Genomic DNA, 225,771 nt, shown 5'->3' with positions numbered 1-225,771 from the left:
ATCAGTGGGGCAGTCCTCCCGGACGACCAGACCGCGCTTGGCCATCCGATTGACATGGTGGGACATCCGGCTCTTCTCCCACTCCACCGCCTTGGCCAACGCCAGTACAGGCAGTCGCCCCTCCGGCACCTCGGTGAGGTGCACAAGGACGCCGTAGTCGGCGCCGGACAGACCCGAATCGGCCTGCACCTCGCGGGCCAGCCGACCGACGAGTTTCTCCTGCAGGCTGACGAAGCTGCGCCAGGCGTGTTGCTCGGTTTCGGTGAGCCAGCGCGTCGCCTCAGTCATACGCTCCAGCGTAAACGATTTGTTGACGCGTCATCTTGCGGTACTCCATCCTGCTCTAGTTGATGCATCAACTAGAATCGCCCAGAGGGACACACGCGCACTCGGCGCCAGCCATCAGTGACGGCACTCAAGGAGGAGCGATGGGAACCCTGGTTGCAGACAATCCGGATCAGTCGCGTTTCGAAATCTTCGAAGCGGAGGAGAGGGTCGGGTTCGCCGAATATCACCGGTTCAAGGACGAGATCGCCTTCATCCACACCGAGATCGACCCCCGCTTCGAGGGACGCGGCCTGGCGGGGAAACTCGCTCGGGCAGCCCTCGACTCGGCCAGGGAGCAGGGGCTCGCCGTGCTTCCGTTCTGCGCGTACATCCGCGGCTGGATCTCCAAGCACCCTGAGTACGTCGACCTGGTGCCCGAGGGGCAGCGCGCCCGGTTCGGGCTGTGAGCCGGTTGATCCCTGAGAATGCGGTCCGGATCACCCGGGCGCATCGCTGACGGAAGGGGCGAAGGCCCATGAGCAATCTCGAAATCCACCCACCGACCCGCCTGTGCGGCGGGCGATCCGACGTCTCCGCCCACCCGGTCCGCGAACTCCTCAGCCCCCGGGAGGCACAGATCGGCAGCTCGACCGTGGTCCGCCGGTTGCTGCCCAATCTCGGGCGCCGGATGGTCGGCGCCTGGTGCTTCGTGGACCACTACGGTCCCGACGACATCGCGGACGAGCCCGGCATGCGGGTCCCGCCGCACCCGCACACCGGTTTGCAGACGGTCAGCTGGCTGCACGCCGGCGAAGTACTGCACCGCGACAGCATCGGCAGTGAGTCGACCATCCGGCCCCGCGAACTCGGCCTGATGACAGCCGGCCGAGCCATCGCCCACGCCGAGCAGAGCACTCAGTCCCATCCCCGCTTCCTACACGGCGCTCAACTGTGGGTCGCCCTGCCCGATGCCCACCGCGACGTCACACCCGCCTTTGAGCACCACGCCGACCTGCCCGTAGTCACGGCCTCGGGCCTCACCGCCACCGTCATCCTGGGCGAGTTGGACCACACGGCCTCGCCGGGCACCACGTACTCCCCGCTGGTCGGCGCCGATCTCACGATCGCCGAGGGTACCAACGTACGACTGCCGGTAAATCCCGACTTCGAGTACGCCGTGCTGACGATGTCGGGAGCCACCGAGGTCGACGGAGTGCGTCTGGACCCGGGATCGATGCTCTATCTGGGTTGCGGGCGGACCGAACTCCCGCTGCGTGCCCTCAGCGACAGCGGACTGCTGCTGCTCGGTGGTGAACCCTTCGAGGAGAAGATCGTCATGTGGTGGAACTTCGTCGGGCGTTCCCAGGAGGACATCGCACAGGCCCGCTCCGAGTGGATGACCGGCACCCGCTTCGGCGAAGTGAAGGGGTACGACGGGTCACCGCTGCCCGCCCCCGAACTGCCGCCGGTGCCACTGAAAGCACGGGGAAGGGTCCGCTGACGTGAGCACATGAGCACGGGTGCGTCACCCGAAGTCGCTCCGGCCCTGCTGTCCGCCCGCGAGCCGTCATCCGCCGCCCGTGGACTGCGAGTTCACCGACCGCGTTGAGCCGAGATCGTGCACTCCATCGCCCGCGCGAGAGCGATGAACGTCTCGCGGGACGCCTCGTCGAGGGACTCCACGGTGGCTTGCTCCAGCCTCGCCATCATCTGGGCGAGCGGCTCACGAGTCGCCTTCCCCTTCTCCGTCAGGGACACGATCATGACCCTGCGGTCACGGTCCGCCGGCTTGCGGGTCACGAACCCGGCCTCCTGCATCCGGCGAAGGGACCGCGACACCGTGGAATGCTCCATACCCAAGGCCTTGAGAAGCTCGGACTGGCTCTGGTGATCGCGTTCCAGAAGCTGCATCAGGATCAGCTCCTGGCCTACGTGGAGACCGAGACCGCGCAACAGTTCGCCGGCGTACCCGCCGTGCACTCGCGCCAGAGCGATGATCGCGTAACTAACCGGTCCGCCATCCGCGGTTCCCGGACGCACAAGGACGCCCTCCGAAGTCGTGTCCGCCCTGTGTTCTGCCATCCGCCGCATCCTCCACTCGCACCCGCGAGGGAGTCTAACCGGGCGAGCGGACACACGCCTGACCAGCGGTCTGGGAGTGCCTCCGGCCCGTGCGCCGGCATCGGCCGGCCCCGCCCGCATGGGGTGGGGTCGGCCGACACTGCTCAGGGTCCGGCCACTTGTCCCGATCCTCGCCCTCTAGAACTCCGAGCCGCTCATGGCCGCCAGGAAGGCCTGCGGGTTCCAGTATTCGCGGTAGTTGACGATCTGACCGTCGCGGATCGTCACGAAGGTGGCATAGCTCATCTCGTAGGGGTTCCCGTTGGTCAGGACCGTGCCGGAGGCGCTCCATTCCGCGACGGCCAGATTCGGGTCGTCGGTCGCATGGATCCGCACCGAGGGGAGCGTGCGTACGTCGATGACGTCGGGATAGTTGCGCAGGTACTCGTAGACGGCATCGCGGCCTTCCAGCCTCGTCGGAGTGCCCTCAGGAGCGAAGGGGAACTCGGCGACGACGTCGTCGGCGCACAGGTCCGCCCAACCCTTCATGTCCTTGGCGAGGAACTTGTCCAGGCTGCGCCGCAGCAGGTCAACGGCAGTGAGGGAGGTACTCATCATTTACTCCGATTCATTGATGACAAACGGGCGATATCGATGGCGAACCGCCGGAAGTGGCATGGGCGGCCGCCGGAACGACGAACGCGCCGTCGCTGGAAAGGCCGGAAACAGTTCGGCAGGGGCGACGCACCGGCGTTGCCGGACGTCGGTGAGCCCGCCGCGGAGGCTGGAGACGGGGGCAGCGATGCAGAGGGCTACCGCAGACAGCTCAGTGACAGCAGGTTGAGGCCGTCCACCGCAGCTGGTGCACCGTCGGCCGAAGCCGACCCCGGGACCAGGTGTCGCACGTGCCGATGATCCACAGACGACCCAACCGGGGCATGCGAACCACCTTCACTAAAGTGCTTCCTGCGCAGGTCAACCAGGGAAAGCGTGATCCGGCGCCAGAAGAACTTGTCTAGCTACATAATTACGTGTCTAGCCACACAATGTCAAGCAATCGCACCCTGATTTCGGGAGGACCGTCCATGGCAGATGCTCCGGAGGGGATGATCCGCCGACCCGCCCTGATAGCCACCGCACCCGTGAGCTTCGGGCTGTTCGCGCTGGCCCGGGCCCTACACGGCTACGGCGCCGAGTTGCTCTCCGACATCGGTCTGCACCCAGGGCAGGAGCTCATCCTCATGCAGCTCTTCGAGAGGAACGGCCAGACCCAGGCCGAGCTCCAGCAGGCCGTGGGTCTTGACCACTCGACGGTGTCGCGTTCGATCAGACGGATGGTGGATGCCGGCCTGCTCACCCGTGAGCCGTCCGCCAGCGACCGCAGAGCCATGATCGTCTCGCTCTCCGAGAACGGAGAAGCGATGCGCAAGCCAATCACCGCTGTGTGGATGACACTTGAGCAGCTCGCTGTGGAAGCGATCCAGAAGACCGGGCAGGAAGGCTTCATGACCGCGGCGGCGGAACTGGAGCGCGCCTACACAGCCGCCCGCCGCACCTGAGCCGCCGCGGGCTCATTCCTGTCGGTGCTACTCCGGCGGAGTCGGTGCTCCTGTGACGGAGTCGATGCTCCTCCGACGGGACCGGTCAAGCCCGATCATTTGGCGGCCGGGAAGTACCTGGCCAACTCCTCGCGGGAGGCATCGTCGAGTTCGACGCCGGCGGCGTGGAGGTTCTCGGTCAGGTGCGTGCGGGTGCTGGTTCCGGGGATGAGCAGAATGTTCGGTGCGAGGTCGAGAAGCCACGCGAGGGCGATCTGCGCCGGGGAGGCCTGCAACCTGGATCCCAGCGCCGCGAGTACAGGGCTGGTGAGGATCTTTTTCTGGGTGGCGCGCGGCCACCCGAGCGGGCAGAACGGAACGAAGGCGATACCGCGTAGCGTGCACTCGGTCAGGACGTCCGCAGAACTCTGGTCCGCCAGGTTGAACAGGTTCTGCACGCAGACGATCTCGGTCTGGTCGACGGCTCGCAACAGGTGCTGCCGCGAGATGTTGCTCAGGCCGATCCCGTCGATGAGGCCCTCGTCGCGGGCTCGGATCAGGCTCGCCAGTTGGGCGTCGAACCGTTTGCCGGGCGGGGAGTGGTCCATGATGCGCAGGTTCACGGCCGCCAGGCGGCTGGTGCCCAGGGTGGCCAGGTTGTCTTCGATGCCCTGGCGCAGTTGGTCCGGCTCGTCGAACCGCAGCACGGCGCCGTCGGCGTCACGGCGGGCGGCCACCTTGCTCACGATCGCCAAGTCGGCCGGGTAGGGGTGCAGCGCCTCGCGGATGAGGTCGTTCACCACTCCCGGTCCGTAGAACTGGGCGGTGTCGATGTGGTTGACCCCGCTCTCGACCACGGCACGCAGCACACGCAGGGCTTCGTCGCGGTCGCGGGGCGGCCCGAAGACGTTGGCACCGGCCAGCTGCATCGCGCCGTAACCGACTCTGCGTACGCGCCAGTTGCCGAGTGCGAATGACCCGGCCTGTTCGAGATCGTGTACGGAACCTGACACGACGTTTCTCCTTTGCCGAGGCCGCTCGGCCGTGAAGTGCACGGTGGTGTACGTGTGTTGATGGGCTGATTGCCGGACGGCTGGATCGAGGACCAGGTGTGGCAGGTCCCCGCCGCTCCCCCACAGCGGCAGGGACCTGGTCTTGCCATGTCTTGCCATGCTCAGGCGTGGACCTGGGAGCCGTAGCCGAGGTCGAGGCGGATGGACTCGAGGATGGTGAAGGCGTGGCTGGCGGTGTAGACGTCGGCGGCGGCCAGGACGCCGGTGTACTTCTTGATGACCGGGGCGGCGGCGTACTCGGCCTGGGCGTCCTGGTAGGTCTTGACGCCTGCCCAGGTGTTGTTGCCGTACTTGGTGAAGAACGGGGTCGGGTCGACGTTGGCCATCGCCTTCTTGACCCCGTCGACGATGTCGTCGACGTACTGCTGGTGGACGGTCATGTCGCGACGGGTGCCGAGGCGCCCCATGTGCCCGCCGATGTAGTGGGTCCACGGGTACTCGAGGGCCTTGCCCGGCGCGGCGATGGCCCCCTGGACGTCCTCGTTGATGTTGAGGTTCTGGAACGGCACCCAGCCGGGCAGGACGATGTCGACGAGCATGAGGGCGTCGTGGTCCGGGAAGTGGATGTAGATGTTGTCGGCGCTGTGGTTGGTGCCCTTGTGGAACAGTTCGATGCGCTCCCCGCCGACGCGCAGGGTCTTGTGGCGCTCGAAGGTGACGTTGGGTGCCGGGCGCGTCGGGTCGTTGTCGCGCAGCAGCAGCCGGCGGTTCTCAACGTGGCCGATCCGCTCCACGTGACGGCCGAACAGGGACGAGGCCCCGAGATGGTCGGCGTGGTGGTGGGAGTAGACGATGTGGGTGACCTTGTTGGAGGTGCCGTTGGCGGCGGCGATCTCGTTGATGGCGCGCTGCAGGTTGTGCCCGATGGTCGGAGGCGCGTCGAACAGTACGACGCCTTCCTTGGTCGTCAGGAACGCGGCCTGGTAGGTGGAGTCGGTGACCCAGTACAGGTTCCGCTTGATCCGGCCGACGTAATAGCCCTGGGCGTTGACCGCGGGGCCGAGTGCCGAGGCGGGGATCGGGGCGTAGTCCGGCAGTTCGGTGGAGGCCGCGGCGGCCGGCTCGGCGAGGACACCGCCGGCCACGGCGGCGAGCGCCGGTACGGCCGCGATCTTCGCTGACCTGGCCAGGAACGAACGACGGTTCGTGGAGGAATCGAGCTCAGACATGTCGCTACTGCCTTTCACAATCAATTGATTTGGCTGGTCTGGTAATTGATTCGGCTGGTCTGGTAGCAAATGGTTCCGATCAGGCGCCCGGCGCGCTTCGGGGCGGAAGCGCGGGATGGTTCGCGGGCGGGTCGAAGTCAGTAGTTGCGGGTGTAGCCGCCGTCGGCGGCGATGAACTTGGCGGTGACGAACTCGGCGTCGTCGCCGGTGAGGAACAGCACCGTGCCGACCATGTCCTCGGGCACGGCTGGGCGCTTGATCGCCTGCTCGTCGGCGAGGAGGGTGTTGATGTCGGGCGGCATGGCCCCCTCGGCGACCGTTTCGTCGATCAGCGGGGTGCGGGTGAACGCCGGAGACACGGCGTTGACCGTGATGCCGTCGGCGGCGAGGTCGTTCGCCAGGCCACTGGTCAGGCCGAGGATCCCGGCCTTGCTGGCCATGTACGGCGTCATGTTCCTGGTCGTGGTGTAGATCGACGAGGAACTCATGTTGACGATCCGTCCCCAGCCGCGCTCCCGCATGTCCCCGGCGAATGCCATGGCCATCAGGAACTGGGAGTCGAGGTTGGTCGACAACACGCGGCGCCAATGGGCGAAGTCGACGTCGGCCAGCGGTGCCACGCCGGCGATCCCGGCGTTGTTGACCAGGATGTCGGTCGGCCCGCAGACGGCGCGCACGGCTGCGTGCAGTGCCTGTACGGCGGCCGGGTCGGACACATCGGCGATCAGTGGGACACACGTGCCGCCGGCCTTCTCGATCTCTTCCTGGGTCTGCTCGGCGGTCGTGAGATCGACAGCGGCGACGGTCGCGCCGCGGCGCGCCAGCCCACGGGCGATGGCGGCGCCGAGGCCGCGGGCCGCGCCGGTGACGACCGCGACGCGGCCCGCGTGGGTGGCCGCCGGTGCGGTCCGGGCGGAAACACTGCTCTCTGGCATGGGGTTTCTCCTTGCGGCGCCTTGCCGCGGTAAGCACCTGCCGCGGTGGCCGGGGTCAGCCGCCGTAGGTCGGCAGAATCGCTCCGCTGATCGGTGCGGCGGCATCACTCACGAGGAAGGCGATCACTTTCGCGATCGCTTCCGGGGAAACCGCGTGCGCCAGCTGGTCCTCGCTGAGGAAGCCGCGGTTCTTGGGGGTGTCGATCAGCTGCGGGGCTACCGCGTTCACCCGGACGCCGCTGGGACGCAGTTCGAGGTCGAGGATGCGGACGAGGTGCGCGAGCGCGGCCTTGCTGACGCCGTAGGCCGTCATGCCCGCGGTCGGTTCGAGCCCCGGCCGCGCGGAGACGTGCACGATGGCTCCGGACCCACGCGTTCGCATGTGGACCCCGGCCGCCTGGCTCAGCCACAGGGCCGCACCCAGGTTCACGTCGACCATGAGGCGCAGCGCTTCGGGCGTCGTGGTGAACGTGTCGGAGAGATCGAACGCACCCAGGGCGTTCACCAGCACGTCCGGAGGACCGGCCTCAGCGGCGATCCGGTCGACGAGAGCCCTGGCCACGTCCGGATCGCTTGCGTCGCCGACTTCGCGGCCGATGGTGTCGGGCAACTCCTTGAGCGCGTGCGCGTTGCGGTCGACGGCCACAACCGTGAAGCCGTCGGCGGCAAGGGCCAAGGCGGTCGCACGGCCAAGGGCACCACCGGCGCCGACCACGATCGCCACGCTGCCGCTCACCGCGCCACCACCTTGCTGACAGGCGGTACGTGCGTGCCGAACTCGGGCAGGGACAGGCCTAGTTCAGGGGTCATGTCGCTTCTCCTTGATGGGTGCGCCGAGGGGGATCCGGGGCGGCCATCGACGGTCACGGACGGAGGTATTCATTTGCTTGCGTCGGCAACAAGACTCTCCTTCTGCCCCCCGCTTGTCAAGCAACTCCGGAGAGGAGCATCAACTCGGCGGCGGCCTCGGCTTCGGGTCACTGGTCACTGGCCACTGGCCACTGGCCACTGGCCACTGGCCACTGGCCACTGGCCACTGGCCACTGGCCACTGGCCACTGGCCACTGGCCACTGGCCACTGGCCACTGGCCAACCCTACCCAGTACACAGGTCACCTGCCGTTACTGGCGGGCTGCCGGCAGACCTTTACAACTATTTGCGCCGTCAAGCACATAGCAGAACCGCACTGTCGGGCGGCGTTCGCTCGAAGAGCTCGGCCGGCACCCTGACTTCGCGATGCCGACCGACCAGTACCGGAGGGTCCATGACTTCCCTCCGCAACCGGACATCGCCGTGGTCTCACTCGCCACGGCCTTCGACCTGTTCAGCATCGTCCACGGCATCTCGGCGACCTTCGCTTCGTCCGGGGAGCGGCGCGCGCGGAAGGGTGCGAAGCGACTGCGGCCGGTCGCCGCCCGAGCGGGACCGACCGGGCGCCTTTTCCGTCACGGGGCCACGGCCTGGGGCTTGTTGAAGCGTGCGGCGCTCGTTCTCGGACAAGCCGCCCCAGACTCCGTACGGTTCACGACTGCTCAACGCGGTCCACGCGCAAGCTTCGATCACGCTGCAGCGCCTGCAGATTTCCCGGGCCTTCTCCTCCCGCGCCTGCTTCTCAATACCGCGTTCGGCGTGCGGCGAGAAGAAGAGGGCACTGTCCATGCCGCGGCAGAGCGCTCGCATCTGCCAATCCCAGTGCGCAAGCAGAGGGCGGTGTCGGTTGATCACGATGATTCCTCCCGGAGTCAGCGGTCCGGTTGAGGACCCAGCGTCGCCGCGGAGGGAACGTCACGTCATCGGTCGTCTGACTGCACAGCAGGCCACATCGCGCACAGAGGCGGCGGCACCTGCAGCACTCGCTCTCACCTCTCCCGCACCCTTTTTATTGCTTGACAAAGCACATAGTGACCCAGGCATACTCGATGGCGATCGATCCAGCGGTTCGCACGACGGAAGGCCGGCATGAACCTCGGCATCGCCATCGCGGATTTCACCCAGCCCGGGGGCCCGACAGGCATCGCACGTCACGTGGGCCGTCTCGCCCGCACCGCGGAGGAGTACGGCTTCACACGCATCGCCGTCATGGATCACCTCTTCCAGATCGGGATCGTCGGCGCCTCCGAGCAGGAGATGCTGGAGGCGTACACCACACTGGGCTACCTGGCGGCGTCCACCGAACGCGCGGAGCTTCTCGCCCTGGTGACCTCGGTCGGCTACCGCGAACCCGGGCTGCTGGCCAAGATGATCACCACGCTCGACGTCCTATCCGAGGGCCGCGCCGCACTGGGTATCGGCGTCGGAGCCGGCTTCAACATCGCCGAGGCGCGCGGACTCGGCCTGCCGTTCCCTCCGGTGTCGGAGCGGTTCGAGCGACTCGAGGAGACGCTTCGGATCTGCCTGCAGATGTGGAGCGACGACGAGAAGCCCTTCGATGGCCGCTACTACCGACTCGAGCGCACCCTCAACTCCCCCAGGACCGTACGGCAACCCCGCCCACCGATCCTGATCGGCGGATCCGGCGAGCGGAAAACCCTGCGACTCGTCGCGGAGTACGCGGACGCCTGCAACCTCTTCCACGGCCCCGACCTCCAGCACAAACTCGACGTGCTCCGCAGACACTGCGATCAGGCCGGGCGCGACTACGACGAGATCGAGAAGACGGTCCTGCTCCCCCTCGACCCCGGCGCACAGGGCGAGAACATCCCGGTCCTGCTCGCGGAACTGCGCCGACTGGATCACATCGGCATCGACCACGTCATCGGACCGATCCGCGGCGCCGATCAGCATGCCGCGCTGCGACTGCTGGGCGAGCGCCTCGTACCGGAAGCACTGCACATCTGACCGAGCACACCGCACAGTCGACGATCACCATTTTAATTGCTTGCGGAAGCATATAAATAGGGAGACGCAGATGAGCACCCCAAGCGAACAACCTGGACACTCCGCCGATGTCGTCATCATCGGCGGAGGTTCCGCCGGCGCCGCGCTCGCCGCCAGGATCAGCGAGGATCCGCGGCGCACGGTCCTGCTGATCGAGGCAGGCCCGGACTACCCCGCCGACCGGCTCCCCGAAGGACTGCTGGCCCCGCACCTACTGGCCGACCCCGACCACGACTGGGGCTACACCGCGCGCGCCACCGACCGCGCCCCGAGCATCCCCGCACCTCGCGGCCGGGCCATGGGCGGCAGTTCGTCGGTCAACGCGGGTGCGGCGATCCGGGCACGCGCGGCGGACTTCGCCGCCTGGGGAGACCGCTACGGGATCAAAGGGTGGTCGTACGAGGAGGTCCTCCCGGCCTTCAGGGACATGGAGAACACGCCGGCCGGTGACGACGCCTACCACGGCCGCACCGGCCCCTTTCCCATCCGGCAGTGGACGTACGAGGAACTCACGTCCCCTCTGCGGGCGTTCGTGGACAGCGCGGCCGACCTGGGGTTCCGGCGGAACGACGACTTCAACGGCGCCCGGCAGGACGGCACCGGCGGCTACCCTGTCAACATCGTCGACGGGATGCGCCAGAACACCGCCCTGGTGTACCTGACGCCGAAGGTGCGGCGCCGCCCGAATCTGACGGTGCTGAGCGACATCACGATCGACAAGGTACTCATCGAGCACGGCGTGGCGCGAGGCGTCGTGAGCGCGTCGGGCACGGTCTTCCGGGCCGCCGAGGTGGTGCTGTCGGCGGGCAGTTACGGCAGCCCGGCCATCCTGCTGCGCTCCGGTGTCGGCCCGGCCGAGGATCTGCGGGCCCTGGGCATTGACGTGGTCGCCGACCTCCCGGTCGGCCGAAGGCTGCAGGATCACCCGTTCTTCCACTCGCTGTTCGCCCTCGCACCCGAGCACCAGACCATGACGTCCGCCTTCCAGGCCCATCTGTGGCTCGCCTCGCGCGAGGCACACGTCGGCGAACTGGACCTCAGCGTCGTCGCCACGCATCTGCTGGACGGCTCCTTCAGCCCCACCGGCGGGGCGATCCTCCTCGCCGCGGCCGTCACCCGGCCGGAGTCGCGTGGCTCGGTGCGGCTGGCCAGTCGTGATCCCCACGACGCTCCGGTCATCGACAACAACTACTTCGCGACGGCCAGGGACCGCAGTCGCATGCTGGAGGGCGTGAAGCTCGTACGACGTCTGGCGAGCGCCCCGCCCTTCGCCGGTGCGGTGGCCGCCGAACTCGTACCGGGTGACGCGGTGCGCAGCGACGAGGAGCTGGAGGCGGCGATCGCGGCAGGAATCTCCACCTACGGACACCCGACGTCGACCGTGCCCATGGGAGGGCCCTGGGACGAGTGGGCCGTCGTCGACGAGTCGGGGGCGGTGAAGGGACTGGCGGGTCTGCGCGTGGTCGACGCATCGATCATGCCCGAGGTCCCGTCGACCGTGACCAACGCGACCACCATCATGATCGCGGAGCACATCGCCCGGCGGGCGTACGGGAGTTGACGGGACTCGGCGGCGGCTCCTACGGACGAGCGGACGTGTCCGTGGCGACGGCGTCGACCGCCCACCAGGCGGGAGCGCAGGCCACGGACGCGTCGACCATGTCGTCCTTCGTGACCGACGGGTCGTTGAGCCAGGCCCGGATGGCGCCGGCGAAGCCGTGGGCCATGAACTGCGCGATCACCTGACGGTTGGCTTCGGGAAGCCCCGGGTGGTGGCCACGGTTCATGAACGCCAGGGCGTAGTCGCCGAAGTGACGTACGAGCGCCTCGTACACCCCGCTGTCCGCCGGATCAGCTAGGGAGTGCCGGTACACCGCGACGAACCGCTCCACGTGGTCGGCCACCTCCGTCGTGGCCAGGCGAAGCAGCTCGCGGGCCGAGTGCCCGCCTTGTGCACGCCGCTCTTCCTCCAGGCGGTGGCCTCGCTCCAGGTCCGCGTGGAGGACCTGGATGAGCAGGTCGAGGGGAGTGCGGTAGCGGTTGTAGAACGTCGCACGGGTGACCCCGGCCCGGTCGGCGAGTTCGGCGACGGTAATCCGGGAGACGGGCCGCTGCGCGGCGAGGTCCACGATGGCCTGCTCGAAGGCCTGGGTCGTGCGGGTGATGCGTGGATCGATCCGGTCGTTCAGCATTCCGCCCTCCCTGCTGTTCACGTTGCACCCTGCCATGAGCAGTGATTTTATACATCTGTAAAATAGTGTGCCGAAAGGAACCGTCTTGGCCTCCCACACTTCGATCTCGCCCCAGGAAGCCGCCGACCGGCTGGCCATCCGTGAGCTGGTGGACGCCTACGCGCACTGCGCGGACCGGCGGGACGCCAAGGGTCAGATGGCCCTGTTCACCGAGGACAGCCGCTTCCTGGTGTTCATGGACGCCACGGTGGCAGAGCCGACACAGGAACTGCACGGCCGCGAGTCCCTCGCCCCGGTGTTCGAGAACCTCAATGTCTACCGGGCCACAACGCACTTCAACGGCCAGAGCACGATCACTCTGGACGGGAACCGGGCGACGGGCGAGAGCTACTGCCTGGCCCACCATGTCTCGGTCGACGAGTCCGGGCAGCGCACCCTCATGATCGCGTCGATTCGCTATCTCGACGAATTCACCAAGGAGGACGGCGGCTGGTTCTTCGCCGAGCGCCGCCTGATGGTCGACTGGACCGAGACACGCCCCTCCACGCCCTGAGGGGGTCGGAGGGCGGTGCGAAGCACTACCCCGGCACGCGGAAGGTCCCGGACACGAAGAGCGTGTCCGGGACCTTCCGCGTTCGCGATGACGACGACGGATCTCAGTCGAGCTTCTCGACCACCGCTGCGTGGAACTCAGTCGAGCTTTTCAACCACCGCTCCGAACTGCCTCACCATGGCCGGCAGGGACCGACCGTCGAGATGGTCCATGACCCGCTTGCGGGCGCTCGCCAGGTGTACCGGATATGCCGCCTGAAGTCGTTTCAGCCCTTCCGGGGTGAGGGTCGCGACGTTCCCCCGGGCGTCCCCCTCGTAGCGCCGCTTGACGACCTGGCCGCGGCTCTGCAGCGCGTCCACCACGCGGGTGATACGACTCGCCGACAGCGCGGTCGCCGAGGCGAGATCCGCCATCCGGAGCTCCTGGTTCTCGGCCTCGGAGAGGTTCATCAGCACGACGTACTCAGTGAGCGTCAGCCCTGTCGACCGCAGCAGATCTTCATCCAGCGAACGCGGCAGCGCGACGATGATGCGCATCAAGGCGCGCCAGAAACGCTCTTCCTCGGCTGTCAGGGGATCTTCGGCGGTCATCCTTTCAGGTTAGCGTGCTCAAGCAAGGAACCTCAACATGCGGCGGCCCGCTTCACCCACTGCTGGTCGACGCACAGCCTCCATGAACTCGTCATGGGTCTCCGCGTCGACCAGCAGTCGGGGGCCGGTTTTCTAGGCCTGCTCGACGATCTCCGCGATGAGGTCGAAGGGGCTGTACTGGGCGTACTGGCCCTGGATCTCGCCCGCACGCTTTCGGTACCGCGGGTCGTCGAGCACCTCGTCGACGGCGACGCGGACGGCGGCCGCCTGTGGGCGGGCGGTGCGCAGATTGACGCCGGTACCGGACCACTCGACACGGGCGGCGACCTCGGGCTTGTCCTCGGTCTCACCGCCGACGACGAGCGGGACACCGTGGCTCAAGGCGGTCTGGACACCGCCGTAGCCGGCGTTGGTGACCAGGACGTCGGCGAGCGGCAGCAGCTGTTCGAAGGGTATGAATCCGGCGAGGTGGACGTTGTCGGGGACCTGGCCGCCCATCTCCTTCCGTACCGCGTCAGGGCCGTCGGCGCGTGCGGTGGCGGCGACGACGGTGACGTCCGCGTCCGCCAGCGCGCGGAGCGCGGGGACGACGAGTTGGGACAGGTCGGTGTTCTCCAAAGTGCCCTGGGTGACGATGACGACCGGTCGGCCGGAGGACAAGTCCGCCCACCAGTCGGGGCGTTCGAAGTCGCTGCCCGGGTCGGCCGGGAGGTGGCCGACGAAGCGGAAGCCCGGCGGCGCGTCGCTTCGCGGGTACTCGAAGGCGGGGACGGTCAGTTGGAGCAGGTGATCCGGGACTGTGGCCATGGCGTTGAAGAGCGGGCCGGGGAGCGTGACGCCCATCGAGGTGAAGACGCCCTCCACATACTGTTGCGCATCGGCGAACATCGCCCCCGTCTGGACGCGCATCTCGGTGTAGCGAGCGCGTTCTTCGTCGGTGGTGGGCGGGAGCAGCCCCGGCCCGAAGGGTGCGATGTCCACGCTGTCGAAGGTGGGCGGCGTGATGCCGATGCTCACCACCAGCGGGCGCCGGCCCCGAGGGGCACGCAGTGCCGTCGGCATCGTTCCGAAGGACGTGTGCTCGCTGATCACCACGGTCGCGGGGAACTCGGCGAGCAGATCCTGAAGGTGCTTGTCGTGGACCGGCGCGGGGTCGGCGCCGAAGTGCTTGATGTCGAAGGCGATGCGTTCGACGGGGGCGAGCTTCTCGCGATCGAGGAAGACGGCGTTGAAGGCGCCGCTGCTGGGGTCGACCTCCGCGGGGTACGGGACGAAGCGCGCCCCTGTCCTGCGGACCTGCTCTTTGAACTGGGCGCCCGTGTAGAAGAGCACCTCGTGCCCTCGTGCCGTCAGGTTGGCCGCGATCGCCGCGAGAGGCAGGACATGGCCGGGTAACGGGCTCGCTGTGACAATGATCTTTGCCATGGTCTCGTTCTCTGGATAGGCCGGACTGTGCTCCGGGTTTGACTGATGCGGATTTGCGCAGATTTCAGGCGGATCAATCCATGTGCGCCGAGACTCTCGTCGGCGTCACCACACCTGCTGGTCGTCCTGGAGCCGCACGGCGACGAACTTCGTCTGCGTGTAGTGGTGCAGCGCCTCGAGCCCCTTCTCCCGGCCGTACCCGCTGTTCTTGTAGCCGCCGAAAGGCCCCTCGACCATCAGGCCGGGCGGATAGGCGTTGACGTAGACCTGGCCGGCCTCAAGCCGGGCGGCCACGCGATGGGCTCGGGTCACGTCGCTGGTCCAGACGGCGGCGACCAAGCCGTAGTCGGAGTCGTTGGCGATGGCCACCGCCTCGTCCTCGTCCGTGAAGCGCAGGACGGCGAGCACCGGCCCGAAGATCTCCTCGCGGGCGATACGCATCTCCGGGGTCACGTCCGTGTAGACCGTCGGCTCGACGACCCAGCCGTTCCCGGTCGGCCCGCCACCGGTCACGAGGGTGGCGCCGTCCTGCTCCGCGACCTTGAAGTACTCGTTGACCTTGTCGAACTGGGCGCGGGTGATCTGCGGCCCGTAGGTCTCCCCCGGGGTCACGTGCGTCAGAACGGTGCGCACCGCTTCCAGGAACTGGTCATGGATCTTCGCGTCGACCAGCAGCCGGGTGCCGGCCATGCAGGACTGGCCCGCGTTGGGCAGGAACGCCTCGACCGCTGCTTGGGCCGCCGCGGCGAGGTCGGCGTCCGCGAAGACGATGTTGGGGGACTTGCCGCCCAACTCCAGCGTGAGCGGGATGATGCGGTCCGCGGCGATACGGCCGATCTCGCGCCCGGCACGGACCGAGCCCGTGAACGCCACCTTCCGGACCTTCGGGTGCCGGACGATCGCATCGCCCACGGTGCCACCCGTGCCCGTGACGACATTGAGGACGCCGTCGGGCAGGCCGCATTCGGTGGCGATGCGGGCCAGTTCGAGCGTGGTCGCCGAGGTGAACTCGGAAGGCTTGGCCACCACGGCGTTGCCGGCCGCGAGTGCCGGAGCGATGGCGCGCGCCGCCTGGTTGAGGGGCGCGTTCCAAGGGGTGATGACAGCGACGACACCGAGCGGCTCGCGCCGGGTGTACGCATGGAAGCCCGGCCCTATGTTCACCACTTCGCCGCCGGGCAGGTTCACCAGGCCGGCGTAGAACTCGAAGTACTTGGCCGCACCCTCCACCTCCAGCGGGGACTGCCAGGCGGGCTTGCCCGTCTCGGCCGACTCCAGCTCCGCAAGGCCGGCGACCTCCTCGCGCAGACGCGCGGCAATGGCCGCCAGGACGCGACCGCGCTCGATCGGCTGACGGTTCCACCAGCCGTCGACCGCCCCGGCCGCCGCCACGACGGCACGATCCGCGTCGGTGGTGTCGCCGAGGGCGATCTCATGCACGACCCCGTCGCCTCCGGGGGACCTGGACGGCAGCCAACTGTCCGATGCCGGTTCGACTTCCACGCCTGCGATCCAGTGCCCGTAACGCCTCATCGGCACACTCCATTTTCATGAGTGAGTGGGTGAATGAATTTTCATTCACGCCGCACCCTACCCCCTCCGCTTGACAGGATCGAGGCACTGAACGAAGTTTCACTCGTGCCCATGCCTCCCTCTGTGACGAGCGACGAGACCCCCCTGCGCAGGAAGGTGATGGACGCTGCGCTGGACCTGTTCGACGAGCGCACCTGGGACGGCACCAACGTGCCGGAGATCGCCACGCGGGCCGGGGTCGCGGTGGGCACGATCTACCGCTACTTCCCCAACAAGCAGGCGCTGGGCGAGGCGGTCTTCACTGAGGCGAAGGCGGCTTTCGCCGACGCCGTGATCACCGATGACGTACGCGGGGCCGATCCCGTGACGGCCATCGGACTGGTCTGGCGGCATCAGGTCGACTTCGCCATCGCCCATCCCCAGGCGTTCTCTTTCCTCGAACACCAGGTGCACGGGTCGTATCTGCGCCCGCAGGCATTCGAGGTCGCCGATCGCCTCAACGCCGAGTTGGTGGGCATCCTGCGGGAGGCGCAGGCGATCGGCGCTGTCCGTCCTGCTGACCCTCAGGTCCTGCTCTCGATGGCGTTCGGTGCGTTCGTCGGCGTCACGAAGCACTCGCGCGCCTCGGGGGTCCCGCTGGGCGAGTACGACCTGGACGCCGTCAAGCAGGCCGTGCTGAGCCTGATCGGGCTGAAGGTCCCCGACTCCCCCGCTTCTTAGGAGGAGAGGTGCCGCACCACGTTGGTGTGGGCCAGTTCGAGGAGTTCGTCGCCCCGTCCCGACAACACCGTGCGGGCCGCGTAGAGCGCGAATCCCTTGACCTGCTCGAACTTGATCGTCGGCGGAATGGTCAGCTCCTGCTGGGCGGTCATCACTTCCACCAGTGCCGGCCCGGGATGGGCGAACGCATCGCGCAGGACGTCGGCCAGGTCGTGCGGGCGCTCCACCCGGCGGCCGTGGATGCCCAGCGCCGTGGCGACGTCGGCGAAGTTCGGGTTGTCGAGGTCGGTGCCGAAGTTCACCATGCCCTCGGCCTTCATCTCCAGCTCCACGAAGCTGAGGGCCCCGTTGTTGAAGACCACGATCTTCACCGGGTGGCGCTGTTGCTTCAGCGTGATCAGGTCGCCGAGCATCATGGCCAGTCCGCCGTCCCCGGACAGCGCGACGACCTGCCGGTCCGCGAACGCGGCCTGAGCGCCGATCGCCTGCGGAAGCGCGTTCGCCATGCTGCCGTGGTTGAACGAGCCGATCAGCCTGCGCCGGCCGTTCATGGTCAGGTAGCGCGCGGCCCAGATCACCGGCGAGCCCACGTCCGGGATGAACACCGCGTCGTCCGAGGCAAGTTCGTCGACGACCTTGGCCACGTACTGCGGATGGATCGGCGTGCGGTTCCGGTCGTCGACGGCGAGCCGGTCCAGGGTGGCGCGGGCACTGACGTAGTGGTCGCGCATCTTGTCCAGGTGCCGGGACCCGCTCCTCGGCGCGAGCTTGGGGAGCAGAGCCTCGGCGGTGTCCCGTACGGTGCCGACCAACGCCAGATCCACCCGGGTGCGCCGTCCTATCTGCTCGCCGCGCAGATCCACTTGCACGGTGGTGGCGTGCTCGGGCAGGAACTACCGGTACGGGAAGTCCGTGCCGAGCATCAGCAGCGTGTCACACTGCTCCATCGCCCGGTAGCCGGAGGTGAACCCCAACAGCCCGGTCATGCCGACGTCGTATTCGGGAAGCCCCGCACCCACCCGCGGGCCATGGCCAGGTCGTTGTCACCGGCGTAGTGCCACGGCGGACCAAGGGCGAGGTTCGCTTCTCCGCGCGGTGACGGCGGGTAGGTGTAACCCTGCAGCATGGGTGCCTCCACAGAACGAAGGTCAGCCGGAGCGAGGCGCCGAGGGGGTCGGTCCTCGTCCACCGACTGTCGGCCGGGGCACCCACCATGCTTTGCGCGGGAGGCCCGATCCGGCTTGGGTCAAATGACCACTTCGCCGTACACGGAACTCGACTCGCAGGGGTCGGGGCTCGCCTGGCACCGCGAGAGGAGCGGATCGGCCACCGCCTGGAGCTCCTGGGCGAGCTGGTGGACCAGGGTGGGATCGAGCTGGTCCATTACTCGTCGGCGGGCACTGGCCAGATGAGCCGGATAGGCGCCCGCGAGTTGCAGCAGGCCGGCCTCCGTGAGCACGGCCATGCTCCCCCGGGCGTCCGTCGAGTGAGGTCGCTTGACCACCAGGCCCTGGACTCGCAGGGTCTCCACGAGCCGGGTGATACGGCTCGCGGACAAGGCTGTGGCGGCGGCCAGGTCGGTCATGCGCAGATGGTTTCCCTCCGCCTCGGAGAGATGCGCCAGGACGATGTACTGCGTGAGCGACAGGCCCGTGGAGCGCAGGAGATCCTCGTCGAGCGCCCGGGGCAGCGCCACCAGCAGTTTCTGCAGTGAGCGCCAAAGGCGTTCCTCCGCACTGTTCAGGGGTTCTGAGGCCACTGGGCTCGCGAGGTTCTGCGGCTGCTGCGTCGGCATCGCCTCCCCCTCCCTTCCGAAGCTCCCGTTAAGAACACTCAAGCACATCACTTACTTGCTTGACAAAGCATTTCGAGCGGAGGGAAGATACTTGCCCAAGCAAGCAACAGCGCCGCTGCGGACCGTACCGCGCGACGCCAAGCGAGAGGCCAGAAGGGCATGAGCGTTCAATTGCCCCCCGCGGGGACCTACGAGGTCGATCCAGCACGGTCGTCCCTCACCTTCACCACGCGGCACATGTTCGGCCTGGGCAAGGTGACCGGCACCTTCCAGCTGGAATCGGGGACCGTCACGGTCGCCGAGCCGGTCACCCGCTCGACCGCACAGGCCGTCATCGAGGCGGGCAGTTTCCGGACAGGCACGCCCCGCCGTGACGATCATGTGCGCTCCCCCGCCTTCCTTCACACGGACCGCTACCCCGAGATCGGATTCGAGTCGGCCACGGTGGCGCGCGGTGAGGCCGGCGCTTGGATCGTCCAGGGTTTCCTCACCGTCCGCGGGGACCGAGCACCGGTCGACCTGACGGTGGACTCCCTTTCCGTCGAGAACGGATCGCTGCGGATTTCGGTGTCGGCGACCGTCGACCGCTACCGCCATGGACTGACCGCCTCGAAGGGACTCGCGGCGCGTCGGCTTCGGCTCTCCCTGGCCGTCATCGCCACCCCCACCACGCATCCCGACCCCGAAACGGCGGCCCCTGCCGTCGAGATCACAGAAGAGCGAGAGGAATTCCCGATGTCTCCCAAGATCGCAGTTATCTACTACTCGTCGACAGGCACCGTTCACGAGCTGGCGGAGTCCGTGGCGGAGGGCGCCCGCAAGGAGGGTGCGGAAGTACGACTCCTGCGTGTGTCCGAACTCGCGCCCGAGGAGGCGATCGCCGCCAACGACGCGTGGTCGGCGCACGCCACGGCCACGAAGGACATCCCGGTGGCGACAGGGGCCGACATCGAATGGGCCGACGCCGTCATATTCGGCAGCCCCACCCGGTTCGGCAACATCGCCAGCCAGCTGAAGCAGTTCATCGACACGCTCGGCGGGCTGTGGGCGCAGGGCAAGCTGGCCGACAAGATCTACAGCGGCTTCACGGCGACGGCCACCGCACACGGCGGGCAGGAGTCCACGCTGCTCGCTCTCTACAACTCCGTGCACCACTTCGGCGGAATCATCGTCACCCCGGGCTACACCGACCCGGTGAAGTTCGCCGACGGCAACCCCTACGGCACCAGCCACGTCAACGGCCAGGGAGCGATCCCCGTCGACGACACCGCCCGAGCCGCCGCCCTGTACCAGGGCAAGCGCGTGGCCACCGTCACCGCGCAGTTCAAGGGCGCGTAGCAGCGGGGCAGTTGTGTGCCGGCGGCTGATTCGGGGGTGTCGCCGGCACACGCATGGACGGGCGTTCCGGCCCTCATCGAATGGGGGGGCCGGGATCGCGCACGGCAGCGGCGGAAAGGCGGCAAGGGCCGTGATGCAAGCGGTGGTTCTCAACGCGCAACGGGAGATCGTGCTCGAGTCGAGGCCCGAGCCCGAACTCCGTTCCGACCAGGTGATCGTGGAGGTCGACCTGTGCGGAATCTGCGGCACCGACCTTCACGCCCCACGGATGGCGCAGGTCTACCGCGGCGGTTTCGTCATGGGACACGAACCGTCGGGACGGATCAGCCGCGTGGGCGACGCGGTCCAGGGATGGGAAGTGGGACAGCGCGTCGCCGTCAATCCGAACGGCAACGTGTGCGGTCGATGCGTGTACTGCCTCTCGGGCCGACCCAACTTCTGCCACCAGGCGACGATGGAGACAGCGCTGGGGCTCCAGATGGACGGAGCCCTCGCACAGCGGATGGCCGCTTTCCCGGGCACCTTGCGGGCACTGCCAGCGTCGATGGGCCGACTGGAGGCTGCCTGGGTCGAACCCACGGCCACGGCACTGCGTGCGGCGGTACTGGCCGGTGACCTCAAGGGCGCCGTGGTGGCGGTCTTCGGCGGAGGTCCGATCGGGCAGCTGGCCTGTCGTATCGCCGCTCAGCGGGGTACGGCCCAGGTCATCCTGGTGGAGCCGGCTCCGGAGCGCCGCCACTTCGGCCCGGCCTCAGGCGCCGATCTGACCCTGAGTCCCGCCCAGGCCGGCGGCCAACTCGACGCGTCCACGGTGGATGTGGTCTTCGAGTGCTCCGGCAGCGCGGCGGCCCGAGCGGAGGCCCTCCGGCTGCTGACGCCCGGTGGTGTGCTGGTCAACGTGGGTGCGGGGCCCGGCGGCGGATTCGACCCCGACGTCGTTCTGCTCAAAGAGATCACCATCCGCGGGTCGTTCGTCTACGGCTCCGAGTTCGACGGCGCCATCGAACTGCTCGCCCGCGGCGACATCCGCGTCGACGACCTCACCACGGAGATCGCGCCGGTCGAGGACGCACTGCGAGCGATCGACGCCCTTCGCTCCGCGGAGGTCATGAAGGTGTTCATCGCGCCCAACGGGTGACACCGGGACCACCACGTCGGCCAGGACGACGACGTGCAGATCTTTGCGATGGACCGATCCGAGCCACTGATGGGAGACCGCGATGACGACAAGCAACCTGCCCGGCGGGGATCACGACGAGGCCCGCGAGGGCGGCTCGCTGCGGGCGGTGCTGGAAGGCGCCCCGTTCCAGGCCGATCCGCATGCGGTGCTGCGTCAGTTGACGGATTCCGGAGCCGCGCACCGTTGCGAACCAGACGGTGCACCGCCGCAGTTGCTGGTCACAGGGTACGAAGCGGCCCGTCAAGTGCTCACCGATCCTCGCGTGTCCAAGCGGAGCGAGCGCGCGGGCCTGGAGCCCGGCTGGCTGATGAGCGGTGTCCGGGACGAGGTCGGCGTCGACTACATGCTGACCGTGGACCCGCCCGAACACACCCGGCTCCGCAAGCTAGTGGCGCGCGCTTTCACCTCGCAGAAGATCGATGCTCTTCGGCCCCGTACAAGGGAGATCGCGGGCCGCCTGGCCGACGACGTACTGGCCCAGGAGACACCGGAGTTGGTCGACGGCTTCGCCTCCCGGGTCCCCATCGCCGTGATCTGTGAACTCCTCGGCGTGCCGCTGGGCGACTGGGACAAGTTCCGCTGGGCCTCGGAGCAGATCGTGTCCCCGGTCGCCGGTGGGGACCGGGAAGAGGCCTATGTGTGGATGAGCGGGTACCTGGCGGAGCTGATCGCGGGCAAGCGGGCCGACCCCGGACAGGACCTGCTGAGCGGGTTGGCCACGGACACCGCCGACGACAGGCTCACCGACGCGGAGATGGTCGGCATGGCCTTCCTCCTCCTGATCGCCGGGTACGAGACGACCGCCAATCTCATCGGTGCCGTGCTCCACGGTCTTGCTCGTCAGCCGGAGCTCCTGAAGGCTCTGCGAGCCGACCCCGGCCTCGTGCCCACTGTGGTGGAGGAGTTTCTCCGCCTGGACGGGCCTGTGCTCACGGCAACCGAACGCTTCGCCACCGAGGACATGCAGGTGGGTGATGTTCCCGTGCGCCGAGGCGACATGCTGCTGGTGTCCCTCGCCGCGGCGAACCGGGACCCCGCCCGGTTCGAAGAGCCGGACTCGTTCCGCCCGGGGCGATCGGCAGGCCATGTCGCCTTCGGGTACGGCGTCCACTACTGCCTGGGGGCTCCGCTGGCGAGGATGGAGGCCGAGGTCGCGATCACCACGTTCGTACGGCGTGTCGAGGGTCTGACCCTGGCCGTGGACGAGGCCGACTTGGAGTGGTCTCCGGGCTTGTTGATGCACGGGGTGCGGCGCCTTCCCGTGTCGGCCGTGGTGTCCGGGTCCCCGCACGACCGGTGACTGCTCAGCTGCCTGCTGTGTCCGTGGTGCCGGTCGGCTCCGAGGACGAGGGCTTCGGGGTCTGCCGCACCGCGCGCAGTGCGAGGGAGAGCTCGGTGATACCGCGGGGATCGGTGAGGGAGCGGCTGGTACGTTCGGCGATGCGGCGCAAGCGCGAGCGCACGGTGTTGGGGTGAACGTAGAGGCGCTTGGCGGCCTCGTCGGCCGATCCACCGCAGGCGAACCAGGCGTCGAGTGTGTCCAGCAGCAGTTCGCGATCGCCGACCGGCAGGGCCTGGATCGGACCGAGGACGTTGGCGGCGACGCGGGCCATGACATCGGGTGCGCCGGCGGACGCGACCGCGACCAGGGAGTCGTCGAAGACGGTCACGGCACCGCTCTCCGCGTCGCCGCCGCGCATGGCGACCTTCGCGAAGCGCAAGGCGTCCCCCGTGAGGTGCAGGTCGTCATAGGACGGACTGACGCCCACGCGCTGCTCCGCGTGCTGCCGCAACAGCTCGGCGAGGTCGTCCCGGTCCCGCGAGGTGCGCAGGTACACGATGCCCAGCTGGAGATCGGGGCGCAGCCGCCAGGCGGACCGGATGCCGCGCCGGCTCAGGAGGGCCGCAATCTCCGGCAGGGCCTCCCGGCCGATCTGCGGTACCTCCGCGGCGACCACGGTGAACGGACCTCTGCGCGGCATGTCCAGAACCTCCGCCGCGGACCACACGGCGTCGGTGTCCATGCTCCTGCCCTCCAGCAGCGCCTCCACCAGCGCAGAACGCTCGTGCTCGTCGGCGAGGAGTCGCTGGGCCATTGCGTCGTGGTATCCGGAGACCATGGCCTCGGTGATGCCGTCCTGGAGCACCCACATCGCCGAGGCCGCCTCGACCAGCCTGTCGCTGCCCACCAGGGAGTTCCTGGTGGCCTCGTCGACCACCGCCTCCCAGAAGTACTTCACGCCGATGCGGTAGGCCGTCATCACGGCGGGAAGCGGCACGTTCTGCTGGGCGCGTCGACGGCCGATGCGGGAGGCGGCCTCGGTGTCCAGGGGTACCTGTCCGGTCAGCGCCCGGAGTGCGTTGCCGAGGTGGCTCCGGCAAGCCTCTTCCAGCTCCTCCGCGGGTACCACGTCGTAGTGGTAGTCCCGCGAGCCGGCGCGGATCCGCGCCGCCATCTCCTTCGCCAGCTCCCCGACGCGTTCGAGCAAAGCGGTCGCCAGGGCGTTGACCTCGTCGTCCGCCAATGTCGTCTCCGGCTCACCGGTCAGGGGTCTTCCCTCCACCGTACCGCCGGAGCACCGGGCCGCACCGTGGCGCGGAACCGCCGCCTCGCCGGGCCGGGGCCGGCCGACGACGACCCGAGGCCGGTGGACTAGCCGGCCGGGGGCTCCAGCGACACCTGGTCGTCCCCGCCGGGTGCCATCGCCTCCAGGGCGACGCGGAGCGCGGCGCGTGAGGTGATACCGAGCTTGGGATACATCCGGTGCAGATGGGAGCCGACCGTGCGGTGGGACAGGAACAGCCGCTCGCCGATCTGCTTGTTGGTCAGGCCGGTGGCCGCCAGCTCGGCGATCTGCCCTTCCTGCACGGTCAATACGGCGGTCGCTGCGTCGGGCCCGGCGGTGGTGGCGACGCCAGTCGCGCGCAGCTCATTGCGGGCCCGCTGGGCCATGGCTTCCGCGCCGATCCGGTCGAAGGTTTCGAGGGCGGCGCTCAGGTGCCGGCGGGCGCGCGAGTCGCGGGCGCGGCGCAGCCACTGCCCGTAGGCGAGTTGGATGCGGGCGTGTTCCCACGGCCAGCGGGCCGCCTGGGGCAGGGACAGGGCTGCCTCGAACAGGTGGCCGGCTTCGTTCTCCTCGGCAGCCACGGCCGCGGCTCCGGCGGTGATCATCGCGATGCGGGGGGAGATGCGGTGGATGCCCGCCTCTCGCGCGGCGGCGACGTGGGCGCGCGCCTCGTCCGTGCGGCCGGTGCGGACCGCCGCCTCGACCAGGTCGAGGACCACCCACCGGCCCGGGATACCGGGGCTCGGTGCGCCGGACGGATCGACCCTGCCGATTTGGACGTGGGCCTCCTCGTAGTCGCCCTGGCCGATGGCCGCGAGGTGGCGCGCCGACCGGGCGTAGGCCTCGGTCACCTCGATGCCGCGGGGCGCCGCCCAGTTCGTGGTCTCCTCGCTGCGGGTACGGGCGAGGTCCACGTCGCCGCGAAGAGCCGCGCCCGATGCCAGCAGAGCCCGGATCTGCCGCTCCCAGAAGTGGTAGCCGTAGACCTCTGCCAGGTCCAGCCCCTCCTGTGCCAGGCTCTCGGCCTCGTCCCACTGCCCGTGGCCGTAGGAGTCGTGGCAGAGCAGCATCAGCGCGGGGATGACCATGGCGATCGCGCCGCCGTCACGTTCCCGTTCGATCATGCGGGCGACCAGATACCGGTAGTCGGACAGAGTGTCCATGGCGACGGCGGCGAAGGCCAGAGGGATGAGCTGCCAGGGTGCCGCGTCGGCGGGCAGTGCCGCGAAGGCGTCGGTGAGGCCCTTCCGCAGGGCTTCGGGGGCGCGAGTGGGGTCGACATATGCGTCGTAGCACAGTCTGAACGGAGTTACCGCGGCCGGATCGAACCTGGCCATTGCGGTCTTGAGAAGCTGCCACGGCTCGGGACGCAGCGCATAGAGGCTGACGAGGAGCAGCGCGTACAGGATGCCGTAGCAGCCCCAGTCGTCGCCCTTGGCGGTGTCGGTGTTGTCGTCGAGTGCCCGGGCCAGGAGCCGGTAGGCGGCGTCGACATCGCCCTCGTCGTTGGTGAGGAGGTGGGCGGTGGCGGCGAACACCAGCCCGGTCGACGTGTCGGGTGACTGTCCGGCATCGGCCAACAGCCGTTGCACGTCTTCGAGTTGACCGGTGATGGTCGCGAGGTAGGCGGCCTCGACCAGCCGGCGGGACCGGTCGGCAGGATCCGGGCTGAGCTCACCGGCGCGCATGAGCCAGGCCACCGCGGCGGACGCGGCGACGCGCCGCCGGTCGGAGACGGCTGTCTCGTCCGACGCCCGGGCCGCGGCGCCAGAGGGTGCGCCGCGCCGCCAGATGGCCAGGGCCGCTTCGTCCAGCGCCCGGGCCACCGACTCGTCCGGTCCGGTCGCGGCCTCGGCCAGATGCCACGCCCGACGCTCAGGGGAATCGGCCAGAGCCGCGGCCAGGGAGCGGTGCGCGCCCCGGCGTTCACTCGGGGACGCCAGGTGCACGATCGCGGCGCGGTCCAGCGGATACCGAAACGATATGTGGCCGTCTGCCGCATCGACGTGGACGAGGTCCGCCCGCTGCGCCGGGGCGAGGTCGTCGACGCCCGCGGAGTCCCGCGCGGCCTTCCGTATCGTGGTCAGGCAGGCGTCGGCGTTCAGCGCGGCCACGAGCAGCACCCTTCGGGTCGGCGCGGGCAGCCTTTCGACGGCAGAGGCGAAGGCCGTCTCCAGCCGCCCGGAAAGAGCCAGGAACGCGGGCAGCGGGTCCTGGCCCGAGCGCTGCCGACTGCTCAGCGCCGCCGGCAACTCCTGCAGCGCGAGCGGATTGCCCGCGGCCTCGGCCAGCAACCGCCGCCGTACCGTCGGCGCCAGCCCGGGCCATCGGACGTCCAGCAACTCGGCCGCCGACTGTGCGGCAAGCGGCCCGATCTCCCGTACGGGCAGCTGGAGTTGGTGACTGAGGCCCTCGGTTCCCGTTCGGGCGGCGGCAAGGAAGACGACCGGATCGTCACTGATCCTGCGGACGACGAACCCCAGCACGGTCGCGCTGGCACGGTCGACGCACGGCATGTCGTCGACGATCATCAACAGCGGGCGCTCGACGGCGACCTCGCCGAGCAGGGCGAGTACCGCCGTCGAGGCGGCCGGCGGGTCCGGCGACGGTCCCGGGGCGAGACCGAAGATCCGGTCGAGGACGTCTCGATGGTGACCGGCGAGCTCCTTGGCCTGCCTGCGCAGCGGATAGAGCATCTGGTGCAGCGCCGAGAACTTCATCTCGGCCTCGAACTCCACGCCGGAGGCGCGCAGTACCCGCATTCCGGCGTCCGCGGCCCGTACCGCGGCGGCATCCAGCAGTGCCGTCTTTCCCACCCCCGGAGCGCCGCGCAGCAGCAGGCTGCCGCCGTCCCGACCCTGCCCCGCGAACAGCGAGTCCATCAGTTCCAGCTCGGCCGCGCGCCCGGCCAGGTCCGCTCCGGGCCGTGAATTCACCGGCTTCCCGCCACCGAGCCGCTCGGCGGAGAAATCATGATGGGTTGACAAGAAAGAGCATCCTTTACTATTCCTTCAATCTGCGATGACCAAGACCCCAATGGCACCTGGTTCCAGGCGCACGTGGGCGAACGTCCGATTCACATCGACATCAAGACCATCACTGATCGGGGAACGCGGGTCCATGTTCCCGGCCACAGCATTCGGCACCAACGGCAGTGGCTAGTCACACGGTCGCCGCGTCGGCCCGGCTCTCTTCGGCCAATCGACTCAATGAACGGCGCATGGGTACGCCTTCGGCTTTGTACACAGTCGTTTGACCCAAGGGGGCCACCTGCCCCGCGCCTAGGCTGTCGTGCGTCTCTCGTGAGCAGCCGATCAAGGAGTGGCCATGGCCCCCGAACCCAGTAGGTTTGACGTACGTCTTCCGAATGAGCGGGCCGTTCTCGCGCGGATGCGCGGGACCCAGGACCGGATCGCGGACGCGATCACCACCTTCGCCGGAACGATGCAATTCGTCTATATCCATGCGGCGTGGTTCGCGGTCTGGATTGTCGTCAACGAGGGGCTGTTCGGCGAGTCCGCGATCTGGGACCCGTTCCCTTTCGGACTGCTCACCATGATCGTCAGCCTTGAGGCGATCTTTCTGTCCACCTTCGTGATGGTGAGCCAGAACCGCCAGGCTCTTCGCGAGAAAGTCCGCGCCGATCTGGACTTCGAGACCAATGTCCGCTCCGAGGTGTGGTCGGCCCACATCGGACAAGCCCTCGGAGTCGACGCCAAGCAGGTCGAACAGGCGGTGCAGGTATTCCTCGCGCAGAACCGGGCGAAGATGAACGGCACCGAGCAGTCGTCTCAGAAGACACCGTGAGCCCGCCGCCTTACTCCCCCGCCGGGATCCCCGTACCGCCCGTCACCGCCGCAGGCGTTGCGGCCGAGTCCGAGACGCCGGAGTCTGGGTGAAGGTGCTCCATGGGGAGGGCGTGCGATGACGGAGAACAGTGGCGGGGCGGATCCGGAGCGGCTGCGGCTGGCGGATGCCGACGCGGGGCGGGCGGCGTGGCGGCGTTGGGGGCCGTATCTGAGCGAACGGCAATGGGGCACGGTCCGCGAGGACTACAGCCCCGGCGGTGACGCCTGGTCGTACTTCACCCACGACCAGGCCCGCTCCCGGGCCTACCGCTGGGGCGAGGACGGCATCGCGGGCGTCAGCGACGACAAGCAGCGGCTGTGCTTCGCGCTGGCGCTGTGGAACGGCAACGATCCGATCCTCAAGGAGCGGATGTTCGGCCTGACCAACGCCGAGGGCAATCACGGCGAGGACGTCAAGGAGTACTACTTCCACCTCGACTCGACGCCCACCCACTCGTACATGAAGTACCTCTACAAGTACCCGCAGGGCGCCTTCCCTTACGACGATCTGGTGGCCGTCAACCAGGCCCGGCAGCGGCACGACCCCGAATACGAACTCCTTGATACGGGCGTCTTCGACGAGGACCGCTACTTCGACGTGTTCGTCGAGTACGCCAAGGCAGGCCCCGAGGACCTGCTGATCGAGATCACCGCGCACAACCGGGGTCCCGACGAGGCCACCCTCCACCTGCTGCCGACCCTGTGGTTCCGGCACACCTGGTCGTGGGCGGGCGGCACCGCCGTACCGACCATCCGTCAGGAACCCGGCGGCCCGCTCCGCGCCGACCACGAGGAACTCGGCACGCGACGGCTGTACTTCACCGGCGGAACGGAGACCCTGTTCACCGAGAACGACACCAACAACGAGCGCGTCTTCGGCAGTTCGAACACCGTCCCGTACGTCAAGGACGGCATCGACCGTTGCGTCGTCCACGGCGAGACCGGCGCCGTCAACCCGGGGCGGACCGGCACCAAGGCCGCCGTACACCACGTCCTCACCGTGCCCGCCGGCGACAGCGCCACCGTACGGCTGCGCCTGACCGACGCCGAACTCACGGACCCCTGGGCCGAGTTCAGCCAGCTGTTCGACACGCGACGGACCGAGGCCGACGTGTTCTTCGAGGGCGTCGTCCCCGACGGCATGGCCGAGGACGAGCGGCGTCTGGTGCGGCAGGCGCTCGCCGGGATGCTGTGGAGCAAGCAGTACTACTACCTCGACGTGGAGCGCTGGCTCGCCGAGCACGGCCTCGACCCGCTCGCCGCCGATCCCCGGGTCCGCAACAGCGCCTGGTACCACATGATCAACGACGAGATCATGTCGATGCCGGACACCTGGGAGTACCCCTGGTTCGCCGCCTGGGACCTCGCCTTCCACACCATCGCCCTGTCCATGGTCGACATCGGGTTCGCCAAGTCCCAGCTGGAGTTGCTGCTGCGCCGTCTGTATCTGCATCCCAACGGCCAGATCCCGGCGTACGAATGGAATTTCGGTGACGTCAACCCGCCCGTGCACGCCTGGGCGGTCCTCTTCGTCTACGAGCTGGAGAAGCACCGCACCGGGCAAGGCGACCGCGTCTTCCTGGAGAACGCCTTCCAGAAGCTGATGAAGAACTTCACCTGGTGGCTCAACCGCAAGGACGTCGACGGCAACAACGTCTTCCAGGGCGGCTTCCTCGGTCTCGACAACATCGGTGTCTTCGACCGCAGCGCTCCCCTGCCCACGGGCGGCCACCTCGACCAGGCCGACGGCACCGCCTGGATGGCCCTGTGCTGCCAGAACCTTCTGGAGATCGCCATCGAACTGGCCGTCGACAACCCGGTGTACGTCGAGCACGCGCAGACCCTGTTCGAGCACTTCGCCTGGATCGCGGTGGCGACGAACCGCATCGGCAACGACAACCAGAGCCTGTGGGACGAGGAGGACGGCTTCTTCTACGACGTGCTGCGCCTGCCCGACGGCCGCGCGACCCGGCTCAAGGTCCGTTCCCTGGTCGGGCTGATCCCGCTCGCCGCGACCAGCGTGATCGGCGGCTGGACGGATCAGCGTTTCCCGGAACTGGTCGAGGGAGCAAGGGAGTTCGTGCGCAGGCATCCGGCCGTCGAAGCCCTTGTCTCCTCCCACCATGCCCTCGATACGGGCGAGGCGGGGCGTCATCTGTTCGCCCTGTTCGACGAGGACCGGCTGCGGCGCATCCTGTCCCGCATGCTCGACGAGGACGAGTTCCTCGGTCCGCACGGCATCCGCTCGCTGTCGCGCCATCACGCCGAGCACCCGTACACCTTCGAGGTGCACGACGAGACGTACGGGGTCGGCTATCTGCCCGCCGAGTCGGACTCGGGCATGTTCGGGGGCAACTCCAACTGGCGCGGCCCTGTGTGGTTCCCGGTCAATGTCCTCCTCATCCGCGCCCTGCTGAACCTGCACGCCTACCACGGCGACGAGTTCACCGTGGAATGCCCGACCGGCTCCGGCCGGCGGATGAACCTCTACGAGGTCGCGCGCGAGATCTCCGACCGGCTCACCGCCACCTTCCTGAGCAACGGCGACGGACACCGGCCGGTGCACGGCACCCAGGCCAAGTTCGCCAAGGACCCGAACTGGAAGGACCTGATCCTCTTCTACGAGTACTTCCACGGAGACACCGGCGCCGGCCTCGGCGCCTCCCACCAGACCGGCTGGACAGGCCTGGCCGCGGTCACCGCCACCTTGTTCCATCTCGTCGGCGCCGGTGACTGGGGCGCCCTGCGGGAGGAGCCCCTGTCATGACGGTGATCTACGAGATCAACACCCTGGTCTGGCTGGGTGAGTTGAGCGGCCGGTACGGACGTCGCGTCGTCCTGGGGAACGTGCCCGGCGAGGTCTGGGACGAGGTCGCACGGCCGGGTGTGGACACCGTATGGCTGATGGGTGTGTGGGAGCGCAGTCCGGCGGGACTGGAGATCGCCCTGCGGGACGACGGCTTGGTCGCCTCCTTCCGCGACGCGCTGCCCGACCTCACACCGGCGGACATCGCCGGGTCGCCGTACTGCGTACGGAACTACGTCGTCGACGAGAGCCTCGGCGGTCCCGAGGGACTGGCCGCGGCACGGGCCGAACTCGCCGCGCGGCGTGTACGCCTGATCCTGGACTACGTCCCCAATCACGTGGCCCCGGACCATCCTTGGCTCACCGGGCGCCCGGACTGCCTGGTCCGGGGCACGCCGGACGATCTGGCCCGCGACCCCGATGCCTTCCTGGAGGCCGGCGGGCAGGTGTACGCGCGGGGCCGCGACCCGTACTTCCCGCCGTGGCCGGACGTTGTCCAGCTGAATGCCTTCAGTGACGGTCTGCGGGCGGCGGCGGTGGACACGCTGGCGGCGATCGGCGATCAGGCGGACGGGGTGCGCTGCGACATGGCGATGCTGCTGATGAACGACGTGTTCGCGAAGACCTGGGGAGACCGGGCGGGCCCTGCACCCGCCGAGGACTTCTGGCCGTACGTCATTCCACGCGTCCGCGCTCGCCACCCCGGCCTCCTCTTCGTCGCGGAGGCGTACTGGGACCTCGAATGGGACCTCCAGCAGCAGGGCTTCGACCTCTGCTACGACAAACGGCTCTACGACCGGCTGGTCCACGAGGACGCCGGATCCGTCCGCGGCCACCTCGGCGCCGACCTCGCCTACCAGCGCCGGCTCGTCCGCTTCCTGGAGAACCACGACGAACCCCGGGCCGCCGCCGCTCTGCCCGGAGGACGGGAACGCGCGGCAGCAGTCGCGGTGGCAACCCTGCCCGGCGCGGCTCTGTGGCACGAGGGCCAGTTCGAAGGACGCCGCATACGCCCGCCCGTGTTTCTCTCGCGTCGGCCCCAGGAACCGGCCGACGAGTCCCTGCGCGACTTCTACGGCCGTCTGGTGAGCGCCGTGGCCCCCGTCCGCGAAGGCGACTGGCGGCTGCTGACCTGCACGGGCTGGCCGGACAACGACAGCCACGACAACCTGCTCGCCTGGTCCTGGACCGACGGCCAGGAGCGGTTCCTCGTCGTGATCAACTACTCCGACCGGCCCGCCCAGGGGCAGGTTCCGCTGCCCTGGACCGACTTTCGCGGGCAGTCATGCGAACTCACCGAACTGCTCTCCGGGAACACCTACGAACGGGAGGGCGACGAACTGGTCGACCCGGGACTGTTCGTCGCACTCGACGCCTGGCACTGGCACCTGCTCTCGCTCCGGCGGTAGGCACAAGGGGTGCCGCGTGCGCATCGGCCGCCTCATGACGCGTGCCGCGTCCCCGCGGGCTTCTCGGAGTCGGCGGTGGCGTGGACGTCGTCAGTGGGCGGATGGGCGTCGGTGTGCTCCATCGCCCGGATCGTGCTCGGCTGTCCGGCGAGGAAGCCGGTGCGGACGAAATCGTCTCCCGCCACCGCGTGCAGCAGCCAGTTGGTGGCGACGCGGGTCCTGGCCACGAGCGTGGGCAGCGCCAGCAGGTGGTAGCCGCGCGTGACCAAGTGTGCCGGCAGGCCGCTGAGCGGGATGCCCAGCGGCCTGGCGACGGAACCCAGGCCGCCCAGGTCGACGACCAGACCGAGATCGCGATGCCGGTACGGGCTCGGACTCCGGCCGCGCAACCGCGCGACGACGTTGTTCCCGGCCGTCCTGCCCTGACGCAGTGCGTGCTGCGCGGTGGGCGGGCAGATCGCGTCCCCGCCGGCGGCGAGATCCGGTACCGCGGCGGCGTCGCCGAGGGCGAACACTTCGTCGTGACCCGGCAGGGTCAGCTCCGCGGTGACCGCGAGCCGCCCCCGTACCGTCTTCGCCCCCGTGGCCGCGACCAGCGGGCTTGCCGCGACCCCCGCGGTCCACACCAGGGTGTGGGTGGGAAGCCGCCGCCCGTCGGTGAGTTCGACCCAGCCCGGCCCGGCCGACGCCACGCTCACGCCGAGGGAGACCTCGATGCCGCGCCGCCGCAGCCGGGCCAGCGCCTTGTCGCCCAGACGCGGGCCCAGTTCAGGCATCAGCCGGGGCGAGACATCGACCAGGTGCCACTCGATCGACTCGCGGCTCAGCCCCGGGTAGCGATAGGTCGCCGCGACGGTGAGTCGCTGGAGGTGGGCGGCGGTCTCGGTGCCCGCGTATCCGCCGCCCACGACGACGAACCGCAGCCGCGCCTCCCGCTCCGCCGGGTCCTCGGTCGTGTCGGCCAGGTCGAGTTGGGCGATGACGTGGTCGCGCATGGCCACGGCCTCCCCCAGGTTCTTCATGCCGCGGGCGTGTTCCGGCACACCGGGGATGTCGAACGAGCGCGTCACGCTCCCGGCGGCCAGCACCACGATGTCGTATCCCTCGCGGACCACCTGATCGGTGATCAACCGCACCACGCACTCCCGGGATTCGAGGTCGACGTCCAGGGCGACGCCGGGGACGATCCGGGTGCGGCGCAGCACCCTGCGCAGCGAGACGGCGATCGACTGCGGTGTCAGTACCCCGGCCGCCACCTGCGGCAGCAGCGGCAGGTACAACTCGTAGTCGAGCGGCGTCACCAGGACGATGTCGGCTTCGTCGGCCTTCAGCACCCGTTCCAGCCGCCGGGCGCAGGCGACGCCCGCGAAGCCGCCGCCGACGATCAGGACACGGGGACGGGTCGGGTTGATCGGACTGGTCATCACACTTCCTCCGAGCGCTGAGCGGGCCGGGGGGCCGCGGGCCGCCATCGTGATCCGGGTGGTGAGGCGGGGGCTTCCGTCGGATGACGCAACCGCCTACCGTGCGACGCGAACGGCCCGGACGACCGTCGTACGTCCTGTGGGCAGTCGTCCGACCGAAGCCCGACGGGTCGTCGGCCACCTAGCTTCGGAGTCATGAGACGAACGGAACGAGTGACCTCTCCTGTGACCGTGGCCGTCAAGTCCGGTGATCTCCGGTTTGCTTGTGACATCTCCACCGCCCTGCGTGCGCGGCCACGCGTGCGCCTGCTGCGAGCGGGGCAGGATGCACGCGCGGAGGCGCTGCTCGTCCTGGCCACGGAGCTCGACGAAGCCACGCTCGCGCTCATGCGCGGCGCGTGCGGGGAGCGTGGGCGGCCGCGCATCGTGCTGGTGGCCCAGTACGTGGATCGCGCCCAGCTTTCGCGGGCGGTGCGTCATGGGCTGGTCGACGTGCTACCCCGGCGCACCGGGCTCGACCAGATCGTCCTGGCCCTGTTGCGGGCCCGCGAGGGGCGGATACGCCTGTCGGACTCCGCCCTCGTCGACGGCCTGGACCTGCGTCATCGGGCCCAGGCCGTCAACGGCGCGGCACGCCAAGGCAGTTAGCCGTCCCCCTGTGCCAGAACGTGCGCGAGGGCCCCGTCCCAGTCCATCGAGAGGCCTTCCGTGCCCGAGGGAACGGATCTGAGCGTCTCTTCGAGCCAGGCGCCAAGGGGGGCGACAAGGCCTTCGAGGAGTGCCGCGCCGGTCCGTCCCTGGAGAAGGATCCAGAAGCTGTCCCCATCATGGCGCCGGCACGGCGGCCAGATCCGTACGTCGCCGTCACCGCTCGGTCGGTGCAGGCCCGTCATGAGCAGATCCCGTGAGAGCACCCACGTGACGGCACCGCCGATGTCGTTGAGGAACTCGACGCGCACCTCGAGGGGCTGGGTGTGGTCGTAGCTGAAGCGGGCCTGGATCGGCAGTGACTCTTGCAGGGACACGTGCCGCCACATCCTCAGGGCGAGATCCACGCACTCCTGCTCCGAGGAACGTACGTCCCTGGCTGGTTCGTTGTCCGAGCGGGCCATTGCTTCCCTTTCTGTGCTGATCCGTGCCGGGGCACCTGAACTGCCTCCGGCGCGGCCTCAGGGCGTGCCCCTCATGCCGCGCCGGGTGGTCGGCGCCCCTCGTCAGGCGGCCGGGTTCTTCAGGCTCCGGCGCTGGTGGACGACGATGTAGCCGAGCAGTGCGTAGCCGAACAGGTGGCCTGCGGAGCGGGCGAGCCTGTGGCGCGGAACGTCGCGGAGCCGGTGATGGTCGGAAGGCGTGCGGGAGACCGCGTTCGTGCCGGCGACCACCGCGAGTGCGTCCCGCAGCAGGTTTTCGAGCTCGGTGCCCGGCTCGCGGAACCGGCCGATGCCCTTCTTCGTGGATGGGGTCTTCGTGGATCGAGCCGCGTCGTGCATGGCGTGCTGTGCCTCTCGGTCGGGTTCGGTGGTCCTGAGAATTCGGGTGGTCCTGAGCAATCGGGTGCCCCGGAGAATGAGGAGCGGGCCGGTCCCGCGGGGATTCCCGGAGGACCGGCCCTGGTGCAACTCCTGATGCGGCTCGGTGTCAGCCGGTGATGTACAGGTCGTCGCGTACGTCGTAGACGCTCGGGGCCATCCAGGCGGCCGCGATCACGGCGTCGTGCTCCGCCCACGTGCGGACATGGCCCGTGAGGATCGCCGTGTTGCCATTCGTGGTGACGGCGACTTCGCTGTCGTCGAGGATCAGCGCGTTGCGGTCCAACGCGTCCGACACCAGCAGGATGACGTCGACCGGGTCGGCGTCGTCGGAGATCTCGATCTTGTTCTTGATACCGCGGACTCCCGTGAGACCGACGACCGCCTGCTCCGCGGCCTGCCGCTCCGAGCCGTACCGGACGACGCCGGTCAGCGTCAGGTTGCCGTTGTTCGCGGTCGCCTCGACACCGACCGGCACGGCGATGTTCATCAGCAGCACGCTGTTCGCCGTCTCGGTCAGCGTCGTGTCGTCGCGCTCGTGCGCGGGCGGGAGCACCACCTCCAGGTTGTTGTGGACCTTGGTGACGCCGGACACGCGCTGTGCGGCGGCGGCGGCTTCCAGGTACTGGAGGTAGCTCGGGACGGTGCCCGTGAGCCTGACTTCACCCGCCAGGTTGTGAACGGTGATGTCCGTCGAGTCCACCAGCGGATCGAAGACGAGCTCCGCGTCGACCGACTGGCCAATGTCCTTGGTCTTGCTCATCGGGGGGGTCCTTCCGTTGCGGTGAAAGCTTCCAGCGAAAGCTTCCGGCGAAAGCCTTCGGCGAAATCTTTCGGTGAAGCGGCGGATTTCCGCTCTTCCATCAGTTCACCGCGAAAATCGGTGCCAGTAAAAGCGATGTGAATGATTCTGGTATTGGTCCGCGCCATGGACTCCACGACATGGGTCGGGTAGCGATTCAGGCAGTAATCTTTTCGGCGGTGTCGAAAAGTACCTGCTGCAATTCACGGGGGAGGTCCGCACTCCACACCAGACCGGCGGTGGCGGTCAGCGGGGAGTCCTCGACGCGAACGGCCACCATCTCGTGCCGGCCCGCGTCCGCCGTCGGTCGCGGAGCGGTCCCCACGGTGCGGCACGGTCCCGTCAGGACGGCGCTCGGCCGGCTCCCGGTCGCGGCGAAGGCCAGCGTCATGGGCAGCGACTGCCGGAAGGGCGGGTCGGTGAAGTCGAAGGAAGGGTTCCTGGTCCGCAGCACCGAGCGCCACGCGTCGTACGTTGCGGGGTCGGCGTGCCGAGGACCGTGGATGAGGTGCATGCGGGCGAGTTCGTCGAGGCCGATGGCCCCGTTCACCGCCCCACGGTGCTGTGCCGGAATCCAGAGGTCGGGTTCGAAGGAGCCGATGTCCATCACGTCGAGGGTGTCCGGCAGAGCGTCGTTCGCCGGGCTCATCCAGCCCAGAGCGGCGTCGGCCTCCCGCCGGAGGATCGAGGAGAAGTCGGCGTCCAGAGCCGTCTCCAGCCAGGTCACGTCGACCTCGGGGGCCACCGAGCGCAGTCGCGACACGGTCTCCGCGGCGAGCGTGGGCGGCAGATACGGCTGCACGACGAAACGCAGCCGCGAGCGGCCAAGACCCGCCGCCCGCCGGGTTCGACCGACGCCGTGATCGACCAGGGAGAGAACGGCCCGGGATTCCTCCAGCAGGACCGTGCCGGCTTCGGTCAGCCGAACTCCTTCACGCCGACGCTGCAGCAAAGGCGTGCCGACGAATTCCTCCAGACGCCGAATCTGCTGACTCAATGTCGGCTGGCCGACATACATGCGCTCCGCGGCGTGTGTGAAGGTACCGGCTTCCGCCACTGCCACGAAATAGCGCAGATGGCGCAGTTCGACACCCTGCGGTGCCGAATTCTCCGAATCGAGCGGGGAAATCGATCCGTGTGAAACCGATGTGCGTGAAATCGGTCCGTTCTCGGCTTTTTCCATTCAGTCCCATCCGGCCACTCGAGAGAAGCGGACTCGTGTCATGCTGCCGGAGGTCCCGCTGCCGGGCTTGCGTCATCCGACTGCCGCGATGTCCTCACCGGGGGGTGCCGGGCTCTGCCCTGCCGCGATACATCGCCACAACCGCCGGGCGCAGGCCGAGCCGCTCGGCGATCTCCTCGTCCGGCAGCCGCAGGGCGGAGAGCTCGGTGATCTGCCTCAACCGCTCGGCGGACGACTCGGGCCAGGCGATCGGGGCGCCCGTCGCCCGCAGTTCGAGTCGTGCCTCGTCCCCGCACGGGAGGGCGCCGATCCGGTCGAAGGCGGACTGCGCCGAGGTCAGCATGGACTGCGCCTGACGGATCCGATTCCGGCGGCGCAGCCAGGAGCCGTACGCCAGCTCGACCTTCGCGCGGGCATAGGGCCAGTTGGACAGATCCTGCCGCAGCGCCGCCAGGTAGAAGTCCTCGGCGTCCTCGTCGGCGGCCAGGACGGCGCGGGCGTACGACAGATTGATGTGGTGCATCGGCGACGGCGTCTCGCGTGCGATCAGCTCCAGCTCCGCCAGCAGCCCGCGGGCGTCTTCTCGGTGTCCGGCGCGTACGGCCGCGTCCGCGAGGAACATCAGGCTGATGAACCTCTCGGCCCGGTGGAAGCTGGGATCGGCCAGATCGAACACCGCCCGCAGGATCCGGTAGGCGTCCCGGTTCCGGCCGGCCTCAAGTGCCGCCAGTCCACGGGCGAGTTGAAGCAACGACAGCATCGCGTTCCGGCCGCGGGCCTCGCGCAGTTCCGCCTCGGTGGCCCGTCGCAGTGCCTCCCGCGTATCACCCACGAGCGCCTTCAGCAGTACGTCGCACACCAGCGTCCCGGTTTCCCACAGCGACTGCCCGGTCTCCGCCGCCAGCCGCTTCCCCTCCTCCGCCGCGTCGGCCGCCCGGACCAGGTCCCCGCGCAGCACATGCGTCAGCGCCTGCATGGTCAGCACCTGCGAAAGCAGTCCCAGTCGGCCCTGCCGGCGCAGGATCTCCTCGGAGCGGTCCAGCAGCTCGGTCGCCAGGTCCAGGTGCCCCAGCGCCTGCGCGGCCATGCTCATGACCCGCAGTGCGTCCCCGTCGTCACTGGGAGGCGTCCGGGTCAGAGCCTTGATGACCTGGCGAGCGCGCAGCAGTGGTTCCGCCAGCGCAAGGGTCGCGAGGTGGCGCGGGTCGCCCGCCGTCCCGGGCATCCGGTCGGCGCAGGCAACGACACGCGCACGGGCGGCCGGCCCGGTGTCGGCCATGTAGCAACGGAAGCCGGCCACCAGGAGCATGTCGAGCGCCAGGTCCGGGTCGGCGGGGGCGGACCGAAGGGCGATGTCGCACAACTCGTGCACGCGGCCAGCGTCCCCGGGACTGCCGTGGTCGAACATCTCGCCGAGCCATTCCGTACGCGCCCGGTCCAGGTCGGTCAGATCGGTCCTGGCCGCCGAGCGCAGCAACTCGTCGACGATGTCGTCCCGGCCCATTCCGAAGGCGTGTCCGGCGGCCACCAGCAGCCGGTGCCCGCGCAGCGCCGACCAGCTCGTCAGCTCTGCCGACCGTTCGAGATCGTTGATCGCCGCGATCACCGCGCCCCGGCTCAGCGCCTGCGCGGCATTGGCTTCGAGAGCGTCCGCGATCCGGTCGTCGGGACCGACGATGGACTGCGCGCGGTGCCAGGTCCGCCGGTACACATCGTCCAGAGTCTGCGCCAGCGCCCGGTGGGCCGACTGGTGCCGGGCCACGCTTTCGGCCTGCAGGATTCCCGAACGCATCAGGGGGTGCAGGAAGGCGACCCGGCCCTCTTCCAGGGTCACCAGGCCTACCGCCCGTGCCGGGTCGAACACCTCAGGAGTGACCGGTTCGCCGCGCATCTCCGAGGTCCCGGCGATGACTTCGGCTAGGTCGCCCGCCAGATCGACGGCCGCGACGAGCAAGGCGTCCCGGGTCGCCGGGGGCATGACGGCCCCGCGCCCCGCGAACGTGCGTTCCAGCCGGTCGGACAGGGTCGGCGGACGCAGTCCGCCGGAGGGCAGCGCCGCCATCGTGATCGGCAACTCGCGCAACGCCAGCGGATTGCCCAGCGCCTCTCGCCGGATGCGCCGCTGCTCGGCCGGACTCAGGCCAGGAGCATGAGCGGACAGGATCCGCGCTGCCGCGTCGTCGTCCACCCCGCCCACGGTCAGCTCCGGAAAGCCGGCGTGGAGGAACGGGCCCGTATGGCCACGGCGCATCGCGGCGATAATCACCACGGGTCCCGTCACGCGCCGTGCGACGAACGTCAGCGCCTCGTGCGACTGAGTATCCAGCCACTGCACGTCGTCGGCCAGGACCAGCACCGGCTGGTCGGCCGCCACGGCCGCCAGCAGGTCCACGACCGCCAGATCGATCAGGAACGGCTCCGGAGGCGCACCCTCCACCAGTCCGAACGCCGCCAGCAACGCTTCCCTCTCGTGCCGCGGAAGCAGCGAGACCTGATCGAGCACCGGACCGACCAACTGGTGCAGTCCCTCGAAGGGAAACGCCGCCTCGCACTCGACACCGACCAACCGAAGTATCCGGAAGCCCCGGGCCCGCCCCCTGGACTCCGCCTCGTTCAGCAGCGACGACTTGCCGATACCCGGGTCCCCGAGCATCAGCAACACCGCACCGCTCAGCGGCGTACCTTCCAGGAGCCTCGCCAGCACGGCGATCTCCCGCTCTCTTCCCGCCAGCATCGCCGAACCCATGACTCCCTCCCGGCTCCCTGGAGGTTCCACGCTAATCACGCCGCACCGTCGGTGGCTTGAGTCGTTTGACTGATCCCGCCCACTCATCCGGAGGTGCGCCGAGCGCCGGTTTCAGTGGTCGCTCACGGCCGGTTCCAGCAGGTCCAGCAGCGGTGCAAGCTCACTGCGCGAGGTGATGCCGAGCTTGGGGAAGGCTCGGTACAGATGCGCGGCGACGGTGCGGTGTGACAAATGGAGTCGTTCCGCTATCTCCCGGTTGGACAGCCCTTCCGCGGCCAGCCGGGCGATCACTGTCTCCTGGGCCGACAGCAGCTCCGTAGCGGCTGGAAGCGGGGTGTCCGCTGCGTGAGTCGCTTTGCGGCCCGCCCAGTCGGAGGCTCCGATGAGTTCGAAAGCGGTTCGCGCCGAGAGGAGCATCGTGCGCGACCGGGCGGCCTGTCGATGGCGTCGCAGCCACTGCCCGTACGCGAGTTCCGTCCGCGCCTTGACCAGCGGCCAGCGGATCAGGTCCTGGCCCAACGCGATCATGAACAGTTCCTCGGCCGCCGCGTCGGCGGCGAGCACGGCTCGCGCGTACGGCAGCTGGACATTCAGCAGAGGGGCGGGCGTCACGCGCGCCGCTTCCTCAAGGACGTCGAGTATGTGCGCGGCCTCATCACGGCTGCTGCCACGATCCGCTGCGACGGCGAACGGCATCACAGCGGCGAAGCCCTGCCACCGCAGGCCCGCGGGTGGCTGGTCGAGGAGCGGCCTCAGCTCTTCGTACGCCTCGGTGTACCGTCCCTCACCCAGGCGCGCCACGCCACGGGCCAGCCTCAGCGTCGGGATCAGATCGGTGCGCTGCCACGCCGCCACGGTGTCGGCCAGTTCCTCCGCGCGCACCGCCTGCCCGCGCAGTGCGGCGGCGAGCGCGTCCGTGCCGGTGAGCGCGGCGACCATGGACGGCTGTCGAGTCCCGGCGAGGATCCGGCGTGCTTCTTCGGTGAGTTGAGCGGCACGCCGCCAGTCCCCGAGCAGCAGCAGGTCGGCAGCTTCGGTGAGGAGTGTCTCCGACAGCAGACCGAGTCGGCCCTGTTCGCGAAGGATCGGTTCGGCTCGGCCGAGCAGGTCGACCGCGCGGACCGGGTCGCCGATCGCGTGGGCGGCCATGCCGAACAGCCGGAGGCCGTCGGCGTCAGGGCGATACCACACCGTCCTGTTCGAAGGCAGCCGGTCGGCCACCGCCCGTCCGTGGAGCACGGGTTCGGCCAGCGCCAGGGCTGCGATGTGGCGTGGGTCGCTGGTGCCCGTCAGCCGCTCGGCGGCCGCGACGATGCCGGCCCGCAGAGCGGGGTCGGCACCGGTCCTGTGAGCACGGAGCGCCGTGCTCAGTAGCAGGTCGAGAGCCAGGTCGGGGTCGCCCGCCGACAGTTCGGGGATGTCCCGTACCTGTGTCCGGGCCGGGCCGGGCTGCGGGTCCGCGTCCGAGATGTCCCGCAGCGACCAGGCCTTCGCCCGGTCCGCGTCGCCGAGTTGCTGACGCTTCGCCTCGTCGATCAGCGAGTGGGTCAGGCGTGTGCGGCCGAGTCCGTAGGCATGCTCGGCCGCACACAGCAGCCGGTGTCCTCGGGTGGCCGAGTCCGCGGTGAGCTGCGCCGATCGCTCGAGCGCCCAGATGGCCGCGACGACTCCGTGACGCCGGAGCAAGGAGGTGTGGGCGTCCGCCAGTTCGTCCGCCAGCTCGTCGTCGGGGCCGTTGACGGACTGGGCTCGATGCCATGTGCGCCGGTCCGGGTGCTCGGCCAGCACCTGCGCCATGGCGGCGTTGGCGGCCTGTCGGCGGGCCGGGGTCTCCGCGTCCAACACCGTCGATCGGACCACGGGATGGAGGAAGCGCAGTGTCGTCCTGTCGAGCCGTATCAACGAGGCGGCGGCCGCGCTGTCGAGAAGGTCCACCGTGACGGTTCGCCCCGCCAGGACGGAGGCAGCGGCCAGGATCTCCGCGAGGTCTCCGACATGGTCGACGGCCGCGACCAGCAGGGCGTCCCGGGCCTGCGCCGGCAGCTCGCCGAGCCCGGCCGCGAACGCCGTCGCCAGGGTGGGGCTCACCGGCAGGTGGGTCCACGAACCCGGCGGTCCCGTCGGGCGCCACGCTGCGGGGAGTTCGATCAGCGCGAGCGGGTTGCCGAGGGCTTCCCCGAGTATCCGCTCCCGAACGGCAGGGGGCAGCGTGGCCGCATGACGGGCCAGCAGCCGTCGCGCCGAGGGCTCGTCCAGCACCGGCACGTCCAGTACGGGCGAAACCGGCCGGGTCCGTCCGCTGCGGAGTGCCGCGAGGACGACGATCGGGTTGTCGCTCGCCCTGCGCGCCATGAACGCCAGTACGTCCCGGGTGGGCCTGTCGACCCCCTGTACGTCGTCGGCGATCAGTACCGCGGGCTGCTCGGCCGCGCCGGCGGTGATCAGGTTGAACGCGGCCAGGGCCACCCTCAGTGTCTCCGGGGGTTGCCCGGCACCGGTCTCGAACGCCGATCGCAGGATCTCGACCTGTTCCGCGGGCAGAGCGTCCGCCGTGCCGAGCACCGGCCGCAGCAACTCGCGCAGCCCGCTGAAGGGTGTGTCGTCGGAGTGCCCGGCAACCCACAGCACCTGGCATCCCGCCGTCCGGGCGCGTTCGGTCGCGACCCGCAGCAGCGCGGACTTGCCGACGCCCGGGCCGCCCTGCAGTGCCAGGGCGCCGCCGGCGTCCGGCAGCCTGCCCATCAGTTCCTGCAGGATCCTCAGCTGCTGGTCGCGGCCGAGGAGCCCGGCTTCGTACACGAGTCTCCCCAGTCTTCTCCGTACGTCCCGTGACGTCCCGCGTGTTCTCACTTGGATGGTAGGAGGGACCGCATCGACGGGTCTTGAGTCAAATGACTGTTCCCAGCACCGCAAAGCGGCGGCACCGAGCCGAAGTCACACCTCAGACGTAGCCTCGCCGCTGCACCAGGCTCAGGGCCAGGGCGCCCAGCGGGACGTTCAGCCAGAACGTGAGCAGCCGGTAGACGAGCACCGCCGATGTGGCCGCCCCGGCCGGAACACCGAGCGTCGTCAGACCTGCGATGAGTCCGGCCTCCAGCGCGCCCAGACCGCCGGGCACGGGAGCCGCGTTGGCGATCAGGCGGGCCGCCATGTACGCGGCACCGACCTGGACGAAGGGAAGGTCGGCGCCCAGCGCGTGGAGGCTCATGGCCAGGCCGACGATCTGGACGAGAGGCAGGCCGAGGGCGCCGATGACGCCCACGACGACCTTGGCCGGGTCGGCCGCGATCCCCGCGACGGTCGACCCGGCCGCGCGCAGGAACGGCCAGATCTTCTCGTGCAGGAAGCGCCGGCCGGGCGGGGTGAGAACGAGCAGGCCCCCGGCGGCGAGCGTCAGAGCGACGGCCCACAGCAGATACCGGCTCGGGGGCAGCTCCAGATGCGCTCCGGCGTGGTGCCGTCCCGCCCAGGCGAAGAAGACGGCGGCGACAACGCTGTTGGAGATCGCACCGGTCAGGCTCTGCAGTCCGACGGAGGCCGTGGCGGCCCCGGTCTCGATCCCCGTCTTCTGCAGGTAGCGCAGATTGAGGGCCATGCCGCCCACGTTGCTCGGAGTGATCCGGTTCAGGAACGAACTGGCGAACTGCACTTGGTAGGTGGGGCCGAAGGGCAGCCTGTCCGGGATGGTGCCCCACTGCAGGCAGGTCGAGAACGCCTGCGAGAGGAAGGTGACGGGCAGCACCGCGAGTACCCACCACCAGTTCGCGTCGCGCAGCGCGTCGACGGCCGCCGGGAAGCCGGCCAACTGCGGGAGCACAAGGTGAAGGACCAGAAACGCACCGACCAGGCCCAGGGCGCTCTTCCACGTGAAGCGCGCCAGATGCGCGAGCGGAACCGCTTCTGCGCCGCCGGCCGTTTCGACCTCGGCGGCGAGATCCCGCAGCAGACTGGGGCGACCGCCGGCGCGTAGCGTTCGCCGCCGGGCGCTCCGGCCGGCCGCTCGTGCGCGTGCCTGGTCGTACCGGGCGACCTCATGCCGCGCGGGGCCCATCAGCGCGAGCGGCTGCAGGTACGGCAGCGCGGTCGCCGGCAGATCCGGTCCCAGGCCCGCCAGTGCGCACGCGATGGCACGCTCGGGGCCGACCCGTACCGCTGTCGTGGCCAGCAGCTCGGCGATGTCGCTGCCGAGCACCTCGGGCGGCGCGTTGAGCTGGGCGCGCGCGAAGGCGGAGAGCCGGCTGTCACCGCCCGGTTCGACGAGGACGTGCTCCGGGCGCAGTGCCCCATGTCCCAGCCGGTGCTCTTGAAGGCGTGCCACGGACGTCCACACCCCGATGAGGACGTGGTCGGTCAGCTCCTCGTCGCTCAACGCGGACAGCGCGCGGGCTTCCTTCCTGACGGTCGCCACGAGCGCGCCGTCCCCGTCCACCGGATACGCCATGACAGGTTCGTCCACCCGGGCACCGGTGCGGGCGGCGAAGACGAGCATCAGCAGTTCGTGCTCGGCCGCACCGAGCGGTGACTGGGCGGTCGCGTCGGCCGGGTGGCGCAGGAGCGTCCGCCGGGCAAGCCGGTGGAACAGATCGCGGTTGTGATCCTCGGCGGCGAGCACCCGTACGGCCAACGCGGAGCCGGCGGTGGTCTCGGCTCGGTAGACGGTCCCCTCCCCCGGAATCTGCTCGTCCGGGGGCAGCTCGCGCAGGGTGGCGACCGGGATTCCGCAGGCGACGAGGGCGTCGGCGACCGCCTGCGCCGCAGGGCGGTCGGCCGGAGCCCCGGCCAGCAGCAGCACGGCCGACCCTGCCGCGCCACCCACGGCGAGTGCGGCGACGGCCTCCAGCGGCACGATCCCGGCGGCGGCGACGCTCAGCACGGCACACGCGAAGGTCAGCGACCACAGCGCCCGCCGCCGGCGCGACCCGAGCCATGGGCCGGCGGCGACGGCCGCCGCCGCACAGGCGGCCAGGTACACGGCCGACGGCCAGCCCGCCTGGACCAGACCGTCCCGGCCGGCCGACACCTCCGGCCACTCATCCGGTCTGCTGCGCACCAACGCCAGGTGGGTGAGCGCCCACGCGGCCAGCGCACCCAGCGCCGCCGCGGGCACGACCCGTAGAACCGGGTCGATCCGCCGCCGTACGGACCAGACCGCCAGGGCGGCAACCGGCGCGAGCACGGCGACCACCTGCACCGTTCCCACGAGACCGTCCCGTAGAGCCGGAGGCAGCGCGGTCACCGTGGTGAGCAGTCCCTGCTGCGCCGCACGGGCGAAGTCGCGCGTCGCGACCCCCAGCAGCACCGTCACCACAAGTGCAGCCAGGGACACCAGCAGCCGCCACAGGTCGGCTGCCCGGCGGACGGCCCGTCGAGGCGGAACTTCGGTCACCAAGGAGCCTTCCGATGTACCGGGAACCGCGGCTTCCGAGGCCGACTGGATGCCATGGTCTTCGATCTCCTTGATCACGCGGCTCCTCCCTGCTCGGGCGGCACCGATGCTCTCTCCGGAATCCGGTCCGCGAATCCGTCACATGACTGCATCGCGTCATGTGAAGGTCCGCCGAAACGCGTTCGCGGACCGATCCGCCTGCGGGCGCGAAGCACTGAGGTAGGCAGGGCAGTCGGATGACGGATCACCATCCGGGCCTGCCGTCCCTAGCGTTCGATGGGGAGAAGACGGCCTCGAACAAGGCCGGGCGCACCGGCACGCATGCCTCGCCTCTCCCTCGCTTCCTGCCAGGAACGAGACGACACCCTCACCGTGGGAGATCACCATGCTCAGCTCACCCAACGCACTGCTCTGGCGAGGCCTGCTGGCGATCGCCGTCGGCGTGGTCGCCGTGGCATGGCCCGGCATCACCATCGGCGCTTTCGTCATCCTGTTCGCCGTCTACGCGTTCATCGGCGCGGCGACGGACAGCGCGCGAGCCTTCAGCAGCGACCGGGTGGGCCCGGTCTTCGGATGGCTGCTGCTCGCCCTGCTGTCGGTCGTCGCCGGTGTGGTCGCGCTGGCGTGGCCCGCCATCACGGCCCTTGCTCTGACGATCTGGATCGGCGCGTGGGCGCTGACCACGGGCGCCATGGAGATCGTCCTGGCATTCCAGCGCGGGGAAAGGCCGGGCGAGCGGGCGCTGTTCGTACTGACCGGCCTTGTGTCGGTCGCGCTGGCCTTCGTGCTGCTCGTCCGCCCGGACATCGGCGCGGTCTCTCTGGCCACCGTTTTCGGCCTGTTCAGCATCTTCTACGGCACCGCGGGCACCGTCGCGTCCTTCCAGGAGCGTCGTGTCCTCAAGGACACCGGCAATGCGCAGCTGGCGCACGCATGAACCCACGTCGGAACCTGACGCACCATCATCTGCCGCGTCCCTCAGCCCGGTTGAAGTCCTCCGACCGCACTCCCACCCAGGAAGAACCATCATGAACGACACGCACATCGCCGCCGACGGCATTCTGGACGCCCATCGGCGCGTCACCGTAGTCGGCGCCGGGGTCATCGGATCCTCATGGACCGCCCTGTTCCTCGCCAAAGGCCTGACCGTCACCGTCACCGACCCCTTGCCCAACGCGGATCGACAACTGCACGACCAACTGCGGCAGACCATCCCCACCCTGCGCGCACTCGGACTGCCCACCGCCGACCTCGACCGCAACCTGCGCTTCGAAGCCGACCTCGGCAAGGCGGTCGCGGACGCGGACGTCGTGCAGGAGAACGGCCCCGAACGCCTGGACGTCAAACAGGACCTCTTCGCCCGCATCGAGCAGGCCGCGCGTCCCGACGCCCTGCTGCTCAGCTCCACCTCGGGCATTCGCGCCACCGACATCGCACAGGCGCTGCGACAGCCCGAACGACTCGTCATCGGGCACCCCTTCAACCCGCCGCACCTCATCCCGCTGGTAGAGGTCGTCTCGGGCGAGAAGACCGGCCAGGACGTGGTCGAGCGTGCCGTCGCCTTCTACACGGCGCTCGGCAAGAAGCCGCAGGTCCTGCGCAAGGAGGTGCCGGGATTCGTCGCCAACCGGCTGCAGGCGGCGCTGTTCCGCGAGGCGGTCAACCTTGTCGTGGAGGGCGTGGTGACCGAATCGGAGCTCGACAACATCGTGACCTCCTCCATCGGCCTGCGCTGGGCGGTCGCCGGTCCTTTCCAGAGCTTCCACCTCGGTGGCGGCCCCGGCGGCCTGCCCCACTTCCTCGAGCACCTCGGCCCCGGCCTCGAGAGCCTCTGGCGCGACCTCGGCACCCCGGAACTGGACGAGCCGACGAACCAACTCCTCTCCGGACAGGCCCACTTCGGCGCGAGTGTCGAGGAACTGGAGGCCGCGCGCGACGCGGCGCAGATCAAGGTGTTGCAGGCGGCATCCGCGCCGCTCACCCTCACCACCGAGCCCGCACGGAAGCGGGTGGCATCCGATGACTGAGCAGCCCACCGTCTGACGTCTCAGTCAGCGCGGTACGGCGGTCAGTCACATTGCGGAAGCCCCGGCCGACAGCCTTTGGGCATGGTGCTCTCATCGTTCCGCGCCATCCCGGTTGGTGGTTCTCCTGAAGCAGCCACGGTGGTGCGCTCCCAACAAGCATGAACGGGACTTCCATGACCGATCGCCGACCGCCCCGTCCGTCGTCCCTCGCCATCGCGGCTGATCCGGCCCTCGAACGCCTGCTATGGGGCGACCCGCTCCTTCGTGTGATCTGGACGGACTGCCCGTCCGGGCTGCGGCTCGAAGGAGAAATAGATCTCTGCTCCCGGGATCTGCTGGTCGCGGCTCTGGATGAAGCGGTCCAGTTCTGCCGTGGCGATCTGCACCTCGATCTGACGGACGTCAGGTTCATCGACGTCGCCGGGATCCGCAAGATGACGACCGCCGCGAAGACGCTCAGCCGCGACGGCCGCCGTCTGCTGCTGCACGCCACGCCGCCCGGCGCACGCAAAGTGATCCAGCTCCTGGGCTGGGAAATGACCCCCGGCCTGATGCACTGCCTCGGCGAAATGCCGTAGCGAGCCTGCCAGTTCACCGAGGTATGGGCAGGCCGGCGGTGAAGTAGCGGGAGCAGTCGTACGACGGATCGCAGCGCGGAGCCACGGCTCTAGCGTTCAGCGCGAACGCCACGGCCTCGGGCGAGGTCGGGCACCGAACCATGCATTCCCGCTTCGTGTCGGTAACGAGGCGGCACCCTCGAATGTGGAAGGTCACCATGCTCAGTTCGCCCAACGCACTTCTCTGGCGAGGCCTGTTGGCCGTCGTCATCGGCATAGTCTCCGTCACCTGGCCCGGCATCACCGTCGGCGCCTTCGTCATCGTCTTCGCTGTCTACGCGTTCATGAGCGCGGTGACGGACGGTGGCCGTGCCTTCGCCGGCGACCGGGTGGGGCCTGTCTTCGGCTGGCTGCTGCTCGCCCTGCTCTCGCTGGCGGCCGGCGTGGTCGCGCTGGCGTGGCCCGGCATCACCGCTCTCGCGCTCACGATCTGGATCGCCGCCTGGGCACTGGCGACCGGTGCCATGGAGATCGGCCTGGCCTTCCAGCGCGGCGAGAAGGCGGGCGAGCGGGCCCTGTTCCTGCTGACAGGGCTGGTGTCGATCGCGCTCGCGTTCGTGCTTTTCGTCCGCCCGGACATCGGCGCGGTCTCACTCGCCACCGTCTTCGGCCTGTTCAGCATCTTCTACGGCGTCTCGGCGGTCTTCGCCTCCTTCGAGGAGCGCCGCCGTAGTCCTGACACGAGCCGGTCCGAGCCGGTCGGCGTCTGAAGAACGGCCCCGCTCGGGACGGCGTCGGCGCCGCCCCGAGCGGGGTTCGGACAGGTGATCCATAGGGCTACCGGGTGAGGTAGGCCCGCTCGATCGTCTGCACCAGCGTGTTGCCCTGGCGATCCGTCAGCTTGGCCCGCAGTGAGACGGAGCCGGCCTCGGCCGGGTGCGTCAGCGAGAGGTGCTTACCGCCGATGGCCTTGGTGGGCTGCCAGGTGGTGCCCTCGTCGTACGAGACCTCGAAGGCGAGCTTCTGCGGCCGCTGTCCGGCGGCCGCGCCCACGACGGTGAAGGGCACCTCGAACCGCTGGCCCGCCTTCGCCGTGCTGGACAGGGTCAGTTCCGGGGAGAAGCGGACCACCGACAGCGGCAGTGCGGTCCACTCGTCCTCGGGGGTCGCGCCGGAGCGGAAGGTCCACTCCGCCCTGACACGGGTGCTGACGGGGTACACCGCGGGATCACGGGAGTTGTCGAGGGTCAGCTTGTACGTGCTGCCCCGGGCGGGAACGGTGTACTCGGTGACGCCGTCGGTCGGCGGGAATCCGTAGTCGTCGGGGATTTCCTTGCCGTCGGCCAGGAGCGAGCTCTCCGCCGCGGTGTAGTCGCTGGAGCCCCAGTGCCCGGCGCCGTCGCCGAACAGCGGCAGATAGGCCCTGATGACGTTCCCGGCCCGCACGGCTCCGGGGTATCCCCTCTCCGGTCCGGCATCCGCGGGACCGGGCAGGGACGGGCCGAAGACGCCGACGTTGAAACGCTCGTAGTAGGTCCGGCCCGCCTCCCAGGTCCTGGGCATCCTCATGAGGAAGGACTCCCAGCGCGTCTCGCGGCCCTCGCCGCTGGTCTGCCACATGCGCAGGGACCACGGAACCCCGTTGTCGAGGATGTAGTCGGTGGTGCGCAGCGGCAGAACGCCCCTCAGGTCGTTGTAGCCGAAGGCCAGGTCCCCATCCGGTGTGTGGGGAGAGACCTCGACCTGCACCTTCCGGTCCGCGACAGCCACACCCGCCTGGAGGTCGACCTTGGCAAGCTGCTTCCGCTCGACCTCGGCGGTGAAGCCGCCCAGCCGGCCGGTCCGGTTCCAGGCAAGGTGGTACGTGACCGGCCTGCCCTCCTCGTCCTGGCGTGTCCAGTCGCCGAAGTACTGCGCGAACGCCTGGTCCGCGGGCAGTTCGGAGCCGAGCTGCCCGACCCGCAGGCCCTGGAAGCTCGGGAGAATGTATTCGAGGCTGCCCTTGCGCAGCCCCTCGGCCCGGTCGAAGCCGACCGCGATCACGGCCTCGGTGTTCACGGCCGCCGCATCGGGCACGGTGATCTCCACCGGCTGTGCCTGCCGGGCGTCGATGGTGACGCTGGTGTCCGCGTCCACCCGCAACTTCGGCTGCATCAGCACCGCGTGGGTGGCGGACGAGTAGTAGGGGTGGATCACACCGCTGACGGTGTAGTCGCCCTTGGGCACCCGCACCGTGAGCTCGCCGTCCTGCTCATCGGCGTAGGAGGCATAGAAGTTGCTGTCGAAGCCCGAGAGGGCGGTGGAGGCGTCGCCGGTCGGCTCGCCGTTCTCGTCGATGTGTTTCAACGTCAGGTCGTACGACTCGATCTCGCGCTCCACCCCGACGGCGGTGCGCACACTGATCCGGCCGTCGGCCGAGGCTGCGGACACCGAGCCGCCGATGGTGCCGTCGGTGGTGCCGGCGCGGGTGTCCGCCGTCACGTCGGCGCTCGCCTCGCCGCCTGCCAGGACGGTGAGTTGCCGCGGTGAGACGGCGAACAGGCCCTCGGCTGCGGGCTTTCCGTCCACCGTGAAGGCGTCGACGGAAAGGTCCAGGGTGACCGGCTCCGTACCGAGGTTGCGGTAGGTGAGCTGCTTGGTCACCGGTTCGTCGTCGTTGTGCGGCCACTGCTGTTTGCCGAAGCCGAGCGGTCCCTGCTCGGTGACCACGCTCTGCGCGATCGCCCGGACCAGGTCCGTGCGGCCGGTGCCCTGCTGGAATGAGCTGTACGAGCCGGGGGCGGCGGAGCCGGTGAGTACCGCCTTGATGCGCTCACCGCTCCACTCGGGGTGCTGCTGGGCGAGGATGGCGGCGGCACCGGCGACATGCGGGGTCGCCATGGACGTACCGTCGATGGTGAGGTATCCGGGTATGTCGGAGGGGATTTCGCCCTCCAGGAAGCTGCCGGCCGCCGCGGCGGCGGTGATGGCGACACCGGGCGCGGTCAGGTCGGGCTTGACCCCGCCGTCGCCCACGCGCGGGCCACGGCTGGAGAATGCGGCGAGTTGGTCCGCCTTGTCGACCGCGCCGACGGTGAGCGCGGCTTCGGCGCTGCCGGGCGAGCCGACCGTCTGTTCGCCGAACTCGCCGTCGTTTCCGGCCGCGATGACGAAGAGCGTGTCGGTGTCGGCGGAGAGCTGGTTGACCGCCTCCTCCATCGGGTCGATCCCGGGCATGTCCGTGCCGCCGAGGCTGAGGTTGACGACATCGGCGCCCTCGGCCACCGCCCACTCGAGGCCCGCGATGATGCCGGAGTCCGAGCCGCTGCCGTTGTCGTCCAGGACCTTGCCGTTCAGGATCTTGGCACCCGGTGCGACACCCTTGTACTTGCCGCCGGACTTGGCCCCCGTCCCTGCCGTGGTGGACGCCACGTGGGTGCCGTGCCCGAACTTGTCGCCGGTGCCGGAGGACTCGGAGAAGTCCCGCTCCGCGACCACCTGGCCCGCCAGGTCGGGGTGGTCCTTGTCGACTCCGGTGTCCAGTACGGCGATCTTGACGCCGGTGCCGTCATAGCCGGCGGCCCAGGCGGTCGGAGCGCCGATCTGCGGCACGCTCCTGTCGAGGGTGGCCCGGCGTCTGCCGTCCAGCCACACCTTCTCCACCGCCGTCGAAGCGGTGAACTCGGCCGTTCCCTCGGCATCGCTACGGGCGGCGCCGGTGTCGGTCACAGCGTCCCAGAACTCGGCGCCGCGCGTCTTGACGGGGCGCATCGCCTTGCCGTTGACGACGGGGAGCGCACGGCCGATGCGTGTCCCGGTCCGGGTGAACGGGCTCATCGAGGGTGCCTGGCGACCCCGGAAGGTGACGATCAGCGGCAGGTCGGACCGGCCCGTGTCGTCGTAGCCGTCCGCCACCAACTGGGTGACGTCGAACAGCCGGGCGTCCAGCTTGCCCTGCGCCAGCAGCAACTCCGCGTCGCCTGGCACCACTTGAGTGTGCCCGGCAACCACCCGGACCGAGAACGGCATCCGCTCCCGGCCCTCCGCCCGCTCAACCCCGGTGACCCGGCCGGCGCCGTCCATCTGAACCCGGTCGCCGGTGACCAGCGTCACCGTCTTCACCACCTTGGCCCCACCGGCGCCCTCCGCGCCCTGGGCCATCACCCCCGCATGCCCGCCGACCGACGCGGCCTGGGCCATCCCGCCCGGGACACCGGCCAGCACGAGGACCGTGGAAACCACCCCCGCCGCCACGGCCGTACGCCTTCGTCTCCCGCGTAACTTTCCGCGTAACTCCACCTGAACTCCTGACGATTCGGAATCGGACAGGAGCCGTCTTGCGACCCGGGAACCCCCGGAGCCTCACCCGTACAGCCGACGGCTCGCCCTAGAGACGGACGGGGGTGTCATCGGGTTGTCAAAACTTCGCATTCGTTTCTGACGGGGCATCAGCCAGCTGGGCATCAGTCTCAGCGTCCGTCGACGCGTCGGACTGGACTCGCGAGCGGGGTCAGCGCTTGGCGAACTGGACCCGGGTGGGCTGCACGGCGTCCGGCCGGATCGCGACTCCGTCGACTGTGAGCCGTTCTCCGAAGATGTCGGTGACCCTGATCGCGCCGCCGCACCCGGTGCCGTCTTCGGAGAGGAAGTAGTTGTAGTCGGTACGGGCGAGTTGGCGCCAGCCGCTGCCGGCGCGGACCTCCAGCCGGGCCACCGGATTCCGGTGACCAATGACCTGGATGCCGCACCAATACTGGCTGGACCCGGTCTTGTACCGGACCGACATCGTGCCGACGGTGCTGGGGCTCACCAGCTTCCACGTGATCGCGATCCGGCCGGCCGTCGGGTCGGCGAGCTTCGCGAAAGCCTCTGCGCTGAGGTCGATCTGCCCGGGTGCACATTCCCCTGGGCATTCATTGGTGATGCGGACCGTGATGGCGGTTCCGTTGGCCGCTCGGACGGACACGTACGCGCCGCACGCCTTGGCCGTCTCGTAGTCGGTGGAGTTCATCGCCGCGGTCATGACGTCACCGCTCGGGTCGTACAGGCAGGCGCCTCCGCCGTCCGCGTCGTAGAAGGTGGCGATGCCTCGATAGGTGACGTTGGGCCGTATGCGACCGGCCAACGGCGCGCCGGCGGAAGCCGCTTGCGGGCTGTCCGTCGTCGGCGGTTTCGCCGACGCGCTGGTGGCACTTGCGGAGGGGGAGGCCTGGGTTGTCTTGGCCGACGGCTTCGGCGACGCGGTGGTGGTACTGCCGGAGGGGGACGGGGACTTCGTCGCGGGCGGGACGTTCGCCTGTGTGCTGGCGACGGGCGTGTCCGCGGCGCGCCTGGTGTCGGCCTCGTCGTCGCGGAGGAGCACCACGCCCAAGGAGACGACTATGAGCGCCACGGCCGCCGACAGGAACAGCCACCGCCTGTCCACCGAACCTCCTTGACGCCGCCGCCCCTTGCTGTGAGTGACGGGGCCAGTGATCCTGCCAGACCCGGGAGTACGGCGGCAAGCCCCCTGTTTTGGCGTGCGGTTGAGGCTACGTGCTCATCACGACCGCCCGCCGAAGTACCAGTTGTGGACCTCGACGTCGGCGTACTCGTCCTGGGTCAGCACGGCGCGTGCCGTGTCCGGGTCCGGGGCCCGGAGCAGCACCGCCGTACCCAGCCAGGTGGCGCCGTCGTCGGACAGCAGCGGCCCGTACGCGATCAACTCGTCCCGGTCGCGCGGCACGACCAGATCGACGGCCTCCCCCGAACCGAGGCCGAGCACCAGATACCGGTTGCCACCGGTCCGGCCCCCGGGGAAATCCCACATGGTGCGCCCCAGCAGGTTGCGCCACCGTCGCAACAGCACGTCCCGGTATGCGCCGGCCTGGTAGTTGGGCTCGTCGAAGGCGAACGCGCGGGCGGTGGCGGGATCGGGCAGGTCGAGGATGTGCACGCTGCCGGTGGCCGTTTCACCGTCGTCGGTGAGGGTCGGGCCGCGGGCGATCATCTCCGCCGCGTACCCGTCCATGTAGGACCAGTGGTCCTCCAGCAGTTCGTCGCGCAACTTGCCGGAGTCGGGCCGATCGCGGTGGTAGCAGAAGAACTCCATGCCCGGAGACTCTCGCAACGCACGGGAGCATCTCAACCGGATTTGCGACGATGCCCGCACGCTCCGGACGGGGCAGCGTTCCGTCGGACCGCGGAGCCATCGCGGAAGCGGGCACGACCCGAGCGCACGGCAAGCGCCCGCCCACCGAATTCAGCGCCTGTCAGCGCGGCTCGGTCACCGGCCACGCACGTGGGTAGGGCACGCGCAGCGATCCCGTCGGGACGGGGGTGTGCTCGGCCGCGGCATGAAGGCACCCGTCGCGCGGAACGATGGCCCCGCTGCGGAGCATCGTGCGGGTCAACTCGGCAGCGAGTGCCTCGGGCGTGCGGCCCAGGAGTCGCGCCGCGTCCGTCAGCCACGCCCGGGCGTGCAGATACGGCTCGACCTCGTCGACCGGGATCCCGCCACGGATCATCAGCGCGAAGGCGAAGATCCGCCGCGCGCCGTACCAGACGGCTCCGTCCGGGTCGTCGACGAGGCGCTGGGCGCGGCGCAGTGCGGTGGCGAACGCCGCACCGGGATCCGCCGGGATCGGGCCGTGCGAGGGAAGCAGGACCCGCGGGACGAGGTCGGCCAGCCTGTGCAGGGAGGCGAGCGCGGTGGCGGACGCGTCGGGTCCGTCGAGGGCGAGGTTCACCCAGCCGACGTCGTAGTCCGACAGCGCGTCGCCGACCACGAGGAGCCCCTCGTCCGGCTGCCACAACGCGAGGTGGCCGGGGGTGTGCCCAGGGGTGCGGACGACTTCCCAGTCGGCGTCTCCGAGCCGGAGGACCTGGCCGTCGTCGAGCGGCATGTCGACGGTGTACGGGGGAACCGGCTGGTCGAGGTACTCCGCCGCACAGCAGCCCGGGTCCCGGCGGGTGACGGCCTCGGCTTCCGGTGCTCCGGCCGCGACGAGAGTTCCCCCGGTCTGCAGGAGGGCGTTGCCGCCGACGTGGTCGGAGTGCCAGTGAGTGTTCACGACCAGGTCGATGTGCCCGGTGCGGGCGTGGGCCCAAGCGGCCGTCTGTTCGGCGTGGCCGACGAATCCGCTGTCGACCAGGGCCGGTCGGCGCCCGTGCAGCAGGAGCAGGTTGGCGTCGGGGAACGGCCTTTGCTGCCAGGTCACCCAGTCCGGCACCAGCTCGGGGCTGCTGTCCATCAGCACCCTCCTTCTGGGACTGGGGCACCGTGACCCGGGTGAGTTGTCACTGCTCGGGCCCGTTCAGGCGGATCAGCGTCTGCTGCCCGGTGGCGACGAGCTTTCGCTGCCCGTCCTGGACGCCGAACACCTCCAGCTGACACACGGTCAGCGTGCGTCCGGACTTCAGGACGGTTCCGACCGCCTCGATGTGGTCGCCGACGGCGGGCGCCAAGAGGTTGATCTTGTACTCGACGGTGAGCACCTCGGTGTTCTCGGGAAACAGGGTGAAGGCCGCGTAGCCGCCCGCACTGTCCGCGATGGCGCTGGTGGCACCGGCGTGGAAGTAGCCGTGCTGCTGCGTCACCGCCGGCCGGCTCGGGAGCACGATGTGGACGCGGCCCGGCGCGATGTGGGACACGTGCGCACCAAGGTGGCCCATCAGCCCCTGGCGGTCGAAACTGGCCCGGACGCGCGCCTGCACCTCGGAGCTCGCCTCGTCCTGCTGCACCTGCTCTTCCACGTGCTCTCCTTCGGCGAACATCCCAGCGTGTGAACGGAGTCGGGCGGGTCCGTCAGCCGACCAAGCGTTCCGCCAGCAGGAACCCGCCGATGACGATCATCATGGCACCGGAGGCACGGGTGACCGCCCGGGCCGCCGACGGCCGGGTCTTCAACACCGTGCGTGCCAGGAGGCCGACGGCGAGGTAGGCCACGGTGACGGCGTACGGGAAGGGGTTGGGTGCTGCGAGCATCAGGGCGGCGCTTTCGGTGGGCGGCAGGCTGCTGCCGGTCCGCCGCCAGGTCCGGCAGTACGGCCTGCCAACCACTCAATGCCGATGCACATGCTCCTCGCGGGACTGCCGGAACGTTTCCCGGCGTCCGGAACACAGCCCGACCAAGATCCTCTCCACGGAGCCGGAATCGGCGAATTTCCCATGACCAAGGGGGTGCCACAAGATCACCGTCACCCGTCTCAGTGCCCCTGTCCGCCACCCCAAGTGGACACCCTCGCCGCTTCGGCCGGACGGCCGCGCCCCGCGGATGGAGCCCGGCAAGAGCCCCTTGCCCGGCCTCCGTCGCCCGCCTACCCTGACTTTGTGCCGCTAATAAACAAAACAACTCCGCACAACGTCGTGCCGGACAGCAACCTCACCCGACTCCGCATCGTCCTCACCGTCTTCTTCGCCCTCGACGGCTTCATCTTCGCCGGATGGGTCGTCCGCATCCCCGCCATCAAGGAACAGACCGGCGCCTCCGCCAGCGCGCTCGGACTCGCCCTGCTCGGAGTCTCCGCCGGCGCGGTCATCACGATGGTCCTCACCGGACGTCTGTGCCGCCGCTTCGGCAGCCACCTGGTGACGGTGGTCTGCGGAGTCCTGCTGTCGCTGAGTGTCGCGCTGCCTCCGCTGACACACTCCGCTCCGGCATTGGCCGCGGTGCTGTTGATCTTCGGAGCGGCGTACGGCGGGATCAACGTCGCGTTCAACAGCGCCGCCGTCGACTTGGTGAGGGCCCTTCAGCGGCCCATCATGCCCACCTTCCACGCCGCTTTCAGCCTCGGCGGCATGACCGGCGCCGGACTCGGCGGGCTCGTCGCCGGTGTCCTGTCCCCCACGCAGCACCTGCTCGGCCTCACCACGATCGGTCTGCTCGTCACCGGCCTCGCGGGCCGCGCCCTGCTGCGTCTCCAGCCCCCGACAGCACCGGAGAGCGCCTCGCCCGCGGAGTCCGCGCCGCGCCGCCTGGACACCCGCACCCGCGGTCTCGTGATCACCTTCGGTCTGATCGCCCTGTGCACGGCTTACGGCGAGGGAGCCCTGGCCGACTGGAGCGCACTGCACCTGGAGCAGGACCTGGACTCCACACCAGGCTTCGCGGCGTTCGGCTATTCCTGCTTCGCGCTCGCCATGACCATCGGCCGGCTGACCGGCACGAGGCTGCTCGAACGCCTGGGCCAGACCCGGACCTTGGTGTTCGGCGGCGCCACGGCCGCGGTCGGCATGCTGCTCGCCGCGCTCGCCCCTTCCCTGTGGGCAGCGCTCCTCGGCTTCGTGATCACCGGGCTCGGCCTCGCCAACCTCTTTCCCGTCTCCGTCGAACGCGCCGGCAGGCTGGCCGGCCCGGACGGAGTCGCCATCGCGTCCACGCTCGGCTACGGCGGCATGCTCCTTGGACCACCCGCCATCGGGTTCATGGCGGACTGGTTCTCCCTTCCCATCGCCCTCACCAGCGTGGCGGTACTGGCCGCGACCGCCGCGGTCATCGCGTTCGTCACGCGACGCGCGGCAGCGCACTGATCCCACCGGCTCGCCGAACCGATCCGCAGCCCGGCCTGACGGGCGAGGGGCTGGGGGTGGATGATGGGCGACCATGCCAGGCGATCACGTGACGGACGACGACAGCCGGGGCTCAGGCCCGCGGCCGAGCCGCGCGGGAGCCTGCGTCCGGGCCGGGATGTTCGCACTCGTGGGCAGCGTGCTCGCCGCCTTCGCCCACCACGCGGTCGCCGAGGGCCCGGTGCCGTGGCGTCTCGTGATCGCCTTCGCCGTCGCACAGTTCATCGCCTTCTGGCCCGTCGCCCGCCGCCATCACTCGCTGCCCGTCATCGCGGGCTGCACGCTCACGGCGCAGGGCGCGCTGCACCTCGTACTGACTTTGGCGGGTGGCACCGATCACGCCCAGAGCGGTCACACGGCGCACAGTCATATGGCGATGTCCCAGGGAGACGGACACACCTGGCATCACGCCTCCTCGGCCATGACGGCCGCCCATGTCGTCGCCGCCCTGGCGGTCGCCTGGCTGCTCCACCGGGCCGACGCGGCCGTGACGGCGGCACTGGTCACCGCCCGTACGGTGCGGGGTGCCGCGGTTGCGGTCATGGCCTGGGTGCGGCCGCGGCCCACCGGTGCCGTAATTCTCGAACCGCCCGCCGCCGTACGACTGGTCAGCCGCTTCGAATTCCCGGCAGCGGTAAGGGCAGAACCTCTTGAGCATGCGCTGGTGCGCAGGGGACCACCGGGACGCGAGCACGTCCGGTCGTCGCTTCACCCGGGCCCGGCTTCGGCCTGCCCGGTCCCACCAGCAAGGAGTTCCCGTGTCTCTGTCCACGCACCACTTCGGCCGCGCGACGCGCCGTATCGGGCTCGTCGGCGCCGCCGCGCTCACGGCCACCCTCGCCATGGCCGGAACGGCCTCCGCCCACGCGGAGGTTGAAGCCGACACCCCGCAGGCCCTGGCCGAGAACGTCACCCTCAGCTTCGTCTCCGAGGCGGAGTCGAGTTCCGCGGGCTTCACCGAGCTGCGGATCGTCCTGCCCGACGGCATCGCACCGGCTGACGTCTCGCTCGACGAGGCGCCCAAGGGCTGGACGTTCAAGGCCACCGCCGACGGCTACACCGTCGGCGGCGCCGCCCTCAAGACCGGGGTGGATGCCGAGCACAAGATCAAGGTCAGGCAGCTCCCGGACGCGAAGGAGATCGCGTTCAAGACGGTCGAGACCTACAGCGACGGCGAGGTCTCCCGCTGGATCGAACTGCCCAGCGGCGGTGAGGAGCCCGAACAGCCCGCGCCGCTCCTCGAGTTGAAGGCGGCGGCCCCGGGAGCCAAGCCGGTCGGTACGAGCCCCACGCCGAGCGCGACCCCCAGCGCGACTCCGTCCGCTGCAAGCACCGCCGCCACGGAGCCGGCCGGCACGGCGACCACCAGTAACACTGCCACCGAAGAGGATGACGGCATGTCCTCCGGCGTCGTGGTCGGTGTGATCGTCGTCGCCCTGCTCGTCCTCGGCGGCGGCGCGTGGTGGCTGGTCAAGCGGCGCGCCGCCACTCGCAGCAGCTGACACTCGAACCGGTCGTCCGCGGAGCGGAACACACGCCGCTCCGCGGGAAGTTCAGCCGTCTCCACCGACTGGTGCGGTGGAGGCGGTACCCATCCGCAGATTCCAGCGGTTGCCCCGGCCGGTGAACTGGACGGTGGACAGAGGCGGTACGTCGACGCGCCAGAACGACTGCGGCGGTGCGCCCAGCACGCCGACCACCGCGGCGCGCGCCACGGCCTGTTCGACCACGGCCAACAGGCGTCCGGCGTCTTCCGGCAGCGCATCCAACCAGGCGGAGGCCCGACGACACACGTCCGTCACGGACTCGCCACCGTGCGGGGCGGCGTCCGGGTCCGACATCCAGGCGGCGAGCCCGGCACCGTCACTGGCCGCGACCTCGCCGAGTGACCGGTCGCGCCAACTGCCCATGTCGACGTCCCGCAGGGCCGGTTCCAGGGTTACGGCGTCCCATCCCAGAGCCTTCGCCGTCTGGGTGCACCGCTGCGAGGGCGCCGAATACCGGGTGTCGGCCGTGGGCAGCGTTCGGGCGATCGACCGCGTCTCCCGCAGCGCCCGGTCGTCCAGCGGCGCGTCGGCGAAACGTACGTCGCGTTCCACTGGGGCGGCGGCGCACAACAGGGTCAGCCGGACGGTCATGTGAGTCCCTTCGCAAGGTCGCCGAGGCCGGTTCATCGTAGGTGTCCTACGCCATGTTGGCCGAAGCCCTCATTGCACCTACCATCTGGGACGACAAGGACGACGGCGCTACGGAAGTCCGGTGCAAGCCCGGCACGGTCGCGCCCCTGTGTGCCACCCCTCGCAAGGAGTCGGTGGTGAGTCAGACCCAACGCCGTCGTCGAGTGCTCCACACAATGCGGGACGCGTGTTCCCGAGGAGGTCTCGCCATGGCGCAGTCCACTGCCGCCCCTGCCCCCGTTGCTCCGTCCGCCGCGGCGCCGCTGCCGATCCAGGCCATCCTGCCCTGGGCCGTCTTCTTCGGCGTTCTCATGCTGGTCCTGCTGTACTTCGTCGGCGCTGAGCAGGGTGCCACCGCGCTGATCTCCGGCGAGGGCGTGCACGAGTGGGTCCACGACGGTCGGCACCTGCTCGGCTTCCCCTGCCACTGAGACGGAGACAAACCGATGAACTCCGTCAACGTACGCACCCTGCTGGTCCGCGGCATGCTCGCGGGCCTCGCCGCGGGCGTGCTCGCCTTCGTCTTCGCCTACCTTGTGGGCGAAGGCCCCGTGGATGCGGCCATCGCCTTCGAGTCGGCCAACTCCCATGAGCACGGCGAGGAACTCGTCAGTCGTTCCGTGCAGTCGACAGTGGGGCTCGCCACCGGCGTCCTCGTGTTCGGCGTGGCCATCGGCGGCATCGCGGCGCTCGCGTTCTGCTTCGCGCTCGGCCGGATCGGCCGGTTCGGAGCCAGGGCGACGGCGGCGCTCACCGCCCTCGCCGGGTTCCTCACCGTCTACCTGGTGCCCATCCTCAAGTACCCTGCCAGCCCTCCCGCCGTGGGCAATCCCGACACGATCGGCAAGCGCACCATCCTGTTCGTCCTCATGATCGCGCTGAGCGTGCTCCTGGGCGTCGCCGCGGTCCTCCTTGGCCGGCGGCTGGCTCCGGGATGGGGCAACTGGAACGCCTCCATCGCGGCCGGGGCGGCCTTCATGGCGGCGGTCGGCGTCGCCATGGTCTTCCTTCCGGCCGGGGAGAACACTCCCAAGGGTTTCCCGGCCACGGACCTGTGGGAGTTCCGGCTGGCGTCCATCGGCATCCAGGCCGTGCTGTGGGCCACCTTCGGACTGCTCTTCGGCTACCTCGCCGAACGGCTCCTGGAACCGAGGACCACCGCCGCTGCGACAGGGCGCGTGCCCGAGTTCTCCGCTCAGCCGAACTGAGAACAACCGATTTCGTGTACGAACAGGAGCCGTCGGGGGCGCGCCCGGCGGCTCCTGCCGTCTGTTCGCCGAGGCGCGCCAGGCTGCGTAGGAGAGCGGGACACCTTCAGTGCTCCGGGAGTTACTCCTGCGCCAGCATCCGCGTCAGCACCGCGCGCTGCAACGGCAGCACCTCGCCGTGCAGGTCGCGCCCCTTCGGCGTGAGGCAGACGCGCACACCGCGCCGGTCCTCCGCACACATACCGCGCGTCACGAGACCGTCCCTCTCCAGGCGGGCGATCAGCCGGGACAGCGCGCTCTGGCTCAGATGGACGCGATCGGCGATCTCCTGCACGCGGTAGGACGGGCCGCCGTCCGAGGCGACACCCTCGGCCAGCACGTCGAGCACCTCGAAGTCGCTGGCGCCGAGGCCGTGTCGGTGCAGTTCACGGTCCAGCTCACAGAGAGTGCGCGCATGCACCGCGAGGATGTCGCGCCACTGGTTCACGAGCCCTTGCTCGGCCTTCTTCGCCGCCATGGGCGCACCGTAGCAAACAATCGGCTTTGTTGCATCGGCATTAAATGCATTTGCATTGAATGCATGCGCATGTAGTGTCTCCGGCATGACCTCTCCGCTCACCAACTCCGCGACCGAGGGACGCTGGACCCCTCGCCTGTGGGGCACCCTGCTCGTGCTCTGCGCCGCGATGTTCCTGGACGCGCTCGACGTATCGATGGTCGGCGTCGCACTGCCGTCCATCGGTTCCGAACTAGATCTCTCCACCTCGACGCTCCAATGGATCGTCAGCGGCTACATCCTGGGATACGGCGGACTGCTCCTCCTCGGCGGACGCACCGCCGACCTGCTGGGCCGCCGCCAGGTCTTCCTCGTGGCCCTGGGTGTCTTCGCACTCGCCTCGCTGCTCGGCGGACTCGTCGACTCGGGCCCGCTGCTCATCGCCAGCCGCTTCATCAAGGGCCTCAGCGCGGCGTTCACCGCGCCCGCGGGCCTGTCGATCATCACCACGACCTTCGCCGAGGGCCCGCTGCGCAACCGCGCCCTCTCGATCTACACCACCTGCGCGGCCACCGGCTTCTCGATGGGCCTGGTCCTCTCCGGCCTGCTCACCGAGGCCAGTTGGCGCCTCACCATGCTGCTGCCCGCGCCCATCGCGCTCATCGCCCTGTTCGCCGGCCTGAAGCTCCTCCCGCGCAGCGAGCGCGAGAAGAACCACAACGGCTATGACGTACCCGGCGCCATCCTCGGCACGGCGTCGATGCTGCTGCTGGTGTTCACCGTCGTACAGGCCCCGGAGGCCGGCTGGGCGTCCGCCCGTACGCTGCTGTCCTTCCTCGCCGTCGCCGTCCTGCTCACCGTCTTCGTCCGTGTCGAACAGCACTCGGCAGGTCCCCTGATCCGGCTCGGCGTGCTCCGCTCCGGCAACCAGATCCGGGCCCAGCTCGGCGCGATGGCGTTCTTCGGCTCGTACGTCGGATTCCAGTTCCTGGTGACGCTGTACATGCAGTCGCTGCTCGGCTGGTCGGCGCTGCACACCGCGCTCGCCTTCCTGCCGGCCGGCGCACTGGTGGCACTGTCCTCCACGAAGGTGGGCTCGATCGTCGACCGCTTCGGGACCCCGCGGCTCATCGCGGCGGGCTTCGCGCTGATGGTCGTCGGATACGCGCTGTTCCTGCGCGTCGACCTCGACCCGGTGTACGCGGCGGTCATCCTGCCGAGCATGCTGCTGATCGGCGCGGCCTGCGCGCTGGTCTTCCCCTCGCTCAACATCCAGGCCACCAACGGCGTGGACGACCACGAGCAGGGCATGGTCTCGGGCCTGCTCAACACCTCGGTCCAGGTGGGCGGCGCGATCTTCCTGGCCGTCGTGACGGCGGTCGTGGCCGCGAACTCCTCCGGGGATTCCTCACCTCAGGCCGTCCTCGACAGCTACCGGCCCGGTCTCATGGTGGTGACGGCGATCGCCTTCGTGGGTCTGCTGATCACCCTGCCGGGGCTGCGGACGCGGCGAACCGCGGAGTCGATCGTGGTCGTCAAGTCCGTTCAGGAACAGTCCATCCAGGAGGAGGCGGGCGCGGAGCGCGTGGCGGTCCGCGACTGAGGGGGCGCCTCGGTGGCGTGGGCCCGGCGGACTCACTTGTCCTGCCGGGCCCACGCCTGTTTGACTCGACGGATGGAATTCACCAGGGGGCGGCGCAGTCAGGCCGAGCGTGACGCAATCACCGTCGAGATCGGATACGCGCTGTGCAGCGCGGCGTTCGCGGCGGCCGTCGTGTTCGGGGCCGTGTCCGGTCCCGCCCTGCTCTTCGATCTCCCCGGCGCCGTCGGCAAGGCGCTGCTCGCGTCGGGGATCCTGCTCGCCGCCGCCCTCTTCGCCGTACGCGCGGTCAGCGTGCTGGTCCGCTTCGGCCGCGAGGACGAGGGCACGGGCGACGAGGGCACGGGTGGCGTGGGCACGGGCGGCAAGGGCGAGGGCGCGGGTCAGCCCAGCCAGCCCGGCCGCACCAAGCCCGACTCATAGGCCAGCACGACCAGTTGGGCCCGGTCACGGGCGCCCAGCTTCACCATGGTCCGGCTGACATGCGTCTTCGCCGTGAGCGGGCTGACGACCAGGCGCCGGGCGATCTCGTCGTTGGACAGGCCGATGCCGACCAAGGCCATCACCTCCCGTTCCCGCTCGGTGAGTTCGGCGAGGGACGCGACTTCCGCGGGCTCCTTGGAGCGGGCCGCGAACTCGGCGATCAGCCGGCGCGTCACACCCGGCGAGAGCAGCGCGTCGCCCCCGACCACCGCCCGTACCGCGCGCAGGAGTTCCTCCGGCTCGGTGTCCTTGACCAGGAAGCCGGAGGCACCGGAGCGGATCGCCTCGAAGACGTACTCGTCCAGCTCGAAGGTGGTGAGCATGACCACCTTGACGTCCTCGAGGTCGGTGTCGTCGGTGATGCGGCGGGTCGCGGCGAGGCCGTCGAGCCGGGGCATGCGGATGTCCATCAGGACGACGTCGGGGCGCAGTTCGCGTACCTGGCGCAGCGCCTCCTCGCCGTCGGCGGCCTCCCCGGCCACCTCGATGTCCGACTGCGCGTCGAGCAGCGCCTTGAAGCCTGCCCTCACCAGCAACTGGTCGTCGGCGAGCAGTACGCGGATCACCGTGCCTCCTTGGCCCTCAGCGGCAGTTCGGCCAGTACGCGGAACCCGCCGTCGTCACGCGGGCCCGCCTCGATCGTGCCACCCAGGGCCGCGGCCCGCTCCCGCATCCCGGCCAGCCCGTTGCCGCTGCCGCCCGCGTCCGCGCCGGTCGCGGGCCCGTCGTCGTCGATACGCAGCCGCAGCGCGCCCTCCGTGGAATCGACCAGCACGCGCGCGTGCCGCGATCCCGAATGCCGTACCACATTGGTGAGCGCCTCCTGGACGATGCGGAAGGCGGCGAGGTCGGTGCCCGGCGTGAGCTTCGGGGCCGCACCCTGGATCTCGACCGTCAGGCCCGCGCGCCCCGCCTGTTCGACGAGTTCGGGGAGCCGGTCGAGACCGGGCGCCGGCGTGCGCGGTGCGTCCCCCGGCGCACGCAGCGTGTCGAGCACCTGGCGGACCTCTCCGAGCGCCTCCTTGCTCGCCGCCTTGATGGTGGTGAGCGCCGTGCGCGCCTGTTCCGGGTCGGAGTCCAGGAGCGCAAGTCCCACGCCAGCCTGGACGTTGATCACGGAGATGCTGTGCGCCAGGACGTCGTGCAGCTCGCGCGCCATCCGCAGCCGTTCCTCGTCGGCGCGCCGTCGGGCGGCCTGTGCCCGCTCCGCGCGATCGCGGGCCCACTGCTCACGGCGTACGCGGACCAGCTCCGACAGCGCCACGATCGCCACGATCCAGGTGGCGACGACCACCTCCTGCCCCCAGTCGGCCGGCGTGTCCCCCGACGGCGGCAGCCACCGGTACAGCCAGTGCGCCACCAGCACATGTCCGGCCCAGAGCATCCCGACGGCCGTCCAGGCGGCTCGGCGGTGCCCGGCGACGATCGCGCTGAAGCAGCCCAGGGCGACGGTGAGGAAGACGGGCCCGTACGGATATCCGGCGCCGAGGTAGAGCATGGCTGCCGCCGCGGTGCCGAAGGCGACAAGCACCGGCTGCCGCTGCCGCCACAGCAGCAACCCGCACCCCACGAGCAGCAGCGCCCGTGCGAAGAGGTCCAGGGACGCGCGTTCGCCCTCCTGGGCCTGGCTCGCGAAACTGGAGCCGACGAACACGAAGACGGTGAGCAGCAGCGTCGAGCGCCACGGCCACCGGGCGCGGCGCTCCTCGTCGTCCCTTCGACCCCACCCCGGCGGCCCGTGCCGCCACCACTGGGGTGGTCCGCCCCATGCCGGGGACCTGGGCGTGCGCTGCTCTTCCATGACGTTCACGCTAGACGCGAGAGGCCGCCCACGGCGTCAGCCGGGCGAGGTGATCACACGTACTCCCCAGGGAGTACCGCTTCGCTGATCCCGAACCCCCGATAGAGCCACCGCAGCGGCTTCGGCGCCCACCAGCCGGCACGGCCCGCGGGCCGCATCGTCACAGGCAGCCGCACGACTCGGACGCGGGTGCCGTCGGCGCGGACCCGGGGCCCGCGCTGCGCTCACTGCACACGCGGATCCTCCGTCAGGACCCGGAGCCGCTGGGTCCCTTGACCGCCGTACCGGCGAGCTGAGGGAACACCAGGCCCACACCGTGGGCGAGTTGGCCCGCAGCATGCCGGAAGAACGTCTCACGGTCTTCGACGACCCGGTTGAACTGGCCGAACAGTTCGAAGCCGATCAGTCCGTAGAGCTGCGCCCAGGCGGCCACCAGCGCGGTGACGACCTCGGGCGGGAGGTCGGGCGCGAGGTCGGCGGCCATCCGCTTCGCCTCGGGTTCGAGATCGGCGGGCAGGCGGGAGCGGGCGACACCCTTGCCCTGGTACGCGTCACGGACGATGCCGATCAGGAGCAGGCCCACGCGGGAGGCGGCCGGGATCGTCGTCTCCGGCGCGGTGTACCCGGGCACGGGCGAGCCGTAGATGAGCGCGTACTCGTGCGGATGCTCCAGCGCCCAGCGGCGCGCCGCCACGCAGACCGCGATCCAGCGCTCGCGGGGTGCGGCGCCGGCGATCTGGGCGTGCGCCGACTCGGCGGCCTCGCCAAGGGAGTCGTAGGCGTCGATGATGAGCGCGGTCAACAGGTCGTCGCGGCTGGGGAAGTAGCGGTACAGCGCGGAGGAGACCATGCCGAGCTCGCGGGCCACGGCCCGTAGCGAGAGCTTGGCGGCGCCTTCCGCAGCGAGCTGACTGCGGGCCTCGTCCTTGATGGCCGCGGTGACCTCGATCCTGGCTCGGGCCCGTGCCCCTCGTGCGGTACTCATGCTGGGAAGTGTGCCACGTTTTCAGAGCAGTGCACACAAACGAGAGCGCCGCACAAAAACGAGAGCAGTGCTCTTGCTTTGGATCACCGATCTCGTACACACTGATGTCAAGCGAGAGCAGTGCTCTCCAAAACCAGGAGGAACCATGTCGACGGCCCACTACATCAAGCCCAAGCCCTTCGACCGGGCCATGAACGGCCTCGTCGGCTGGCTCGCGCGCCGCGGCGTCAGCCTCCTCGGCAGCGCCGAGCTCTCCGTGAAGGGGCGCAAGAGCGGCGAGTGGCGGAAGGTTCCCGTCAACCCGCTCCCGTACGAAGGCGGCCCGTACCTGATCTCGGCCCGCGGCCACTCCGAATGGGTGCGCAACATGCGTGCGGCCGGTGGCGGACGGCTCCAGGTCGGGCGCAGGACCCAGGAGTTCACGGCGGTCGAGCTGGCCGACGAGGAGAAGCCGGTGGTCCTGCGCACCTACCTCAAGAAGTGGGGCTGGGAGGTCGGCAGGTTCTTCGGCGACGTCAACGTGAACTCCAGCGACGAGGAGTTGCTCGCCGCCGCGCCCAAGCACCCGGTGTTCCGGATCACGGTCAAGCCGTAACCCCCACCGGGCCCAGGGCACAGGGCACAGGGCCCGGGACCCAGGGCCTACCGGTCGAGCGCGGTCAGGACGCGCCCGATGATCGGGCGGGAGCGGACGACCTCGCCGAGCGAGGTCGACCCGCGGGTGATCCCGGCGAAGGCGTTCCACGCGGGCCTGAAGCCCGTGATCACGGCGTGGAGCACACCCGGACGGCGTTCGAAGGCCGAGAGCATGCTCTTGCCGACGCTCATCTCGACGCCGAGTCCCGCCTTGATCGCGAAGGCGTAGTTCAGGGCCTGGCGCCGCGTGTCGACCGCGTCGTGCGCCTCGGCGATCCGTACCGCCCACTCCCCCGCGAGCCGCCCGGAGCGCAGCGCGAAGGAGATGCCCTCGCGGGTCCAGGGTTCGAGGAGCCCCGCCGCGTCCCCGCACACCAGCACCCGGCCGCGCGACAGCGGCGAGTCGTCGGCGCGGCAGCGCGTCAAGTGACCGGAGGAGATGCTCGGTTCGAAACCGGCGAGCCCCAGCCGGGCGACGAAGTCCTCCAAGTACCGCTTGGTGGCCGCGCCTTCACCGCGCGCGGAGATCACGCCGACGGTGAGCGTGTCGCCCTTGGGGAACACCCAGCCGTAACTGCCGGGAATGGGCCCCCAGTCGATGAGGACCCGCCCCTGCCAGTCCTCAGCGACGGTCTCCGGCACGGGGATCTCCACCTCAAGGCCGAGGTCGACCTGGTCGAGCTTCACCCCGACGTGCGCTCCTATCCGGCTGGCGCTGCCGTCAGCCCCGACGACCGCCCGCGCAAGGACAGTCTCACCGCCCTGCAGGACAACGGCGACGGTACGCCGGTCCGGGACGGCGGAACCATGCTGTTCGACGCGCGAGACCGTGACGCCCGTACGCAGCTCGGCGCCCGCCTTCTGCGCGAACTCGACCAACTGCTGGTCGAACTCGGGACGGTTGATCAGCCCGAACAGCATCTGCCTCGAACGCCTGGTGCGCGTGAACTTCCCGTCCAGCGTGAACGTGACCGCGTGCACCCGGTCCTGGAGCGGCAGTTCGAAACCCGGCGGAAGCGCGTCGCGCGAGGGACCGATGATGCCGCCGCCGCACGTCTTGTAGCGCGGCAGCTCCGCCTTCTCCAGCAGCAGGACGCTGCGTCCCGCGACCGCTGCCGCATAGGCGGCCGAGGCGCCCGCCGGCCCCGCGCCGACCACGACGACGTCCCACACCCGCTGCCCGTCGTCCGCCGAAGAGTTCTCGCTGCTCACGATGGTCTATTGCTCCCAGTCCAGCCGTCTGCCGCACGTTTCTCCCGCATCCTACGGCGGCCATCGCCGCAGGCCACTGTGGGAGGATCGGCAGCGTAGGCGCCCTGCACACCAGGAGACGCTTACACACCGCACGATCACCAGTACACAGAAGTACAACGTCGCACCCACAAGGAGCGTGCCCATGTCGTCGAATCCGGTCGCCGAGACCGTTGCCTCCCTGATGCCCAGGGCGAAGGCGGAGCTCACCGAGCTGGTGGCCTTCAAGTCGGTGGCGGACTTCGATCAATACCCCAAGAGCGAGAGCGAGGGCGCCGCGAACTGGGTCGCCGACGCACTGCGCGCCGAGGGTTTCCAGGACGTGGCGCTGCTCGACACCCCCGACGGCACGCAGTCGGTGTACGGCTTCCTGCCCGGCCCCGAGGGCGCGAAGACCGTTCTGCTGTACGCGCACTACGACGTGCAGCCGCCGCTGGACGAGGCGGCCTGGGTGTCGCCGCCGTTCGAGCTGACGGAGCGCGACGGCCGCTGGTACGGGCGTGGCAGCGCCGACTGCAAGGGCGGCTTCGTGATGCATCTCCTCGCGCTGCGTGCGCTGAAGGCGAACGGCGGCGTGCCCGTGCACGTCAAGGTGATCGTCGAGGGTTCGGAGGAGCAGGGCACGGGCGGTCTGGAGCGGTACGCCGAGGAGCACCCCGAGCTGCTGACCGCCGACACCATCGTGATCGGCGACGCCGGGAACTTCCGGGCCGGTCTGCCGACGGTGACCTCGACACTGCGCGGCATGACCCTCGTACGCCTCCAGGTGGACACCCTCGAAGGGAACCTGCACTCGGGCCAGTTCGGTGGCGCGGCCCCCGACGCGCTGGCCGCGCTGATCCGCGTACTGGACTCGCTGCGGGCCGAGGACGGTTCGACGACCGTCGACGGGCTGGCCGACGACGCCGTGTGGGACGGCCTCCAGTACGAGGAGGAGGCGTTCCGTGCGGACGCCAAGGTGCTCGACGGGGTGGAACTCATCGGCTCCGGAACGGTCGCCGACCGCATCTGGGCGCGTCCGGCGGTCACCGTCCTCGGCATCGACTGCCCGCCGGTCGTCGGCGCGACCCCGTCCGTGCAGGCGGGCGCCCGTGCGCTGATCAGCCTGCGGGTGCCGCCGGGCATGGACGCGGCCGAGGCGACCAAACTTCTTGAGGCCCACGTGCTGGCGCACACGCCGTGGGGCGCGCGAGTGAGCACCGAGCAGATCGGCCAGGGGCAGGCGTTCCGCGCCGACACCTCCACCCCCGCATACGCGTCGATGGCCGAGGCGATGTCGGTCGCGTACGACGGTCAGGAAATGCAGTACGCGGGCATGGGCGGCTCCATCCCGCTCTGCAACACCCTCGCCGCCCTGTACCCGCAGACCGAGATCCTCCTCATCGGCCTCAGCGAGCCGGAGGCACAAATCCACGCGGCGAACGAGAGCGTCTCCCCGGACGAGTTGGAGCGCCTCTCGGTCGCGGAGGCACTCTTCCTGCGGACCTACGCGGCGAGTTGAGCACACGGGCGACGCGCTGAGCCGGGGGCGTCAGCCCATGCCGTGGTCGCGGGCGTAGCGGGTCGCGGCGACGCGGTCGCGTGAGGCGGTCTTGGCGAAGATGCGGTTGATGTGGGTCTTGACCGTGTTGTTGCTCAGGAAGAGCGTCGTCGCGATCTCGGTGTTCGTCAGACCACGGGCGATGAGGGTGAGGATCTCCGCCTCGCGCTGGGTGAGGTGGTCGGGCGGTTCACGGTCGGCGGCGGGGACCGGGACCGTCTCGGGCGCGGCGGCGGCCGGCGGCGGGGTGGTCGCGGCCAGCAGTGTGGCCTGCACCTGGGGGTCGAGGACGGCGAGTCCGCTCGCGGCGCTGCGCAGCGTCTGGGCGATGTGCAGGCGGTCGGCGTCCTTGGTCAGGTAGCTGCGGGCCCCGGCGCGGAGCGTGTCCAGCACCGAGCGGTCGTCGGCGAACGTCGTCAGGACGACGATCGCCACTTCGGGGTGGTCCGCGGTGAGCCGCCGAGTGGTCTCGGTGCCGTCCATGACCGGCATGTGGAGATCGAGGAGGATGGCGTCGGGGCGGTGCTCGGCGACCAGCGCGAGGGCTTCCTCGCCGTTGGCGGCCGAGGCGACGACGTCGATGTCCGGCAACAGTCCGAGCATCAGGACGAGGCCCTCGCGGACGCTGGCCTGGTCGTCGGCGACGATCACCCGCAGCGGTCTCCCGGCGCTCATCGCGGCACCCTCGCGGTCACGGCCCAGCGTCCGCTCTCCGCTCCCGCGGAAAGGGCGCCGCCGAGCAGCAGCAGTCGTTCGCGCATCCCGGTGAGGCCGTAGCCGCCGTCGACGGTGTGGAAGGCCGGTCCGGCCGGGGAGTCGGTGAGCGGGTTGCCGATGGTGAGTGTCACGTCGTCGTCCTGGTAGCTCAGGAGCAGCGTCACCGGCTGGTGGGGCGCGTGCTTGGCGGTGTTGGTGAGCGACTCCTGAGCCGTACGCACCAGGGCCAGCGTCTGCTCCGGGGGCAGCGGGACCGGGTCGCCCTCGACGGTGAACTGTACGTCCGTGCTGTGCCGCTGCCGGTGCTCGGCCGCCATCTTGGCCAGCTCCTCGTCCAGTGGGACGGTGTCGGCGCGCAGGGCGTGCACGGCCCGGCGGGTCTCGGTGAGGCCGTCGGAGGCGATGCGCTGGGCGACGCCGAGGAGACCGGCGGCCCGTTCGATGTCGCCGTGGTCGGTCAGCAGGGCGCGGGCCGCCTGGATCTGGATGCCGAGGGCGCCGAGCGAGTGGGCGAGCACGTCGTGGATCTCGCGGGCGATCCGGGTGCGCTCGTCGAGTACGGCCACCTGGCGCTGCTCGGCGCGGAGTTGCTCGACCTGGGCGAGCATCGCCGCGGCCTGCTCGGCCTGGACCCGGTAGGCACGGCGGTTGCGGCCACTGAGCAGGGCGACCAGCAGGATCAGCGGTGAGCCGAGCACTACGCCGGTGCCGGCCCCGGCGATCAGTGCGCCGATCTCGATGGCGAGCGCCCCGGCACCGGCGACCGCCCATCCCGCGAGCAGGGACGCTTCGCTGCCGGCGTCGAGCACGGCCAGTGCGGCGAGCGCGACCAGCGAGGTGGCGTCGGGCACTCCGGACGCGCCACCCGCGAGGACTGCGATCGCGCCGAGGAGGTAGGGCAGTGCGGGCGACGGCCGCCACCCGGCGTCCTCGCGGCCGCGGAGGTCGAGCACCGCCCAGGCACACATCAGCAGCCCGGTGAGGGCGAACGCGGTGACGGTGACAGGCAGCGCCACCGGCCCGAAGGACGACCAGCCGAAGATTCCCGTGCCCACCAGGACGTAGGCGCCCGCGCGAATGAGCCAGGAGATCTTGCGCAGCACACTCGAATGGTATCCGGACCTCAATTTTGACGCCCGAAGCGATTCCCCATGAAGACCTTGCCGTCCTTCTCCGGCGCGAAGGGCACACCCGAGGACAGCGCGCGCCGAGTGATCACGGCGGCCTGGCCGAGCCGGTTGACGCCCAGCATCAGCAGGATCGCTGCCGAGGATGCCGCGACATGGGCGTGCAGCTCGCTCGCGACGAGTGTGGTCAGCACCCGGGAGGCGATCAGAGCGCCCCACAGCCACAGACCGATGACGGGCAGTTGTCCCCACAGGGCGCCGCCGCGGTTCTCCAGCCGCATGACCGAGCCCTGGCCGGCGCCGATGCCCGCCGCGACCACCGCGCCGGCCACCAGGAGTCCGACGTCGGGCGCGGTGGGGTGCTCGCCGTGCCCGGAGAGCTGGTACACGCCGACGACCGCCAGGATCGCGGGCAGCAGCAGGACCCGCTTGCCGCGCAGCGGTTCGCCCGCGAGCTGGCGTCCGATCACCACCACCACGATGCCGATCACGGCCAGGACCACAAGCACGCTCATGACGACTCCTTCATCGGCTGCATTCGCTTCATCGACCGAGGCCGACGCTACGGAGACCGATCACAAGCGGCGTCACACCACGGCATGACCTGCGGGGTGACACGGGAGGGGCGTCCCCGCGACGGATCACCCCTCGGGTCACCCCCTGCTACGGCGACCCACGACCGGCGCCGGACGAGTGTGGTGACAGCGCGAAGCCACGCCGTACCGACCGGCCGAATCGGCCGCGTCCCGACCCTAGGACCGTGACGCCATGTCCACCCTCAGCCAAGCCATGCTCATCAACGGCCTCGTCCTCTTCGCCGTACTGGAAGCGGATCTGGGCTCGCACCGGAAGGTGGGTGCCTTCCGCATCCTGCGCCCGCTGCTGCTGGCCGCCGCGATCGTTCCGCTGTTCGCGAAGGGGCTGACCACGCACGGCGACGGCCTGACCCTGGAGATCGCCGCGGTCGTCGCGGGCCTGCTCGCCGGGCTGGCCGCCGTAAGCCTCATGCGTGTCTACAGCAGCCCGCGCACCGGCCGCCCGGTCACCCGGGCGGGGTCCGGCTACGCGTCCTTGTGGATCGTCGTGATCGGAGCGCGGGCCGCCTTCTCCTACGGCAGCGAGCACTGGTTCGGGACACAGCTCGGCCACTGGATGATCTCCCACCAGATCACCGTCGACGCCATCACGGACAGCCTGATCCTGATGGCCGTCGCGATGACACTGACCCGAACCCTTGGCCTGGCCACCCGCGCCTTCGGCACCCACCGGCTCGCGTCCGCCGGCGCGGCCCACAACTAGGACCTGTCCGGGCATCCGTCCCTGGACCCCCGCTTCCCGGGGGGTCCAGCGGTGCGTGGGACCCGTTGAGCGGCGAAGGAACTGCGCCGGCTCGGCAACTCCCGGCGCCAAGACGACACATGACGTCACCTCATGTCGACGAGGTCAGCCGACCGGAACCCCTGCCTCCAGGTACAACGCGGCTCCACGCTCCCGCGCCCGCAGCGCCCACCGCAGCCGTTCGTAACGCACCGGTGGCAGCAGATCCGCCGCCTCCTGTTCGCTGACGAAGCGCCAGTCCCGCAGTTCGGGGCCGGGAAGCAGCAGGCGCCGGACCGCCGCGTCGTCGAGCCGGCCGCCGTCGAAGAGAAGGCGCAGGCCGCCGAAGCCGGGCGGCGCGGGCGGCTCCCAGTCGACGACGAGCAGAGCGGGTACGTCGTCCAGTTGCAGGCCGGTCTCCTCGGCGACCTCGCGTATGCCCGCGCGCGCGGGCGCTTCGCCGGACTCGACGACGCCGCCGGGGAATTCCCAGCCCGCCTTGTACGTCGGGTCGACGAGCAGCACACGGTCCTGCTCGTCGAAGAGCAGCACCCCCGCGGCGACGGTCTCCGCGGTGGGTTCGGGGGTCTGCACGATCTCGCAGACGGGCGCGTCCCCGGTGTGTACGGCCTCGGCGATGCGCAGCGCGGCTTCGTACGGGGTGAGCGCGCCGGTGTCCACGGGGTGGGCGTCGGCGAGGAGCCAGGAGGCGAGTGCGGCGCGGTACGGCTCGATGTGGTCGTAGGACCACTGCCGCACCCGTATCTCACCGTCCGGCAGTTCCGGGGGCACCTCACGCCCCGCTATTCGCTTGCGCAGGATCGTTTCCGCCGGGGCGAGGAGCACATGTCGTACGGGGATCCGGCGCGCGGCGAGACCGCCGAAGATCTCATCCCGGTACTCCTGGCGCAGCAGGGTCATCGGAACCACGAGGACGCCGCCGAGTTCGGCGAGCATCGCCGCCGCGGTGTCGACCACCAGGCGCCGCCAGATCGGCAGGTCCCGGAAGTCGCCGACCTCGGCGAGGCGTTTGGGCGGCAGCAGCTGCGGGAGCGTGCCGCCGATGACCTCGGGGTCGAAGAGCGTGCTGTTCGGGATCAGCTCGATCAGTTCCCGTGCGGTGGTGGTCTTCCCCGCACCGAACGCACCGTTGATCCAGACGATCACGGTTCCCCCTCTTCTGTTGGCCCCCTGAGGCTTGCCCGCTTCACCCTGCCACGGAAACCAGCCCCTGATGAGGGGGCCGAAAGCACGGCGCCGGTGTCCCCGCCCAGGGACACCGGCGCCACGGATCGAACCCTCAGCTGTTGTGGCCCGGAGCGCCCTCGTGCGCGGCCAGGCTGTCGCTGCTGACGGTGTGGTCGAGGGTGCTGAGCGTGTCGTTGACGTCCAGGTTGTCCAGTACATCCGTGTCGGCATGGGACGGCGTGACCGCCGCGACGACGAATCCGGCAGCCAGGGAGGCAATGGCAAGCATGCTTCGCTTCTTCATGCCCGGTTCAACTACGAAGCAGGGCATGAGTAACGGGTGGGTCACGCAACGCCATCTCCGCACCATCCGGCACATCTCCAGCACTACCGTCATCCCCCTCGAATCATCCCAGGGGGGACGAGATGACCAACCCGTACACACCACCACCGTCAACCGCACCGGCCCGCATCGCTCCAGGCTGGGCGCGTAAACGTTTCGTCCTGCCGGCGCTCGCTCTGGCGCTCTTCCTCGGCATAGGCATCGGCGGCAGCGGAGACGACAAGGAGTCCGCGTCGGCCGATCCTCAGCCGACCGCCACGGTCACCGCCACCACGACAGCGACCGCCACCGCCACCGCGACCGAGACCGCAGACGCGAAGCCCGCCGCCACCGTGACGGTCCGGGCGACGACAACCGTGCGAACGACCGTCACCGCACAGCCCGCCGCCGACAGTGGCAACACGGACGACAGCAGTGGCGGGAGCGACGACGTGTACTACGAGAACTGCGCTGCCGCCCGCGCGGCGGGAGCCGCCCCCGTGCGGGCCGGAGATCCCGGCTACGGCCGCCACCTCGACCGTGACGGGGACGGCGTCGGCTGCGAGTGAGGGTGGGATCAGCCCTTCGCCTCCACGCGTCGTTGATGCCGTCGCGGTACCGCGTCCGAGGCGTTGGGCTCCACCGCGACTACGTTCGTGTTTCCGCCGGCCCCCTCGCCGCACGCAAGAGATTTAGCCGGGACATCCGATGTCCTGCCGCATCTTCGGGCAAGACGAGCCCCTACAACGAGGCCTGTGCCGCGCCTTTCTCCACCAGGTAGCAACCAACACAACCGAACGTGAGGGTCGGGCCTCACACCAAATCGGCGCCACGTCAAGGGTTTTGACGAGATATCGAACAACTGCCGTCACCCCGAGCGGGTCTTGCACTCCCTCTTCCAACAGAGTCAAACACGTCCTACCTTAAACGCGCAGCGATGACGCGAACATGACGTCATCCCATCTTTCGCGTGTTCGGAGGACGTAACGATGCGTCACCTTCACACCCGCACGGCCCGCCGAAGAGCGGTCGGAGCGTTCACCGCAGGACTGTTGTGCACGATCGGCCTCGCCGCGCCGGCCCTGGCCGCCCCGGCCGAGGACACCGTCTCCCCCACACTGGCCGAGGGCCTCGCCCTCACTCCGCCCATGGGCTTCAACAACTGGAACTCCACGCACTGCCGCGCCGAGTTCAACGAGGACATGGTCAAGGGGATCGCCGACATCTTCGTCGAGAAGGGCCTCAAGGACGCCGGGTACGAGTACGTCAACCTGGACGACTGCTGGGCCCTGCCTTCGCGCGACGCCAACGACAAGTTGGTGCCCGACCCCGCGCGATTCCCCAATGGGATCAAGGCAGTTGCCGACTACATCCACTCCAAGGGCCTGAAGCTCGGCATCTACACCAGCGCGGGCACGAAGACATGCAACGATGCAGGCTTCCCCGGCGCGCTCGGCCATGAGTACAGCGACGCCCAGCAGTTCGCGGACTGGGGTGTCGACTACCTCAAGTACGACAACTGCAACAACCAAGGCGTGGACGCCAAGTTGCGCTACAACACCATGCGTGACGCTCTCGCAGCCGCCTCCCAGTCAACAGGCCGCCCCATCGTCTACAGCATCTGCGAGTGGGGCGAGAACAAGCCCTGGGAATGGGCTTCGGACGTCGGACAGCTGTGGCGTACGACCGGTGACATCAGCGACAGTTGGGGCTCGATGCTGTCGATCCTCAAGCAGAACCTGCCACTGGCCCAGTACGCCGGTCCCGGGCACTGGAACGACCCGGACATGCTGGAGGTCGGCAACGGCGGCATGACCGACACCGAGTACCGCTCGCACTTCTCGATGTGGTCGATCATGGCCGCACCCCTCCTCATCGGCTCCGACCTGCGTACCGCGTCCGACGCGACCTTCGACATCCTCGACAACAAGGAGGTCATCGCGGTCGACCAGGACCCGCTGGGCAAGCAGGGCGTGGTGCTCTCCTCCGAGGGCGGGCGCTGGGTCGTCGCCAAGGAGATGAAGGACGGCAGCCGGACCGTGGCGCTGTTCAACGAGACCGGCAGCGCGCAGCGCATCGCCACGACCGCGGGGGCCGTGGGCCTGCCGCAGGCGGGCGCGTACACCCTGCGCGATCTGTGGCAGCACAAGAGCTACAACACCGCGGGCACGATCTCGGCGACCGTCCCGGCGCACGGCACGGTGCTCGTACGTGTCTCCACCGACGCCAAGTGGGCCAAGAACCCGCCCGCCGTCGAACTCGGCCTGGAAGGCAGCCTGTTGGCCGAGCCGGACAAATCCGTCGCGCTGACGTCGACGGTCACCGACCTGGGCCGTACGGCCGCCAAGCAGGTCTCCGTGAAGCTGAGCGGGCCCGAGGGATGGAAGGTCAAGGCGGCTTCGCCGACCACCGCGAGCGTCCTGCCGACGGGCCGGTCGCTGCGTACGTCGTGGAAGGTCACCGCGCCGGCGGGCACGGTCGCGGGCTCGTACGACCTGACAATGAAGGCGACTTACCGCTCGCCGACCGGTGTACGCGCCGAGAGTGTGCTTCCGCTGACCGCGTCCGTGGTCGTGGCGCCACCCTCGGGAGTCTCCTCTCTCGGGGACCTGCCATGGCTGTCGACGACCAATGGGTGGGGCCCAGTTGAACGCGACACCAGTAACGGTGAGAACGAGGCGAGAGACGGTAATCCGATCACCATCAACGGTGTCGTGTATGCCAAGGGGCTGGGCGTACACGCGGAGAGCACCGTCGAGTACTACACCGGCAAGGCGTGCGAGACCGTCACCGCGCAGGTGGGCGTCGACGACGAGGAGGGCGCCGACGGTTCCGTCGCGTTCGAGATCTGGGCGGACGGGACGAAGGTGGCCTCCACGGGCGTACTCACCAACGCCCAGGCCGCGCAGGCGATTTCGGCCGACGTGAGCGGTGCCGAGGTGGTGCGTCTCGTCGTCACCGACGGCGGAGACGGGATCACCTCGGACCACGGCGACTGGGCGGACGCGCAGCTCACCTGCTGACGCGCCGCTCAGCTGCTGACGGGTCAGCCACTCACGCCGGCGGCGGTCGTGCTCGCCCTACGGGTGAGCGCGGCCGCCGCCGCGCCGACCAGACCGGCGTCCGTGCCCATCAGCGCGGGCGTCACGGTCAGCCGCTGGACGAAGGACAGCGTCGCGTAGTCGGCCAGCGCCTTGCGCAGCGGTGCGAAGAGGACGTCCCCCGCTTTGCCCACTCCCCCGCCGATGACGGCGATGTCGATCTCGACGAGGGTCGCGGTCGCCGCGATGCCCGCCGCGAGCGCCTGGGCAGCGCGCTCGAAGGAGGCGGTGGCGACGGGGTCACCGGCGCGGGCCGCGGCGGCCACCGCGGCCGCCGAGGCGTCGCCGTCCGGACCGGGCTGCCAGCCGCCCTCCAGTGCGCGGCGGGCGATGTTCGGACCGCTCGCGATGCGCTCGACACAGCCCCGGGAACCGCAGGGGCAGGGGTCGCCGTCGAGGTCCACGCTGATGTGGCCGATGTGGCCCGCGTTGCCGGTGGGCCCCGGGTGCAGTTTTCCGCCCAGGACCAGTCCGCCACCGACTCCCGTCGAAACGACCATGCACAGCGCGTTGTCGTGCCCGCGCGCCGCGCCCTGCCAGTGCTCGGCCGCCGTGATGGCCACACCGTCGCCGATCAGCTCGATGGGCAGCCCGGCCGTGGCCGTACGGACCCGCTCGACCAGGGGGTAGTCGCGCCAGCCCGGCACGTTCACGGGACTCACCGTGCCCTCGGAGGCGTCCACGGGGCCCGCGCTGCCGATACCGACGGCGCCTGCCCTGCCCCACAGCGGGGAGAGGGTCAGCTCGCCGATCACGTCCTCGACGGCCCCCATCACGGTGTCGCCGTCCTCCTGCGCGGGCGTCGCGCGCTGCGCGCGGAGGAGAATCCGGCCGTGGCCGTCCACCAGCGCTCCGGCGATCTTGGTGCCGCCGATGTCGAGCGCGGCCACGAGGTCGGTGTGCATCAGTTTCAGATCTCCCAAGGAGGTGTCGAGTCGGACCCGCCGCGCTGCGGATCCGGATCCCCGGCCGAAAAACTGGACAGGACGACGCGCCCCTGGGGGAAGGCGCAGGCCGGAGAATGCGGTGGACAGTCTCTCCCGCATCTGACAACGTTGTCCAGGCTCTATGCTCGACGCCACATCCTCATACAACCCCATGGACCTGTGCATCCCCATCGACCATTCTCGTGGGCCAGTGCATCCCGTGGACGACAGGACAGGACAGCGCATCGTGGCAGAGACCGCCCGCCGATCCGAGAACCGTTACGGCAACCGTCCCACCATGAAGGACGTCGCGGCGCGTGCGGGGGTCGGCCTGAAGACGGTCTCGCGTGTGGTCAACGGCGAACCGGGGGTCACCCCGGACACCGAGCGCCGGGTCCAGGAGGCCATCGACGCGCTGGGCTTCCGCCGCAACGACAGCGCGCGGGTGCTGCGCAAGGGCAGCACCGCGAGCATCGGTCTCGTCCTGGAGGATCTCGCGGACCCGTTCTACGGGCCCCTGAGCCGGGCGGTCGAAGAGGTCGCCCGGGCGCATGGCGCGCTGCTGATCAACGGCTCCAGCGCCGAGGACCCGGACCGCGAGCAGGAGTTGGTCCTCGCCCTGTGCGCGCGCCGCGTGGACGGGCTCGTCGTGATTCCGGCCGGTGACGACCACCGCTATCTGGAGCCCGAGATAAAGGCGGGCGTCGCCACGGTGTTCGTGGACCGTCCGGCCGGGAAGATCGACGCCGACGCCGTGCTGTCCGACAGCTTCGGCGGGGCCCGCGACGGTGTCGCCCACCTCATCGCGCACGGCCACCGCCGGATCGGCTTCATCGGCGACATGCCCCGCATCCACACCGCCGCCGAGCGGCTGCGCGGCTACCGCGCCGCCATGGAGGACGCGGGGATACCGGTCGAGGACGCGTGGATGTCCCTGGGCGTCACCGATCCGCAGCGGGTGCGCAAGGCGGCCGAGGACATGCTCTCCGGCTCCTCCCCCGTCACCGCGATCTTCACCGGCAACAACCGCGTCACCGTGACGGTCGTCCGCGTCATCGCCGAGCGCGGCCGCCCGGTCGCCCTCGTCGGCTTCGACGACATCGAACTCGCCGACCTCCTCCAGCCCGGCGTCACCGTCGTCGCCCAGGACGCCGCCACCCTCGGCCGCACCGCCGCCGAACGCCTCTTCCGCCAGCTCGACGGCACCCTCATCACTCCGGAACGGATCCAGCTCCCGACCCGGCTGATCACCCGCGGCTCGGGCGAACTGCCGCCCGCGGACTGAGCCATGGCCGGCCCAGACCCTCGTACGCTCGAAGCACTCGGCCTCGCCGAAGCGCCCCGCGACCATCCGCTGAGCTATCCGGGAAAGTGGCCTCAGACGTCCGGACTCCTGGACGGCGACCGGCTGTTGCCCCTGAAGCGCCTGGTGTACGAGGACCGCGTCCCCGTGGTGGCCGTCGGTTCCAATGCCTGCCCCGCCCAACTCCGGCACAAGATGGCGGAGTTCGGGGTGTCCTCCCCGATCCCGATGGTGAAGGCGATGGTCACCGGTATCGGCGTCGGCGTCTCGGCCCACGTGAGCCTGACGGGATATGTGTCGGCGTCGCCGTTCCAAACACCTGGAACGGTGAGCGAGTTGTTCATCACCTGGCTCGACGCGGCCCAGCTCGCGGTCGTCGACGCGAGCGAGGGAGTCACGACGCCGACCGGTGCGTACGACCGTGCCCGGCTCTCCTCGGAGGACTTCCGGATCGAGCTGGAGTCCGGCGAACTCCTCCCCGGCGCGTACGTCTACGTCAACCGCCGCGGCGTCCTCCACGACGGCACCGGGACACCACGCGGGCATCCGGGCGAGCGTCCGCTGCTCACCTCTCTTCTCGCCGAATCACCGCGCCTGCGTGAGCTGTTCGGGGACACACCCGAGGAGTTCTGCGACCGGGCGCGCTTCGACAGGGCGCTCTGCGCGCGGGGCACGCGACTGTTCGCCGAGGAGCGACTCGCGACTGCTTCCGGCCTCGAAGGGTATGTACGGCCTCGCTGACCTCGACGGCCTCAGCAGACCGGAAGGCCCGGGAGCGGTGCGTCGTTGTCGCCGCCCTGGATGTAGACATCGCTGACGAAGACATCGGTGTTGCCGCTGTCGTCGTCGGTCCTGGCCCACCAGACGTTGGTCCACTCGCCGTAGGTCTCCCGGCGGCCCAGGTCCTGCTGGCAGTAGAAGTAGTTGGTGCCAGCGTTGAGGACGCCTGCCTCGGCGCCGGAGGCGGTGTAGGACTTGGCGGTGCGCCAGACCTGGCAGTTGTACTTGCCGCCGCCGATGGGGTCGCAGACCGGGGCGGCAGGGGTGGTCGGACTGCTTGAACCACTCCCGGTGGTACCACCGTCGGTGGAGCCTCCCGAGCCGTCGTCCGATGTGCCGCCGGTGCTACCCCCGTTGGCGGGGGCCTTCGAGGGCTCAGGAGTGGTCTCGGGTATGTAAGTGGGCTTCTTCTCTGGGGCCTTGGACTTCCCGTCTCCCTTTTCGGTCGGCTTGGCGTCGTCCGACAGGTCGACCGAGCCCCGGCTGGTGCCGTCGGAAGGGGCCGTCCCGCCGATGTGGGACGGCGTCGGGAGAGCCGCGGCGCCCGTGTCGTCCGGGCTGTTCAGCAGCGCGACGGTGAAGCCGGTCGCCGCGAGGACGACGATGACGGCCACGGCGGCGAGGAAAGCGCGGCCTCCTCGGCGGCGGGGCGCGGGAGAAGGGGCGACGGCGGCGAGGGCCACCGCCGGCGCGACGGGCACCGGCGGTCCGAATCCCGGCGGTACCGACGGGACACTCCGTTCCGTCGCCTCACGCGGCCGCGGCTCCGGCACCCTCAGTCCCGTCGTCGCGGAGTCCGCCCCGGGCGCTCCGGCGACCGCCTCCAACAGCTCGCGCGCCCGGTCCGCGTCCGGGCGTGCCTCCGGCTGCTTGTTCATGAGCTGCTGCAGGACGGGGCCCAGGGGACCGGCGAGCCGGGGTTCCGGCAGCGGCTCGACCACGATCGCGGTGAGCGTGGACCACGTCGACGTACGGCGGAAGGGGGACGATCCCTCCACGGCGGCGTACAGGGTCGCGCCGAGTGCCCAGACGTCCGACGCGGGGCCCGGGTCGTTCCCCTGGGCCCGCTCGGGCGCCAAGTAGTCCAGGGAGCCGACCAGTTCGCCGCTGCGGGTCAGGTGGGTGGTGGAGCCGTCACCGGGATCGTCCATCGTGGCGATGCCGAAGTCGGTGAGGACGACGCGGCCCGAGCGGTCGAGGAGGATGTTGCCCGGCTTCACGTCACGGTGCAGGACCCCTGCGCGGTGGGCGGCTGCCAGCGCGTCCATGACCTTGGCGCCGATGGAGGCCGCTTCGCGGGGGTCCAGGGTGCCGCGCTCGCGCAGGACGTCGTCCAGCGACGGGCCGTCCACCAGCTCCATGACGATGAGCGGGCGTCCGTCGACCTCCGCCACGTCGTGCACGGCTATGACTCCGGGGTGGCTCACCCGGGCGGCCGCGCGGGCCTCGCGCTGCATCCTCCGGCCCAGGTCGGCCAGTTCGGGCGCGGCGGCGTCGGTGTAGGTGCGGAGTTCCTTGACGGCTACCTCGCGGCCCAGGACTTCGTCCTGGGCTCGCCAGACGATGCCCATGCCGCCGCGGCCGAGTTGGGCCACGACGCGGTACCGGTCCGCCAGCAGTCGGCCTATGCCGTCCGGCTGTTCGTTCTCCCCCGAAGACACTGCTGCCCCGTTCCTGTGTCACGCCAGTGGATGGCGTCCACACTACGGGGCAGCAGTGACACCCAGTGCCTGGAGGCAGTCTCTGTGACGTGGTCGCTACGCGACCGGGGTCAACGGCCGTCGTATGGCTGCGGACCATCGTGGCTGGTCGCGCAGTTCCCCGCGCCCCTAGGAAGCTCTACTTGGCCGAGATTGTCAGATCTCCCCGCCTCGGCACCGCAAAACCCTCCAGGTCCGCCCGAGTCAGCCCCGTAACCCGCGCTACCTCAGCGATGTCGAGGGCTCCGCAGTCCAGGCCTCGCAGCAGGTAGCCGCTGAGGGCCTTGGCGGTGGCGGGTTCGTCCATGACGTCGCCGCCGGCCTGGTTGGCGTAGCGGGAGAGGCGGGCCGCGGCCTGTTCGAAGCCTTCGCGGTAGAAGGCGAAGACGGCCGCGTAGCGGGTCGGGATGTGGCCGGGGTGCATGTCCCAGCCCTGGTAGTAGGCGCGGGCGAGGGCGCGGCGGGTGAGGCCGTAATGCAGCCGCCAGGCGTCGTGGACCTTCTCCGTCGGGCCGACCGGGAGGACGTTGGTGGAGCCGTCGCAGACGCGTACGCCGGTGCCCGCGGCGGCGACCTGCATGATCGCCTTGGCGTGGTCGGCGGCGGGGTGGTCGCTGGCCTGGTAGGCGGCGCTGACGCCGAGGCAGGCGCTGTAGTCGAAGGTGCCGTAGTGCAGACCGGTGGCGCGGCCCTCGGCAGCCTGGATCATGCGGGCGACGGTCGCGGTGCCGTCGGCGGCGAGGATCGACTGGCTGGTCTCGATCTGGATCTCGAAGCCGATCCGCCCGGGCTCGAGACCGCGCGCCTTCTCGAACTCCTCGAGGAGCCGCACCATCGCGGTGACCTGCTCGGCGTACGTCACCTTCGGCAGCGTCAGGACGAGCCCGTCGGGAAGGCCCCCGACCTCCATCAGGCCGGTGAGGAAGATGTCGAGGGTGCGGATGCCGCGGTCGCGGACCGGGGCCTCCATGCACTTCATGCGGATGCCCATGTACGGGGCCGCCGTACCGTTCTCGTACGCCTCCGCGATCAGCCGGGCGGCGCGCGCCGCGGCCTCGTCCTCCTCGGCGTCCGGACGCGGGCCGTAGCCGTCCTCGAAGTCGACGCGCAGGTCCTCGATCGGTTCGCGCTCCAGTTTGGCCCGTACGCGGTCGTACACGGGCTTCGCGAGGTCGTCGGTAAGGCCGAGGACGGCGGCGAAGGAGGCGGCGTCCGGGGCGTGCTCGTCGAGGGCGGCGAGCGCCCGGTCGCCCCAGGAGCGGATGGTGTCGGCGGCGAACGCGTCGCCGGGCACGTAGACGGTGTGGACGGGCTGCCGGGTGCCCGGGTCTCCGGGGTAGCGGCGCTCCAACTCGGCGTCGACCGGGGCGAGGGAGGCGCTGATCTCCTCGCTGACGGCGCCCGCGAGGCTCGTCGCCACCTTCTCCTGCTGGCCCTGACCCATCCCGCACCCTCCAGTTTTCCGCACTGCGGAATCAACAATCCGTAGAACGAAGTTATCCGGGGACCTTCCCGCCGGTCAACACCCTCTTGCGTCCCGGGTCACCCTCCGAACCCACCGCGTTCACTCCCCTCTCAGTTCCCTCCTTCACACTGCGGCCCGCACCCTTCATCATCCTGAGGGTCCAGCGAGCGAAGGAGCACGCGTGCCGAACGCCAAGAGACTCACCCGTCGCCTGGGACTCAAGACCGTCGTGGCCGCCGCGGTCGCCCTGCCCTTCTTCAGTACAGCGTCCGTCTCCGCCGTCGGAAGCCCGGGCCGCCGCCTGGAGGTCATGACCTTCAACCTGCGTTTCGCGAGCACCACCGAACCCAACAGTTGGACGGCACGCCGCCCCGCGATACGCGCGTTACTGCTCCAGGAACGGCCCCATGTCATAGGCACCCAGGAGGGCGTCCACCAGCAGCTCCTCGACATCGAGGCCGACCTCGGCCCGCACTACGACTGGATCGGCACCGGCAGCGCGGGCGGCACCCGGGACGAGATCATGGCGGTCTTCTACGACACCCGCCGGGTGACCCCGGTCGAGCACGAACACTTCTGGCTCTCGGACACCCCTGACGTGGTCGGTTCGAACACCTGGGGCGCCGATTCCATCCGCATGGTCACCTGGGTCCGCTTCCGTGACCTCGGCGCCGGCGGGCGGGAGTTCTACTTCCTCAACACCCACCTGGACAACGCGAGTCAGAACGCACGCGCGCGTTCCGCCGCCCTGATCGGCGAACGCATCGCCGGACTCGACCGTTCCCTGCCGGTGCTCGTGACCGGCGACTTCAATGCCGCGGCCCACGAGAGCCCTGTCTACGACACGATGCTGAGTGCCGGACTCGTCGACACCTGGGACACGGCGGCCGAACGGAGCAGGCTGTACGCCACCTTCCACGGCTACCGGCCGCTGGCGCCGGACGGCGACCGCATCGACTGGATCCTCGCCACGCCGGGTGTGACCGCACACCGCTCCACGATCAACACCTTCTCCCTGAACGGCCAGTGCCCGAGCGACCACCTGCCCGTGCAGGCGACGCTGACCCTGGCATGAGCAAAGGCCCCCGCGACCGCGTCGAAAACGGTCACAGGGGCCTCGTACGGCTATTACACCTCGTACGTCGGAAGCTCAGCCCTTGCGGGACTTGATCTCCTCGGTGAGCTGCGGGACGACCTCGAAGAGGTCGCCGACGACGCCGTAGTCGACGAGGTCGAAGATCGGGGCCTCGGCGTCCTTGTTGATGGCGACGATGGTCTTCGAGGTCTGCATGCCGGCGCGGTGCTGGATCGCGCCGGAGATGCCGGAGGCGATGTACAGCTGCGGGGAGACCGACTTGCCGGTCTGGCCGACCTGGTTGGAGTGCGGGTACCAGCCGGCGTCGACCGCGGCACGCGAGGCACCCACGGCCGCGCCGAGGGAGTCGGCGAGACCCTCGATGATCGAGAAGTTCTCGGCGCCGTTGACGCCACGGCCGCCGGAGACCACGATCGCGGCCTCGGTCAGCTCGGGGCGGCCTGTGGCCTCACGCGGGGTGCGCGCGGTGACCTTGGTGCCGGTGGCCTTCTCCGAGAAGGACACGGTGAGGGCCTCGACCGCGCCGGCGGCCGGGGCGGTCTCCACGGCGGCCGAGTTCGGCTTGACCGTGATGACCGGAGTGCCCTTGGAGACACGGGACTTGGTGGAGAAGGAAGCGGCGAACGCGGACTGCGTGGCCACCGGGCCTTCGTCGCCGGCCTCCAGGTCGACGGCGTCGGTGATGATGCCGCCGCCGATACGGAGCGCGAGGCGGGCGGCGATCTCCTTGCCCTCGGCGGAGGACGGGACGAGCACGGCGGCCGGGGACACGGCCTCGTACGCGGCCTGGAGCGCGTCCACCTTGGGTACGACCAGGTAGTCGGTGAACTCGGGGGCGTCGGCGGTGAGGACCTTGACCGCGCCGTGCTCGGCGAGCGCGGGCGCGGTGGCCTCGGCACCGGCGCCGAGGGCGACGGCGACGGGCTCGCCGATGCGGCGGGCCAGCGTCAGCAGCTCCAGGGTGGGCTTGCGGACGGCGCCGTCCACGTGGTCGACGTAGACGAGAACTTCAGCCATGGGACTTCTTCTCTCCTGCTTGCGAAAGATGAGGGGCGGTCAGGGAGCCTGCGGCAGGCCGGTGTTCTCAGATGAACTTCTGGCCCGCGAGGAACTCGGCGAGCTGCTTGCCGCCCTCGCCCTCGTCCTTGACGATCGTGCCGGCGGTGCGTGCGGGGCGCTCGGCCGCGGAGTCGACCTTGGTCCAGGCACCCTCGAGGCCGACCTCGTCCGCATCGATCTCGAGGTCCTCCAGGTCCCAGGACTCCACCGGCTTCTTCTTGGCCGCCATGATGCCCTTGAAGGACGGGTAACGCGCCTCGCCCGACTGGTCGGTGACCGACACGACCGCCGGGAGGGAGGCCTCCAGCTGCTCGGAGGCGGAGTCGCCGTCACGGCGGCCCTTGACCACACCGTCCTCGACGGAGACCTCGGAGAGCAGGGTGACCTGCGGAACGCCAAGACGCTCGGCAAGGAGGGCCGGGACAACACCCGCGGTGCCGTCGGTGGACGCCATGCCGGAGATGACCAGGTCGAAGCCGGCCTTCTCGATGGCCTTCGCCAGCACCAGCGACGTACCGATCACGTCGGTGCCGTGCAGGTCGTCGTCCTCGACGTGGATGGCCTTGTCCGCGCCCATCGACAGCGCCTTGCGCAGCGCGTCCTTGGCGTCCTCGGGGCCGACCGTCAGCACGGTGATCTCGGCGTCGTCGGCTTCGTCGGCGATCTGCAGCGCCTGTTCCACCGCGTATTCGTCGAGCTCCGAGAGCAGACCGTCCACGTCGTCACGGTCGACGGTCAGGTCATCGGCGAAGTGCCGGTCGCCAGTGGCGTCGGGCACGTACTTCACAGTGACAACGATCCTCAAGCTCACGCCGGCTCTCCTACTGCATCGTCATTTTTGGCTGCCTTCTTATCGGCAGCATAGGCGCCTGAAGCGGCCGATCCCGGTCGGGGCGGCCCGCGCTCCGACCGAAATATTACTCGCCAGTACACCCAGCAATTACCCACTAAGCAAGCGCTTTGAACTGTGACCTTCGCAACGCTGCGTAACCGACGAGTAGGACCCGCCGGTAGCTTCAGTCGCGCAGGCCGTTGAAACGCCCTTGGTGGTAGAGCAGCGGGCGGCCCGCGCCCGACGGGTCGCCGAGAACCACCTCGGCCAGGACGATGCGGTGATCTCCCGCGGGCACGCGCGCGACGACACGGCACACCAGCCACGCGAGGACGTCGTCGAGCACAGGAACGTCTTCGGGGCCGTTACGCCAACGGGTGGGCTCGCCGAAGCGGTCGGCGCCGCTCCTGGCGAAAGTGCCGGCCAGTTCCTGCTGATGCTCCCCGAGTATGTGCACGCCGATGTGGTCGGACACGGAGATCGCGGGCCAGCTGGAGGCGCCGACACCTATCCCGAAGGAGACGATCGGGGGCTCGGCGGAGACCGAGGTGAGCGAGGTGGCGGTGAAGCCGACGGGGCCCTCGGCGCCGGGGGCCGTGATCACGGCGACACCGGCCGCGTGCCGCCTGAAGACGGAGCGCAGCAGGTCGGGAGAGGCGAGCTGTGGGGTGCCGAGGTCGGGCGTGGCCGTCATGGAGTTGTCCTTCTGCGAGAGGTGACGGGCTGATCCGTGGCTGCTCAACAGCCCGGACAGCAGGCACTCGCGGTACGGGCCAGGTCCACGTGGACGCGCTCGAAGAGAAGGATTTCCCGGGGCATACGGTCAGGCTGACGATAGGTGGTGGGTGCAGTCAAGTGCGTTCCGGCATCTGGGAGATGCCTCACCTTGATCACCACGGGTCAGACAGCCTCCCCCAGCGCGGCGATCACATCGGCCTTGCGCGGCTGCCCCGTTGCCCGCCGCACGATCCGCCCGGCCGCGTCGAGGACGAGCACGGTCGGGGTCTTGAGGATGTCGAGTTCGCGTACGAGGTCCAGGCGGTCCTCGGCGTCGATCTCCACGTGGGACACCCCGGGGACCATCTCCGCCACCTCGGTGAGCACCCGTCGGGTCGCCCGGCAGGGGGCGCAGAAGGCGCTGGAGAACTGGACGAGCGTGGCCCGTTCACCGAGCCCCTCCCCCAACTCCGCCGCGCCGAGAAGCTTTCCGCCGTCGCGCCCGCGCACCCTCACCCTCCCGCTCCGCCGCCGATGCAGCACTCCGTACACGCTCGACAGCGCGAGCACCACCACGCACACCACAAGTCCGGTCATCTCCTGCACAAGCATTCACGAGACCGCAAAGATTCCCCGCCTCACAAAAGCCGATGAGTGCGGAATGCTTGATTCATGGACATCGATGTGAGGGGGCCGCGGTTCGGCGCGGCCGTGACGACCGTCGTACTGGCGGTCGTGCTGATCACCGGCAGCGCCTGGCTGCTGGCCTGGCAGACGCTGGCGTTCGCGCTGGGCGCGGCGGGCGGCGTGGGGCGCTCACCCTACGGCTGGCTGTTCCGCAAGGCGGTACGTCCCCGGATCGGGCCGCCGACCGAGTTCGAGGCGCCGGAGCCGCCGCGGTTCGCGCAGGCGGTCGGGCTCGCCTTCGCGGTCGTGGGACTCGTCGGCTACGCGGTGGGACCGGAGTGGCTGGGGACGGCGGCAACCGCTTGCGCGCTCGCGGCGGCGTTTCTCAATGCCGCGTTCGGGTACTGCCTCGGGTGTGAGATGTACCTGCTCGTGCGTCGGGTCACGGTACGCGCGGAGTAAAGGCGAGTTAAAACTCCGAGGTGGATCAAGGGGTCGACGTGACGAGGATCTCGCTGCCCGAAGGCACTAGGACTGGTCACTCGTCCGTTCTTGGGGCACGATCTGCGCAATGCCGTAAACCTACGGCTGCGTAACTTCCCCGCCGGGAGAACCCTTCCCCGGCAGAGAGAAGGGTCCACCCCGTCCATGGCAGAGCTTGTCTACCGTCCCGTCGTCGGTCTCGCCCAAACGTTGTTCAAGGCCTGGGACCTCAAGATCGACTGCAAGGGATCGGAGAACATTCCGCGCTCGGGCGGCGCCGTGCTGGTCAGTAACCACATCGGCTATCTGGACTTCATCTTCGACGGTCTGGCCGCCCTGCCGCAGAAGCGCCTCGTCCGCTTCATGGCGAAGGAATCGGTGTTCCGGCACAAGATCTCCGGTCCGCTGATGCGGGGCATGAAGCACATCCCGGTGGACCGGAAGCAGGGCGAGACGGCCTATGCCCACGCGCTGGAGTCGCTGCGCGCCGGCGAGATCATCGGTGTCTTCCCCGAGGCCACCATCTCGCAGTCGTTCACGCTGAAGAGCTTCAAGTCGGGTGCGGCACGCATGGCCCAGGAGGCCGGCGTCCCGCTGATCCCGATGGCCGTGTGGGGCACCCAGCGCCTGTGGACCAAGGGCCGCCCGCGCAACTTCAAGCGCAGCCACATCCCGATCACCATCCGGGTCGGCGAGCCGGTCGAGGCCCCGAAGGACCAGTACGCGGGGGCGATCACCCGGCGGCTGCGCGACCAGGTACAGGAGCTCCTCGAAGCCGCGCAGCGCGCCTATCCCGTGCGGCCCAAGGGTCCGGACGACACATGGTGGATGCCCGCGCACCTCGGCGGCACAGCGCCGACCCCCGAAGAGGTGAAGGCGGCCGAGGCACGCTGAATCGTCACTCCGGGGCGTGGACGGTGATCCGCGCCCCGGGGCTGAACTTCTCCAGGAGTTCGGCGAGTTCGGCTCCCGCCCGCTCGACGTCGGCGACCGGCATCGGCGCCAGGCTCTCCAGCAGGAAGACCGCGGAGGCCGATTCCTCCGTGAGCCGCGTGCGCGGCCCCTGGCGCCAGTTCCAGCGGCGGCAGGTCACACCCGCGTCGTCGCGCCACACCACCTCGCCCGCGTCGGGGTGTTCGACGGCCTCCTCGCCGCCCGCGACGGTCACGAAGTCCTCCTCACCCGTGGCGCGTACGAGGCGCATCCCGCCCTGGATGTGGTCGGTGTCCTCGCCGCCGACGGGGATCAGGTGGGCGACGCTGATGGCGTTGTAGACGTCGACGAGCACGTTGATCCGGGGCAGTCCGGCGTCCGAGAGGGCCCGTTTGGCCAGCGCTTCCGCCGAGTTGCGGGTCCGCGAGGGCTTGGAGCCGAACGCCGTGTAGGTCTCCCGCCAGGCCGCCATGTGCGGGTCCTCGTGCGGAGCGCGACCGTCCAGTCGTACGGCCAGACGGCGGGCCGCGTCGTCCAGGAGCGCCGAAGTCCCTTCGGTACTGGGCCCGTTGACGAGTCCGTACGCCTCGATGGCGACGTGCGTGAATCCGGGCGCGAGGGCGCGCACCTCGTCGGACACGGTGAGCGTGAGAGTCATCGTCTGCCTGGCCTCAGAGTGCGGTGGGGAGCCTCTTCCACAGGTGCGGCCGGTCGGGGGCGGCTTTGAGTGCGCGCAGAACGGCCGGGTGGGGTTCAGCGTACAGTACTAGATAGTCCATCTCATTGGACTCCGGGTTCGGGATCCAGGCGAGGCGCTCGCCGTCGAGCGAGAACCGCGCGTCGACGCCGGGCTTGTTCCCGCGGCAGTCCTGCCGATGCCAGGCCCCGTTGAACCGGACGGCGACCAGGCCGTGCACGACATGCCCGCCACCGTCGTCGTGCGCCAGCGACTGGTAGCACAGGGCGGTGGGGATGTCCTCCGCCCGCAGCAGCGCGGTCAGCGCGTGCGCCTTGGCGTGGCAGATGCCGGTGCGCTGCTCCAGGACGTCGGAGGCGCGCCAGGTGACGCGCGGATCACCGGCGTCCTGCGAGTGCGGAATGGTGTCGCGCACGAATTCATAGGCCGCCCGCGCATAGTCATACGAGTCGGCCGCACCCTTCGCGAGCCGCGCGGCCGTCTCCCGTACCAGCGGATGATGGTGGTCGATGGCCTCGTCGGCGGCCAAGTAGGCGGACAGGTCAGGGGTTTCCTGGATCAGCTCCATGGTCGCAGAGCATAGGAATACGGCCGACCGAGAGTCAATGACTTATCGGTCAACCGTATATCTATGCACACCGTGTCGGCTCGCTAGTGCGCCATCTCCTCCTTGAGCGCCGCCACGAAACCGTCGACGTCGTCCTCGGTCGTGTCGAAGGCGCACATCCAGCGGACGTCACCCGCGCTCTCGTCCCAGAAGTAGAAGCGGTAGCGCTTCTGCAGGCGCTCGCTCACGTCGTGCGGGAGGCGCGCGAAAACCGCGTTGGCCTGCACCGGGTAGAGGATCTCCACGCCGTGCACCGCGCGCACGCCCTCGGCCAGCCGCTGAGCCATCTCGTTGGAGTGCCGGGCGTTGCGCAGCCACAGGTCCTTGGCGAGCAGCGCCTCCAACTGCACGGAGACGAAACGCATCTTGGAGGCGAGCTGCATCGACAGCTTGCGCAGGTGCTTCATGTGGCTGACGGCGTCAGGGTTGAGGACGACGACGGCCTCGCCGAACAGCGCGCCGTTCTTCGTCCCGCCCAGGGAGAGGATGTCGACGCCGACCGCGTTGGTGAACGTCCGCATCGGGACGTCAAGGGAGGCGGCCGCGTTGGATATCCGGGACCCGTCCAGGTGCACCTTCATCCCGTGCGCGTGTGCGTGGTCGCAGATCGCGCGGATCTCCTCGGGCGTGTAGAGAGTGCCCAGTTCGGTGCTCTGGGTGATCGAGACGACCTGCGGCATCGCGCGGTGCTCGTCGTCCCAGCCGTACGCCTGCCGGTCGATCAGCTCGGGGGTGAGCTTGCCGTCGGGGGTGGGCACCGTGAGCAGCTTGAGACCGCCCATGCGCTCGGGGGCGCCGCCCTCGTCGACGTTGATGTGCGCGCTCTCCGCGCAGATCACCGCGCCCCAGCGGTCGGTGACGGCCTGCAGCGCGACCACGTTCGCGCCGGTGCCGTTGAAGACCGGGAAGGCCTCCGCCGTGGCACCGAAGTGGCTGCGGATGACCGACTGGAGGTTGGCCGTGTAGTCGTCCTCGCCGTACGCGACCTGGTGCCCGCCGTTGGCCAGGGCCAGGGCGGCGAGCACCTCGGGGTGGGCCCCCGCGTAATTGTCGCTGGCGAATCCACGGACGGCCGGGTCGTGGTGACGCCGGGCGTCGGTCCTGGGAGGGTTCACGGCTTCTCGGTCAGCCACAGACGTTTTCCGTTCACTTCACCGGCGGGCTTGTCCCAGACGCCGGCGATGGCGTCGGCCAGCTCCTTGACGTCCGTGAAGCCCGCGAACTTCGCGTTCGGGCGCTCGGCGCGCATCGCGTCGTGCACCAGTGCCTTGACGACCAGGATGGCAGCAGCGGAGGTCGGCCCCTGCTCGCCCCCGGCCTTGCGGAAGTAGTCGGCCATGGCCAGCGTCCAGGCCTCGGCGGCGGCCTTGGCCGCGGCATAGGCCGCGTTGCCCGCGGTGGGCTTGCTCGCACCGGCGGCGCTGGTCAGGACGTACCGGCCCCGCTCGCTGCGCTGCAGCGCCTCGTGGAAAGCGAGGGAGGTGTGCTGCACGGTGCGGATGAGCAGCAGTTCGAGCAGGTCCCAGTCGTCGAGAACCGTCTTGGTGAAGGTCTCGCTGCCGCGCCAGCCGCCGACGAGGTGGACCAGGCCGTCGACGCGACCGAAGTCCTTCTCGATGCGGGTGGCCCAGTCGTGGGTCGAGTCCAGGTCGAGCAGGTCGACCGTGTCGCCGACGACGGTGGCGCCTCCGTAGGCGTAGCGGGCCGCGTCCACGGCCTCCGCGAGACGCTCGGGGTCGTTGTCCGAGCCGACGACCGTCGCGCCCGCCTCGGCGAGCCGCAGCAGCGTCGCGCGGCCCGCGGGGCCTCCGGCGCCCGCGACCGCGATCACCGCTCCGCTCAGTGCTCCGTTGCCATTCCCGTCGGACATGGTCCTCGCCTCCTGAGCGTGCTGGGCACGGGCGCTCACGCGGCGGCCCGCTCGGCGCTCGCCGCTGTGATGCCCTTGGTGGAGGCGATCACATGCTTCAGCTTCTTGGCGAGCGCCTCATAGAACATGCTCAGGGGAAACTCGTCCGGAAGCACGTCGTCCACGAGCTTTCGCGGAGGCAGGGTGAGGTCCAGGGCGTCCGGGCCCTTGGCCCAGCGGGAGCCCGGGTGCGGGGCGAGGTAGGTGGCGACCAGCTCGTAGGCCTTGAACCAGTGGACGAGCTTGGGGCGGTCGATGCCGGCCCGGTAGAGGTCCTCGATCTCGGCGCACAGCTCGTTGGTGACCTGCGGGGCGCGCTGCCAGTCGATGTGCAGCTTGTTGTCGGTCCAGCGGACGACGTCGTGCTTGTGCAGGTAGGCGAAGAGCAGCTGGCCGCCGAGGCCGTCGTAGTTGCGGACGCGCTCGCCGGTGACCGGGAAGCGGAACATCCGGTCGAAGAGCACCGCGTACTGCACGTCGCGGCCCTGCGGGAAGCCGTCGGCCTCCAGTTTCACGGCCTCCTTGAAGGCGGTGAGGTCGCAGCGCAGCTCCTCCAGGCCGTACATCCAGAACGGCTGGCGCTGCTTGATCATGAACGGGTCGAAGGGCAGGTCGCCATGGCTGTGGGTGCGGTCGTGGACCATGTCCCAGAGCACGAAGGCCTGCTCGCAGCGCTCCTGGTCGTCGACCATCGCGGCGATGTCCTCAGGCAGTTCCAGACCGAGGGTGTCCACGGCGGCTTCGGTGACGGCGCGGAAGCGGGCGGCCTCGCGGTCGCAGAAGATGCCGCCCCAGGAGAAGCGCTCGGGTGCCTCGCGCACCGCGATGGTCTCCGGGAAGAGGACGGCCGAGTTGGTGTCGTATCCGGCGGTGAAGTCCTCGAAGGTGATACCGCAGAACAGCGGGTTGTCGTAGCGGGTGCGCTCCAGCTCGGCCAGCCAGTCCGGCCACACCATGCGCAGCACGACCGCTTCGAAGTTGCGGTCGGGGTTGCCGTTCTGTGTGTACATCGGGAAGACGACCAGGTGCTGGAGGCCGTCCTCGCGGTGCGCGGCGGGCTGGAAGGCCAGCAGCGAGTCGAGGAAGTCGGGCACCTTGAAGCCCCCGTCGGCCCAGCGGCGCAGGTCCTTCACGAGCGCCTCGTGATAGGCGGCGTCGTGGGGCAGCAGCGGGGCGAGCCGCTCGATCGCGTCCACGGCACGGCGTACGGCCAGATCGGCGTCGGAGGTGTCCGGCGCGCCCTCGGCGTCGAAGTCGATGGAGCCGTCCTTGGCCTGCCACGGCCGGATCTCCTCCACGGCATCCTTGAGGACGGGCCATGCCGGATGATCCACCACCCTGGCCACGGGAGGAACCTGTCCCTCCGCACCTACCCGCACAAGAATTTCCGTCATGTCCCACCCTCCACAGGAGAACCTCGCGTATGAACACCGTATGCGTTCGGAGTTCCTTCCCACAAGTGGGAACTCGGGACATTATCCTGCGCACCCCCTCCTTCACCGCTCTTTTTCCTGCCGGAAACCGTAAGGACGATCACTTCGGCTACGGACCACGAGGCGGCGTGAGGACGTCGCTCCGGGTCAACCCCCGCCGGGACTCGCCCACCGCAGAGTGACCCGGGTCGGCGGCGCGAGGCGTGTCCGCCCTGACCGACGGGCCCTTTGGCCCGCGTACGAGCGGGTACATCACACGGCAGGGCCATTAGGCTGCGGCCTTGCCGCGTGGGCGCCGCCGTCGGAACCACGCGCGAGCCGAGCCGCCGTCGACGGAAGCGAGTCACGTCTTGAACTTCCTCACCATCGGTCACCGCGGAGTGATGGGTGTCGAACCCGAGAACACCCTCCGTTCCTTCATCGCCGCCCAACAGGCGGGCCTCGACCTGATCGAACTCGATCTGCATCTGAGCAAGGACGGCGCCCTCGTCGTCATGCACGACGCCGAAGTGGACCGTACGACCGACGGGTCGGGGCCGATCGCCGAGAAGACACTCAGCGAGCTGCGCGCGCTGGACGCGGGGCGCGGTGAGCGCGTTCCCGTCTTCGAGGAGGTGCTTGACGCCATCCCGACGCCGATCCAGGCCGAGATCAAGGACGTGGCGGCGGCACGGGCTCTGGCCGAGGTCATGCACCGGCGGGACCTGGTCGGACGGGTCGAGGTGTCCTCGTTCCACGACGAGGCGGTCGACGAGATCACCCGGCTGGTGCCCGGCGTCCGCACCGCGCTGATCGCCAGCCGGTACGGCACCGACGTCGTGGACCGCGCCGTGGACGTCGGCGCCGCGACCGTCTGTCTCAACATCCGCCGGCTGACCCTGGAGGTCGTCGAACACGCCCGCAAGGCCGACCTGCGGATCATCGGCTGGGTGGTGAACACCCAGGACCAGCTGCGGCTGGTGCGCGCCCTGCAACTGGACGGCGCGACCACCGACTATCCCGAGATCAAGCGCACCGGCCGCTTCACCGCGTGACCTGATGATCGGCACAACTGCCGTAACGATTATCCGAGCGGCTTGACCAGCAGCTCGAACTGCAGGTCGTCGCGCTGCGGGACACCGAAGCGCTCGTCGCCGTACGGGAAGGGCGTCATCCTTCCCGTGCGGCGGTAGCCGCGCCGCTCGTACCAGGCGATGAGGTCCTCGCGTACGGAGATCACCGTCATGTGCATCTCCTCGACGCCCCAGGTCTCGCGCGCGTGCCGCTCCGCCTCGGCGATGATCACCTTGCCGAGGCCCGCACCCTGGAGCGCGGGGCTGACCGCGAACATCCCGAAGTAGGCGTGGTCACCGCGGTGTTCGAGCTGGCAGCAGGCGACGACCGAACCGTCGCGCTCGACGGTCAGCAGCCGGCTGTCCGGTGACTTGATGACCGCGAGCACACCCTCGGGGTCGATCCGCTGCCCTTCGAGGATGTCGGCCTCCGTGGTCCAGCCCGCCCGACTGGAGTCCCCGCGGTACGCCGACTCGATCAGCGCGACCAGAGCGTCCACATCGCTGTCGGTGGCATCGCGGAAGGTCAGTCCGGTGGAGGCGGTGGTGTCCATGGAGCGGTTCTCCGTTCGTGGCGCGGCTCAGGCACCGACGAGCGTAACCCTCCCCTAGGCTGCGGCTGCATGGTGCATGTACTGAGCAGCCGAACCCTCCTGCGCCCCACCGACCCGGAGCGCTCCCGTGCCTTCTACGGCGAGAAGCTGGGGCTCGCCGTCTACCGCGAGTTCGGTACGGGACCCGAACGCGGCACCGTCTACTTCCTCGGCGGCGGCTTCCTGGAGGTCGCGGGCCGCTCCAAGACCCCGCCGTCCCCCGCGGTCAAGCTGTGGCTCCAGGTCGCGGACGCGGCGGCGGCGTACGAGGAACTGGCGGCCGCCGGTGTCGAGGTCCTGCGGCCGCCGGTGAAGGAGCCGTGGGGGCTGATCGAGATGTGGATCGCGGATCCGGACGGCACCGAGATCGTGGTCGTGGAGATCCCGGCGGACCATCCGTTGCGTTACCGGCCCTGAAGCCCAGCGTTGCTCGGCCGCGCTTGCGTCCGCCCTGGCGCGGGTCCGGGCCCCGGATGGCCGCCGCAGCGGCCCGGGACTAGCGTTTTCAGGGGACTCGCTGCGGAAGGAACCTCATGAAGCTCGACAGGCCGGTGACCGGCGGACCCTGCTGGACGGAGCTGGGGACCAGCGATCTCGAAGCGGCCAAGCGCTTCTACGCCGACCTGTTCGGCTGGCGCCCGGAGACGGACCCGCGCCAGGAGGCGGGCGGCTACACCGTGGCGCACCTCGGTGATGCCGCGGTCGCCGCCCTGTCGCCGCTGTACCAGGAGTCGCAGCCGGTCGCCTGGAGCGTCTCGTTCGCCGTGGCCGACGCGGATGCCGCCGTGGCAGCGGTGCAGGCGGCCGGCGGCACAGTGGTCCTCGGCCCGATGGACGTGTTCGACATCGGCCGTTTCGCCGTCGCCTTCGACCCGGGCGGCGCCGCCTTCCAGCTGTGGCAGGCGCGGTCCTTCCCCGGCGCGGGGCTGTTCAACGCTCCGGGCGCCCTCGGCTGGGTGGAGCTGCTGACCCGCGCCCCGGACCGGGTCACGGAGTTCTACACGACGGTGTTCGGCTGGACCGTGAACGCCTCCGAGCACTACACGCAGTGGGGTGTCGACGGCGCCGACTTCGGCGGCATGGTGACCATGGACGAGAAGTTCCCGCACGAGGTGCCCTCGCACTGGCTGCCCTACTTCGCCGTCGAGAACGTGGAGGCCACGGCGGACGCGGCCCTCCAGGCGGGCGGCCACCTGCTCATGGAGCCCATGTCCCAGTCGCCCAGCCGGCGGATCGCCGTCGTGCGGGATCCACAGGGAGCTGCGTTCGGCGTCTATACGGCGGGCGAGGAGGGCTAGCGGGACTCAGGCGCGCGGCATGCCCAGCCGGCCCTCAAGTTGGCCGAGCAAGTCGCCCAGCAGTTCGGCCAGTTCGTGCTGCCGGTCGAGGTCGGTCCCGGACAGGACTGTCGTCTCGTAGGCGAGCTGTTCCGGGAGGATGCCGTCGACGAGTTCGCGCCCCTCGTCGGTCAGCCGGACGTGCGCGACCCGGCGGTCACGGGTGTCACCGCGCCGCTCGACCAGGCCTCGCTCGGTCAGCTGCTTGAGGCGCTTGGTGACGGCGGCACCGGAGGAGAACGTCTCCCGGGCGATCTCGCTGGGCGTCAGCTCGTGCCCGGTCCGCCGCAGCGTGCCGAGGACGTCGAACTCGGGGCGGGTGAGTCCGGCCCGGCGCAGCGGCGCGTCCTCCGCCTGCTGAAGGAGCGCGGCACACCGGTTGATACGGCCGATGATCTCCATGGGCCCGGTGTCGAGGTCGGGCCGCACGGTCTGCCACTGCCGCACCACCGCCGCCATGGTGTCCCGGGGCCAGGTCGGGCCTGCTCCGGGGGAACCCGCTCCCGCTGCCTGTACGGCCCGGCCGCGCTGCGTCTCCGCTTCCGCGGCCCGGCTGTCCATCCTGCCCTCGCGCGCGTGGACGGCATCCCCGGCTTCCGTGCGCCCGCCAGAGGTAGTCTCGGCGCCCGCCCGCCGGGTGCCGGTGCCCGAATTCTCCGTGCGACCGTTGCGGACGGCCGCGTCACCCGCCCGGCCGACGTCGGCGTTCTCCGTCTCCGCCCGCCTCGTGTGGGCGTCCCCGTCCGTCGTCCGCCCGTCCGCTGCCGTCATGCCCGTGCGCCCTCCAAGGAGTGCAGTCCCTGCCGTCGTACCGTCGCGGCGAGCGTACGGTGTGCGGCGTGCTCGACCGGCATCACCCGGTCCTCCGGCAAGGCGCGCTGCCACCATTCGCCGGCGGCCGTGTCGGCGGTGGCGCGGAGGTCGACGACGGTGGCGGCGAGGCCGCGGCGGGCGGACTCCAGGGCTCCGGGCTCGGGGTGGTCGCGGGCGAGGACCCGCGCGGCGTGCTCGCGGGCGCGCTCCACGGCGGAGAGGGCGTGCTCGATGCGGTCGCCGGCCCGCCGGTTGGTCACGGCGACCGCGGCCACGAAGCCGATCAGGGCGCCGACGAGGGTGTCCACGACCCGGTCGGTGATCAGTTCGCCGGGCTGCTGGGAGCGTGCGAACTCGGTGATCAGCAGGGCCATGGGGGTCACGCAGATGCTGCCGAGCCAGTAGTTGCGGCCTATCAGCGCTTCGGCACCGAAGTTGAAGGCGAGGACGCACAGCACGAGGGCCACCTTCCCGAGGTGGGCGAGCGGCACGACCGCCGCGAAGACCAGTACCCCGACGAGGTTGCCGACGACGCGCTGCACACCCCGGCTCCAGGTCAGGGTGACGTTGGCCTGGTAGAGCGAGGCGGCCGTGACCAGGGCCCAGTACGGGCGGCCGACACCGAGCGCGAGCGAGGCGTATCCGGCGAGGGCGCAGCCGAGTGCGGTGCGCAGGGCGATGGGCGCGAGAGGGCCGAGGCGGCGCAGCAACGACCGCTTCCCGAAGGCGAGTTCGGCCTCCATGCCCAAGAGCTCGTCCGCGGCGTCAGCGAGGTCGCCCGGACGCGGCACCGGCCCGTTGCCGCGCAGTTCGCGGGCCCAGCTGCGCAGCCGCTCGGGCTCCGTGGCGGCGGGCGCGGCCAGGGCGATCTCGGCGCGTACGACGAGCCGTTCGAGGGCGCGCCTCGGAGCGGAGCGGGCGCCGGTGGCGAGCAGCACCTCCCAGGCCCCGTGCACGGCGGCGACCGCGGCGGCACGGGCACGGGCGGCCCCTTCTCCGCCGCCCCGCGTCCCGGCGTACGCGGCCACGGCGTTCAGCGCGTGCGCGGTGGCCCGGCGCTCAGGCCCGTGCGGGCGGACGAGCCCCGGGGCCATTCCGACGAGCCAGGCCCAGGCACCTCCCGCGGCGGCCAGCGCGAGGTGGCCGGGGACCTGCCCCAGGGTCCCCGGCGAGAACAGGGACGCGGAGCTGATGAAGGCGAAGATCAGATGCCCGGGCGGACCGATGCGCGTGGCGTCGCAGAGCACCCTCTGTACGGCGGCGAGCAGGGCGCCGACGGTGACCAGCACGACGGCGTCGGTGGTGAGCGAGGCGGTGACCAGGGCGACGGCGAGACCGCCGAGCATGCCGAGCACCACCCAGGCGAGGGCGCGGGCCCGGGCGGCGTAGGGACGGTTGTGGGCGTAGAGCGCGCAGAGCGACCCGGCCATCGTGTACATCGCCAGGTCCAGCCTGCCGAGCGCCGCGAGAGTCAGATTCGGCGGAGCGACCGAGGCGACGACGCTGAGTGCGGGCTTGAACCAGATGTCGGAGGGGCGGCCGACACGCAGCACACCGGCCAGCGGAAGACGACGTACACGCGGGGGTCCAGGGATTGCACTACTCATGACCACAAGTTTAGCAGGTGTTTTACTCGTGAATCATTTCCGGGATGTGCAGGCCCACCTGCGGTGCGCTCGTAACGCTCCCCCGTGTACACCCTTGCGCTCGCTTGCGCCCCGCCCGGGCCGGGCATGCCCTGACCGACTGTCCGATGCCCATGCCCGATGTCCGATGTCGTCGAGCGGGGAGGTGCACGATGCACGGAGCGGCTTCGCCCGGCTGGCTGCTCGTCGCGCTGTGCGCGGCGACCGGGGCCTACTGCCTGCTGCGGATGCGCAGTTCCGTCGAGGAGCAGCGCCGCGCCGCGGGCGGCGAGGCGCTCATGGGCTTCGGCATGGCCGCGATGGCCGTGCCCGCGGCGGTGGCCGCGCCACCGCGCTGGGCCTGGCTCGCCTACGCGGCCGTGTTCGGCGCGGCGGCCGTACGCACCCTGTGGGCGGCCCGTACGAGCCCGCACCATGTGCACCATCTGATGGGCGCCTGCGCGATGGTCTACATGGCGGGGGTGATGGCCGCCTCTCCCGGCCACCACGCCCATGGCGGCTCGGGGGTCCCGCTGCTGACCGGGGTGCTCCTGCTTTACTTCACCGGCTACGTGCTGCGCTCCGGCCTGCGCCTCCTGCCCATGGCCACCGCGGCCGGCGGCACCGCCACCGTCGGCTGGGCCGACCGCCCGGAACTGTCGCAGGCGTGCCGGCTGTCCATGGGGATCGCGATGCTGGCCATGCTGGTCACGCTCTGAGACCAACACATCTCGGACCACGGGAAACGGCCCCAACGAAACCGTGGCGTACGTCACTTTGCCCTCGCGGGCCGTATCCTCCGGCGACACCCCGCTCATAGGCTTCGACCATGATGGTCCCCGCGGCACTGTTGCTGCTCGGCGCCCTGGCCGCCGTGGTCGCTCCGCGACTGCTCGCCAGGGCGGACTGGCCGGACCGCGAACCGGTGGTCGCCCTGTGGGTGTGGCAGTGCGTGGTGGCGGCCGTACTGCTGTGCTGCGCGCTGTCGATGACACTGAGCGCGGCCGCCGCCTGGGTGGTGGTACGGGGCCATGTGTTCGGTCCGGCGCCGCACTCGGTCGTGGACGCCTACGCGCTGAGCTCCGGGAGCCCCTGGGCCGCGACAACCGCCGTGGCACTCGCGTGCGGTGGCGCATGGACCGCGGCGATGCTGGTCCGCGAGGTCGTACGGGCCCGGGCACGCCGTCGGCAGAGCCGCGCCGAACTCCTTCTGCGCGCCCCGCTGTTGCCCGGCGAGGAGCCCGGCGCCGACCGTCTGGTGGTCCTGGAGGGGGTGCGCCCCGATGCCTGGTGGCTGCCCGGCGCCGCGCCCCAATTCATCGTCACCACAGGCGCGTTGCGCCGCCTGAAGGGGCGTCAGCTGGATGCGGTGCTCGCCCATGAGCAGGGGCACGCTCGGGCACGGCACGACTGGCTGCTGCACTGCTCGGGCGCGCTGGCGAACGGATTCCCGCAGGTGCCGGTGTTCGCCGCGTTCCGCGACGAGATGCACCGCCTGGTCGAACTCTCCGCCGACGACATGGCCTCGCGCCGCTTCGGCCGCCTCACCATCGCGCTCGCCCTGGTGGAACTCAACGAGGACCGGGGCGTGTTCGGCCCCTGCCCCACCCCGCAGGCCCATGTCCCGCAGCGCGTCCACCGGCTCCTCACTCCCCCGGACCGGCTCACGGCCGCGCGGCGCCTGCGGCTGACGGCGGCGGCCGCGCTGGTGCCGGTGATCCCGGTGCTGGTGACCTTCGTACCGGGGCTGCGGGCGCTGAGCTAGCCGGGCGGGGGCACGCACTCGCCGCGTACGGCTGCGAGGGACGCCCGCGTCCCCGGGTGGCCTCCGGCCCCGCACGTCGGCGAGGATCACCGTATGCACTCCCCGCCCGTCGACTCACCTCCCCACCCCCAACCACCGGGCCCGCACAAGGCGGCACTCGCCGCGGCGGCTCTCGCCTTGCCCTCCCTGTTGCTTCTCCTGCTGGTCGCGTTCTCCTGGGATCCGCTGCTCGACCTCGACGGCGACATCGCCCGCACCACGCACCGCTGGGCGGTCGACGACCCCGGCCTCACCCATGCGTTCCGCATCCTGACGGACTGGGTGTGGGACCCCTGGACGATGCGTGCTGTGGGTGCCGCCGCCGTGGTCTGGCTGATGTGGAGGCACCGCGCATGGTGGCTGGCCCTATGGGTGGCGGTCACATGTGCGCTGGGCACAGTGGTGCAGCAGGGGCTGAAGTCGGCGATCGGCCGCGAACGCCCCGTCTGGCCCGACCCCGTGGACTCCGCCCACTACGCGGCCTTCCCCTCCGGCCACGCCATGACGGCCACGGTGGTGTGCGGGCTGCTGCTGTGGCTGCTCCGCCTGTACGGCGCCGGACGCGCCCTGCGGCGTACGGCACTCGCCCTGGCCGTGGTCTCCGTCGTGGGCGTCGGTCTGACCCGTGTCTGGCTGGGCGTCCACTGGCCGTCGGACGTGGTGGGCGGCTGGCTGCTCGGGGCGCTGATGGTGGCACTGGCGGTGGCCTCGTACGAGCGGTGGCCCGCCTCGGGACGGCCTTGACCTGTGCGGGCCGCGCCGCGAAGGATCACCCTCATGACGATCAAAGGCGTGCTCTTCGACTTCTCCGGAACGCTCTTCCGCGTCGAATCGACCGAGTCCTGGCTGCGGGCGGCGCTCGCGGAGGCCGACATCCCCTTGCCCGAGACGGAGTTGGTCCGCTCGGCCCGGGCACTGGAGTCGGCGGGCGCGCTTCCCGGCGGCGCTTCCCCTGCACAGCCGGTGCCGGACGACCTCACCGACGTGTGGGCGATCCGGGACCAGAGCGCCGAACTGCATCGGGCCGCCTACACCGGGCTCTCCCGACTCGTGGCGCTGCCCGACCCCGGGCTGCACGACACGCTGTACGACCGCCACATGACCCCGGCCGCCTGGCGGCCCTACCCCGACGCGGAAGAGGTGCTGGGTGCACTGCGCGAGCGCGGGATCGCGGTCGGTGTGGTCAGCAACATCGGCTGGGATCTGCGGCCCGTCTTCCGCGCGCACGGCCTCGACCCGTACGTCGGCGCGTACGTCCTGTCGTACGAGCACGGCATCCAGAAGCCGGATCCGCGACTGTTCGCGACCGCCTGCGACGCGCTGGGCATCGCCCCCGAGGACACGCTGATGGTCGGGGACGACCGCCACGCGGACGGAGGTGCGGCGGCCCTGGGCTGCGCGGTGCACTTCGTGGACCACCTGCCGGTGACCGAGCGCCCGGACGGGCTGCGGCCGATCCTCGGCCTGCTCGGCTGACGTCCCGGCGCGGCCTCGTTCCCGGCCGCTCCGTCAACCGCCGCCTCAGCTCTGATAGCCCTCGACCTGCGAGGAAGGGCGGACGCGGGCCTCATCCGGGTTCTCGCCGAACTCGGTCTTCGCACGCCGCTGGCGCAGCAGGTCCCAGCACTGGTCGAGGTCGCGCTCCAGTTGTCCGAGCCGTTCGTGCTCGGTCGAGCTGTCGATCTGCCCGGACGCGACGGCCTCGCGCAGGCGTCGTTCGTCGTCCACCATCGCCGTGATCCTGGCGAGGATCTGGTCTTGATCCATGTCCATCCGCCTCCTCGGCACTCCCACCCACTCTAAGGAGGCCGCCCCCGCCCCGCGCGTCCGCCTCGGATGATCCCCCGCGTCACCCGAGGCGAACGGCAGCCCGGAGCCGCCCACTGAGGGTCTCGGTCCGGACGCGTTGAGTATAGTTGGCTGACAGCCAGTCAACGCAGGAGTTTCAGAATGTCCCCGCGCAGCCGAGACGTCAATGAAGAGTTGCGGCGGCGTTCCCGGGAGCGGCTCCTGCAGGCGGCGGTGGAGCTGGTGAGCGAGCGGGGCTACGAGGCGACGACGCTCGGGGACATCGCGGATCGCGCGGGATCGGCGCGCGGCCTTGTGTCGTACTACTTCCCCGGCAAGCGCCAGCTCGTGCAGTCGGCCGTGCACCGGCTGATGCACCGCACGCTGGAGGAGGCTCTGGAGCGCGAGCCGCGTACCGACGACGGCCGGGAGCGGATGGCGCGGGCCATCGACGCGATTCTGGGGCTCGCCCGGGACCAGCCCGTGCTGATGCGCCAGCACATGGCGGGGATCCTTCAGCCCGAGGGATTCGTGCAGTGCCCGGATCAGCAGCGTCTCGCGCAGCTGCTCGGCGACACCGTCGCCCGCTACGGCTCGCCGGACGCCGCCGCCGACTATCCGATGCTGCGCGCGTTGCTGATGGGCGCGGTGTACGCGGCTTTGGTGCCGGGCGTCCCGATGCCGATCCCGACGCTGCGGGCCGAGCTGTTCAAGCGGTACCGCCTGGACTGGGAGCAGGGTGTCCCGCCGGACACCGAGGTGCCCGGCGGGACGTACGACGCGGACCTGTCACGCTTCTTCGCGACCGGCCTGCGGACCGACGATCAGCCCGGTCCTCAGTCCGACGGCCGGCCCGATCGGCTGAACGGTCAGTCGAAGTAGTCCGGCTGCGTCTGCACGTTGAGCTCGCGCAGCTTGACGCGCTTCGCCGGGTCCGTGCGCCGGTCGCTGAGCTTCAGCACGTCGAAGCCCTTGGCGATGTCGTTCGAGTAGATGTAACCGTTGTAGTAGTACGCCGACCAGGAGCCGCCGACCGAAAACGTGGTGGCGCTCAGGGGACCGCGCTCGAAGTAGGCGATCTCCTTCGGCTTGGCCGAGTTGGTGAAGTCCCAGACGGAGACGCCACCCTGGTACCAGGCCTGGACCATGATGTCCTTGCCCTCGACGGGGACGATCGAGCCGTTGTGGGCGACACAGTTCTCGGTGTCGGCCTGGTAGCGGGGGATCTTGTAGTAGCTCTTGAAGACGAGCTTGCGCTTGTCGCCCTTGCCAACGATGTCGTAGATGCCGTCCGCACCGCGGTTCGGACCGATGTCCGCGTTGCAAGTGGCCGCGCCACCGCCGCCCAGCTCATCGGTGAACACCACCTTGTCGGCGTCCTGGTTGAAGGTCGCCGAGTGCCAGAACGCGAAGTTCACGTTGTCCTGGACCTGGTCGATGACCTTGGGGTTCTCCGGGTCCTTGATGGAGAAGAGGATGCCGTCGCCCATGCAGGCGCCCGCGGCCAGGTCCTTCGACGGCAGGACCGTGATGTCGTGGCAGCCGGTGGTCTTGGAGACGCCCGGGTTGGTGGGCGAGCCCGGGTTGCCGCCGCCGTCCGGTCCCTCACCGGGGAAGAGGACGGGGAAGCCCACCACTGCCGCCTTCTCGGGGGCGTTGCGCGGCACCTTGATGACCGAGATGCCGTCGTGCGGCGGCTGGCAGTCGGGGTAGGTGGCGTTCGGCGAGTACGAGGAGACGTAGATGTAGACGTTCTTCTTCTCCGGCACCAGCGTGTGGGTGTGCGAGCCGCAGGCGGTCTCGACGGCGGCCACGTACTTCGGGTTCGCCTTGTCGGTGATGTCGAAGACCTTCATGCCCTCCCACGACGACTTCTCCGTCACGGGCTGCGTCGTGCTGGCGCACGAGTTGTCACTGCGCGAGGAGTCGGTGGAGAGGAAGAGCAGGTTGCCGGAGACCGAGATGTCGTTCTGCGAGCCCGGGCAGAGCACCTGCGCGACCGTCTTGGGCGCCTTCGGGTTGCTGATGTCGAAGATGCGGAAGCCGTCGTAGTTGCCGGCGAAGGCGTACTTCCCCTGGAAGGCGAGGTCCGAGTTGGTCCCGGGCAGCGCCTCCTTGGGGATGTTCACGAGGGGTTCGATGTTGGCCGAGTGGACGATCTCGTCCTGCCCGGGTATCTCGCCGGCGGTTATGGCCGCCTCTGCGGCCGCGGCATCGCTCTGGGAGACCTTCTCCTGCGCGACGGGGCTGTCCCCGGGGTCGGGGGTCGCGGCCGCCGGGCCGGCGGTGAGCAGCGCGGCCAGGAGTCCGGCCGCGGTCAGAGCAACTCCCAGACGTCTGTGCCGCGTTCGGGGGTCTTTCAACAGGATCACTGCTTCCTCCCTTGTAGCCGTTCGCAGTTGAACGGTTCACGCACACCCCGCAGTATCGTCTTCACCATGCACAGATCAACAGACGGCAACGCAGTCGTAATGAAAGTTTCTGATCATTCAGGTTCGCAAGCGTGCTAGGACGGTCATCAACACCCTTGAGGTGTCCGTCCATTCGTGTGCCGCAGGAGGTCGCTGTGCTCTTCCGCCGTCCGTCCCACGCGTCCCTGGTCACGGCGTCGCTGGCGGTCGTGGTGCTGGCATTGGGAGGGTGTGACTCCGGCTCCGAGGCCAAGTCCCCCAAGAGCAGCGGTCCTTCGGTGATCGTGCCCGGCAAGCCCGGCGAGGCCGCCGAGACTCTTTCCGCCGAGGACGCCGCGAAGCAGCGGACTGACGACGACACCCCCAACTCCGCGGACATCACGTACGCGCAGAAGATGATCGAGCATCACACGCAGGCGCTGGAGATGACCCAACTCGCCCCGAAACAGGCCGAGTCGAGCGCGGTGAAGGCGCTTGCCGAGCGGATCACGGCCGCGCAGGGGCCGGAGATCGCCGCCATGGAGAGCTGGCTGAAAGCGAACGGCGGCGAGAACGCCGCCACGGAGCACGCCCACGAGGCGATGCCCGGCATGGCGACGGAGGCGCAGCTGAAGAAGTTGCGTGCGGCCAAGGGCAAGGCGTTCGACGAGCTCTTCCTGAAGTTGATGATCACGCATCACGACGGGGCGATCACGATGGCGACGGATGTGAAGGGCCAGGGCAACAACATCCGGATCGAGGAAATGGCCGACGACGTGATCGCGCAGCAGACGAGCGAGATCAGCAGGATGCGCGACATGTCGTAGCGCCTGCAACCTCGGTGCCGGGCCTCAATAACCTGCCGGATCCGACTACCGCCCAACCACCCCGGCCGCTCGCCGCTCCGCCTAGCGGCGCGCGTGACGAGGTGTCAGGAAACCGGCGTCGCGCGCCCCGGCGATCAGTTTGAGCGACCTGCGGCGGCTGTGCCCGGTCGCGCACATCACCGCGAGCACCGGGTCGCGGCCTTCGCCCTGGGCCGCGAGGTACTCCTCGGCGACGAGCCGGCGGCCCTCGATGCCGCGCGGCCACGCCGCCCGGGCACGGCGCGACGGCCCCTCCTCGCACGACGGTTCGTGCGAGGGCGCGGTCCGCGCGCCGCACGCCTCGAAGAGCGGTTCCTCGATCCACTCGGCGAGCAGGTCGAGGTCACCGAGGGACAGCGGCGGCTGGGCCCGTACGTCCTCGATCGAGACGTCGCCCTCAGCCACCACGGCGAGTACGTCGACCTGGGCGCCGTCCGCGAAGGCCAGCCGGACGTTGAACCAGGACGTGACACCCGCGTGCTCACGCACTTCCCACGCGGGCCACACGGACACGGCACCGTCCGAACGGCAGCGGTCGGAGAGGTTGAGGCGATCGGACGGATTAAGGGAGGATGCTTCTAGCACATACGGAACGTAACCGCATGATCACATTCCATACGAACGGACACGCACGCGTGAGCCGCGCGCCGACCCTGTCAGCGGAGCACGGGTGGTGCGATCCTGGAGTCATCAGCGATCTCCTCGGACTGTTCAGGTTTCGGATAAGGAGTTCCGCGTGCTGCGTGTCGCCGTCGTCGGCTCGGGTCCCAGCGGGGTCTACACCGCCCAGGGCCTCGTCCAGCAGAGCCAGGTGCCCGAGGTGCGGGTTGACGTACTGGACCGGCTGCCCTGCCCGTACGGCCTGGTGCGCTACGGCGTGGCACCCGACCACGAGAAGATCAAGTCCCTCCAGAACAACCTGCGGGCGGTCCTGGAGGACGAGCGGGTGCGGTTCCTGGGCGGCGTGCGGATCGGCCCGGACGGGCTGCCGGCCGCCCGGCTGCGCGAGCTGTACCACGCGGTCGTCTACTGCGTGGGCGCCGCCACCGACCGCCACCTCGGGGTACCGGGCGAGGAACTGGCGGGCAGCTGGTCGGCGACCGAGTTCGTGTCCTGGTACAGCGCGCACCCCGACTCCGTGGCCGACGGATTCGTGCTCGGCGCACGGTCGGCCGTGGTCATCGGCGTCGGGAACGTGGCCGTCGACGTGACCCGGATCCTGGCCCGCGGCACGGCCGAGCTGAGCCCCACCGACATGCCGCAGGCGGCGCTCACCGCGCTGGCCGCGAGCGAGGTGACGGAGATCAGCATGGTGGGGCGGCGCGGACCGTCCCAGGCCCGCTTCACCACGAAGGAACTGCGCGAGCTCGGCGCCCTGCCGGACACCGAAGTGATCGTGGATCCCCGGGAGTTGGAGCTCGATCCGGGGTACAACGAACCCTCCGGGCTGCCGGCCGCCAACCGCCGGAACGTGGAGGTGCTGCGGGGCTGGGCCGCCACGCCGCCGCGCGGCGCCGCGCGCAGGATCCGGCTGCGCTTCTTCCTGCGCCCCGTCGAACTGCTCGCCGACGGTGGGAGCGACGGCGGAGAAGGCGACGGCAGGCGAGTGGGAGCGGTGCGCTTCGAGCGGACAGTGCCGGACGGCCATGGCGGCGTCACGGGCACGGGGCGGTACGAGGACATCGATGCGCAGTTGGTGCTGCGCTCGGTGGGCTATCGCGGAGTGCCGCTGGACGGGCTGCCGTTCGACGCGGAGCACGGCACGGTGCCGCATCTCGCGGGGCGGGTCGTGCGGGACGGCACGATCGCGCCGGGCGAGTACGTGGCGGGCTGGATCAAGCGCGGCCCGACCGGCGTCATCGGCACCAACCGGCCGTGCGCCAAGGAGACGGTGACCTCGCTGCTCGAGGACGCCGACGTGCTCGTACGGCGGGAACTGCCCGAGGATCCGCTCGTGGCGCTGCGGGCGGCGGGGCTGACGCCGGTCGAGTGGGCCGGATGGCAGGCGATCGAGCGGGCCGAGGCGGAGCTCGGGGCCTCGCTCGGGCGGGGTGTGGTCAAGCTGCCGGACTGGACATCACTGCTCGCCGCGGCACGGACGGCCAGGTCCTAGCGGGGTCGCAGGGGGGTCGTAGCAGAGTCGGCGGCAAGTCCGTGGGTATGACACACATCGGCAACAAGCCAGAAATCAACAAACTGTTCAAGTCGCCTACGGTCTGGTGCTGCCCCCCGCGTCCCCGCCCGCTCCTGGAGTGCCCATGGCAACCACCGCACCCGTGCATCCCGTCGACGAGGTCCCACCCGTACGCCAGTTGGCCGCCTTCGGGCTCCAGCACGTGCTCGCGATGTACGCGGGGGCGGTGGCGGTTCCGCTGATCGTGGGCGGGGCCATGAAGCTGTCGCCCGCCGACATGGCGTATCTGATCACCGCGGATCTCCTGGTGTGCGGGATCGCGACACTGATCCAGTGCGTGGGTTTCTGGCGCTTCGGGGTGCGGCTGCCGATCATGCAGGGCTGTACCTTCGCGGCGGTCTCGCCGATGGTGCTCATCGGGACGACCGGTGGTGGACTGCCCGCGATCTACGGGTCGGTGATCGTCGCGGGCCTCGCGATCGTGTTGCTGGCACCGGTGTTCGGGAGGCTGCTCCGCTTCTTCCCGCCGCTCGTCACGGGCACGGTGATCCTGATCATCGGGATCTCGCTGCTTCCGGTCGCGGGCAACTGGGCGGCCGGGGGCGTGGGTTCGGCGGACTTCGGCGAGCCGAAGAACCTGGCGCTCGCGGGCTTCGTACTGGCCGTGGTGTTGGGTGTGCAGCGGTTCGCGCCGGCCTTCCTGAGCCGGATCGCGGTGCTGATCGGTATCGCGGTGGGTCTCGCGGTCGCGGTGCCGTTCGGGTTCACGGACTTCGGTGGGGTCGGGGACTCCGACTGGGTCGGGATCAGCACGCCGTTCCACTTCGGGGCGCCCACCTTCCACGCCTCGGCGATCATTTCGATGCTGGTCGTGGCGCTGGTGACGATGACCGAGACCACGGGTGACCTCATCGCGGTCGGCGAGATGACCGACCGGAAGATCGAGCCGCGCTCGCTCGCCGACGGTCTGCGCGCCGACGGCCTCTCGACCGTCCTCGGCGGGGTGTTCAACACCTTCCCCTACACGGCGTACGCGCAGAACGTGGGCCTCGTCGGCATGACCCGGGTCCGCAGCCGCTGGGTCGTCGCCGCCGCGGGCGGCATCCTCGTGCTGCTCGGCCTGCTGCCCAAGCTGGGCGCGGTGGTCGCCGCCATACCGGCGCCGGTCCTTGGCGGCGCGGGTCTGGTGATGTTCGGGACGGTCGCCGCGAGCGGTCTGCGGACGCTGGCCCAGGTGGACTTCAAGGACAACCACAACCTGACCGTGGTGGCCGTCTCGGTGGCGATCGGCATGCTCCCGGTCGGGGTGCCGACGGTGTACGAGAAGTTCCCGGACTGGTTCCAGACGGTGATGAACAGCGGGATCAGCGCGGGGTGCCTGACGGCGATCGCCCTCAACCTGCTCTTCAACCACCTGCCGAACAAGGCTGGTTCACCCAAGACCGCCGCCGAGCCCGAGGCCGCTTCGGCCGGAGCCTAGCCTCCGGCCGACCGGTCGACCTGCCGAGTGGCCGCGGCCAGGACGCTGTCCAGGAGTCCGGGGAAGAGGTCGTCCAGGTCGTCCCGGCGCAGGCCGTTCATCTTGGCCGTGCCGCGGTAGACCTGCCGGATCACCCCGCTCTCGCGGAGCACCCGGAAGTGGTGCGTCGTCGTGGACTTGGTGACGGGCAGATCGAAGTGCGAACAGGAGAGCTCGTCGCCGTCGGCGGCGAGCTCTCGCACGACCTGGAGCCGCATGGGGTCGGAGAGCGCGTGCAGCACCGACTCCAGCCGGATCTCCTCGCTCGCGGGGTGCGGCAGGTCGCGACTGCTGGGGGCAGGGGCAGCGGTGGTCACGGCGACTCCACATCGTCGGGGACCCTCATTGTACGAGACCTCTCGTAGTTTGACATCCACCGTACTACGATGCCTATCGTACGAGGCGTACACCGGCCCCGCGACGAATGGAGTCCGCCGTGAGCGCGCTCTTCCAGCCCTTCACCCTGCGCGATGTCACCATCCCCAACCGGGTGTGGATGCCACCGATGTGCCAGTACTCGGCCGCACCGGAGGGGCCGTCGACGGGCGCCCCGAACGACTGGCACTTCGCTCACTACGCGGCCCGCGCCGCCGGCGGGACCGGCCTGATCATCGTCGAGGCCACCGCCGTCTCCCCCGAGGGCCGCATCAGCCCGTACGACCTCGGCATCTGGAACGACACCCAGGTCGAGGCGTTCCGCCGCATCACCCGCTTCCTGACCAGCCACGGCACCGTCCCGGCGATCCAGCTCGCCCACGCCGGCCGCAAGGCATCGACCGAGCGCCCCTGGAAGGGCGGCGCGCCGGTCGGCCCGGACGCGTACGGCTGGCAGCCGCTCGGCCCGAGCCCGCTTCCCTTCGCCGCAGGCCACCCGGTGCCGACCGAGCTGACCGTCGCCGAAATCCGGGAGATCGTCGGGCAGTTCACCGACGCGGCCCGGCGCGCGCTGGACGCCGGTTTCGAGATCGCCGAGATCCATGGCGCCCACGGCTACCTCCTCAACGAGTTCCTCTCCCCGCACTCCAACCACCGCACCGACGCCTACGGCGGCTCGTACGAGAACCGCACCCGCCTGTCCCTCGAAGTCGTCGACGCCGTACGCGAGGTGTGGCCCGAGGACAAGCCGCTCTTCTTCCGTATCTCCGCCACCGACTGGCTGGAGGAGGACGGCTGGACCGCGGACGACACGGTCCGCTTCGCCGCACAGCTCAAGGAGCACGGCGTGGACCTGCTGGACGTCTCGACGGGCGGCAACGCCTCCGGCGCACGCATCCCGGTCGGGCCCGGCTACCAAGTCCCGTTCGCCGCCCGGGTGAAGGCCGAAACGCCGCTGTCCGTGGCCGCCGTCGGGCTCATCACCGACGCCGAGCAGGCCGAGAAGATTCTCGCCAACGACGAGGCGGACGCTGTGCTGTTGGGCCGCGAGCTGCTCCGCAATCCGTCCTTCGCCCGTCTCGCGGCCCGCGAACTCGGGGCCGAGGTGCATGTGCCGGACCAGTACCACCGCTCTGTCTGATCCGTCGGCCGAGAGGCGGCGCGGAACCGGTGCTAGGAAAGCGAGTTGGCCCGCTCGCGCCGCCGTGGCACGCCGTCCGCCGCCGTCACCGCCAGCGCGCCCAGCAGGGCGAGTGCGGCGGCCGGGGCCAGGACCGCCCAGGGGGCGCGTTCGGCGTACGGCTGGTTCTCGGCGAGGAGCAAACCCCACTCCGGGGACGGGGGTTGGGCGCCCAGGCCGAGGAAGCCCAGGGCGGCGAGGGCCAGAGCGACGCCGGGAAGGCGGAGCAGGGCATGGCGGGTCACGGACGGCAGGACGGCGGGGAGGAGTTCGTGGCGGAGGAGCTGGAGTGGGCCGGCGCCCAGCGCACGGGTGGCGAGCAGGTGTGTGGTGGCGCGCTCCTGGCGGAGCAGGGCTGAGGTGTGGGCTGCCAGCGGGGCCCAGGCGACGGTGGCCACGGCCAGTGCGGGCGTCGCCGGGCCGCTTCCGGCGACCGCCGTGACGAGGAGCGCGACGAGGACGGACGGCAGGGCGTTGACGGTGTCGACGAGCGGGCCGGAGAAGCGGGGCAGCAGGCCGAGCAGTACGCCGGTCAGCAGGGCGGCTGCGCTGATGGCGAGGGCGAGCGCGAGGGTGTCGAGTGCGCCGTGGGAGACGCGGGCGAGGATGTCGCGGCCCAGGGCGTCGGTGCCGAACGGGTGTGTCCAGGACGGGGGTTGGAGGCGGGCCGCGGTGTCCAGGGCGAGCGGGTCGCGGGGCAGACCGAGTCCGATCACGCCGAGCAGACTGGCGGCGTAGAGGAGAGGCCTTCGCGTGGGCGTGGGCCTGTTCGGTACCGCGCCGTGGAGCGAGGGAAGGGCGCCGTCCCGCAGTGCGGGCCCGATCAGGAGCCGGGCGCCGAGACGGACGAGCAGTCCGGCGGTGGCGGCGAGCAGGACGAGCGCCAGGGTTCCGGCCTGGAGGACGGGCAGATCCTGGGCGAGGGCGGCCTGGAGGGTGGTCCGGCCGAGTCCGGGGATGTCGAAGATCTGCTCCACGGCGACCGCGCCGCCGGTCAGACCGACCACGAACAGCCCCAGGTTCGGGAGCAGACCCGGCACGCAGCGGCGCAGCGACTGGCGCGCGATGCTCCGGCCGCCCACCCCCCGCGCGGCGGCGGCCAGCGCCCAGGGTTCGGCGAAGGCGCCGGGCAGCAGGTCGGCGAGAAGGCGTCCGAGCACCGCCCCGGCGGGCAGGCCGAGTGAGAGTGCGGGCAGCACCATCCACCGCGGCCCGTACCAGCCGAGGGCGGGCAGCCAGCCGAGTTGCACGCCCACCACGGTGGCCAGCACCGACGCGGTCAGGAACTCGGGCAGCGCGGCCAGCAGCGCCGCGCCACTGCCACCGGACCGGCGTCCGGCGAGGCCGCCCCTCGATCCGCGCCACAGCGTACGGGCGCACAACGCGCCCGCGGTGACGGCCGCGACCGCGAGCGCCCCTGCCATCAGCAGCAGCGAGACGCCCAGCGCCTGTCCGACACCGGGCAGGACCTCGGTGCCGGAGATCCACGAACGGCCCGCGTCACCGTGCGGCAGTCCGCCCAGCCACTGCCCGAGCAGCCGCAACGGCCCGGCGTCCAGGCCGAGTTCGTCCCGTACGGCCGCCAGCACCTCAGGGGTCGGTGTGCGTTCCGCCGACCTTGCCTTGAGCACGGTGAGCGCCGGGTCGGTGCGCGACAGCCAGGGCAGCAGGCCGATTCCGCACAGCAGGAGTGCGGTGAGGGCGGTGCGCCAGAGCAGCACCGGGCCACCGCCGAGCAGTGTCTTCCGTATCCGCACGATGTCGTCAGGCGCGGGTGCCCGTGCCGACCAGGCGGCGCTCGTACGGGTCGAGGAGCACGCCCCGTACGGAGGGGGCGACGCCGGTGATGACGCGCTGGTGGACGAGCGGGACGACCGCGTCGGTGCCGAGGATCTCGGCCTCCGCCGCCATCGCTGCGTCCTGTCGCTTCTCGGTGTCGCTCGCGCTCGCGGCCAGGTCGAGGGCCTTGTCGACCTGCTTGTCGCAGAGCAGCGCGAGGTTGTAGCCGCCGTCGCAGGTGTAGTCGCTCGCGAGGATCGAGACGGGGTCGCCGGTGTCGAGCATGGTGTTGCGGGCGGAGACGAACGCGTCGAACTTCCCGGCCAGGACGTCGCTTTCGAGGCGTGCGTACTCGCGCACCTCCAGCTTCACCTTGAAGCCGGCCTTCTCCAGCTGCTGCTTGAGCACCTGGGCGGCCTCGGGCAGTTCGGGCCGGTTGTCGTAGGTGGCGAGGGTCACCGAAGTACCGTCGGGATCCGCTGCCTTCGTACGGTCGGCCGGTGTGACGCGCTTGCCCTCGGCCCAGGTCACGGCCGGGCCGAAGATACCGGCGCCGGGGTCGGCGTGCCCTTCGTAGACGCCCTCGGCGAGCACCGAGGTGTCGACCGCCGCACGCGCGGCGGCCCGTACCCGCGCGTCCTTGAACGGGCCGGACTCCGCGTTGAGGTAAAGGCTGGTGGTGCGGGTCGTGGCCGTCTCGCGGGCGGTGCCCTGGTCGAGGGTGGCGGCCTGGGAGACCGGGACCGCCTCGGCGAGGTCCACTTCGCCGGTGCGCAGGGCGTTCGTACGTGCCGTGCCGTCGGCTATGAACTTCGCGTCGATGCCGGAGGCCTGGGCGCGGCCTCCCCAGTAGTCGTCGAAGCGGTCGAGGGTGGCGGTGGTGGTGCCGGTGGCCGCGGTGAGTTCGAAGGGGCCTGTGGCAGTGCCGACCGGACTGACGGCGCCCTGCTTCGCGTACGCCTTGGTGGACAGTACGGCCAGGCCGGGGCCGGCCAGCCGCAGCGGCAGTACGGGGTCGGGGTCGGCCGTGGTGACCCGGATCCGGTCGTCGCCCGCGGCCTTCGCGGTCAGTTCGACCCCGGTCAGCGCGGCCGGTACGACCTTCGCCTCGGCGGCGTGGGTGAGCGCGGCGGCGACGGCGGACGGGGTGACGGCGGTGCCGTCCTGGAAGGCCGCCTCGCGCAGGGTGAACAGCCAACTGCGGTCGTTCTCACGGGTCCAGGACTCCGCGAGCGCCGGTATCGCGGTGCCGTTCGCGTCCAGCGCGGTCAGCCCCTCCGTCACACCGAGCCGGCTGAGGATGGTGGCGTCGGCGCCGTACGGGGAGAGGTTTTCGGCGGGCGGGAAGGCCAGCGCGACCCGAATGCGGGCGCCGTCCGCGGAGGCCGACGACGACGTTTCGCCGCCGGAGGAGGCGAAACAGCCGGAGAGAAGGGGTGCGAGCAGCAGTCCGGCGACGAGCCGACGGCGGGGGACGGAGCGCATGATCCTCGTTCTTCGCAGGGGCGGAGGGTGGGTACGACCGGCAGGCTACATGAAAATGCTTTTCATGTAGCCATGGGTATCTCGAAGTGGACGATCCCGTCACCCTGCCCCCGCTCCGCACGCTCGTCCCACACGACCTTGCCCAGCGACCGCCAGAACGCCTCCGCGCCCGGCACAGCCGGGTCCGTGTGCAGATACACCGCGCGATAGCCGCCGTCCGCGGCCGCGAAGTCGAGCAGCTCACCGACCAGACGCCTGGCCAGCCCGCGTCGCCGGTGTTCGGGACGCACGTACACGCGTCGCAGCTGGGCGGTCTGGCCCGAGGGGTAACGCTCGGCGAGGTGGCGGGGGTTGGGGGGATGAGCCGGCCCCCGGGAGTCCAGCGCGGCCGTCGCGACGACCGTGCCGTCCCGCTCGTCGACCGCGACCAGCAGCGCGTGCCGCGCGGGCGCGAGATAGGCGCCCCACGGGTCGATGATGTCGCCGTGCCAGCGCGGGACATACCCCGTACCGAAGTCTCGGTAGACGGTGTCGAGCATCACGGCACGTGCGCTGTCCAGGTCGTCGGCGGTGGCCGTTCTTATGCAGCAATCACGCACCTGCACATCATATGCATTAAGGGGCCTGCGTTCGCTGCCGGGTCGGCTCGCCTCGAAATCAGCCCGTGAGGAGTGTGCGGCCCAGCCAGTCCGAGTGGTTCCGCACTCCGGGCAGGGCGAAGAAGTAGCCGCCGCCGGTGGGGGTGATGTAGTCGACCAGCGGCTCGTCGATCAACCGCTCCTGGGTCGCCTCGAATTGGCGTACCACGTCCTGCTGGTAGCAGCAGAAGACCAGCCCCATGTCGAGGTTGCCGGCCTTGTCGACGCCCCGGTCGTAGTTGTAGCCGCGGCGCAGGATCCGGGTCGTGTCGGTCTTCGCCGTACGGGGGTTGGCCAGCCGGATGTGGGCGTCGAGCGGGATCGCCTGGCCCTGCGGGTCCTTGGTGTAGTGCGGGATGTCCGCCTCGCGTGCGCCGTCGAGCGGGGCGCCGGTGTCGCGGCGGCGGCCGATCATCTTCTCCTGCTCGGTGAGCGAGACCCGGTCCCAGAACTCCACCAGCATGCGGATGACGCGGACGACCTGGTAGCTGCCGCCGACCGCCCAGTCCGGCTCGCCCGCGGTGTCGGTGACCCAGACCAGCTTGTCCATCTCGCGGGCGGAGGCGGTGTCGGGGTTGGCGATGCCGTCCTTGAAGCCGAGGAAGTTGCGCTGCGTGCCAGTGGGTCGGGACGGGTTCTGGAAGCCGTCGACACGCCACTTGATCTGCATCGCACCGCGGGTGTGGCGGGCGATGTCGCGCAGGGCGTGCAGCACGGTGTCGGAGTTGGCGGCGCAGAGCTGGAGCGACAGGTCGCCGTGGCATGCGGCGGCGTCCAGGTTGTCGTTGGGGAAGGTGCGCATCGGCTTGAGGTGGCGCGGCTTCCGGTCGGCGAGCCCATAGCGGTCGTCGAAGAGCGAGGCGCCGACGCCCACGGTGACGGTGAGGTCGTCGGCGGGCAGGTCGGGACCGAGCAGGCCGCTGTCGGAGGGCGGTGCGCCGACGCCGAGGTCGTCGGGGGTGCCGCCGGTGGCGAGGAAGCGGGCCCGTCCGGTGATCGTGCGCAGCAGGTCGGTGAGTTCGGCTCGGTTCTCGGCGATGACGTCGAAGGAGACGAAGGCGGCGGCCTTGGGCGCGGTGGTGGTGATTCCGGCCTGGTGGACGCCGTGGAACGCCACCTTGCCGCCGTCGGTCGCCGCCGCCGCTGGGGTGGCTCCGCCAACGATTGCCGCCCCTACGAGGCCGGCGCCCGCGAGGGCTGCTCCGGCCGCGCCGACGCCGAGCGCGGACTTGGCGAACGTACGACGGCCGAAGGGGCAGCCGCCCAGCGCGGCTTGGTCCTGGTCCTGGCTCGGGTTGGTCATCGGGAGGTCCTCTCCTGCGGGCGCATGGGTCCCGGTGCTGCGGTGGTGGCGGTCGGCGCCGGCGGGGCGCTGCTCATGCGGCCTTGCGGATCTCCAGGAGGTCCGGGATCGGGGCGAGTTCCTCGAGCAGCTGGCCGAGGGAGCCGTCGAGGCGCTGCCTGTCGACGGTGGACAACTTGCCCAGCGGCGTCCAGCTGCCGTCCTTGCCGTGCTGGGCGAGGACCAGGCGCTCGGTGCGCCGCATCCAGGTGTCGACGTCGGAGGTGAGCTCGGCGTCGCGCTTGTCGATCAACGGGCTGAGCAGGCTCAGCAGTTCGCGGGTGCCGTCGAGGTTGGCCTCGGTGGTGGCGAGTTCGGTGCCGCTGCCGTAGTCGGCGGAGCCGCTCAACTCGCGGTGCAGGGTGTTCTCGAGGATCTCGTGGGTGCGCAGCGGCAGGTCGCCCGGGTCGAAGTCCTCCTTCGGGAAGTCCTCGCGCAGGGCAGCGACATCGGAGGTGAGCCGCTTGGCGTACGGCGCGAGGACAGCGGCCGATTCGCCGTGCCACAGGCCGTACTCGATCCGGTGGAACCCGGTGAAGGCCGGGTCGTCGACCCCGCCCGCGAGTCCCGCCGTACGGCCGTTGATCTTCGCGTCCCAGTCGCCGAACGTGCCGTACGCGGCACCGAGCGAGGCGTACTGCTCGTGTGCGGGCAGCCAGTCGCTGCGGGCCTTGTCGAGCTTCTTGGCGTCGATGTCGCGTTGCAGGGTGCGTGTCTTGGCCAGCAGGTCGGCCAGGCCCTGGTCGACGTACTTCCGGTAGGCGGCCAGCGGCGCGGCGAGGTCCTTCTCCGAGACCGGCAGTACGGCCTTGGTGGAGCCGCCGCCGCTGACGGTGACGGCGGCCGAGGTGACCGCCTTCCCGCCGCTCGGAACACAGCGCCAGGCGTACGAACCGGTCCCGACGGTGGCGATCAGGGCGCGGGTGGTGCCGGGGGCGATGCCCTCGACCTCGCCGTAGACGGCGTTGCTGACCGGGTCGATGAGATAGATCTCGGAGGTACGGCTGCCGCTGTTGCGTACCTGGAAGGTCTGGCGGCCCGGCTTCGGCGCGGTGAATCCCTTGCCGCAGTCCGCCGCCGAGACCTCGATGACGGGCGTGCCCGAGGCGGGCTTTCCGTCGCTCACCGCTACGGCAATGCCGGCGACGAGGGCCGGGAGGCAGACGAGGGCGGCGGGGAGGGTCCAGTGGGGGATGCGGGGCGCGGGATTCGCGGGTGCGGATTTCGTGGGCGCGGGCTGCGTCGTCGGCTGCGGCTGCGGCTGCGGGGAGGCAGTGCCTCGTACGCCCCGTACGAAGAGTGTCATCACGACCGCCAGGTAGGCGCCGTAGGCCGCGACCTGAAGCCAGGTCATCTGCGGGGTGAGGTTGAGCGTGCCCTGTACGACGGTGACGTACCAGGATCCGGGATCGAGGTGCGCCGACAGGTCGAAGGCGTACGCCGTGCCGCCCGGCAGGACGCCGCCTTCTTGCAAGTCGCGCATCCCGTACCCGAGCACGCCCGCGGCGATGACGATCAGCACGGCGCCGGTCATCGTGAAGAACCGCGTGAGATTGATGTGCAGGGCCCGTCGGTACAGGCCCCAGCACAGGGCGGCGGCGATCAGCAGACCGGCCGCCGCACCGGTGAGGGGGCCCGACGAACTCCCCGCGGCCTGCGCGGTGGTCCACAGGAACAGCGCGGTCTCGAGACCCTCGCGCCCGACGGCGAGGAACGAGGTGACGACGAGTACGCCCGCGCCCATGCCCAGCGCGGCGGTGACCTTCTCCTTGATCTCGCCGGCGAAGGTCCGGGCCGAGCGCCGCATCCAGAACACCATCGCGGTGACGAACACGACCGCGATCAGACTGAGCGTGCCGCCGAACGCCTCCTGCCCGGTCCCGGACAGGTTCGCCGCGGTGAAGGTCAGGATCGCGCCGAAGCTCAAGGAGAGCCCGATGGCGGCGGCAACCCCGGTCCACACATGAGGAAGCCGGGCGCGCTCGCCGGACCGCACGAGCGTGGCGACCAGCACCGAGACGATCAGTCCCGCTTCCAGGCCCTCACGCAGACCGATCAGAAAGCTGGGAAACGCGTCGTCCCACACCACAGGCCTCTCCACAGCAGCGAGTTCACGGCCGGACGGCCAGAAGCGGGCTTAGTGTAGGCATGCCTAAGTTAGACGCGAGGAGGCGGACATAGTCGGACGCAATGGGCGTGCGCGATCTGCCCCGGGGGCGCCGCCCGAGCCGCGCTCGGTCACATCGCGGCTACGGCAAAACACCCGATCGAACCTGAGATCACAGCTGTGACCTGCATAAATAGCAGCACAAGGCGTCGACGTACCTGACGCCCGCACCCACGCGCCGCGCGCGAACCGGCTGCACCGCGACACACTCGGGCCACCACCCCGGAGCGCGCCGATTCTCACCACCCCCTTACCTCCCCCGCCAGGTCAGGTGGTCCTCCGCCCCCAAAGCGGCCCGAACCGCTCCCACTCCTCGTCCCACTGGTCCATGCGCCGCCGTTCCAGCCGGCCGCGCACGAGCCGCCCGCAGACGAAGGGCACGACTGACGCGCTCATGCCGACCAGGACCCCCACCAGAGAGGCCCGCAGCTGGGCCTGGGACTCGGTGGCGGGCTTGGTGACGAGGCGGCCGTCGGAGTCCGTCCAGACGGTGACCGGGGTGCCCGCGGTGGTGCCGGTGGACACCCGTGCCTGACCTGCGCGTACGGAGCCGTCCGGCGCCGTCCAGCTGACCTTCGCCCAGACCCGGTCGGCGTCGCTTTCCGTGGGAGTCGAGTCCGGCGCGTCCGCGGTGAGCCGCGCCGGGACGGAGTGCCACTCGGCGCGTTGCTGGGCGAGACCGTGCTCCACGGACTGCGTCGCGGCCAGGCCGATGAACACCCCGCCGAACACGGTGAGCGCCCAGGCGATGAGCACGATCCATGCTTCCAGGGCGTCACTGCGACGCCGCAGCGGATTGCGCCGCCATCGCCACAGCCACACCCTCGGAACACGCAAGGCCGCCTTGACTGGCATCGTCGGCATCCTCCTCACGACCGCACGGACACGCCACATCCCCCTCCCATACGCGACCGGTCCCCGCGATGCTCACGCCGGCTCCCTCGACCCGTCCGTTTCAGGATCTCCCCCACCTCCCGTCCGCGCCCGGCGAGGACCGCCGAGAAACCTGGCCGAACGCCGAGGAGGCCGTTCTGACCTGCGGAAACACGAAGTCCAGAGGTGACTGTCAGTGCCGAGGTGCAGACTGGCCCGTATCTGAGACAACGACGTCGCGGAGGTGGTCGGCATGGCCGACGTAATGCTCACGGTGGGCACTCGCAAGGGGCTCTTCATCGGTCGAAGGCGCGGTGGCGCCTGGGAGTTCGACGAGAGTCCGTACTTCAACGCGCAGGCCGTGTACTCGGTCGCGATCGACACGCGGGGCGAGACACCGCGGCTGCTGGCCGGAGGGGACAGCGCGCACTGGGGCCCGTCCGTCTTCCACTCCGACGACCTGGGCCGTACATGGGCGGAGCCGGCGCAGCCCGCCGTCAAGTTCCCCAAGGACACGGGGGCTTCGCTCGAGCGGGTGTGGCAGCTGCACCCGGCCGCGGCGGAGCCGGACGTGGTGTACGCGGGCACGGAACCGGCCGCGCTGTACCGCTCGGAGGACCGGGGCGAGTCCTTCGAGCTCGTGCGTCCGCTGTGGGAGCACCCGACGCGGTCGCAGTGGGTGCCGGGCGGTGGCGGGGAGGGACTGCACACCGTCCTCACCGACAAGCGGGACCCGCGCGCGGTGACGGTCGCCGTCTCCACGGCCGGAGTGTTCCGCACGGACGACGGCGGCGCGAGCTGGAGGCCGTCCAACTCCGGTGTGTCCGCGGTGTTCCTGCCCGATCCGAACCCGGAGTTCGGCCAGTGCGTGCACAAGGTCGCTCAGGACCCGGTGACTCCCGACCGCCTGTATCTGCAGAACCACTGGGGTGTGTACCGCAGCGACGACGCCGGCGGGCAGTGGACCGACATCGGCGAAGGCCTGCCCTCCACCTTCGGGTTCGCCGCGGCCACGCATCCGCACCGCGGTGACACGGCGTACGTCTTCCCGATCAACGCCGACGCGGACCGCGTCCCCGCGGAGCACAGGTGTCGCGTCTTCCGCACGGCCGACGCGGGCAAGAGCTGGGAGCCGCTGACCGCCGGCCTCCCGACGGAGGACCACTACGGCACGGTGCTGCGTGACGCCCTGTGCACGGACGGCGCGGACCCGGCGGGCGTGTACTTCGGCAACCGCAACGGCGAGGTGTACGCGTCGGCGGACGACGGGGACAGCTGGCGGCAGTTGACCTCGCATCTGCCGGACGTCCTCTGCGTGCGCGCCGCGGTCATCGACTGAGACTCCGGAGGTCCCGCACCACCATGACCATGAGCACACCCGCAACGTCCAGGACGCTCACTCGCGTTCCGCGCACAACCCCGCCCAGGAGGCGCGTTGTTCGTCCCATGAACGGTCATCCTCGGTCGTGCTCCGGCCACCGGTTGATCTCCGCCGCCTGTACGGCAGTAGGGTGACGCCCGTGGCACCACGACCGTTGCATGAAATCGTCGAACCGGGCTGGGCGAAAGCCCTGGAACCCGTCGCCGGACGGATCGCCGAGATGGGCGACTTCCTGCGCGCGGAGATCGCCGCGGGACGCACCTATCTACCGGCAGGGGCGAACGTCCTACGGGCCTTCCAGCAGCCCTTCGACGAGGTCCGCGTCCTCATCGTCGGGCAGGACCCGTACCCCACGCCGGGGCACGCGGTGGGTCTGTCGTTCTCCGTGGCGCCCGAGGTGAGACCGCTGCCGGGCAGCCTGATCAACATCTTCCGGGAGCTCAACACCGACCTGGGCCTGCCCCAGCCGTCCAACGGCGACCTCACGCCCTGGACACGGCAGGGCGTGCTGCTGCTCAACAGAGCGCTCACCACGGCCCCGCGCAGTCCCGCGGCGCATCGCGGCAAGGGCTGGGAAGAGGTCACCGAGCAGGCGATACGCGCGCTGGCCGGGCGCGGACGCCCGCTGGTGTCGATCCTGTGGGGCCGCGACGCCCGCAATCTGCGCCCGATCCTCGGCGAACTGCCCTCGGTCGAATCCGCCCACCCCTCCCCCATGTCCGCGGACCGCGGCTTCTTCGGTTCCCGGCCCTTCAGCCGGGCCAACGACCTGCTGACCGGGCAGGGAGCCGAGCCGGTGGACTGGCGCCTGCCATGACGGGCGCGGGTCCGCCGCCCGGTGTGCTGGCTGTGGACTCCGGGGGTTCGGGGCTGCGCGTGGCGCTCGCCGTACGCGGGGAGGTCCAGGGGGTTCCGCTGACGTCGAAGGAGCCGGTGCGCACCGGCCCGCGCGGCATCGACGCCGGTCATCTGCTGGAGCAACTGCTGCCTCTGGCCCGGCAGCTGATGGCCGACGCGGGGGTCGGTGAACTCGGGGCGGTCGCCGTGGGAGCCGCGGGCCTGGCCACGCTCGGCGACGAGCTGCGCGCCGAGCTGCCGTCCGCGCTCGAGCGTGAACTGGGTGTGACACGGCTCGCGTTGGCCGCCGACGCGGTGACCGCGTACATGGGCGCGCTCGGCCGGCGGCCGGGAGTGGTCGTCGCCGCGGGCACCGGCATGATCGCGGTCGGCACGGATCTGGAGAGCTGGCGGAGGGCCGACGGCTGGGGCCATCTGCTCGGTGACTGCGGCGGCGGGGCCTGGATCGGCCGGGCCGGTCTCGACGCGGCCGTCCGGGCCTTCGACGGGCGCCGTGGCGGATCGGCGGCGCTGCGGGCGCGCGCCGAGGAGATGTTCGGTCCGATTCCGGGCCTGCCGGGCAAGCTGTATCCGCGGACCGACCGGCCCGCCGCGCTCGCCGCCTTCGCACCCGAAGTGGCCGCCTGCGCCGAGAGCGACCAGGTGGCGGCGGACATCCTGCGCTCGGCCGCGCGGAACATCGCCGAGTCGGCGGCCGCTGTCTGCCCGCCCTCGGGACAGCCCCAAGTCGCCCTCACCGGCGGCCTGTTCAAGATGGGCGCCGCCCTCCTCGTACCACTGACGGAGGCACTGGCGGAGCAACTACCGCAAGCCCGGCAGGTACCGGCCGCCGGTGACCCGCTGCACGGAGCCGTGCTCATCGCGGTCGACCTGGCGAACGACCAGCTCACGCTCCCCCGTGACCGGCGGATGTTGCATGTGGTGACCAAAGAGGCGGGGGGACAGTCCCGCCATACTGATCACCTCTGATCTTTACGTAACTCATCAGACAAAAGCGGACGGATACCGCTCACCTGCACCCTCCCCGAACAGGGGAACCCAAGAAACCAGTAACATGCGGCGCCATGAGCTCCCCCACTGGGCCCGCGTCCGGCCTGCCAGTACGAATGCCGCGACCCCGCCAGCCCGGGCGGCACCGCCGCCCGGAAGCCCTGGTGGCTCCCGAGGGCGCGCCCGCGCTCGTCCTCGCGGTGCCGGGCACCCCCAGCGCGGCCATACGCAGCCTCACCGAGGAGGTCGTGAGCATCGCGCGCTCCGAGCTCCCCGGTCTCGACGCCCGGATCGGGTACCTCGACGGGGACGACGCCGAGTTCCCCACGCTGCAGTCCGTGCTGGTCCGCGCCGCCGAGGAGCGCACCGCCCGCTTCGAGCAGTCCCGCGCCGCCGGTGCGGACGTGACCGCGCCCGACGGGCCCGTGGCCGTCGTGGTGCCCCTGCTCGCCGGTCCTGACAACGCGCTGCTGCGCCGGATCCGCCAGGCCGTCATGGACAGCCGTGTCGCGGCCGACCTGGCCGATGTGCTCGGCCCGCACCCGCTGCTCGCCGAGGGGCTGCACGTACGCCTGTCCGAGGCGGGTCTGGCGCGTGCCGACCGTGCCCGGCTGTTCACCGTGGCGACCGCCGCCGACGGCATCATCCTGGCCTCTGTGGGTGGCGAGGAGGCCGTGCAGGCGGCCGGGATCACCGGCATGCTGCTGGCCGCGCGGCTCGCCGTACCGGTGATGGCGGCGGCGCTCGACGAGGAGGGCGCGATCGCGGCCACCGCCGAGCAGCTGCGCAACTCGGGCTCCCAGCAGCTGGCGCTCGCGCCGTATCTGATCGGTCCGGAGCTCGACGCGGGTCTGCTCGACGCGGCGGCCAAGGAGGCGGGCTGCGCCGCCGCCGAGGCGCTCGGCCCGTACCCGGCGATCGGCAAGCTGGCCCTTGCCAAGTACACGGCGGCGCTGGGCATCGCGCCGCAGCAGCCGCAGGGCGCGCCGGTGCGCTGAGCCCGGCACTCGAGAGAACGCGAAAGGGCCCGCTCCTGCGGCAGGAGCGGGCCCTTCGCGTGCGTGCCGCGGTGAGGTCAGCCGAAGACCACGCAGGACGCCGCGGGAGCGTCGACCGAGCCGCCCCGCCTCGGTACGCCCGTGTCGGGGTCGACCACGAACCAGGTCACGTCACCGGAGCGCTCGTTGGCGGCGTACAGGAAGCGCCCCGAGGGGTCGAGGGCCAGCGCGCGCGGCCAGGTGCCTCCGCAGGGCACCGTGGCGACCAGCCGCAGCCCCTCGCCCACCGTGTCCGGCGTGAGCACGGAGACGACGTCCTGGCCGCGCGTGGCGGTCCAGACGAAGCGGCCGTCGGGCGACACGACGATGCCCGACGGGTACGCGTCGCCACCCCGGACACCGGACAGCACCGGCGTCTCCCCGACGGGCCGCAGCGCGCCTTCGGCGGCGTCCCAGCGGCAGACGGTGACGGTGGGCGCGAGTTCGTTGAGCACGTACGCGTGTTCGCCGCGCGGGTGGAAGGCCAGGTGGCGGGGTCCGGAGCCGGGGCGCAGCGCGAACTCGCGGTGCAGCGTGAGCTTTCCGCCGTCCAGCGCGCACACCCGCACGGAGTCCGTGCCGAGGTCGACGCTGACCGCCCATCGCCCGCTCGGGTCGGGCTGCACCTGGTGGGCGTGCGGGCCGTGCTGGCGCGGGGTGTGCGGGCCCGAGCCCGTGTGCTGGAGCACGCTGGAGGCGGCGCCCGCGAGCCCTCCGTCGGTACGGACGGGGACGGCGGTGACGCTGCCGGAGCCGTAGTTGGCGGTCAGGACGTGTCCGTCGAAGACACTCAGGTGCGTCGGGCCGCTGCCGCCGACCGTCACGAGCGTCCCCGTCAGCTCCGGCCTGTCGCCGGTCACGCGGTACGCGGCCACCGCGCCGACAGCCGTCTCACTGACCGCGTACAGCATGTCCCGCGCGGGCGACAGGGCGAGGTACGACGGGTCGGGGACGCCGTCCACCGCGCTCAGGACGGTCAGCGCGCCGCTGCCCGGGTCCACTGCCGCGGTGAGGACGCCGAGTCCTCCCGCCGCCGTGAACGAGCCGATGAACGCCCGTTGTTGCCGCCTGAAGCCGTCTGCCACCGCTGACCCCTCTCGCTCCCGCGTTGTCCGGGGCGACGGTAGCAGTCCATGATCGGCGGTCTAGACCAGGACTGCGCCGCGGGCTCTTTCGTGCGCTTCGGGGTGGTGGACGTACGCGGGGCTCCGCTCCACCGCCTCGTAGGTGCGGTGGAAGACGGGTGTGGCGCTGCCCGAGATGGGCGGCACGATCCAGGACCAGTCCGCGCCGACCCGGCGGCCCTTGCGCTCCTCACGGCCGAGGTGGGTGAGGAAGCGCCGGGACTCGGTGTGGTGGTCGGTGACCGTGACGCCCGCGCGGTCGAAGGAGTGCAGGACGGAGCGGTTGAGTTCGACGAGCGCGCGGTCCTTCCACAGGGAGCGGTCGGTGCGGGTGTCGAGGCCGAGGCGGTCGGCGATGTGCGGCAGGAGGTCGTAGCGGTCGGTGTCGGCGAGGTTGCGGGCGCCGATCTCGGTGCCCATGTACCAGCCGTTGAAGGGCGCGGCCGGGTAGCAGACACCGCCGATCTCCAGGCACATGTTGGCGAGCGCGGGCACCGCGTGCCAGCGCAGTCCGAGGGTGCGCCACCAGGTGTATTCGGGGTGCCCGAGCTCCACTTCGAGCACCGCGTCCTGCGGCAGCGCGAACCAGCGGGGCCGGTCGTCGGCGCCCTGGATCACCAACGGCAGTACGTCGAAGGGGGTGCCGGGGCCGCCGGGCCAGCCGAGTCGCAGGGCGAGCGTGGTGAGGCCCTCGTTGCGCGGATCGCCGGTCACACCGCCGTCCGGGCGTGCGTAGCCGGCGTACCGGATGAGCTGTTCGTTCCAGATCCGCGGCCCCGGGCGCCCTGGCTCGTCGGGCGCGAAGACCGTGATGAGCGCGCGGATCCGGCCATCGCGGGTCGCCTCCCGCAGATGGTCCGCCGATGCCTCGGCGACGTCCCGCGTGTCCCGCACGTCCCGGCGGTCTCGTACGCACAGGGAGTGCCAGTAGAGCCGCCCTATGCACCGGTTGGCGTTGCGCCAGGCGACGCGCGCGCCGAAGACGAGTTCCTCGGTGGTGTGGCGGTACGTCCCTGTCTCCGCGATCTCCTTGTGCGCGGCGGCGATCCGCCGGGCCGGGTCCCCGAGGCGTTCCTCGGAGTGGCGGAGGGTGAGGAACTCGCTCGCGGCGCGGTGGAGTTCGTACGGAGCGGGCGCGTGGCGGCAAGGGATCCGCGCGGGTGGGCCGGTGGCGTCGCCGGAATTCTGGGGGCTCTCGGCGAAACCGCTGGTCACCTGCCGCTCGCGCAGGCCTGTTGGCGGAGCAGGCCGACCGGACGTCGGCCAGGGGCAGGTCTCGGCGCCGACCTGCACGTATTGCACGCCCGTATCCGTGCCTTCTCCCCTGTGGCCGCCCGGATGCGTGCTCTCGGGCCCACGGCCGCCTGGGACCGTGTCCTCTCCCGCACGGCCGCCCTGAGCCCGCTCGAGCCACCCGCCCGGTTCCTCGCCCCTCGGCGCCCGGAGCCCCGTGTTCCCGTCGTCGACGAGACGCTCCCCGTGTCCGGTTCCGCGCGGGAAATTCCGCATGGCGCCACCCCCAAGGGGTTCCGCCCGCAGGCCGCTCCCGCACGGTCCGCGGGCTCTGTGCGTCTGATAGCCGCGGAGTTACCCGGCCGGTGGGCTGATCCACCCTCTTTGTGGCCGGAAAAGTGCCCCATTCCGGGGTTTGGTGTCCATGTCCCGACGTCAGGCGTGATGGAGCGGGGAGGCGCGCGGTGGGCATGAACAGTGCGCCGGAGCGCACGCTTCGGAGCGTGGACGTTGGCGAGCGCCGAGGGTGCGAGCCGGGGGCGCCTGCGTGGGCCGCCTGCGCGCGTTCCGGCGCGACGCCGACAGGTTCCCCACCTCCGCCTCGATGTGGCGGCACACGGCCGTCAGGCGCGCGTTGTGCGGGCGTCAGGGGTAGCGGCGGGGTCGCCAGATCGCGTACCTCGCGCGGAATCCACCGAGCGCGGCCAGGATCTGGGGGGCGCCGGCCGTTTTGCGCGCCCCCTCGGGGTGGCGGATTACCTCAGGGGCGCGAAGCCATACGTACGCGCCCCATCAGTGCCTCAAGCGCTGTGTCGCACGGCGCTGGGTCCCCACATGTGCGGCCCGCGTGCCGCCCGACCGCCGTTGCCACGGTGCAGTGCGGTGCCGTGGTGCTCGCCGGCCGCTGTTCAGGCGCCGACCAGGGGCGAGTGCCGGGAGCTGCGCAGGGGCACCTCGAGTTCGGCGAGGGCCCGCTCCAGGCTGTGCAGGTGGGCGAGGGCGGGCTGCTGCTCGGTGGCAGCGGGGTGCGCCGGCGCGCCGAGGGTCCTTGTGGGCTCGCGGCGACCCTTCTCGCTGATGGTCAGGGCTTCCACGGCCGACTTGACGCGGCTGCAGGCTGCCGCGAGACGGATGTCGTGGCTCGCATCGGGGTCCGCGGCGACGGCCACCAGGCCGCGCACCTCGCGGGCGCAGCCGTCCAGCAACGTGATGACCTGGGCCGCCCGGGCCTTGCGTGCGCGGAACGGGTTGAGTGGATGCACCAGAGGAGCAAGCGCCATCCGGACACGGGCCAGCAGCACTTCGAGCTCGGCCGCGTGCGGCGCGGGATCCGCTGTCGGCGAGCCCGCGAGACGGGCGGCGGCTTCGGCGGTTGCCGCGTGGACGCACCGCAGTGCGCGCTGGATCCATGCGTCGTTCGTGGCGTGGGTGGTGACCGGCAGCACGAGAATCACGGCGAGCGTGGCTCCCACCGCACCGATGGCGGTCTCTTCCAGGCGCAGTACGAGAAGGCCGGGGTCCAGAACTCCCAGCAGGCCGTAGAGCAATCCCGCCATCACCGTCACCGCCAGCACCATCCAGCTGTACGAGACCGAGGCCGTGTAGAAGATCCCGAAGACACAGACCGCGACCAGGGCGGCAGTCGGGACCGGCGCCCCGTGCAGCGGGATGGCCACCAGCACGCCGACGACAATGCCCACGACCGTGCCCAGCACCCGGCGGAATCCGCGGACGAGCGTCTCGCCGCGCGAGACCGTGTTGACGAAGATCCACCAGGCGGTGCCGACGGCCCAGTACCAGCGCTCCTGGGACAGCGCCTGTCCGGCGACCAGGGCGAAGACGCAGGCCGCCGTGGCCTGGAAGGCCTGCCTGGTGGTGGGGCGAGCCAGTCCGGTGCCGGGCAGCGGCCGAGGCGCGGGGGCGGGCGGAGGCGCACCGCGCTCGAGGGGCCAGAGCACGAAACGTACGAGGCCGGCGACGCCGAGAGCCAGGCCCACGGCGGCGTACAGCTCGGGCAGCTGCGCCGGGACGGCGTGCAGGAACTGCGTGACGAAGAAGTTCATGAACGCGAAGATCCCGAGCGCATGTCCACGCGGGCCCCAGCGTCGGGCGTACACCCCGCCGAAGACGACCAGCAGGAAGGCGGCGTCCCGGGCCAGGGGCACACCGTGCAGGAGGGTGGCCACGGCCAGTACGGGGAATCCCGCGGCCGGGAGCAGGGCGGTGGTCACCCGCTGGGCGCGCACCGTCGCGTCGGCGACCGTGAAGAGAGCGAGCAGGGCCGCCAGTCCCCCGGTGATGGAAGCCGTCAGGGACAGTCCCGCGAGTTCCGCCACGGCGACGGCGATGCCGATGCCGACGACGGCACGGCACGAGTTCCTCAGCCTGACACGCCCCGGATCCGGAGCCACGAGCATCCTCTTCACGGCGGAACGCCGCCCCCCTCAACAACTTCCGCCGCAGCGCGAGCGCCCCTGGGTGGCGGGAACTCGCGGACACGACGAAGCGCCGCGGTCCGGTCCGGCCTCGTTGCCGGTCCGGCGCTGCGCGGCGCCGATCTACGCATGGATACGTCACAGGTAAGCATCCATAGGTACAACGGCTCAACCCGCGCCCAAATCACTGGACCATTGGCCCACCCCAGGAGAGTGATCGCGGTCAGATTTCCGGCCAACGGATCATCGCGGCGGCCGATGCCCGCGTACGCCCTGTACACGTCAGGCAGCGCGGGTCACGTCCGGGCAACGTAACTGCGGACCGTCGTGCCATCCTCGCCGGTGTGTACGCGGACGAGGTCGGAGAGGAAGTGCACGAGGAACAGGCCACGTCCGCCGAGCTGTTCGATCCGCACCGGGTGCCGGCCGGCCAGTGGGTCGGCCAGGTGCCCGTTGTCCTGCACCTCGCAGACGATCTGCTCGCTCTCGGCCCAGATCCGCAACGTTCCCGAACCGCCGCCGTGCACGACGCTGTTGGTGGTCAGCTCCGCGACGACCAGAGCCAGGTCCTGCACGCGGGCATCGCTCATCCCCCGCTCGCGCGCCTCGCGCACCGCGAAGTCGCGAGAGGTCGGCAGGGCATCGGAGTCGAAGTGGACCGTCGCCGCTCCTGGCGGATGAAGCAACCTCTCGTTGCAGCGCGCGAGCACCCGCTCGAGCGCGTAGGCGGTGCTGGCCCGCTCCCGGCCCGCGTCGATGACGACGGGATGCGTGGCGTGCGCGTCGGCGATCACATCGGAGGGGAGGGCCCGCGCGTCGTATGGGCACAGGATCGTCACGTCGCGGCCTTGGAAGGCCACGTTGATCAGTGCCTCGTGCTGAACGCAGGCCGGATACTCCACCGCGGTGCGGCCGGGCCAGATCGGCTCCCCGATGATGCGGACGCGGCCGGCGGTCCGGGCGTCGGCGAACGACCGCAGGACCGACGGGATGATGCGTCCGGGGTTCCGCCCGGCCCGCGTCATGTCGACGAAGTGCACCTCGGCGGCGGCCGCGCCGAGCTCCGCTCGGATCAGCTCCAGCCGCGGGGCGGGGGCGGCCACGGCGACGGGCTCCGCGGCGGCCATACCGTCCAGCAGGAACGGCAAGGTCCCGGCCAGGTACTCCTGGTCGCTGCGGTACAGCAGTGCCGGATGGGCGAACGGCTCGGTCCGGGTGGCCGCATTCGTCATGCCGCCACCTCGATGGCCCGGAGTTCCGGCCAGAACAGCTCAAGGATCCGCGGGAGTTCGGGCGGCGGCCGTTCCAGGACCAGACGCCGTCTCTCGTTCAACGCCTGCGCGGTGCGCGCGAGTTCGGAGGCACCGGCGACGTCGACGAAGGTGATCGCGGACAGCTCCAGAAAGCAGACGTGATCGTGTCGGCCGGCCAGCTGATCGAGGGCCTGCCGCCAGACGAGGCGTGTGGACGGGCTGATCTCGCCGACGAGCCGTACACCCGGGCGCTCTTGGAGGGTGTACAGACGGAGGGCGGCTCCGCCGAGGTCGGACGGGGCGGCTGCTCCCGCCGCCAACTCGTCATCGCCGTACGCCATTTCTCCACCCCCACCTCTCCGCGCCCGTCGTACGCCGTGTCAACCCCGGCTTTCGGCGCCCCAGGGTACTCGGCCGCTCCGGACCACGACCGGTTGACCGAAGGGCCGACCGTGCCGCCGCGGGCCGTTCCGACATTTCAGCGGCTTGGGGGGTGTGAGGTCCGCCAACCGGGGCATCCGGGCTATGTCATCAAAACCTTCGGGGATTTGGGGTGGACTGCATGGCAGCCGTGAGGGCGCTGGAAACAACGGCCACGGCACAGCGGACGGCCGAAGCGGGCGAGGTGGGCGGCGAGTCGGAGCTTCCGGTCATCGACGACCCCTCGAAGGTCAACCCGAAGGACGCGCGCGAGCTCTCCCGCCAGTTCTTCGACCGGCTCACCATGCTCGAAGAGGGCACGCACGAATACCAGTACGCGCGCAACACCTTGATCGAAATGAACCTCTCGCTGGTCCGCTACGCCGCCTCCCGCTTCCGCAGCCGCGGCGACTCGATGGAGGACATCGTCCAGGTCGGCACCATCGGTCTGATCAAGGCCATCGACCGCTTCGAGCTCACCCGAGAGGTCGAGTTCACCTCCTTCGCCGTCCCCTACATCGTCGGCGAGATCAAGCGCTTCTTCCGCGACACCAGTTGGGCGGTGCACGTACCCCGCCGTCTGCAGGAAGCCCGCGTCGAGCTCGCCAAGGCCACGGAGGAACTGCGGACGAGGCTGGGCCGCATGCCCACCACCCGCGAGCTCTCCGAGCTCATGTCCCTGTCCGAGGAAGACGTCATCGAGGCGCGCAAGGCCTCGAACGCGTACGCCTCCACGTCGCTCGACGCGGCCCTGGCCGGGACCGGCGCGGCTGAAGGCGAAGGCGTGCTGGCCGACTTGATCGGCGCGGAGGATCCCTCGCTCGAGCTCGTGGAGGACTTCCACTCCCTGGCTCCGCTGATCGCCGAACTCGACACACGCGAGCGCCTGATCGTCCATCTGCGCTTCGTCGAGGAGCGCACCCAGGCCCAGATCGGCAAAGAGCTCGGCATCTCCCAGATGCACGTCTCCCGGCTGATCACCCGCATCATCAAGCGTCTCCGCACGGGGCTGCTTGACCCGGCGGTCGCCTGAGGCGCCGCCCTCCATGGTGCCGATCCCGGCGGCAAGGTCCGGGAGGGCCAGATGGCAAGCGATCCGAGTGGGAACAGGAAACCTTCACAGGAGGCGATCGAGACGCTCTCCAGCTCCTTTGCCGGCCAGTTGTGCGACGTGACCGATGCGCGTCTCACGGCGGAGAGCTATCTGAGTGCGCTCGCCCGGGCGTCACCGCCCAGCGCGGCCGAGCACTGGGACGACATCCTGCTGGTGGTCACGGAACTGGTCGCCAACTCGGTCCAGTACGCTCCCGGCCCCTTCGAACTCCGTATGCGCCGCACCTTCGACGGCGTCCATGTGACCGTGCGGGACAGCAGCACCACCCCGCCCGCACCCCGCCCCTGCCTGCCGCTGCACGGCGGGGGCGGAATCGGCTGGCACCTCATTCACACCCTGTGCGACCAGGTCAGTGTGGTGCTGCGGCCCGACGGCAAGGACGTGCACACCTTCCTGCCCTGGTGACCTTCCGCGCCCGGTCCTGGCTCAGCGGACTCGCCTGAAGCTGAGCCATTGGTACAGTCGGTAATGATCACCCGAGGCGACGGGAGGCCGACGGACCATGGCCGTGGACGAGCTCGACACCCGTATCCTGCGGCTGCTCCTTGAGCAGCCGCGCACCAGCGTGCGTGAGTACGCCCGCATGCTCGGCGTCGCCCGCGGCACCCTTCAGGCCCGCCTCGACCGGCTCGAGCGGGACGGAGTGATCACCGGTACGAGCCCGACCCTGTCCCCCGCGGCACTCGGCCACCCCGTGCTCGCCTTCGTGCACATCGAGGTCACACAGGGCCATCTCGACGACGTGGGCGACGCGTTGGCCGCCGTACCGGAGATCATCGAGGCGTTCTCGATCACGGGAGGCGGTGATCTGCTGACCCGGGTCGTGGCGCGTGACAACGCGCACCTCGAGGACGTGATCCAGGCGCTGATCAGCCTGCCGGGCGTCGTCCGCACCCGCACGGAGGTGGCCCTGCGCGAGCGCGTCCCGCAGCGGCTGCTGCCGCTGGTGGAGTCGATCGGGCGCGCCACGAAGAACTGACCGGCCGCGCGGGGCGTACCCACGCGGCTGCCCGGCACAGAGCTGATCATTGGCATCCTGGACCCCATGAGCACTCTCACCGGCACCGCAGTCGTCTTCGATCTCGACGGAACACTCGTGGACAGCGAGCCGAACTACTTCGAGGCGGGCCGGCGGACGCTCGCCGAGTACGGCGTCACCGATTTCACCTGGTCCGACCACGAGAGCTACGTCGGCATCAGCACCCGGGAGACGCTCGCCCTCTGGAAGGAGCGCTACGGTCTGACGGCCCCGCTCGACACCCTGCTCGCCGACACCAACCGCCGCTATCTGGAGCTGGCCCGCGCCTCCACACGCGTGTACCCGGAGATGCGGAAGTTCGTGGAACTGCTGGCCGGCGACGGCGTCCCGATGGCCGTGGCCTCGGGTTCCTCACCGGAGGCCATCGAGGCGATCCTGACGGGCACGGGCCTGGCCGCCCACCTGCCGACCGTCGTCTCGTCCGACGAGGTCGCCCATGGCAAGCCCGCGCCCGACGTCTTCCTGGAGGCGGCACGCCGCCTGGGGGCTGCCGCGGCCGACTGCGTGGTCCTGGAGGACGCCGCCCCGGGCGCCGCCGCCGCGCACGCGGCCGGGATGCGCTGCATCGCCATCCCCTACGTCGCCGCTCAGGCCGACGACCCGGGGTTCGCCACGGCCGGCCTGCTGCTGCGTGGCGGCCAGGCCGAGTTCACCGCACGGGCCGCGTACGACTGGCTCGTGGCCTCGGCTCCGGTTTCCTGAACTCCCCGCCATCGGCGTCCGGCGCCTTCCGACACCGGGTCACGCGGCTTCCTCAGTGGTACCGGCCTGCCTCCCGTCCACGTCACGGTGAATGGGCGTCCCCGAACCGGTCAGCGGAACGCCCGTGCCTCCCCGGCGGGCCGCAACGATCTCCGCCGCGATGGACAGGGCGGTCTCCTCGGGCGTACGGGCGCCGAGGTCGAGCCCGATCGGGGACCGAAGGCGGGCCAACTCACCGTCGGTGAGGCCGACTTCGCGCAGTCGGCGGTCCCGGTCCTGGTGGGTCCGGCGCGAGCCCATCGCGCCGACGAAGGCGACCGGCAGCCGCAGGGCGGTCTCCAGCAGCGGGATGTCGAACTTGGCGTCATGCGTGAGTACGCACAGCACCGTGCGGCCGTCGGTCCCGGTGCTCCGGAGGTAGCGGTGCGGCCAGTCGACCACGATGTCGTCGGCCTCGGGGAAGCGGAGGCGCGTGGCGAAGACGGGTCGGGCGTCGCACACGGTCACGTGGTAGCCGAGGAACTTGCCGGCCCGCACCAGCGCCGCCGCGAAGTCCACGGCACCGAACACGATCATGCGGGGCGGCGGCACCCTCGTCTCGACGAACAGCGTCACTCCGCCCGGGCAGCTCGATCCGCCCTCCGAGATCTCGACCGTGCCGGTGCGACCGGTGTCCAGCATCGCGCGGGCCTCCGCCACCGCAGCCCGGTCCAGATCCGGGAGTTCGTCGCGATCGGCTGTGCGAGGGCCTCCGGGACCGCCCTCGTACGTGCCGCCGAGCCCCCCGTCGTACGACCCGTCGATGTGGACCAGGAGCGCTCTGCCAAGGAGTTCACCCGGGCCCCGGATCACCCGGGCGACCGCCGCGGCCTCCCCTCGTGCGGCCGCCGACAAGGCCGCCGTGAACACCTCCCGGTCCGGCGCGTCCGCGCGCACCGGGGTGACCAGGACCTCGATGACCCCGCCGCAGGTGAGGCCCACCGCGAAGGCGTCCTCGTCGCTGTAGCCGAACCGTTCGAGCACCGTGCGGCCGTCCTGCAGCGCCTCGACGCAGAGGTCGTACACCGCCCCCTCGACGCAGCCGCCGGAGACCGAGCCGATGACCGTGCCGTGGCTGTCGACGGCGAGGGCTGCACCGGGACCGCGCGGCGCGCTGCCGCCGACGGACACCACGGTGGCGACGGCGAAGTCCCGGCCTTCCTCGGCCCACCGGTGCAACTCGTCGGCGAGGTCAAGCATGTCCGCCCGCAGTCGCCGTCAGCACGCGGTCGGGCCGGATCGGCAGGTTCCGGTGGCGTACGCCGGTCGCGTGCCAGACCGCGTTGGCGATCGCCGCGGCGGTGCCCACGACCCCGATCTCGCCGATGCCCTTGATACCGACGGGGTCGTCGGGGTCCGGGTCGTCCACCCAGTCCGCCTCGATGGGCGGGATGTCGGCGTGCGCGGCGAAGTGGTAGCCCGCGAGGTCGGCGCCGACATGGCCGCCCGAGGCCTGGTCCCTGATCGCCTCCTCGTGCAGTGCCATGGACAGCCCCCAGACCATCCCGCCGATGAACTGGCCGCGTGCGGTGAGCGGGTTGATGATCCGGCCCGCGGCGAAGATGCCGAGCAGCCGCCGTACACGTACCTCACCGCTGGTGACATCCACGGCGACCTCGGCGAACTGCGCCCCGAAGGCGTTCCGTTCCTTCTTCGTCAGCGCGCGGACGGCCTCGGAGGTGTCGGACCGCGCGGTGATCCCCTCGGGCGGAATGCTGCCGCCCAGGGCCAGTTGACCCCGCAGCTCGCTCGCCGCGACGTTGATCGCCCAGGCCCAGGAGCGTGTCCCCATGGAGCCGCCGGCGATCATCGCGGGGCCGAAGTCACTGTCGGCGATGCGCACTCGGACCCGCTCCGGTTCCACTTCCAGCGCGTCCGCGGCTATCTGGGTCAGCGCAGTGCGGGCTCCGGTCCCGATGTCCGCCGCGGTGATCCGTACGGTGAAGGTGCCGTCCGCATCCGCCGTCACGGCCGCCGTCGAAGGGGCGGAGAGCGTCGGGAACGCCGAGGCCGCCATACCGGTACCGAGCAGCCAGCGCCCTTCTCGGCGGATGCCGGGACGCGGGTCGCGGTCCGCCCAGCCGAACCTGCGGGCGCCCTCCCGGTAGCAGGCGAGGACGTTGCGGCTGCTGAACGGCATCCCGGAGACCGGCCCCACGACCGGTTCGTTCCGTACGCGCAGGGCTATCGGGTCGATGCCGCTCTTCTCGGCGAGTTCGTCGAGCGCGGACTCCACGGCGAACGAGCCCGGCGCCTCGCCCGGCGCACGCATCCAGCTCGGGGTCGGCACGTCGAGCCGTACGACGCGGTTCACCGTGTGGTGCGCGTCGGCGTCGTACATCGCATGCCCGAAGTTCGCGCTCCGCTCGACGAATTCATGGACGGTCGAGGTCAAGGACTCGCCCTGGTGGTCGAACGCGCGCAGCCGCCCGTCGGCGTCGGCGCCGAGCCTGACGCGCTGCGCCGTGGGGCTGCGGTAGCCGACGAGCGAGAACATCTGGCGGCGGGTCAGCACGACCCGCACCGGGCGGTGCAGAACGGTCGCCGCCATCACGGCGAGGACCGAGTGCGGGCGGGTCGCCTTGGCCCCGAAGCCGCCGCCGACGTGTTCGGACCGCACGCGCACCGAGTCCGGGTCGAGCGAGAACAGTTTCGCGAGCTCGTCGGCCACGAACCCGCTGCCCTGGTTGGAGTCGACGACCTCGAGCCGGCCGCTGTCCCAGCGCGCTGTCGCCGCGTGCGGCTCCATGGGGCTGTGGTGTTCCTCGGGCGTGGTGTACTCGGCGTCCACCACGACGGCGGACCCTGCGAGTTCGGCCTCCAGGTCCCCTTTCGCCGTCTCCGAATCCTCCGGCGTGTACATCCCCGGACGCCCGGCGAAGAACGCGACGTCGTACGGCTCCTCGTCGTACTGGACCACCAGCGACTCGGCGGCCTCCCTCGCCTGCTCGGGCGTTTCGGCGACGACCAGCGCCACCGGCCAGCCGACGAAGGGGACGCGGTCGTGCTGGAAGAGCTGAAGCACCGGGTCGGGCGGCCCGAACCCGTTCATGTAGTTCCCCTCGAGGCGCGGGGCGTTCGCGTGGTGCAGGACGGTGAGGACGCCGGGCATCCCGAGGACGGACGTGTCCTCCACCGAGCGGATACGGCCGCGGGCCACGGTCGACAACACCAGCCAGCCGTGGGCGAGTTCGGCGTACGGGATCTCTCCGGCGTAGCGGGCCGCTCCGGTGACCTTCGCCCGGCCCTCCACACGCGTGTGGGCGGTGCCGACGGCTCGGGTCGCGGCGGTGGTTCCGGTCGTCGTGGTCGGCGTCGTCATCGGGTCGCCTCCTCGGCGAGTTCGGTCAGCACGGCCACGACGAGGTTGCGCATCAAGGTCACCTTGTATCCGTTGTGCGGCAGCGCTTCGGCGACGGCCAGTTCGGCGTCGGCGGCGGCCGCGAACGCCTCGGCGCTCACCGGTCCCCCGGTCAGCACCCGCTCCGCCTCCCGGGCCCGCCACGGCCGGGACGCCACCGCCCCGAAGGCCAGCCGCACTTCACGTACGACATCGCCCCGGACGTCGAGAGCGGCGGCGACCGAGCCGATCGCGAAGGCGTACGAGGCACGCTCGCGCACCTTCCGGTAGCGGGAGTTGGCCGCAACCGGCGCCGGCGGCAGGGTGACGCCGGTGATCAGTGCGCCGGGCGGCAGGGCTGTCTCCAGGTGCGGGGTGTCTCCCACCGGGAGATAGAACTCCGCGAGCGGCAACTCGCCCGGACCGTCCGCCGTTTCGTAATGGACGACGGCGTCGAAGGCGGCGAGTGCGACCGCCATGTCCGAGGGGTGGGTGGCCACGCAGTGCTCGGAGGCGCCGAGGATCGCGTGGTTGTGGTGCTCGCCCTCGATGGCGGGGCAACCGCTGCCGGGGGCACGCTTGTTGCACGGTTTCGCCAGGTCGGTGAAGTAGCCGCAACGGGTGCGCTGGAGCAGGTTCCCGCCGACCGTGGCCATGTTGCGCAGTTGACCGGAGGCGCCGGCCAGGATGGCCTGCGCCAACGCCGGGTAGTGGCGCCGGACTTCGGGATGGGCGGCCAGGTCGCTGTTGGTGGCGGTGGCGCCGATGCGCAGGCCGTCGTCCGGTGTGAACTCGATCCGGTCGAGGGGCAGTTCGCGTACGTCGACGAGCCGGGCGGGCCGTTCCACGCCGGCCTTCATCAGGTCCACGAGGTTGGTGCCGCCGCCGAGGAAGCGCGCCTCGGGGTCGGCGCCCAGCAGGGCGACCGCGCCGGAGACGTCGAACACGCGCTGATAGTCGAACTCCCTCATGCCGCCGCCTCCTCGGCCTCGGCCGCTTGAGCCTCTGCCGCTCGCGCGACCGCCTGCACGATCGACACATAGGCACCGCAGCGGCACAGGTTGCCGCTCATCCGCTCGCGGATCTCGTCGGCCGTCAGCTGCGGAACTCCCGCTTCGGGCCGGACGTCGGCGGTCACGGCGCTCGGCCAGCCCGCCGCGTGCTCCTCGATCACCGCGAGGGCGGAACAGATCTGCCCCGGTGTGCAGTAGCCGCACTGGTAGCCGTCGAGGTCGAGGAAGGCCTGCTGCACCGGATGCAACCGCTCACCGTCCGCCACCCCTTCGATGGTGGTGATCGCACGCCCCTCGGCGGCGACCGCGAGCTGGAGGCAGGACAGGGCCCGGCGTCCGTCGAGCAGCACCGTGCAGGCGCCGCACTGACCCTGGTCGCAGCCCTTCTTGGTGCCGGTCAGATCGAGACGCTCGCGCAAGGCGTCGAGCAGGGTGGTGCGGTGGTCGACTGGCAGCGTGTATTTCTCCCCGTTGATGTTCAGGGTGATGGCGCTCGACGCCGAGGGGGCCATGATCGGCCTTCTTTCGCGTAGCGATACGGGTGAAGGAGTCGGTGGCTATGGACATCGACCGGCTGCACTGGTCTGATCTGCCGCTACAGTGGACTCTAAGCGGACAGCTGTCCGGTAACCACGAACCTAACGGACAGCTGTCCGCTTAGCAAGACCCGGCCGGAAGGAGGAGGAGTGCGGCCCGACGAGGACACGAACGACACGGACACGAACGACAAGGGCTCTCCCCTGCGCTCGGACGCGCAGCGGAATCGCGAGCGCATCCTCGAGGTGGCGCTGACGGAGCTGACGCGCTCGGCGGACGCCCCGCTGAGCGCGATCGCGAAGATGGCCGGCGTCGGGCAGGGGACGTTCTACCGCAACTTCCCCAACCGCGAGGCCCTCGTCCTCGAGGTGTACCGCTACGAGATGCAGCAGGTCGCCGACACCGCGGTCCAGCTGCTGGAGACCCGCGCTCCCGACCGGGCCCTGCGGGAGTGGATGGACCGCCTCGCCCAGTACGCCATGGCGAAGGCCGGCCTGGCCGACGCGTTGCGCAAGACCACCGGCGCGCCGCACGGCACCCTGACCAAGCTGGGGTACGGCCCGGTGACCTCGGCCGTCACACTCCTGCTCAAGGCGAACGAGGAAGCGGGCACCATCCGCCCGGGAGTCACCCCCGACGACTTCGTGCTCGCCATCGCCGGCCTCTGGCAGATCGACCCGCACGGAGAGTGGCAGCCGCGCGCCCGGCGGCTCCTCGACCTGGTCATGGACGGCTTGCGGGCGGGCGCACCCGGGTCCTGATCGAGGCCCCGATCGCGTTCCTCTACCCCGACCCGGGCGACCGGACTCCGTGGGAGCTCGTCAGCGACGCACCAGCACGGCGTGCGTGACGGCCGGCGAGCTGACCAGCTCCGCGACCCGGTAGCCGTCGACCCCGTCCCCCAGGTTGTCGAACAGACGCTCACCCCTCCCGAGGAGATTCGGGAAGATGGCGAAGTGCAGCTCGTCGATCAGACCGGCGCGCAGATACTGCTGAACGGTGGCCGCCCCTCCGCCGATCCGCACATCCTTGCCCGCCGCGGCCTCGAACGCCCGCTCCAACACCTTCTCGACGGGCTCGTCGGTGAAGTGGAACGTGGTCCCGCCCTCCATCACCAGCGCGGGCCGCAGGTGGTGCGTGTGCACGAACACGTCGTTGTGGTACGGCGGGTTCTCGCCCCACCACCCGCGCCAGGTCTCGTCCGGCCACGGTCCCCGCTGGGGCCCGAACATGTTGCGCCCCATGATGGTGGCCCCGATGTTCTCCTCACTGCGGGCGACGTGGTCGACGTCGATCCCCGTCTTCCCCTCGGCGAGGTCGCGCATCGCGGCGAACATCCATGCGTGCATGTCCTCGGAGAAGCCCTCGCCCAGCGGGTACTCCAGTCGCTGGTCGTGGCCGGCGGCGTAGCCGTCCAGCGAGATCGTGATGTTGTGTACGCGCAGCTTCGGCATGGTCGTACTCCTTCGTCCGTCGTTTCCTGCTCTCACTTCTACGTCGAACAAGAAACACCCGGATCGACAGCCTTCAGTGGCGCCTCGCGGATCCTGAGGAGAAAGAGCGGGGTTACGAGGATGAGGAGCCCGGCGATCGCGATCGCGGTGCGGGGGCCGGTGACAGCTGCGAGCAGCCCCCACAGGCCGGTCATGGCCGCGGTGGCGGCTTTGCCGGTGACCGACCACGCGGACAGGGTGCGGGCAACGCGGTCGATCGGGGTCCGGTCGAGCCGGTAGGTGGCGTACACCGGGTTGAAGACGCCGCAGCAGGTGATCAGCCCGAGCTCGACTCCCATGACGAGCAGGAGCCCGGCGGTGCCGGGGCGGATGAAGGCCAGCCCGGGCAACCAGCACGCCCGCAGGGCACCCGCGGTGAGCAGGATCTTGTGCTGTCCGAACCGGGCGACGAGCGGGCGGGCCAGCCGGGAGCCGATCAGGCCTCCGACGCAGGGCACCGCGAAGGCGAGTCCGTACTGCCAGGGCGCGAAGCCGAGGTGGCCGAGCATGAGGACGGCGAGCACTGGTGAGGTCGCCATGAGCAGGCTGTTGAACAGCACCGTGTTGAAGAACAGCGGGCGCAGCGCCGGGTCGGCCAGGATGTAACGCCACCCGTCGAGCAGGTCACCGGCCCGCAGCCGCGGGGGTGCGCCGGTGCGCACGGGGCGCGGTTCCTCGCCGTCGATCGCACGGATCCCCGCGGCCGAGAGCAGGAAGCTGACGGCGTTGGCCACCACGGTCATCACCGGTCCGAGCAGCCCGATCGCGGCTCCTCCGAGCGGCGGTCCGACCATGCTGGCGGTCCAGTTCGTGGACTCGAAGCGTCCGTTCGCGACGAGCAGGTCCTGCCGCGGGACAAGTGACTTCAGGTACGCGCCACTTGCCGCCGTGAAGGTGAGGTCGGCCGCCGCGACGACGACCGACACCACCAGGAGCTGGACGAAGCTGAGCAGGCCGAGCGCGAACGCGGCGGGGATGGTCAGCAGCGCCGCGAACCGCGCCAGGTCCATCCCGACCATCACCGGCCGCTTGCGACGGAACTCCACCCACGGACCGAGCGGCACCGCCACCGCCGCACCCACCGCCAGCCCCACCGCGGCCAGCGCCGACACCTGCGTCGGCCCGGCGTGCAGCACAAGGATCGCGATCAGTGGGAACGCGTCGAACGCGAGCCACGTACCGCACGTGCTGACCGCGTACGCCGCCCACAGCCACCCGAAGTTCCGTCCCAGTGACCGCCTGGCCCCCATGCCCCGCACACCCCTCGCCGTCCCGCCGACCTCAATGCCGTCGGCACCTTACGGTCCGGCACTGACACTCGGGGTGCCGAGGTCCTACGCGCCGCTCGCGTCGAGCATCTCCTCGCGCTCGACGAGCTTCACGCGCTCGCGGCCCTGCGGTTCACCGAGCGCCTTCTCCGCGGCGTCGAGGCGGTACCAGCCCTCCCACGTGGTGTAGCGGACGTTGCGCTCGGCCAGGAACGCGTCCACGGCCTCCGGGGCGGGTGCGTCGGGGGTGTGCAGGCGGCCGTTCTCGTGGTCGTCGAGGAGGCTGGCGACCGTCTCGTTGGCGTCGCCCTTGGTGTGGCCGATCAGACCGACCGGGCCGCGCCTGATCCAGCCGGTGACGTACGTCGACTGCAGGTGCTCGCCGGTCTCCTGGATCACCCGGCCGCCCTTGTCCGGAACCGTGCCGGAGTCGACGTCCCAGGGCAGCTTGGGCAGCTTGTCGGAGAGGTAGCCGACGGCGCGGTAGACGGCGCCGAGGTCCCAGTCCTTGAACTCGCCGGTGCCCTTGACGTTGCCGGTGCCGTCGAGGGCGGTGCGCTCGGTGCGCAGGCCGACGACCTTGCCGTCCTCGCCGAGAATCTCGGTGGGCGACTCGAAGAAGTGGAGGAACAGCTTGTGCTGCCGGTTGCCGACGTCGCGGATGGCCCAGTTCTCGAGGGTCTTGGCGACCATGTCGGTCTGCTTCTCGCTGCGCCGGGCCGCGATCGAGCCCTCGTCGTAGTCGATGTCCTCGGGGTCGACGATGACCTCGATGTTCGGGGAGTGGTCCAGCTCGCGGAGCTCCATCGGGCTGAACTTCGCCTGCGCCGGGCCGCGGCGGCCGAAGACGTGGACCTCCAGGGCCTTGTTGGCCTTGAGGCCGTCGTAGACGTTCGGCGGGATCTCGGTCGGCAGCAGCTCGTCCGCGGTCTTGGCGAGGATGCGTGCCACGTCGAGCGCGACGTTGCCGACACCGAGGACGGCGACCTTCTCCGCTTCGAGCGGCCAGGTCCGCGGTACGTCCGGGTGCCCGTCGTACCAGGAGACGAAGTCCGCCGCGCCGTACGAGCCGTCGAGGTCGATGCCGGGTATGTCGAGCGCCCGGTCGGCCGTCGCGCCCGTGGAGAAGACCACCGCGTCGTAGAAGGCGCGCAGGTCGTCGAGGTTGATGTCGCCCGGGTAGTCGACGTTGCCGAAGAGACGGACCTGGGGCTTGTCGAGCACCTGGTTCAGGGCCTTGACGATGCCCTTGATACGCGGGTGGTCGGGGGCCACGCCGTAGCGGATCAGGCCGAAGGGGGCCGGCATCCGCTCGAAGAGGTCGATGGAGACACCGGGCTCGGCCGCCGCCACTGCGGACTTCAGCAGCGCGTCGGCAGCGTAGATCCCGGCGGGGCCGGCTCCGACAATGGCTACCCGCAGAGGGCGAGGCATGTTCAGGTTCCCTTCGAGCGACAACAGACGAACTCGCGGGAAGCCTAAACTAAGGCAAGCCTAAGTCAGTAGCCGGGTTCGATCTATGACCTCATAAGCTTGGCTTATGGGCTGTCGGGGCTCTCAAAAACCTGATGTGTGTGGGCTTCAGCCGGGCTTCAGCCTGCGGTGAGCCAGACAACGAGCACGATGACGATCACGGCGATGACGATCACGACCGGGAGCGCGCGCTTCAGGACGGCGCCCCGGGCGACGCTCATCAGGTCGAGGGGTTCCGGCGCGGCGGTGGCGGAGGGGCGGGGGACGGAGGGGGCTTCCGTGGGGCGGACGCCCTCCGACGCGGGGGCGGCTGGAGCGGTCTCCGCCGAGGCTCCTGATCCGGACTCGGGCTCGGACTCCGGCTTGGCCTCGACCTCGGGCAACGGCTCCCGCTTCTCGGCCGCGAGCTGCCCCTCCAGGTTGTCGACGAACTGTGTCAGCAGTTTCCCGCTGACCTCCTCGATCATCCCTTTCCCGAACTGCGCGATCTTGCCCGTGATGGTGAGCCGGGTGTCCACCGTCACCCGTGTTCCGTCGCCGTCCGGGGTCAGCCGGGCGGTGACGCGGGCGTCGGCGTTGCCCTGGCCGCGGGTGTCGCGGCCGCGCGCGTGAAGGACCGCCGTCCGCCCTGCGTCGTCCTTCTCCTCGAAGGAGACAACGCCCTTGTACTGGACGGTCATGGGACCGACCTTGACCTTCACGAGGCCGTTGTAGGCATCGCCGTCCACGCCGGTGAGCTGGGCGCCGGGCATGCAGGGAGCGATCCGCTCCACGTCCGTCAGCAGCGCCCAGGCCTGGTCGGCGGGGAGGTTCACTCGGAACTCGTTGGTGAAGTCCATGACGGACACACGATGGGCACGCCCCGCCAGGGCGTCAATGCGTTCTTCAGGGTTTGCTTAAGACACGCCGAGAGACCGTCGGGCCCTGTGAGAGACCATCGGACCCGTGAGAGACCGTCAGCTCCAGATCGTGACATGGACCGGCGGACGGAACTCGTTCATGGGAACCCCCTTGGACCGGGTCAGCACCGCCTGCGTCGCGGCCGGCGTCGTGACGAACCGGCACAGCGCGGCGGCGGTCGTCGATCTCCGTTCACCGGCGAGCGCGCTCGCGTACAGCATGCCGCCGAGCCGGGCGCCGGAGACATCGAGCAACGCCAGCGACCCGCGCCGCAGTTCGTCGCGCACCACGTGCAGGAAGGCGAGGGACAGCCCCGCCCCGCCGGCCACCGCGTTCAGCGAGGCCGTGACGCTGGGGAAGGCCTTGGCCTTCTTCGCCTCGACGCCGATGTGGGAGAGGAAGGTGCCGGACAGGGTGTCCGGGTCCAGTCCGGCCGGCCCGAGTAACCATGGTTCGTGGGCGAGTTGGCCGGGTGTCAGCCGCTGGCGGTGTCGCAGCGGGTGATCCGGTGCCGCCACGACCACGAGCTGGAAGCGCAGGAACGGTATCGACTCGATGGACGGTTCCGGGTGCGGGGCCGGACCGATCGTGACATCGGCCCGGCGGTCGCGGAGCAGGTCGCCGAAGACCGCGACCGGCACGGCGAGGGTGTCGGCGTCCAGGTCGGGCTGGCGCCGCCCGAACGCCGCGAGCAGCGCGGGGAGCACCTGCTCGGCGCCGGCCTCGGTGGACGCCACCCGCAGGTGGGCGGTACTGGAGCTCGCCTGCCGCACCCGGTGGCGGGTCTCCTCGGCGAGGCCGACGATCTCGGCGGCACCGGCCGCGAGGCGTCTGCCGCCCGGCGTGAGACTGATCCCGCCGGAGGCCCGGATGAAGAGCAGATCGCCGAGTTCGCGACGGAGGGCCGCGACCGCACCGGAGACCGCCGCCTCCGTGACACCGAGCGACGCCGCGGCCGCCTTGACCGAGCCGAGGCGGGCCACCGTGACGAACGCGCGGAGCTGAGTCAGCGTCATGACCGCCATTACAACCGTTGTCCGACCGGTTGGACCCCCCGCTGCGCAGGTCTCTTAAGCATTCGCTTCAGTCGCCGTTGACCGCCGCGTCCGGTGGCGCGAAAGTTCCCCCCGGACCACCGAACACCGGTTCGGGTCCTCAATCGACGGATGGTTCCTCGCGCGTGGGCCCCGGACATCCATCCCGGGGCCTGCCGGGCGGGCTCGGTCCGGGAGGGAGCGTGCCGTGCAGGTACCCGCTTCGTTCGACTATCAGCGCGCGGAAAGCGTGGACGAGGCCCTGGAGTTGCTGCGGCGCTACGGCGAGGAGGCACGGGTGCTGGCCGGCGGGCACAGCCTGCTGCCCATGATGAAGCTGCGGCTGGCCGGCCCCGAGGTCCTGATCGACATCAACGACCTGCACGAACTCGACCACATCGACCTGGCCGGGGGCGAACTGCGCATCGGTGCGCTGACCCGGCACCGCACGCTGCTGGAATCGGAGCTGGTCGGCCGGCACTTCCCCATCGTCCACGACGCGGAGAAGGTGATCGCCGACCCGCCGGTCCGCAATCGCGGCACCATCGGCGGCTCCCTGTGTCAGGCGGACCCCTCGGAGGACCTGTCCGCGGTGTGCGGCGCGCTGCACGCCCGCGCCGTGATCCGCGGGTCGGCCGGTGAACGGATCGTCGCCATGGCCGACTTCCACCAGGGACCGTACGAGACGGCGGTGGGCGTCGGGGAGATGCTCGTCGAGGTGCGGATCCCGGTTCTGCCGGGGGCGGGCAGCGCGTACGAGAAGGTCGAGCGCAAGGCCGGTGACTGGGCCGTCGCTGCCGCGGGCGCCGCCTTGACCCTGCGCGAGGGACGGATCGAGGACGCGGGCGTGGGCCTGGCCGCTGTCGGCGCCGGGGCCCTGAACCTCCACACCGTCCAGACCCTCCTGAACGGCAGCGAACCGTCCGAGGCGCTGTACCAGGAGGCGGGCCGGATCGCGTCCGAGAGCTGTTCGCCGGTCACCGACGGCCGGGGCAGCGCGGAGTACAAGCGGCATCTGGCCGGCGAACTCACCAGGCGGGCACTGCGGCGGGCGGTCGCCCGGGCCCGTGCCGCCGGATCCACGGCAGGGGAGGCGTGACGTACATGCGGATCACCGTCAGCGTCAACGGCGAGGACCACACCCGGGAGGTGGAGCCCCGGCATCTGCTCGTGCGCTTCCTCCGCGACGATCTGGAACTGACCGGCACCCACTGGGGCTGCGACACCAGCAACTGCGGTACGTGCGTGGTGCTGATGGACGGGGAGCCCGTCAAGAGCTGTACGGTCCTGGCGGTCATGGCGGCCGGACACGAGATCCGTACGGTCGAGGACTTGGCGGACGGCGCCGAACTCGACCCTGTACAGCAGGGTTTCATCGAACAGCACGGCCTCCAGTGCGGGTTCTGCACCCCGGGCATGATGCTCACCGGCCGCGCGCTCCTCGACCGCAACCCGGATCCGTCCGAGCAGGAGATCCGCGAGGCCATCTCCGGCCAGCTGTGCCGGTGCACCGGCTATCTGAACATCGTCAAGTCCATCCAGTGGGCAGCACGCAACGAGGCCGAGGCCGCGGGGAGTCAGCCATGACCACGACCGAGGAAAGGCCCATCGGCTTCGGCCGGATGAAGCGCAAGGAGGACCCGCGCTTCGTCCGCGGCAAGGGCCACTACGTGGACGACATCCACCTGCCCGGAATGCTGCACGGAGCCGTGCTGCGCAGCCCGTTCGCGCACGCCCGCATCGTCTCCATCGACACCTCGGCCGCCGAGGCCCACCCGAAGGTCAAGGCCGTGATCACCGGCGAGACCCTGGCCGGCCTCGGCCTCGCCTGGATGCCGACCCTGTCGATGGACACCCAGGCCGTGCTCGCCACCGACAAGGTGCGCTTCCAGGGCCAGGAGGTCGCGTTCGTCGTCGCCGAGGACCACTACGCGGCACGCGACGCGATCGAGCTGATCGACGTCGAGTACGAGCCGCTGGATCCGGTCGTCAACGCCCGCCGCGCCCTCGACGCGGACGCGCCCGTCATCCGGGACGACCTGGAAGGCCGTACGAACAACCACATCTTCGACTGGGAGGCGGGCGACAAGGCCGCCACGGATGAGGTGTTCGAGCGGGCCGATGTCGTCGTCGAGCAGACCATGCTCTACCCGCGTGTCCACCCCGCCCCGCTGGAGACCTGCGGGGCGGTCGCCTCCATGGATCCGGTCGACGGCAAGCTCACTCTCTACTCCACCACCCAGGCCCCGCACGCCCACCGCACCCTCTACGCGATGGTGGCCGGCATCCCCGAACACAAGATCCGCGTCATCTCACCTGATATCGGCGGCGGTTTCGGCAACAAGGTCGGCATCTACCCGGGATACGTCTGCGCGATCGTCGGATCGATCGTGACCGGACGGCCCGTGAAGTGGATGGAGGACCGCTCCGAGAACCTGATGAGCACCTCCTTCGCCCGCGACTACCACATGACCGGCGAGATCGCCGCGACCCGGGACGGCAAGATCCTGGGTGTACGGGTCAAGGTCCTCGCCGACCACGGCGCGTTCAACTCCACGGCGCAGCCCACCAAGTACCCGGCCGGCTTCTTCCACATCTTCACCGGCTCGTACGACATCGAGGCCGCGCACTGCCATGTCACCGGCGTCTACACCAACAAGGCCCCCGGCGGCGTCGCCTATGCCTGTTCCTTCCGGGTCACCGAGGCGGTGTACCTGATCGAGCGCATGGTGGACTGCCTTGCCGCCGAACTCGGCGCCGATCCGGCTGAGTTGAGGATGCGGAACCTGCTGCGTCCGGAGCAGTTCCCGTACGAGAACAAGACCGGCTGGACGTACGACTCCGGCGACTACCCCGCCTGTCTGCGCAAGGCCCTGGACCTCGCGGGGTACGAGGAGCTGCGCAAGGAGCAGAGCGAGAAGCGCGCCCGCGGTGAACTCATGGGCATCGGCCTTTCGTTCTTCACCGAGACGGTCGGCGCCGGGCCGCGCAAGCACATGGACATCCTGGGCCTCGGCATGGCCGACGGCTGCGAACTGCGGGTCCACCCGACCGGCAAGGCGGTGGTCCGGCTGAGCGTGCAGACGCAGGGGCAGGGCCACGAGACGACGTTCGCGCAGATCATCGCCGAGGAGTTGGGCATCCCGCCCGAGGACATCGACGTCGTGCACGGCGACACCGACCAGACCCCGTTCGGGCTCGGCACCTACGGAAGCCGCTCAACTCCCGTGTCAGGAGCGGCCGCTGCCGTGGTGGCTCGCAAGGTGCGCGACAAGGCGCGGATCATCGCGGGCGCCATGCTGGAGGTCAGTCCGGACGACCTCGAATGGACCAAGGGCCGCTGGTCGGTCGCGGGCGACCCGGCGGTGACGAAGACGATCCAGGAGATCGCACTCGCCGCGCACGGCTCGCTGGAACTGCCGGACGGGATGGAGGGTCATCTGGAGGCGACGACCGTCTACAATCCGCCCAATCTGACATACCCCTTCGGCGCGTACGTCTGTGTGGTCGACGTCGATTCCGGCACGGGCGCGGTGAAGGTGCGGCGCTTCATCGCCGTGGACGACTGCGGCACCCGTATCAACCCCATGATCATCGAGGGGCAGGTGCACGGCGGTCTGGCCGACGGGGTCGGCATGGCGCTGATGGAGCTCATCAGCTTCGACGAGGACGGCAACTGCCTCTCCGGTTCCTTCATGGACTATCTGCTGCCGACCGCCCTTGAGGTCCCCGCCTGGGAACTCGACCACACCGTCACCCCCTCCCCGCACCATCCGATCGGCGCCAAGGGCATCGGCGAGTCGGCGACCGTCGGTTCGCCGCCGGCCGTCGTCAACGCGGTCCTCGACGCCATCGGCGTACGCCACGCCGACATGCCGCTGACGCCGGGCCGGGTGTGGCAGGCGATGCGGCACGGCGAGGTGGAGGCGCCCCAATGAGCCCCGTGGCAGCACTGCTCGAGGCACGCATGGCCGAACTGACGGGACGTCATGTGCCGTTCGTCAAAGCCACCGTGGTGCGTGCCCGCCGTCCGGCGAGCGCTCGGCCGGGCGACATCGCGCTGGTCCTCGCGGACGGCCGTATCGAGGGTTTCGTCGGAGGCGTCTGCGCAGAGGCGACGGTTCGGGTCCAGGCGCTGCGGACCCTGCGGAGCGGCGAGTCGCTGCTGCTCCGCATCTCGCCGGAGGCGACAACGGACGGCACCGGGGAGCCGGTTGTCGAGGAGGGGGCGTTGCTCGTCGCCAACCCATGCCTGTCCGGAGGGGAGTTGGAGATCTTCCTGGAGCCGCTGCGGCCGGCGCCGCGCGTGGTCGTGGTGGGTGACTCGCCCATCGCCCGTTCCGTGGCTGCCTTCGGGCCGGCGCTCGGCTACGACATCACGTCGGCCGGCGTCGACGGGATCACCCCGGACTCGCTGGCCGGGACCCAGGCGGTGGTGATCGCCTCGCACGGCCGGGACGAGGAACCGGTGCTGGTGTCGGCGGTGCGGGCGGAGGTGCCGTACATCGGTCTTGTCGCCAGCCCCAGGCGTGGGGCCGCGGTGCTGGCCGGGCTTGATCTCGACCCTGGGCAGCGCGCGCGGATCCGCACCCCGGCGGGACTGTGGATCGGCGCCCGCACACCGGGCGAGGTCGCCGTGTCGATCCTGGCGGAGGTCATTCAGGCGGTGGGCGGTCGGTCTCCGGAGGCGGAGGAGGCTCTGACGGCCGTCGACCCCGTGTGCGGCATGACGGTCGCCGTCGCGGACAACACCCCGTACTCCGAAGCCGGCGGCGACCGCCGCTGGTTCTGCTGCACCGGTTGCCGCGCCGCGTACGAGAAGGACCCCTCCCGTTACCCGGAGGCCGACGCCTCGTGAGCGAATTCGTCGAGCGCTGCCTGCCGGGCGTGGGGAGTCTGCGCGCCGCGCTGGACTCACTGGGCTATCTCGCCGACGACGGTCTGGTCACCGCCCTCTTCCTCGCCCTGCGGCTCCCCCAGCCACTGCTTCTGGAGGGCGAGGCGGGCGTCGGAAAGACGGAGGCGGCCAAGGCGGTGGCCGGAATACTGGGCAGCCCGCTGATCCGGCTTCAGTGCTACGACGGTCTGGACGCCGCCGAGGCGCTGTACGAGTGGAACTATCCGCGCCAGCTGCTCGGTATCCGCCTCGCCGAGGCCCGGCACGAACAGCTCTCCGAGGCGGACCTGTTCAGCGAGGACTACCTCCTCCGACGCCCCGTGCTCGCCGCGCTCACCCACCCCGGGCCCGCACCCGCCGTCCTCCTCATCGACGAGATCGACCGCGCCGACGACGACTTCGAGGCGTTCCTCCTGGAGGTGCTCGCCGAAGCGGCCGTGACCATCCCCGAGATCGGCACCATCCGGGCGACCGTGCCGCCCGTCGTGGTGCTCACCTCCAACCGCACCCGTGATCTGCACGACGCGCTCAAGCGCCGGTGCCTGTACCACTGGATCGACTATCCGGACACCGAGCGGCTGGTCGAGATCGTGCGCCGCCGGGTGCCCGGGACCTCGCGGGAGTTGGCGGCCGCGGTCGCGGCCGCCGTACGAAGGCTGCGGACTCTGGAGCTGCAGAAGGCTCCGGGCATCGCCGAGACCATCGACTGGATCTCCGCGCTGAACCTCCTTGGCGTGCCCCGCCTCGACGCCGATGTCGCCCGGAGCACCCTCGGTTCCCTGCTCAAGTACCGGGAGGACCAGGAGCTGGCACGGGAACGCGGCCTGGACTGGCTGGTCGCGGACCGGCACCCGTGAACCCCGGTGCCGTTCCGCTCTTCGACCGGGCCGAGTTCGGCGGCCGGCTGGGCGAGGAACTGCGGCGCGCCGGGGTGGCGGTGACGCCGGAGCGGTCGGTGCGGTTCCTGGAGGCGTTGCGGCTGCTGCCGCCGGTGGACCGTACGGCGTTGTACTGGGCGGCACGGGTGGCATTCGTGACGGGTCGCGAGCAGATCGCGCCGTTCGACCGGGTCTTCGATGCGCTCTTCGCAGGGGTTCCGCGTTCGGTCGCCGTCCGCCGGGAGCCCCGGCCGTTGTCCGGAGCCGAGTACGGTCCCGAGCCCGGGCGGGTCTCGGTGCCGTCGGGAATCGGCCGGGATCCGGCCAACTCGCCGGTGCTGCACGGCAGTTTCGGCGGAGTGTCGGACCGCGACCGTACGAAGGACCGGCGAACCGAGGAGCTGCGTACGGCGGGCAGCGCGGCCGAGGTCCTCGCGCACAAGGACTTCGCCGCCCTCGAACCGGGTGAACTGGCCGAACTGAACCGGCTGCTCGCCCTGTTGGTGGTGAACGCGCCGCTGCGCCGCAGCCGCCGCCGGGAGGCGGACCGCCGGGGTCGCCGTATCGACCTGCGCCGTACCCTGCGCGCCGGGCAGGGCACCGGCGGTGAGGCGGTGCCGCTGGCCCGCAGCCGCAACCGTATGCGGCGGCGACGGCTGGTGCTGCTGTGTGACATCTCCCGCTCCATGGAGCCGTACACCCGCGCCTATCTGCGTCTCTTCCCGCGAGCGGCGGCCGGTGTGGCCGCCGAGGCGTTCGTCTTCGCCACCCGGCTCACCCGGCTCACTCCGCTGCTGCGGCACACCGGCCCGGCCGGCGTGGACGCCGCACTGCGACGAGCGGGCGCCACCGTGTCCGACTGGTCGGGCGGCACGCGGATCGGCCATGCGCTGGCCGAGTTCAACAACCGGTTCGGCCGCCGGGGCATGGCGCGCGGCGCCGTGGTGGTGATCTTCTCCGACGGCTGGGAGGGCGAGGATCCCGCAGCCGTCGGACGTGAGATGGCCCGTCTCGCGCGGCTCGCGCATCGGATCGTCTGGGTCAACCCCCGCAAGGCTGCGCCCGGTTACGCCCCGCGCGCCGGTGGCATGGCCGCTGCACTCCCCTACTGCGACACGTTCGTGAGCGGCCACAGCCTCGCGGCTCTCACCGAGTTGGCCGCGGCGATCGCGGACTGACGCGTACTGATGGGGTGCCTGTTCGCGGAAGGGCCTCCGCCGGCTCGCCGGCTCAGTTGCCTTCGCGGAAGCAGATCAGCTGGCGCTCCAGGCTGCTCTGCAGGTGTTCCCGCATGGACTGTGCGGCGCGGTCGGCGTTGCGCCTGAGTACGGCTCGCAGGATCCGGTCGTGTTCGGCGACCGTCGCCGGGCCCGCACCCGCGATGGCGCTGAGGCGGAAGATGTGGAGATGCGCGTGGAGCCGCTCGACGGCGTCCGCGAGCAGACCGCGCCCCGAGGCCGCTGCGAGCGCGTCGTGGAACTGCTGGTCGAGGGAGGCGAACCGGCCGTACACGGCATAGCTCCCGCCCTCTTCGGGTTCGCCCCGCATCTCCTCCATGAGCGCTTCTATCCGGTCCAGTTGGGCTTCATCGGCCCTCTCGGCCGCCAGCGCCGCGGCGTGCGGTTCCAGCAGCAGCCGCATCTCGAAGAGCTCCTCGATGCCCTCGACGGTGAGGAGGTCGGTGGTGCGATAGCCGGCGAGGGACCGCTTGGTGACCAGGCCGTCCGCCTCCAGCCGGGCGAGGGCCTCGCGTACCGGCGTGGGTGACACCTCGAGGTAGCGGGCGAGCGCCTCGATGCCCACCCGGGCCCCCGGCTTGATCTTGTGGTCCATCACCATCGCCTTGATGGCCTCGTACACACTGTCCGCCAGGACCTGGCGCTGAGGCAGGACCCGGGGCGGCGGGACCGCTTCGGTGGCCGCACCCTCCGGCACGTGAGGCTCTTCCGACAGCATGTCCCGCCTCCCCTTGAGCATTCCGGTCCAAGTAACGCCTGTGAATCATATAGGGATTTGCGAGTCGCGGTCCGAGTCCCTCGTCGCGTTCCCCTGTCCGTGGATGAGGCGGATGACCTGGCCGCTCATACGCTCGTAGTCGTGTTCGTTCCCGGTCTCTCCCCGGATCCGGTAGTCCGCCATGACGACGATGCGGTCGGCCAGCGTCACCATCTCTCCGAGGTCGCTGCTGATCAGCAGGATGGGCAGGCCGTCACGGGCGAGCTCCCAGATCAGTTCGTGGAAGGCGTGCTTGGTGCGGACGTCGACACCGACGGTCGGTTCGTCGACGACGAGCAGCCGGGTGTCCGCCGCGAGCCATTTGGCAAGGCTCACCTTCTGCTGGTTGCCGCCGGACAGTTCACCGGCGTTCTGTTCCAGTGAGGCGATGCGGATGCCGAGCCGCTCGACAAGGTCTTCGGCGACGCTTCTTTCCCGCTTGTCGGAGACGTACCCCAGGGCCTGCGCCAGCTTCTTCCACACGGTGACGGTGATGTTCCGCAGAATCGGCTGTTCCAGGAAGACGCCTTCCTCCTTGCGGTTCTCGGTGAGATAGCCGATTCCGTACTCGTGGAGTGCCTGACGTGGGGAGGAGATCTTCGCCGGCTCGCCGTACACACGAACTTCGCCGGCCGTGACGCGTTCGAGGCCGAGGACGGCCCGGACCAGTTCGCTGCGGCCGGCGCCGACGAGACCGTACAGCCCGACGATCTCTCCGGGCCTGACATCAAGATTGATGCCGGCGTGGCCCGCCGCGGTGGCGACACCCGTGAGGGAGAGCGCCGGCTCCGCGGTCCGGTCCACCGTCCGCGGGGAGAGTGCGGAGGCCTCGTGGGTGCGGCCCACCATCAGGCTCACGATCTCGTCGTGCGTGTGCTCGGCGAGCGGGGCCGACCGCAGTACGGAGTGCCCGTCGCGCAGCACGGTGACGGTGTCGCAGACCGCGAACACTTCCTCCAGTTTGTGGCTGACGAAGACGACGCAGGTGCCGCGGGCCGTCAGTCGCCGGATCACCTCGAAGAGCCGCTCGGCCTCCTGCGGCGAGAGGGACGCGGTCGGTTCGTCCAGCAGGAGTACCCGGCTGTCGGTGTGCAGCGCCTTGGCGATCTCCACCAACTGCTGCTGAGCGACGGAGAGTTCACTGACGACCGTGTGCGGGTCCAGGTCGAGCCCGACCTCCCGGAGACAGTGTTCCACCGGGCCGGTCATGGCCCCGCGGTCGATGAGGCCGCGGCGTGAGGGGGGCTTCAGGAGCGTGATGTTCTCCGCCACGGAGAAGGCGGGAATCAGATTGCGCTCCTGGTGCACCACGCCGATGCCGGCGCGGGTGGCGTCCAGTGGGGTCCGCAGATGCACCTCGCTGCCGCCCAGCAGCAGACGGCCGCCGTCCGGGGCGTGGACCCCGGTCAGGACCTTGATCAGGGTCGATTTGCCCGCGCCGTTCTCACCGAGAAGGGCGTGCACGGTTCCCGCCGTCAGGCGCAGGGCCACCTGGTCCAGGGCGCGCACCCCGGGGAAGACCTTGACGATGTCCTCGCACTCCAGCAGTACGTCGCTCACTGGGCACCCCCGGTGCTCGGCAGGGTGGCGGCGGGCGCCGCCCGGTTGTCGGGGGGCGGTTGCCCATCCTTGTGCGGGCGTGCGGTGCTGAGGTGCGACTGGTGGAGGCGGCCTCCGACGACCGTGGCGAGGACGACGACGCCGATCAGGAAGTTGACCCAGCTCGGATCGAGCGAGAACTCGGCACGTGCGCTGTCGATGAGCCGCATGACGAAGGCGGCCAGCACGGTCCCGAGAATCGCCACCGACCCGCCGGTCAGGGCCACACCGCCGATGATGGGGGCCGCGAAGCTGGGCAGGAGCCAGTCGCCGCCGACGCTGCGGTTGACGCCGGGCAGCGAGGCGGTCGCGATCAGTGCGGCCACTCCGATCAGCAGGCCGGACAGCGTGTGCGCCAGGACGATCTGGCGGTCGGTGGAAATGCCCGAGAGCCGTGCGGCCAGCGGATTGCCGCCCGCCGCGAGCAGTCGCCGTCCCGCGATCCCCCGGTGCATGAACACGGCGAGGAGGGCGGCCACGACCAGTGCCGTGACGAGGACGAGCGGGATGTTCGCGGGCGCGGCCGTGCCCAGATCACGCAGGGTGGCGGAGTAGCCGTCGACGGTACGGGTCCCGGCCAGCCGGTACTGCGCGCCCAGCAGGATGGTCATGGTGCCGAGGGTGACGATGAACCCGTTGATCTGGGTCACCACGATGAACGCACCGGTGAGAGCGCCGATCGCCGTGGCCATCAGCACGCCGATCAGGACGGCCAGGCCGGCCGGCATACCCGCGTCGGCCATGAGGACGCCCATGGCACAGGCGGTGAATCCGCCCAGGGCGCCGACCGCGAGGTTGAGCTGTCCGACGCACAGGCAGACCATCTGCGCGAGACCGATGAGGATGGGGGTCGCCAGGTACTGCAGGAAGGTCCGGACCGAGTTGCCTTCGAAGAAGGAACCGGACGACGCCACACCCAGGCCGATGTACCCGGCCACGACGACGCAGAGCAGGGTCAGGGAGGTGGAGCGGGAGAAGCGTCGCAGCGAGGAGAGGGCTTCGGCCTTCCAGGCAGGGGGAGTTGCGGAGGTCGTCATGTCGAGCGCACCACCTTTCGGTAGCTGACGATGTGGCGCACCCGGTCGGCGGACAGGGCAAGCAGCAGCACACAGCCGAGGTAGATGTTGAGGCTCTCCAACCCCACGCCGAGCAGGTCGAGGCCCTTGCGGATGACGCCGACCAGCGAGGTGCCCAGCAGAGCGCCGATGACCGAGACGACGCCGCCGGTGAGCAGGGTGCCGCCGAGGACTGCGCCGAGGAACGACGGCAGCATGAAGTCGTCCCCGATGGAGGCGCGGAAGGTTCCCGTGCTGACGGCGGCCATGAACCCGGCGAGCGCGGCCAGCAGGCCCGACAGCATGTGAGCCGTGATGACCCGGCGGGCGGTGGGGATGCCCGACAGTTCCGCGGCGGCCGGATTGGCGCCCGTCAGCAGGAGTTCCCTGCCGGTACGGGTGTAGCGGTAGAGAAAGCCGAGTCCGACGAGGGCCAGCACGGTGAACTGGGCCAGCTGCGGAATCGCCGGTGAACCGCAGACGGGACCGACGCAGATGTCGGCGAGCGAGTACTGACGAAGCTCCGTCATCCCGGACGGTGTGCTGGTGAAGGCGGCGTTGTCGGTGAGCGCGGAGTACAGCAGGGACACCAGCCCGAGGAGGGCGAAGTCCATGGCGAGCGTCACGACGAAGGAGCTCACGCCGGTACGGGCGATGATCCATCCGGTCAGGGCACCGATCAGGGCTCCCGCCACCAGGCAGACCAACAGGCCCACGGACAGCGGCAGTCCGAGCCGGTCGTAGCCGAACCCGGCGAACAGGGCGCCGAACGCGGCCATGCGGCCCACGGCCAGGTTCATGTGCCCCACGGACAGGACGACCATCTGGGCCAGTGCCACCACGGTCAGCGTCGAGATGTCGCGCAGCAGCGGGAAGAGGACGAGCCTGGCGTCGAAGAAGGCCGGGCGCAGCAAGCCGAAGACGATGACGAGCGCGACGACGAGTCCGAGCAGGCCCAGTTGCTGGGGGGCCAGGATGCGGCGCCGGGGAGTCCGGCGCTGTGACACCGGTGGCCGGTCGGTGTCCGCGGGGGGTGACGAGGTCGTGGTCATGCCACCCTCCGGTCGTCGATCGCGTCGTGGTCCCAGTCGATGCCGATGCCCGGTTCGTCGGACGCCACCGCTCGGCCGTCGCGCACGGTCAGTTCGGTGCGGGTGATCGCCCTCAGCTGCGGGATGTACTCGACGTACATGCCGTTGGGCACCGCCGCCGCGAGGCTCACATGCAGTTCCATCAGGAAGTGCGGGCAGACCATGACGTTGTACGCCTCTGCCAGGTGGGCGACCTTCAGCCAGGGGGTGATGCCGCCGACGCGGGCCGCGTCGACCTGCACCACGGAGGCGGCTCCGGCCTCCAGGTACTGGCGGAACTGCCCCAGCGAGTAAAGGGTCTCCCCCACCGCGATCGGTACGTTGGTGGCACGGGCGAGGCGCGCATGGCCGCTCACGTCGTCGGCCGGCATCGGTTCCTCGAACCAGAACGGTCCATGGGGTTCGAGCGCCGAGGCCAGTCGCACGGCGGAGGACAGCGTCTGGGACTGGTTGGCGTCCGTCATGATGTGCAGCGCGGGCCCGACGGCCTCGCGGACCGCGCGCAGCCGTTCGACGTCCTCCGCCGGGTGCGGCTTGCCCACCTTGATCTTGACGCCGGCCCACCCGGCGTCGCGGGCCGCCACGGCCGACTTGACCAGGTCCTCGGTGCTCAGATGCAGCCAGCCGCCTTCGGTGTCGTACAGCGGTATCTCCTGGCGGTGGCCGCCCGCAAGCCGCCACAAGGGCTCGCCGGCCCGCTTGCATCGCAGGTCCCACAGGGCGGTGTCGACCGCGGCGAGGGCCAGCGAGGTGATGGCTCCGACGGCGGTCGCCCGTGTCCGGGCGAACAGGCGCTGCCACAGGGCCTCGACGTTACGGGCGTCCTGGCCGGGCAGGGCGGGGAGCAGATGGTCGTTCAGCAGCGCCAGGACCGAGGAGCCGCCGGTGCCGATGGTGTAGCTGTAGCCCATGCCGGCCAGGCCGTCGTCGGTGGCGAGGTCGACGAATATCGTCTCCTGCTTGATGAACGCCTGGACCGCGTCGGTGCGGTTCTGCTCCACGGGGATGTCGGCCAGCCTGGCCGTGGCGGTCGTGATGATGCTCATGGGGGTGTCCGGGTCTCCCTGGTCAATGGCCGTGGTCGGTGGCCGTGTTGGCACAGCGGCTGAGTGGCGACGTTCGGGTCAGCCGCAGTTGAGGAGCTCGTCGGCGAACTGCTTCTTGAGGTCGGCGGTCTTGCTCTGCCGCTCCTTGTCGTAGCCGGCGACATTCGCCTTGGTGACCACGAAGGATCCGGAGTCGACGACCACGCCCGGATCACGCATCACGCACTGCTTGCTCTGCAGCAGCGCGAGCGCCCAAGTGCCCACGTCCGCCTGCCCCACCGGGTTCTGTACGACCGTGGCGCTGACGGAGCCGTCCTTGATCGCACCGATGATCTTGGCGTCGTCGTCGATGGCCACGACCTTCGCCTTCGATCCCGAACTCTGGACCGCTCCGGCCGCGGCGACCGCGGGGTTGTACGCGGTGGTGACAATGCCCTGGATCTCGTTGCCCTTGGCGGCCAGCAGGTCGGACACCGCCTTCTGCGCGGTCTGCAGGTCCTTGTCGATGTCGGTGACCGTCTGCAGGAGTGTGACCTTGCCCTTGGTCTCCTGCACCGCCTTCTCCACGCCCTTGATGCGGAGTTGGGTGTTGGCGTCGACGTTGTTGCCGGTCAGGTGGACCAGTGCGCCTTTGCCGCCCATGGCCTCGATCGTGGCCTGGGTGGCCTTGTAGGCCGCGACCTCGACGTCCGTGGACAGACAGAAGTCCGCCTCGTTCACGTCACCGGCCGGGCACGAGGCGAGTGAAGCCACCGCGAAACCCTGGGACTTGAGGTCGGCGAAGGTGCTGTTGATGTCGGTCGGCGAGACACCGAAGACGCCGAACGCGTTGTACCCGCGTGCCGCGAGCGTGGACAGGAGGTTGTTCTGCTTCTGCTGGTCCCACTCGGCGGTCTCGTTGAACGTCAGGTCCCCGAGCCCGTACTCCTTCTCCGCGGTGGCTCCCGTCGTCTTCCACACCTGGAAGTACGGGTGGGCGCCACCGGGGACGAGCGCGACCTTGACGGCGGATCCGTCGGCCAGCTCGGCCGACCCGTTCCCTGTGCCCGCCTCGGTGGCCGTGCTCCCGGCGGCCGGTTCCCCGGAGTTCTTCAGGGTGCATCCCGTCAAGGCACCTGCGAGCAGCGCCGCGGCGACAGCACTGGACAAGAGGGGCCCGATACGGAGGTATGGCGTCACAACTCCACCCGAATTCCATAGGATATTGGCGCTGAGATGCTCCTTCAGGCACTGATCCGCGTCAAGACATCCGACAAAAGTAGGCGACTTGAGGGCTTTCGAGGGCCTGTCGTGGCACGTCCAGAGACTTTTGACGGCGCAGCCCGGCACGGTTGCCGCGCGAGCGGACCGAGGCTCAACGGTCACAATCCCATAGGAAATTGGGCTGCTGCCTGACCAGCGCGGCAGAGGTCACGTGTGGTCCCGGCTGTCCTTCACCCCGACCTGGCTCGGCGTGGGCGCCGCGGACGCGCCTCCGGTACGGTGCTCGCCGCATCGGCGTCGCGGACCACCCAAGCCGCCCGAAGGGCAAGCAGGTTGACCGCCGCGGCGACGAGGAAACCTACCCGGTAGGCGGCGCCGTCGCCGGCCGGCTGCCCGTCGGCGGGCGAGTCCACGCCCACGAGAACGAGGGCGGTGGTGGCCACGGCGATACCCACCGCACCGCCGAGCCTCCGGCCGGCGTTGAACAGCGTCGCCGCCCGTCCGGACGCGGCGGCCGAGACCGTCGCGAACGACGCCGCCTGGGTCGCCACGAACACCTGGCCCACCCCGAAACCCACGAGGTAGAGGGTGACCCACACCTGCCACAGGGGGCCGTGGACGCTCAACACCGCCAGCAAGGCCATGGACAGGCTCGACCCGAGCACGCCGACGACAAGGTGCCGGCGCGGTCCGAGCCGCCGGTACAGCAACCGGCTGGCGACCTGGGAACCGGTCATGACGCCCAAGGCTTGCGGCAGGATGCTCAGGCCGGAGGCCAGCGGGCTGAGTCCCCGCCCGTCCTGCAGATAGAGCGACACCGTGTAGATCACACCGAGGAACGCGACCGATTCCAGCGCCATGACGACGCTCCCCGAGCGGAACAACCGGTCCTGGAACAGACGGATGTCGATCAGCGGCGCGCGGGAACGCAACTCGACGACCACCAGAACTCCCAGCAGCGCCGCACCGACCACGAGGCCGACCAGAACAGGCCGGGCGGTCCACCCCAGATCGGGTCCCTGCGACAGCCCGTACATCGCCAGGCCCAGACCCGCCGCCGCGAGCAGGAACCCCAGGAGGTCGAACCGTCCCGGCTCCTCCTGGACGGAGTTGCGGAGGAACAGCGCACCGAACACGAGCGCGGCGCAGCCGACCGGGACATTGACGAAGAACACCCAGCGCCACGACAACTCCGTCACCAGCAGACCACCGAGCGACGGACCGATCGTCGGGGCGACGGCGTTCGCCATGCTGAGTACGGCGAAGACGCGCACGCGCTCCCCCGGCGGAAAACTGCGCAGCATCATGGCCATGCCGACCGGAACGAGCATGCCGCCCCCCGCTCCCTGGAGCAGCCTGAAGGCGATGAGTTCGCCGAGGCTCGTCGCGAGCCCGGACAGCGCCGACCCCAGCGTGAACACCGCCAGGGCCGTCAGCAGGATCCGCTTCCCGCCGAATCGGTCACCGAGCCAGCCGGACGCCGGAATGAACACCGCGAGGCTGACGAGGTAGGAGATGGAGACGGCGTCGACGGAGGTGGACGGGACCGAGAACGCGCGGCCGACGCTCGGCAGAGCGACATTGACGATCGTCGTGTCCATCACGTTGAGGAAGACAGCGGCGACGTAGACCACGCTGACGGCCGTCGTCTGCTTGACGACGATGCCGCCGCCGCTCACTCCGCGCCCCCGCAACTCGGCGCCCAGGAAGGCATACGACCCTCTCCCAGTGTCTCTGTGTTCTTCCCTACGGGCCCTGTCGGAGCCCGGCAGGCCGCTCCACGGCCCCCGGGCTCCCTCGGCTGCGTCACCCGGTCAGTCGCGCTGCCACTTCAGCGCCCGGCGCTCGAAGACACCGATCAGCGAACTCCCGAACACCACCATCGCCACGATGATCACCAGCGCGGCGAACAGTCCGGACGGGTCGAACTGCTGGGTCGAGGTCATGGAGTAGTAGCCGAGGCCCTTGTCCGCCGAGATGAACTCGCCGGCGATGACGCCGATCATCGCGAACGACACACCGGCCTTCAGCCCGGCGAACAGCGGAACGCTGACGGAGGGCAGAACCACCTTGCGCACCACGAACATGCGCGACGCGCCCATGGCGCGAGCCACCTCGACCAGCGGTTTCGGCACATTGCGCATGCCCGCGTAGACGTTGAAGAAGACGAGGAAGAAAACGATCATGCTGGCGATCGCGATCTTCGACCCCATGCCGAGACCGAACCAGAGCAACATCATCGGTGCGAGGGCAACCTTGGGGATCCCGTTGATCGCGTTGAGGATCGGCTCCATGATCTCGCCGGCGGTCTTGGCCGCGCCGAGTGCCCAGCCGACCACGGCACCCGCGGACGCGCCGAGCGCCCACCCCAGCACCAACTCCTGGGCGGTGGCCATGATGTGGCCGTGCATCGCACTGTCCCCGAGGACGTTGTACAGCTTGACCACGACGTCGACCGGGTTGCTGATGAGGAAGTAGTCGATCACGCGGCCGCTGAGGAGCTGCCAGACCCCCAGGAACAGCAGCACGATGCCGAACTGCCCGAGCATGATCTTCGTGCCGTGACGTCCGCGAGGACGCCCCTTGGAATTCTTCGGCCGGACCACCCGGCCCCCTCGCATGGTGAGTGGTTCGTGATCGCCGACGACAGCCATCGTGCTCTCCTTCTGCTCAGGGCTTGAGATCGGTTTCTGCTCAGCCCTTGAGATCGGTCTCGATGTCGGATTCGAGCAGGCTCCACAGCTCCTGCCGCAGTTCCTGAAAGCCCGTCTGATCCGTGATGTTGTAGACGTCCCTGGGCCGTGCGAGGGGAATGTCCACCGTCCGCCGGATCCGGCCGGGGCGGCCGGTCATGACGGCGACGCGGTCCGAGAGGGCGATCGCCTCGGTCAGGTCATGGGTGATGAAGATGACCGAGGTCTGCCGGCGCTGCCACAGGTCCAGAACGGTCTTCTGCATCGTCTGCTTCGTGATCGCGTCGAGCGCGCCGAAGGGTTCGTCCATGAGCAGCACTTCGGGCTCGTAGACCATGGTGCGGGCGATGGAGCAGCGTTTCTGCATACCGCCGGACAACTGCCGCGGATAGTGGTTCTCGAAGCCTTCCAGGCCGACGATCTTGATCCATTCCCTGGCGCGCTCGACCCGCTCCGGTTTGGGAATCCTGCGGATCTCCAGCGGCATCATGATGTTCTCGATCACGGTGAACCAGGGGAAGAGATTGGAGTCCTGGGTGATGTATCCGATCTCCAGCTTCTGCAACTCCCGGTCGCCCTTGAGGCACCGTATGGTCCCGTCGGTCGGCTGGAGCAGACCGGACGCGATGTTCAGCAGGGTGCTCTTTCCGCATCCGCTGGGTCCGACGACCGTGAAGAACTCTTTCTCGCGGACCGTGACGGACACGTCCTGGAGGACGTCCATCATCTCTCCACCCGGAGTCACGAACCGGTGCGTGAGATCTCCGAGGATCACCGCCGGCCGCTCAGTACCGAGATCCTGCATCATTTCCTCCGACTCGTCCCTGTCCCGGCGTCAGCACAAACTGTGCGGACGTTCCGCACCGGTTCACTTCTGGTAGTCCGCCGTGTAGGCACCGTCGAGCACTTCCGCGGACGGCTGCTCGAACATGCCGAGTTCGGCGAGGACTTCGACGCTCTTGGCGAACTGCTCCTCGCTCATGGCCGCGTCCTTGGCCCACTTGTAGGTCTCCATGCTGTCCGCGAGGACTTTCTCGTCGAAGGAGTTCATGTCCTTGTGCAGGGTCTTCGCGGCCTCTTCGGGCTTCTCGTCCAGGTAGTTGTTGGCCTTGCCGATGGCGTTGCAGATCTTCTCGCTGATGTCGGGATGCTCGGCCGCGTAGGTCGTCGAGGAACCGATTCCCGACCAGGAGACCCCGTTCAGTTCGGAGAACAGATCGGAGCTCCCGGTGTCGTAGATGATGCGGCCGGGCGCCACCGAGAGAACCTGGTCGGGGATCGGCTGCGGCTGGAAGACCAGGCCCACTTGGCCCTTCTGGAACGCGGCTGTCGACGCGGCGGTGCTGGCCTGCGAGAGCACGCCGATCGACTCCGCGGGGAGGCCCTCCTTCTTCAGCAGGCTCTCCAGCAATTTCGCACCGGGATTGACAGTGCGGCCGCCGATCGCCGTGATGTTCTCGCCCTCCAGGGCCGCCAGCATCTCCTTGAGCGACATGGAGTCGTTCATGTTGTTCCGCTCCCATGCCACGTCGCTCACCGCGAGGATGTAGGAGGGGTCCACCTGGGTCACACAGATCTGCTGCAGTTTGGTGTCCTGCGCCGCCGCCTGGATCACCGTGGAAGTGTTGACGGCGCCGTACTGCACCTTGCCGGTGGCGATCTGCAGGCTGGCGTTCGCGATGATCTGCACCTTGACGTCGAGGCCCTCGTCCTCGAAATAGCCGAGTTCGTCGGCAAGGAAGATCGGGGCATTCGCAGGCGCCGCTATCGAGACCGACACGGTGATCTGTTCACCCGCACCGGGATTGGTGTTGCCCGCGCAACCCGCGGCCGCCGTCAGCGCGATCGCCGCCGTGATCCCGCCCATGCGCCGTCTCACGGTGCCGGACAGTACTTTCGATGAAGCGACGCTGCTTCGGTTGTTCATTTCAGGTCCCTATCTCGCGACTCTTCAGGTCCCGGTCTCGCGGCTCGCGGACTCCCGCACGGCTTGGTCCGGAATTCGAAGAATTCGGGGCCCCGACCAGCGGCACCTCTCCTGAAAGTGCCGGTCATGAAAGCCAGTGGTGCCCTGTGGGCCGAGCAAGAGGCGGCTGGAACTTCACTTCACTGCCGAAAGGCATGGTTCGTACGGCGAGTTCGATGCCGTCGGGATACAGGGCGCCCGGCCAGGGGCAGCGGTCAGCCCGCGTCGGCGACCAGGCCGGCCTTCTCCACGCCGAAGACGGCGACGGCCTCGTCGTTGTCGGGCCGGTCGCCACTGACACCGACCGCGCCGAGCAGTTCGCCGTGCTCGTCCCGGATCAGCACACCGCCTTTGGACGAGGCGATCCGCCCCTCGGAGATCGAGGCCAGCGCCGCGAAGAAGGCCGGGTCGCGGGTGGCGTGGCGGGCTCCGACGGCGCCGCCCTGGCCGGTACCCAGGGAGCCCCATGCCTTGGCGTGGGCGATCTGCGGGCGCAGGATGCCCGCACCGTCCGCGCGCTTGACGACCTTCGGGTGACCGCCCGGGTCGAGCACGGTGACCGTCAGGGGACGCAGGCCCAGCTCACGTGCGTGGCTCAGTGCCGCGTCCACGATTTCCGAAGCCTGGGTCACGCTCAGTCCACTCATGTCTGTCGCTCCTTTGTCTTGTCGGTGAGGGAGTGGTCGGATCGAGAGGGTGGGGCCGGAGGTCTTCTTGGTATGTGGGTAGGGGTGGAGCCCGGGAGAGCACGCGCAGCCCATGTCGCCGGGGCGCCGCCCGCCAGGGAGAACTCAGCCGTCGGCGGCGTCCTTCGGGTTCTCGAACCGGATGCCGCCGTCGGTGAGGGAGGTGACGAACTTGTCGTCGTCGGGCTCGACGGGCTGCTGGATCGGGGGCAGGCCGACGGTGAAGAGGATCAGTTCCTCGGTGGCCGCGAAGCGGACCTTGTCCCCGGGGCCGGCGTCCACCGCACCGAGCTTGGCGACCGGGGTGTCCTCGATGGTGCCCGCGCCCGACAGGACGACTGTCAGGCGGCGGGCGTCCTCACTCTGCGACACCCATTCGGCTCCGGCGTCGATCTTGAGGAACTCGATCCAGAACTCCCGCTCGGTGTAGGTGCCGACGGGCTTGCGCTTGACGCCCGGCCAGCCTGCCAGCGGCAGCCAGTTGAGGTGGTCCGGGTTGCTGATGACCACGCCGTTGTAGCGCGGCTTGGGGAACCGCTGCTCGCGCACCGCGCGCTGTTCGGCCTGGGCCTCCTTGTTGTCCGGGCCGCGTCCCCGGCCCGCGCCCATACCGAGCGCGGAGGCGCCGGCGAACTGGAGCACCAGCTGCAGTTGCTTGGGGTCGGTCAGCGGGTCGTCCTGCGGGCCGTAGGTCTGGCCCTCGGGGAAGTAGCCGACCTCGCCCTCGCGCAGGATGCCCTGCTCGCCCAGGTTCATGTCGCCGACCAGCGGCAGACGGATCTGCTCGAAGGTGTGGCAGTGCCGGGGCATCAGGAAATCGGCCTCCTGACGGCCCAGGATGTAGCGGTAGTTGTCCATGGGCCTGCTCCGGTCGCCCATGAGCAGGTAGTTGAACGAGACCGTCCCCCTGGGATGGTCCATCTTGAACGCGTTCTCGTCGAACGGAGCGATCTTCATCGCGGGTCCTCCGTTGTCCGGTGCCCAACCGAGCACGACCGCCCGGTCGACGGGCTGGTGCGGAGCGGGGCGTGAAGGATGTGTGCGATCGGCCGAAGCGAGGCTCTTCCGCGGTCCCGTTGCGGAATGTTCCCTTTTCACGTCCGGTCGCCCTTGAGACCAAGAAACCTTCTTAGTAGGTATGGTGTCAAGGTAGGTGACGCGTATTTCATGACGGGCTCTTTACCCGGGGGCGGCGGACACTGTCAGGCACGCCTGAAGGGGCTCGCGGCATAGGGGCGCCCCCGAACCGGCCACCGCCCTCGCGGCGATGGGCGACCGAGCAATGACCGGCTTCAGGTAACGGGCGACGGTGCGAGCAGGGGGCTCACCGCGGCGAAAGGAGCGGCGGGCTCACCGCCACGCCGTTGCCGCTGCCGAAGCAATGGCAACGGCAACGTTGACGCACCGCCGCCCCGCACCCGTTCCACTCGACTTCCGGACGACTTCCGGAAGACCGTCAGCCGCTTCGACCCCTTCGCGGGCTCCGGCCGACACCACCCGCAAGACCGACCCCAGCCACCCTGACACTCCATCAAAACAGCCACCACGAACGTCACTTCAGCGTCGCGGCGGCGCACCCCGCACTAAGGAGCGGGAGCCGGCGCCGTACTGTCGCGCACCACGAGTTTCGTGGGTACGAGCGTGGTGCCGTGCTCCGCCCCCTTGTGCCGCATCCGCCGCAGAACACCCTCGACACACAGGCGTCCCACTTCGGCGAAGTCCTGGTGGACGGTGGTCAGGGGAGGCAGGAAGGAGCCGGCCTCGGGGATGTCGTCGAAGCCGATGACGCTGACGTCCTCAGGGATTCTCCGGCCGCGCTCGTGCAAGGCCCGCAGGAGGCCCAGTGCCATCTGGTCGTTGGCGGCGAAAACCGCCGTACAGGACCGCTCGTCGGCGAGCCGCAGTCCCGCGCGGTAGCCGGACTCCGCCGACCAGTCGCCTCGCACGACGGGCGGCAGCACACAGCCCGCCTCGGTGAGTCCGGCGCGCCAGGCATCCTCACGGCGTTGCGCCGCGAAGGACTCTTCGGGGCCGGCGAGATGCCAGATCGTGCTGTGCCCGAGGTCCAGGAGGTGCCGTACGGCTGCACGTGCTCCCCCGGCCTGGTCGGTGTCGACCACGCTGTAGCGGTCACCGGCATCCGAGTCGGCGACCACGACCTGGACGTGGGGCGGCAAGGAGATGGTCGCCGCGTCGAGGAGGTGCACCTCCATGATGGCGATGACGGCGTCGACGGCGAGCTCGCCCAGCCGGGAGAAGGCGCCGCGCACCTCGTCCTGGGTGGGCACGGCGACTGGCAGGAGCGTGACGGCGTAGCCCTCCTGCGCCGCAGAGGTGGCGATCGCCTCCAGGGTGCGCATGTTGCCCGTGGTGGAGAGGTTGAAGGTGATGACACCGATGGTGCGGAATTCGCCGCGCTTGAGGGCCCGGGCGGCGCTGTTGGGCCGGTAGCCCAGCTCCTTCATGGCCGCGAGAACCTGGCGCCGGGTCTCTTCGTTGACGCCCGCGTAACCGTTGGACACCCGGGAGACGGTCTGCGAGGAGACGCCTGCCAGCTGGGCGACATCAGCCATGGACACCCGCTGAGTGCGACGCCCGGCCCGCTGCTCCGCGCGCACGCGTATCCGATCCGTACTCGCCGAGGCGCTGTCCGCGGTATCCACCTGTCTCCCTTGTTACCCAAGTCGCAATTGCCGTTACATCAGACGACTCTTGACCACCGACATTGGGGCAGTGTAGACATGCCGCCATCAGATGTTTACGTAAACATAACAGCCCACGGCTCATCCCGGGGCGAGATGTTTACGCAAACATCGCGGCGCCGTGCGACGCCGGTTCCGAGATGGACGAGCGAGGAACGACATGACGACGCTTCAGCCCCCTGCGGCGGTATCAGGACACGACCGGCCGCCGGCGAAACGGGACCGCCGTTCCTGGACGGGGTGGGGGTTCATCGGGCCCTTCGTGGCCGTGTTCGCCCTGGTGTTCCTGGCGCCGATCGTGTACTCGATCTACCTCAGCCTCTTCAGGGACCAGTTGATCGGCGGCACGAGCTTCGTCGGTCTGGACAACTACCAACAGGCCCTGCAGGACGACCAGTTCTGGTCCTCCCTCACACGGGTGGCGCTGTTCCTCGCCGTGCAGGTGCCGATCATGCTCGGCATCGCCCTGCTGATCGCCCTCGCCCTGGACAGCGGGCGCCTGTACGGCACGGACTTCTTCCGCATCACGATCTTCCTGCCGTACGCCGTGCCCGCCGTGGTCGCCACTCTGATGTGGGGCTTCATGTACGGCACGAAGTACGGGCTGGTGGGCGACATCAACTCGGCCTTCGACGTCAGCCTGCCCGACCCGCTCTCCTCCGACCTGGTCCTGGCGTCGATCGGCAACATCGTCACCTGGGAGTTCATCGGCTACAACATGCTGATCTTCTACTCCGCGCTGCGGGTCATCCCGAACTCGCTGTACGAGGCCGCGGAGATCGACGGCGCCGGGCAGTTCCGCATCATCAGCGCGATCAAGCTCCCGGCCATCCGCGGCGCCCTCGTCATCGCGACGATCTTCTCGATCATCGGCAGCTTCCAGCTCTTCAACGAGCCGAGCATCCTGCGGCCGCTGGCGCGCAACGCCATCACCACGGACTTCACGCCGAACTACTACACGTACTCGCTGTCATTCAACGGCCAGCAGCACAACTACTCCGCGGCGGTCGCCATCATCATGGGGCTGATCACCATGGTCATCGCCTATGTCGTGCAGCTCCGCGGCATGCGCAAGGGAGCGTGACCCAATGAGCAGCACGAGCAGCCCTGTCACCACCGCTTCCCAGTCCGCATCCGTCCCGGCCGCCGGCACGACCAAGAGCGCGCCCCGACTGCGCACGCCCCGCAAACACACCCCCGGGCGCCGCAAGCGCAGCGTGCTGCTGACCGTGCTCACCGGCCTGATCCTGCTCTACACCGTGGTGCCCCTGGTGTGGCTGGTCATCAGCGCCACCAAGACCATGGACGGACTGGCCAACTCCTCCGGACTGTGGTTCAGCAACGACTTCGCCCTCTGGGACAACATCAGCCAGACGTTCACGTACCACGACGGCATCTTCGTCCGCTGGCTGCTGAACACCCTGCTGTACGTCGTGCTCGGCGCCGGCGGCGCAACCCTCCTGGCGATCCTGGGCGGTTACGCGCTGGCGAAGTTCAACTTCCCCGGAAAGCGCGCCGTCTTCGCCGTGGTCATCGGTGCCGTCGCCGTCCCGGGAACCGCCCTCGCGGTGCCCACCTTCCTGATGTTCAGCAAGATGGGCCTGACCGACACCCCGTGGGCGGTCATCATCCCCTCGCTGGTCTCGCCCTTCGGCCTGTACCTCATGTGGGTCTTCGCGACCGAGGCCATCCCCGTCGAACTGCTCGAGGCCGCCCGCATCGACGGAGCGGGCGAGGTGCGCACCTTCTTCCAGGTCGCCATGCCGCTGCTCGCCCCCGGCACCGTGACCGTCCTCCTGTTCACCACGGTCGCGACCTGGAACAACTACTTCCTGCCGCTGATCATGCTCAAGGATCCGAACTGGTACCCCCTGACCCTGGGCCTGGACGCCTGGAACAACCAGGCCCAGACGATCGGCGGCGACGTGATCTTCAACCTGGTGATCACCGGTTCGCTGCTCACCATCGTGCCGCTGATCGCCGCGTTCCTGCTGCTGCAGAGGTTCTGGCAGTCCGGGCTCGCCGCCGGAAGCGTCAAGGAATAACCACCCTCAGGCCCCACACCGCTTCAACCGCACCTCATTCACCCTCGCCCTGTCCCGCCCACGAAGAAGTGGAAGCACCATGCGCAGAACGACTCGCCGCCTGATGCGCGGCATCGCCCTCCTCTCCGTCCTCGCCCTGGGAGCGACCGCCTGCGGCGGCTCCGACGACGACAGCTCCAGCCAGGGGCCGGTCTCCGCCTCGGACATCCAGGCGGCCCTCAAGAAGGGCGGCACGGTCACGGTCTGGGCCTGGGAGCCCACGCTCAAGACGGTTGCCGCCGACTTCCAGAAGAAGTACCCCAAGGTCAAGATCAACCTCGTCAGCGAGCGGTCCGGCGACAAGCACTACACCGCCCTGTCGAACGCCATCTCGGCCGGGAAGGGCGTGCCCGACATCGCGCAGGTCGAGTACTTCGCGCTCAGCCAGTACTCCCTCACCAAGGGCCTCAGCGACCTGGCCCCGTACGGAGCCGACAAGCTCGCCTCCAAGTACACCCCCGGTCCGTGGAACGCCGTGAGCGACGGTGACAAGGTCTACGGCCTGCCGATGGACTCGGGCCCCATGGCGATGTTCTACAACAAGAAGGTCTTCGACAAATACAAGATCGCGGTCCCGACCACCTGGGACGAGTACGTCGACGCGGCCCGCAAGCTGCACAAGGCCGACCCCAAGGTCTACATCGCCAACGACGCCGGCGACGCGGGCTTCACCACCAGCATGCTGTGGCAGGCCGGTTCGCGCCCCTACAAGGTCGACGGCACCAAGGTGACGATCAACTTCGACGACGCGGGCGCCAAGAAGTACACCGACACCTGGCAGCAGCTCATCGACGAGAAGCTCGTCTCGCCGATCAACGGCTGGACCGACGACTGGTACAAGGGTCTCGGTGACGGCACCATCGCCACCCTGACCACGGGCGCCTGGATGCCCGCCAACTTCGTCACCGGCGTGCCGAACGCCGCCGGCGACTGGCGCGCGGCTCCGATGCCGCAGTGGACCAAGGGCGACAAGGCGAGCGCGGAGAACGGCGGCAGCTCCCTGGCCCTGCCCACGCTGGGCAAGAACAAGGAACTCGCCTACGCCTTCGTCGAGTACGCCAACTCCGGCGCCGGCGTGCAGACCCGCATCGGCGAGGGCGCCTTCCCGGCGACCAAGGCGGAACTGCAGGCCTCCGCGTTCCAGAACAAGGAGTTCGAGTACTTCGGCGGGCAGAAGGCCAACGAGATCTTCGCCGACTCCGCGGCCAACGTCGCCGCCGACTGGTCGTACCTGCCCTTCCAGCAGTACGCCAACTCGATCTTCAACGACACCGTCGGCAAGGCGTACATCTCCGACACCAAGCTCATCGACGGCCTGAAGTCCTGGCAGGACGCCTCCATCAAGTACGGCAAGGAGCAGGGCTTCACCGTCGAGTAGTCGACGTACGCCCGCACGCCTCCCCCGCGCGAAACACCGGAAGGACCACCATGATCTCCACCCTCCTGTCCCAGCTGCACGGGCCGGACGGTGACGCCACCCCCCGCCTGGCCTACGGCGCCGACTACAACCCCGAGCAGTGGCCTCGTGAGGTGTGGGAGGAGGACGTACGGCTGATGCGCGAAGCCGGCGTCAACGTCGTCTCCGTGGGGATCTTCTCCTGGGCCCGCATCCAGCCGGCCCAGGACGAGTGGGACTTCGGGTGGCTCGACGAGGTCATGGACCTGCTGCACGCGGGCGGCATCGGGGTCGATCTGGCCACCGCCACCGCGTCCCCGCCGCCCTGGCTCACCACGGCACACCCGGAGATACTCCCGGTGACCGCCTCCGGTGAGACGGTGTGGCCGGGGGCGCGGCAGCACTGGCGCCCCACCTCGCCCGTCTTCCGCACCCACGCGCTGCGCCTGGTGCGGAAGATGGCCGAGCGGTACGCGAACCATCCCGCGCTGGTGGCCTGGCACGTCTCCAACGAGCTGGGCTGCCACAACGTCTACGACTACTCCGACGACGCGGCCCGCGCCTTCCGCGACTGGCTGCGCGCCCGCTACATCACGCTCGAAGGCCTCAACCACGCCTGGGGCACCGCGTTCTGGTCCCAGAAGTACAGCGACTGGGAGCAGATACTGCCGCCGCGTCTTGCCGCCTCCCACCCGAACCCCACGCAGCAGCTGGACTTCAAGCGCTTCTCCTCCGACGCGCTGAAGGAGCATCTGCGCGCGGAGCGGGACCTGCTGCGCGAGATCACGCCCGGGGTTCCGGTCACCACGAACTTCATGGTGATGGGCGGCACGAAGGGCATGAACTACGCCGACTGGGCGGGCGAGATCGACTTCGTCTCCAACGACCACTACGTCATGCCCGGCCCCCAGGACCGGGACGAGCTCTCCTTCTCCGCCAACCTCGTCAGCGGCATCTCCGGCGGACACCCGTGGTTCCTCATGGAGCACTCCACCAGCGCCGTCAACTGGCAGCCCGTCAACGTGGCCAAGCGCCCGGGCGACCTGGCCCGTGACTCGCTGGTGCACGTCGCGCACGGCGCCGACGCCGTGTGCTTCTTCCAGTGGCGCCAGTCGGCGGCCGGCGCCGAGAAGTACCACTCGGCGATGGTGCCCCACGCCGGATCCGACAGCGACGTCTTCCGCGCGGTGACCGGCCTCGGGCAGACCCTGCAGACGCTGGCTCCGGTCGCCGGGACCGAGCGTGAGCCGGCCCGAGTCGGAATCGTCTTCGACTGGGAGTCGTGGTGGGCGAGCGAGCAGGACTCCCACCCCACCGCCCTCCTCGACTACCGCCGGGAGGGGCTCGACTGGTACTCCGCCCTCCTCGCCCTCGGCATCCGGGCCGACGTCGTCACCGCGCAGGCCGACCTCGGCCGGTACGAGCTGCTGATCGCACCCGTGCTGCACATGGTCCCCGCGGCGCTGGCCAAGGAACTCACGCGGTACGTCGAGCACGGCGGCCACCTGGTCACCACGTACTTCTCCGGCGTGGTCGACGAGAACGACCACATCTGGCTCGGCGGTTACCCGGGAGCCCTGCGCGACCTGCTCGGCATCCGCATCGAGGAGTTCGGTCCGCTGCTCGACGGCGAATCGGTCGAACTCGACGGCGCCGCCACCGGCACCCTGTGGACCGACCGGATCAGCGTCACCGACCCCGAGGCGGAGGTGCTGGCCCACTACCGCAGCGGTACGTACGCCGGGCGCCCCGCGATCACCCGCCGTGCGGTGGGCGGGGGTTCGGCCGCGTACATCTCCACCCGGCTCGGCGCGGACGGCCTCGCCGGCCTGCTGCCGGGGCTGCTCGCCCACGCGGGCGTGCACAGCGAGCTGCCCGAAGTCGCGCAAGGGCGCGTCGAGTTGGCCGTACGAAGCGGCGGCGGCAGCCGCTATCTCTTCCTGGTCAACCGGACCGACGAGCCGGTGCCGCTGCCCGGGCTCGCCGGGGACGTGCTGGTCGGCCGCGCGGATACCGACGGTGCGCTCGTTCTGCCGCCGCGGGAGGTCGCCGTACTGCGACAGCCCGCCCTCTGACCCCCTGATCCGAGGGGCACACCGTCGTGCCCTGTGCCCGTGGGGCACGGCGGTCCGTTGAAGCGACCATCTATGAGTTGGGAGCACACCTTGGCACGCCGTACCCGCACAAGACGGCTACTGGGAACCATCGGAGTCACCGCACTGGCCACCGGGGCCGCCCTGGTCACCGCCCCACCGACGAGCGCGGAGACGGTGGCGGCGGCCGCTGTCACCGTCCAGCCCGACCCCTCGTACAAGGCGGAGAGCTTCGAGGGCTGGGGCACCAGCCTGGTCTGGTTCGCCAACGCGACCGGCGACTACCCCCCGGAGATACGGGAGAAACTGGCCGACCTCCTCTTCGGCGACGACGGCCTCGCGCTCAACATCGCCCGCTACAACATAGGCGGCGGCAACGCCCCCGACGTGCAGGACTACCTGCGCGCCAGCGGAGCGGTCCAGGGCTGGTGGCAGGCCCCGGCGGGCACCACCCGCGAGGACACCGACTGGTGGAGCGCGGACGACGCGGCCGACTGGAACCCGGACGCCGACGCCACCCAGCGCTGGTGGGTGGACCGGATCAAGAAGGACATCACCCACTGGGAGACGTTCAGCAACTCGCCGCCCTGGTTCATGACCAACAGCGGTTACGTCTCAGGCGGGTTCAACGCCAACGCCGACCAGCTCAAGGCCGACTCCGTCGACGACTTCGCCGCCTATCTGGCGGGCGCGACCAAACTGCTGGAGAAGGCGCACGGCATCAAGGTCGACACCCTCGACCCGTTCAACGAGCCCAACACGGGTTACTGGAGCACGCGTCTGGGAGCCGACGGCCAGCCCGTCGGCGGCCGTCAGGAAGGGGCTCACATCGGCCCCGAGCTCCAGCAGAAGGTCATCGACGCGCTGGCTCCCGCCCTCAAGAAGGCGAAGACCGGTACGGACATCTCCGCGATGGACGAGACCAACTCCAGCCTCTTCGCGCAGAACTGGAACAGCTACCCCCAGGAAGTACGCGATCTCGTCGGCCAGATGAACGTCCACACCTACGGCACCGGCCAGCGCACCACCGTGCGCGACCTGGCCAAGGCGGCGGACAAGCCGCTGTGGATGAGCGAGGTCGAGGGCGACTGGGGCGACGGGCAGAGCTTCACGGACATGCGACCCGGTCTCGGCCTTGCCCAGCAGATGGTCAACGACCTGCGCGAACTCGAGCCCAAGGCCTGGGTGTTCTGGCAGCCCGTCGAGGACTACGACAACATGAAGCCCGGCGGGGAGTCGGCCAAGGGCGGCAACTGGGGCAGCGTCCAGCTGTCGTTCAGCTGCACCTCCGCGGACACCCTGGCCACCTGCCCGATCTACACCAACACGAAGTTCGACACCGCCCGCAACTTCACGCACTTCATCAAGCCCGGCGACCGGCTGATCAAGACCGACGACACCTCCAGCACCGCCGCGGTCGCCAAGAAGGGCAACGCGGCGACCGTCGTCCACGTCAACAGCACCACGGAGTCCCGCGCGGTCACGATCGACCTGTCCAAGTTCGGTCACATCGCCCGCAACGCCACCGTGACGCCCGTCGTGACGAGCGCCGACGGCAAGCTCGCACGGCAGACCCCCGTCGCGGTCACCGGCCGACAGGCGACCATCACCGTGCCCGCGCAGTCCGTGACCTCCTTCCTCGTCAAGGGCGTGTCGGGCGTGGCCAAGGATGCCGCCCTGCTGCGGAAGGGCCACACCTACGAGCTGACCGGCGTGCAGAGCGGCAAGGCGCTCACCGTGGCGGCCGACGGCACCAAGCTCGTCATCAGGACCGCGGGCTCGGATGCGGTCGGCACCGGTCAGCGGTGGCAGGTGCGCCCGATCGGCAGCGACACCGGCAACCGGCAGCGGTACGTGGTCACCAACCCGACGGAAGGAAAGCGCCTGGCGGTTCGTGACGGCGCCCCGGTACTGGAAGCGGACACCGGCCCGTGCGACAAGGCCGTCCAGTGGATCGCGTCGACCACCGGCGACGGCACCTTCACCCTGGTCAACGCCGCCACCGGCAGGCTCCTTGAAGTAGGCGGCCAGGCCACCGCCGACGGATCCGCCGTCACGGTGTGGACCCCGAACTCCGGGTCCAACCAGCGGTGGAGGATCTCCGACGTGACCGGCCAGACCGCGTCGTAGTCATCGCTCGCCTCTGTGCCTCCGCTCGCCCGGGGGCACAGAGGCGTTCGCCGTGTGCGGGCGTTTTTACTTGTCGGCAACCCATTTTGGGATCCAAATATCTAGATTATGGATCCTGAAGACCAGTTCTCCTGGTGCTTGATCCTGTCTACCAGCAGGGAGTTACACGTGACACTACGGGGCGTGCGGCGGATCGTGCCGCTGCTGCTCGGCTGGGAGGAACTCCCCAAGTCGGTTTCGGTGCACGGCGCCCCGTACGAGGAGCGGCTGCGCGAACCGGTGCCCGCCGTTCTCCTGGAGTGCGACGGCGGCTGGCTGCTGCTCGACACCGGGTTCAACACGGCGCTGATCCGGGACCCCGCGCTGCGGCGCCGCTTCTACGGCTCCCCCGCCTACCGGCCCATCCTGCCTGGCCCGGGCGAGCCGCTGGAGGAAGCCCTTGACGCGGCCGGCATCGCGATGGACTCGATCCACGCGGTCGCCGTCAGCCACCTGCACGCCGACCATGCGGGCGGGCTGAAGCACTTCGCGGGCCGGGTGCCGGTGCACGTGCAGCGCGCGGAGCTGGCCTACGGGCTCTCGGGGCAGCCGGAGGTGGAGCGCCACTCGATCTTCCGGGTCGACTTCGACGATCCCCGTATCGACTGGCAACAGGCCGACGGGGACGTGGAGATCGCGCCCGGGGTGACCGCCGTACTGACCGCCGGGCACACACCCGGACACCAGAGTTTCGTGGTGGACCTCGCAGACGGCGGCGGCTTCGTGTTCGCTTTCGACGCCGCCGACCTGACCGAGAACATCGAGCACGAGCGTGCCATCGGCGCATCCATCGGGGTCGATCCCGCGCGGACGGTGGAGCCCATCCGCCGGCTCAAGAGCATCGCCGCCGAGCGCGGCTACGAAGTCGTTCCCGGTCATGACCCCGTGGTCTGGCCGGAGTTGATGCGCCGCCACGACCGCTGACGGGCGGCGCGCTCCCACAGCTCGGTTCACACGCCTTTAACGCGTGGGACACGAGAAGGAATCTGCGACCACCGAGCATGATATTGGATCCAATTTCGCGAATATGAGATCCACTCTTTGAGGATCGGTGCCCAAGGAGGGCCACATGCCGGACCAGCCGGACCAGTCACATGGATCACCCGCGGTGTCCCGCCGCACCATGCTCCGCGGTGCGGGGCTCCTCGGAGTGGGAGTCGGCTTCGGGCTCCCCGCCCTGCTGAGCGCCTGCGGTGCCGCGGCCGACGACGCCGGGGGAAGCGGCGAGGGCGGCACCCTGACGCTCGCCATCGACGCCACCAGCGCCGTCAACGACCCCGCGTTCTACACCTCGTTGGGCGACTGGATGGCCGTCGACTGCATCTGTCGAGGCCTGACCTTCATTTCCTTCGAGACCAACGAGCCCACCCCGGACCTGGCCAAGAGCTGGACGATCTCCGGCGACCAGCTGACCTACACCTTCACCCTGCGCGACGGCGTCAAGTTCCACGACGGCACCACGCTGACCTCCGCCGACGTGCTGGCCAGCCTGGGCCGGCAGTTCGACGAGAACGACAAGACACTTCCCAAGGGCGCCACCCGGCCGCTGTCCGACCTCGGCGCGAACGTGGCCTCGCTGACCGCCCCGGACGACCTCACCGTCAAGATGGTCCTCAAGAAGCCGGACCGGACGACGCTCGGCCAGCTGTCCGACATCGGTGGCCGCATCATCTCCAAGGCCGCGCTGAAGAAGTACGGCGCCGACATCGGCAAGCACCTCGTCGGCACCGGCCCCTTCGCCTTCTCCGCCGCCACCTCCGGCCAGTCCATCACCCTGGAGGCCTTCGACGGCTTCCGGCTCGGCAGACCGCCCGTAGACCGGCTGGTGCTGCGCCAGGTCCAGGACCCGTCGACCATCGTCAGCTCGCTGCTCAGCGGCGACATATCGGCCACCCAGTTCACCCCGTACTCCGCGGCCTCCCAGCTGCGCGCGGACGACTCGGTGACCGTCTACAAGACGCCGTACAGCGCCAACGCCATCATGATGATCGACGCCCGGCGCATCCCCGAGCTCAAGGTCCGCAAGGCCATCAACCTCGCCATCGACCGTAAGGCCATCCTCAGCCAGGCGTTCTACGGCGTCGGCGCCCTGCCCGGGGGCTACGCCATCCCGCCCGCGCAGAGCGACTACGACGCCAGCCTCGCCGACCTGAGCGCCCAGGACACCGCCCAGGCCAAGAAGCTCATCGCCGAGGCGGGCGCGGGGGGCCGGAGCATCCGGCTGATGGCGGCCAGCGACTCCTGGCACCCGAAGGCCGCGCAGATCGTCGCCCAGAACCTCACCGACGTCGGGTTCAAGGTGTCCACCACCTCCGTCGACCCGGCCACCTACTTCACCCGCCTGCTCGACGGCGACGACGACTACCACGACCTGATGATCTGGGAGCGCAACACCTACGTCCCCGACGCCAACGACATGGTCGGCGCCATGGCCAGCCCCACCGGGCTGTACGGCGCGACGATCACCGGCATGGACACCCTCGACGGTGTCGACTCGCTCGCGGCGGACCTGGAGACGGCCAAGAACCTCCCCAACGGCAAGCAGCGCACGGCCGCCTACACCAGGATCCAGCGCCGCTGGGCGGAGGACTACATGGTGCTCTCGATGCTGGCCTGCTTCGCCAACCTCGTGGTGAGCGGCTCGAACGTGAAGAACATGAACACCAGCGCGCTGTCCAACCACCGCTGTTACATGGAGAAAGCGAGTGTCTGACACCGCGGCTCCGACCAGGGTCGCGCCACCTCCCGAGCCCCCGTCCCCCGCTGCACGGCGTGCCGTCCTGGCCGTACTGCGCCGTCGCCGGGTGGCGCGGTCCTGGCCGGCCATGCTGGCGTGGTTCGTCCTGATCGCTCTGGTCCTCGTGGCGGCCATCGGCCCTCTCCTGGTCCAGGCCGACCCGCTGCGTCAGACCCCGTCGGCGCTGCTGCCCCTGGGCTCCTCGGGGCATCCGCTCGGCACGGACGACCTGGGCCGCGACGAGCTGGCCCGGCTCGTGCACGGCGCCCGACCGCTGCTGCTCGTGTCGTTCGCGGCGACCGCGCTGGCCGCCGTCGCGGGCACCGGGATCGGGCTCATCGCCGGGTACGCCGGCGGTGTCGTCGAGCAGGTCCTGATGCGCCTCGTGGATCTCGCCCTCGCTTTTCCGTCCATCCTGCTCGTCATCCTGCTGGTGGCGGTGGCCGGTCCCGGCACGGTCAGCCTGGTCTTCGGCATCGGCGTCTCGCTCGCACCCGGTCTGGCCCGGCTGGCCCGCGCGCTGACGGCACGCGAGGCGGCCCGCGACTACGTCGTCGCCTGCCGGCTCGGCGGCACCCGCACCCCGCGCATCCTGGCGCGGGAGCTGCTGCCGAACATCGCAGGACCGATGCTCGCCCAGGTCGTCATGACGCTCTCGGTCGCGGCCGGCTTCGCGGCCGGCCTGTCCTATCTCGGACTGGGCATCCAGCCGCCGCAGCCCGACTGGGGATACATGGTCCAGGCGGGACAGGAGTTCCTCTACTCCGCGCCCCGACTGGTCATCCTGCCCGCGGCGTTCACCCTGCTGTTCGTCGTCGCCTGCAACTTCGTCGGCGACGACCTGCGTGACGCGCTCGACCCGAGGGGGGCCGCATGAGCGCCTCCACGAGCGCCGCCCCGTTTCTGCACATGCCCAAGTGGGCCACGGGCGTCACCATGCTGGTCCTGCGGCGTCTTGCGGTCATCCCCGTCGTGCTGTTCGCGCTGGCCAGCCTGGTGTTCCTCGCCATGCGCCTGCTGCCGGGCTCGCCCGCGACCTCGCTCGCGGCGGGCGGCGGGAACGGACTGTCCGCGGCCGAGGTGTCCGCGAACGAGGCGCGCGTCAACCAGGCGCTCGGGCTCGACCAGCCGCTGCTCACCCAGTACGGCACCTTCCTCAACGACCTGGTGCATCTGCGGCTCGGCACCTCGTTCTTCGGGTCCAACAGTGTTCTGGGGCTGCTCGGGGACGCCCTTCCGGCCACGATCGAGCTGACACTCGCGGCGATGACGATCGCCGTCCTGCTCGGAGTCGTCACAGGTGTGATCGCCGCGCTGCGCAAGGGCAGTTGGGTCGACACCGCGACCCGGGCCGTGGCCACGGTCAGCTTCTCGCTGCCCTGGTTCGCCCTCGGGGTGCTCGGCATCGTCGTGTTCGGCGTCTGGCTGCGCTGGCTGCCGGTCCTGGGCCGCCTGCCCAGTTCGCTCGACTACCACCCGACGACCAACTTCGTGCTGCTCGACGCGATCCTCCAGGACCGCCCCGAGCTGGTGTGGCCCTGGATACAGCATCTGATCCTGCCCGCCGTCACCCTCGCGCTGTCGATGGCCGGGTTCATCACGCGGATCGTGCGCGCCTCGGTCCTGGAGGTGCTCGACGACGACTTCGTCAGGACCGCCCGGATGAAGGGCCTGAGCGAGGGCGTGGTGATCCGCCATCACGTGCTGCGCAACTCCTGGCTGCCCATCGTGACCGTCCTGGGGCTCCAGTTCGGGTCCCTGCTCGGCGGTTCGGTCATCACCGAGACGGTCTTCTCGTACGCCGGTGTCGGCCGCCTGCTGGTGCAGGGCGTCCTCCAGCGCGACTACCCCGTCGTCCAGGGCGCCGCACTCGCCATCGCCCTGCTGTTCACCCTGGTCAACCACGCGGTGGACCTGCTCTACACGGTCCTCGACCCGCGGCTACGGAAAGGATGACCCGTATGGACATCGTGCTGGTCCATGGTGCCGGCGGACGGCCGACGACCTGGTCGGCGGTGGCGCCCCTGCTCACCGCCCTCGGCCACCGGCTGTTGACCGTCACCAACCCGATGACCTCGCTGTCGGACGACGTCACCAACACCGCGGCCGCCCTGGCGGAGACAACGGGTCCCGTGCTGCTGGCCGGGCACTCCTACGGCGGCGCGGTCATCAGCAACGTCGGCCGCGACCCGCGGGTCAAGGGCCTGGTGTACATCGCCGCGTTCGGTCCCGACGAGGGCGAGACCGTCAACGAGATCGTCGAGCGGTACGAGCCGGCCGAGATCTCCAAGTACATGCGGCGCGGCCCGAACGGTGAGTGGAAGTCGGAGCCGAGCGAGGAGTTCTGGGCCGAGATCGGGTCCGACCTCTCCGCCGAGCAGCGGGCCGTCGTAGAGGCGGAGGGCCGCAAGGCGGAGAACCTGATCTTCACCGAGCCGTCCGGTCCCCCGGCCTGGCGCACCCTGCCCAGCTGGTACCTGGTCGCCGACGACGACCGCACGCTGCGCCCTGAGATCCAGAACGACATGGCGGCGCGGATGAAGGCGACCGTCGAGCATGTGCCGGGCAGCCACTACACGACACTTGTGTGGCCGCGGCGCGTGGCCGACCTGATCCACACGGCGGCTGCCGCCGTGGGTGCCGACTCGTGACGGCCGCTCTGCAGCACACCCCGGACGCGACCACACCCGAGTCCGCGCCCGTGCTGGAAATCCGCGGTCTGCACGTCCAGTTCGAGGTCGGGGCCGGCCCTCTGCCGGCCGTGGACGGAGTGGATCTGACCCTGCGGCAGGGTGAAGTCCTGGCGCTGGTAGGCGAGTCGGGGTCCGGCAAGTCGGCCCTGGCGATGAGTCTGGTCGGACTGAACCGCGGCCCGCGCACCCACATCAGCGGCACGGCAGACTTCCGCGGACGCGACCTCGTCGCGGCGTCGGAGCGGGAGTTGCGTGGCGTGCGCGGCAAGGAGATCGCGGTCGTCTTCCAGGACGCGCTGGCCGCCCTCAACCCCCTGCACCGGGCGGGCGCCCAGGTCTCCGAGATGATCCGCGCCCACCGCGACGTGCCGCGCGCGCAGGCGACGGCCCGTGTTGTGGAACTGCTCGGCGAGGTCGGCATCGCCGGCCCGGAGCGCGCGTCGCGCGCCTACCCGCACCAGTTGTCCGGTGGCATGCGGCAGCGCGTGATGATCGCGATGGGCCTGGCCAACGACCCGGCGCTGCTGATCGCGGACGAGCCCACCACCGCACTCGACGTCACGATCCAGGCCCAGGTCCTCGCGGTCCTCAAGCGGGTCCAGCGCGACCACGGCACCGCCGTACTGCTGATCACCCATGACCTGGGAGTCGTGGCCGAGGTCGCCGACCGGGTGGCCGTCATGTACGCGGGGCGGATCGTGGAGCAGGGGCCCCGGGAGGAGGTGCTGTTCCGTCCTCAGCACCCTTACACGATGGGGCTGCTCGGTTCGGTGCCACCGATCGACGGGCCGGTCCTGCGACGGCTGCCCACCATCCCTGGCAGTCCGCTGACCGGCGTGGACCGTCCGACCGGCTGCGCGTTCGCGCCCCGGTGTCCGTTCGTCCACGCCGCGTGCGCCGAGCGCCCTGAGCTGCGGCAGCGGCACGGCGCCGACGGGCATCTCGACGCCTGCGCGCTGCCCGCCTCCGGCCGTGCCACGGCTCGTTCCCAGGGAGGCAGCGCATGACCGCCGCGCTCGTCAAGGCCCGCGGGCTGCGCGTCGAGTACCCGGGGCGGGCCGGCGGCCGCGTCAGGGCGCTGCGCGACATCGACCTCGACATCCTCCAGGGCGAGACCCTCGGTCTGGTCGGCGAGTCGGGGTGCGGCAAGTCCACGCTGGGCAGGGCCCTGCTGCGGGTGATCGAACCCACCTCGGGGCGGATCGAGTTCGGCGGCCTGGATCTCACCCGGCTGCGGGGACGAGGGCTGCGCCGTACGCGGGCCGAGCTGGCGATGGTCTTCCAGGATCCGTTCGGTTCGCTCAATCCGCGGCGCAGGATCGCCGACATCGTCGCCGAACCGCTGCTGCGGGCTCGGGGCGCCACCCGGGCCGAGGCTGCGAAGGCGGTGGCCGAGCTGCTCGATCTCGTCGGGCTCGGCGCGGAGGCCGGCCGGCGCAGGCCGCACGAGTTCTCCGGCGGTCAGCGTCAGCGCATCGGCATCGCACGGGCGCTCGCCTCCTCGCCGCAGTTCGTCGTGGCCGACGAGGCGGTCTCGGCGCTGGACGTGTCGATCCAGGCGCAGGTGCTGAACCTGTTGTCGGACCTGGTGCGGGACCGGGGCCTGACGATGCTGTTCATCTCCCACGACCTGGGCGTCGTACGGCACATCGCGGACCGGATCGCCGTCATGTATCTGGGCCAGATCGTGGAGATCGCCTCCCGGGACGCGTTCTTCTCCGGGCCCGCGCACCCCTACAGCAGCGCTCTGCTGTCCTCCGTTCCCGTGCTGCGGCCGGGAGCGCCCCGTGAACAGCGGGTCCTGGAGGGCGAGTTGCCCGATCCGGCGAATCCGCCGGAGGGCTGCCTGTTCCGTACCCGGTGCCCCTTCGCGACGGAGGAGTGCCGGATCAGCAGGCCCGAGCTGCGCGAGATCGCGCCCGGGCGCAGCGTGCGCTGCCATCTGCCCCTGGTGACCGGTGAGTCCACCCGGTCCCCGAGTCCAGTGAGTGAGGTCGAAACGCTTTGATCATCGACGCGTACAACACCACGCAGGACGTCCGCGGTCGCTCGGACTACCTGACCGGAGCGCGCAAGGGCCAGGCCCCGCCGCCGTACACGCCCTTCGAGCCCCGGCGCATCCTCGACCGGATGGACGCCGCGGGGGTGGACATGGCGATGGTGTGCTCGCTCGCCCAGCGCATCGAGAACGACTTCATCGCCTCGCTGGTGGCCGCGTACCCGGACCGGTTCTTCGGCTTCGGGCAGGTGATGCCGCAGGCCGACGACGCGCTCGACGAGATCGACCGGATGGCCGACGCGGGCCTGGTGGGGCTGAAGCTGCACCCGAGTCTGCACGGTTACCACGTCGCCGACCACGGGCTCCTGGATCCGGTGTTCGAGGCGTGTGCCCGGCGCGGACTGCTGGTCCTGATCAACGCGCTCGACGACGCGTTCTGCGCGCCGCTGGCCATCGAGGAGATCGCCCGGGACCACCCGGAGGTGCCGACGATCATCGCGCACATGGGGGCGGTGTGGAACGTGCCGGAGGCGATCATCGTGGCCGAGCGGCAGCCGCACGTGTACCTGGAGACTTCGGCGACCCTGATGAGCGATGTGAAGCGGGCCTACGCACGTCTTGGGCCCGAGAAGATCCTGATGGGCAGTGAGTGGCCCGGTTCGGACTTCGACCTGGAGCGCATGAAGATCGCGAAGGCGGTCGTGGACGAGAAGGACCGGGCGCTCGTCGAGGGCGGCAACATGGCCCGGCTGCTGGGCCTGCCGGCATGACCGCCACGGACGTCTGGCCCGTGCCGACCCCGCTGTCGATGAGCGCGGCGGACGCCGAACTCCTCGCCATCGCCCAGGAGTTGTTGACCCGGGTCTGGCAGTCGGGCCGTCACGAGGTGGCGACCGCGCTGCGTACGGCGGACGGGAGTGTGCACACCGGCGTCCATGTGGAGGGCTCCTGCCGGCGCAGTTCGATCTGTGCCGAAGGGGTGGCCATGGGGACCGCCCGCGGTGCCCTGCCCGCCGGGGAGCCGTTGAGCATCACCTCGGTGGTCTCGGTGCAGATCAAGCCGGCGGGCCGGTTCCGGATCATCGCCCCTTGCGGGGTGTGCCGCGAGCTGATCAGTGACTACTGCCCGGACGCCGACGTGTGGGTCACCACGGTCGACGGCGACGAACCCGTCCCGTTGCGCGCCCTCGACCTGCTGCCCGAGAAGAGCCGACGCCAGTGGTGAGCACCACCGGCCCCCAGGAGAGGAGAACCATGCCCGCAACCATTCCCGGGCCCTACGGTCGCACCGTACCCACCGGCCTCGACGTCCCCGGACTCACCGCCCAGTTGGGCGGAACCGGCTCCCCGGTGCTGTGGGAGGAGCTGACCTGGCCGGAGGCCGAGTCCACCGCCGCCGCCCAGGACGCCGTCATCATCCCCGTCGGCGCCACCGAGCAGCACGGCCCCCATCTTCCACTCTCGGTGGACACCCGGATCGGTGAGGCCGTCGCCCTGGGGGTCTCCGCCCTCACCGGCGTACCCGTCCTGCCGCCCCTGAGCTTCGGGGTGTCCGCGTCCCACGGCGGCTTCGCCGGGACGGTTGCGCTGCGCCCCGAGACCATGATCGCCGTGGTGGAGGACGTCATCGACTCCTTGTACGCCTCCGGGGTACGGCAGTTCATCCTGCTCAACGGGCACATCTGGAACAACGGCGCGCTCGATGTCTCGGCCGAGAAACTGAGGGTCCGTCACCGGGACGCCAGGGTCAGGGCGTTGGGGTACGTGACGATGTACCCGGGGCCCGAGGTCGACGGACACGTCACCTACGGGCGGGCGTTGATGCACGCCAACTTCTTCGAGACCTCCGTGATGCTGCATCTGGCGCCGGAGCTGGTCCGGATGGAACGGGCCACCTCCCATGTCGACGTCGACTCCTTCTGGGACTACCGCATGGACCAGGTCAGCGAGACCGGGGTCTGGGGCCGGGACGTGACCGACGCCGACGCGAAGCACGGCGAGGCGGAGTTCGACCGCTGCGTCCTCACCACCGCCCGGGCGGTCTCCGCGGCGGTCCGCGAACCGTGGCCGGATCCGGCCCACCGTCCCGGCCGCCACGCGTGACGGCAGGACCGGAAACGACAGCCGAGTCCACGGCGCCGGGCGCGACGCCACGGCTCGAGTCCACGGCGCCGGGCGCGATCGTCGGTTCCGGCCGTCCGTCCGTCGCTGCTCCCCAGGCAACGGCTCGGCTCAACTCCCCGGCGCGGGACGGCGATCCGACCCAGAAGGAGAACATCTTGGACCCCAGCATCACGCTCCCCCACCTGCCGGACTGCGAGCCCATGCTCATCGGCGGCGAGTGGACCACGGGCAGCGCGCGGGAGCGCATCCCGGTGCTCGACCCCGCCACCCGGAAGCAGCTCACCACCATCGCCCAGGCCGGACCCGAGGAGGTGTCCGCGGCGGTCGCCGCCGCCACCGCCGCGCACCGAGACCGCCGCTGGCGCGGGCTGCCGCCCCGCCAGCGCCGCGACGTGTTGCTGCGCCTCGCCGACCTGGTGGAGCGTGACGCCGAACAACTGGCGGTCCTGGACACCCTGGACAACGGCAAGGCCATCGAGCGGGCGCGCGGCGATGTGGAGCTGGGCCTGCAGGCCATCCGCCATTTCGCCGGCACCCCGACCCGGTTGACGGGCACCGTGCATGCCGCCGCCGCGGACCGGCACGTCTACAGCGTGCGTGAGCCGGTCGGCGTGGTCGCCGCCGTCCTGCCGTGGAACTTCCCCTTCATGATCGCCGCGTGGAAGGTCGCCCCCGCCCTGGCCGCCGGCTGCACGGTCGTGGTCAAGCCGGCCGAGCAGACTCCGCTGACCGCGCTGCGGCTGGCCGCGCTCTGCCTGGAGGCGGGCGTGCCCGAGGGGGTGGTCAACGTGGTGACCGGTGACGGGCGTACGGGTGCGGAACTGGTCGCGCATCCCGATGTCGCCAAGGTGTCCTTCACCGGGTCCACCGAGGTCGGGCGGCTGATCATGGCCGCGGCGGCGCCTTCGGTGAAGCGGCTCACCCTCGAACTGGGCGGCAAGTCGCCCAACATCGTCTTCGCGGACGCCGATCTGGACGCGGTGGTCCCGAACGCCGTGCGCGCGGTGTTCGGGCACTCCGGGCAGATGTGCACGGCGGGGAGCAGGCTGCTGGTGGAGCGCACGGTCGTGAAGGAGTTGCTCGAGCGGCTGGTTCCGGCGGTGGAGGCGCTGCGGATCGGCCCGGGTCTGGAGGGCGGCATCAACATCGGTCCGCTGGTGTCCCAGGAGCAGTACGACCGGGTCACCGGCTATGTCGAACTGGGCCGCGCCGAGGGCGCCGAGGTGGCCGCCGGCGGCGAACCGCTCACCGGTCCCGGCTGGTTCGTGCAACCGACGGTGTTCACCGGTGTCACCCCCCACATGCGGATCGCCCGGGAGGAGATCTTCGGCCCGGTCGTCATGGTCATCCCCTTCGACAGCGAGGAGGAGGCGATCGCGCTGGCCAACGACAGCGAGTACGGGCTCGCCGCCGGCGTGTGGACCGGCAGCCTGGCCCGCGCCCACCGCACCGCCGCCGCGTTGGAGGCCGGGACCGTGTGGGTGAACACGTACAACGAGTTCGACCCCGCCGTGGCCTTCGGCGGGATGAAGCAGTCGGGCCTCGGCAGGGACCTCGGTGACGCCGCCGTCGACGGGTTCACCGAGCTCAAGAGCATCACCATCGCCCTGTGAGCGCCCCTGTGACGACCCGGACCACCTCCTCGCACCCGGCATCGGGGCCCCCTCTCCCGGCGGCCCGCCCCTTGGACGTCGCGGCCGAGCGCACTCGCACGCCGGGCTCCTTCACCGGCCACCACTTCAACGCCGCCGGCGCGGCCCTGCTCGCCACCGGCACGGTCGAGGCGGTCATCGACCACCTCAGGGCCGAGAGCCTGTCCGGGGGTTACGAGGCCGCACAGCACGCCGCTCCCGCCCTGGCCGCCGTCTACGCGCGTGTCGCCGAACTCCTCGGCGCCCGGCCGGAGGAGGTCGCCCTCGTCGAGAGTGCGACGGCCGGCTGGCAGCGCGCGGTGTCGGCGCTGCGGCTCCGCCCCGGGGACCGGGTACTGGCGGCCCGCTCCAGCTACGTCAGCAGCGCGCTGCACCTGCTGTCGGCCGAGCGCGACCACGGTGTCCGGGTGGAGCTGCTGCCCAACGGCCCGGACGGCGCGGTGGATCTGGAGGCCCTGGAGACGGCGCTGCGCACCGGTCCCGCCGCCCTGGTGACCGCGGCCCATGTGCCGACCTCTTCCGGTCTTGTCGAACCCGCCGCCGGAATCGGTGCGTTGACCCGGGCCCACGGAGTGCCTTTCCTGCTGGACGCGACGCAGTCGCTCGGTCAGCTGCCGGTCGACATGGACGCCCTCGGCTGCGACCTGCTCGTCGGGACCGGCCGCAAGTTCCTGCGCGCTCCGCGCGGCACCGGGGTGCTCGCGGTCCGCCGTCCCCTCCTGGACCGGCTCGCCCCCGAGGCGCCCGATGTCCGGGGTGCCCGGTGGATCGCCGAGCGCAGCTGGGAACTGGTGCCGGACGCCAAACGGTTCGAGCTGTGGGAAGCCGCGCACGCCCTGCGCCTGGGCCTGGGGGCAGCGCTCGCCGACCTGAGCGCCCTGGGCGTCGACACCGTCGCCCGGCACCTGGCGACGGTCACCGCGGCACTGCGGGAACGCCTCGCCGCGCTGCCGGGCGTCCACGTCACCGACCCGCCGGCCGCGGGCGGCGCCATCGTCACCTTCGTGGTCGACGGTCTCGACCCCACCGACGTACAGCGCGAACTCGCCCGCCGCCGGGTCCATTTGATCGCGGTACCGGCGGCGCACGGCCGCTGGGACATGGACCCCCGCGGCCTGACCAAGGTGGTACGGGCCTCGGTGCACGTCTACAACGACGAGGCCGACGTGGACGCCCTGGTCGAGGCGGTGAACGAGATCGCCAACCGTCACGGCACCGCCTCGCAGAGCAGCGGTTCCGCAACGGCGTCGCCCGCGGACGCCCCCACACCCCGTTCGGCGCGCCCCGAATCCCGGCTCCATGACGCGATCGTGGTCGGTCTCGGTGTGCACGGCGGTGCCGCCCTGCGCGGTCTTGCGGCGCGCGGACTCGACGTCCTGGGCCTGGAGCAGTACGCCCTGGGCCACGACCTGGGTTCCTCGCACGGGGCGACGCGGATGATCCGGCGCGCTTATCCGCACACCGACTGGGACGGTCTGGTGGCCACCGCGTACCAGGCCTGGGAGGAACTGGAGAAGGCCGCGAAGACCCAACTGGTCGACATCACCGGGGGGTTGTACGCGGCGCCGGTGGACCGTCCCGATCCGCTGCGCGGCCCCGGCTGCCGGCTGGTCGGTCCCGAGGAGGCGGCACGGATCTTCCCGGGGCTGCGGCTGCCCGCCGGATTCGGTGCGGTGCACGATCCGCGGGCCGGGATCATCGACGTGCAGGAGGCTCTGCTGGCCCAACTCGCCCTGGCCGAAAGGTCAGGAGCCACCATCTGGGACGACACCCCGGTCATCGACTGGGAGCCCGACGGCGACCAGGTCGTGGTGCGCACCACCGACGGTGTGCTGCGTACCCGGCGTCTGGTGCTGTGCACCGGTCCCTGGACGGCGGCCCAAGTCCCGTCGCTGGCCCCACATCTGACGGTCACTCGCATAGTCAACGCCTACTTCGCCGCCGACCCGGCGGGCCCGCTGGGCAGGTCCGGTCTGGGCAGTTTCTCGGTGGATCTGCCGCAGGGGCTGCTGTACGGCTTCCCGGCGGCCGACGGGCGCGGCCTCAAGGCGGGCCTGGACAGCGGCCCGGCCTGGGATCCGGACACGGCCCGGCCACCCGCTACCGGGGACGAACTCGCCCTGCTCGCCGAGGCGGTGGCGCAGGTTCTGCCCGGTGCCGGTCCGGTGACCGAGAGCCTGACCTGCCTCTACACCATGACGGCCGACCGGCGTTTCGTGGTCGGCGAAGTACCGGGCGTGCCCCAGGTGTTGGTGGCCTCGGCCTGCTCAGGGCACGGCTTCAAGTTCGGTCCTGCGCTCGGCGAGGCGCTGGCCGACCTCGTGTGCGGGACCGCTCGCCCGGACCTGGACTTCCTGTCCCCGGCCCGGCTGTCTCCCGGGAGCGCCCGGTGAAGGGCACCACCGGGGGGTCACCCGGAGTCCGCTCAGCCGTGGAAGACGGTCTGGGAGCGGCGCTCGTACCAGGCCGTCAGATGCTCGCCGGCGTTGATGACGTGCTCGCGCATGACCTCCTGGGCGCGGTCGGCGTCGTGGGCGGTCAACGCGTCGATGAGCGCCTCGTGTTCACGGATGTTCAGCTGGCGGTGGCGCTCGTCACCGGCGAGGGCGAGCGAGGACACGTTGCGCGGGAAGGTCTCGTTGATCCGGTCGATCATCCGGCTGAGCCAGGGGTTGTCGGCCGCCTCGCAGACGACCGTGTGGAAGCAGTCGTTGGCAGCCGTGGTGGCGGGACTGCCACCGGCGGTCTGCTCGCCGGCGGCCCGCTCGGCGGCCTCGCGCAGGACGGCGTTGTGCTCGCGCAGCGCGGTGAGCTGGCGCTCCGTCACACGCGAAGCGGCGCGCCGGGCCGCCAGTGCCTCCAGCTCGGCGCGCACCTCGTAGGCCTGGCGCACCTCCCACGGAGCGGGTACCCGGACCACCGCGCCGCGGTTGGGCTGCATCTCGATCAGCCCGCCGTTCTGCAGCTGCCGCAGCGCCTCGCGCACCGGCGTGCGGCTGACCCCGAACTCGGTGGCCAGCGCCGCCTGGCGCAGCGGTTTGCCGATCGCCAGCTCACCGTTCATGATCCGCGCGCGGATACGGGCCGCGATGTCGTCGACGAGGGCGCCGTCGTCAGTCTGGGGGGTCATCGGAGTCGGTCAAGCCCTTCTCGGGGTCGGTCGGAGGGTGCGCGGTGGTGGAGCAGTTTGCCACGCGCCCGCCGGCATCCTGAGCCGTTCAATTTTGGATCCACTTCCATTATATCCGCATCCAATGGGAGCAATGCATGACTCTTGACTTCTCCAAGGCCATCGACGTGTCGGTCCCGATCCACCCCGGCATGCTGCACTGGGGCCGCCGCCCCGAGGTGGAGATCGTCGAGTCCCGCACCGCAGGCGACGCCTCCAACGTGAGCCGCTGGCGCATCGGCGCCCACACGGGCACCCACATCGACGCCCCCGCCCACTTCATCGACGGCGGAAAAACGGTCGACCGGCTCGACCTGTCCGCGCTCAACGGCACCGCACGAGTGCTGGACCTCACCCATGTGAAAGAGCAGATCACTGCCGCCGACCTCGACGCGGCCGGTCTCGGCGACGAGGAACGGGTACTGCTGCGCACCAGCAACTCCGAGGGCGTACTGCGCAGCCCGTGGAAGGCCCGGCAGTGGGTCGGACTGGCCCCGGACGGCGCGGAACGCCTCATCGAGGCCGGGGTGCGCACCGCGGGCATCGACTACCTGAGCATAGAGGCAGTGGCCTACACCACCCACTGGGAGACCCACCAACTGCTGTGCGGCGCGGACGTGTTGATCCTTGAAGTGGTCGACCTGCTGCACACACCGGCCGGTGTGTACGACATGCTCTCCCTCCCCCTGCCGTTGCAGGGCGCCGAGGCCGCCCCCTCGCGCACCGTGCTCCTGCCGAGGGACGAGGCGTGACGACCCCCTCTGGGCTGATCGTGGCCGCACCGCACCCGGCGGCGCTGACGGCCGCCCGGCAGGCGGCGCTGCGGGGCGGCAACGCGGTGGACGCGGCACTCGCGGCGGCCGCCGCCCTCACCGTCGTCTACCCCCACCAGTGCTCCCTGGGCGGCGACTTGATCGCCCTCGTCCACTCCCCCGACGGCGGCGTGCGGGCGGTGCTGTCGGCGGGGGCCGCCGCACAGGACGTGGACGTCGACGCGCTGCGCGCGGCTGACGCACGGATGCCCGCGCAGGGCCCGCAGACGGTCACCGTGCCGGGCGTGGTGGCCGGCTGGACCGCGCTCGCCGAGGCGTACGGCACACCGGGCGCCCTGGCCGCTGCCTTGCGGGACGCCGCCGCACTGGCGGACGAGGGCGCCACCGTCTCGGCGGGTCTGGCGCGCGCCGTGCGCGAGCGGGCCGCCCGGATCGGCGAGGATCCCGGGCTCGACGCACTGCTGACCGGCCCCGGCGGGGCGCCGCTCGACGAGGGTGATCCGCTCCCGCAACCGCGCCTGGCCACCGTACTGCGAGCACTCGCGGACGATCCGTCGTCCTTCTACCGGGGAGCGATCGCCGAGGCACTGGCGGACGGGCTGCGCCGGGCCGGCAGCCCGCTCACCGCGGGCGACCTCGCGGCCCACCGTGCGGAGAGTGTCGAACCGTTGGTGCTCGACGTGGCCGGTACCCGTTGGTGGGCCGCGCCCCCGCCGAGCCAGGGCGTGAGCCTGCTGGCCGTGCTGGAGGCCGCGAACGCCGCCGCGAAACTCCCCGAGCCGGAGCGGACCGGTGTCCTGGTGGCCCGCTGCCAGGACGCCTCGGCGGCCCGTGACCGGCTGCTGGGCGATCCACGCGGTGGCACACCTGACCTGGACGGGCTGCTCCACCCGGCGCCGCTCGCCGGTGCGCTGCCGCCGAGGCCGCCGTTCCGGCCGGCCGGGGACACCGTCGCGATCACCGCCGTGGACTCGACCGGACTGGCCGTCTCCCTGATCCAGAGCGTCTACCAGACCTTCGGCTCCGGCATCTGCGATCCGGGCACCGGCATCGTGCTGCACAACCGGGGTTCGGCGTTCAGCCTGCTGCCCGGTCACCCGTCCCTCATCGGGCCCGGGCTGCGGCCGCCGCACACGCTGTGCCCGGTCCTCGGCCGGTCCGCCGGCCTGCTGATTGCGGCCGGCTGCCAGGGCGGCCGGGCCCAGCCGCAGATCCTCGCCCAGACGGTGCCCGACCTGATGGATCCCGACGCCGACCCGGCCGCCGTCCTCGACCGCCCGCGCTGGGTGACCGGCGCCCGCGACATCGGCCACGAGACGGGGACCCTGCTGGCCGAGCCCGGGTCCGTGCCGGCCGCCACGACCGCGTTCCCCTCGGCGGTGCCGGTCGTGGTCGCGCCCGGCCGCACCGATCTCGCCGGTCACACCCAGGCCGTACGGCTGACCGCCGACGGCCGCCTCGACGGTGCCGCCGATCTGCGCGCCGACGGCGGAACCGAGCTCCACCTCCCGGAAGGAAACGCCCTGTGAGCACCCTCGCCCCCGAACCCGTACCCGCCGAGGCACCGCACCCGCTGGACCCCCTCACCACCGCCGAACTGGCCACCGCGGCAAAGGTGTTGAGGTCCGACGCCCGGGTCACCGAGGACGCGCGCTTCTGGGGCGTGACCCTCGACGAGGACCACGCCCGCGGAGCCGTCCCCGGCGAAGCCCGGCGCGCCCGCGCGGTCGTGATCTGCCCCTCCGCGCGCATCGCCTACGAGGTCGGCCTCGAACTCGGCGACACACCGCAGACCACAGCCTGGCTCGAGCTGGACGTGCGCAGTCCGGGCTGTTCCTCCGAGGAGGCCCGGCAGGCCGCGGCCGCCTGCCGCGCGGACCCGCGCTTCCAGGAGGCCCTCGCCCTGCGCGGCATCCACGACGTGTCGCTGGTGATGGTGGACCCGGAGTCGATCGGCGGTTTCGAACCGCCCGAGTACGCGGGCCGCCGGCTGACCTGGGGCAGCGTCTGGCACCGCACCTCCGAGGACGACAACGGTTACGCCCGCCCGGTGCAGGGCGTGGTGCCGATCATCGACATGGAGACCATGGAGATCCTGCACATCGAGGACCACGGTGTGGTCCCGCTGTCGGAGGAGTCCGGGGTGTTCGCCGCGGGGGTGGTGCCCGAGCGGGCGGGCCTGAAGCCGCTGGAGGTCGTCCAGCCCGAGGGTCCGAGCTTCACCGTCACCGGTCAGCGGATCGACTGGCAGGGCTGGTCGGTGCGGGTCGGCTTCAGCCACCGCGAAGGCCTCGTGCTGCACGACCTGGCCTTCGACGCGGCCGGGAAGGGCCCGCGCCAGGTGATCCGGCGCGCAGCCGTCAACGAGATGTACGTCCCCTACTTCGACACCGCCTCCACGCAGTACCGCAAGAACTTCTTCGACTGGGGCGAGTACGGAGCGGGCCCGCTCACCAACTCCCTTGCCCTCGGCTGCGACTGTCTGGGCGTCATCCAGTACTTCGACGCCGCGGTGCTCGGCGGCGACGGTGTCCCCCGGCTCATTCCGAACGCCGTCTGCGTGCACGAGGAGGACGACGGGATCCTGTGGAAGCACCACGACGGCCGCACCGGCCGCACCGAGGTGCGCCGCTCCCGCCGTCTGATCATCTCCGCGTTCGCCACCGTGGCCAACTACGACTACGGCTTCTACTGGTCGCTGTACCAGGACGGTTCGGTGATGCTGGAGATCAAGATGACCGGCATCCTCTCCGCCACCGGTGTGGCGGAGGGCGAGGAGACCCCGTACGCCCGGCGGGTCGCCCCGAACGTCGCGGTCACCAACCACCAGCACTTCTTCAGCGTCCGCCTCGACATGGCGGTGGACGGCCCCCGCAACCGGCTCGTCGAGGTCACCGCCGAGCACGAGACCGACCCTGAGCTCGACCCGTACGGCAACGCCGCCCGGACGGTGCTCCGTCCGATCCTCAGCGAGTCGGAGGGCGGCCGGCGCACCGATCCCTCGCGCGCGCTGCACTGGCGGGTCGAGAGCACCGAGGCGCGCAACCGGATGGGCGAACCGACCGCCTACCGCGTCCACTTGGAGAACACGGCGGTGCTGCCGGTGCGCGAGGACAGCGTGTGCGCCCGCCGAGCCCCGTTCGTGGGACGGCAGTTGTGGGCGACCGCCTACGACGCGGACCGGCGGTTCGTCGCCGGGGAGTACCCCAACCAGGCCGAGCCCGGCGCGGACGGTGTGCACAAGTGGCAGGAGGAGGACCGCTCGCTCGACGGCACGGATCTGGTGCTGTGGGCCACGGTCGGCTCCCACCACTTCCCGCGCCCCGAGGAGTGGCCGGTGATGCCGGTGGCCAGGGCGCGGCTCCGGCTTGAGCCCGACGGGTTCTTCGACCGCAATCCGGCGCTGGACGTGCCGGCGCCCGTCTCCTGTCACACGCCGGTGCCCACGGCGCCGGACCACTGCTGCGGCTGAACACCTCTCCAGGCGAAAGCCCGGACCACTGCTGCGGCTGATCAACCTCTCCCGGCGAAAGAAGGGCGTCCCATGCGCGAGGAAGAGAACATACGGCTCACCCGGACCGGGCCCGGCACCCCGGCAGGCGAATGGATGCGCCGCTACTGGCAGCCCATCGCCCTGGCCGAGGAGCTGGAAGGCGTACGGCCCCTGGTGGCGCCCAAGGTCATGGGCCAGGACCTGGTCCTGTTCCGCGACGACAGCGGTGAACTCGGCCTGGTCGACCGCGGCTGCCCGCACCGCGGCGCCGATCTGGCGCTCGGCCGGCTGGAGGACGGCGGACTGCGCTGCTGCTTCCACGGCTGGCTCTTCGGCCGCGACGGCTCCTGCCTGGACACGCCCGCCGAGCCTCTGGGCAGCCCGCTCAAGTCCCGTGTCCGGCTGGGCAGTTACCCGGTGCGCGAGATCAACGGCATCATCTGGGGCTACCTCGGTCCCGGCGAACCGCCCGAACTGCCCGCCCTGGACTGCTTCCGCGCGCCCGCCGACCACGCCTTCGCCTGGAAGGGCCTCCTTGACTGCAACTGGCTCCAGGCCCTGGAAGTCGGTATCGACCCGGCCCACGCCTCCTACCTCCACCGCTTCTTCCAGGACGAGGATCCCGAGGACGGCTACGGCAAGCAGTTCCGCGCCGCCTCGCAGGGCACCGACCTGCCGATGACGAAGATCCTGCGCGAGTACGGCCGACCCGACATCGACGCCGTCCGCACCCCGTACGGCATCCGCATCACCGCCCTGCGCACCCTCGACGGCACCGACACCCAGGGCCTGCCGATGGACGGCAGCCGCACCCATGTCCGCATCACCCACCAGGTGTTCCCGCACGCCTTCCACATCCCGCTCGACGCGGAGACGGCGATCACCCAGTGGCACGTGCCCATCGACGACACCTCCTGCTACTGGTACGCCGCGTTCACCAGCGTCGGCGGTCCGGTGGACCAGGAGGAGATGCGCCGCCAGCGGGTCGACGCGGTCACCCTGCCCGACTACCGGCCGCGTTTCGGCCGCGCGAACAACTACGGCTACGACCCGGCGGAACAGCGCACGACCACGTACACCGGTCTCGGCACCGACATCAACGTGCACGACCAGTGGGCGGTGGAGGGGCAGGGCACGGTCCAGGACCGCACCCGCGAGCACCTGGGCCGCTCCGACAAGGTCATCGTGATGTACCGCCGGATGCTCGGCGAGGCCGTCTCCGCCGTCGAACGCGGCGAGGACCCGCCCCTGGTGCTGTCCCCCGAGGAGGCCGGGCGGATCCAGGGGCCGGTCACCCTCGACGGCATCGGCCCCACGGACGGCTGGCAGGAGCACTGGACGACCGTCACCGCCAAGCAGCGCGCCGAAAGCAGTTGGGCGCACCCCCTGGGAACGGACGGCTGAACGGCATGGGATTCATCGAACGCCATGGCCTGTGGAGCGCCGAACAGACCGCTGCGGCGGGCGAGATACTCGCTCGCGCCGAGTCCGGCGGAATGACGGCGGTACGGGTGGTCTTCGCCGATCAGCACGGTCTGCTGCGCGGCAAGACCGTCACCGTCGGCGAACTGCCCAACGTGCTGCGCGAGGGCACCGGCATCGCCTCGTCACTCCTCGCCAAGGACACCTCCGGGCGGACCGTGTTCCCGCTGTTCACCAAGGAGACGCCACTCGGACTGCCCGAACTGCGCGGCGCCGCCGACATGGTCATGGTGCCCGACCCGCTCACCTTCCGGATGCTGCCCTGGTCGCCGGGGACGGGCTGGCTGCTCTGCGACCTGCGCTTCACCTCCGGAGGGCCGGTCCCGCTGTGCACACGCGGGCTGCTGCGCTCGGTCCTCGACCAGGCGGGCGGGCTGACCTACCGCACCGGCCTGGAGGTGGAGTTCCATCTCTTCCGGCTCGACGACCCCCGCCTGGGTCCCGGCGATCTCGGCCAGCCCGGCGCCGCGCCCGAGGTCGGCATGCTCAATCACGGCTACCAGTACCTCAGCGAGCTGCGGTACGACGAACTCGACCCCATGCTCGACGTCCTGCGCTCGAACATCGAGGGCCTGGGGCTGCCGCTGCGCAGCATGGAGGTCGAATTCGGTCCGAGCCAGGTCGAGTTGACCCTTCAGCCGGCCGACGGGCTGGGCACGGCCGACGCGATGGTGCTGCTGCGCAGTGCCGTCAAGCAGGTCGCCGCCCGCCATGGCCACCACGCCACCTTCATGTGCCGCCCCCATCTGGCCGGGGTCTTCTCCAGCGGCTGGCATCTGCACCAGAGCGTGCTGCGGGACGGCGTCGCGCTCTTCGCCCCCGAGCACCCGGGAAGTCCGGAGTCCGGCCCACCGCTGTCGCCGTACGGGACCGCCTTCCTGGGCGGGCTGCTCCGGCACGCGCGTGCCACGAGTGCGTTCTCCACGCCGACCCTCAACGGCTTCAAGCGGTTCCGCTCGCTGTCGCTGGCCCCGGACCGCGCGGTGTGGGGGCGCGACAACCGCGGGGCGATGGTGCGCGTGGTCGGTGACGGTCCGTCAGCGACACGGCTGGAGAACCGGATCGGGGAGCCCGCCGCCAATCCGTACCTCTATCTCGCCTCCCAGCTCGCCGCCGGGCTCGAGGGCGTGGCCGGCGATCTCGACCCCGGCCCGGCGGCCGACGAGCCGTATGCCACCCGGGCCGAACCGTTGCCGCGTTCACTGGGCGAGGCCCTTGACGCACTGGAGGCGGACCAGGCACTGGCCGACCGGCTGGGCAAGGACTTCGTGGCGTACTACGCGAGCATCAAGCGTGCCGAACTCGCCCGCTTCGGCCAGGAGGTCACCGACTGGGAGCAGCGGGAGTACTTCCGTGTCTTCTGACGCTTACGAAGGGCCCATGACGTCGGACGCCTACGGAGGGCTCATGACGTCGTCGGCCACTCACCGTCTGCTGGTCCGGCAGGCCCGCTGGGTCGCCCATGACGTGCTGGAGCTGCGGCTGACGCGGCCCCGCGGCGGCGCCCTGCCGTCCTGGGAGCCCGGGGCGCATGTGGAGCTGACCCTGCCGTCGGGGCTGCGGCGGGCCTACTCGCTGTGCGGAGAGGCGACGGACACCGAGGCATGGACGGTCGCCGTGCATCGGGTGCCCGACGGGCGCGGCGGGTCGCGGGAGATCCACGAAACCGCGCTCGTGGGGCGGGAGTTGGAGGTCACCGGGCCGGTCAATCGCTTCCCCCTGGTCCCTGCGGCGGGCTATCTGCTGCTGGCAGGCGGCATCGGCGTCACCCCGCTGCTGCCGATGGCCCGTGAGCTCACCGCCCGTGGTCTGCCCTGGCGGCTGGTCCTGGGCGCCCGTGACCGGTCGCGTCTGGCATACGCGGAGGAGTTGGTGGCGCTGGGCGGGGACCGGGTGCTGCTCGTGCCGCAGGACGAGGCGGGTCTGCCGGACCTGGCGGCCGAGATCTCGGCCGCCCCGCCCGATCATGCCGTCTACGCGTGCGGCCCGCAGCCGATGCTCGACGCGGTGACGGCCCTGTGCCGCACGGCCGGCCGGCCCCGGACCCCGTACCTGGAACGCTTCACCGCCGCCTCCGGGCCACCGGATCAACTTGGCGCGCGGAGCGGCGAGTTCGAGGTGGTACTCAGCCGTTCGGGGCTGCGGATGACGGTGCCCGCGGACCGCTCCGTGCTGGAGGTCGTCCGGGAGAAGCTGCCGGACGTGCCCTACTCCTGCGAGGAGGGCTACTGCGGCAGTTGCGAGACACCGGTGACAGCAGGGCTCCCCGACCACCGCGACACGGTGATCGACCCGTCCGAACGCCCCACCGCCACCACCATGATGATCTGCGTGAGCCGATCGGCTTCCGGGGTGCTGACGCTCGATCTGTAGGCATCCGAACGGGTCGGGACGGTTACTTCAGCAGGTCGTTGCCGAGCCAGTCGACGTGGTCGTCGGGTCGGGTGGCCGGCGGCGCCGGGGCGAAGTTGGCGGCGTCGTCGATGCTGCCGGTGCCCTTGTACCTGGCGACAATGGGATAGGGGTACACGGGCCGGGTGCGGGTGGCGTTGCCGTTGGCGTCGGCCCGGGTGGCGATGATCTTCTGGGGTGCCGCTCCTCGCTCGGTCCACCCGACCAGTTGGTGGACCAGGTCGGAGTTGTCGGGGCCTGGCCCGCCCCCCGTGCAGTGGTAGAGGCCGGGGAACATGAAGAGGCGGGCGAAGCGGTTGGTGGCCGCCGGTCCGCCCATGGTGTCCTGGACGGCCCGGTAGTAGTTGGTGGTGCCGGTCGGCGGGATCAGGGTGTCGGCCCACCCGTGATAGAGGATCAACTTGCCGCCCGCGTCCCGGAACTCGCTCAGATCGGGGTCGAGCGCGGCGATGGTGCGCTGCTCCGGCAGGAGCTCCGCGAAGTTCTGCGAAGTGAACTCCCAGTCGGCCAGCGGCACACCGGGCTGTCCGACGGGAAACGCCAGGTAGCGCAGGTAGTTGTCCGCGGTGACGGGGGCGAAGGTGGGGGTGCCCGGGGGCGCGGTGATCCACGGAACCGGCGGGCCGGCCCAGGAGATCTCCGAGCCCGGCTCCTCCCGTCCGGGGTAGAGCAGTTGGCCGTTCTCGTCCGTCGGCGGCGCGTACAGCTTCCGGGCAGCGGTGACCTGGGCGGGGGTGAGGCAGTCGGTCCGGTCGACGCCGGCGGCGCACTGGATCGACGCGGGGTCGAAGTCGCAGGTGCGCGGGTCGTCGATCTGGCCGTCGATCAGACCGTCGTCGCCGTCACAGGCGGTGAGGACGGCGGAGTGCAGACCCGGGAGTTTGTCCGCGGTGAGGACGGGGCGACCGTCCGCACCGGTGTTGGCGCGGGCGACCCAGGCGGTGTGTTCGCTCGCGAGGAAGGGCATGTAGGCGGCCGGTGCACCGGCGATGATCCCGTCGAAGTCCTCCGGGTAGCGCTGGGCCTCCATCAGCCCCTCGCGGCCGCCGTCCGAACAGCCGTTGAAGTACGAGTACCTCGGAGGCGTCCCGTAGTACTCCTTCATAACCGCCTTGGCGGCAACGGAGACCACATGGACCGCCCGGTACCCGAAGTCGATCCGCAGTTGCTGGTCCTGACCCCACCCCTCGGCGCTGAAGGGGCCCGGCGAGGTGTGGCCGTCGTCCGTCGCGGCGAGGGCGAAGTCCCCGCCGGCCCGGGCCTCGCAGGCCGGGTCGGGCGCGGTCGGGAAGGTGGTCGCGGAGATGTACCCGCAGAGCCCGCCGCAGCCTTGCTGCAGATAGCGGCCCCGCCAGGTGCTGAGCGGCAGCTTGAGCTCGAAGTTGACCTGGGGGGCGACATAGCCCTTGACGAAGCAGTACGCCGGTACGGTCGCGGTGGCCTCGACCACCGTGGCGGAGGTGATCCGGGTCGGTGCGTCCGGGACGGCCGACAGGTCGCTTGCCGTCGCGCCGTCGGTGGCGAGATCGGCGCAGGCTGTCACCGGCAGGATGGGGCCGCCGTTCGCCCGCCGTGCTTCCGCGGCGGCGGCCGTGCCGCCGGCGCCGGGGCTCAGGCCGGCCAGTGTCAGCAGGAGCGCCGCGACCGCGACCAGGGTCGGCCGGCGCCTTCGTAAGGACTGTCTGGTGCGGTTCACGTGGTACCGCCTCTCGCCGCACGAAGGGGGAAGGGTGCCATGGGGTGCCTCTCGTCCGCCGTTGTGTCCGGGGGCATGACACCGCGAAAGTAGGCGTGTACGTTACTGCCGTCAACATGCTGCACAACATGGGTCGTCGCGATCAGCGAGCCGCTCGGGCGACCACCGCGGGTGATCGCCCCATTGCACCTTCAGGGAGCAGCTTTCCGCTCAACTCCCTTGCTCTGCATACGTGTTGGCGCGACACGCACACTCATCCTCGTTCTTGTCAGGACTTGTCAGGAGGGGCCCCATGCAAAGGCGCATTCTCGGGTTTGTGACAGCAGTGTTGACGGTCGCCTGTGCGGCCGGATGCGGATCCTCATCCGGGACCGATGGTTCGTCGTCCTCGGGCGGGAACAAGACGGCACAGGTCAAGGTCGGCATCATCCCGATCGTCGATGTGGCACCGCTCTACCTGGGCCAGAAGAAGGGCTTCTTCAGCAGCCGCGGCATCGAGCTGGAGATGGAGAGTGCGCAGGGCGGTGCCGCGATCATTCCGGGTGTGGTGAGCGGCCAGTTCCAGTTCGGGTTCAGCAACACCACGTCGTTGATGGTCGCTCAGACCCGCGGAGTGCCGGTCAAGTCGGTGGTCAACGGGGCGACAACCACCGGAAACACCACCACCGACGTCACCGGTGTCGCCGTCAGGAAGGACAGCCCGATCAGGTCGGCCAAGGACCTCGCGGGGAGGACAGTGGCGGTGAACACCCTGAAGAACATCGGGGACACCACGGTGCGCGAGTCGGTACGCAAGGACGGCGGCGACCCCTCGAAGGTCAAGTTCGTGGAGCTACCGTTCGACCAGATGCCGGCCGCTCTGGACGGCGGCCGGGTGGACGCCGCCTGGATGGGCGAACCGGCACAGACGATCGCCAAGTCCCAGGGCGCGCGCGTCGTGACGTCACCGTTCGCCGAGACCGACCCCCGGCTCACTCTCGCGACGTACTTCACGACGACCAGGCTGACGAAGGAAAACCCCGACCTGGTGAAGAAGTTCACCGAGGCGATGACCGAGTCACTGGAGTACGCCTCCGAGCACCCGGAGGAGGCGCGCCAGATCCTCACCGTCTACACCAAGATCGACAGCGAGGTGATGGAGAAGCTGACGCTGCCCGACTGGCCGACGCAGATCGACATGCCCTCTCTGGAAAAGCTGGCCTCCCTGGGTGAGCAGGACGGGATCTTCGGCGACAAGAAGCCGGACCTGGACGCTCTGTTCCAATGACACCGCCGGCCGGTCAGGCAGGACCGTCCCACAGCACATGCAGAGTTGGGGGCTTACGGAAGACCAGTCCCTGTGCAGCGGCGGGGCGGTCCGGGTCGAGGCGCAGGGCAGGGAGGCGTTCGAGCAGTCGCTGCAGGGCTATGCGGGTCTCCAGGCGGGCGAGGTGCGCGGCGAGGCAGTAGTGCGGGCCGTGTGCGAAGGCCAGTTGGAGGCGCGCGTTCTCGCGGCGGACATCGAACCGGTCGGGGTCGGGGAAGACGGCCGGGTCGCGGTTGGCGCCCGTCAGGGAGACGGTGACCAGTTCGCCTCGGCGGATCGTGGCCGGGCCGAGGACGGTGTCACGGGTGGCGTAGCGGTCGACGACCGCCGCCCCGGGTTCGAGGCGCAGGGATTCCTCGATCGCGCCGTCCAGCAGACCGAAGTCGGCCCGGACAAGGGCGAGTTGATCGGGGCGTTGCAGCAGGTGCAGCAGCGCGTTGGTGATCATTGCCTCGATGGTCTCTATGCCGCCGAACATCAGCACCGCGGCATTGGACGCCACCTCCGGCAGCGTCAGCCGCCCGGCGGCGGAACCGAGGAGCGAGGCGGCGCCCCGGTCCGCGACGGTGGCTTCCACCGCGGCCCGCAGTTGGGCGTACGCCGCCGGGCCGGCCGGTCCCGCCTCGTGTCCGGCGGTGATGTCCGAGACCGCCCCCACGATGGAGTCGTACCAGGCGAGCACCGTGGCCGCGGTGGTGCCGACAAGACCGAGTGCCTCGGTCACGACGGCGACCGCCAGCGGGCCGGCGAAGGCACGTCGCAGTTCGACGGCGCCCGCGGGTTCCAGTGCGGTGATGAGCCGGTCGGTCTCCCGCTCGATGAACGAGGCGAAACCCTCACGCACTTCCCGGGGGCGGAAGGGAGCGGTGAAGGGCTCGCGGTGGCGGGCGTGCTGGTCACCGTCCAGGGACAGCATGCTCGGGCCGACGACCTGTGCGGTGGAGAACCGGGGGTCGTCGACGGTGAAGGTCTCGGCGTCCCGCATCACGCCCAGCGCGAGGTCGCGGCGAGTCACGAGCCAGCCGTTCAGTTCGGGGAGCCAGGAGACGGGCTCCTGCGCGCGGAGCAGTGCCAGTCGTGGATGCGGGTCCCGGGCGAGTTCGGCAAGCGTGGTCGCGGCACCGAGCGGGAAGGAGTCGACGACGCTCATCGTGAGCCTCGGCCGTGTATCCGACCGTCTATGAGGGAATCGATCACGGTCAAGGCTAACAATCCCGCCGAAGGCGGGGCGGTCCGGGTCTCCGCGGGTTCCACGAGTACTCCACCAGCGGGCGCGACGCGAGGGGCCCGTGATGCAATGGGGAACCAGAGAGCAGATCACGGGGTGGAGTGGCGCGTGTTGAGCAACGGTGGGCCCGATACGGGGAGTTTCCAGCCACTGGAGGACGGTGATCCGCAAGTCGTCGGCGGATACCGGCTGGTGGCGCGGCTCGGGGCCGGCGGCATGGGGCGCGTCTACCTCTCGCACACGCCGGGCGGGCGGGCCGTCGCGGTCAAGGTGATCCGGCCGGAGCTGGCCGAGAACCCCGAGTTCCGCAAGCGGTTCCGGGCCGAGGTGGCCTCCGCGAGCCGGGTGCACGGGCTCTACACGGCGCCGGTCGTGGACAGCGACACCGAGGGATCCATGCCCTGGTGTGCGACCGCCTACGTACCGGGGCCGTCCCTCGCCGACGCGGTGAGCGATCACGGGCCGCTGCCCGTCGACACTGTGCTGCGGCTGATCGCCGGTGTCGCGGAGGCCCTGCAGGCGGTGCACCGCGAGGGCATCGTGCACCGGGACCTCAAGCCCTCGAACGTGCTGCTCGCCGCGGACGGCCCGCGGGTCATCGACTTCGGCGTCGCGCGAGCCGCGGACACCACGTCGGTGACACAGAGCGGCACGGCCCTCGGCACCATCGCCTATATGGCGCCGGAACAGATACTCGGCGGCGAGGCTCTCGCCTCGGCCGACGTGTTCGCGCTTGGGCAGACCGCCGTGTTCGCGGCGACCGGCGGCGCGGCTTTCGGCGAAGGCGACCCGCACGCGGTCCTCTATCGGGTGGTGCACGAGGAGCCCGACCTCGGCCGTGTGCCCATGGAGATACAGGAGTTGGTGGCCCGGTGTCTGCGCAAGCCCGCCGCCGAGCGGCCCTCCGTCGAGGAGGTCATACGCTCCGTATCGACGATCCAGACCAACCGCGGTGACGAAGCGCGGTTCACGTCCGGCGCGTGGCTGCCGGGTGAACTGGCGGCGGGCATCGCGGCCCGAGCCGAAGGCGCCGATCAGGCCCGGGCGGGGGCGGCTCCGGGCGCTCACGCTTCCGGCGGCTTCGGGCCTGTGGGTTCGGGTGGTTTCGGGTCGGCGGGCTCGGGCGGTCTCGGGTCCGCAGGCTCGGGCGGCTTCGGATCCGCCGGCTCCAGCGCTGCCGGGTCGGCGGGATCCGGCGGCTTCGGGCCCGCCGGCTCCGGTGGCTACGGGTACCCGACGCCTTACTCCCCCACCTCCCCCTCCCACGCCGCGCCGCCCGGTGGTCCCTTCGTGATGGGGCCAGGGGCCACGCCAGGTCCCTACGGCGCTCCGCCTCACTGGTCGCAGCCGCAGTCGTCTGCCGCCGCGCAGACCTCCTCGGTCGACTCGGCCGACTCGGGCGGCCAGGGCCGCAAGGGCCGGGGCTGGGTGTTGTCGGCGGCCGCCGTCGTGCTCGTCGCCGGTGGGGCAACCGCCGCGCTGCTGCTCGTTCCGGGGGACGGCGACAAGAGCGACCCCCAGGCGCAGGAGGTGGCCGCTTCACAGTCGGCCACGGCCGAGAAGGCGTCGCCGTCGACGTCCGGCTCCCCGTCCGCCCGGGCCTCGGAGAAGCCCAAACCCGTCAAGTCCGCTCTGCCCGCGAGCCCTTCGGGGCCCCCGACGCCCACGCGGACCGCGACCTCGGCTCCCCCGACCGCCGCGTCCAGTGAGCCCGCGGCTCCGACGACCCCTGTCCCGGTGACGTACTCCGGGATCCAGATGACCAAGAGCCACGACCTCTATCTGGCGGACACTCCGGTGCGGTCCAAGGCGGACACCGGGACCTCCGACGAGGACCTGACCTACGCCGTCTACTCCTCGGGCGCGGTCCTCGCCCCCGGCACCGACTCCGGCAGCTCCCTCGCCCTGCTGCCGGCGGGTCGGCAGGGAAGCCTGGACGCGTGCAAGGCGGCGACCGGCTACAAGAGCTACATCTGGGTCAAGGACCTCACCGTCGGCCAGCAGATGTGCGTCATCAGCGGGACGGGGCACGTGGGGCTCGTGACGTACCAGGGCTCGTCCGGGACGACGTACGCCACCTTGGACGTGAAGGTATGGCGCAACGCGGCCCAATAGCCCACGCAGGCACAGGTGTTGCCGGGTGGCCGCGCGGATCAGTACGCCGTCAGTGGTGGTGGCCCTGTCGGCCGAGGGTGTTCACGGGGGTCGCGCCGGGGCGGGTCCACTGCGGCACGGGGCGGCTGGTCGGGCCCCAGTCGGCTACACCGTCGGCGTCCGCGCGCCAGTACCAGCAGGCCTGGCCGCCCACGGACGGATGCCCCTCGCGGACATCGCCGATCACGGACCGGCCCTCGGGGTTGTCCTCCCACGCCTCGCCGCGGCCGTAGGGCGTCATGTCGAGCAGGCTGAGGGACCCGTTGACCGGCTCGTTGCCACGGCCCGTCGTGGAGTAGGTCAGGAACACGCGGTCGCCGTCGCGCAGGAAACAGGCGAGGTGGCCCATTCCTCCGCCGACCGGCGCCTCCACGCCCCGTACCGAGTACCAGGGCTGGGTGTAACCCATGAACTCGACGTAGGGAGCCACCTCGTCCCACGTGCCCGAGGTCAGGACGGCGAACGAGACGCCGCGGGCGTTGAGGTAGACGGCGTCCTTCACATGCCAGGCCGTGGTGGTGCAGCCCTCGCACTGCCCCTGGTGCGGCGCGCCGTCGTACCACATGTGCTGGTAGACCACGAGCTCGTCGCGGCCCTGGAACAGGTCCAGGAACGGGACCGGGCCGTCGGGTCCGACGACCTCGACCGTTCCGTCGAGCTCGACCATCGGCAGTCGCCGCCGGGCCGCGGCGATCGCGTCGCCCTCATGGGTGTGCGCCTTCTCGCGGACCAGCAGCTTCTCGCGCGCCGCCTGCCAGGTGGCCAGGTCGACGACCGGCGGCTTGCCGGGGAGGTCGCTGCTCGCGTGGCCGGACGTGGTCGTCATGTTGTCCTCCGTGATGTCTCGTGCCGGGCAGCGTCGCACGACGTGCTGCGACGCCCACCAGAACAGACTCGCGGCCCGACCGGAACTCATCGCGGCGCGCTGAGAGATCCCGCTGCGAAACGACAGTCCGCCCAAAGAAGGGCGACCGGGCAGCACCAAGAGGCCGCCGCACCCGAGGTGCGGCGGCCTCTTCGGCGCTGTTTACGTCGATTCAGCCGTGGAATCCGACGAGGATGCGCTGCTGGAGGTCCCTGAGGTCGACGCTGGGCTCGAGGCCGAGCTCCTCCCGGAGCGTGCGGCGGGCCCGCTGGTAGACCTCGAGGGCGTCGGCGCGGCGGCCGCACTCACGGAGGGCGATCATCTCCTTCATCCAGAGCCCCTCCCTGAGCGGGTTGGCGTCGCGGAGCGTGCGGAGTTCGGCCAGGGTCGCGGCGTATCCGCCGTTGTGGTGGCTGGCGTCTATCCGCATCTCGGCCGCGGCCAGCCGGGCTTCCTCCAGGCGCTCCGCCTCGGCGAGCACGGTCGGCGAGGCCGGGACGCCCTCCAGAGGGGCACCGCGCCACAGGTCCAGCGCGTCGCCGAGTACGTTGAACGCCCGCTCGTAGACTCCCGCGGCGAACAGCTCCTGGCCCTCGGCGTGCAGCTCCTCGAACCTGCGCGCATCGAGCTGGGCCGGCTCGAAGTTCAGGCAGTAGCCGGGTGCCTTGGTCACGAGCACGCTGTGGTTCCGGTCGCCGAGCCTGCGCCGCAGCTTCATCACGTACTGCTGCACCAGATTGCGTTGGTCTCTCTTCTGCTGCGGGCCGTTGTACCAGAGCTCGTCGATGAGCCGCGCCAGCGAGACGACACGGCCGTTGGCGGTCAGCAGGACTGCCAGTACGGTCCGAATCTTGGGCGCTTCAACCGGTTTCCAATTGTGTCCGTCGAAGATCTCCAACGTCCCGAGCATCCTGAATTCGTTCAACTGTCTCGACTCCGCTCGCAGCTCTTGGTGTTCGCGGTTGTCGGGCGGCATCTGAGCGCGGCCATGCTCAGTGACTTCCCCCCGTTGACCCCCGTATAGCGATCTTCGCAAGAGGAAGTCGCCATCGGAAGTCACGGCGGATATTTGTCCGATAGTCAGCGCTCCAGCGGCCCCTTACAGCCCTGCATTGAAAGGGCTTTCATAGAAGTACAGGATGCAACATGTGTACCCTACATTCATCCGCATCCTCCGGCTGTGTCGTGATCGTAGGCGCCGATTCGGTCCGCAATGGCAACGGGAATTACGTCGTCCTCCGCGGCTGTGGCGTCGTCCGTGCGCAGCCCCGCCGCCGACAGCTCCTGGAGGAACCCGTCGAGCCGGTCCAGACCCCAGTACCGAAAACGGCCGATCTTGAAGTACGGGATGCCGAAGGCGTCGTCCTCGTACACCCGGACAAGTGCTTCCAGCCCCTCGGCCCTGATGTCCGGGTCGTCCACCGCGGACACGATCGGCAGCGGATCGAGCCCCGCGTCCTCGGCGACCGCGCGGAGCACGTCCTGATCGCAGATGTCGGCGCCGCGCTCCCACCGGGCCGACATGAGCGCGGCCAGCAGCTGCCGGTCCTGACCGCTCCGGCGGGCCGCCAGCCAGCCCAGATGCGGTACCTCCCACCACGGGTCGATGTCGATGGGCCAGGCCACCTTGTAACCCATCCCCTCGGACAGCCGTTTGACGTCCTGGAGGATGTACAGGTGCTTGGCCTTGCTCATCGGGATGTACGGGAAGGGCGCCCCGCGCCCGTCCAGCGCCTTCCGCGTCCGCTCGTCGGGTTCCCACCACGGGCGGTACTCCACGGTTTCGGGCGCCTCGGGGAAGCGCGCCTCCAACTGCCGCAGCGCCAGCCAGCTGTACGGGCTGCGGAAGGAGAAGTACAGGACGGGCTTCGCGGGCTTGCGGCTCACCGCTGCCACCCCCTGACCACGGCGGCGCCGACCCCGCCCTCCGGGGTGAAGGAGGTGATGAGGGCGGGCCTGCCGTCCAGTGCGGCGTCCTGCCTGTGGTGGGCGAGCACGGCGGCCAGCTGCAACGCCCCCTGGGCGGCGTGGCATTCACCGACCAGTCGCGCCACGGGGAGCCGCCGGACGGTGTCCCCGCCCAGTCCGGCCTCCAGAGTCGCGGCCTCGATCGCGGACTCCGGGCCGGACCCGGGCGCCACCGCCCACAGGTCGCCGGGAGCGACCCCGGCCTCCCGCAGGGCCTGGCGCACGCAGTCGGCGAACGCCTCGACGAAGGCAGGGCGGTCGGCCGGGTCGGCCGAGGCGGAGGCCACGGCCATGATCTCGGCATCGGGACGACGGCCCGACGCGAGCAGGGCCTCGCCTCTCTCCAGCATGAAGAGGGCGGCTCCCTCGCCTGCGGGGGCCGAACCGCCGGGCAGGTGCGTCAGCCAGGCGTTGTGCGGGCTGAACTCCTCGACCGCGCCGACCAGCAGGGCGTCCGCGTCTCCCCAGCGCAGGCTGCGGGAGGCGTACCGCAGAGCGGCGATACCGGCCATCCGGCCGCCCGCGATGGTGGTGTTGACGCCTTTCAGGCCGTACCAGATCGCGGCCTGGCCCGCGGCGCAGTTCATCACCGCGTTCGGGAAGAGCACCGGGTTGACCAGGTAGGGGCGATCCTCGGTGATGGTCTCGCGGCTGAAGTCGCTGGTCGACTTCACGCTGCCGCTGGTGGTGCCGAGGATCAGACCGACCTGACCGCGGTTCTCGTCCGTCACCGCGAACCCGGTGTCCTGCAGCGTCTGGTCGCAGGCGACCAGGGCCAGGGCGGTGGAGCGGTCGAAGAAGCGGGTTCCCTTGCGGCCGAGGTGGTCGCGGACCTGGAAGTCCGGGATGGCGAAGGCCCGGTCGGCGGGCAGCTTCTCCTCGAACATCGCGGTGACATCGGCGAGGGCGTCGCGCTCCTCGACGAACGCCTTGCTGAAGTCGGCCGCCCCCATACCGAGCGGCGAGGCGACTCCCCAGCCCGTGACGTAGACCGCGTCAGGAGCGACCTCGGGCGTCTGACGTGCCGTCGCGAGATGTGTCTGACGTGTCGTCATGAGACCTCCCCCAGAATGGTGATGGCGTTGTTCCCACCGAAGGCGAACCCGTTGTTCTGCACCACCCGCAGCCGCGCCGGGCGCGCCTGGTTGGCCACCGGGTCGATCCCCGGCATGTCCGGGTCGATGTTCCGGAAGTTGATCGTCGGCGGCATGAACTGGCGGGCGATACCAAGGGCAGAGGCGATGGCGCCGAAGCCGCTCGCGGCCCCCATCGTGTGACCGAGCATCGACTTGATGGAGCTGATGGGCGGCGGGGAATCGCCGAAGACCTCCCGGACCGCACGGGTCTCCGCCGCGTCGTTGGCCGGGGTGCCGGTGCCGTGCGCGCAGATGTAGTCGACCTGGTCGGCCGTGACGCCGGCCCGGCTGTGCGCCCTGCGCATGCACTCGGCGATGCTCACCGGATCCGGCGCCACCATGTGCCCGGCATCGCAGTTGAGTCCGTACCCGAGCACCTCGGCATAGATCTCGGCACCGCGGCGCTCGGCGCTCTCGAGCGGCTCCAGGAAGAGCGCGGCCCCGCCCTCACCGGTGAGCATCCCCTGCCGGTCGCGGTCGAACGGCGAGCAGTGGTCCTCGGCCATCGCCCCGAGCCGGTAGAAGCCGGCGTGCGCCCAGCGGTAGACGCCCTCCGAGCCACCGGCGATCATGTAGTCGGCTTCGTCGGCCGCGATCGCCGCATATGCGTAGCCCAGCGCGTAGTTGCTGGCCGAGCACGCGGTGGAGATGGTCACCGCCTCGCCGGTGAGGCCGAGTTCGCGGTTGACGGCGACCGCCAGCCGGGAGGACGGGACCTGCTGTGCGAGGTCCGCCTGCCAGCTCTCGAAGCCGCCCGCCACCTCCTGCTCGGAGAGCTGCTCGACCGCGCCGGCCTCGCCCCCGGTGGTACCGATGACGGAGCCGGACCGCGCCGCGGCCAGCAGCTCCGGGTCGATCCCCGCGTCCGCCACCGCGAGGCGGGCCGCAGCGGCGGCGAACTGGCTGCTGCGCCCCCACTCCTCGGGCTTGATGGCCTGCAGCATGTCGTGCGGAGAGAAGCCCGGCACCTCACCGGCCATCCGGTACGGGAAGCCCGAGGCGTCGAAGGAGGAGATCGGCGAGATGCCGCTGCGCCCCTGCTGGAGCGCCTCGGCGAAGGCCTCGACCCCGGTGCCGATGCTCGAGACGGGGCCGAGCCCCGTGATGACGACCCTGCGCTTCATGTCAGGAGTCCCAGTTGGCGCGCTCGGCGACCACGTCGTACACGGCGCGCAGATTGCCCATCTTCGGCAGCTCCGACTGCGGGATCTCGACGCCGTACCTCTTCTCCAGCCGGGCCAGGATCTCGATCGCGCGGAGCGAGTCGCCGTCGTGGTCGTCGACGAAGGAACTCGTCTCGGTCATCTCCTCGGGCTCGATCTCCAGCGCCTCTGCGACGATCTCGCGGATCTCGTCTATGTACTGCTGCGTAACGGGCATGGTGTCTCCTCCGGTCGGGCGATTGATCTGTGCTGTCGGGTCGGGCCGGGCTGTCGGGCTCACTGCGAGAACCCGCCGTCCACCTGGACGATCTGGCCGGTGATGTACGAGGCCTTGTCCGAGACGAGGAAGGAGACCAGGTCGGCGACGTGCGAGACGGCCCCGAACTCGCGCAGCGGGATGGTCGTCAGGGCCTTCTTGCGCACCTTCTCGGAGAGGTGGCCGGTCATGTCGGTCTCGATGAAGCCCGGTGCCACGGCGTTGACGCGGATCCCGTAGGGCCCCAGCTCCCGCGAAAGGGACCTGGTCAGGATGTTGACGCCGGCCTTGGAGGCGGCGTAGTTGGACTGTGTCGCGTTGCCGTACACACCGGCCACGGACGAGATGTTGACGATGACGCCGCTGCGGCGCTTCAGCTGGCCGAAGGCCACGCAGTGGCTGAAGTTGTAGGTGCCGGTGAGGTTGGTCCCGATGACCTCGTTCCAGTCCTCGGGCGGCATGAGCACCAGCGGGTTGTCCCGCGTGATCCCGGCGTTGTTCACCAGCACCTCGACCGGGCCCAGGGCGGCTTCCGCGTTGCTGACGAACGCCTTGACGTCGGCGATGTCCGTCACGTCGCAGCGGTCGTGGAAGCAGCGCGCCCCGGCCCGCTCCACCGCCTCGCGGGTCTCGTCGGCCGCCTCCTTGCCGGACCGGAAGCAGAAGGCGACGTCGTATCCCTCCTCGGCGAGCCGCACGGCGATACCGCGGCCTATCCCCCGGGAAGCGCCCGTGACCAGCGCAATCGGCTTGTCCGGCATCACTGTTCCGCCTTTCGATAGACCAGGCTTCGTCGCGTCGACCGGTCGGCGCGTGCCTTCTCCCAGGTCCGCACCGCGCTTTCCACCATGTGTTCATGGCCTGCGAAGATCACGCGGAGGAGTTCTTCGGCACGGCTCGTGGTCTCGATGAACTCGGCGCTCACACGACCGTTCCGCGCGTGCAGAAGGTTCTCGCCGATCATGATCAGCTTTCCGTCCGGTACGTTCCGGGAGCACAGCAGCGTCCCGACCAGCGGCGAATCCTCGGCCGACTTGTGGAAATCGATGATCCATTCGTAGTCGGCGCGCTGCTGCGGCTCGTCGCGGTACCGGTAGACCGCCGTCCAGGTGCCGTCCGGCCCCTGGTGCGAAACGGTCGGGAAGCCCTCCTCCTCGGCGACCCGGAACCGCCAGCCGGACTGCTCCTGCGGCCCCTCGGCGACCTTCAGCGGCTCGGCGAAGGTCAGCATCAGGAAGCCCACGTCGAGCAGCCAGTCCTCGCCGTCCACGGTCACGATCAGCAGCAGATGGTCCCAGGCGTCCCACCACTCACCGCTGACCTTCCAGATCTGCGCCGGGACCAACCGGACCTCGAAGCCGGCCTGACGCAGGAATTCACCGAACAACGGCGTCGATTCAAGGCAATTGCCACCCCTCCGCCGGTGCACCAGCTTGGCGAACGATTCCGCGTGGCCTAGCACCGGCGGCGTTCCGTCGAAGGAGTCGAGCATCTCGTAGGGGACGGACCTCAGATGTGCCGTGTAAAGCTCGCGCAGGCATTCAAGAGAGTTATTCAACAAGCCTTGATATCCGATGCGTTCCAGATATTCCCGCCACGGCAGTGACTCCGTCTCCAAGACATCCTCCGGATTGCTGCGATGGGGGCCCGGGCAGGTCCCGGCTTTCGATCCGGCTTGAATTCTCGGCGGTCCCGGGCGGTCTCAGGAGGCCCGACCGCCCTGCTCGAAAGTCCACCCCGACGCAGCGGCCCGAGGCAGCGGCCCGCCGCGCCGGCCGTCGTCGCGGGCAGACGTCATGGACAGACCGAAAAGCCGTGTGGCGGCGCATGGTTGACCATGCGCCGCCACACGGCTGATGGGGCGTCAGCGGGAGGGACCGGCGGGAAGGGTTCAGCGGGAGGGAAGGGTCAGCCGGCCTTGAGCGCCGACTCCCCCTCCCGGGACGGCGAGGCGTCCGGTTCCGACGTGGGAGCCGGCTCGCGTCCGGGCAGGAAGAGGCTCGGCAGCACCGCAAGCGCGGTGATCACCAGCGCCCACCAGAAGGGCGGACCGAAAGACGTCGCCAGGTCCTTGGCGACATCGCTGCCGGGCAGCACCTGGACGACCGACCCGACGCCCGTGGGCAGCCGGTCCTCGATCTGCTGCTGCAGGACCACCGCGAGTACCGCCGTGCCCAGGGAGGCGCTGACCCGCTGGAAGACGTTGAAAGCGCTGGTGGCGCTCGGCGCGAGTTCCTTGGGCACGCTGCCGAAGGCAACCGTCATGGTCGGCAGCATCGAGGCGCCGAGGCCGAAGCCGCGTACGACCATCGCGAGTCCGAGCACGACCGCGTTCGGATCCGCATCGATGAGGGCGTACGGAATGGTGCCGAGCACGGCGAGCAGGATGCCGAGCAGGGTCAGGTTCCGTACGCCCAGCATCGCCGTCAGGCGGTTCATCATGACGACCCCGGCGAAGAAGCCGAGACTCTGCGGCAGCAGCAGGAGCGCGGACTCCAGCACGCTCGCGCCGTGCACCAGTTGGAAGTACAGCGGCAGCGGGATCATCACGCCGTACATCGCCATGCTCAGCAGCATGTTCGCCAGCGTGCCGTTCCTGAAGCCGCTGCGGCGGAACAGCCGCAGATCCACCAGCGGTTCCAGCCGGGTGCGCAGGGCGCGCACCGCGAAGGCCGCCAGGAATGCGACTCCGATCACCAGGCCGCCGACCGTCTTCCCGTCGCCGAAGCCGCCCGCCGAGCCGGCCTCGGACAGGCCGTAGAGCAGCGCGGCCAGACCGGGCATCAGCAGCACCATGCCCAGCACGTCGAGCTTGGCGTCCTTGGAGGGCTCAACGACGTTCCGCACCTTCAGCAGGACCAGCACGACGGTGATCAGACAGAGCGGCACGTTGATGAAGAAGAGCCACCGCCAGCTCAGGTAGTCGACCATCACACCGCCGAGCGAGGGGGCGATGAGCGGGGCGAACATCGCCGGAATCGAGACGATGCCCATCAGGCGGCCGAGCCGCTTCGGCCCGGCCGCCTGGGCCAGCAGCGCCTGCCCGATCGGTACGAGGAGGCCGCCTCCGATGCCCTGGAGCAGTCGGAAGGCGATCAGGCTGGGCGCCGACCAGGCCAGCCCCGCAAGCAGTGAACCGACCAGGAACACCACCTGCGAGAAGATCAGCATCTGCTTCGCGCCGAAGCGGGCGGCAGACCATCCGCTGAGCGGGATCGACACCGACAGCGCGAGCAGATAGCCCGTCACCACCCATTGCACGGTGGAGATCTCGGCGTCGAAGTTCCTGGCGAGCGGTCCGACCGCGACATTGACGATGGTGCTGTCGAGCAGGCTGGCGAAACCGCCCAACGCCATGATCCCGCTCAGCCACCACAGTTCGGGCGTAATGCGGCCGGAGTCATCCGTCTCGGCCGGCGCCTGGTCAGTACTCACAGCTGCTCGTTCCCCTTCGCTCTTGAACTCAGCAGCACAATCGTTCCACAACAAGTGTTGCTTGTACAACAGATGTCGGAAACTGGGGAACACTCACCGGCCCCGGCCGGGTCCGTCCGCGGCGAGCAACTGCCCGGTGATGGCCTCGAGTACGGCCCGGCTCGATTCGGCGAGGAAGAAGTGGCCGCCGGGCACCTGGGACAAGGTGAAGCCCGCCGCGGTCTCCGCGGCCCAGCCGCGCATTGCCCCACTGGGCGTCAGCAGGTCGGACGCGCCCGCGAACCCCCTGATGGGGACGGCGAGTTCCTCGGACGGCTGGCGACGGTAGCCCGCCACCAGCGCGAGGTCGGCCCGCAGCGCGGGCAGCAGCAGCTCCAGCAGCGCGGGCTTGGCCAGTACGGAGGCCGGGGTGCCACCGGTCCGCCGGAGCCACTCCGTGAGCTCGGCGTCCGATCCCCGCCACACCGCCTGCGGCCGTACCGAGCCCGGCGCCACGCTCGCCCCCACGAAGAGTGCGGCCGGCTGTCTCAGCCCGGGCGACCGGGCCAGCTCGCGCGCCAGGGCCAGTCCGGCGAGTCCGGCGAGTCCGCCCATGCTGTGCCCGTAGATGCCATAGGGACGGTCCAAGTACGGCGCGAGCACCCCGGTCAGTTCCTTGGCGAGCAGCCGCGCGTCGTCGAACGCCGACTCGGCGATCCGGTTCCCGCGCCCCGGCAGCTGCACGGCGAGAACCTCGACGCGCCGCCCGAGATCACGGTCACGCAGCCAGTCACGGAAGACGGTCGCACCACCACCCGCGTACGGCAGACAGAACAGCCGGACCGGCGCCTCCGACTCCCCCTTGGCAGCAGGCCGGATCCATGGATCGCGCGGCCGGTTCACGTGGACCGCGCGGCGGGGTCCGGGGCCGGGACAACCGGGGCGGCGCCCGCAGCCGGAACGGCCGCCACGGAGCCCGGAACCGGCGCCGACACGGAGCCCGGAACCAAGGCCGAGGCGGGAGCCGGAACAGAGACCACGGCCGGGGTCGAAACGGAAGCCGGGGCCGACGCAACCGAGGCGGCACCCGCAGCCGGTCCACCCGCCGCGGAGCCCGGAACCGGGGCCAACACGGAGCCCGGAACCGAGACCGAGGCGGGAGCCGGAACGGAGACCGCGGCCGACGCAACCGGGGCCGAGGCCGCGGCCGGACCGGAGGCCACAGCCGACACACCCGGCACCCGCACACTCGACGCCCGCGCTCCCGGAGCCGCCGCCGCCGGGATCCGCACCAGCGCCTCCCCCCGCACCGTCAGCGGGCCGTCCACCCGTCGCACCGCCAGTGCCAGCCTCGCCGCCCGCCCCCCGGCGACCGTCTCGATCGCCTTGACCCGCGCAGTACAGCGCAGCCGTGCGGGCACCGTGGTGACGGCGGTGAAGGACACCCGGAAGGACAACACGTCCTCCACCGGCGCCCATTCGACGAGGAGCCGTCCCAGCAGTGCCATGGAGAGCATGCCGTGGGCGATCACATCGTCCAGTCCCGCCGCGCGGGCCGCCTGCGGGTCCAGGTGGATCGGGTTGAGGTCGCCGTACGACTCGGCGAAGGCCGCCAGTGTGGCCCGGTCGATCTGTTCCGGCAGCAGTTCGGGCAGCTCCGCGCCGACCTCCGCCGCCGCGAGCGAGAACCCGCTCATCACTTCCCTCCTGGCTGTACGAGGATGACCTGGTGGAGCTCGGCGACCAGCCCGTCGTCGCGGGTGACCGCCGTGTCACGGACGACGAAGTCGAGCCCGCGCCGCGTACGGATGTCGGTGATCACCGGCGCGAAGGTGAGCAGATCTCCGGCGTACACCGTCCGGTGATGGACGAACCCCTGCTCGACATGGCGCACATCGCTCAGCCGCACTCCCAGGTCGGCCAGGAAGTCACCGGGCTCCTGCCGCTCGAGACCGGCGAGGAGCGCGGGCGGCACGGGCAGATCGGGGTGCCCGGCCGCCCGCGCCGCCGCCTCGTCGGTGAACACCGCGCCGGGGAGCCCGACCGCCGCGGCATAGCGGCGCAGCCGGTCGCGCTCCACCGCGACGGTGTACGGAGCCAGGACGGCACCCACGAAGTCGCGGTCGATCACCGGGCCACCACCTGCCGCTGCCGTTCCCTTGCCGCGTGCAGCAGTTCACGGTTGCGGATCAGCTTGCCGTTGGAGGTGCGCGGCAGCACGGCCGGGAAGTGGAAGGCCTTGGGGATCTTGTACGGGCTGAGCTGTTCGCGGCACCAGGCGAGCAGCTCGGCGTTGGACACCCGGCCGGACACGACCAGATGGGCCTCGATCGCGTCCCCGTAGACCACCACCGCCTCGGTGACGGCCGCATGCGAGGTCAGAACCGACTCCACCTCGGTCAGATCGACCTTCAGCCCGCCGATCGCGACCACCGAGTCGACCCGGCCGGTGATCTCCAGGACTCCGGTGTCCGGCCCGGCCGTGGACAGGTCATGGGTGTTGAGCCACCCGCCGACGAAACGGCTCTCGTGGTCCCCGTGCAGATAGGGGTTCTCCGGAAGGCTGACCCGAAGGGTGCCGTCCTTGATGACGGTGCGGACCCCCGGCGCCGGAACACCGACGGCCGGCGGTGGGTACGCCCCGGTCAGGTCGGTCGCGATGATGCCCGTCTCGGTCATGCCGTACGCCTGGCCGATGCGTACGCCGTACCGCTCCTCGAAGCGCTGGTAGATCTCGGCGGGCAGGATCTCCCCGCCGGAGACCGCGAGCCGCAGCGTGGCCGGCACGGCGGGCCCCTCGATCCGGCTCAGCAGATCGAAGTGCGCCGGGACGCCGAACACCGCGGCGACATGACGGTCCACCAGGATCCGGAGCAGCTCGTTGCGGTGCGGCCGACGGGCGAAGTGCAGGGCCACGCCGGTGTTCAGCGCGTGCAGCACGCCGCCGATCAGCCCGAAGGAGTGCACCAGGGAGCTGAGCAGCAACACGCTCTCGCCGGGGCGTGGCATGTCCGCGAGGTGGGCGAAGCGGTCGATCTCGGCCAGCAGCGATTTCCCGGTGCGGCCGATCACCTTGGGCAGACCCGTGGAACCGGAGCTGAACTGCACGAGCCGGTGCCCGGTGGTGGCCGCACGCCCCTGCGGGCGGGACTCCACCACCACCTCGCACTCGTCCCGGAACGCGGCCACCCGCAGGGGTTCCTCGCCAGAGGTGAGATGGAACTGCGGCTCGCACACCTCGATCAGCCGGGTGGTCTCCGCCCGGGTCAGCCGCGGATCGAGCAGCATGACCTGCGCGCCCGAACTCCACAGGGCGAACACCGACCACAACAGGGTGAAACCGGGCGGCAGTTGAACGGCCACGGTACTGCCGGCGCGGATGCCGTGGGCTGCCAGCCGGCCGGCCGCGCGATCGGTCTCGTACCGCAACCGCTCGCGCGTCACCTCCCGTTCGCCATGGGCCCAGAGTTCGGCGTCGCGGTCGGTGTCGGACAGGCATGCCGCGAGCCAGGAGTCGAAATCCGTCGGTGAAGCCATTGCGCTGTCTGCCTCCGTCACTTCTCGATGCAGAACTCGCCCACAGGCCAGCCGACATGACGCTTGTCGGTGGCGATGTAGCCGAGCAGCTTGTCGCCGGGCTTGAGCTCGGTGCAGTTCAGTACGGCGGCGCCGGGACCGAGCACCCGCACGTGCCAGTCGTCCTGCAGCGTCAGGCTGACCTCGACGCCCTCCTCGGACTTGGCCCTGACGGTCAGCAGCGGGCGGGATTCGAGCTTGACCCGGCCGACCACGATCCGCCGGGTGCGGCCGTCCGCCGTCACACCGAGGACGGTGCTGCCGGCCTTGAGCTCACTGAGGTAGTTGGTGCGGTTGTCGGCGCCCATGACGTACGAGTGCAGCGCACCGGCGTTCACCCGGAAGGGCCGCGTGGGCATGTAGGGCAGCGGGTGGGTCTCGCTGACGCACAGCACGAAGCCGTGGGCGTACGAGCCGACCAGGATGCCCTCGTCCTTCTCGAAGTGGGTGCAGGTGTCGACGCACACCCGGTCGCCGAGACCGTTGTGCTCGATCGACTCCACTGTCAGCGTGGACAGTTCGAGGTCCTGGGTCGAGGACTGGAGCAGGGCGTTCAGACCGAAGATGTCGTTGGCGTCCTTGGGCGCGAGCAGCAGCCCGTCCGAGCCCTTCTCCAGTACGTCCACGATGATGCCGGCCTCTTCCAGGTCACCGGCCTCGCAGATGAGCCGGCCGGGGCTCTTGTCGGCGGCGGCGATCACGATCTCCAGCGGGATCTTGGTGGGGTCGCGGAACTTCACCACCGTGTGCTCCAGCTCCTGTGCGGCCGCGCAGGCGAGCCGGAGCGACGGGTCGTCGACGACGTCGACGAACGCGCCGTGCCGCGCCGGGGCCTCGGCAGCCACCAGCTTCAGCTTGTCCAGCTCGGCGGTCGTGCGGACCGCGGTGAGGACGACGTCGGCGACATCGGCCGCCTCCGAGGGCAGTGTCGCGTCCGGAGCGGCGAGCAGTACCTTCTGCACGGTCGGCGGCAGAGTGGCCAGCAGCTCCAGGCGGTCGTCGACGAACCCGGCGAGACCGGCGTGGATCGCCGCGTCCACCACCGCCTCCCGCTGGTTCTTCTCGACGGAACGGATGTCGATCCAGGCGAACTTCACGTTGACCATCCCTACGCTGAGTGGCTGTTTCCGGCGTACCGCTGCCGGAGGCGTACCGGGCCGGCGGCGTACCCCGGCCGGACTTCCCGATCAGCACGATGTCAGCGCGGACCCACGGCCCAACAGCCGCGAAAGGGCTGCTCGATGGGCGGTCGGACGGAGGGCGGGGGCTGGCCGGTCGGGTACCTCGATCGGCGCCGCCGCGCGCACTCGCAGAGGCACTCCGTTCGAGGGGTAGCGGCGGCCGCGCGCGGGGTGAGACTCGGTCACCGAATCAGACTTCCAGGTGACGAGGGGTGGATCATGACAGCAAGGTCCGGTGGTATGGCGCTGCGCCTGTCACGGCTGTCCCGGCACAGCGACGGGCGTTATCTGTTCGTGCCGATGGACCATTCGGTGGGAGACGGTCCCATCGTCGCCGCCAGAGACTTCAACGGGCTGGTCCGCACGGCGGTGGCGGGCGGCGCGGACGCCATCGTGGTGCACAAGGGGCGCGCGGCAACCGTCGATCCGGGGCTGCTCCGCGACTGCGCACTGATCGTGCATCTGAGCGCGAGCACGTCCCACGCCACCGACGTCGACGCCAAGGTTCTGGTCGGCGACGTCGAAGAGGCGATCCAGCTCGGCGCGGACGCGGTGAGCGTGCACGTCAACATCGGCTCCGACACCGAGAGCCGGCAGCTGACGGATCTCAGCTCGGTGGCCGACGCCTGCCGGCGGTGGGGAATGCCGCTGCTGGCCATGGTGTACCCGAGGGGGCCGCGGATCACCGACCCGCACGACCCCCGGCTGCTCTCGCACGTCGTCAACGTGGCGGCGGACCTTGGCGCTTCCATGGTGAAGACCACCTGGTCGGCGCCGCTGGAGCGGATGTCGGAGGTCGTCGAGAGCTGCCCGATCCCGGTACTGGTCGCCGGCGGCCCGAGCAGGAGCGACGCCGACCTGGCCAACTACGCCGCCGGTGTGATCGCGGCGGGCTGCAGCGGGCTCGCGGTCGGACGCAGCTTCTTCGAGAGCAGTACGCCCGCAAGCGTGATCCGCACCCTGTCGGCCGCGGTGCACGAGACCCCGCGGCTCACCGAGCGGCTCGGCGCGGTCCAGCGGGTCCCGGTCCGCTGAGCGGCCCCGCGGGCCTGCCGTCAGGCGGACCGCGGTGAGCAGGATCAACAGCCATGCCCGGCCCATCGGGCCGGACAACCACGTACGGAGACGCCATGCATGAAGAGACCCGAGAGTTCATCCTGACGGTGATCAGGGACGTCATCAATCTCCCGCTGCCCGCGCAGGTCGAGGACGGCCTCCCCCTCGGCGAGGAAGGGCTGGGGCTCGAGTCGCTCGCCATGATCGAGCTGGTGCTGCAGCTCGAGGGTGAGTACGGCATCGACCTGCCCGAGGAGGATCTCGAACCGCAACTGGTCCCGAACCTCGGCCGGTTCGTGGACGCGGTCGTCGACCGGCGGTCGGCCCTTGCGGCGGGCAGCGCGGCCCAGTGATCACCGAAACCGATGTGGCACAGCTGCTGCGCGACAGCGGTCAGCTGCTCGAGGACTGGGACACCGGGACCGAACTCGCCCTCGATTCCCTGACCTTCGTCTGGCTGGTCCACCTGCTCGACGAACGCCACGGCATCGTCGTCGGTCCCGAGGACGAGGACGAGCTGGCCGCCAGCGACACGATCGGCTCGCTGCACCGCAACCTTGTCCGGCTGCTGCCGGACGGGGCCGGCGGGGCGAGCGCGGCCAGTGGGACGGAGGCCCGGCATGCGTCCTGAGGTGGCGATCACCGGATACGGAGTACTCACCGCCTTCGGCTTCGGCGCCGAGGCACTGCGCGAGGGCGTCTTCGCGGGCCGGCCGGGGTTCGTCCCGGTCACGCGCTTCGACACCGCCCCCTTCCACGCGAAGCAAGCCGCCACCTACGAAGGCCACGGGCCCGAGATCCCCGGGGTACCGGTCAAGCCCGGCTACACCCCCACGCAGGCCGAAGTGCTGCACGCGTGCACCGCGGAGGCGCTGCGGATGGCGGGCACCGAGGCGACGGGTGCGCCGGTGCTCCTCGGCACCAACGGCGATCACTCCGCGAGCCGCTCCTTCTGGACGGACATGGCGGCGGGCCGGGACCCCGGGGACCGGCGGACGCTGGACAGCATGCCTGCCCGGCTGCCGCACGGCATCGGCGAGGCCTTCGGCCTGGACGGTCCGCGGCTCGCCTTCGTCAACGCCTGCGTCGCCTCGACCAACGCGATCGCGCACGGCGCCGCGCTGATCAGGCGTGGGGCGGCCGACACGGTGGTCTGCGGCGGCGCGTACCTGGTCACCGAGGACGTGTTCGCGAAGTTCGACTCCGGCAAGGCGCTGAGCCGGAAGGGTGTCGTCCGGCCGTTCGCGGCGGGCCGGGCGGGTCTTCTCCAGGGCGACGGCGCGGCCGTGCTGGTCCTGGAGTCGGCCGAGCGCGCACGGGCACGCGGTGCCGAGGTGCTCGCCGAGGTGGCGGGCTGGGGCATGGCCGCCGACGCGTACCACGTCATCAAGCCGCACCCGCGGGGTGAGGGGCTGGCCCGGGCCGCCCGCGCCGCGCTGCGCAGCGCGGGGCTGGCGCCCGAGCGGATCGGGTACGTCAACGCGCACGGCACCGGCACCCCGCTGAACGATGTCGCGGAAACGGCGGCGCTGCACGGGATCTTCGGCGCGCACGCGCCGGCCGTCCCGGTGAGCTCGACGAAGGGCAGCACCGGACACATGCTCGAGGCCACCGGGGCCGTGGAGGCGGTGATCACGCTACTCGCGCTCCGCGACGGCATCCTGCCGCCCACGGTCGGCTACCAGGAGCCGGACCCCGGCTGCGACCTGGACTACGTGCCGGGCGAGGCCCGTCAGGCCGCCGTCACTCACGCGCTCTCCCTCAACGCCGCGTTCGGCGGGGTGAACGCGGCACTTGTCCTGAAGCGGGCGTGAGCGGCGTCTCCACGTCACCGCCGTGTTCCCCGTCCGCACCCTGAAAGGAATCGCATGACCACGCTGCTCGCCCAGCCGCGCTCGATCGTGGCGGCGGCCTGCCGGGCCCCCTGGGGGGAGGCCGCCGCCGGCCTGCCCGGCGCCACGCCCGCCGAACTGCCCAATGTTCCGGGCTTTGTGCTGTCGCGGTTCAGCCCGCTGGTCGCCGAGGTCGCCAGCGCCTGTCTCGGCGATCCGGGGACCGAGCGCGATCTGACCGCGGGCCGCGCCGGACGGACCGCCATCGTGCTGGCCACCACCTACGGCGACACCACCACGTCCGACGTCGCGACCCAGCGGCTGGTCGCGGGCCAGGTGCACAGCCCGCTGCTGTTCTTCCAGTCGGTGACCACGTCGATCCTCGGCCATCTGACCAAGCGGTACGGCATCACCGGCCCCATCAGCTGTATCTCGGCGGGCACGGACCCGGCCGCCGAGGCGCTGCAGCTGGCGGACCTCCTGCTGGACGAGGAGGAGGTGGAGCAGGTGCTGGTGATCGGCGTCGAGACCGCGGCCAATGAGCGCGTCGACTGGGTGCGCGAACGCGTGGGCTCGGCACGGCTGTTCGGGCCGCTGCCGCAGGGCGACGCCGCCGTGGCGCTGCTGCTGCGCCGCGGGAGCGCGGACGGTTCGCCGGGGTTGCCCGCCGCGGAGCCGACCGTGCCGCAGTGGCCCGCGTACGGCTGGCTGGCCCCGCTGGTCGAGCTCTGCACCGCCTTCGACCTGTCATCGAGTACGTCAACGACCTTGTGAGGAGCCTCAATTGGACCGGATGGGCTTCGGCGCCTTCCTTTCACCCCTTCACCCGCTGGGCGAGGACCCGGCCCTGTCACTGTGGCGGGACCTCGAGTTGGCCGAGTGGCTCGACCAGCTCGGTTTCGACGAACTCTGGGTCGGCGAGCACCACTCGGCCGGCTGGGGAACCGTCAGCTCGCCCGAGTTGTTCATCGCCACCGCGGCCGAGCGCACCCGGCACATCAGGCTCGGCACCGGGGTGGTCAGCCTGCCGTACCACCACCCGTTCATGGTCGCCTCGCGGGCCGTACAGCTGGACCAGCTGACCCGGGGGCGGTTCACCCTCGGCGTCGGAGCCGGCTCCATCCCCTCGGACATGCACTTCCTCGGCATCGACCCGGCCGACACCCGTCGGCGCACGGCGGAGTCGCTGGAGGTGATCCTTCAGCTGCTGGACGGCGAGAAGCCGGTCACCGCCCGCACCGACTGGTTCGAACTCCGCGACGCACGGCTCCAGTTGCGTCCTTACGCGAAGACCGGGCTGCCGCTGGCGGTGTCCAGTGCCACCTCCCCGTTCGGTATGCGCCTTGCGGGCCAGCACGGGATCAGCCCGATCTCCTTCGGTATCCCGCCCCGCCCTGGCAGCCAGATCGGCGACCTCGTCGGCCAGTGGCAGCACGCGGAGGAGGCGGCGGCCGAGCACGGCCGCACGATCGACCGGGCCGACTGGCGGGTGACGCTGGCCGTGCATGTGTCGGAGAGCCGTTCCCAGGCGCTTGACGAGATCGTCGACGGCTGGATGCGCTACCGCAACGAGTACTGGGCCCTGGTCGGCGCACCGCCGGTGCACTCCCGCGCGGAGGCCCGCAAGGCGCTGGAGGAGGCGATCGACCGGCGCAGCGCGATCATCGGCTCGGTCGACGAGTGCGTCCAGGCCGTCCGGGACATCCAGGAGGCCACCGGTGGCTTCGGCCGGCTCCTTGTCACCGTCATGGACTGGGCACAGCGGGAGCAGATGAAGCGGAGCTTCGAGCTGCTCGCCCGCTTCGTGGCTCCCCATTTCAACGGCGCGCTCCGCGGCGTCACCGACTCCTACGAGTGGACTGGCGAGCAGGCCCGGGCGTTCTTCGCCAGGCAGGGCGCGGGCCAGTAGCACGGCCCCGACAAGACTGATCCGCCGCCAGGAGAGGCCTCCTGACGGCGGATCAGTTGTTTGCGGTCACGGGGCCGGGGTCAGTGCCCCATGCCGAGGCCTCCGTCGACGGGGATGACGGCGCCGGTCACATAGGACGCCCCGGGCGAGGCGAGCCAGACCACCGCGGACGCGATCTCAGCGGGGTCGGCGATCCGGCCCAGCGGTACGTCCCCGATCATCTGTGCCCGCCGTGCCTCGGGCAGCTTCGCGGTCATGTCGGTCTCCACCAGACCCGGCGCGACCACGTTGACGGTGATGCCCCGCGAGCCGAGCTCGCGCGCCAGCGACCGGGCAAGGCCGACCAGCCCGGCCTTGCTCGCCGCGTAGTTGGCCTGCCCCTCGGAACCGCGCAGTCCCGCGACCGAGGAGATGAAGACGACCCGCCCCTGCCGCTTGCGCAGCATGGCCGCTGCCGCCTTCCGGCTGGTCCTGAACGCACCGCCCAGGTTGGTGTCGAGCACCCGCAGGAACTGCGGGTCGGTCATCCGCAGCATCAGCCGGTCGTCGGTGATCCCGGCGTTCGACACCAGCACGTCGACCGGCCCCTGTACGGCCTCCACCTCACCGAACGCCCGCGCCACCTGGTCCGGATCGGTGACGTCGCACTCCACTCCCAGCAGCCCTTCGGGCGCACCGGAGCCGCGGTGGGTGACAGCCACCGCGTCCCCCTGCGCCTGGAACGCCCGGGCGACGGCCAGGCCGATGCCCCGGTTTCCGCCGGTGACCAGCACCGAACGTGCCATGAAACACACCTCACTTGTGGGTCCGGCCGATCGGCCGGGCATCAGTCGTCGGTCGGTCGTGTAGGTATCCGCCGGCCGGGCATCGGAACGCTTTCGGTTCAGCCCGGCAGCCGGGTGTACGCCCCGCGGTGGAACACCAGCGGGGGCCGTACCGGGTCCGCCACCCTCATCCCCCGCACGAGGCCCAGGTAGAGCACATGGTCCCCGCCCGGGTACCGGTACTCGGTGGTGCACTCCAGGGACACCAGAGCGTCGGGCACCACCAGGTGGCCGCTGCGCCCGGCGACGGAGCCGAGCAGTTCCTGCGCGACCAGGCCGCTCGGCCGGTCACGTGCGGCGAACCGCTGCGAGAGCTCCGTCTGGTCCTGGGCAAGGACGTTCACCGCGAAGCCCCCGGCGCTGTCGATGGCGGCGACCAGCCGGCCGGCGGCGTTGACACTCACCAGGACGAGGGTCGGTTCCAGCGAGATCGAGGTGACCGAGCTGGCGGTCATCGCCTCCGTACCGGGTCCCTGGCCGACGGTGATGACGGCGATGCCCGTCGGGAAGAGGCCCATGGCCCCCCGGAACGCCTCCGCGTTCGGGCTGTCCCAGACCGTGACACCGTCCGCTCCAACTACGTCCGTAGACATTGGTCCACGCCTCCTTCAGCGCTTGTGCACCAGGCAGGTCAGGCGTGCCGTGCAGGTGGGCCGCCCCTTCTCGTCGGTGATCTCGATCTGGTAGGTGGCCACCCGGCTGCCGAGATGCAGGGGTGTGCAGACCCCGGTGACCAGACCCGAGCGCACCGACTTGTGGTGGGTGCAGGACAGTTCGAGCCCTGCCACGGCGCCCCGCGGCGCCACCCAGAGGCCGGCCGCAACCGAACCCAGCGTCTCCGCCAGTACCGCGTTCGCTCCTCCGTGCAGCCACCCGAAGGGCTGCATGTTGCCCCGTACGGGCATGGTCGCGACCACCCGCTCGGGTTCGATGGAGATGACCTCGATGCCCATCCGCGTGGCCAGTTGCTCGTCGACCAGCGACGGTGGCGCGGACAGCATGTTGCGAACGGGCACGTCCGCTGCCGAGCCGGGCTCGTCGGCCGTCAGACGCTTGCTCTCCATGTGTCCCTCTCCTGTGGTGGTCGGCACCGGGTCTCAGCGGTGCTGACCACCACGATCTCGGCAGCCGGACGACAGGCCAAGGCCCCTTCCAGGTAGCCGTTTTCCGCCCGATCGGCGCGTGCGGGGCTGACCGTTCGGCCAGGGTGAGCCGACTTGTGGAGTGCCGGAAAAGCAGGAATCCCACCTCTGGCCCAGAGGTGGGATCCCTGTCTGCTTCTGATCTGCGTCTGACGGTGCTGCCCGCGATCCGCTTCTGACGGTGCTACCCGGCGGTCTTGCCGCCGCCCAGGTGCAGCCCCTGCCAGGCGTGCGCCGCGGCTTCCTCGGCGGGCAGCCAGTCGGGCCTGAGCAGCCAGCAGGTGACCAGGCCGATGAACGCCCCGGCGGAGCAGTGCGCCCGCAGTTCGACACCTGCCTCGTCGGCGCGTCCGGCTCCGGCCTCCACCAGCTGGAGAGCGACCTGCTCGGCGACCAGTTGGCGCAGCCGGTTGACGAAGCGGGGCGAGCCGCAGGGCCCGAGCATCCGCCGGTAGAGCGTGGCCTCGGTCTCGACGTGCCGGAACATGTCGAGGAAACCCTGCGGCATCTCGGCCGGCAGTACGACGAGGGGGCAGCGGGCCGCCAGGCCGATCAGGCCCGCCAGCTCGTCCTCCATCGCGTCGAGCATCAACTCGTCCAGGTCCTGGTAGTGCTGATAGACCGTGGCGCGGTTGACCGTCGCCCGTTCGGCGACGTTGGCGATGGTGATGCTGTGCAGTTCCCGCTCGGCGGCGAGCTCCAACGCTGCGGCCCGCAACAGCGCGCGGGTCCGCAGGACCCTGGGGTCGGTGCGCCTCGCCACAATCTCTGCGGTCGATTCGGACATCTGCACAGCCTACACCGCTTAGGCAACAGATGTTGCGGAGTCGACCCCTCGGCCCGCGTCCCGGCTCGGGCCCGCCAACAGGCCGTCCTCGATGGCCCGGACCACGGCGAGCGTGCGGTTGGGGCAGTTCAGCTTGGCCAGCACATTGCCCACCAGTCGCTTCACCCCGTGCTCCGAGATCTGCAGCCGCCTGGCCGCCTGCTTGTTGCTCAGCCCCTCGGCCACCAGGTGCAGCACCTGGAGTTCGCGGGGGGTGAGCATCGTGCCGGGTGGCCCCCAGGGGCGTGACTCGGCCGGCAGGGGCCCGGCCTGCCGCAGCACCCGCCGGGCGAGAGTGGCCGACACATAGAACTTGCCCGCCATGATGTCGGAGACGGCGTCGCCGAAGACCCTCGGAGTCAGCCCTGACCAGTCGACCAGCGCATGGACACAGGAGTGGGTGCTCTGCGGTACCTCGACGCCGTCGGCCCCGTCGACGAGCAGCAGCAGCCGTACGTCGTGCGCGCTCAGCTGCTCCGCGACGGCAGGGTCCTCCGTCGCCGCGAGTTCGGCGGCGGAGATCACGACCAGGTCGAACGCGGCGGCTCCGCCCGCCCGTAGGGCCTCGTCGCCACTGCCGAAGCAGGTGACGCCGCTGATGCCCCCGAGACAGCGGAGCATCCCCTCGACCCCGTACCGGCGGACTTCGTTCTCCAGAATCAGCGCGATCTTCAGGTCGCTCTCATCCAATCGGGTGGACACTTGATTTCTCCCCCAAAAAGAAAGTAAATTCTTCGAAAGCCGGAACGGCGAGGGCCGAGAAGTAATCGGACCCGGTCGGCAGGTCCGTCACCAGCCAGGTGTCGACCTCGCATCCGGCGGCACTGTGCGAGACCACTGCGGCTCGGCGGCCCGGCCCCACGTCGATATTTCCGAGAGTGGCCTCGACTCCGATTCCACTCGCCTTGACAACTGCTTCTTTCCTGGTCCAGCAACGGATGAACTCCGCGTCGCGGCGCCCCGCGGGGACACCCTGGAAGTACGTCCGTTCACTTTCACTCAGCACGACGGATGCGAGCGAGCCGAAGTCCGTCCGGCGCACGCATTCGAGATCGACGCCCACCCGCATCCCGGCGGCGGCCGCGCAGAGCCAGTAGGGACCGGACCGTGAGAGGCTGAACTCCCAGTTGGTATGCGGGTGTTGGATGTAGGGGCGTCCGTGCACGGACCGGCCGCAGCCGGCGCACGGGTGCCGGCCGAACCGGATCGCGCCCGGGTCGAGGTCCAGCACCTGAGCGAGGCAGCGCCGCACTTCGGCGTGCGCGGTGGCAAAGTTCGCGGCACGCACCGGATCACGGAAGGCAGAGAATCTCTGCCTTTCTTCCGGCGAAAGGATATCGATGTCATCTGGGACAAGGTGTCCAGTGGCCCGCCCGGACCACACTGCCACCTTTTCGGCTATGGACAGCCGCATGTGAGCAGTGGGCAATTCATCGGTGCGGGTCTTGCGGACGTCAAATTCAAGATCACTTACCTCCCCGTTCGGGCCGCGGGTCCATCGGAAGCCCCTCCGCGCTGAAGGGATTCCGATCCACTGCGGCTCCTGCTCCATGCAACACGGCGTCGCTGTACTTTCTCTGTAGCCGACATCCGCGTCGATCGACGTCGGTAAAGCGGAACCTCGTCGAAAGCCCTTTCCCGCTGCCGTACCCGAACGGGCAGCCCGAACGGTTCCGCGCGCCGACTCCGAACGGACGGGCCGGGCGGACACCCGGCAGGTGATCGGGCGGCGTGAGGATGCTGCTGACTCTGTTGAAGCAAGCAGGAGGAGCAGCAGTGACTACAGACGGTCGGCCCAAGCCTGACATCGAGGCGGACGTGTGCGTGGTCGGCAGCGGCGCCACGGCACTCTTCGCGGCGCTGCTGTGCGCACGCTCCGGCCAGTCGGTCGTACTGGTCTCGCCCCAGGCGGAGTTCGAGCCGGCGGGGGCGGGAATCTCTCCCCTGCTGGCGCCTCCGACGCTCGGTCTGCTCGCCGACGAGGGCCTCGAGGACGCGCTCGTCCAGGACGGCCAGCCGGTCCTTGGCGTCGACGACCACGGGAGCGCCGGCCTGCTGTCCAGCTGGCGCTACGCCGACCATCCGGGCATCGCCCGTACGCACGGCCTGACCGTCCCGACCGGCACGCTCGTGC

214 protein-coding genes and 1 pseudogene (2 of these 215 cut by a window edge) are annotated in these 225,771 nt (G+C 70.3%); 94 read left to right on the top strand and 121 right to left on the bottom strand.

What is annotated here, in order from left to right; all coding sequences use genetic code 11:
- Window positions 1-288: the 5' portion of a MarR family winged helix-turn-helix transcriptional regulator gene (locus tag OG266_RS41605; RefSeq protein WP_266469655.1), read on the bottom strand. The gene continues 180 nt to the left of window position 1, outside the view; the window shows 288 of its 468 coding nt (coding positions 1-288); it begins with the start codon at window positions 286-288; the stop codon falls past the left edge of the window.
- Between the two features lie 140 nt (window positions 289-428).
- Here OG266_RS41605 and OG266_RS41600 point away from each other — a divergent pair, with 140 nt between their 5' ends.
- Window positions 429-734, top strand: coding sequence for a GNAT family N-acetyltransferase (locus OG266_RS41600; RefSeq protein WP_266469653.1), 306 nt, complete (start codon window positions 429-431; stop codon window positions 732-734).
- A gap of 68 nt (window positions 735-802) precedes the next feature.
- On the top strand, window positions 803-1,768 hold the full coding sequence (locus tag OG266_RS41595) for a pirin family protein (protein ID WP_371552067.1): 966 nt from the start codon (window positions 803-805) through the stop codon (window positions 1,766-1,768).
- 92 nt (window positions 1,769-1,860) lie between these two features.
- Here OG266_RS41595 and OG266_RS41590 read toward each other — a convergent pair whose 3' ends face one another.
- Window positions 1,861-2,349 carry a MarR family winged helix-turn-helix transcriptional regulator gene (locus OG266_RS41590; RefSeq protein ID WP_266469651.1) on the bottom strand — a complete coding sequence of 163 codons (489 nt, stop codon included), beginning with the start codon at window positions 2,347-2,349 and terminating at the stop codon, window positions 1,861-1,863.
- Window positions 2,350-2,526: 177 nt separating this feature from the next.
- Entirely contained in the window at window positions 2,527-2,943 is a 417-nt protein-coding gene (locus OG266_RS41585) for a nuclear transport factor 2 family protein (protein WP_266469649.1), read from the bottom strand.
- Between the two features lie 470 nt (window positions 2,944-3,413).
- Between OG266_RS41585 and OG266_RS41580 the strand changes: the two genes are divergently transcribed.
- Window positions 3,414-3,887 (top strand): MarR family winged helix-turn-helix transcriptional regulator, encoded by a 474-nt coding sequence (locus OG266_RS41580; RefSeq protein ID WP_371552066.1) that lies wholly within the window; start codon window positions 3,414-3,416, stop codon window positions 3,885-3,887.
- 95 nt (window positions 3,888-3,982) lie between these two features.
- Here the strand turns inward: OG266_RS41580 and OG266_RS41575 are convergent, their stop codons facing one another.
- The 5 genes from OG266_RS41575 to OG266_RS41555 form a co-directional block, all read right to left on the bottom strand.
- Window positions 3,983-4,879 (bottom strand): oxidoreductase, encoded by an 897-nt coding sequence (locus tag OG266_RS41575; protein ID WP_371552065.1) that lies wholly within the window; start codon window positions 4,877-4,879, stop codon window positions 3,983-3,985.
- Between the two features lie 161 nt (window positions 4,880-5,040).
- A complete protein-coding gene (locus OG266_RS41570) occupies window positions 5,041-6,108 on the bottom strand; it encodes an MBL fold metallo-hydrolase (RefSeq protein WP_371552064.1) in 1,068 nt (355 codons plus the stop codon).
- Window positions 6,109-6,245: 137 nt separating this feature from the next.
- Complete coding sequence (locus tag OG266_RS41565) at window positions 6,246-7,043, bottom strand: SDR family NAD(P)-dependent oxidoreductase (protein WP_371552063.1); 798 nt, start codon at window positions 7,041-7,043, stop codon at window positions 6,246-6,248.
- Between the two features lie 55 nt (window positions 7,044-7,098).
- Window positions 7,099-7,779: an SDR family NAD(P)-dependent oxidoreductase gene (locus tag OG266_RS41560; RefSeq protein ID WP_371552062.1), complete on the bottom strand. Its 681-nt coding sequence runs from the start codon at window positions 7,777-7,779 to the stop codon at window positions 7,099-7,101.
- Between the two features lie 563 nt (window positions 7,780-8,342).
- Window positions 8,343-8,768 carry a WhiB family transcriptional regulator gene (locus OG266_RS41555; RefSeq protein ID WP_371552061.1) on the bottom strand — a complete coding sequence of 142 codons (426 nt, stop codon included), beginning with the start codon at window positions 8,766-8,768 and terminating at the stop codon, window positions 8,343-8,345.
- 234 nt (window positions 8,769-9,002) lie between these two features.
- On the opposite strand from OG266_RS41555, the gene OG266_RS41550 reads away from it, so the two are divergent.
- Together OG266_RS41550 and OG266_RS41545 are read left to right on the top strand one after the other, a co-directional pair.
- Window positions 9,003-9,881, top strand: coding sequence for an LLM class F420-dependent oxidoreductase (locus OG266_RS41550; protein ID WP_371552060.1), 879 nt, complete (start codon window positions 9,003-9,005; stop codon window positions 9,879-9,881).
- A gap of 70 nt (window positions 9,882-9,951) precedes the next feature.
- Window positions 9,952-11,481 (top strand): GMC family oxidoreductase, encoded by a 1,530-nt coding sequence (locus OG266_RS41545; RefSeq protein ID WP_371552059.1) that lies wholly within the window; start codon window positions 9,952-9,954, stop codon window positions 11,479-11,481.
- 19 nt (window positions 11,482-11,500) lie between these two features.
- Here the strand turns inward: OG266_RS41545 and OG266_RS41540 are convergent, their stop codons facing one another.
- Window positions 11,501-12,148: a TetR/AcrR family transcriptional regulator gene (locus OG266_RS41540; protein WP_371552058.1), complete on the bottom strand. Its 648-nt coding sequence runs from the start codon at window positions 12,146-12,148 to the stop codon at window positions 11,501-11,503.
- A 49-nt stretch (window positions 12,149-12,197) separates the two neighbouring features.
- Between OG266_RS41540 and OG266_RS41535 the strand changes: the two genes are divergently transcribed.
- Entirely contained in the window at window positions 12,198-12,665 is a 468-nt protein-coding gene (locus tag OG266_RS41535) for a nuclear transport factor 2 family protein (protein WP_266469634.1), read from the top strand.
- A 137-nt stretch (window positions 12,666-12,802) separates the two neighbouring features.
- Here the strand turns inward: OG266_RS41535 and OG266_RS41530 are convergent, their stop codons facing one another.
- The 3 genes from OG266_RS41530 to OG266_RS41520 all read right to left on the bottom strand — a co-directional run bounded on the left by OG266_RS41530 (window position 12,803) and on the right by OG266_RS41520 (window position 16,213).
- On the bottom strand, window positions 12,803-13,255 hold the full coding sequence (locus tag OG266_RS41530; RefSeq protein ID WP_266469632.1) for a MarR family winged helix-turn-helix transcriptional regulator: 453 nt from the start codon (window positions 13,253-13,255) through the stop codon (window positions 12,803-12,805).
- A gap of 132 nt (window positions 13,256-13,387) precedes the next feature.
- Window positions 13,388-14,680, bottom strand: coding sequence for a glycosyltransferase (locus OG266_RS41525; protein WP_371552057.1), 1,293 nt, complete (start codon window positions 14,678-14,680; stop codon window positions 13,388-13,390).
- A gap of 105 nt (window positions 14,681-14,785) precedes the next feature.
- Window positions 14,786-16,213, bottom strand: coding sequence for an aldehyde dehydrogenase (locus OG266_RS41520; protein WP_371552056.1), 1,428 nt, complete (start codon window positions 16,211-16,213; stop codon window positions 14,786-14,788).
- A 111-nt stretch (window positions 16,214-16,324) separates the two neighbouring features.
- On the opposite strand from OG266_RS41520, the gene OG266_RS41515 reads away from it, so the two are divergent.
- Window positions 16,325-16,933, top strand: coding sequence for a TetR/AcrR family transcriptional regulator (locus OG266_RS41515; protein ID WP_266469628.1), 609 nt, complete (start codon window positions 16,325-16,327; stop codon window positions 16,931-16,933).
- Here OG266_RS41515 and OG266_RS41510 read toward each other — a convergent pair.
- The 3 genes from OG266_RS41510 to OG266_RS41500 all read right to left on the bottom strand — a co-directional run bounded on the left by OG266_RS41510 (window position 16,930) and on the right by OG266_RS41500 (window position 18,728).
- A complete protein-coding gene (locus OG266_RS41510; protein ID WP_371552055.1) occupies window positions 16,930-17,802 on the bottom strand; it encodes a thiamine pyrophosphate-dependent enzyme in 873 nt (290 codons plus the stop codon). The genes OG266_RS41515 and OG266_RS41510 overlap by 4 nt on opposite strands.
- Before the next feature lie 113 nt (window positions 17,803-17,915).
- A complete protein-coding gene (locus OG266_RS41505; RefSeq protein ID WP_371552054.1) occupies window positions 17,916-18,059 on the bottom strand; it encodes a hypothetical protein in 144 nt (47 codons plus the stop codon).
- Between the two features lie 120 nt (window positions 18,060-18,179).
- Window positions 18,180-18,728: a MarR family winged helix-turn-helix transcriptional regulator gene (locus OG266_RS41500; RefSeq protein WP_371552053.1), complete on the bottom strand. Its 549-nt coding sequence runs from the start codon at window positions 18,726-18,728 to the stop codon at window positions 18,180-18,182.
- A 159-nt stretch (window positions 18,729-18,887) separates the two neighbouring features.
- On the opposite strand from OG266_RS41500, the pseudogene OG266_RS41495 reads away from it, so the two are divergent.
- The 4 genes and pseudogenes from OG266_RS41495 to OG266_RS41480 all read left to right on the top strand — a co-directional run.
- Window positions 18,888-19,343: pseudogene (locus OG266_RS41495) on the top strand (YceI family protein); the annotation flags it as partial.
- Between the two features lie 120 nt (window positions 19,344-19,463).
- The gene (wrbA, locus tag OG266_RS41490) at window positions 19,464-20,066 is read left to right on the top strand and encodes an NAD(P)H:quinone oxidoreductase (protein WP_371553151.1); all 603 of its coding nucleotides are present in this window, start codon (window positions 19,464-19,466) and stop codon (window positions 20,064-20,066) included.
- Window positions 20,067-20,199: 133 nt separating this feature from the next.
- On the top strand, window positions 20,200-21,204 hold the full coding sequence (locus OG266_RS41485; protein WP_371553150.1) for a zinc-binding dehydrogenase: 1,005 nt from the start codon (window positions 20,200-20,202) through the stop codon (window positions 21,202-21,204).
- Between the two features lie 82 nt (window positions 21,205-21,286).
- Window positions 21,287-22,546, top strand: a complete 1,260-nt coding sequence (locus tag OG266_RS41480) for a cytochrome P450 (RefSeq protein WP_371552052.1) — start codon at window positions 21,287-21,289, stop codon at window positions 22,544-22,546.
- Between the two features lie 4 nt (window positions 22,547-22,550).
- Here OG266_RS41480 and OG266_RS41475 read toward each other — a convergent pair whose 3' ends face one another.
- Together OG266_RS41475 and OG266_RS41470 are read right to left on the bottom strand one after the other, a co-directional pair.
- Window positions 22,551-23,810: a PucR family transcriptional regulator gene (locus tag OG266_RS41475; protein WP_371552051.1), complete on the bottom strand. Its 1,260-nt coding sequence runs from the start codon at window positions 23,808-23,810 to the stop codon at window positions 22,551-22,553.
- Between the two features lie 89 nt (window positions 23,811-23,899).
- Window positions 23,900-26,800: an AAA family ATPase gene (locus OG266_RS41470; protein WP_266469621.1), complete on the bottom strand. Its 2,901-nt coding sequence runs from the start codon at window positions 26,798-26,800 to the stop codon at window positions 23,900-23,902.
- 340 nt (window positions 26,801-27,140) lie between these two features.
- On the opposite strand from OG266_RS41470, the gene OG266_RS41465 reads away from it, so the two are divergent.
- The 3 genes from OG266_RS41465 (at window position 27,141) to OG266_RS41455 (ending at window position 31,876) form a co-directional block, all read left to right on the top strand.
- Window positions 27,141-27,620, top strand: a complete 480-nt coding sequence (locus tag OG266_RS41465; protein ID WP_266469619.1) for a DUF1003 domain-containing protein — start codon at window positions 27,141-27,143, stop codon at window positions 27,618-27,620.
- Window positions 27,621-27,737: 117 nt separating this feature from the next.
- Window positions 27,738-30,428, top strand: coding sequence for a glucosidase (locus OG266_RS41460; RefSeq protein ID WP_371552050.1), 2,691 nt, complete (start codon window positions 27,738-27,740; stop codon window positions 30,426-30,428).
- Complete coding sequence (locus OG266_RS41455) at window positions 30,425-31,876, top strand: alpha-amylase (protein WP_371552049.1); 1,452 nt, start codon at window positions 30,425-30,427, stop codon at window positions 31,874-31,876. Before OG266_RS41460 ends, OG266_RS41455 begins: the two co-directional genes overlap by 4 nt.
- Window positions 31,877-31,908: 32 nt before the next feature.
- On the opposite strand, the gene OG266_RS41450 is transcribed toward OG266_RS41455, so the two are convergent.
- Entirely contained in the window at window positions 31,909-33,300 is a 1,392-nt protein-coding gene (locus tag OG266_RS41450) for an NAD(P)/FAD-dependent oxidoreductase (RefSeq protein ID WP_371552048.1), read from the bottom strand.
- Window positions 33,301-33,495: 195 nt separating this feature from the next.
- Here OG266_RS41450 and OG266_RS41445 point away from each other — a divergent pair, with 195 nt between their 5' ends.
- Window positions 33,496-33,948: a hypothetical protein gene (locus OG266_RS41445; RefSeq protein WP_266469613.1), complete on the top strand. Its 453-nt coding sequence runs from the start codon at window positions 33,496-33,498 to the stop codon at window positions 33,946-33,948.
- On the opposite strand, the gene OG266_RS41440 is transcribed toward OG266_RS41445, so the two are convergent.
- The 8 genes from OG266_RS41440 to OG266_RS41405 form a co-directional block, all read right to left on the bottom strand.
- Window positions 33,945-34,325 (bottom strand): SsgA family sporulation/cell division regulator, encoded by a 381-nt coding sequence (locus OG266_RS41440; protein WP_266469612.1) that lies wholly within the window; start codon window positions 34,323-34,325, stop codon window positions 33,945-33,947. The two genes, OG266_RS41445 and OG266_RS41440, sit on opposite strands and share 4 nt — an antisense overlap.
- Window positions 34,326-34,514: 189 nt before the next feature.
- Window positions 34,515-34,790 (bottom strand): hypothetical protein, encoded by a 276-nt coding sequence (locus OG266_RS41435; protein ID WP_266469611.1) that lies wholly within the window; start codon window positions 34,788-34,790, stop codon window positions 34,515-34,517.
- 148 nt (window positions 34,791-34,938) lie between these two features.
- A complete protein-coding gene (locus OG266_RS41430; RefSeq protein WP_371552047.1) occupies window positions 34,939-35,592 on the bottom strand; it encodes a BON domain-containing protein in 654 nt (217 codons plus the stop codon).
- Window positions 35,589-35,759, bottom strand: a complete 171-nt coding sequence (locus OG266_RS41425; protein WP_266469608.1) for a hypothetical protein — start codon at window positions 35,757-35,759, stop codon at window positions 35,589-35,591. Before OG266_RS41425 ends, OG266_RS41430 begins: the two co-directional genes overlap by 4 nt.
- Before the next feature lie 29 nt (window positions 35,760-35,788).
- Window positions 35,789-36,814 (bottom strand): LysR family transcriptional regulator, encoded by a 1,026-nt coding sequence (locus OG266_RS41420; RefSeq protein WP_371552046.1) that lies wholly within the window; start codon window positions 36,812-36,814, stop codon window positions 35,789-35,791.
- A gap of 94 nt (window positions 36,815-36,908) precedes the next feature.
- Window positions 36,909-39,560, bottom strand: a complete 2,652-nt coding sequence (locus OG266_RS41415) for an AAA family ATPase (protein WP_371552045.1) — start codon at window positions 39,558-39,560, stop codon at window positions 36,909-36,911.
- Window positions 39,561-39,671: 111 nt separating this feature from the next.
- Window positions 39,672-42,359: an AAA family ATPase gene (locus OG266_RS41410; RefSeq protein WP_371552044.1), complete on the bottom strand. Its 2,688-nt coding sequence runs from the start codon at window positions 42,357-42,359 to the stop codon at window positions 39,672-39,674.
- Window positions 42,360-42,501: 142 nt separating this feature from the next.
- Window positions 42,502-45,024, bottom strand: coding sequence for a flippase-like domain-containing protein (locus tag OG266_RS41405; RefSeq protein ID WP_371552043.1), 2,523 nt, complete (start codon window positions 45,022-45,024; stop codon window positions 42,502-42,504).
- 307 nt (window positions 45,025-45,331) lie between these two features.
- Here OG266_RS41405 and OG266_RS41400 point away from each other — a divergent pair, with 307 nt between their 5' ends.
- The 4 genes from OG266_RS41400 (at window position 45,332) to OG266_RS41385 (ending at window position 48,300) form a co-directional block, all read left to right on the top strand.
- Window positions 45,332-45,883: an HdeD family acid-resistance protein gene (locus tag OG266_RS41400; protein ID WP_371552042.1), complete on the top strand. Its 552-nt coding sequence runs from the start codon at window positions 45,332-45,334 to the stop codon at window positions 45,881-45,883.
- Window positions 45,884-45,974: 91 nt separating this feature from the next.
- On the top strand, window positions 45,975-46,973 hold the full coding sequence (locus OG266_RS41395; RefSeq protein ID WP_371552041.1) for a 3-hydroxyacyl-CoA dehydrogenase NAD-binding domain-containing protein: 999 nt from the start codon (window positions 45,975-45,977) through the stop codon (window positions 46,971-46,973).
- 173 nt (window positions 46,974-47,146) lie between these two features.
- Window positions 47,147-47,551, top strand: a complete 405-nt coding sequence (locus OG266_RS41390; RefSeq protein ID WP_371552040.1) for an STAS domain-containing protein — start codon at window positions 47,147-47,149, stop codon at window positions 47,549-47,551.
- Window positions 47,552-47,748: 197 nt separating this feature from the next.
- Window positions 47,749-48,300: an HdeD family acid-resistance protein gene (locus OG266_RS41385; protein WP_371552039.1), complete on the top strand. Its 552-nt coding sequence runs from the start codon at window positions 47,749-47,751 to the stop codon at window positions 48,298-48,300.
- A gap of 67 nt (window positions 48,301-48,367) precedes the next feature.
- On the opposite strand, the gene OG266_RS41380 is transcribed toward OG266_RS41385, so the two are convergent.
- The 6 genes from OG266_RS41380 to OG266_RS41355 form a co-directional block, all read right to left on the bottom strand.
- A complete protein-coding gene (locus OG266_RS41380) occupies window positions 48,368-51,670 on the bottom strand; it encodes a S8 family serine peptidase (protein ID WP_371553148.1) in 3,303 nt (1,100 codons plus the stop codon).
- 349 nt (window positions 51,671-52,019) lie between these two features.
- Window positions 52,020-52,934: an expansin EXLX1 family cellulose-binding protein gene (locus OG266_RS41375; RefSeq protein WP_371552038.1), complete on the bottom strand. Its 915-nt coding sequence runs from the start codon at window positions 52,932-52,934 to the stop codon at window positions 52,020-52,022.
- A gap of 117 nt (window positions 52,935-53,051) precedes the next feature.
- Window positions 53,052-53,600, bottom strand: a complete 549-nt coding sequence (locus OG266_RS41370; protein ID WP_371552037.1) for a YciI family protein — start codon at window positions 53,598-53,600, stop codon at window positions 53,052-53,054.
- Between the two features lie 160 nt (window positions 53,601-53,760).
- Complete coding sequence (locus tag OG266_RS41365) at window positions 53,761-54,741, bottom strand: MBL fold metallo-hydrolase (protein WP_371552036.1); 981 nt, start codon at window positions 54,739-54,741, stop codon at window positions 53,761-53,763.
- Window positions 54,742-54,787: 46 nt separating this feature from the next.
- On the bottom strand, window positions 54,788-55,264 hold the full coding sequence (locus OG266_RS41360; protein WP_371552035.1) for a PaaI family thioesterase: 477 nt from the start codon (window positions 55,262-55,264) through the stop codon (window positions 54,788-54,790).
- 31 nt (window positions 55,265-55,295) lie between these two features.
- On the bottom strand, window positions 55,296-55,475 hold the full coding sequence (locus OG266_RS41355; protein WP_371552034.1) for a hypothetical protein: 180 nt from the start codon (window positions 55,473-55,475) through the stop codon (window positions 55,296-55,298).
- Window positions 55,476-55,820: 345 nt separating this feature from the next.
- Here OG266_RS41355 and OG266_RS41350 point away from each other — a divergent pair, with 345 nt between their 5' ends.
- Window positions 55,821-57,020 carry an MFS transporter gene (locus OG266_RS41350; RefSeq protein WP_371552033.1) on the top strand — a complete coding sequence of 400 codons (1,200 nt, stop codon included), beginning with the start codon at window positions 55,821-55,823 and terminating at the stop codon, window positions 57,018-57,020.
- 112 nt (window positions 57,021-57,132) lie between these two features.
- Here OG266_RS41350 and OG266_RS41345 read toward each other — a convergent pair whose 3' ends face one another.
- Both OG266_RS41345 and OG266_RS41340 read right to left on the bottom strand, forming a co-directional pair.
- Window positions 57,133-57,429 carry a hypothetical protein gene (locus OG266_RS41345; protein ID WP_371552032.1) on the bottom strand — a complete coding sequence of 99 codons (297 nt, stop codon included), beginning with the start codon at window positions 57,427-57,429 and terminating at the stop codon, window positions 57,133-57,135.
- Between the two features lie 35 nt (window positions 57,430-57,464).
- Entirely contained in the window at window positions 57,465-57,602 is a 138-nt protein-coding gene (locus tag OG266_RS41340; RefSeq protein ID WP_371552031.1) for a hypothetical protein, read from the bottom strand.
- 221 nt (window positions 57,603-57,823) lie between these two features.
- On the opposite strand from OG266_RS41340, the gene OG266_RS41335 reads away from it, so the two are divergent.
- On the top strand, window positions 57,824-58,561 hold the full coding sequence (locus tag OG266_RS41335; RefSeq protein ID WP_371553146.1) for a DUF1775 domain-containing protein: 738 nt from the start codon (window positions 57,824-57,826) through the stop codon (window positions 58,559-58,561).
- Window positions 58,562-58,612: 51 nt separating this feature from the next.
- Here the strand turns inward: OG266_RS41335 and OG266_RS41330 are convergent, their stop codons facing one another.
- Window positions 58,613-59,197: a histidine phosphatase family protein gene (locus OG266_RS41330; RefSeq protein ID WP_371552030.1), complete on the bottom strand. Its 585-nt coding sequence runs from the start codon at window positions 59,195-59,197 to the stop codon at window positions 58,613-58,615.
- A 248-nt stretch (window positions 59,198-59,445) separates the two neighbouring features.
- Between OG266_RS41330 and OG266_RS41325 the strand changes: the two genes are divergently transcribed.
- Window positions 59,446-59,667: a CbtB-domain containing protein gene (locus OG266_RS41325; RefSeq protein WP_266469582.1), complete on the top strand. Its 222-nt coding sequence runs from the start codon at window positions 59,446-59,448 to the stop codon at window positions 59,665-59,667.
- A 15-nt stretch (window positions 59,668-59,682) separates the two neighbouring features.
- Window positions 59,683-60,444: a CbtA family protein gene (locus tag OG266_RS41320; RefSeq protein WP_371552029.1), complete on the top strand. Its 762-nt coding sequence runs from the start codon at window positions 59,683-59,685 to the stop codon at window positions 60,442-60,444.
- 121 nt (window positions 60,445-60,565) lie between these two features.
- Here the strand turns inward: OG266_RS41320 and OG266_RS41315 are convergent, their stop codons facing one another.
- On the bottom strand, window positions 60,566-60,961 hold the full coding sequence (locus OG266_RS41315; protein ID WP_329549191.1) for a MarR family transcriptional regulator: 396 nt from the start codon (window positions 60,959-60,961) through the stop codon (window positions 60,566-60,568).
- Between the two features lie 85 nt (window positions 60,962-61,046).
- Here OG266_RS41315 and OG266_RS41310 point away from each other — a divergent pair, with 85 nt between their 5' ends.
- Entirely contained in the window at window positions 61,047-62,543 is a 1,497-nt protein-coding gene (locus tag OG266_RS41310; RefSeq protein ID WP_371552028.1) for an MFS transporter, read from the top strand.
- Window positions 62,544-62,615: 72 nt separating this feature from the next.
- A complete protein-coding gene (locus tag OG266_RS41305) occupies window positions 62,616-62,963 on the top strand; it encodes a DUF6332 family protein (protein ID WP_371552027.1) in 348 nt (115 codons plus the stop codon).
- On the opposite strand, the gene OG266_RS41300 is transcribed toward OG266_RS41305, so the two are convergent.
- The 3 genes from OG266_RS41300 to OG266_RS41290 form a co-directional block, all read right to left on the bottom strand.
- The gene (locus tag OG266_RS41300; RefSeq protein WP_329549188.1) at window positions 62,924-63,589 is read right to left on the bottom strand and encodes a response regulator transcription factor; all 666 of its coding nucleotides are present in this window, start codon (window positions 63,587-63,589) and stop codon (window positions 62,924-62,926) included. The genes OG266_RS41305 and OG266_RS41300 overlap by 40 nt on opposite strands.
- Window positions 63,586-64,824 carry a sensor histidine kinase gene (locus OG266_RS41295; protein WP_371552026.1) on the bottom strand — a complete coding sequence of 413 codons (1,239 nt, stop codon included), beginning with the start codon at window positions 64,822-64,824 and terminating at the stop codon, window positions 63,586-63,588. Before OG266_RS41295 ends, OG266_RS41300 begins: the two co-directional genes overlap by 4 nt.
- Before the next feature lie 247 nt (window positions 64,825-65,071).
- Complete coding sequence (locus tag OG266_RS41290; RefSeq protein ID WP_371552025.1) at window positions 65,072-65,809, bottom strand: TetR/AcrR family transcriptional regulator; 738 nt, start codon at window positions 65,807-65,809, stop codon at window positions 65,072-65,074.
- A 145-nt stretch (window positions 65,810-65,954) separates the two neighbouring features.
- Here OG266_RS41290 and OG266_RS41285 point away from each other — a divergent pair, with 145 nt between their 5' ends.
- Window positions 65,955-66,404, top strand: a complete 450-nt coding sequence (locus OG266_RS41285; RefSeq protein ID WP_329549184.1) for a nitroreductase family deazaflavin-dependent oxidoreductase — start codon at window positions 65,955-65,957, stop codon at window positions 66,402-66,404.
- A 47-nt stretch (window positions 66,405-66,451) separates the two neighbouring features.
- On the opposite strand, the gene OG266_RS41280 is transcribed toward OG266_RS41285, so the two are convergent.
- Window positions 66,452-67,657, bottom strand: coding sequence for a geranylgeranyl reductase family protein (locus tag OG266_RS41280; protein ID WP_266469566.1), 1,206 nt, complete (start codon window positions 67,655-67,657; stop codon window positions 66,452-66,454).
- A gap of 184 nt (window positions 67,658-67,841) precedes the next feature.
- Here OG266_RS41280 and OG266_RS41275 point away from each other — a divergent pair, with 184 nt between their 5' ends.
- The gene (locus tag OG266_RS41275; RefSeq protein ID WP_371552024.1) at window positions 67,842-69,197 is read left to right on the top strand and encodes a dipeptidase; all 1,356 of its coding nucleotides are present in this window, start codon (window positions 67,842-67,844) and stop codon (window positions 69,195-69,197) included.
- Window positions 69,198-69,227: 30 nt separating this feature from the next.
- Here the strand turns inward: OG266_RS41275 and OG266_RS41270 are convergent, their stop codons facing one another.
- Genes OG266_RS41270 through OG266_RS41260 form a run of 3 tightly spaced genes read right to left on the bottom strand, consistent with a single transcriptional unit; the run spans window position 69,228 to window position 71,595 of the window.
- The gene (locus tag OG266_RS41270; protein WP_371552023.1) at window positions 69,228-69,911 is read right to left on the bottom strand and encodes a response regulator; all 684 of its coding nucleotides are present in this window, start codon (window positions 69,909-69,911) and stop codon (window positions 69,228-69,230) included.
- Window positions 69,908-71,056: a sensor histidine kinase gene (locus tag OG266_RS41265; RefSeq protein ID WP_371552022.1), complete on the bottom strand. Its 1,149-nt coding sequence runs from the start codon at window positions 71,054-71,056 to the stop codon at window positions 69,908-69,910. Before OG266_RS41265 ends, OG266_RS41270 begins: the two co-directional genes overlap by 4 nt.
- Before the next feature lie 20 nt (window positions 71,057-71,076).
- Window positions 71,077-71,595: a hypothetical protein gene (locus OG266_RS41260; RefSeq protein WP_371552021.1), complete on the bottom strand. Its 519-nt coding sequence runs from the start codon at window positions 71,593-71,595 to the stop codon at window positions 71,077-71,079.
- A gap of 253 nt (window positions 71,596-71,848) precedes the next feature.
- On the opposite strand from OG266_RS41260, the gene OG266_RS41255 reads away from it, so the two are divergent.
- On the top strand, window positions 71,849-72,379 hold the full coding sequence (locus OG266_RS41255) for a hypothetical protein (RefSeq protein ID WP_371552020.1): 531 nt from the start codon (window positions 71,849-71,851) through the stop codon (window positions 72,377-72,379).
- Window positions 72,380-72,523: 144 nt separating this feature from the next.
- On the opposite strand, the gene OG266_RS41250 is transcribed toward OG266_RS41255, so the two are convergent.
- A complete protein-coding gene (locus OG266_RS41250) occupies window positions 72,524-73,564 on the bottom strand; it encodes an NUDIX domain-containing protein (protein ID WP_329549178.1) in 1,041 nt (346 codons plus the stop codon).
- 133 nt (window positions 73,565-73,697) lie between these two features.
- Window positions 73,698-73,889 (bottom strand): hypothetical protein, encoded by a 192-nt coding sequence (locus tag OG266_RS41245; RefSeq protein WP_266469553.1) that lies wholly within the window; start codon window positions 73,887-73,889, stop codon window positions 73,698-73,700.
- Window positions 73,890-74,011: 122 nt separating this feature from the next.
- On the opposite strand from OG266_RS41245, the gene OG266_RS41240 reads away from it, so the two are divergent.
- The gene (locus OG266_RS41240; RefSeq protein WP_371552019.1) at window positions 74,012-74,476 is read left to right on the top strand and encodes an excalibur calcium-binding domain-containing protein; all 465 of its coding nucleotides are present in this window, start codon (window positions 74,012-74,014) and stop codon (window positions 74,474-74,476) included.
- 420 nt (window positions 74,477-74,896) lie between these two features.
- Window positions 74,897-76,930 carry an NPCBM/NEW2 domain-containing protein gene (locus OG266_RS41235; RefSeq protein WP_371552018.1) on the top strand — a complete coding sequence of 678 codons (2,034 nt, stop codon included), beginning with the start codon at window positions 74,897-74,899 and terminating at the stop codon, window positions 76,928-76,930.
- Window positions 76,931-76,953: 23 nt separating this feature from the next.
- Here OG266_RS41235 and OG266_RS41230 read toward each other — a convergent pair whose 3' ends face one another.
- Complete coding sequence (locus OG266_RS41230; RefSeq protein WP_371552017.1) at window positions 76,954-77,913, bottom strand: ROK family protein; 960 nt, start codon at window positions 77,911-77,913, stop codon at window positions 76,954-76,956.
- Between the two features lie 241 nt (window positions 77,914-78,154).
- On the opposite strand from OG266_RS41230, the gene OG266_RS41225 reads away from it, so the two are divergent.
- Window positions 78,155-79,219 (top strand): LacI family DNA-binding transcriptional regulator, encoded by a 1,065-nt coding sequence (locus OG266_RS41225; RefSeq protein WP_326724929.1) that lies wholly within the window; start codon window positions 78,155-78,157, stop codon window positions 79,217-79,219.
- Between the two features lie 3 nt (window positions 79,220-79,222).
- Entirely contained in the window at window positions 79,223-79,978 is a 756-nt protein-coding gene (locus OG266_RS41220; protein ID WP_371552016.1) for a hypothetical protein, read from the top strand.
- Between the two features lie 11 nt (window positions 79,979-79,989).
- Here the strand turns inward: OG266_RS41220 and OG266_RS41215 are convergent, their stop codons facing one another.
- Together OG266_RS41215 and OG266_RS41210 are read right to left on the bottom strand one after the other, a co-directional pair.
- Window positions 79,990-81,678 (bottom strand): serine/threonine-protein kinase, encoded by a 1,689-nt coding sequence (locus OG266_RS41215; protein ID WP_371552015.1) that lies wholly within the window; start codon window positions 81,676-81,678, stop codon window positions 79,990-79,992.
- 178 nt (window positions 81,679-81,856) lie between these two features.
- Window positions 81,857-83,161 (bottom strand): aldolase/citrate lyase family protein, encoded by a 1,305-nt coding sequence (locus tag OG266_RS41210; protein WP_371552014.1) that lies wholly within the window; start codon window positions 83,159-83,161, stop codon window positions 81,857-81,859.
- Window positions 83,162-83,363: 202 nt separating this feature from the next.
- Between OG266_RS41210 and OG266_RS41205 the strand changes: the two genes are divergently transcribed.
- On the top strand, window positions 83,364-84,257 hold the full coding sequence (locus OG266_RS41205; protein ID WP_371552013.1) for an endonuclease/exonuclease/phosphatase family protein: 894 nt from the start codon (window positions 83,364-83,366) through the stop codon (window positions 84,255-84,257).
- A gap of 75 nt (window positions 84,258-84,332) precedes the next feature.
- On the opposite strand, the gene OG266_RS41200 is transcribed toward OG266_RS41205, so the two are convergent.
- The 5 genes from OG266_RS41200 to OG266_RS41180 all read right to left on the bottom strand — a co-directional run bounded on the left by OG266_RS41200 (window position 84,333) and on the right by OG266_RS41180 (window position 87,483).
- On the bottom strand, window positions 84,333-85,295 hold the full coding sequence (locus OG266_RS41200) for an electron transfer flavoprotein subunit alpha/FixB family protein (protein WP_266469536.1): 963 nt from the start codon (window positions 85,293-85,295) through the stop codon (window positions 84,333-84,335).
- Between the two features lie 67 nt (window positions 85,296-85,362).
- Complete coding sequence (locus tag OG266_RS41195; RefSeq protein WP_371552012.1) at window positions 85,363-86,148, bottom strand: electron transfer flavoprotein subunit beta; 786 nt, start codon at window positions 86,146-86,148, stop codon at window positions 85,363-85,365.
- Between the two features lie 205 nt (window positions 86,149-86,353).
- Window positions 86,354-86,863, bottom strand: coding sequence for a flavin reductase family protein (locus tag OG266_RS41190; RefSeq protein ID WP_371552011.1), 510 nt, complete (start codon window positions 86,861-86,863; stop codon window positions 86,354-86,356).
- 44 nt (window positions 86,864-86,907) lie between these two features.
- The gene (locus OG266_RS41185) at window positions 86,908-86,988 is read right to left on the bottom strand and encodes a putative leader peptide (RefSeq protein ID WP_353962478.1); all 81 of its coding nucleotides are present in this window, start codon (window positions 86,986-86,988) and stop codon (window positions 86,908-86,910) included.
- A gap of 81 nt (window positions 86,989-87,069) precedes the next feature.
- Window positions 87,070-87,483 carry a thioredoxin family protein gene (locus OG266_RS41180; protein WP_266469530.1) on the bottom strand — a complete coding sequence of 138 codons (414 nt, stop codon included), beginning with the start codon at window positions 87,481-87,483 and terminating at the stop codon, window positions 87,070-87,072.
- Between the two features lie 75 nt (window positions 87,484-87,558).
- Between OG266_RS41180 and OG266_RS41175 the strand changes: the two genes are divergently transcribed.
- Both OG266_RS41175 and OG266_RS41170 read left to right on the top strand, forming a co-directional pair.
- Window positions 87,559-87,975: a DUF4395 domain-containing protein gene (locus OG266_RS41175; RefSeq protein WP_266469528.1), complete on the top strand. Its 417-nt coding sequence runs from the start codon at window positions 87,559-87,561 to the stop codon at window positions 87,973-87,975.
- 186 nt (window positions 87,976-88,161) lie between these two features.
- Window positions 88,162-88,890, top strand: a complete 729-nt coding sequence (locus OG266_RS41170; RefSeq protein ID WP_266469525.1) for a 1-acyl-sn-glycerol-3-phosphate acyltransferase — start codon at window positions 88,162-88,164, stop codon at window positions 88,888-88,890.
- A gap of 4 nt (window positions 88,891-88,894) precedes the next feature.
- Here the strand turns inward: OG266_RS41170 and OG266_RS41165 are convergent, their stop codons facing one another.
- The 5 genes from OG266_RS41165 to OG266_RS41145 form a co-directional block, all read right to left on the bottom strand.
- The gene (locus OG266_RS41165) at window positions 88,895-89,587 is read right to left on the bottom strand and encodes a B3/4 domain-containing protein (protein ID WP_371552010.1); all 693 of its coding nucleotides are present in this window, start codon (window positions 89,585-89,587) and stop codon (window positions 88,895-88,897) included.
- Between the two features lie 13 nt (window positions 89,588-89,600).
- Entirely contained in the window at window positions 89,601-90,194 is a 594-nt protein-coding gene (locus OG266_RS41160; RefSeq protein ID WP_371552009.1) for a transglutaminase family protein, read from the bottom strand.
- An 83-nt stretch (window positions 90,195-90,277) separates the two neighbouring features.
- Window positions 90,278-91,348 carry a low specificity L-threonine aldolase gene (locus OG266_RS41155; RefSeq protein ID WP_266469518.1) on the bottom strand — a complete coding sequence of 357 codons (1,071 nt, stop codon included), beginning with the start codon at window positions 91,346-91,348 and terminating at the stop codon, window positions 90,278-90,280.
- Window positions 91,345-92,103: an SDR family NAD(P)-dependent oxidoreductase gene (locus OG266_RS41150; RefSeq protein WP_266469517.1), complete on the bottom strand. Its 759-nt coding sequence runs from the start codon at window positions 92,101-92,103 to the stop codon at window positions 91,345-91,347. The genes OG266_RS41155 and OG266_RS41150 overlap by 4 nt, the downstream gene beginning before the upstream one ends.
- A 35-nt stretch (window positions 92,104-92,138) precedes the next feature.
- Window positions 92,139-93,536 carry a DUF6421 family protein gene (locus OG266_RS41145; RefSeq protein ID WP_266469514.1) on the bottom strand — a complete coding sequence of 466 codons (1,398 nt, stop codon included), beginning with the start codon at window positions 93,534-93,536 and terminating at the stop codon, window positions 92,139-92,141.
- A gap of 389 nt (window positions 93,537-93,925) precedes the next feature.
- Here OG266_RS41145 and OG266_RS41140 point away from each other — a divergent pair, with 389 nt between their 5' ends.
- Complete coding sequence (locus OG266_RS41140; RefSeq protein WP_371552008.1) at window positions 93,926-94,609, top strand: glycerophosphodiester phosphodiesterase; 684 nt, start codon at window positions 93,926-93,928, stop codon at window positions 94,607-94,609.
- Between the two features lie 29 nt (window positions 94,610-94,638).
- Here OG266_RS41140 and OG266_RS41135 read toward each other — a convergent pair whose 3' ends face one another.
- A complete protein-coding gene (locus OG266_RS41135) occupies window positions 94,639-95,181 on the bottom strand; it encodes a GNAT family N-acetyltransferase (RefSeq protein ID WP_266469510.1) in 543 nt (180 codons plus the stop codon).
- 69 nt (window positions 95,182-95,250) lie between these two features.
- Here OG266_RS41135 and OG266_RS41130 point away from each other — a divergent pair, with 69 nt between their 5' ends.
- Together OG266_RS41130 and OG266_RS41125 are read left to right on the top strand one after the other, a co-directional pair.
- Window positions 95,251-95,637, top strand: a complete 387-nt coding sequence (locus tag OG266_RS41130; protein WP_371552007.1) for a VOC family protein — start codon at window positions 95,251-95,253, stop codon at window positions 95,635-95,637.
- 116 nt (window positions 95,638-95,753) lie between these two features.
- The gene (locus OG266_RS41125; protein WP_266469506.1) at window positions 95,754-96,518 is read left to right on the top strand and encodes a VOC family protein; all 765 of its coding nucleotides are present in this window, start codon (window positions 95,754-95,756) and stop codon (window positions 96,516-96,518) included.
- A gap of 6 nt (window positions 96,519-96,524) precedes the next feature.
- Here the strand turns inward: OG266_RS41125 and OG266_RS41120 are convergent, their stop codons facing one another.
- Window positions 96,525-97,016, bottom strand: a complete 492-nt coding sequence (locus OG266_RS41120) for a MarR family transcriptional regulator (protein ID WP_329550328.1) — start codon at window positions 97,014-97,016, stop codon at window positions 96,525-96,527.
- Between the two features lie 308 nt (window positions 97,017-97,324).
- A complete protein-coding gene (locus OG266_RS41115) occupies window positions 97,325-98,977 on the bottom strand; it encodes an FUSC family protein (protein WP_371552006.1) in 1,653 nt (550 codons plus the stop codon).
- A gap of 191 nt (window positions 98,978-99,168) precedes the next feature.
- Between OG266_RS41115 and OG266_RS41110 the strand changes: the two genes are divergently transcribed.
- The 4 genes from OG266_RS41110 to OG266_RS41095 all read left to right on the top strand — a co-directional run bounded on the left by OG266_RS41110 (window position 99,169) and on the right by OG266_RS41095 (window position 102,275).
- A complete protein-coding gene (locus OG266_RS41110; RefSeq protein ID WP_266469501.1) occupies window positions 99,169-99,714 on the top strand; it encodes a DUF5134 domain-containing protein in 546 nt (181 codons plus the stop codon).
- A gap of 110 nt (window positions 99,715-99,824) precedes the next feature.
- On the top strand, window positions 99,825-100,760 hold the full coding sequence (locus tag OG266_RS41105; RefSeq protein ID WP_266469499.1) for a M56 family metallopeptidase: 936 nt from the start codon (window positions 99,825-99,827) through the stop codon (window positions 100,758-100,760).
- A 93-nt stretch (window positions 100,761-100,853) separates the two neighbouring features.
- Window positions 100,854-101,543, top strand: a complete 690-nt coding sequence (locus tag OG266_RS41100; RefSeq protein ID WP_266469497.1) for a phosphatase PAP2 family protein — start codon at window positions 100,854-100,856, stop codon at window positions 101,541-101,543.
- A 33-nt stretch (window positions 101,544-101,576) separates the two neighbouring features.
- Window positions 101,577-102,275 carry an HAD family hydrolase gene (locus tag OG266_RS41095; protein ID WP_371552005.1) on the top strand — a complete coding sequence of 233 codons (699 nt, stop codon included), beginning with the start codon at window positions 101,577-101,579 and terminating at the stop codon, window positions 102,273-102,275.
- A gap of 45 nt (window positions 102,276-102,320) precedes the next feature.
- Here OG266_RS41095 and OG266_RS41090 read toward each other — a convergent pair whose 3' ends face one another.
- A complete protein-coding gene (locus OG266_RS41090; RefSeq protein ID WP_266469493.1) occupies window positions 102,321-102,566 on the bottom strand; it encodes a DUF2630 family protein in 246 nt (81 codons plus the stop codon).
- 183 nt (window positions 102,567-102,749) lie between these two features.
- Here OG266_RS41090 and OG266_RS41085 point away from each other — a divergent pair, with 183 nt between their 5' ends.
- Window positions 102,750-103,469 carry a TetR/AcrR family transcriptional regulator gene (locus OG266_RS41085; RefSeq protein WP_371552004.1) on the top strand — a complete coding sequence of 240 codons (720 nt, stop codon included), beginning with the start codon at window positions 102,750-102,752 and terminating at the stop codon, window positions 103,467-103,469.
- Here the strand turns inward: OG266_RS41085 and OG266_RS41080 are convergent.
- On the bottom strand, window positions 103,457-104,959 hold the full coding sequence (locus OG266_RS41080; protein WP_371552003.1) for an LVIVD repeat-containing protein: 1,503 nt from the start codon (window positions 104,957-104,959) through the stop codon (window positions 103,457-103,459). The genes OG266_RS41085 and OG266_RS41080 overlap by 13 nt on opposite strands.
- 194 nt (window positions 104,960-105,153) lie before the next feature.
- Here OG266_RS41080 and OG266_RS41075 point away from each other — a divergent pair, with 194 nt between their 5' ends.
- Window positions 105,154-105,804, top strand: a complete 651-nt coding sequence (locus tag OG266_RS41075) for a DUF305 domain-containing protein (protein ID WP_371552002.1) — start codon at window positions 105,154-105,156, stop codon at window positions 105,802-105,804.
- 81 nt (window positions 105,805-105,885) lie between these two features.
- On the opposite strand, the gene OG266_RS41070 is transcribed toward OG266_RS41075, so the two are convergent.
- Window positions 105,886-106,356 carry a DUF6214 family protein gene (locus OG266_RS41070; protein WP_266470960.1) on the bottom strand — a complete coding sequence of 157 codons (471 nt, stop codon included), beginning with the start codon at window positions 106,354-106,356 and terminating at the stop codon, window positions 105,886-105,888.
- Between the two features lie 223 nt (window positions 106,357-106,579).
- Between OG266_RS41070 and OG266_RS41065 the strand changes: the two genes are divergently transcribed.
- Together OG266_RS41065 and OG266_RS41060 are read left to right on the top strand one after the other, a co-directional pair.
- On the top strand, window positions 106,580-107,956 hold the full coding sequence (locus OG266_RS41065) for an FAD-dependent oxidoreductase (RefSeq protein WP_371552001.1): 1,377 nt from the start codon (window positions 106,580-106,582) through the stop codon (window positions 107,954-107,956).
- 145 nt (window positions 107,957-108,101) lie between these two features.
- Window positions 108,102-109,457: a nucleobase:cation symporter-2 family protein gene (locus OG266_RS41060; protein WP_371552000.1), complete on the top strand. Its 1,356-nt coding sequence runs from the start codon at window positions 108,102-108,104 to the stop codon at window positions 109,455-109,457.
- On the opposite strand, the gene OG266_RS41055 is transcribed toward OG266_RS41060, so the two are convergent.
- Window positions 109,454-109,813 carry an ArsR/SmtB family transcription factor gene (locus tag OG266_RS41055; RefSeq protein ID WP_371551999.1) on the bottom strand — a complete coding sequence of 120 codons (360 nt, stop codon included), beginning with the start codon at window positions 109,811-109,813 and terminating at the stop codon, window positions 109,454-109,456. The two genes, OG266_RS41060 and OG266_RS41055, sit on opposite strands and share 4 nt — an antisense overlap.
- Before the next feature lie 119 nt (window positions 109,814-109,932).
- Here OG266_RS41055 and OG266_RS41050 point away from each other — a divergent pair, with 119 nt between their 5' ends.
- Complete coding sequence (locus tag OG266_RS41050) at window positions 109,933-111,012, top strand: NADH:flavin oxidoreductase/NADH oxidase (protein ID WP_371551998.1); 1,080 nt, start codon at window positions 109,933-109,935, stop codon at window positions 111,010-111,012.
- 32 nt (window positions 111,013-111,044) lie between these two features.
- Here OG266_RS41050 and OG266_RS41045 read toward each other — a convergent pair whose 3' ends face one another.
- The 6 genes from OG266_RS41045 to OG266_RS41020 all read right to left on the bottom strand — a co-directional run bounded on the left by OG266_RS41045 (window position 111,045) and on the right by OG266_RS41020 (window position 119,317).
- Window positions 111,045-112,802: an ABC transporter permease subunit gene (locus OG266_RS41045; RefSeq protein ID WP_371553143.1), complete on the bottom strand. Its 1,758-nt coding sequence runs from the start codon at window positions 112,800-112,802 to the stop codon at window positions 111,045-111,047.
- Between the two features lie 13 nt (window positions 112,803-112,815).
- Complete coding sequence (locus tag OG266_RS41040; RefSeq protein WP_371551997.1) at window positions 112,816-114,315, bottom strand: ABC transporter substrate-binding protein; 1,500 nt, start codon at window positions 114,313-114,315, stop codon at window positions 112,816-112,818.
- A gap of 62 nt (window positions 114,316-114,377) precedes the next feature.
- A complete protein-coding gene (locus tag OG266_RS41035) occupies window positions 114,378-114,914 on the bottom strand; it encodes an N-acetyltransferase family protein (protein ID WP_371551996.1) in 537 nt (178 codons plus the stop codon).
- 58 nt (window positions 114,915-114,972) lie between these two features.
- The gene (gene efeB, locus OG266_RS41030; protein ID WP_371551995.1) at window positions 114,973-116,256 is read right to left on the bottom strand and encodes an iron uptake transporter deferrochelatase/peroxidase subunit; all 1,284 of its coding nucleotides are present in this window, start codon (window positions 116,254-116,256) and stop codon (window positions 114,973-114,975) included.
- A 73-nt stretch (window positions 116,257-116,329) separates the two neighbouring features.
- A complete protein-coding gene (efeU, locus tag OG266_RS41025) occupies window positions 116,330-118,381 on the bottom strand; it encodes an iron uptake transporter permease EfeU (RefSeq protein WP_371553141.1) in 2,052 nt (683 codons plus the stop codon).
- A gap of 348 nt (window positions 118,382-118,729) precedes the next feature.
- Window positions 118,730-119,317 (bottom strand): hypothetical protein, encoded by a 588-nt coding sequence (locus tag OG266_RS41020; RefSeq protein WP_371551994.1) that lies wholly within the window; start codon window positions 119,315-119,317, stop codon window positions 118,730-118,732.
- 271 nt (window positions 119,318-119,588) lie between these two features.
- Here OG266_RS41020 and OG266_RS41015 point away from each other — a divergent pair, with 271 nt between their 5' ends.
- The 4 genes from OG266_RS41015 (at window position 119,589) to OG266_RS41000 (ending at window position 123,562) form a co-directional block, all read left to right on the top strand.
- The gene (locus OG266_RS41015; RefSeq protein WP_371551993.1) at window positions 119,589-120,674 is read left to right on the top strand and encodes a WD40/YVTN/BNR-like repeat-containing protein; all 1,086 of its coding nucleotides are present in this window, start codon (window positions 119,589-119,591) and stop codon (window positions 120,672-120,674) included.
- Window positions 120,675-120,855: 181 nt separating this feature from the next.
- The gene (locus OG266_RS41010; RefSeq protein ID WP_266469466.1) at window positions 120,856-121,533 is read left to right on the top strand and encodes a uracil-DNA glycosylase; all 678 of its coding nucleotides are present in this window, start codon (window positions 120,856-120,858) and stop codon (window positions 121,531-121,533) included.
- Window positions 121,530-122,543 (top strand): N-acetylglucosamine kinase, encoded by a 1,014-nt coding sequence (locus tag OG266_RS41005; protein ID WP_371551992.1) that lies wholly within the window; start codon window positions 121,530-121,532, stop codon window positions 122,541-122,543. Before OG266_RS41010 ends, OG266_RS41005 begins: the two co-directional genes overlap by 4 nt.
- A gap of 95 nt (window positions 122,544-122,638) precedes the next feature.
- A complete protein-coding gene (locus OG266_RS41000) occupies window positions 122,639-123,562 on the top strand; it encodes a sirohydrochlorin chelatase (RefSeq protein WP_266469464.1) in 924 nt (307 codons plus the stop codon).
- A 77-nt stretch (window positions 123,563-123,639) separates the two neighbouring features.
- Here the strand turns inward: OG266_RS41000 and OG266_RS40995 are convergent, their stop codons facing one another.
- The 5 genes from OG266_RS40995 to OG266_RS40975 form a co-directional block, all read right to left on the bottom strand.
- Window positions 123,640-124,686, bottom strand: a complete 1,047-nt coding sequence (locus tag OG266_RS40995; RefSeq protein WP_371551991.1) for a lactonase family protein — start codon at window positions 124,684-124,686, stop codon at window positions 123,640-123,642.
- Window positions 124,687-124,746: 60 nt separating this feature from the next.
- Window positions 124,747-125,877, bottom strand: coding sequence for a nitric oxide synthase oxygenase (locus tag OG266_RS40990; RefSeq protein WP_371553139.1), 1,131 nt, complete (start codon window positions 125,875-125,877; stop codon window positions 124,747-124,749).
- Between the two features lie 989 nt (window positions 125,878-126,866).
- Entirely contained in the window at window positions 126,867-128,375 is a 1,509-nt protein-coding gene (locus OG266_RS40985) for an FUSC family protein (RefSeq protein WP_371553137.1), read from the bottom strand.
- Between the two features lie 314 nt (window positions 128,376-128,689).
- Complete coding sequence (locus tag OG266_RS40980) at window positions 128,690-129,625, bottom strand: anti-sigma factor RsbA family regulatory protein (protein WP_371551990.1); 936 nt, start codon at window positions 129,623-129,625, stop codon at window positions 128,690-128,692.
- Window positions 129,622-129,987 carry an STAS domain-containing protein gene (locus OG266_RS40975; protein WP_371551989.1) on the bottom strand — a complete coding sequence of 122 codons (366 nt, stop codon included), beginning with the start codon at window positions 129,985-129,987 and terminating at the stop codon, window positions 129,622-129,624. Before OG266_RS40975 ends, OG266_RS40980 begins: the two co-directional genes overlap by 4 nt.
- 221 nt (window positions 129,988-130,208) lie before the next feature.
- Between OG266_RS40975 and OG266_RS40970 the strand changes: the two genes are divergently transcribed.
- The 4 genes from OG266_RS40970 to OG266_RS40955 all read left to right on the top strand — a co-directional run bounded on the left by OG266_RS40970 (window position 130,209) and on the right by OG266_RS40955 (window position 132,921).
- Window positions 130,209-131,099 carry an RNA polymerase sigma factor SigF gene (locus OG266_RS40970; protein WP_266469456.1) on the top strand — a complete coding sequence of 297 codons (891 nt, stop codon included), beginning with the start codon at window positions 130,209-130,211 and terminating at the stop codon, window positions 131,097-131,099.
- A 51-nt stretch (window positions 131,100-131,150) separates the two neighbouring features.
- Entirely contained in the window at window positions 131,151-131,585 is a 435-nt protein-coding gene (locus OG266_RS40965; RefSeq protein ID WP_266469455.1) for an ATP-binding protein, read from the top strand.
- A gap of 97 nt (window positions 131,586-131,682) precedes the next feature.
- A complete protein-coding gene (locus tag OG266_RS40960) occupies window positions 131,683-132,159 on the top strand; it encodes an Lrp/AsnC family transcriptional regulator (protein ID WP_371551988.1) in 477 nt (158 codons plus the stop codon).
- Window positions 132,160-132,225: 66 nt separating this feature from the next.
- Window positions 132,226-132,921: an HAD family hydrolase gene (locus OG266_RS40955; protein WP_371551987.1), complete on the top strand. Its 696-nt coding sequence runs from the start codon at window positions 132,226-132,228 to the stop codon at window positions 132,919-132,921.
- Window positions 132,922-132,960: 39 nt separating this feature from the next.
- Here OG266_RS40955 and OG266_RS40950 read toward each other — a convergent pair whose 3' ends face one another.
- The 4 genes from OG266_RS40950 to OG266_RS40935 are packed head-to-tail and all read right to left on the bottom strand — an operon-like array spanning window position 132,961 to window position 137,825.
- On the bottom strand, window positions 132,961-134,160 hold the full coding sequence (locus OG266_RS40950; RefSeq protein ID WP_371551986.1) for an XdhC family protein: 1,200 nt from the start codon (window positions 134,158-134,160) through the stop codon (window positions 132,961-132,963).
- On the bottom strand, window positions 134,153-136,282 hold the full coding sequence (locus tag OG266_RS40945; RefSeq protein WP_371551985.1) for a xanthine dehydrogenase family protein molybdopterin-binding subunit: 2,130 nt from the start codon (window positions 136,280-136,282) through the stop codon (window positions 134,153-134,155). The genes OG266_RS40950 and OG266_RS40945 overlap by 8 nt, the downstream gene beginning before the upstream one ends.
- Window positions 136,279-137,271: a xanthine dehydrogenase family protein subunit M gene (locus OG266_RS40940; RefSeq protein ID WP_371551984.1), complete on the bottom strand. Its 993-nt coding sequence runs from the start codon at window positions 137,269-137,271 to the stop codon at window positions 136,279-136,281. Before OG266_RS40940 ends, OG266_RS40945 begins: the two co-directional genes overlap by 4 nt.
- A complete protein-coding gene (locus tag OG266_RS40935; RefSeq protein WP_326724878.1) occupies window positions 137,268-137,825 on the bottom strand; it encodes a 2Fe-2S iron-sulfur cluster-binding protein in 558 nt (185 codons plus the stop codon). The genes OG266_RS40940 and OG266_RS40935 overlap by 4 nt, the downstream gene beginning before the upstream one ends.
- Window positions 137,826-137,999: 174 nt before the next feature.
- Between OG266_RS40935 and OG266_RS40930 the strand changes: the two genes are divergently transcribed.
- On the top strand, window positions 138,000-138,611 hold the full coding sequence (locus OG266_RS40930; RefSeq protein WP_371551983.1) for a TetR/AcrR family transcriptional regulator: 612 nt from the start codon (window positions 138,000-138,002) through the stop codon (window positions 138,609-138,611).
- A 60-nt stretch (window positions 138,612-138,671) separates the two neighbouring features.
- On the opposite strand, the gene OG266_RS40925 is transcribed toward OG266_RS40930, so the two are convergent.
- The 5 genes from OG266_RS40925 to OG266_RS40905 form a co-directional block, all read right to left on the bottom strand.
- Window positions 138,672-139,304 (bottom strand): dihydrofolate reductase family protein, encoded by a 633-nt coding sequence (locus tag OG266_RS40925; RefSeq protein ID WP_266469436.1) that lies wholly within the window; start codon window positions 139,302-139,304, stop codon window positions 138,672-138,674.
- A 38-nt stretch (window positions 139,305-139,342) separates the two neighbouring features.
- Window positions 139,343-140,593 (bottom strand): MFS transporter, encoded by a 1,251-nt coding sequence (locus tag OG266_RS40920; protein WP_371551982.1) that lies wholly within the window; start codon window positions 140,591-140,593, stop codon window positions 139,343-139,345.
- Between the two features lie 84 nt (window positions 140,594-140,677).
- Window positions 140,678-142,045, bottom strand: coding sequence for an FAD-dependent oxidoreductase (locus tag OG266_RS40915; protein ID WP_371551981.1), 1,368 nt, complete (start codon window positions 142,043-142,045; stop codon window positions 140,678-140,680).
- A 158-nt stretch (window positions 142,046-142,203) separates the two neighbouring features.
- The gene (locus tag OG266_RS40910; RefSeq protein WP_371551980.1) at window positions 142,204-142,923 is read right to left on the bottom strand and encodes an SRPBCC domain-containing protein; all 720 of its coding nucleotides are present in this window, start codon (window positions 142,921-142,923) and stop codon (window positions 142,204-142,206) included.
- 117 nt (window positions 142,924-143,040) lie between these two features.
- The gene (locus tag OG266_RS40905; protein ID WP_371551979.1) at window positions 143,041-144,000 is read right to left on the bottom strand and encodes a LysR family transcriptional regulator; all 960 of its coding nucleotides are present in this window, start codon (window positions 143,998-144,000) and stop codon (window positions 143,041-143,043) included.
- A gap of 226 nt (window positions 144,001-144,226) precedes the next feature.
- Between OG266_RS40905 and OG266_RS40900 the strand changes: the two genes are divergently transcribed.
- The 6 genes from OG266_RS40900 to OG266_RS40875 are packed head-to-tail and all read left to right on the top strand — an operon-like array spanning window position 144,227 to window position 150,971.
- Entirely contained in the window at window positions 144,227-145,117 is an 891-nt protein-coding gene (locus OG266_RS40900) for a xanthine dehydrogenase family protein subunit M (protein ID WP_371551978.1), read from the top strand.
- Between the two features lie 5 nt (window positions 145,118-145,122).
- Window positions 145,123-145,605 carry a (2Fe-2S)-binding protein gene (locus tag OG266_RS40895; RefSeq protein WP_329549127.1) on the top strand — a complete coding sequence of 161 codons (483 nt, stop codon included), beginning with the start codon at window positions 145,123-145,125 and terminating at the stop codon, window positions 145,603-145,605.
- Window positions 145,602-147,956: an aerobic carbon-monoxide dehydrogenase large subunit gene (locus OG266_RS40890; protein ID WP_371551977.1), complete on the top strand. Its 2,355-nt coding sequence runs from the start codon at window positions 145,602-145,604 to the stop codon at window positions 147,954-147,956. The genes OG266_RS40895 and OG266_RS40890 overlap by 4 nt, the downstream gene beginning before the upstream one ends.
- Entirely contained in the window at window positions 147,953-148,876 is a 924-nt protein-coding gene (locus tag OG266_RS40885; protein ID WP_371551976.1) for an XdhC family protein, read from the top strand. Before OG266_RS40890 ends, OG266_RS40885 begins: the two co-directional genes overlap by 4 nt.
- A complete protein-coding gene (locus OG266_RS40880) occupies window positions 148,873-149,772 on the top strand; it encodes a MoxR family ATPase (RefSeq protein ID WP_266469418.1) in 900 nt (299 codons plus the stop codon). The genes OG266_RS40885 and OG266_RS40880 overlap by 4 nt, the downstream gene beginning before the upstream one ends.
- Entirely contained in the window at window positions 149,769-150,971 is a 1,203-nt protein-coding gene (locus OG266_RS40875; protein WP_371551975.1) for a VWA domain-containing protein, read from the top strand. Before OG266_RS40880 ends, OG266_RS40875 begins: the two co-directional genes overlap by 4 nt.
- A 52-nt stretch (window positions 150,972-151,023) precedes the next feature.
- Here OG266_RS40875 and OG266_RS40870 read toward each other — a convergent pair whose 3' ends face one another.
- The 13 genes from OG266_RS40870 to OG266_RS40810 all read right to left on the bottom strand — a co-directional run bounded on the left by OG266_RS40870 (window position 151,024) and on the right by OG266_RS40810 (window position 165,790).
- A complete protein-coding gene (locus tag OG266_RS40870; RefSeq protein WP_371551974.1) occupies window positions 151,024-151,749 on the bottom strand; it encodes a GntR family transcriptional regulator in 726 nt (241 codons plus the stop codon).
- A gap of 45 nt (window positions 151,750-151,794) precedes the next feature.
- The gene (locus OG266_RS40865) at window positions 151,795-153,348 is read right to left on the bottom strand and encodes a sugar ABC transporter ATP-binding protein (RefSeq protein ID WP_371551973.1); all 1,554 of its coding nucleotides are present in this window, start codon (window positions 153,346-153,348) and stop codon (window positions 151,795-151,797) included.
- Window positions 153,345-154,424, bottom strand: coding sequence for an ABC transporter permease (locus OG266_RS40860; protein WP_371551972.1), 1,080 nt, complete (start codon window positions 154,422-154,424; stop codon window positions 153,345-153,347). The genes OG266_RS40865 and OG266_RS40860 overlap by 4 nt, the downstream gene beginning before the upstream one ends.
- Window positions 154,421-155,494, bottom strand: coding sequence for an ABC transporter permease (locus tag OG266_RS40855; protein ID WP_371551971.1), 1,074 nt, complete (start codon window positions 155,492-155,494; stop codon window positions 154,421-154,423). Before OG266_RS40855 ends, OG266_RS40860 begins: the two co-directional genes overlap by 4 nt.
- A complete protein-coding gene (locus tag OG266_RS40850; RefSeq protein ID WP_266469407.1) occupies window positions 155,491-156,579 on the bottom strand; it encodes a mandelate racemase/muconate lactonizing enzyme family protein in 1,089 nt (362 codons plus the stop codon). Before OG266_RS40850 ends, OG266_RS40855 begins: the two co-directional genes overlap by 4 nt.
- Before the next feature lie 78 nt (window positions 156,580-156,657).
- Entirely contained in the window at window positions 156,658-157,689 is a 1,032-nt protein-coding gene (locus OG266_RS40845; protein ID WP_371551970.1) for a sugar ABC transporter substrate-binding protein, read from the bottom strand.
- Between the two features lie 323 nt (window positions 157,690-158,012).
- The gene (locus OG266_RS40840; protein ID WP_371551969.1) at window positions 158,013-159,461 is read right to left on the bottom strand and encodes an MDR family MFS transporter; all 1,449 of its coding nucleotides are present in this window, start codon (window positions 159,459-159,461) and stop codon (window positions 158,013-158,015) included.
- 135 nt (window positions 159,462-159,596) lie between these two features.
- The gene (locus OG266_RS40835) at window positions 159,597-160,436 is read right to left on the bottom strand and encodes an ABC transporter permease (RefSeq protein WP_266469403.1); all 840 of its coding nucleotides are present in this window, start codon (window positions 160,434-160,436) and stop codon (window positions 159,597-159,599) included.
- A gap of 40 nt (window positions 160,437-160,476) precedes the next feature.
- On the bottom strand, window positions 160,477-161,283 hold the full coding sequence (locus tag OG266_RS40830) for an ABC transporter ATP-binding protein (protein ID WP_371551968.1): 807 nt from the start codon (window positions 161,281-161,283) through the stop codon (window positions 160,477-160,479).
- Window positions 161,284-161,343: 60 nt separating this feature from the next.
- Window positions 161,344-162,354, bottom strand: coding sequence for an ABC transporter substrate-binding protein (locus tag OG266_RS40825; RefSeq protein WP_266469399.1), 1,011 nt, complete (start codon window positions 162,352-162,354; stop codon window positions 161,344-161,346).
- Window positions 162,355-162,656: 302 nt separating this feature from the next.
- Window positions 162,657-163,088 carry a heme-binding protein gene (locus OG266_RS40820; protein ID WP_371551967.1) on the bottom strand — a complete coding sequence of 144 codons (432 nt, stop codon included), beginning with the start codon at window positions 163,086-163,088 and terminating at the stop codon, window positions 162,657-162,659.
- A gap of 144 nt (window positions 163,089-163,232) precedes the next feature.
- Window positions 163,233-164,084, bottom strand: a complete 852-nt coding sequence (locus OG266_RS40815; RefSeq protein WP_371551966.1) for a hypothetical protein — start codon at window positions 164,082-164,084, stop codon at window positions 163,233-163,235.
- Window positions 164,085-164,710: 626 nt separating this feature from the next.
- The gene (locus tag OG266_RS40810) at window positions 164,711-165,790 is read right to left on the bottom strand and encodes a LacI family DNA-binding transcriptional regulator (protein WP_371551965.1); all 1,080 of its coding nucleotides are present in this window, start codon (window positions 165,788-165,790) and stop codon (window positions 164,711-164,713) included.
- Between the two features lie 199 nt (window positions 165,791-165,989).
- Between OG266_RS40810 and OG266_RS40805 the strand changes: the two genes are divergently transcribed.
- From OG266_RS40805 to solA, 17 genes are all read left to right on the top strand, one after another.
- Complete coding sequence (locus tag OG266_RS40805) at window positions 165,990-166,913, top strand: carbohydrate ABC transporter permease (RefSeq protein ID WP_266469392.1); 924 nt, start codon at window positions 165,990-165,992, stop codon at window positions 166,911-166,913.
- Window positions 166,914-166,917: 4 nt separating this feature from the next.
- Window positions 166,918-167,874, top strand: a complete 957-nt coding sequence (locus tag OG266_RS40800; RefSeq protein ID WP_371551964.1) for a carbohydrate ABC transporter permease — start codon at window positions 166,918-166,920, stop codon at window positions 167,872-167,874.
- A gap of 79 nt (window positions 167,875-167,953) precedes the next feature.
- Window positions 167,954-169,291 carry an ABC transporter substrate-binding protein gene (locus tag OG266_RS40795; protein WP_371551963.1) on the top strand — a complete coding sequence of 446 codons (1,338 nt, stop codon included), beginning with the start codon at window positions 167,954-167,956 and terminating at the stop codon, window positions 169,289-169,291.
- Window positions 169,292-169,341: 50 nt separating this feature from the next.
- The gene (locus tag OG266_RS40790; RefSeq protein WP_371551962.1) at window positions 169,342-171,384 is read left to right on the top strand and encodes a beta-galactosidase; all 2,043 of its coding nucleotides are present in this window, start codon (window positions 169,342-169,344) and stop codon (window positions 171,382-171,384) included.
- A 90-nt stretch (window positions 171,385-171,474) separates the two neighbouring features.
- A complete protein-coding gene (locus OG266_RS40785) occupies window positions 171,475-173,532 on the top strand; it encodes a glycoside hydrolase (protein ID WP_371551961.1) in 2,058 nt (685 codons plus the stop codon).
- A 168-nt stretch (window positions 173,533-173,700) separates the two neighbouring features.
- A complete protein-coding gene (locus OG266_RS40780) occupies window positions 173,701-174,495 on the top strand; it encodes an N-acyl homoserine lactonase family protein (RefSeq protein WP_371551960.1) in 795 nt (264 codons plus the stop codon).
- Window positions 174,496-174,640: 145 nt separating this feature from the next.
- On the top strand, window positions 174,641-176,284 hold the full coding sequence (locus tag OG266_RS40775; RefSeq protein WP_371551959.1) for an ABC transporter substrate-binding protein: 1,644 nt from the start codon (window positions 174,641-174,643) through the stop codon (window positions 176,282-176,284).
- Window positions 176,277-177,185 (top strand): ABC transporter permease, encoded by a 909-nt coding sequence (locus OG266_RS40770; RefSeq protein WP_371551958.1) that lies wholly within the window; start codon window positions 176,277-176,279, stop codon window positions 177,183-177,185. The genes OG266_RS40775 and OG266_RS40770 overlap by 8 nt, the downstream gene beginning before the upstream one ends.
- A complete protein-coding gene (locus tag OG266_RS40765) occupies window positions 177,182-178,264 on the top strand; it encodes an ABC transporter permease (protein ID WP_371551957.1) in 1,083 nt (360 codons plus the stop codon). Before OG266_RS40770 ends, OG266_RS40765 begins: the two co-directional genes overlap by 4 nt.
- A gap of 5 nt (window positions 178,265-178,269) precedes the next feature.
- Window positions 178,270-178,959: an alpha/beta hydrolase gene (locus tag OG266_RS40760; protein ID WP_371551956.1), complete on the top strand. Its 690-nt coding sequence runs from the start codon at window positions 178,270-178,272 to the stop codon at window positions 178,957-178,959.
- Window positions 178,956-180,008 (top strand): ABC transporter ATP-binding protein, encoded by a 1,053-nt coding sequence (locus OG266_RS40755; protein ID WP_371551955.1) that lies wholly within the window; start codon window positions 178,956-178,958, stop codon window positions 180,006-180,008. The genes OG266_RS40760 and OG266_RS40755 overlap by 4 nt, the downstream gene beginning before the upstream one ends.
- On the top strand, window positions 180,005-181,009 hold the full coding sequence (locus tag OG266_RS40750; RefSeq protein WP_371551954.1) for an ABC transporter ATP-binding protein: 1,005 nt from the start codon (window positions 180,005-180,007) through the stop codon (window positions 181,007-181,009). The genes OG266_RS40755 and OG266_RS40750 overlap by 4 nt, the downstream gene beginning before the upstream one ends.
- A complete protein-coding gene (locus tag OG266_RS40745; protein ID WP_371551953.1) occupies window positions 181,006-181,770 on the top strand; it encodes an amidohydrolase family protein in 765 nt (254 codons plus the stop codon). The genes OG266_RS40750 and OG266_RS40745 overlap by 4 nt, the downstream gene beginning before the upstream one ends.
- Window positions 181,767-182,225: a cytidine deaminase gene (locus tag OG266_RS40740; protein ID WP_371551952.1), complete on the top strand. Its 459-nt coding sequence runs from the start codon at window positions 181,767-181,769 to the stop codon at window positions 182,223-182,225. Before OG266_RS40745 ends, OG266_RS40740 begins: the two co-directional genes overlap by 4 nt.
- Before the next feature lie 29 nt (window positions 182,226-182,254).
- Complete coding sequence (locus OG266_RS40735; RefSeq protein ID WP_266469363.1) at window positions 182,255-183,103, top strand: creatininase family protein; 849 nt, start codon at window positions 182,255-182,257, stop codon at window positions 183,101-183,103.
- The gene (locus OG266_RS40730; protein ID WP_371551951.1) at window positions 183,100-184,737 is read left to right on the top strand and encodes an aldehyde dehydrogenase; all 1,638 of its coding nucleotides are present in this window, start codon (window positions 183,100-183,102) and stop codon (window positions 184,735-184,737) included. Before OG266_RS40735 ends, OG266_RS40730 begins: the two co-directional genes overlap by 4 nt.
- The gene (gene solA / locus OG266_RS40725; protein ID WP_371551950.1) at window positions 184,734-187,169 is read left to right on the top strand and encodes an N-methyl-L-tryptophan oxidase; all 2,436 of its coding nucleotides are present in this window, start codon (window positions 184,734-184,736) and stop codon (window positions 187,167-187,169) included. The genes OG266_RS40730 and solA overlap by 4 nt, the downstream gene beginning before the upstream one ends.
- A gap of 32 nt (window positions 187,170-187,201) precedes the next feature.
- Here solA and OG266_RS40720 read toward each other — a convergent pair whose 3' ends face one another.
- Window positions 187,202-187,906, bottom strand: a complete 705-nt coding sequence (locus OG266_RS40720; RefSeq protein WP_326724840.1) for a GntR family transcriptional regulator — start codon at window positions 187,904-187,906, stop codon at window positions 187,202-187,204.
- 137 nt (window positions 187,907-188,043) lie between these two features.
- Here OG266_RS40720 and OG266_RS40715 point away from each other — a divergent pair, with 137 nt between their 5' ends.
- From OG266_RS40715 to OG266_RS40690, 6 genes are all read left to right on the top strand, one after another.
- Complete coding sequence (locus tag OG266_RS40715; RefSeq protein ID WP_266469349.1) at window positions 188,044-188,697, top strand: cyclase family protein; 654 nt, start codon at window positions 188,044-188,046, stop codon at window positions 188,695-188,697.
- Window positions 188,694-190,247, top strand: coding sequence for a gamma-glutamyltransferase (locus OG266_RS40710; protein WP_371551949.1), 1,554 nt, complete (start codon window positions 188,694-188,696; stop codon window positions 190,245-190,247). The genes OG266_RS40715 and OG266_RS40710 overlap by 4 nt, the downstream gene beginning before the upstream one ends.
- Entirely contained in the window at window positions 190,244-192,190 is a 1,947-nt protein-coding gene (locus tag OG266_RS40705; RefSeq protein WP_371551948.1) for a primary-amine oxidase, read from the top strand. Before OG266_RS40710 ends, OG266_RS40705 begins: the two co-directional genes overlap by 4 nt.
- 72 nt (window positions 192,191-192,262) lie before the next feature.
- On the top strand, window positions 192,263-193,615 hold the full coding sequence (locus OG266_RS40700; RefSeq protein ID WP_371551947.1) for a Rieske 2Fe-2S domain-containing protein: 1,353 nt from the start codon (window positions 192,263-192,265) through the stop codon (window positions 193,613-193,615).
- Between the two features lie 5 nt (window positions 193,616-193,620).
- On the top strand, window positions 193,621-195,057 hold the full coding sequence (locus tag OG266_RS40695; protein ID WP_371551946.1) for a glutamine synthetase family protein: 1,437 nt from the start codon (window positions 193,621-193,623) through the stop codon (window positions 195,055-195,057).
- A 16-nt stretch (window positions 195,058-195,073) separates the two neighbouring features.
- Entirely contained in the window at window positions 195,074-196,066 is a 993-nt protein-coding gene (locus tag OG266_RS40690) for a 2Fe-2S iron-sulfur cluster-binding protein (RefSeq protein ID WP_371551945.1), read from the top strand.
- Window positions 196,067-196,088: 22 nt separating this feature from the next.
- Here the strand turns inward: OG266_RS40690 and OG266_RS40685 are convergent, their stop codons facing one another.
- The gene (locus OG266_RS40685) at window positions 196,089-197,801 is read right to left on the bottom strand and encodes a tannase/feruloyl esterase family alpha/beta hydrolase (protein ID WP_371551944.1); all 1,713 of its coding nucleotides are present in this window, start codon (window positions 197,799-197,801) and stop codon (window positions 196,089-196,091) included.
- Between the two features lie 292 nt (window positions 197,802-198,093).
- Between OG266_RS40685 and OG266_RS40680 the strand changes: the two genes are divergently transcribed.
- Complete coding sequence (locus tag OG266_RS40680; RefSeq protein ID WP_371551943.1) at window positions 198,094-199,068, top strand: ABC transporter substrate-binding protein; 975 nt, start codon at window positions 198,094-198,096, stop codon at window positions 199,066-199,068.
- A 13-nt stretch (window positions 199,069-199,081) separates the two neighbouring features.
- On the opposite strand, the gene OG266_RS40675 is transcribed toward OG266_RS40680, so the two are convergent.
- On the bottom strand, window positions 199,082-200,257 hold the full coding sequence (locus OG266_RS40675) for a cytochrome P450 (protein ID WP_371551942.1): 1,176 nt from the start codon (window positions 200,255-200,257) through the stop codon (window positions 199,082-199,084).
- Between the two features lie 186 nt (window positions 200,258-200,443).
- Here OG266_RS40675 and OG266_RS40670 point away from each other — a divergent pair, with 186 nt between their 5' ends.
- Window positions 200,444-202,450, top strand: a complete 2,007-nt coding sequence (locus OG266_RS40670) for a protein kinase (RefSeq protein ID WP_371551941.1) — start codon at window positions 200,444-200,446, stop codon at window positions 202,448-202,450.
- Between the two features lie 49 nt (window positions 202,451-202,499).
- Here OG266_RS40670 and OG266_RS40665 read toward each other — a convergent pair whose 3' ends face one another.
- The 14 genes from OG266_RS40665 to OG266_RS40600 all read right to left on the bottom strand — a co-directional run bounded on the left by OG266_RS40665 (window position 202,500) and on the right by OG266_RS40600 (window position 215,964).
- On the bottom strand, window positions 202,500-203,315 hold the full coding sequence (locus OG266_RS40665) for a DUF899 domain-containing protein (RefSeq protein ID WP_371551940.1): 816 nt from the start codon (window positions 203,313-203,315) through the stop codon (window positions 202,500-202,502).
- Between the two features lie 211 nt (window positions 203,316-203,526).
- Window positions 203,527-204,279, bottom strand: a complete 753-nt coding sequence (locus OG266_RS40660) for an AfsR/SARP family transcriptional regulator (protein WP_266469320.1) — start codon at window positions 204,277-204,279, stop codon at window positions 203,527-203,529.
- Between the two features lie 236 nt (window positions 204,280-204,515).
- Complete coding sequence (locus tag OG266_RS40655) at window positions 204,516-205,241, bottom strand: 2-hydroxychromene-2-carboxylate isomerase (RefSeq protein ID WP_371551939.1); 726 nt, start codon at window positions 205,239-205,241, stop codon at window positions 204,516-204,518.
- The gene (locus OG266_RS40650) at window positions 205,238-206,377 is read right to left on the bottom strand and encodes a beta-ketoacyl synthase N-terminal-like domain-containing protein (protein ID WP_371551938.1); all 1,140 of its coding nucleotides are present in this window, start codon (window positions 206,375-206,377) and stop codon (window positions 205,238-205,240) included. Before OG266_RS40650 ends, OG266_RS40655 begins: the two co-directional genes overlap by 4 nt.
- Window positions 206,374-207,582 carry a beta-ketoacyl synthase gene (locus tag OG266_RS40645; RefSeq protein ID WP_266469314.1) on the bottom strand — a complete coding sequence of 403 codons (1,209 nt, stop codon included), beginning with the start codon at window positions 207,580-207,582 and terminating at the stop codon, window positions 206,374-206,376. Before OG266_RS40645 ends, OG266_RS40650 begins: the two co-directional genes overlap by 4 nt.
- 1 nt (window position 207,583) lies before the next feature.
- A complete protein-coding gene (locus OG266_RS40640; protein WP_266469311.1) occupies window positions 207,584-207,838 on the bottom strand; it encodes an acyl carrier protein in 255 nt (84 codons plus the stop codon).
- 59 nt (window positions 207,839-207,897) lie between these two features.
- On the bottom strand, window positions 207,898-208,638 hold the full coding sequence (gene fabG, locus OG266_RS40635; RefSeq protein WP_266469308.1) for a 3-oxoacyl-[acyl-carrier-protein] reductase: 741 nt from the start codon (window positions 208,636-208,638) through the stop codon (window positions 207,898-207,900).
- Window positions 208,638-209,495: an arylamine N-acetyltransferase gene (locus OG266_RS40630; protein ID WP_371551937.1), complete on the bottom strand. Its 858-nt coding sequence runs from the start codon at window positions 209,493-209,495 to the stop codon at window positions 208,638-208,640. Before OG266_RS40630 ends, fabG (OG266_RS40635) begins: the two co-directional genes overlap by 1 nt.
- A gap of 290 nt (window positions 209,496-209,785) precedes the next feature.
- Complete coding sequence (locus tag OG266_RS40625) at window positions 209,786-211,312, bottom strand: DHA2 family efflux MFS transporter permease subunit (RefSeq protein WP_371551936.1); 1,527 nt, start codon at window positions 211,310-211,312, stop codon at window positions 209,786-209,788.
- A 93-nt stretch (window positions 211,313-211,405) separates the two neighbouring features.
- Window positions 211,406-212,194 (bottom strand): thioesterase II family protein, encoded by a 789-nt coding sequence (locus tag OG266_RS40620; RefSeq protein ID WP_371551935.1) that lies wholly within the window; start codon window positions 212,192-212,194, stop codon window positions 211,406-211,408.
- Entirely contained in the window at window positions 212,191-212,988 is a 798-nt protein-coding gene (locus OG266_RS40615) for a MaoC/PaaZ C-terminal domain-containing protein (RefSeq protein WP_371551934.1), read from the bottom strand. Before OG266_RS40615 ends, OG266_RS40620 begins: the two co-directional genes overlap by 4 nt.
- The gene (locus OG266_RS40610; RefSeq protein WP_329549082.1) at window positions 212,988-213,422 is read right to left on the bottom strand and encodes a MaoC family dehydratase N-terminal domain-containing protein; all 435 of its coding nucleotides are present in this window, start codon (window positions 213,420-213,422) and stop codon (window positions 212,988-212,990) included. Before OG266_RS40610 ends, OG266_RS40615 begins: the two co-directional genes overlap by 1 nt.
- Window positions 213,419-214,828, bottom strand: a complete 1,410-nt coding sequence (locus OG266_RS40605; protein WP_371551933.1) for a class I adenylate-forming enzyme family protein — start codon at window positions 214,826-214,828, stop codon at window positions 213,419-213,421. The genes OG266_RS40610 and OG266_RS40605 overlap by 4 nt, the downstream gene beginning before the upstream one ends.
- Window positions 214,829-214,845: 17 nt before the next feature.
- The gene (locus OG266_RS40600; RefSeq protein ID WP_371551932.1) at window positions 214,846-215,964 is read right to left on the bottom strand and encodes a 3-dehydroquinate synthase II family protein; all 1,119 of its coding nucleotides are present in this window, start codon (window positions 215,962-215,964) and stop codon (window positions 214,846-214,848) included.
- Between the two features lie 303 nt (window positions 215,965-216,267).
- Between OG266_RS40600 and OG266_RS40595 the strand changes: the two genes are divergently transcribed.
- The 6 genes from OG266_RS40595 to OG266_RS40570 all read left to right on the top strand — a co-directional run bounded on the left by OG266_RS40595 (window position 216,268) and on the right by OG266_RS40570 (window position 220,845).
- Complete coding sequence (locus OG266_RS40595) at window positions 216,268-217,083, top strand: 2-amino-3,7-dideoxy-D-threo-hept-6-ulosonate synthase (protein ID WP_266469278.1); 816 nt, start codon at window positions 216,268-216,270, stop codon at window positions 217,081-217,083.
- Between the two features lie 95 nt (window positions 217,084-217,178).
- The gene (locus tag OG266_RS40590) at window positions 217,179-217,457 is read left to right on the top strand and encodes an acyl carrier protein (protein WP_266469270.1); all 279 of its coding nucleotides are present in this window, start codon (window positions 217,179-217,181) and stop codon (window positions 217,455-217,457) included.
- Window positions 217,454-217,735, top strand: a complete 282-nt coding sequence (locus OG266_RS40585) for a hypothetical protein (RefSeq protein ID WP_266469267.1) — start codon at window positions 217,454-217,456, stop codon at window positions 217,733-217,735. The genes OG266_RS40590 and OG266_RS40585 overlap by 4 nt, the downstream gene beginning before the upstream one ends.
- Window positions 217,725-218,918 (top strand): beta-ketoacyl synthase, encoded by a 1,194-nt coding sequence (locus OG266_RS40580; RefSeq protein WP_371551931.1) that lies wholly within the window; start codon window positions 217,725-217,727, stop codon window positions 218,916-218,918. Before OG266_RS40585 ends, OG266_RS40580 begins: the two co-directional genes overlap by 11 nt.
- 54 nt (window positions 218,919-218,972) lie before the next feature.
- Complete coding sequence (locus OG266_RS40575) at window positions 218,973-219,710, top strand: beta-ketoacyl synthase chain length factor (RefSeq protein WP_371551930.1); 738 nt, start codon at window positions 218,973-218,975, stop codon at window positions 219,708-219,710.
- 19 nt (window positions 219,711-219,729) lie between these two features.
- The gene (locus tag OG266_RS40570; protein WP_266470952.1) at window positions 219,730-220,845 is read left to right on the top strand and encodes an LLM class flavin-dependent oxidoreductase; all 1,116 of its coding nucleotides are present in this window, start codon (window positions 219,730-219,732) and stop codon (window positions 220,843-220,845) included.
- 80 nt (window positions 220,846-220,925) lie between these two features.
- Here OG266_RS40570 and fabG (OG266_RS40565) read toward each other — a convergent pair whose 3' ends face one another.
- From fabG (OG266_RS40565) to OG266_RS40540, 6 genes are all read right to left on the bottom strand, one after another.
- The gene (fabG, locus tag OG266_RS40565; RefSeq protein ID WP_266469258.1) at window positions 220,926-221,630 is read right to left on the bottom strand and encodes a 3-oxoacyl-ACP reductase FabG; all 705 of its coding nucleotides are present in this window, start codon (window positions 221,628-221,630) and stop codon (window positions 220,926-220,928) included.
- A 98-nt stretch (window positions 221,631-221,728) separates the two neighbouring features.
- A complete protein-coding gene (locus OG266_RS40560; RefSeq protein ID WP_266469255.1) occupies window positions 221,729-222,262 on the bottom strand; it encodes a flavin reductase family protein in 534 nt (177 codons plus the stop codon).
- A gap of 15 nt (window positions 222,263-222,277) precedes the next feature.
- Window positions 222,278-222,670, bottom strand: coding sequence for a PaaI family thioesterase (locus tag OG266_RS40555; protein ID WP_266470948.1), 393 nt, complete (start codon window positions 222,668-222,670; stop codon window positions 222,278-222,280).
- A gap of 325 nt (window positions 222,671-222,995) precedes the next feature.
- Window positions 222,996-223,598, bottom strand: coding sequence for a TetR-like C-terminal domain-containing protein (locus tag OG266_RS40550; RefSeq protein WP_266469252.1), 603 nt, complete (start codon window positions 223,596-223,598; stop codon window positions 222,996-222,998).
- An 18-nt stretch (window positions 223,599-223,616) separates the two neighbouring features.
- On the bottom strand, window positions 223,617-224,339 hold the full coding sequence (locus OG266_RS40545) for a response regulator transcription factor (protein ID WP_371551929.1): 723 nt from the start codon (window positions 224,337-224,339) through the stop codon (window positions 223,617-223,619).
- Window positions 224,320-225,189 (bottom strand): 4'-phosphopantetheinyl transferase superfamily protein, encoded by an 870-nt coding sequence (locus OG266_RS40540; RefSeq protein WP_371551928.1) that lies wholly within the window; start codon window positions 225,187-225,189, stop codon window positions 224,320-224,322. Before OG266_RS40540 ends, OG266_RS40545 begins: the two co-directional genes overlap by 20 nt.
- A 224-nt stretch (window positions 225,190-225,413) precedes the next feature.
- On the opposite strand from OG266_RS40540, the gene OG266_RS40535 reads away from it, so the two are divergent.
- Window positions 225,414-225,771 carry the start of an FAD-dependent oxidoreductase gene (locus OG266_RS40535; RefSeq protein WP_371551927.1) on the top strand. It continues 860 nt past the right edge of the window, so 358 of the gene's 1,218 nt are visible here — the first part of the coding sequence; the start codon lies at window positions 225,414-225,416; its stop codon lies off the right edge, out of view.

Origin of the sequence: Streptomyces sp. NBC_00554, assembly GCF_041431135.1 — a bacterium.
Classification (GTDB): domain Bacteria; phylum Actinomycetota; class Actinomycetes; order Streptomycetales; family Streptomycetaceae; genus Streptomyces.
Note: the sequence above shows the minus strand (reverse complement) of the source record. Positions and strands in the feature narration are given on the sequence as shown.

What these genes read in the sequence shown, in the direction of transcription:
- OG266_RS41600 (WP_266469653.1), top strand. Translation starts at nt 429, where the DNA reads ATGGGAACCCTGGTTGCAGACAATCCGGATCAGTCGCGTTTCGAAATC.
- OG266_RS41595 (WP_371552067.1), top strand. Translation starts at nt 803, where the DNA reads ATGAGCAATCTCGAAATCCACCCACCGACCCGCCTGTGCGGCGGGCGA.
- OG266_RS41590 (WP_266469651.1), bottom strand. Translation starts at nt 2,349, where the DNA reads ATGGCAGAACACAGGGCGGACACGACTTCGGAGGGCGTCCTTGTGCGT.
- OG266_RS41585 (WP_266469649.1), bottom strand. Translation starts at nt 2,943, where the DNA reads ATGAGTACCTCCCTCACTGCCGTTGACCTGCTGCGGCGCAGCCTGGAC.
- OG266_RS41580 (WP_371552066.1), top strand. Translation starts at nt 3,414, where the DNA reads ATGGCAGATGCTCCGGAGGGGATGATCCGCCGACCCGCCCTGATAGCC.
- OG266_RS41570 (WP_371552064.1), bottom strand. Translation starts at nt 6,108, where the DNA reads ATGTCTGAGCTCGATTCCTCCACGAACCGTCGTTCGTTCCTGGCCAGG.
- OG266_RS41565 (WP_371552063.1), bottom strand. Translation starts at nt 7,043, where the DNA reads ATGCCAGAGAGCAGTGTTTCCGCCCGGACCGCACCGGCGGCCACCCAC.
- OG266_RS41550 (WP_371552060.1), top strand. Translation starts at nt 9,003, where the DNA reads ATGAACCTCGGCATCGCCATCGCGGATTTCACCCAGCCCGGGGGCCCG.
- OG266_RS41545 (WP_371552059.1), top strand. Translation starts at nt 9,952, where the DNA reads ATGAGCACCCCAAGCGAACAACCTGGACACTCCGCCGATGTCGTCATC.
- OG266_RS41540 (WP_371552058.1), bottom strand. Translation starts at nt 12,148, where the DNA reads ATGGCAGGGTGCAACGTGAACAGCAGGGAGGGCGGAATGCTGAACGAC.
- OG266_RS41530 (WP_266469632.1), bottom strand. Translation starts at nt 13,255, where the DNA reads ATGACCGCCGAAGATCCCCTGACAGCCGAGGAAGAGCGTTTCTGGCGC.
- OG266_RS41525 (WP_371552057.1), bottom strand. Translation starts at nt 14,680, where the DNA reads ATGGCAAAGATCATTGTCACAGCGAGCCCGTTACCCGGCCATGTCCTG.
- OG266_RS41520 (WP_371552056.1), bottom strand. Translation starts at nt 16,213, where the DNA reads ATGAGGCGTTACGGGCACTGGATCGCAGGCGTGGAAGTCGAACCGGCA.
- OG266_RS41515 (WP_266469628.1), top strand. Translation starts at nt 16,325, where the DNA reads ATGCCTCCCTCTGTGACGAGCGACGAGACCCCCCTGCGCAGGAAGGTG.
- OG266_RS41505 (WP_371552054.1), bottom strand. Translation starts at nt 18,059, where the DNA reads ATGCTGCAGGGTTACACCTACCCGCCGTCACCGCGCGGAGAAGCGAAC.
- OG266_RS41500 (WP_371552053.1), bottom strand. Translation starts at nt 18,728, where the DNA reads ATGCCGACGCAGCAGCCGCAGAACCTCGCGAGCCCAGTGGCCTCAGAA.
- wrbA (WP_371553151.1), top strand. Translation starts at nt 19,464, where the DNA reads ATGTCTCCCAAGATCGCAGTTATCTACTACTCGTCGACAGGCACCGTT.
- OG266_RS41485 (WP_371553150.1), top strand. Translation starts at nt 20,200, where the DNA reads ATGCAAGCGGTGGTTCTCAACGCGCAACGGGAGATCGTGCTCGAGTCG.
- OG266_RS41480 (WP_371552052.1), top strand. Translation starts at nt 21,287, where the DNA reads ATGACGACAAGCAACCTGCCCGGCGGGGATCACGACGAGGCCCGCGAG.
- OG266_RS41465 (WP_266469619.1), top strand. Translation starts at nt 27,141, where the DNA reads ATGGCCCCCGAACCCAGTAGGTTTGACGTACGTCTTCCGAATGAGCGG.
- OG266_RS41460 (WP_371552050.1), top strand. Translation starts at nt 27,738, where the DNA reads ATGACGGAGAACAGTGGCGGGGCGGATCCGGAGCGGCTGCGGCTGGCG.
- OG266_RS41455 (WP_371552049.1), top strand. Translation starts at nt 30,425, where the DNA reads ATGACGGTGATCTACGAGATCAACACCCTGGTCTGGCTGGGTGAGTTG.
- OG266_RS41450 (WP_371552048.1), bottom strand. Translation starts at nt 33,300, where the DNA reads ATGACCAGTCCGATCAACCCGACCCGTCCCCGTGTCCTGATCGTCGGC.
- OG266_RS41445 (WP_266469613.1), top strand. Translation starts at nt 33,496, where the DNA reads ATGAGACGAACGGAACGAGTGACCTCTCCTGTGACCGTGGCCGTCAAG.
- OG266_RS41435 (WP_266469611.1), bottom strand. Translation starts at nt 34,790, where the DNA reads ATGCACGACGCGGCTCGATCCACGAAGACCCCATCCACGAAGAAGGGC.
- OG266_RS41430 (WP_371552047.1), bottom strand. Translation starts at nt 35,592, where the DNA reads ATGAGCAAGACCAAGGACATTGGCCAGTCGGTCGACGCGGAGCTCGTC.
- OG266_RS41425 (WP_266469608.1), bottom strand. Translation starts at nt 35,759, where the DNA reads ATGGCGCGGACCAATACCAGAATCATTCACATCGCTTTTACTGGCACC.
- OG266_RS41420 (WP_371552046.1), bottom strand. Translation starts at nt 36,814, where the DNA reads ATGGAAAAAGCCGAGAACGGACCGATTTCACGCACATCGGTTTCACAC.
- OG266_RS41415 (WP_371552045.1), bottom strand. Translation starts at nt 39,560, where the DNA reads ATGGGTTCGGCGATGCTGGCGGGAAGAGAGCGGGAGATCGCCGTGCTG.
- OG266_RS41400 (WP_371552042.1), top strand. Translation starts at nt 45,332, where the DNA reads ATGCTCAGCTCACCCAACGCACTGCTCTGGCGAGGCCTGCTGGCGATC.
- OG266_RS41395 (WP_371552041.1), top strand. Translation starts at nt 45,975, where the DNA reads ATGAACGACACGCACATCGCCGCCGACGGCATTCTGGACGCCCATCGG.
- OG266_RS41390 (WP_371552040.1), top strand. Translation starts at nt 47,147, where the DNA reads ATGACCGATCGCCGACCGCCCCGTCCGTCGTCCCTCGCCATCGCGGCT.
- OG266_RS41385 (WP_371552039.1), top strand. Translation starts at nt 47,749, where the DNA reads ATGCTCAGTTCGCCCAACGCACTTCTCTGGCGAGGCCTGTTGGCCGTC.
- OG266_RS41380 (WP_371553148.1), bottom strand. Translation starts at nt 51,670, where the DNA reads ATGGCCCAGGGCGCGGAGGGCGCCGGTGGGGCCAAGGTGGTGAAGACG.
- OG266_RS41370 (WP_371552037.1), bottom strand. Translation starts at nt 53,600, where the DNA reads ATGGAGTTCTTCTGCTACCACCGCGATCGGCCCGACTCCGGCAAGTTG.
- OG266_RS41365 (WP_371552036.1), bottom strand. Translation starts at nt 54,741, where the DNA reads ATGGACAGCAGCCCCGAGCTGGTGCCGGACTGGGTGACCTGGCAGCAA.
- OG266_RS41360 (WP_371552035.1), bottom strand. Translation starts at nt 55,264, where the DNA reads ATGTTCGCCGAAGGAGAGCACGTGGAAGAGCAGGTGCAGCAGGACGAG.
- OG266_RS41355 (WP_371552034.1), bottom strand. Translation starts at nt 55,475, where the DNA reads ATGCTCGCAGCACCCAACCCCTTCCCGTACGCCGTCACCGTGGCCTAC.
- OG266_RS41345 (WP_371552032.1), bottom strand. Translation starts at nt 57,429, where the DNA reads ATGACTGTGCGCCGTGTGACCGCTCTGGGCGTGATCGGTGCCACCCGC.
- OG266_RS41340 (WP_371552031.1), bottom strand. Translation starts at nt 57,602, where the DNA reads ATGACCGCAACCGCGGCACCCCGCACCGTACGGGCGGTGACCAGTGCC.
- OG266_RS41330 (WP_371552030.1), bottom strand. Translation starts at nt 59,197, where the DNA reads ATGACCGTCCGGCTGACCCTGTTGTGCGCCGCCGCCCCAGTGGAACGC.
- OG266_RS41325 (WP_266469582.1), top strand. Translation starts at nt 59,446, where the DNA reads ATGGCGCAGTCCACTGCCGCCCCTGCCCCCGTTGCTCCGTCCGCCGCG.
- OG266_RS41320 (WP_371552029.1), top strand. Translation starts at nt 59,683, where the DNA reads ATGAACTCCGTCAACGTACGCACCCTGCTGGTCCGCGGCATGCTCGCG.
- OG266_RS41315 (WP_329549191.1), bottom strand. Translation starts at nt 60,961, where the DNA reads ATGGCGGCGAAGAAGGCCGAGCAAGGGCTCGTGAACCAGTGGCGCGAC.
- OG266_RS41310 (WP_371552028.1), top strand. Translation starts at nt 61,047, where the DNA reads ATGACCTCTCCGCTCACCAACTCCGCGACCGAGGGACGCTGGACCCCT.
- OG266_RS41305 (WP_371552027.1), top strand. Translation starts at nt 62,616, where the DNA reads ATGGAATTCACCAGGGGGCGGCGCAGTCAGGCCGAGCGTGACGCAATC.
- OG266_RS41295 (WP_371552026.1), bottom strand. Translation starts at nt 64,824, where the DNA reads ATGGAAGAGCAGCGCACGCCCAGGTCCCCGGCATGGGGCGGACCACCC.
- OG266_RS41290 (WP_371552025.1), bottom strand. Translation starts at nt 65,809, where the DNA reads ATGAGTACCGCACGAGGGGCACGGGCCCGAGCCAGGATCGAGGTCACC.
- OG266_RS41285 (WP_329549184.1), top strand. Translation starts at nt 65,955, where the DNA reads ATGTCGACGGCCCACTACATCAAGCCCAAGCCCTTCGACCGGGCCATG.
- OG266_RS41275 (WP_371552024.1), top strand. Translation starts at nt 67,842, where the DNA reads ATGTCGTCGAATCCGGTCGCCGAGACCGTTGCCTCCCTGATGCCCAGG.
- OG266_RS41270 (WP_371552023.1), bottom strand. Translation starts at nt 69,911, where the DNA reads ATGAGCGCCGGGAGACCGCTGCGGGTGATCGTCGCCGACGACCAGGCC.
- OG266_RS41260 (WP_371552021.1), bottom strand. Translation starts at nt 71,595, where the DNA reads ATGAGCGTGCTTGTGGTCCTGGCCGTGATCGGCATCGTGGTGGTGGTG.
- OG266_RS41255 (WP_371552020.1), top strand. Translation starts at nt 71,849, where the DNA reads ATGTCCACCCTCAGCCAAGCCATGCTCATCAACGGCCTCGTCCTCTTC.
- OG266_RS41245 (WP_266469553.1), bottom strand. Translation starts at nt 73,889, where the DNA reads ATGAAGAAGCGAAGCATGCTTGCCATTGCCTCCCTGGCTGCCGGATTC.
- OG266_RS41240 (WP_371552019.1), top strand. Translation starts at nt 74,012, where the DNA reads ATGACCAACCCGTACACACCACCACCGTCAACCGCACCGGCCCGCATC.
- OG266_RS41235 (WP_371552018.1), top strand. Translation starts at nt 74,897, where the DNA reads ATGCGTCACCTTCACACCCGCACGGCCCGCCGAAGAGCGGTCGGAGCG.
- OG266_RS41230 (WP_371552017.1), bottom strand. Translation starts at nt 77,913, where the DNA reads ATGCACACCGACCTCGTGGCCGCGCTCGACATCGGCGGCACCAAGATC.
- OG266_RS41220 (WP_371552016.1), top strand. Translation starts at nt 79,223, where the DNA reads ATGGCCGGCCCAGACCCTCGTACGCTCGAAGCACTCGGCCTCGCCGAA.
- OG266_RS41210 (WP_371552014.1), bottom strand. Translation starts at nt 83,161, where the DNA reads ATGGGTCAGGGCCAGCAGGAGAAGGTGGCGACGAGCCTCGCGGGCGCC.
- OG266_RS41200 (WP_266469536.1), bottom strand. Translation starts at nt 85,295, where the DNA reads ATGGCTGAAGTTCTCGTCTACGTCGACCACGTGGACGGCGCCGTCCGC.
- OG266_RS41190 (WP_371552011.1), bottom strand. Translation starts at nt 86,863, where the DNA reads ATGACGGCCACGCCCGACCTCGGCACCCCACAGCTCGCCTCTCCCGAC.
- OG266_RS41185 (WP_353962478.1), bottom strand. Translation starts at nt 86,988, where the DNA reads ATGCCCCGGGAAATCCTTCTCTTCGAGCGCGTCCACGTGGACCTGGCC.
- OG266_RS41180 (WP_266469530.1), bottom strand. Translation starts at nt 87,483, where the DNA reads ATGACCGGACTTGTGGTGTGCGTGGTGGTGCTCGCGCTGTCGAGCGTG.
- OG266_RS41175 (WP_266469528.1), top strand. Translation starts at nt 87,559, where the DNA reads ATGGACATCGATGTGAGGGGGCCGCGGTTCGGCGCGGCCGTGACGACC.
- OG266_RS41170 (WP_266469525.1), top strand. Translation starts at nt 88,162, where the DNA reads ATGGCAGAGCTTGTCTACCGTCCCGTCGTCGGTCTCGCCCAAACGTTG.
- OG266_RS41165 (WP_371552010.1), bottom strand. Translation starts at nt 89,587, where the DNA reads ATGACTCTCACGCTCACCGTGTCCGACGAGGTGCGCGCCCTCGCGCCC.
- OG266_RS41160 (WP_371552009.1), bottom strand. Translation starts at nt 90,194, where the DNA reads ATGGAGCTGATCCAGGAAACCCCTGACCTGTCCGCCTACTTGGCCGCC.
- OG266_RS41150 (WP_266469517.1), bottom strand. Translation starts at nt 92,103, where the DNA reads ATGTCCGACGGGAATGGCAACGGAGCACTGAGCGGAGCGGTGATCGCG.
- OG266_RS41145 (WP_266469514.1), bottom strand. Translation starts at nt 93,536, where the DNA reads ATGACGGAAATTCTTGTGCGGGTAGGTGCGGAGGGACAGGTTCCTCCC.
- OG266_RS41135 (WP_266469510.1), bottom strand. Translation starts at nt 95,181, where the DNA reads ATGGACACCACCGCCTCCACCGGACTGACCTTCCGCGATGCCACCGAC.
- OG266_RS41130 (WP_371552007.1), top strand. Translation starts at nt 95,251, where the DNA reads ATGGTGCATGTACTGAGCAGCCGAACCCTCCTGCGCCCCACCGACCCG.
- OG266_RS41125 (WP_266469506.1), top strand. Translation starts at nt 95,754, where the DNA reads ATGAAGCTCGACAGGCCGGTGACCGGCGGACCCTGCTGGACGGAGCTG.
- OG266_RS41120 (WP_329550328.1), bottom strand. Translation starts at nt 97,016, where the DNA reads ATGGCGGCGGTGGTGCGGCAGTGGCAGACCGTGCGGCCCGACCTCGAC.
- OG266_RS41115 (WP_371552006.1), bottom strand. Translation starts at nt 98,977, where the DNA reads ATGAGTAGTGCAATCCCTGGACCCCCGCGTGTACGTCGTCTTCCGCTG.
- OG266_RS41110 (WP_266469501.1), top strand. Translation starts at nt 99,169, where the DNA reads ATGCACGGAGCGGCTTCGCCCGGCTGGCTGCTCGTCGCGCTGTGCGCG.
- OG266_RS41105 (WP_266469499.1), top strand. Translation starts at nt 99,825, where the DNA reads ATGATGGTCCCCGCGGCACTGTTGCTGCTCGGCGCCCTGGCCGCCGTG.
- OG266_RS41100 (WP_266469497.1), top strand. Translation starts at nt 100,854, where the DNA reads ATGCACTCCCCGCCCGTCGACTCACCTCCCCACCCCCAACCACCGGGC.
- OG266_RS41095 (WP_371552005.1), top strand. Translation starts at nt 101,577, where the DNA reads ATGACGATCAAAGGCGTGCTCTTCGACTTCTCCGGAACGCTCTTCCGC.
- OG266_RS41090 (WP_266469493.1), bottom strand. Translation starts at nt 102,566, where the DNA reads ATGGATCAAGACCAGATCCTCGCCAGGATCACGGCGATGGTGGACGAC.
- OG266_RS41085 (WP_371552004.1), top strand. Translation starts at nt 102,750, where the DNA reads ATGTCCCCGCGCAGCCGAGACGTCAATGAAGAGTTGCGGCGGCGTTCC.
- OG266_RS41060 (WP_371552000.1), top strand. Translation starts at nt 108,102, where the DNA reads ATGGCAACCACCGCACCCGTGCATCCCGTCGACGAGGTCCCACCCGTA.
- OG266_RS41040 (WP_371551997.1), bottom strand. Translation starts at nt 114,315, where the DNA reads ATGCGCTCCGTCCCCCGCCGTCGGCTCGTCGCCGGACTGCTGCTCGCA.
- efeB (WP_371551995.1), bottom strand. Translation starts at nt 116,256, where the DNA reads ATGACCAACCCGAGCCAGGACCAGGACCAAGCCGCGCTGGGCGGCTGC.
- OG266_RS41020 (WP_371551994.1), bottom strand. Translation starts at nt 119,317, where the DNA reads ATGCCAGTCAAGGCGGCCTTGCGTGTTCCGAGGGTGTGGCTGTGGCGA.
- OG266_RS41015 (WP_371551993.1), top strand. Translation starts at nt 119,589, where the DNA reads ATGGCCGACGTAATGCTCACGGTGGGCACTCGCAAGGGGCTCTTCATC.
- OG266_RS41005 (WP_371551992.1), top strand. Translation starts at nt 121,530, where the DNA reads ATGACGGGCGCGGGTCCGCCGCCCGGTGTGCTGGCTGTGGACTCCGGG.
- OG266_RS41000 (WP_266469464.1), top strand. Translation starts at nt 122,639, where the DNA reads ATGAGCTCCCCCACTGGGCCCGCGTCCGGCCTGCCAGTACGAATGCCG.
- OG266_RS40985 (WP_371553137.1), bottom strand. Translation starts at nt 128,375, where the DNA reads ATGCTCGTGGCTCCGGATCCGGGGCGTGTCAGGCTGAGGAACTCGTGC.
- OG266_RS40980 (WP_371551990.1), bottom strand. Translation starts at nt 129,625, where the DNA reads ATGACGAATGCGGCCACCCGGACCGAGCCGTTCGCCCATCCGGCACTG.
- OG266_RS40975 (WP_371551989.1), bottom strand. Translation starts at nt 129,987, where the DNA reads ATGGCGTACGGCGATGACGAGTTGGCGGCGGGAGCAGCCGCCCCGTCC.
- OG266_RS40970 (WP_266469456.1), top strand. Translation starts at nt 130,209, where the DNA reads ATGGCAGCCGTGAGGGCGCTGGAAACAACGGCCACGGCACAGCGGACG.
- OG266_RS40965 (WP_266469455.1), top strand. Translation starts at nt 131,151, where the DNA reads ATGGCAAGCGATCCGAGTGGGAACAGGAAACCTTCACAGGAGGCGATC.
- OG266_RS40960 (WP_371551988.1), top strand. Translation starts at nt 131,683, where the DNA reads ATGGCCGTGGACGAGCTCGACACCCGTATCCTGCGGCTGCTCCTTGAG.
- OG266_RS40955 (WP_371551987.1), top strand. Translation starts at nt 132,226, where the DNA reads ATGAGCACTCTCACCGGCACCGCAGTCGTCTTCGATCTCGACGGAACA.
- OG266_RS40950 (WP_371551986.1), bottom strand. Translation starts at nt 134,160, where the DNA reads ATGCTTGACCTCGCCGACGAGTTGCACCGGTGGGCCGAGGAAGGCCGG.
- OG266_RS40945 (WP_371551985.1), bottom strand. Translation starts at nt 136,282, where the DNA reads ATGACGACGCCGACCACGACGACCGGAACCACCGCCGCGACCCGAGCC.
- OG266_RS40940 (WP_371551984.1), bottom strand. Translation starts at nt 137,271, where the DNA reads ATGAGGGAGTTCGACTATCAGCGCGTGTTCGACGTCTCCGGCGCGGTC.
- OG266_RS40935 (WP_326724878.1), bottom strand. Translation starts at nt 137,825, where the DNA reads ATGGCCCCCTCGGCGTCGAGCGCCATCACCCTGAACATCAACGGGGAG.
- OG266_RS40925 (WP_266469436.1), bottom strand. Translation starts at nt 139,304, where the DNA reads ATGCCGAAGCTGCGCGTACACAACATCACGATCTCGCTGGACGGCTAC.
- OG266_RS40920 (WP_371551982.1), bottom strand. Translation starts at nt 140,593, where the DNA reads ATGGGGGCCAGGCGGTCACTGGGACGGAACTTCGGGTGGCTGTGGGCG.
- OG266_RS40915 (WP_371551981.1), bottom strand. Translation starts at nt 142,045, where the DNA reads ATGCCTCGCCCTCTGCGGGTAGCCATTGTCGGAGCCGGCCCCGCCGGG.
- OG266_RS40910 (WP_371551980.1), bottom strand. Translation starts at nt 142,923, where the DNA reads ATGGACTTCACCAACGAGTTCCGAGTGAACCTCCCCGCCGACCAGGCC.
- OG266_RS40905 (WP_371551979.1), bottom strand. Translation starts at nt 144,000, where the DNA reads ATGACGCTGACTCAGCTCCGCGCGTTCGTCACGGTGGCCCGCCTCGGC.
- OG266_RS40895 (WP_329549127.1), top strand. Translation starts at nt 145,123, where the DNA reads ATGCGGATCACCGTCAGCGTCAACGGCGAGGACCACACCCGGGAGGTG.
- OG266_RS40890 (WP_371551977.1), top strand. Translation starts at nt 145,602, where the DNA reads ATGACCACGACCGAGGAAAGGCCCATCGGCTTCGGCCGGATGAAGCGC.
- OG266_RS40885 (WP_371551976.1), top strand. Translation starts at nt 147,953, where the DNA reads ATGAGCCCCGTGGCAGCACTGCTCGAGGCACGCATGGCCGAACTGACG.
- OG266_RS40870 (WP_371551974.1), bottom strand. Translation starts at nt 151,749, where the DNA reads ATGCTGTCGGAAGAGCCTCACGTGCCGGAGGGTGCGGCCACCGAAGCG.
- OG266_RS40860 (WP_371551972.1), bottom strand. Translation starts at nt 154,424, where the DNA reads ATGACGACCTCCGCAACTCCCCCTGCCTGGAAGGCCGAAGCCCTCTCC.
- OG266_RS40855 (WP_371551971.1), bottom strand. Translation starts at nt 155,494, where the DNA reads ATGACCACGACCTCGTCACCCCCCGCGGACACCGACCGGCCACCGGTG.
- OG266_RS40850 (WP_266469407.1), bottom strand. Translation starts at nt 156,579, where the DNA reads ATGAGCATCATCACGACCGCCACGGCCAGGCTGGCCGACATCCCCGTG.
- OG266_RS40835 (WP_266469403.1), bottom strand. Translation starts at nt 160,436, where the DNA reads ATGGCTGTCGTCGGCGATCACGAACCACTCACCATGCGAGGGGGCCGG.
- OG266_RS40830 (WP_371551968.1), bottom strand. Translation starts at nt 161,283, where the DNA reads ATGATGCAGGATCTCGGTACTGAGCGGCCGGCGGTGATCCTCGGAGAT.
- OG266_RS40820 (WP_371551967.1), bottom strand. Translation starts at nt 163,088, where the DNA reads ATGAGTGGACTGAGCGTGACCCAGGCTTCGGAAATCGTGGACGCGGCA.
- OG266_RS40815 (WP_371551966.1), bottom strand. Translation starts at nt 164,084, where the DNA reads ATGAAGATCGCTCCGTTCGACGAGAACGCGTTCAAGATGGACCATCCC.
- OG266_RS40805 (WP_266469392.1), top strand. Translation starts at nt 165,990, where the DNA reads ATGACGACGCTTCAGCCCCCTGCGGCGGTATCAGGACACGACCGGCCG.
- OG266_RS40800 (WP_371551964.1), top strand. Translation starts at nt 166,918, where the DNA reads ATGAGCAGCACGAGCAGCCCTGTCACCACCGCTTCCCAGTCCGCATCC.
- OG266_RS40795 (WP_371551963.1), top strand. Translation starts at nt 167,954, where the DNA reads ATGCGCAGAACGACTCGCCGCCTGATGCGCGGCATCGCCCTCCTCTCC.
- OG266_RS40790 (WP_371551962.1), top strand. Translation starts at nt 169,342, where the DNA reads ATGATCTCCACCCTCCTGTCCCAGCTGCACGGGCCGGACGGTGACGCC.
- OG266_RS40775 (WP_371551959.1), top strand. Translation starts at nt 174,641, where the DNA reads ATGCCGGACCAGCCGGACCAGTCACATGGATCACCCGCGGTGTCCCGC.
- OG266_RS40765 (WP_371551957.1), top strand. Translation starts at nt 177,182, where the DNA reads ATGAGCGCCTCCACGAGCGCCGCCCCGTTTCTGCACATGCCCAAGTGG.
- OG266_RS40760 (WP_371551956.1), top strand. Translation starts at nt 178,270, where the DNA reads ATGGACATCGTGCTGGTCCATGGTGCCGGCGGACGGCCGACGACCTGG.
- OG266_RS40750 (WP_371551954.1), top strand. Translation starts at nt 180,005, where the DNA reads ATGACCGCCGCGCTCGTCAAGGCCCGCGGGCTGCGCGTCGAGTACCCG.
- OG266_RS40740 (WP_371551952.1), top strand. Translation starts at nt 181,767, where the DNA reads ATGACCGCCACGGACGTCTGGCCCGTGCCGACCCCGCTGTCGATGAGC.
- OG266_RS40735 (WP_266469363.1), top strand. Translation starts at nt 182,255, where the DNA reads ATGCCCGCAACCATTCCCGGGCCCTACGGTCGCACCGTACCCACCGGC.
- OG266_RS40720 (WP_326724840.1), bottom strand. Translation starts at nt 187,906, where the DNA reads ATGACCCCCCAGACTGACGACGGCGCCCTCGTCGACGACATCGCGGCC.
- OG266_RS40715 (WP_266469349.1), top strand. Translation starts at nt 188,044, where the DNA reads ATGACTCTTGACTTCTCCAAGGCCATCGACGTGTCGGTCCCGATCCAC.
- OG266_RS40700 (WP_371551947.1), top strand. Translation starts at nt 192,263, where the DNA reads ATGCGCGAGGAAGAGAACATACGGCTCACCCGGACCGGGCCCGGCACC.
- OG266_RS40695 (WP_371551946.1), top strand. Translation starts at nt 193,621, where the DNA reads ATGGGATTCATCGAACGCCATGGCCTGTGGAGCGCCGAACAGACCGCT.
- OG266_RS40690 (WP_371551945.1), top strand. Translation starts at nt 195,074, where the DNA reads ATGACGTCGGACGCCTACGGAGGGCTCATGACGTCGTCGGCCACTCAC.
- OG266_RS40680 (WP_371551943.1), top strand. Translation starts at nt 198,094, where the DNA reads ATGCAAAGGCGCATTCTCGGGTTTGTGACAGCAGTGTTGACGGTCGCC.
- OG266_RS40675 (WP_371551942.1), bottom strand. Translation starts at nt 200,257, where the DNA reads ATGAGCGTCGTCGACTCCTTCCCGCTCGGTGCCGCGACCACGCTTGCC.
- OG266_RS40665 (WP_371551940.1), bottom strand. Translation starts at nt 203,315, where the DNA reads ATGACGACCACGTCCGGCCACGCGAGCAGCGACCTCCCCGGCAAGCCG.
- OG266_RS40650 (WP_371551938.1), bottom strand. Translation starts at nt 206,377, where the DNA reads ATGACGACACGTCAGACACATCTCGCGACGGCACGTCAGACGCCCGAG.
- OG266_RS40645 (WP_266469314.1), bottom strand. Translation starts at nt 207,582, where the DNA reads ATGAAGCGCAGGGTCGTCATCACGGGGCTCGGCCCCGTCTCGAGCATC.
- OG266_RS40640 (WP_266469311.1), bottom strand. Translation starts at nt 207,838, where the DNA reads ATGCCCGTTACGCAGCAGTACATAGACGAGATCCGCGAGATCGTCGCA.
- fabG (WP_266469308.1), bottom strand. Translation starts at nt 208,638, where the DNA reads ATGCCGGACAAGCCGATTGCGCTGGTCACGGGCGCTTCCCGGGGGATA.
- OG266_RS40615 (WP_371551934.1), bottom strand. Translation starts at nt 212,988, where the DNA reads ATGAGCGGGTTCTCGCTCGCGGCGGCGGAGGTCGGCGCGGAGCTGCCC.
- OG266_RS40605 (WP_371551933.1), bottom strand. Translation starts at nt 214,828, where the DNA reads ATGGCTTCACCGACGGATTTCGACTCCTGGCTCGCGGCATGCCTGTCC.
- OG266_RS40595 (WP_266469278.1), top strand. Translation starts at nt 216,268, where the DNA reads ATGACAGCAAGGTCCGGTGGTATGGCGCTGCGCCTGTCACGGCTGTCC.
- OG266_RS40590 (WP_266469270.1), top strand. Translation starts at nt 217,179, where the DNA reads ATGCATGAAGAGACCCGAGAGTTCATCCTGACGGTGATCAGGGACGTC.
- OG266_RS40580 (WP_371551931.1), top strand. Translation starts at nt 217,725, where the DNA reads ATGCGTCCTGAGGTGGCGATCACCGGATACGGAGTACTCACCGCCTTC.
- OG266_RS40575 (WP_371551930.1), top strand. Translation starts at nt 218,973, where the DNA reads ATGACCACGCTGCTCGCCCAGCCGCGCTCGATCGTGGCGGCGGCCTGC.
- OG266_RS40570 (WP_266470952.1), top strand. Translation starts at nt 219,730, where the DNA reads ATGGGCTTCGGCGCCTTCCTTTCACCCCTTCACCCGCTGGGCGAGGAC.
- fabG (WP_266469258.1), bottom strand. Translation starts at nt 221,630, where the DNA reads ATGGCACGTTCGGTGCTGGTCACCGGCGGAAACCGGGGCATCGGCCTG.
- OG266_RS40560 (WP_266469255.1), bottom strand. Translation starts at nt 222,262, where the DNA reads ATGTCTACGGACGTAGTTGGAGCGGACGGTGTCACGGTCTGGGACAGC.
- OG266_RS40555 (WP_266470948.1), bottom strand. Translation starts at nt 222,670, where the DNA reads ATGCTGTCCGCGCCACCGTCGCTGGTCGACGAGCAACTGGCCACGCGG.
- OG266_RS40550 (WP_266469252.1), bottom strand. Translation starts at nt 223,598, where the DNA reads ATGTCCGAATCGACCGCAGAGATTGTGGCGAGGCGCACCGACCCCAGG.
- OG266_RS40540 (WP_371551928.1), bottom strand. Translation starts at nt 225,189, where the DNA reads ATGGAGCAGGAGCCGCAGTGGATCGGAATCCCTTCAGCGCGGAGGGGC.